This is a genomic window from Salinilacihabitans rarus, from assembly GCF_024296665.1.
Lineage (GTDB): Archaea > Halobacteriota > Halobacteria > Halobacteriales > Natrialbaceae > Salinilacihabitans > Salinilacihabitans rarus.
Genome location: NZ_CP100762.1, coordinates 2,599,616 through 2,816,744 on the forward strand (window position 1 = coordinate 2,599,616; position 217,129 = coordinate 2,816,744).

A 217,129-nucleotide genomic window follows, 5' to 3' on the forward strand; every position below is an offset into this window, starting at 1 on the left:
GCCGGCGGTCCGCGCCCGCCGCGTCGCCGCCGGGGGCGAACTCGTCGTCGGCCGGAAGCGTCGCGAGGACGTACACGGGGCCGTCGAACGCCCGCTGGAGCGTCGCGACGAACGCGGGGGCCACCCCGCCGCCGGTCGCCCCGCCGAGACCGATCGCGACGAACATCGCGTCGGCGTCCGACCCGTGTTCCTCCAGAAGTTGTCCCGTGAGGTCGCCCGCGCGATCCTTGCCCGTCTCGAACCCCCGTTGCAGGTCGCCGTCGAGGCCGCCGTCCGTCTCGCCGATCCGGTGGCGGTTCGACTCGGGAATCGCGCTCCCCGTCGCGAGGGCGGCGTCGTCGGTGTCGAACGCGTGTGCGCCCCCGACGATGCCGCCCGCCGCCGCGTCCGCCTCCCGGAGCGCCGACGCGATCCGCACGCCGGCGCCGCCGAGACCGATCACTTCGAACTCCATAGGGTACGCATCGAAACTCGATATTTTAATCTTTCCGCTCGTGAAGTCGCAACCAACGCCGTCCGGTCGGCGCCCGGCGTTCAGGGGGTCAGCCGCTCGAACGCCAACCACTCGACGTCCCCGCGGTCGTCGACCAGCGCGAAGGTCATCGTCTTGCGCACGCCGTGGGCGAGGCGGACGTCGAGCGCGAGGTCCCGGGGTTCGAAGACGTGGTCCGCGGGGAGGACCCGGACCAGCAACTCCGAGTGGTCGAGGTCGGCGACCGACTCGACGTCGGCGTACGTCCGGAAGTCCGCGCCGAACTTGTAGCCCGTCTTCGGGACGACTCCCCGCGAACGCAGGTGCTCGTACACCCGGAGGCGGCGGTCGAAGCGCTCGCCCTCGACCTCGCGGCCGCGCCGCCGGACCGTCGCGGGGTCGAGGTCGATCACGCCGCGCTCGGCGAGGTGGGCGGCTTCGAGCAGCGAGCACTGCAGCGTGGGCCGGTCGTACTCCCGTCCTTCGAGGGGCTGGCCGTAGAACGCCCGCTCGTAGAGCTCCAGCGGCGGGTCCCAGCAGACGACCCGATCCGTCAGGAGGTCGGCGTCGACGCCCGCCGGGAGGTCGGTCCCGCTGGTGCCGTCGATCGTCGGACGGCCGACCTCGAAGTAGGTGATTTCGCTCTCCTCGTCGACGACCGCCAGCACCCCCTCGGCGAGCGCCCCGGCGGGGACGTCCGTCCGCTCGCCGACGACCCGCAGCGCGTACTCGACCTCGCCGTCGCCGGGCCCTTTCCCGCGGGGGAAGACGGCGAAGTCGGCCCGCGGCGGGTCGACGACCCACGGCTCGCGGGCGGGCGAGAGGTAAAAGCCCCGCGAGCGGAGGTCGGCGTAGACCAGAAAGCGGACGCCGAACCCCTCGCCGGGTTCGCGGGCGACGAACTCGCGGAACGTCAGCCGGTCGCCGTCGACGACGACGGCGTCGAGGTCGCCGCGGTAGAGGAGGTGGGCCGCCTCGACGGGCGCGAGGGCGATCTCGTTGCCCGAGAGCGGGTAGCCGTAGCCGCGGGCGTCGTGATAGCGCTGGCGGGCGTCGCCGCCGACGCGGACCACCTCGCCGTCGAAGGTCCCCTCGAGTCCCATACCGGGTGCTCGGCCCGCGCGGCACAAAGCGCCTGCGGATCGGGCGCGTTTCGACGCCGACGTCGTCGGGCGACCTCACCCCTCGGCGGGGGCGGCCGACTCCTCGCGGACGCGCTCGCAGGTCGCGTCGAGACACCGCCGTCCGCCCCCGGTGTCGAACGTCGGGAGCCCGCAGGCACACTCGCCGTCGACGACGCCCGTGGGGATCGCGAAGCCAGTCTCGCACTCGGGGTAGCGCTCGCAGCCGGCGATGAGTCCGCCCCGGCGCAGGATCCGGAGGTCGTCGCCGCAGTCGGGGCAGGTCCACTCGCGGTCGAACGCCTCGCGGACGGCCTCGTCGAGGGACTCGCAGTCGCGGTCGAGGCAGACCCGGAAGGCCAGCCCCCGTTCGACGCGCATCCGGGGGAGGCCGCAGTCACAGCGGTCGTCGCGGATCGCCGCGTCGGCCGGCACGCCGTAGCGGTCGCCGCAGTCGACGCAGTGGACGCCGTTCGCGCGCACGAGGACGCCGCCGCAGTCCGGGTTCGGACAGTCCCCGACGGGGACGCCGGCGCTGGAGGCGGGGTAGTGGGCGAAGCCGTCGCGGTCGTGGGCGGCGATCCGCAGCAGGCGGTCGTCCTTGCGCGCGACGAGCGTGACCCCGCCCGCGCGCTCGCTCGAGACGCTGTCGGCGCGGGTGAGCCACGCGACGGGCTGGTAGCCGTCGACGTCGTGGACGAGGACGGTGTTGTCGGGCTTGACGAGCGTGGTCACGCGGCCGCGGTACTCCTCGCGGTCGTCGCCGTCGACGATGACGGTGCAGTCGCCGGCCAGCACGCGGATTGCGTCGGCGATCATGGTCGGTCTGGTCCCGGTTTCGTACATAAACCCGCGGCCGCCCCCGCGGCGTCGGTTTCAACGTATTCAAATTCTCTCGCAATTCAAATTTTAAATTAAATAACAGTTATCCGGGACGCGTCGGTACCGTCGAACATGAGCAGTGAACGGATCGCGGACGGACTCCCGGTAACGTCGGCGGAGGATGCTGCGGCACTGATTCCCTCGGAGGCGACGGTGTACGCGAGCGGGGTCGGCGCGGGACCGAAGGACGTGCCGATGGCGCTCGCCCGCTCCGACCGGGACCTGTCGCTGTCGGTCGTCAGCAGCGCGGACGCGGGGTTTCTGGCCGACACGCAACTGATCGCAAGCGGCGGCGTCGACTTCCGGTACCCGTTCGCCGTCTGGCCCGACCACCGCCGGGCGGCCAACGACCGGAGCCTCGAGTTCGTCGACGACCACTTCTCGTCGATCTCCCTCGCCGTCGGGCAGGGCCAGTTCGACGGCCCGTCCGTCGCCGTCGTCGAGGCGGTGTCGGTCGACGAGGACCGGTTCGTCCCGACGACGGCCGTCGGCGCCATCCCCACGTTCGTCGAGCACGCCGACCGGGTGATCGTCGAGGTGAACGAGGCGGTCCCCCTCGAAGTCGAGCGGTTCCACGACGTGTACGTGCCGGGGACGCCGCCACGCGAGCCGATCCCCGTCTCGTCGCCCACCGACCGTATCGGCGACCCGTTCGTCGAACTGCCGGACGGCCCCGACGCGGTCGTCCGGACCGAACAGCCGCCGATGCCGTACCCGTTCCGCGAACTCACCGACGACGAGCGCGCCATCGCGGACTCGACCGTGGCGTTTCTCGAACGCGAGGTCGAGCGCAACCCGACCCTCGACGACCGACTGACCATCGAGGTCGGCGTCGGCACCCTCGGCGACGAGATCATGCGGCGGCTGGGCGACCTCTCGACGGCCGACCGCGACCTCTCGTACTACGGCGAGGTGATCCAGGACGGTCTGCTCGAACTGGTCGAGGAGGGCGCGATCGACGGCGCCAGCGGGACCGGGATCGTCATCTCCCAGGAGTGGCTCGACCGCCTCTACGACGACCCCGAGCCGTTCGTCGACGACGTCCGCGTCCGGCCCGTCAGCGTCTCGAACGAGCCCTCGGTCATCCGGCGCCTCGGCGTCGTCGGGGTCAACAGCGCCGTCGAGGTCGACGTCTACGGCAACGCCAACTCCTCGCACGTCCGCGGCTCGAAGCTGATTCAGGGCGTCGGCGGCAGCGGGGACTTCGCGCGCAGCGCGCTCGTCTCCGTGTTCGTCCTGCCGTCGACCGCCCGCGACGGCGAGGTGTCCCGGATCGTGCCGAAGGCGACCAACGTCGACCACCCCCGGCAGGACGTCGACGCGATCGTGACCGAGCAGGGCGTCGCCGACCTGCGCGGGGTCGGCCCGGTCGAACGCGCCGAGCGCGTCGTCGAGAACTGCGCGCACCCGGCGTTCCGCGACGACCTCCGGGCGTACCTCGACCGCGCCCGCGAAGGCGACGGTCACATCCCCCACGATCTGGCGACGGCGTTCGACCCGATCGAACGCTGACGCGTCGTCGCGAAACGCGTTTGTCCCCGCCGCCCGACGTCCCCGCATGGTCGACACCGAGGCGGCGATCGTCCTCTTCGACGGCTTCGACGAACTGGACGCGATCGGCCCCTACGAGGTCCTCGCGAACGGCGCCCGCGCCGGCGCCTCGCTGTCCGTCCGACTCGTGACGCTCGAACCGACCGAGCGCGTCCGCGCGAGCCACGGCCTCCGGGTCGAACCCGACGGCGTCCTCGACGACCCCGACCTGCTCGTCGTCCCCGGCGGCGGGTGGACGGGAGACGACGGCGGCGTCCGCCGGGTCGTCGAGGACGGCGCGCTCGCCGAGCGGGTCGCGGACCTGCACGCCGACGGGACGACCGTCGCCTCCGTCTGCACCGGCGCGATGGTGCTTGCGACCGCCGGCGTCCTCGACGGTCGGCCCGCGATCACCCACCGCGACGCCGTCGACGACCTCGCCGACTACGCCGACGTGACCGACGCGCGGGTGGTCGACGAGGGCGACGTGCTCTCCGCCGGCGGCGTCACCTCCGGCATCGACCTCGCGCTGTGGCTGCTCGAACGCGAGTTCGGCCCCGAGGTGGCCGAGCGCGTCGCCCGGGAGATGGAACACGAGCGGCGGGGCGAGGTCGTCCGCTGAGGCGGCCGCGGGGCCGATCGGGCCGGCCGATCGGCCGCCGACCGAACGGCTATACGCTCCCGCGGCAATGTCCGCGTACATGAACGCAGCCCTGTTCGACATGGACGGCGTCCTGGTCGACTCCGAGGACTACTGGGTCGAACTCGAACGCGAGGAGATCCTGCCCGAGGTCGTCCCGGACGACGACGTCGACGTCGCCGAGATCACGGGGATGAACTACCGCGAGATCTACGACTACCTCGACGCGGAGTACGGGACCGCGGTCTCCCGCGAGGAGTTCGTCGACGTCTTCGAGGACGCCGCCCACGAACTCTACACCGAGCGCGTCTCCCTGCTCGACGGTACCCACGACCTGCTCGCGGAACTCGACGCACGCGGCGTCGCGACCGCGATCGTCTCCTCCTCGCCACACGACTGGATCGACATGGTGCTCGACCGCTTCGACCTCGACGGGGCGTTCGACGCGGTCGTCAGCGCCGAGGGGATCGACGGGCCGGGCAAGCCGGAACCCGCAATCTTCGAGCGCGCGGCCGCGGACCTCGGCGTCGCCGTCGAGGAGTGCGTCGTCGTCGAGGACTCCGAGAACGGGATCGAGTCGGCCGCCCGCGCGGGGACGGTCGTCGTCGCCTACCGGATCGACGCCCACGACGACCTCGACCTCTCGCCGGCCGACGAGGTCGTCGACTCGCCGGCGGAACTGCGCGAGACGGTGCTCGGACTGGTCGACTGATCGCGGCTCAGACGACCTCGACCGTCCGCGTCTCCTCGTGGGGAACCAGCGGCTCCTCCGGGAAGGCCACGCTGACGCAAAATTCGAGTTCGTCCGCGTCGGCGCCGAAGACGCCGACCGGGACCGTCTCCGTCTCCCGGAGGTAGGTGTTCGAACTCGTCATCTCGACCCCGTTGACGGTCACGCGGACCCCCGCACGGGCGGGTTCGCCGACGTTCCCGACCGTCACCTCGCACATCTCGCTCTCGCCGGTCGCGACCGAGTCGGGGAACGCGCCCCACTCGACCTCGACGGCCGGCAGCGACCGGGCGCTCTCGTACACCCGTTCCGCGACGCCCTCGGAGAGGCCGGCGTCGACGAGGCCGGCGACGCCCGCGTCGACGAGGTCGCCGAGGGTCGACAGCCCCTCCTTCGAGAGTTTGCTCGCCCGGCCGGAGCCGACGCCGTCGACGGCCGTCAGCCCGACCGCGTCGTCGGCGACGCCGTTCTCGATCCGGGCTTCGAGCCTGCGCGCGAGGTTGGCGTCGTGGGGACCGGCGAACCGGTCGAGGAACGCCCGCAGCGCCGACAGCAGTCGGAGGGCGTTCCGGCGGATCACCCACGCGTCGCTGCGCAGTTCCGAGGGGGTGGTGCCGCTGGCGGCGCCCCGGAGGATCGCGAGCACCTTCCGCTCGCCGGCGTCGAGGTCGCCCGTTTCCCGGCCGACGAGCACCGCGTTGATCGCGTCGCGTTCGGACTGGCGGGCCGAGACGGAGTCGAACTCCGCGGCGCGGGCGACGGCTTCGAGGAGGGCGTCCGCGTCGACCCCCTCGTCGCGCTCCGCGAGCGCCGCGAACCGGGCGGCCGTCTCCAGACGCAGGTAGTACTTCGAGGCGAGCACCCCGCGCGGGGTGGCCTCGATCGAGAGGTCCTCGCCGGTCTCGACGAACCCCTCCTCGACCAGCCGTTCGAGGCAGTCCCGGACCTTCCCGCGGAGGTTCGGGAAGTCGTACGCCTCGGGTTTCGACTGGCCGCGGACGTAGTAGAACGTCGTTTCGAGCCACTCCATCACGTCCTCCAGGTCGGTGATGGTGCCCATCGCGATCTCGGCGTTGAGGTGGGCGTCGAGGCTGTCCGCGAGGCGGGACTCGATCTCCTTGCCCTCCCGGAGGAGGCGGCGGTACTTGTCGGCCTCCGCGGTGTCACAGACGACCCAGCCGTAGCCGACGTCGTCGTACCCCGGGCGGCCCGCCCGCCCGAGCATCTGCAGGACGTCGAGCGGGCTCATGTCGACCTCGCCCTCGAGCGGGTCGTGGATCTTCGTGTCGCGGATGACGACACAGCGGGCGGGCAGGTTGACCCCCCACGCGAGCGTCGAGGTCGAGAAGAGCAGTTCGATCTTGCCCTCCTTGAACCACTCCTCGACGAGGTCCTTGTCGTTTTTCGACAGCCCCGCGTGGTGGAAGGCGACGCCGTCGAGCACCGAGTTGCGCAGCGTCTCGTTGTCGAGGGCGTCTTTGGTCTCGGTGTGGAAGTCGTAGTCCCCGCGCGGGCCGATCCGGAGGTCGCGTTCGGCGATCTCGTCTCTGGCCTTCTTGGCCGCCCGCACCGTGTCCTGCCGGGAGGAGACGAACACGAGCGCCTGCCCGTCCTCGCGCAGGTGGGGTTCGGCGAGGTCCAGCGCCCGGTAGAGCCGGCGGTACTTGTCGGCGAAGGTGTTCTCGCCGTGCGTGTAGGTCTTCACGCCCGCGTTGAGGTCGACGGGGCGGTACTCCTCGCCGAACTCGAAGGTACACTCCGGCGGGGCGTCGAGCCACGCCGCCACGTCGTCGACGTTCGGCATCGTCGCCGACAGCGCGACGATCCGGGGCGTACAGAGCCGCCGCAGCCGCGAGATCGTGACTTCGAGCACCGAGCCCCGGCGGTCGGCGTCGAGCAGGTGGACTTCGTCGATGACGCAGACGTCGACGTCGGTGACGAAGTCGTACCGCCGGGAGTCGTGCTTGCGCGTCGCGGAGTCGAGTTTCTCGGGGGTCATCACGAGGATGTCCGCCCGGCGGGCCCGGCGGGGGTTCAGGTCGCGTTCGCCGGTGACGACGTAGACGGAGTAGCCGAGTTCCTCGAAGCGGTCCCAGTCGGCCTCCTTCTCGTTGGTCAGCGCCCGCAGCGGCGCGATAAAGAGCGCGGTGCCGCCGTCGGCCAGCGCGTTACAGATCGCCAGTTCGGCGAGGGCGGTCTTCCCCGAGGCGGTCGGCGCGCTCGCGACGACGTTCTCCTCGCGGTCGAGCAGCGCGGGGAGGGCCTCGCGTTGCATCCGGTTGAACTCCTCGAAGGCGAAGGCGTCGGCAAAGTCGGGGAGAACCTCGGCGACCTCCATCGGGTGGACACGGGGGGCGGCGAGTCAAAGGCGTTTCCTTCGCGGCGCGGCTCAGAACTCGGTCGCCGACCTCGTCGCGCGCTCGAGCTGGTCGTTGAGCAGGCCGGTCGCGTACTCGGGGCGGGGCGCCCGCTCGAAGGTGAGTTCGGGTTCGCCCGAGCCGGCGGTGTAGACGGTCAGGTCGCCGTAGCCGAGCAGGCGGCCGCCGACGTCCTGACTGAGGCTGGTGTTCTGGACCCGGTCGAGGCGAAACTGGGTGACGTCGCGGGAGACGACGCCGCGTTTCTTGTACAGCTCCGAGGTGGTGATCACGTACCGCGTGCTGGTCCAGACGACGTAGCGCGCGAGCGCGAACCCCAGGCCGAGCAGCGAGACGGCCACGCCGACGAGCGTCAGCGCGCCGACGCCGTCCTGGGTCGCGCTCCACCCCGCGAGGAGGAAGCCGGCGAGGACGAGCGCCACCCCGGCCGGGACGCCGAGGCCCATCTCGACGGGGTGGGGACGGCTCTCCCAGACCACGTCCTCGCCGTCGGAGAGGTGGAGCCAGTTCGGGGTCGACTGCGCCATCGGTCGCCGGTATTCCGGCCCCTGCCGTAAATCTGTCGCGGGTAGGCGGCGATTTCCGCCGTCGCTCGGCGGTCAGTCGGCGGTCGCGGCCGCCACGGCCCGCGCGTTCATGCCGCCGCTCGTCTCGTAGCGGTAGTAGAGTCCGAGGCCGATCGCGGCGACGACGTTCGAGACCGTGACGGCCCAGAACACCCCGACGACGCCCACGTCGATCGCCGGCAGCGTCGCGACCGTGACGCCCACGTACGGGACCGTCACGGTCGTAAACGCCAGCGCGAGCGCGACGGGCAGGCGGATCGCCCAGTACTGGGCGAGCGTGGCGACGAGGCTCGTCCGCGTCCGCCGGGCGCCGTTGAACCCCGCCTGCAGCAGGTACGTCGCGCCGATGGCCCAGTAGCCGTACGCGAGGATGCGCAGGTAGGCGGCGGCGAGGTCGACCTCCTCGGGGGCGGCGTCCGGGACGAACAGCACCGACAGCGTCTCGGGGATCGCCCACTGGACGGCGCCGACGACGGTGAGCGCGCCGGCGGCGACGGCGACGCCGGTCCACGTCGTCCGGCGGGCGCGCTCGGGGAGTTCGGCGCCGAGGTTCTGGCCGACCATGCTCTGGGCGGCCTGCTGGAGCCCCATCGCGGGGACGAACGCCACCGTCGCGACCCGCGCGCCGACGGTGTAGGCGGCCAGCCCGGCGTCCCCGCCGACCGCGGAGACGACGGCGACCATCGCGACCCGCGCGCCCTGACTCGCGGTGTACTGGCCCGCCGTCGGCCAGCCGATCTCGACGATCTCGCGCCAGTCGCCGGCGTCGAGGACGAGCACGTCCCGCGTGAAGACGAAGCCGTCGCGACCGGCGACGGCCATACCGAGCGCGAGCAGGAAGCCGAAGCCGTAGCCGATGCCCGTCGCGAACGCGGCGCCGGCGACGCCGAGGGCGGGGAACTCCCACCAGCCGAAGATGAGGAAGGGATCGAGGACGACGTTGATCGCGACCGCCAGCGCGTTGACGTACAGCGCCGCGCGGGAGTCGCCCCAGCCGACGAACGCCGACTCTAACGTATCGCTGGTCGTGAAGATGGGGAAGACGAGCGCGTACGCCGCGAGGTAGATCGCGGCGTACTCGGTGACGGTCCCGCCGGCCCCGAAGAGGCCGACGACGTCCCGGGCGAGGGAGAAGACGACGAGGCCGACCGCGAGGCCGACGAGACAGCCGAGGACCGTGCCGTTGACGGCGGCGCGGCGCCCCCCGTAGAGGTCCTCCGCGCCCGCGCGCTGGGAGACGAGCACCTGCGTGCCGACGGCGACGCCGACCCCGACCGCCGAGAGCAACCCGACGATGGGAAAGTTCAGGCCGACGGCGGCGACCGCCTCGAGGCTGTGACGGCCCAGCCAGAGCGTGTCGACGACCTGCTGGACGATCTGAACGAGGTTCTGGACGAGCAACGGGGCGGCGAGGACGACGAGTGTCCTCGTGATCGGCCCGTCGGTGATGTCCTCTCGGTCGACGTCGAGCATTCGGTTTGTCACGGAAATTGCCGCTAGCCGTGATAAAAGTTTCCACAGTATGACAGTGGACGCGCTCGGCCGGACTAACCACACGGTTTTTCACCGGACCGGCCGAGAGTTCGGGTATGAGTCGCGCACGAAAGCCCGACTGGCTGAAGATGCGGCCGCCGTCGGGGCGGGAGTTCGCCGGCATCCGGGAGACGCTGCGCGAACGGGGCCTCCACACCGTCTGCGAGGAGGCGAACTGCCCGAACCTCGGCGAGTGCTGGTCGGGCCGGGACGGCGGGTCCGGCGACGGCGGGACGGCCACGTTCATGCTGATGGGCGACCGCTGTTCGCGCGCCTGCAACTTCTGTGACGTACAGACGGGCGGGATGGAGCCGCTCGACCCGGACGAACCGGCGAACGTCGCGAGCGCCGTCGCGGAGATCGGTCTCGACTACGTCGTGCTCACGAGCGTCGACCGCGACGACCTCCCCGATCAGGGGGCGGGCCACTTCGCCGAGACGATCCGGGAGATCAAGCGCCGCCACCCCGGCATCCTCGTGGAGGTGTTGATCCCGGACTTTCAGGGCGAGCAACGGCTCGTCCGGAAGATCATCGACGCCGAACCCGACGTCATAGCGCACAACGTCGAGACCGTCGAGCGCCTGCAGTTCCCGGTCCGGGACCGCCGGGCGGGCTACGAGCAGAGCCTCGCGGTGCTCGAACAGGTCGACCGCGAGTCCGACGTCTACACGAAGACCTCGATCATGCTCGGCCACGGCGAGTACGACCACGAGGTCTACCAGACGCTCGCGGACTGCCGGGAACGCGGCGTCGACATCGTCACGCTGGGCCAGTACCTCCAGCCTTCCCGTCGCCACCTCGACGTGAAACGGTACGACCACCCCCACAAGTACGAGACCTGGCGGCGGGTCGCCGAGGAGGAACTCGGCTTCCTCTACTGCGCCAGCGGGCCGATGGTCCGGTCGTCGTACAAGGCGGGCGAGTTGTTCGTCGACGCGGTGCTCCGGGACGGCGAGAGCGTCGAGGCGGCCCGCGAACGCGCCCGCGACGCCTCGGGCGTCCACGGCGACTGACGCGGTCGGCCTCGCGTCCCGGCGGTGACCGCCCGTCCAGTATCCGACTATCGTTTCTGGTTATTGTGGCCGTACGTTCACAGACTGCACGATCGGGGCACGAACGGTCGATTCCCTGCCGGAACTATCCACGCCCATATGATAGCCGTGCAAGAATCGTTTCGATAGTAAACTATTTACGAAAATCCTTTAACGCGAGCGATAGACCGTTAGGATATGCGAAGGTGGGTATACCCGTGAGCACGTTACAGTACGACCCCCAGGACCGCGTACAGGTTCTCGACGACGCGGGTCGCGTCAGGGAGGGCGCGGAGGTACCGGACCTCTCCGAGGAGACGCTCGTCGAGATGTACGAACAGATGCGCCTGGCCCGTCACTTCGACCAGCGGGCGGTGAGTCTCCAGCGCCAGGGTCGAATGGGGACGTACCCGCCGCTATCGGGCCAGGAGGGCGCCCAGATCGGCAGCGCCCACGCGCTGGGCGAGGCCGACTGGCTCTTCCCGAGTTACCGCGAACACGGCGCGGGACTCGTCCGGGGACTCTCGCTGAAACGCACCCTGCTGTACTGGATGGGCCACGAGACGGGCAACGCCGTCCCCGAGGATGCGAACATCTTCACCGTCGCCGTCCCCATCGCCACCCAGATCCCACACGCGACGGGCGCGGCGTGGGCCTCGAAGCTCAAAGGCGAGGAGAAGGCGTTCCTCTGTTACTTCGGCGACGGCGCCACCTCGGAGGGGGACTTCCACGAGGGGCTGAACTTCGCCGGCGTCTTCGACGTCCCGGCGGTGTTCTTCTGTAACAACAACCAGTGGGCCATCTCGGTGCCCCGGGAACGCCAGACCGCCAGCGAGACGATCGCCCAGAAGGCCCGCGCCTACGGCTTCGAGGGCGTGCAGGTCGACGGGATGGACCCGCTCGCGGTGTACAAGGTCACCCGCGACGCCGTCGAGAAGGCCAAAGATCCCGACGGCGACGAGTTGCGGCCCACGCTGATCGAGGCGGTCCAGTACCGCTTCGGGGCACACACGACCGCCGACGATCCGTCGGTCTACCGCGACGAGGAGGAGGTCGAACGCTGGAAGCAGAAAGACCCCATCCCGCGGATGGAGACGTTCCTGCGCTCGAACGGGATGCTCGACGACGAGCGCGTCGACGCGATCGAGTCGCGGATCGAAGAGCGGGTCGCGGACGCCATCGACGCCGCCGAGGCGGTCGAGCGCCCCGAACCCGAGGAGATCTTCGCACACGTGTACGCGGGGATGCCCCGCAGGCTGGAGGAACAGATCGAGTGGTTCCGGACCATTCGCGACCAGTACGGCGACGACGCACTCCTGGAGGACTGACCATGGCCGCAGAAGCAGAAACCGAACGAACTGGCGAAACGCAGAACCTGACGCTGGTCCAGGCGGTCCGCGACGGTCTGGCCACGGAGATGGCACGGGACGACGACGTCGTCGTGATGGGCGAGGACGTCGGGAAGAACGGCGGGGTCTTCCGCGCGACCGAGGGCCTCTACGAGGAGTTCGGCGAGGACCGCGTGATCGACACGCCGCTGGCCGAGTCCGGCATCGTCGGCACGGCGATCGGGATGGCCGCCTACGGGCTGCGACCCGTCCCCGAGATCCAGTTCCTCGGGTTCATCTACCCGGCGTTCGACCAGATCGTCTCGCACGCGGCGCGCCTGCGCACGCGCTCGCGCGGTCGATTCACCTGCCCGCTGGTCGTCCGCGCCCCCTACGGCGGCGGCATCCGCGCCCCCGAGCACCACTCCGAGTCGACCGAGGCGATGTTCGTCCACCAGCCGGGGCTGAAGGTCGTCATCCCCTCGACGCCGTACGACACGAAGGGGCTGCTGACGAGCGCGATCCGCTCGCCGGACCCGGTGGTCTTCCTCGAACCGAAACTCATCTACCGCGCCTTCCGCGGCGAGGTGCCCGAGGAACCCTACGAGGTGCCGATCGGCGAGGCCGCCGTCCGCCGCGAGGGCTCGGACATCTCGGTGTTCACCTACGGCGCGATGACCCGGCCCACCCTCGAAGCCGCCGAGAACCTCGACGGCGAGGTCGACGTCGAGGTCGTCGACCTCCGGACGGTCTCGCCGCTGGACGTCGACACCATCGTCGAGTCGTTCAAGAAGACCGGCCGCGGCGCCGTCGTCCACGAGGCGCCGAAGACCGGCGGGATGGGCGCCGAGATCGCCGCCACCATCCAGGAGGAGGCGCTGCTCTACCAGGAGGCGCCGATCGAGCGGATCACCGGCTTCGACACGCCGTTCCCGCTGTACGCGCTCGAGGACTACTACCTGCCCGAACCCGCCCGCATCGAGGACGGCATCCGGGACGCGATGGAGTTTTGACCATGGTTCGCGAGTTCAAACTCCCCGACGTCGGCGAGGGGGTCGCCGAGGGCGAACTGGTCTCGTGGCTGGTCGAACCCGGCGACGCCGTCAGCGAGGACCAGCCAGTCGCCGAGGTCGAGACGGACAAGGCCCTCGTCGAGGTCCCCTCGCCCGTCGACGGCACGGTCCGCGAACTGCGCGCCGAGGCGGGCGAGATGGTGCCCGTCGGCGACGTGATCGTCACGTTCGACGTGGAAGGCGAGGAGCCGGCGGAAGCCGAACCCGCCGAATCGGACGAGCGGGCCGGCGAGCCCGAAGCCGAGGAGGGCGGCGCCGAAGCGGGGTCCGAGGAGGTCGCCACCCCCGAGGGCCGCGTCTTCGCGCCCCCGCGCGTGCGACGGCTGGCCCGCGAGGAGGGCGTCGACCTCTCGACCGTCGAGGGCAGCGGCCCCGGCGGCCGGATCACCGAGGGCGACGTCCGGGCCGCCGCCGAGGGCGGCGCGAGCGGGACGGCCGCCGAAGCCGACGCCGGAGCCGCCGACCCCGCGAGCGAGGCGGGCGATGCCGGCGCGGCGCAGGCTCCCGCGTCGACGGAGACGACGGCGGCCCCGCAGGTCGAGTCGGCCGACCGCGACCGGACGCTCGCGGCGCCCGCGACCCGGCGGATCGCCGATGAGGAGGGCGTCGACATCGACGCCGTTCCGGCGGCCGAGGAGCGCGACGGCGAGGCGTTCGTCACGCCCGAGGCCGTCCGCGAGTACGCCGAGGCCCAGCGGCGGGCCCAGGAGGCCGACGCGGCGGCGCTGGCGGGCCGCGAGGAACCCGCCGAGCGCGAACGCCGCGAGCCGTTCACGGGCGTCCGGCGGACCATCGCCGAGGCGATGGAGCGCTCGAAGTACACGGCGCCCCACGTCACCCACCACGACGAGGTCGACGTCACGAAACTCGTCGAGACGCGCGAACGGCTCAAGCCCGTCGCCGAGGAGCGGGGGATCGGCCTGACGTACATGCCGTTTATCATGAAGGCCGCGATCGCGGCGCTGAAGGAGTTCCCCCAGATGAACGCGATGATCGACGACGAGAACGAGGAGATCGTCTACAAGAACTACTACAACGTCGGCGTCGCGACCGCGACCGACGTCGGGTTGATGGTGCCCGTCGTCGAGGACGCCGACCGGAAGGGACTCCTTCAGCTCTCCTCGGAGATGAACGAACTCGTCCAGAAGGCCCGCGAGCGCTCGATCAGTCCGAACGAACTGCGGGGGTCGACGTTCACGATCACGAACATCGGCGGCATCGGCGGCGAGTACGCCACGCCGATCCTCAACTACCCCGAGGCGGGCATCCTCGCGGTCGGCGAGATAAAGCGCAAGCCGCGGGTCGTCACGGACGAGGACGGGAACGAGTCCATCGAGCCGCGGTCGGTGATGACCCTCTCGCTGTCGTTCGACCACCGGCTGATCGACGGCGCGGAGGGCGCCCGATTTACGAACAAGGTGATGGAGTACCTCGAAAACCCCGAACTGCTACTGTTAGAATAGATGGTCGTCGGAGACATCGCAACCGGAACGGACGTGCTGGTGATCGGGGCGGGTCCCGCGGGCTACGTGGCCGCGATCCGCGCCGGCCAGCTCGATCTGGACGTAACGCTCGTCGAGAAGGAGGCCTACGGGGGGACCTGCCTCAATCACGGCTGTATCCCCTCGAAGGCGCTGATCACCGCGACGAACGTCGCCCACGAGGCGGCCCACGCCGAGGAGATGGGGGTCCACGCCGACCCCGCGGTCGACCTCTCGGGGATGGTCGGCTGGAAGGACGACGTCGTGAACCAGCTGACAAGCGGCGTCGAGAAGCTGTGCAAGGCAAACGGCGTCAACCTGATCGAGGGCGAGGCCCACTTCGCCGACGAGCACACCGCCCGCGTCTCCCACGGCGGCGAGGGCCAGGGCTCGGAGTCGATCGAGTTCGAGCACGCCGTCGTCGCGACGGGGTCGCGGCCGATCGAGATCCCCAACTTCTCGTACGACGACGACCCCGTGCTCAACTCCCGGCAGGCGCTCGCGCTCGAATCGATCCCGGAGTCGCTGGTCGTCGTCGGCGCCGGCTACATCGGGATGGAACTGGCGGGGGTCTTCGCCAAACTCGGCACCGACGTCACGGTCGTCGAGATGCTCGAGGACGTCCTGCCGGGCTACGAGGACGACCTCGCGCGCCCGGTCAAGAAGCGCGCCGAGGAGTTCGGGGTCGAGTTCCACTTCGAGCGGACGGCGACGAAGTGGTACGAACACGGCGACGGCATCCGCGTGGTCACGGAGCCGGCGGGGCAGGCGCAAGCGGCCACCGACGGCGGCGCGCAGGCCCGGGAGGCCGAGGAGGAACCCCTCGAAATCGACGCCGAGAAGGTCCTCGTCGCGGTCGGCCGGACGCCGGTGACGGAGACGCTCGACCTCGAGAACGCCGGCGTCGAGACCGACGAGCGCGGCTTCGTCCCGACGGACGACCGCGCGCGCACGAACGTCGAGCACGTCTTCGCCATCGGGGACGTCGCCGGCGAGCCGATGCTCGCACACACGGGGTCGATGGAGGGGCAGGTCGCCGCGGAGGTGATCGCCGGCGAGCCGTCGGCGATCGACTACCAGGCGATGCCAGCGGCCGTCTTCACCGAACCCGAGATCGGTACCGTCGGGATGACCCAGCAGGAGGCCGAGGAGCAGGGCTTCGAGACGGTCACCGGCAAGTTCCCCTTCCGCGCCAGCGGCCGCGCGCTCACGACCGGTCACGCGGAGGGGTTCGTCCGGATCGTCGCCGACGCCGACGCCGGCTTCGTGCTGGGCGCGCAGGTCGTCGGCCCCGAGGCGTCGGAACTGATCGCCGAACTCGGCCTCGCGATCGAACTCGGCGCGACCCTCGAGGACGTCGCCGAGACGGTCCACGCCCACCCGACGCTCGCCGAGTCGGTGATGGAAGCCGCCGAGAACGCGCTGGGGCGGGCGATCCACACGCTGAACCGCTGATCGTTCCCCGATGCCGTTCGGGCGAAACGACCTCCTTCTCGCTTCCTTCCACACGACGCGTGAGTGGGGCGGCGCCGCCGACTACGGCACCGCCGACGTTCGCCGCCCCTCTACCCGGTCGACGGTCGCGGCGCCCCACGGCGTTCCACCCCGAACTCCGCTCGCCGCCGATCGTGAGCGAGGGCGAGACGGTTCGGCTCCACGTCGTCAACGCGGGCCAGGTCCCACGCGTTCCACACCCGTGGCCGCCGGTTCCGGACGGTCGAGAACGAAGCGGGAAGAGACCGACGAGTCGCGGAGATCGTGGCGAATGCCGGCGTCGAGGGCTGATCGGTGCGGTCGGAGATCCCGCGGGGGCGACGACACTGGCGGATCCTCGGCCCGTTCGGCGGTTACTGTACGTACAGCGAGTACGCGATGATCGTGAAGCCGGCGAGAACCAGCAGGCTCTCGAGGAGGATGCCCACCGAGAGCTCGACGTTTAGCAGTTCGTAGAGCAGGCCGGCGAGCACGAGGCCGAGGGTGACGAGGCCGAACCCCGCGGACAGGTAGCCGAGAGCGCGCTGGCGCGTGCGGCGGTAGGCCTTGAACGCGAAGTACGTGATCAGGCCGCCGAAGATGAGCGAGAGCGTCTTGACCACCGCGAGCGCGATCGCTATCTCCGTCTCGGTGAATCCGTGGGGACTCATGTCTCCTTTCTCACCTCCGACCAGAGGTCGGCGAGGCGCTGATCGGCCGTCCGGGCGGGGCGATCGATCGTCGCCGAGAGGGACCGGTCCTCGTCGAGGGAGATCGTCACCTCCTCGAACGCGATCGAGTACTTGCTCGCGTGGTGGCCGTCCCGCCGGATCTCGGTCGACTCCTCGATGAGCGTCGACTCGGTGAGCAGCTCGAGTTTCCTGTACAGCGTCGATTGAGGGATATCACACCGGTTGGTGAGCTCGGAAGCCGTCATTGGTTCGTCCAGATGCCGGATGATCTCCCGACAGTCGGGATCGTCGAGCGCGGAGCAGATCTCCTCGGCCGACGGATCCGACTTCGAAGCGATCGGGTCCCGGACCATTCGTACCTGTCTTCTCAGGCCGCCGATTTATCGGCATCGGTGTCGCCGCGTCCGGGGCGCCCACACGGTGCCGGTTCGGTCACGACAGGTACGTTCGGTGTTCTCCTCGAAGCGCTCGCGGCAGTCGATCGAGCAGAAGGAGTACGTCTCGCCGCCTTTCAGCGACCGAATCTCGGTGTCTTGCGGGGTGACGGCGCGCCCGCAAACTGGGTCGGTGACCATCCCGCGGGGTCGTACCGCCCCGAGGCGGACGTTCGTTGGCCCGGACACTGCCGGGTCGGGTGGCGGCCGTTCGCGAAAGCGTACACTTTACGCGTGCACGCCCGAATGGGCGGACGCGCGGGTACCACTCGATCAGACCGGGTCCGCAACGGGCGGGATGACCGATCGACCTCCGCCCGCGCGACACGTTCTGCGACCGTCGGTCCTCGACCGGAGCCACCGGCAGCTTTATTAGTGTCATCGAACCGATTGGCGGATGGAAAACCGTGGCATGGTATCGGGGTCCGAAACGCCCTCGGTTCGACGGTCTTATATACTAACCGGGCACTCGTCTCTAATGCGAACGACGTGGCGCACGCCGCCACGTTCCCTCCGGCCGTTCCCCGGCACGGAGGTAGGCACGATGCATCCGTCTCGGACGTCTCACGTCGGATCGATCCGACGCCCTTAAGTGTTCGAGACGATTCGGATTCGAACGCGACCGAGGTCGGCTTCGCCGGTCTCTTTGCCCCGAACTGGATACGACGCCCTTATATGAATGGGGCGCGTATCTCGGGGCACGTGGTCGCCGACCCGGATGCGACTTTCGGGCCGGCTCGGATCCGAAGCCCTTAAGTGTATAAGGGCACTCGGATGCAAACGCAAAGAACGCGTGATCGACGGGGCGTTCGACTCGCTCCGTCGTCTCGGACTCGGTCCGAAGGGGTTATATACCCCTGATGGCCTACAAAGAAGTCCGAAGGAAATGAGGATTCCACCCCTGCGGTCCGCCGTACAGATGGAATCTGATGTTAGCCTTGACAGTTCGGTGACGCCCGATCGGTCTACTCGATCAGGTCACCGAACGCGGACCCATAGTGTGAGTGTGTACCTACATTCACCGCCAAACCTCCCCGGCTCGTCCGGGGAATAGCATTCCGGTTGATCCTGCCGGAGGTCATTGCTATTGGAGTCCGATTTAGCCATGCTAGTCGTACGAGTTCAGACTCGTGGCGAATAGCTCAGTAACACGTGGCCAAACTACCCTCTGGAGCGCAACAACCTCGGGAAACTGAGGCTAATGGCGCATACGGCTCGATGCCTGGAACTGGCTCGAGCTCGAAACGCTCCGGCGCCAGAGGATGTGGCTGCGGCCGATTAGGTAGACGGTGGGGTAACGGCCCACCGTGCCGATAATCGGTACGGGTTGTGAGAGCAAGAGCCCGGAGACGGAATCTGAGACAAGATTCCGGGCCCTACGGGGCGCAGCAGGCGCGAAACCTTTACACTGCACGACAGTGCGATAAGGGGACTCCAAGTGCGAGGGCATATCGTCCTCGCTTTTGTGTACCGTAAGGTGGTACACGAATAAGGGCTGGGCAAGACCGGTGCCAGCCGCCGCGGTAATACCGGCAGCCCGAGTGATGACCGCTATTATTGGGCCTAAAGCGTCCGTAGCCGGCCGATCAAGTCCGTCGGGAAATCCGCACGCCTAACGTGCGGGCGTCCGGCGGAAACTGTTCGGCTTGGGACCGGAAGACCTGAGGGGTACGTCTGGGGTAGGAGTGAAATCCCGTAATCCTGGACGGACCACCGGTGGCGAAAGCGCCTCAGGAAGACGGATCCGACGGTGAGGGACGAAAGCTAGGGTCACGAACCGGATTAGATACCCGGGTAGTCCTAGCTGTAAACGATGTCTGCTAGGTGTGGCACTGGCTACGAGCCAGTGCTGTGCCGTAGGGAAGCCGTGAAGCAGACCGCCTGGGAAGTACGTCCGCAAGGATGAAACTTAAAGGAATTGGCGGGGGAGCACTACAACCGGAGGAGCCTGCGGTTTAATTGGACTCAACGCCGGACATCTCACCAGCACCGACAGTAGCCGTGAAGGTCAGTGTGATGAGCTTACTGGAGCTACTGAGAGGAGGTGCATGGCCGCCGTCAGCTCGTACCGTGAGGCGTCCTGTTAAGTCAGGCAACGAGCGAGACCCGCACTCCTAATTGCCAGCAACACCCTTGTGGTGGTTGGGTACATTAGGAGGACTGCCAGTGCCAAACTGGAGGAAGGAACGGGCAACGGTAGGTCAGTATGCCCCGAATGTGCTGGGCGACACGCGGGCTACAATGGCCGAGACAGTGGGATGCCACCTCGAAAGAGGGCGCTAATCTCCTAAACTCGGTCGTAGTTCGGATTGAGGGCTGAAACTCGCCCTCATGAAGCTGGATTCGGTAGTAATCGCGCCTCAGAAGGGCGCGGTGAATACGTCCCTGCTCCTTGCACACACCGCCCGTCAAAGCACCCGAGTGAGGTCCGGATGAGGCCGGCGTAACGCCGGTCGAATCTGGGCTTCGCAAGGGGGCTTAAGTCGTAACAAGGTAGCCGTAGGGGAATCTGCGGCTGGATCACCTCCACAGACCGGGACCGGGGCGACGCCCCGGCCCATCCGCGTTCGATCGACCGCCGAGCCGGCCGATCGGGCACCTTTGAACTGTCAAGGCTAACGTTTGGCCCCCGAGAGGGGGTGGGCCCATAGCTCAGTGGTAGAGTGCCTCCTTTGCAAGGAGGATGCCCTGGGTTCGAATCCCAGTGGGTCCATCTCTCGGGTGACGACCGTGAACCGATCCCCTTAAGTGGGTGACGGGGCAACGATCCGATCCCGAACGAAACCGATGCACCACCCCGCGCAAGCGTGGGTGGGAAGGGTTAATGCACGCCAGCCGTCTACTGGCGCTGCAGATGAGACCGTGTGTACGTGTAGTCCAGGCGTCCACTGGACCCGTTCCCGGGTCACTCAGATCCGACGAACGTGGCTACTGTGCCAGCTGGTGGATCGCTCGGCTCGAGAGCCGATGAAGGACGTGCCAAGCTGCGATAAGCCTCAGGGACCCGCACGGAGGGGAAGAACTGAGGATCTCCGAATGGGAATCCCCACCGCAATTGCTTCGCGCAATGGGGAACGCCGGGAATTGAAACATCTTAGTACCGGCAGGAAAAGAAAGCAAACGCGATGTCGTTAGTAACGGCGAGTGAACCCGACACAGTCCAAACCGAAGCCTTCGGGCAATGTGGTGTTCGGACTGACTCTCATCATCGGAAATCCCGCAAGAAGTCTTCTGGAACGGAGTGCGATACAGGGTGACAGCCCCGTATTGCGGGTCAGTACGATGTGCGTCAGCTCCAGAGTAGCGGGGGTTGGATATCCCTCGTGAATCTCGCGGGCATCGACCGCGAAGACTAAACACTCCTCGAGACCGATAGCGAACAAGTAGCGTGAGCGAACGCTGAAAAGCACCCCAAGAAGGGAGGTGCAATAGGGCGTGAAATCAGTTGGCGATAGAGCGACGGGGCTTACAAGGCTCCGAGAGAAACGACCGAGGCGCGAGCCTCCAGTAGGAATCTCGGGGAGCCGGAGTTCCGTCGTACGTTTTGAAAAACGAACCAGGGAGTGTGCCTGTTTGACGAGTCTAACCCGATCATCGGGGAAGGCGTAGGGAAACCGACATGGCCGCAGCTTCTGCGAGGGCCGCCGTGTTCAAGCGCGGGGAGTCAAACGGGCACGACCCGAAACCGGACGATCTAGGCGTGGGCAGGGTGAAGCGTGGCGAAAGCCACGTGGAGGCCCGTTAGGGTTGGTGTCCTACAATACCCTCCCGTGACCTACGTCTAGGGGTGAAAGGCCCATCGAGTCCGGAAACAGCTGGTTCCAACCGAAACATGTCGAAGCATGACCTCTGCCGAGGTAGTCCGTGGGGTAGAGCGACGGATTGGGAGACCTCACTCCGAGAGGAGTGAGCCTCCCTGTCCAACTCCGAACCTACGGACGCCGTCGACGCAGGGAGTCCGGTGCGCGGGGTAAGCCTGTGTACCGTGAGGGAGACAACCCAGAGCTGGGTTAAGGTCCCCAAGTGTGGACTAAGTGCGATCGAAGGTGGTCCCGAGCCCTAGACAGCCGGGAGGTGAGCTTAGAAGCAGCTACCCTCTAAGAAAAGCGTAACAGCTTACCGGCCGAGGTTCGGGGCGCCGAAAATGATCGGGGCTCAAGTCCACCACCGAGACCTGGCGGCGCGGATCACACCGCGATCCAGTAGGTTGGCACTCCGTTCGGGTGGAAGCACGGTCGAGAGATCGTGTGGACCGTGCGGTGAAGAAAATCCTGGTCATAGTAGCAGCGTTAGTCGGGTGAGAACCCCGACGGCCGAACGAGTAAGGGTTCCTCAGCAATGCTGATCAGCTGAGGGTTAGCCGGTCCTAAGTCCTGTCGCAATTCGAGCAGGACGAAAGGGAAACAGGTTAATATTCCTGTGCCGGTGTGCAGTAAAAGTCGACGCTTTGGGGCCGCCCAAGCCGGGCATTCGCCCGGTCGAACCGTCAAAGTTCGTGGAAGCCGTAATGGCACGAAGCGAACGAACGGCGGGATAGCGCAAGTTGGGTCAACCTGGAGCCCGTGAAAAGACGAGCACACCGTCCGTACCGAGATCCGACACAGGTACTCGTGGCGGCGAAAGCCAAGGTCTGTCGGGAATAACCGACGTTAGGGAATTCGGCAAGTTAGTCCCGTACGTTCGCAATAAGGGATGCCTGCCCTGCAAAGGGGCAGGTCGCAGTGACTCGGGCGCTCCAACTGTCTAGTAACAACATAGGTGACCGCAAATCCGAAAGGACTCGTACGGTCACTGAATCCTGCCCAGTGCGGGTATCTGAACACCCAGTACAATGGGACGAAGGACCCGTTAACGGCGGGGGTAACTATGACCCTCTTAAGGTAGCGTAGTACCTTGCCGCTTCAGTAGCGGCTTGCATGAATGGATCAATGAGAGCGCCACTGTCCCAACGTTGGGCCCGGTGAACTGTACATTCCAGTGCGGAGTCTGGAGACCCCCAAGGGGAAGCGAAGACCCTATAGAGCTTTACTGCAGGCTGTCGCTGAGACATGGTCGCCATTGTGCAGCATAGGTAGGAGGCGTTACACAGGCACCCGCGCTAGCGGGCCGCCGAGCCATCATTGAAATACTACCCGATGGTGACTGTGACTCTCACTCCGGGAGGAGGACACCGGTAGCCGGGCAGTTTGACTGGGGCGGTACGCGCTTGAAAAGATATCGAGCGCGCCCCAAGGTTTCCTCACTCGGGTCGGAGACCCGAGAAAGAGCGCAAGAGCATAAGGAAGCCTGACAGTGTCGGGCACAACAACCGACGCTGACGCGAAAGCGTGGTCTAGCGAACCAATTAGCCTGCTTGATGCGGGCAATTGCTGACAGAAAAGCTACCTTAGGGATAACAGAGTCGTCACCCGCAAGAGCACATATCGACCGGGTGGCTTGCTACCTCGATGTCGGTTCCCTCCATCCTGCCCGTGCAGAAGCGGGCAAGGGTGAGGTTGTTCGCCTATTAAAGGAGGTCGTGAGCTGGGTTTAGACCGTCGTGAGACAGGTCGGCTGCTATCTATTGGGGGTGTTACGGTACCTGACGGGAACGTTCGTATAGTACGAGAGGAACTACGAATGGGTGCCACTGGTGTACCGGTTGTCCGAAAGGGCACGTGCCGGGCAGCTACGCACCACGGGGTAAGAGCTGAACGCATCTAAGCTCGAAACCCACCTGAAAAAGAGGTACCACTGAGACCACTCGTAGAAGACGAGTTCGATAGACTCGGGGTGTACGCACCGAGGCAACGAGGTGTTGAGCCCGCGAGCACTAACAGGTCGAGCCACCATTCATTTCGCATGGATCTGTACCCGGAAACGGGTCCAGGCGCTAACTGGACTACACGAACACACGGTCGATCCACCGACGATGGCGTATCGCGGTTCGATTCCGCGAGTCGGCGTTAAGGCGGCCACAGCGGCGGGGTTACTCCCGTACCCATCCCGAACACGGAAGATAAGCCCGCCTGCGTTTCGGTCAGTACTGGAGTGGGAGACCCTCTGGGAAATCCGATTCGCCGCCTCCATTCATACTTCATCCACACCCTACACAGCACTCGCTGTGTGGGGTTTTCGTATTTACAGCGTGGAGCGACGCCATCGGCGTCGTACCGCTACGCTTAAACGAGCGGAGCGATTACGCTCGACTGCGCCAAGGTGGCAGAGTCCGGCCGAACGCAGCGGCCTGCAGAGCCGCCCACCGCCGGTTCAAATCCGGCCCTTGGCTTACATCAAACCCTCACAATCCAATCGGATTGGAAGGGTCAGACGTGCCCCGACGCGTTTCACACTCCTGTTTCCGATACGTCCGACGTTGTAATGAATTCTCTCTCGCGATAGCGACAGCTCCAGCTTCTGCAGTCGGACCCGGGAGGTGTTCAGCGTGAGTTCCGCGAGCGACGGGGTCGGCCCGTTCTGCGGAGCGTTCGGCTGCACCGCCGACGTCGTGATCCACTACCCGAAACACGGGAGGCCCACCGTCTGCGACGAGTACACCGCAGGCTACGAGGTATTTTATCGTACGGCAATTACTGACTGATATGGTCCAGGAGTTCGAAGGCGCTATTGCCCTCCAGGTGAGCAAACTCGTCCTCATCGCTGGAGCGGTAATCCCCGGAATAGTGGATTATTCCGTTCAGTACAGTTCGTATCACGGACTGTTGGGGTTCATCCTGGTACCGCTCGTTGGGCTGCTCATCGTCGTCATCGTTGCATACGAGACCCTGACCGGCCTGTTCCGCCGGCACGACCCTGCTGTACCGACCTTCCGTGTCTCTGAACGTCCGTGGTACGCGCTGCTTCGGGGGATCGAAGTCGTCGCAGTCGTGGCCGGTCTGGCGGTCATTTTTGCCATCGCTGTACTCACGGAGAGCCAGTCGCCAGGATCGGCGCCAGCCCCGGCGGCCATGGGAATCGCCCTGATCGTTGCAGGTGGGAGTCTCCTCGTCATCGGTGGCGCGTTTCTCCGGAGTCTCGGCGAACTGTTCTTGTATCTGTCGAGCAGGAATTGAGATTGTCACTCTCTTCCCTGCTTGCCTCGTCTGCAGCGGGCAACTCTTATCATCTGACGGTATTTTCAATACTACCGATGCACCAGTCCGGCCACTACGGCGCCGCCTTGCTCGCGTACAGCCCCGTCGGCGCCGTCGTCGTCGCTCTCGGATTCGACGCCGCGGCCGTCGGCGGCGCGGTGGTCGTCGTCGGGTTGTCGATGCTCCCGGACGTCGACGTGCGCCTGCCGAACGTGTCCCACCGCGGGCCGACGCACACCGTTTACTTCGCGGCGGCGGTCGGTGTCGTGACGGGTACCCTCGGTGGGGTGGTAGGCGCAACGGGTGGGCCGTTCGGGATGATCGCCCTGGCGGCGTTCGGGTTCACCCTCGGCGCGGTCGCGGTCCTGAGCCACCTCGGCGCCGACGCGCTCACGCCGATGGGCGTTCGGCCGTTCGCCGACGGTCGCCACTACTCGCTCGGCGTGTGTCGGGCGGCGAACCCGATCGCGAACTACGCGCTCCTCGGCGTCGGGCTCGCGGTGGCGGTAGCGGCCTACTGGGTCGGCGCGGGGATCGCCGCCGTCGTCGGGGGGTGACCGTGCCCGAACGGGTCTCAGTTTCTCGGACGGTTCGACAGGGAGTCGATCCGTCCGATCCCGTGTGCTACTTTCAGTGTTTTCGAAGCGCCATCTCCTCGTCGATCGTTACAGGACTGCAGGCAAACCCCTCGGCAGCGCTGAAGACGAGTTTCAGGGAGTCGAGTGTCGGACTGGGCGGGCCACTGGGTCGTGGCCGACCGGCCGACGCCTACGTCGACCGGCCTCGGGACTTCCTCGACGGGTGTCCTGACGCGGCCCGCGACCGCGGGCGACCGGGGCGTGCTCTCGGCTCAGTCCTCCGGCCAGCCGCTGTGCCGGCCGGAGAGGTCGTCGATCCGGAATTCGTACCACTCCCGTTCGAGTTCGCCGAACTCCACGAACCGGCGCTCGCCCGTCGCCTCGTCCTCCTCGACGAAGAACAGCGGCGCCAGGTGGCCGGAGACCTCGGATTCGGAGACTGACTCCAGCGTCCCCGTCACCACGACGCTCCGCCACGAGTCGACGTCCTCGTAGGTGTAGACCGTCAGCGTCACCTCTTCGGCCGCGGCGACGAACCGACGCTTCTTGCTGTCGGGGGCGCTTACGAACCCGAGGACGAGGCGGTCGTCCGCCTCGTCGTACCCGTACGTCATCGGGAGGCCGTAGCCGCGGTCGTCGGCCCCCATGCTCAAAACGCCGTGGTGGTTCGACGCGAGCATCGCGCGAACTTCGTCCTCGCTCAACTCCTTCCCGGCCCTCGACGAAGCCGTCCCCATGGTACGGTTCAACACGGCCGACCGCCTTATGGCTTCTGCGCCATATCTCCGGTGTCGGCGGTCGACGGGGCGCCCCTCTCGCGAATCCGGCTTCGTCGAACGGCGCGTCGCCTCCGGTACGCCGGCAGTCGGCGAGGGGACCGAGTGAGCGCCGCCTTCCCTCGCCGGTCCGGCGGTTCGTTCGCGCGACGATACCGACGCCGGCCGGGCGTCCGCCGGGCGCCGCCGAACCCGTCCGTCACGAGCGGCGAAAATCACGGTATCGAGACGTTCAGGTCCTGATACGCGGATAACCGTTTTACGGCCCGCGACCGACTGGCTACGTATGCAGTTTCGAGCGGCGCTCGTCTACGCCGTGCTCCTTCTGGTCGTGGCCGCGGGCGCCTACGGGGTGATCGCGACCGCGGAGGCCCCGGAGGTGACCGTCGACGAGTCCGAAGCGGACTACCAGCTCGAAGCCGGCGACCAGCCGACGATCGGAAACCAGACGTACAACGTCTCCGAACTGTCCGAGGGGACGGGGACGATCGAGTTCGTCAACGACTCGGCGGTCCTCGAGGCCGAGTGGGAAGACGAGGGGACGGTCGAACTCCAGGAAGGCGAGGAGTACACGGTACTGATCAACCAGCCCGGCGAGGGCGACGAGGCGGGCGGCAACGAGACCGGCGGTAACGAAACTGCCGGCAACGAAACTGAAGGCGACGGCGAGGGCGGCGAGGCCGCGGGCGACGGCGGCAACGAAACCCAGGAGGGTGCCGAGGGCAACGAGACCGACGGCGGAAACGAGACCGACGGCGCTCAGCCGCAGTCGTTCACGCTGGTCGGGGACTACGACGAGGAGCAGTACGAGACCGTCGAGCGCGACGACGGCCTCTACGTCGTCGTCGAGGACGGCGAGAACCCCGAACTCGTCCCCGTTACGGAGTTCGAGGAGATCGACGGCCGGACCCTCGAGGTCGGCGACGGCGTCGAGTTCTACGAGGGCGAGGAGATGGAAGCGCAAGTCGAGGGGAACGTCACCGAGATCAGCGGGGACGCGGTGACAGTCGAGTACCGCGGCGAGGAGTCGACGACCTACGACCTCGAGGACGGCGAGGTAGTCGCCGTCGGCGACCAGGAGTTCGGCGTCTACTTCCCGTCGGCCGATCAGGTCTACCTCACCGAGGACGTCGAGAGCTTCGAGCAAGACCACGAGGCGGTCGAGGAGTTCCACGACCGCATCTCCGGGCTCTGGTGGGTCGTCGTCCTGTCGGTGCTGACGGTCGTCGTGCTGCTCGGACTCGCGTTCATGCCGGTCCGCGGCTGAACGGGTGCGGTAGCCGTCGGTTCGCTCTTCGCGCGCGTTCGTCGTGAGAACCCGTTCTCACGAGCCTCCACTCGCTGCGCTCACCAGTTCGTTGCAGAAAGCGGGCCGGGCGCGATTTGAACACGCGACCGTCTGGTTAAAAGCCAGACGCTCTGCCGGACTGAGCTACCGGCCCTACGGTAGGCACTTCTGGCGAGTCGCGGTTAAACGTTTCTTTTCCCGCGGTGTTTTGAGCGGGTGCCCCCTCGGTTTCGGTATGGACTTCGCGACGCGCTGGGACGACGAGTTACGATCGGTCGTCGAACGGTTGTGCCGGTTCGAGACGGTCGCGGGCGCGGAAGCCGACGCCCAGCGGTGGCTGCGCGAGCGCCTCGGGGAGTACGGCTTCGAGACCTACGAGTGGGAGGCCGACCCGGCGACGCTTGCGGCCCACCCGTCGTTTCCGGACGACCCGGACGCCATCGACGCCGAGGGGCGGCCGAGCGTCGCGGGCGTCCGCGAGTTCGGCGACCCGGACGCCGGGCCGACGCTCGTGTTGAACGGGCACGTCGACGTCGTTCCGGCCGGCAGCGGGTGGGAGGGCGACCCGTTCGAACCCCGGTGGGACGGCGACCGACTGACGGCCCGGGGGGCGGCCGACATGAAGGCCAGTCTGGGTGCGTGTCTCTTCGCGGCCCGGCACGTAGCCGAGACGGCGACGGACCTCGACGGACGACTCGTCGTCGAGAGCGTCGTCGGCGAGGAGGAAGGCGGCGTCGGGACGGCGGCCGCGACGCTGGAGAGCCCGTATCCGTTCGAACGCGACGCCGCGATCGTCGCCGAGCCGACCGAGTTGCGGCCGGTGACGGCGACCGAGGGGAGCCTGATGGCGCGGCTGCGACTGGACGGTCGCTCCGCGCACGCGGCCTCGCGCTGGCGCGGCGAGTCGGTCCTCCCGCACTTCGAGCGGATCCGGCGGGCGTTCGCGGACCTCGAACGCGAGCGGGGCGAGCGCGTGACCCATCCGCTGTACGAGGAGTACCCGGTTCCGTGGCCGGTCTGCGTCGGGCGGGTCGAGGCCGGCCGGTGGGCGTCGTCGGTCGCGGACGAACTCGTCGCCGAGGTCCGGATCGGCGTCGCGCCCGGGGAGACGGTCGCCGAAGTCGAACGCGAGTTCGAGGCGCGCTTCGCCGAGGTCGTCGCCGACGACCCGTGGCTGGAAGCGCATCCGCCGACGTTCGAGCGGTTCTCCATCCAGTTCGAACCCGCCGAGGTAGACCCCGACGAGACCGTCGTCCGGGCGGTCAGATCGGGGATGGAGGCGGTCGGCCTCGACGGCACGGCCCCGCGGGGGGCGACCTACGGCGCGGACAACCGCCACTTCGTCGAGGCCGGCGTCCCGGCGGTGGTGTTCGGGCCGGGCAGCGTCGATCGGGCGCACTTCCCGGAGGAGAGCGTCGACTGGGAGGAGGTGCTGCTCGCGGGTGAGGTGCTCTCGCGGGCGGCGACGACGTTTCTCGAACGCGACGGCTGACGGTCAGTCGAGGTAGGCGTCGAGTGCCGCGGCGACGATCACGTCGGGGTCGACGCCCTCGAGGGAGGCCTGCCGGCGCAGGTCGCGGTAGGTCGCCGCCGGGAGGGTGAGTTCGAGTCGGCCGAGGACGACGCCGCGGTCGGCGAGCGCGCGCTCGATGGGGGTGCCGTCGTTGACGGCGCTGGCCACGCGGCGCACCTCGCGGACGGTCAGGTCACAGTCGAGGGTCGCCCACGCGAGCAGGAGGCGGTCCGCCCCGCCGACGCGGGCGATGTGCTTCGCCGCGGAGGGGGCGATGGTGCCGAGGGCGACCTGCCGCCGGACGGACCGCGGGAGGTCGTGGACGCGGGCCCACTTGCGGATGAACGAGACGGGGACGGGCTCGCCGTCGTCGACGACGGCGCTCGCGCGCTCGGCGGCGGCCTTGTACGACCCCTCCCCGCGGACGAGGGCGGCACAGCCGGCCGCGCCCCGGAGCATGAACAGGTGGTCGTCGTCGCCGCCGCCGGCGGCGAACTCCGCGACGGTCCGGGCCGCCTCGGCGAGGCTCTCGGGGTCGGCCGGGTCGAACTGGACGGCCTCGCGGGCGCGGCTGCCGGTGACCGACTCGTCGCCCCGGATCACCGGCGTGCCCACGGGCGACTCGCGGTCGGTGGGGACCGTGCAGTCCCGGTCCCGGTCGTCCTCGCCTGCCCGTCGTCGGCCGGGACGGTCGTCGGTCATTTCACGTCGGTTGGGCGCTCGACGCCAAAAAGCTCTCCTCTCCGGCGACGTTTCCCGTCCGGGGCGAGGGCGCTCACTCGTCGCGCCGCTCCGCGAGGTGCTCCCAGATTTCGGTACAGCCCGCGCCGACCGCGACGTCGTCCAGGTGGTCGTCGTCGCGTTCTGCCTCCTCCTCCTCGGCGCGTTCGTCGCCGTCGGGGGCGGCGCGGCGCTCGGGGCCGGCGTCGCTCATCGGTCCTCCGCTTCGTACAGTTCGGGGGCGACGTCGGCCGAAGCGTGCTGGCGCGAGCCGCGACGGTTCCTCGTGGCGTCTGACATGGCCGGTCCTTGCACAGGAGCGGGGATAAGCGCCGCTACGGGTGCAATGGCTACCCCGACTCGCCCCTCGCGGAAAGCCTCGCCGCTATCCCGGACCCCGCTCCGGCGGCGGGTCGCGTCGCAGTCGTGCGGTTTTGTCGCGGCGCGGCGTCGCGCGAGCGGTAAGGATTGCGCGGGCCGACGGACCGACGCCGCCCGGCGCGAAAACGGGTGCATGGCCATCTCCCTGCGGACGCTCGACGACGGCGCGTGGATCAGCGTCGACGACGCCCGCGAGGTCGGCGTCAGCGACGTCTGGACGCTCTCGCGGGGGCCGTTTTGCGACTGCGAACCGGCGTACGTCCTCGTCGAAGGCTTCACCGACGCGGGCGTCGACGGGGCCGTCGTGGTCGCCGGGGCGGTCGGGCGGTGTCTCGACTGCGGGCGGCAGGGCTCGGTCGACCGGCTGGCGGTCGGGCGGATCGTCGACGGCGAGTTCGCGCCGTACGACCCCGGCGGCGTCCGGTCGCCGTGTGGGCCCACCCGGTAACGCGGCGCGGCAAGAACGGCCGCGAGGCGGGAGCACCGGGGAGTACTGACGCGACGGGCGGCGGTTTACCCGATCCCGCCGTAGCCGTCCGCATCGATGCCAAGCGACGTCGAGACGTGGAAGGACGAGGTTTACGGGACGGCGATCCGCGAGCACGTCGAGCGGTTCGCGGAGCGCGGGTGGGAGTCGATCCCCGAGGACGAGCGCGACGCGTGGTTCGAGCGCTTCAAGTGGTACGGCCTGTACCACCAGCGCGCCGGTCAGGAGTCGTATTTCATGATGCGGATCGGGCCGCCGAACGGCGTCCTCGAACCGGGGCAGTTGCGCGCCGTCGCCGAACTCGCCCGCGAGTACGCGACGGGGCCCGCGGAGAACCCCGAGTTCGGCGACGGCTGGCTCGACGTGACGACCCGGCAGGCGATCCAGCTCCACTGGATCCGCATCGAGGACGTCCCCGCGATCTTCGACGCGCTGGCGGACGCCGGCCTCTCGACCGTGCAGGCCTGTGGCGACTCCTGGCGCAACATCGTCGGCTGTCCGGTCGCGGGTAAAGACGAACACGAGCACGTCGACGCGCTGGCGCTGACCCGGGAGCTCCACGACGCGTTCAAGCGCAACGAGGCGCACTCGAACCTCCCCCGGAAGTGGAAGGTGTCGGTGACGGGCTGTGACGAGGGCTGCGGTCAGGGCGACATCAACGACCTCGCGTTCGAACCCGCCGAGAAGGTAGTCGACGGCGAGCGGGTGAGAGGCTACAACGTCCGCGTCGGCGGCGGCCTCGCGCGCAACGAGCCCCGGTTCGCGAAGGATATCGACGTCTTCGTCACGCCCGAACGGGCCGTCGACGTGGCCGGCGGCATCTCCGCGCTCTTTCGCGACCACGGCAACCGCGAGAACCGCTACGCCGCCCGGATGAAGTTCCTCGTCGACGAGTGGGGCCCCGAGCGGGTCCGCGAGGTGCTCCGGGCGGAGTACGTCGACTTCGACCTCGAACCGGCGGGCGAGGACCTGCGCTCGTCGTACAGCTACAACGCCGGCGGCGACGGCAAGGGCGACCACGTCGGCGTCCACGAGCAGGTCGACGGGAACTACTACGTCGGGCTGAACGTCCTCGTCGGCCGCATCGGCGCCGAGGAGGCCGTCGAACTCGCCGCGCTGGCGGCGGAGTACGGCTCCGGCGAGGTTCGCCTGACCCAGCGCCAGAACGTGATCCTCACGGACGTCCCCGGGGGGAACCTCGACGACCTCCTCGCCGAATCCCTGCTCGACCGCTACAGCCCCGACCCCCACCCGTTCCAGCGCGGTTCGATCGCCTGCACCGGCACCGAGTTCTGCTCGCTGTCGATCGTCGAGACGAAAAACCGGATGGTGCGCTTCTCGCGCTGGCTCGTCGAGAACGTCGACCTCCCCGAGGGCGTCGCGGACTTTCACGTCCACCTCTCCGGCTGTACCGCGTCGTGTGCCCAGCCACAGATCGCCGACGTCTCCCTGCGCGGGATGAAGGCGCGCAAGAACGGCGACCCCGTCGAGGCCCTCGATATCGGTCTCGGCGGCGGTCTGGGCGAGGACCCGCAGTTCGCCTCGTGGGTGACGGAGCGCGTCCCCGCCGACGAGGTGCCGGGCGCGATACGGAACCTGCTCGAGAACTTCGCCGCCGAACGCGCCGGCGACGAGACGTTCCGCGAGTTCGTCGCCGCCCGCGACGACGAGGAACTGGCGGCCCTCGTCGAACCGGAGGAGACCGACTACGAGGACCCGTACATGCACAACACGAAGCGGACGTGGTACCCCTACGCCGAGGACGACGCCATGGAGGCGAGCCCCGCGCCCGCGAGCGCCGACGGGACGTCGCTTCCGACGGACGACTGAGCCGAGGGTGACTCCTCGCCGCCGTCGGGGTTTCGGTCTCCCGGGTGCGGCGGTTCGAATTGTCGCCGTCGCGGCCCTGAAGTGCGCGCGGGGACTCCCCCTTGCCATGGCCGACCGACTGATGCGCGTCACCGCCCACACGACCCTCGACCTCGTCGACGCGGTCGCGACGGGCCACGACTTCGAGGAGGCGACGTTCGCCGTCGTGGACGCGACCGCCGACCGCGAGAGCCCCGACCGGGTGCGCCTGCGGGTCGAACTCGACAACATGACCGAGACGAACCTGCCGGCGCACGTGACCGACCTCGGGCTGACGCCCGAGCAGGCCCGGACGCTGGCCGCCGACCTCGAGGACCACGCCGCACGCGTCGAGCGGGCACGGGGCGACGACGGCGAGTAGCGACACCCCTGTCGGCGCCTGCCGTCGCGGACTGGCGCGATTTCCCGCTGGCGGCTCAGCTGGGCATGGACGACGCGGCCGACCTCCTCGAGGAGAACCTGCGGGAGGAACAGGCGGCCCTCGACGAGCTGAAAGCGCTCACCGAGGAGTTCGACATGGACGCCATCCCCGCGTGAGAGCCGTGACGGACGCAAACGCGGACGAGGAAGACGAGGAGCGCACGGACGACCAGACCCAGTACGGCGACAGCGGCGAGGACCTCCTCGTCGGCGCCGAGGGTGAGACCGAAGACGACGCGGAGAGCGCCCCGGCGGCTCCCGGTTCTCGGCGTCGATCGGCGGCGGTCGAACCAAATTATTTCAGCCGTGTGCAGAGCTAGCGAATACCGCAGTTATACGACGGTGGGCGTCGACCTCCCCGGCGTGATCCCACGATGGCAGACGCACCCACGAAAACGGCCCGTGCCGAGTGGGGGACCCGGTTCGGGTTCCTGATGGCGATGATCGGCGCCATGGTCGGCGCCGGGAACATCTGGCGGTTCCCGTACGTGACCGGGAACAACGGCGGCGGCGCGTTCATCCTCGCGTTCCTGACGCTGCTGTTCCTGCTCGCGGCGCCCGGGCTGATGGCCGAGGTCGCGCTCGGGCGGTACACGGGGAAAGGCGTCATCGGCGCGTTCCGCGACGTGGTCGGCCGCGGCGGTCTGGTCGGCCTCGGCGTCGTCGTCCTGCTGGTCAACGTCGCGCTGATGTCGTACTACTCGCCGGTGGTCGGGTGGACGCTGTACTACGCGATCCACTCGCTGCTGTTTACGTTCACGGGGAGCGGCTTCGACCCGACCGCGTTCTGGGAGGGACTGCTGGAGAACCCCGCCCTGATGATCGGGCTCCACACGGTCGTGATGGGGTCGATCGCGGCGGTGCTCGCGCTGGGGATCCGCCGCGGCGTCGAACGGCTGGTCGTCTACGCGGTGCCCGCGCTCGTCCTGTCGCTGCTGGTCATGACGGTCCGGGGACTGACCCTGCCGGGGGCGACCGAGGGGATCGCGTTCGTCTTCGGCGTCGAGTGGGAGTACCTCACCTACAGCAGCACGTGGATCACGGCACTCGGACAGGCGCTGTTCTCGACCGGCCTCGGGTGGGGGATCGCGCTCACCATCGGTAGCTACCTCCGCGAGTACGACGACGTGCCCCTCGGCGGCGGCGTGTTCACCGCCGTCGGCGAGTCGAGCATCGGCATTCTCGCCGCGCTCGCCATCTTCCCGGTGGTGTTCGCGACGGGCCTCGAACCCGACGAGGGCGCGAACCTCACGTTCATCTCGCTCGTACAGGTGTTCCCCGAGATACCCCTCGGCGGCGTCGTCGCCGTCTTCTTCTTCGTGGGCTTTTTCCTCGCGACGTACACCTCGGGGCTGCTCATCACGGAGGTGAGCGTGACGACGCTCTCCGAGGAGACCCGCCTCTCGCGCATCCAGACCGTCCTCGTCGTCTGCGGGGGCATCTGGCTGCTCGGCATCCCGAGTGCCTACTCCGTCGACGTCCTCGACTACCTCGACTTCGTCTTCGGCAACTGGGGGCTGCCGCTGGCGACGCTGGCGATCATCGGCGTCATCGGCTGGAAACTCGGCCCCGAGCGCCTGCGCGTGCTGTCGGTCAACCGCAACGCCGGCGTCTACGTCGGCCCGTGGTGGGACCCGCTGATCAAGTACGTCATCCCCGCGGTGATGCTGTTCATCGTGGCGTACTTCGCCTACGACGAGTACGGCACCCCCGAGATGATCGGCGGCATGGTCGTGCTCGTCACGTTCCCGCTCATCGGCTACGCGCTGATGTCGGTACTCGAAGGCCGCGACAGGCCCGGAACGGCCGAACCCGCCGGAGGTGACGACTGATGGCGCTGACCGCCGAGGTCCTCGCGATGCTCGCGTTCACCCTGCTCGCCTTCTACGGCGTCGCCGGCTGGGCGCTGACGCGGACGCTCCGCCAGGAGAGCCGCAAGGTGGAGATCCTGCGCCACCAGGACCGGATGGACACCTACTCGCCGGCGGCGCTCGAGGAGCTACGCGAGTGGATCGAGGAGAACCCCGACGACCCGCGCGTCGACGAGGCCCGCGAGCGGTACAACGAGTGCGTCGACGTCCTCCGGACGACGGACCGGCACTTCTACGACTGGTCTGACGAGGAGACGAGCCGCCTCGAACCCATCTGACTCGGGGCGCTACTTCTTTGCCCGCGGACCGCGAACGGACGGGCGTGACAACGGACGCGTCGGAACTCGGGGACGACGAACTCGAGATCCGACCCGCCGAGCGCGCGGACCTGCTCGCGGTCGTCCGCATCGAGCGCGAGTCGTTCACCCAGCCGTGGCCGTACGACGCCTTCGAGGGCTTCCTCGGCGAACCGGGCTTTCTCGTCGCGACCGACGACGGCCGGGTCGCGGGCTACGTCGTGGCCGACGTGACGCCGAACTACGGCCGCGACCTCGGCCACGTCAAGGACATCGCCGTCCACCCGGCGCGTCGCGGCGCGGGCGTCGGGTCGGCGCTGCTCGCGCGTGCGCTCGCGGTGCTCGCCGGCCACGGCGCGGACTCGGTCAAACTCGAAGTACGCGAGTCCAACGACGCCGCCCGGCGGCTCTACCGCGAGTTCGGTTTCGCTCCCCTCCGGCGCGTGCCGGGGTACTACGACGACGGCGAGGACGCCATCGTGATGATTCGCGACCTCCGCTGACCGGCGAGCCGTGGCCGTTTTACCCGCCGCGGCGCTACCGCGGGACATGGGGTACGCCTGTCCCGTCTGCGACGCCGAGCAGGCCGACGCCGTCCACCTCGCGAACCACCTCGCGATCACCGCCTCGCTCGGCCGCGAGGACCACCTCGCGTGGCTCGACGAGCACGCGCCGGACTGGGCCGACGCCGGCCCGGCGGAACTCGCCGCGGTCGTCCGCGAGCGTGCGCCCGAGGTCGAGACGCCCGAGTTCGAGTCGGCTGGCGGCGACGCGCCGACCTTCGAGGACGAACTCGCCCGGCAGAGCCGCGGCCCCGGCCGCGGCGCGGCCACGGTCGACGCCGAGACCGAACGCGTCCTCGAAGAGGCCCGAGAGCTGACCCGGCGGATGTACGAGGACGACGGCGACGGGACCGACGGGGAGGAGTGAGGACGGCGCGGCCGAACGCGTAACTGGTAACTGGCTGCCGCGCGAGCGTCCGGGTATGCACACGGTGGGGACGTTCGCGCCCGACTCGGTCGAACAGGCCCGCGAGCGCTACGAGGCGGTCGGCCCCGCGGCGGGGACGGTCGTCCGCGAGGCTGCCAAGGCCATGGCGTTCGACCGCGAGGAGTACGCCGAGCGCGTCACCGACGACGTCGTCGAGACCGCCCGCGACGCGCTGTTCGCCGGCCTGCTCGCGGTCGACGTCGGCAGCCGCGAGGAGTACGAGGCCTGGCGCGAGGGCTACGACGGCGAGGTGACCGAGGTCGGCAGCGAGAACGTCGACCGCGTCGCCTGGCACGCCGGCCCCGACGGCGAGGCGGTGGCGGCGACGTTCCAGAACCGAGAGGAGGCGGCCGTGGCGACGCTGCGCCGGCAGGCGTTCGGCCGTCTCTACCGCGAACACCTGCGCCCGAACCAGTAGCTTCTACCGACTCGAACCCGCAGGGAGAGCCGATGAACGACGGCAACGGCCACGACGAGGGTGGCGACGTGAACGGGGACGGCTGGCCCGTCCTCGACTCGGAGACGGAGTACGAGACCGGCTGGTACGACGGCGGCTACGACCTCGTCGAACAGCCCGACGGCACCGAGAAGCGCTACTACTGGGCGGACCTGCCGCCGGCGGTGGTGATCGTCGCGCGCGTCGAGGGGGCGGCCGTCGAGAGCGAGGGCGAGCGTGCGGACGGCGACGGCGTCCTCTTCGTCGAGCAGTACCGGCCGACCGTCCGCGAGACCCACCTCGAACTGCCGGCGGGCATCGTCGAGGAGGGCGAGTCCTACACCGAGGCGGCCGCCCGCGAACTGGAGGAGGAGACCGGCTTCCGCCCGTCGAGCCTCGCGGTCCTCCAGAAGTACGCGGTCGCGACGGGCGTGTTGCGCCACGAGCGGGCGATCGTCTCCGCCGAGGGGCTGGTCCCCGGCGAGCGCGACCTCGACTCGAACGAGTTCCTCCGGGTGCGGACCGTGCCGGCCGGCGAGGCGCTCGACCGCGCCCGCGAGGGGCCGGCGAACGACGCGACGCTCGGCGGCCTGTTGCTGGCGAAAGAAGACGGGTTCCTGTAGTCGGCTACGTCACGCGAGGCCCGACTTGCCGAAATTTCGGCGCAGCGCCGGCAGCGCCGCCCAGGCGACGATGGCGGCGACGACGAGCGCGCCGAGGCCGATCGTCGCCGGGATCGAGAGGTCGACCCCGAAGAACGCAAGCACCGTCCGGAACTCCACCAGGAACGGGATGGAGACGGCGACGAGGACGAGCAACGCCCCCTTCGAGATCCGAAGCTCCATCTAGGCGATCACCTCGGCGACGCTCTCGACGGCGGCTTCGAGGCCGCCGGGGAGCGCGACGCTCGTGAGCGGCTTGATGCCGTCGATGCCGGGGCCGAACAGGCCGCCGCTGTCGACGATGCTCGCGAGCGGGAAGACGTACGCAAAGACCACGAGGACGACGGCGATGGCGGTCCAGAGGCGCAGGTTGTCGAGGACGGCCGGCGAGTCGTCGGGGCCAGACAGCGCCGGCGGGAGGGCGTTGTCGACGGCGTGGGCCGTCTCACCGCCGAACGTCGTGGCGATCACGTTCGCGAGGAACAGCATCGCGGAGACGAACAGCAGCGTCCCGCCGAGGGCGATCTGGGCGTCGAGTTCGGCGACGGAGCCGACGCCGGCCTCGAACTCGAAGCCGCTGTACTGGGGTTCGGCGGTCCGGCGCGGGATGCCGAGCAGGCCGGCGCGGTGCATCGCGTTGGACATGAACGTCATGCCGACGAACCAGAGGAGGACCTGTGCGAGCCCCATCGAGCGGCTCCAGACCCGCTTGCCGGTAAGCTGGGGGAGGAACCAGTAGGTCGCGGCCATGAACGTCAGCGCGACGGCGGTGCCGACGGTGAGGTGGAAGTGGCCGGGCACCCAGATGCTGTTGTGGATGAGGTAGTTGATGTTCATCCCGGCGTTGATCATGCCGGAGAAGCCGCCGGCGGCGAACATCAGGCCGGCCAGCGCCATGCCCGTGAACGCGGGGTCGCGCCACGGGAGCGCGCCGAGCCAGCGGAAGTAGCCCTCGCCGCCGCGCTGGCGGGCGCCGTGTTCGATGCTCGCGACGACGGTGAACGCCGTCAGCAGGCTCGGCAGCAGCAGGAACATCGTGTTCGTCATCGCGATGAACTTGAAGCCCTCGGCGATGCCGGGGTCGAGGTACTGGTGGTGGATGCCCACCGGCGTCGACAGGAGCAAGAAGAGGACGAACACGGCGCGTGCGAGCGGGTCGCTGAACAGGCGGCCGCCGGCCAGTTTCGGCAGCAGGTTGTACCACAGCAGGTACGCGGGCATCAGCCAGAAGTAGACGACCGGGTGGCCGAAGTACCAGAACAGCGTCCGGGTCAAAAGCGGGTTGACGCTGTCGATCAGGCCGAGCGACCACGGCAGGAGGAACGCGAGGATCGCAACCGCGACCCCCGCCGTGGCGATGTACCACATGATGGTCGTCGTCAGGACCATGAACGCCGGCAGCGGGATGCGCTCGCCGGGGTTGTCGCCCCGCCAGGCCCACCACGTGCGGAACCAGTCGACGCCGGCGAGCCACGAGCCGACGACGAACAGCACGAGGCCCACGTAGAACAGCGGGTGGGCCTCGAGCGGCGCGTAGAAGGTGAACAGCACGTCGGCGCTCAGCCCGAACGGCGGGTCGTCGAGCAGGCCGGCGAGGATGGTGACGCCGGCGAGCGTCGTCCCGGTCGCCATCAGCGCGTACCACGCCCAGGTAAACCGTGGGTCGACGACTCCGCGGTCGAGGCTGGTCGTCACCGCCCACGTGAATATGCCGGTGAGGAAGAAGATGGTGAACGTGATCGCGAGGAAGACGCCGTGGGCCGTCAGGATCGTGTAGTAGTCCGCCGAGTCGATGAATCGGTAGACGTCGGTGCGGTGGAGTACCTGAATCAGCCCGAAGAGGGCGCCGATCGACAGCGCGAGGAACGAACTCCAGAACGTCGCCCGGATGACCCGCGCCTCCGTCGGGAACTGGTCGACGAACGCGCCGGCGGTCGCGTCCGCGCTCACGTTACTCATCGTCCATCACCTCCTGCTCGTACTCGTCTTCCTCGTGGACGATCAGTTTGCCCTCCATGTAGTGGTGGCCCGAGCCGCAGTACTCGTTGCAGACGATGCCGTACTCGCCGGGTTCGTCGAACTGGACGGTCATCTCGGCGACCTGACCCGGGATGACCATCGTGTTCACGTTCGTCCCGGCGACGGCGAACCCGTGGGTGACGTCCCGGCTCGTGACGTAGAAGGTGACTTCGCTGTTGGCCGGCACCTCGATCGGGTCCGGCTGGAAGATGAACGCCTGGGCGACGACGTACGCCTCGTACTCGTTCTCGCCGACCTGCTCGACGCGCGGCTCGGAGAAGCGCTCGTCCTCGCCGAGGGCGTTCGGATCGATCGTCCCGCCATCGTCGTCGACCATCGCGATGCCGATGCCGACCGAGCCGTACACGATCGTCGCGATGAAGCCGACGATCAGTACCATCGAGGCGGCCAGCCACAGCTTCTCGTAGGTGTGAATATTCATACCATCCCCACCACCGTCGGACCGTTTCCGAGGAACTCGACGAAGTACATGAACAACCACATGAACACGAGGATGAGGAAGTACAGCGTGATCAGCGCCAGCGTTCCGACCGGATCGTACTCGTCGTGACCGATCCGCTCGACCCCTTCGTGATCGATGTCCTGCTCTTCTATCGCCGTCATATGCCGGGGGGTACGAACAGTCGCTCCTTAGTCGCTACAGCGGTTCCCACCGAACAGGAACGGTGGCGGGTTTTATATACTCCTCAATCCGAGCTAGCCGCATGACTCTCGTGGACATCTCGCCGAGGACGGTCGCCGCGGTCGCGCTACTGGCGTTGCTCCCGGTGCTCTGGTACGGGTTCGGAAGTTCGCTCACCGCGGGGTTCGTCTCGAGTATCAACGTCCTCCTCATCTTCGGTTCCCTCTATCTCGCGTTCAGCCCCGTCGCCGACGGCCACGACGGTAACGGCCACGGCGGCGCGTCGGCGTAGATGGCTTCGTCCGCCGGGTTCGCGGTCACGCTCGCGCAGACGTCCGACTACGCCGCGGCCGCCGACCGCGTCGACCTGCTCGCGTTCCTGCTCGTCGGTCTCTTCGCCGGCGCCCACTGTCTCGGGATGTGCGGGCCGCTCGTGACGACGTACGCCGACCGGTTCGCCGACGGCGCCGACGCGCGCCGACGCGACGCGCTGACGCTCCACGAGGTCCGCCAGCACGGGCTGTTCAACCTCGGCCGGGCCGCAAGCTACGCGCTGCTCGGCGGCGTCTTCGGCCTGCTCGGCGCCGGGGCGTTCGCCTCCGTCGACGCGGTCTCGGCCGCCGGCGACGCCGTCCGCGGCGCGGTCGGCATCCTCGTCGGGATCGCCATCGTCCTCAGCGGCCTCTACTACCTCCGGGGCCGGCCGGGGGTCCCCGGCCACGGGCTCCCCGTCGTCGGCACCCTGTTCGCGTCGCTGTCGCGGCTCGTCGCGAGCCGCGTCGACCGGCTGGCGAACTCGCCGGGGATCGTCGCCCTCGGGGCCGCACACGGGCTGTTCCCGTGTCCGATCATCTACCCGGCGTACCTCTACGCGTTCGCCCTCGGCGACCCGCTGCGCGGGGCGCTCTCGCTCGGCGTCCTCGGCGTCGGGACGATCCCCGCGCTGTTCCTCTACGGGACGCTGCTGGGCTCGATCGACGCGACGACCCGCGTCCGCCTCCACCGGGCGCTCGGCGTCGCGTTCCTCCTGCTCGGGTACATCCCGCTCCAGCACGGACTGATGCTCTACGGGATCCACCTGCCACACCCGCACGTCCCGTTCTACCAGCCGCTGTGACCGCCCGCCGATGAGCCGAAACCGCCCCGCCCACGACGCGCCCGCCCGCGAGGACAGCGGCGCCGACGCCCCCGACGAGTGTACGCTCTGTGGCCTGCCGACGCCGGACGACCCGATCACCGACCCCGACGTCGACGGGACGTTCTGCTGCCGGGGCTGTCTCGAGGTCCGGCGCGCGCTCGGCGAGGTCGACGACGCGCGGGCCGGCGCCGTCGAGGACGCCCTGGCGGACGAGGGGCCGGACGTGGCCGACGTCGAGGGCGAGGAGGCGTTCCTCGCGGTCGACGGGATGCACTGTGCGACCTGCGAGGCGTTCATCGAGGGGCGGGCGACCGCGACCGACGGCGTCCGCGCGGCGGAGGCGAGTTACGCCACCGACGCGGTCCGCCTCGTCTACGACCCCGACGTCGTCGACGAGGACGACCTCCCCGGCGTCCTCTCGGGGCTGGGCTACGAGGCCCGGACGCGCGGCGAGGGCGGCGACGAGGGCGACGACGACGCCCTCGTGAAGTTCCTGATCGGCGGCGGCCTGTTCGGGATGATGGTGATGGTGTGGTACGTCCTCTTTCTGTACCCGACGTACTTCGGCTACGACCCGGTCGTCGACCTCGGCGGGTTCGACGGCACCTACGTCTTCGCGAACGTCTGGCTGCTGACCTCGTTCGTCCTCTTTTACACCGGCTACCCGATCCTCCGGGGGGCGTACGTGAGCCTCCGGGCCGGGCTGCCGAACATGGACCTGCTGGTGTCGGTCGCCGCGGTCTCGGCGTACGTCTACAGCACGCTGGCGATGGTGCTGTCGCGGACGGACCTCTACTTCGACGTCACGGTCGCCATCGTCCTCGTCGTCACCGCGGGTACCTACTACGAGGGGCTGGTCAAACGCCGCGCGGCTGGCCTGCTGTCGGACCTCGCGGAGCGACAGGTCGACGAGGCTCGCCGGGCCGACGACGGCGAGGTCGTCCCGCTCGAGGCGGTCGGCCCCGGCGAGGCGCTGCTCGTCCGCCCCGGGGAGCGGGTTCCCCTCGACGGGACGGTCCGCGAGGGGTCGGCCGCGGTCGACGAGTCGCTCGTCACCGGCGAGTCGCTGCCCGTCGAGAAGGTCCCCGGCGACCCCGTCCGCGGCGGGACGGTCGTGACCGACGCGCCGCTGGTCGTCGAGGTCGGCGCGGACGCCGAGAGCACGCTCGACCGCCTCGTCGAACTGCTCTGGTCGATCCAGAGTTCCCGCCCGGGGGCCCAGCGGCTGGCGGATCGGCTGGCGACGATCTTCGTCCCGCTCGTGTTCGTCCTCGCGGCGGCCGCCGCGGGCTGGCTGCTCGCGACCGGCGCGGCCCCGTCGCGGGCGCTGCTGGTCGCCCTGACGGTCCTGATCGTCTCCTGTCCGTGCGCGCTGGGGCTCGCGACGCCGCTGGCGATCGCCTCGGGGGTGCGCTCGGCGGCCGAGCGGGGGATCGTCGTCGCCGCGGAGGCGATCTTCGAGTCGGCCCCCGAGGTCGACGTCGTCGTCCTCGACAAGACCGGGACGCTCACGGAGGGCTCGATGACCGTCGAGGGCGTCCGCGCCCCCGAGGCGGACCCCGACCGCGTCCTCCGGCGGGCCGCGGCCGTCGAGCGCCTCTCCGAGCACCCCGTCGGGGTCGCGGTCGCCGAGGCGGTCGAGGGGGACCTCGACGACGTCGCCGTCGAGGGGTTCGAGCGGACGAACCGCGGCGTGGCCGGGGTCGTCGACGATGGCGGCGACGAGGGAACCCGCGTCGTCGTCGGCCACCCGGACCTCCTCGCCGAGCGGGGGCTGGCGATCCCGGCCGCCCTGGAGGAACCGATCGAGCGCGCCCGCGGGGACGGCGACGTCCCCGTCGTCGTCGGCTGGGCGGGCCGGGCCCGCGGCGTGGTCGTCGTCGGCGACAGCCCCCGCGAGGAGTGGCGCGAGGCCGTCGAGACGCTCTCGGAGGGCCGCGAGGTCGTCGTCCTCACCGGCGACGAGGGCGCGGCGGCGGATCGCTTCCGCGAGGTCGACGCCGTCGACGAAGTGTTCGCGGGGGTCCCCCCGGAGGCGAAGGCGGAGACGGTGCGACGGCTCCGCTCGAAGGGCACCGTCGCGATGGTCGGCGACGGGAGCAACGACGCGCCCGCGCTCGCGGCCGCGGACGTGGGCATCGCCCTCGGCGGCGGAACGACGCTCGCGATCGACGCCGCCGACGCGGTGATCGTCGGGGACGACCTCGGCGCCGTCGCCGAGACGTTCGCGATCGCCCGCGGGACGAATCGGCGCATCCGCCAGAACCTCGGCTGGGCGTTCTGTTACAACGCGATCGCGATCCCGATCGCGCTCGCGGGCCTGCTGAACCCGCTGTTCGCCGCCGTCGCCATGGCCTCCAGCAGCGTCCTCGTCGTCCTCAACTCCGCGCGCTCGATCGGCCCGGGCGGCCGCGACTGAGACGAGCGCGGCGTGCCCAACTATTTTGGCGGTAGCTCTATCCGCCGCGTCGTGGTCCGTCCCCACGGCAGGGGACCGGCCGTCCGACGCAGCCCACCCCCGGTCCGGCCCTGCCCGCCGTCACGGCGCCCCCGGCGCAGAGGCACCCAGCACCCGCGGCCCGCTGCGGGCTTTTCCGACCTCGATCCGCCAGCGACGGCCACGGCGTGTTACGCCGTCGCGTCGACGTGTGGGGCGGCCGGACCGTCGTCGGGGCCTGACGGTGTCGCCAGCCGACGCGTCCGCGCGGCCCGACCGGGCGTCGTTTATTGCCGCCGCGACCCTAGACGACGTTCGCAATGCTATCGTTCCTCGTACTCTACGGAACCGGGGAGGGACAGACCGCGAGGGTCGCCGCCCGCGTCGGCGACGCGCTCGTCGAACGGGGACACGACGCGACGGTCGTGGACGCGGACGCGGTCCCGCCGGGGCTCTCCGTCGACGACTTCGACGCGGTCCTCGTCGGCGCGTCCGTCCACGGCGGCAAACACCAGCCGTCGGTCCGCGAGTTCGTCGCGTCCGCCCGCGACGCGCTGGCGGCGAAACCGACGGCCTTCTTCCAGGTGTCGCTGTCGTCGGCCGACGAGCGGGGCGAGGCCCAGGCGGCGGGGTACGTCGAGGAGTTCGTCGCGGACACCGGCTGGAACCCCGACCGGATCGGGCTGTTCGGCGGCGCGCTCCGGTACTCGAAGTACGGGTTCCTGAAGCGGCTGCTGATGCGACGGATCGCCAGGCGGGCCGTGCCCGAGATGCCCGACCCGGAGCCGTCCGGGGACGTCGAGTTCACCGACTGGGACGAGGTCGAGGCGTTCGCCGCCGACGTCGCCGCGTTCGTCGAGGGGCGACTCGGCGTCGCGCCGCCCGACGCCGCCGGGAACGACCGGAACGCACCCCCTTCGTCGGCCGACGACGTTCGTGAGCGCCATGACCGATCCGGGTGACGCGACCGAGCCGTTCCCGAGACGGCGGCGGGGGACGGTCGACGCGATGCGCGCGGCCGGCCGGCGAAGCGACGTCCACGGCCTCGTCGAGTTCGACGTCACCGAGGCCAGACGGCGGGTTCGCGACCGGGCGGAGCGGACGGGCGAGGACCGCTCGTTCACCGCGTTTCTCGTGTTCTGTCTGGCCCGGGCGCTCGACGATCACCCCGACCTCAACGCCTACCGGGACTGGCGGGGGCGGATCGTCCGCTTCGACGACGTCGACGTGATGGTCGTCGTCGAGGTCGACCTCGACGGGACCCGGATCGGCGTCCCACACGTCGTCCGAGCGGCCAACCGGCGGTCGCTCCGGTCGATCCACGACGAGATCCGGACGGCCCAGACCGACCCGGCCGAACGCCGCCTGCCGGGGCCGGCCTCGCTGGCCCTCCGCCTCCCCGGGCCCGTCCGGCGGCTGTTCTTCCGGCTCCCGCGGTGGTTCCCCCGGCGCTGGAAGCGGGTCGCCGGCACGGTCGCCGTGACGTCCGTCGGGATGTTCGGCACCGGCGGCGGGTGGGGGATCACCCCGACGAACTACACGCTCCAGCTCACGGTCGGCGGCATCGACCGGAAACCGGGGGTCGTCGACGGCGAGATCGAACCCCGGGAGTACCTCTCCGTCACGGCGACGTTCGACCACGACGTCGTCGACGGCGCGCCCGCGGCGCGGTTTCTGGAACGGCTGCGGGAACTCGTCGAAGGGGCCGACGGGCTGTGACGCGGACGCGACCCGAAGGGAGCCCCACTCGCCCGGCACACGCCGGCCGGCGCGGAGAGAGAGCCCTATACGGGGAGGCTCGCGCGCTCGCGCCACTCCTCGTCCACCCGCGCACCCGTCTCCGCGAGGGCGTCGAACACGGTCTCGATGTCCGACGCGGTCGTCCGGTGGCTGCAGATGGACATCCGAAGGGCGCGCCGCGAGCGGATGGCCGTGGTCGTGAGAAACGCGCGTCCGCTCTGCACGACTTCGTCCGCGATCTCCTGGTTGAGTTCGTCCAGATACCGGTGGACCCGCGTCAGCGGGACCGCGGGCGGATCGGCGAGGACTTCCTGGAGGTCCGCCGGCACGTACCGGAACGAGTAGATGAACAGGTTCGGCTCCTGGACCGCCACGAAATCGTCGTGCGAACGGACGAGGGCGTCTAACCGCTCCGCACAGGCGACGCCGTTCCGAAGCAGATCCCGATACCCATCCAGCCCGTAGTGTTTCAGGCTCGTCCAGAGCTTCAGCGCCCGGAACCCGCGGGACATCTGCGGCCCGAACTCGTAGTAGTCGAACTCCTCCGGCGTCTCCGCGATCGACCCCCGGAGGTACGACGCGTCCATTGCGAACGTCCTCGCCAGGACGTCCCGATCGCGGACGAGAACCCCGCCGCACTCGTAGGGAACGAACAGCCACTTGTGCGGATCGAGCGTCACGGAGTCCGCGCGCTCCATCCCCTCGTAGCGGGATTCGAACTCCGGGACCATCGCCCCCACCGCCCCGCAGGCGCCGTCGACGTGAAACCAGAGGTCGCGCTCGGCACAGACGTCCGCGACGTCGTCCAAGGGATCGATCGCGCTCACGTTGATCGAGCCCGCCTGTCCGACGACGCAGAACGGCTCGTCGCCGCGCGCTCGGTCGTCTTCGAGCAGCCGCTCTAGGGCGGCGACGTCCATCGTGAAGTCCTCGTGGCTGGGCACTCGCCGGACCGCATCGCGCCCGAGGTTGAGCATGTCCGCGGCTCGGACGACGCTGGTGTGGCACTCGTGGTCGGCCACGTAGAGCGTGTATCGGGGCCGGTCGTTCCCCTGTAACCCGGGGCCGGCCGTCTCGTGGTCGGTCCGGTCGCGGAGCGCGGACAGGATGGCGGTGACGTTGGCCATCGTCCCCCCGCTGGTCAGCAGCCCGCCGGTGTCGGGCGGGTACCCGATCGCCTCGGCCAACCACCGGATACAGCGGCGTTCGACTTCCGTCCCGGAGGGCGCCGGGTGCCACCCGCCCACGTTCATGTTCACGGTCGCCGCGATGGCGTCGGCCAGCGGGGCGAGCGGCGTTCCCGACCCCATCACGAAGCCGAAAAACCGCGGCGACGGATTGTGGGTCGCGTACGGGATGACGCGCTCTTCGACGGCGTCGAGGATCGCGTCCGGGTCCTCACCGCTCTCGGGGAGGGGTTCGTCGAACGCCGCGGCGACGCGCCCGGGGTCGGCCTGGACGTAGACGGGCCGGTCTTCGATTCGCTCGTAGTACTCGGCGATCAGATCGACGGTTCGGTACCCGAGTTCCCGGAACTCGTCGGGATCGAGATCGCCCGCCGGCGGGCCGTCTCGAGTGGTCATACGGACAGCACCCCGTGTGGGGTGATAACGCTTACACGCCCGCGGTTGACGGATACCGACTACCACGTGGTGTCCCACTCCGAGCGATCGCACCCCAAACGGCGTGACGATCAATTACGTTGCCACTGTGATATCTATATGTAGCGGGTGACCGTGCGTCTCACCCCGCACGCTGGACACAGCGGCGGGCAACGGGAGTACTATCATGACCGACGATACGACCGACGTGCCCGATTGGCACCTCAAGGGGGAGTTCATCGAAGCGTGTAACTGTTCGGTCCCGTGTCAGTGTCTGTGGCACGAACCGGCGGACGACGGCGGGTGTACCTTCGCCGGCTTCTGGAACATCGAGGAAGGGACGTACGGAGACGTGTCCGTGGACGGGCTGGGGGCCGGGATGCTCGTTTTGGACGAGGGGGTCCTCTTCGAAGGCGGGTGGCACGTCGTCCTCGTGATCGACGAGGCCGCCGACGAGGAACAGGCGGCGGCGCTCGAACGGATCTTCTCCGGACGGGCGGGCGGACTGTTCGAAGCTGCGGCGCCGCTCGTCGAGACGGTCGAGGACAGCGTCGTCGTGCCGTTCTCCTACTCGACCGAGGACGGCCACCGCTCGTTCAGTGCCGGCGACGTCGTCACGATAGAGGCCGACGGCGCCGTCGGCTTCGGCGACGAGCAGGGATCGGTGTACCCCCACCCGTTCGTTCCGCCGGACGAGCAACCGAACACCGGAAAGACGACCGAAGCGACCGTCGACTTCGACGACGACTTCTCGTGGGACGTCGGCGGCAACAACTCGTACTTCGGGGAGTTCGAGATGGCGAACACCTGAACGCACCGCTCGGTATCGACCATGGCAACACGTGACGCTATTCGGCGGGTTACGACCGCCCGTCGGCTGCCGCTCGTCGCAGTCGCCCTCTACGGCATCGCGCTCGTAGCGTGGCTACTCGTTCTCCGACAGTGGCTGCCGATGCCGGGCGGGGAAACGGGCGCGCGGATGTCCGACCCCGGCGTTCCGGAGGCGATGGCGACGGGACACGGCCTCGTCGGGGTGGGGCTCTATCTGGCGATGTGGGCGACGATGATGATCGCCATGATGTATCCCTCGTCGGTCCCGCTGTTCCGGCTGTACTACGGGACGCTTCGGGGCGACTCGAGAGCCGGAAAACTCGCCCGGCTGAGCGCGCTGCTCGGCACGTATACGCTCGTCTGGGGGCTCACCGGCCTGATTCCACTGACGGTAAATTCCGCGGTCCCGATCGCGTCCCTCGCCGCCGACCACGGACCGCTCCTGTTCGGAAGCGTGTTGCTCGTCCTGGGCGGATACCAGCTCTCACCGTACAAGTACCGGTGTCTGGACAAATGCCGGTCGCCGTTCGGGTTCCTGCTGACCTATCACCGGCCCGGGATTCGCGGCGCCGCGCACGTGGGATTTCGCTTCAGCGTCTTCTGCGTCGGGTGCTGTTGGGCGCTGTTCGCGTTCGTGGTCGTCGCCGGCTCGATGAACGTCCTCTGGATGGCGACCATCGCGCTCGTGCTCTCGCTCGAACGAACGGTCTCGTGGGGCCCGCAGTTGGCCAAGGCGGTCGGCGTCGTCGCCGGCGCCGCCGGGAGCACTCTCGTCGCGGTCGCGGTAGCGTAGCCGCCGGGAGAACCACGCACGAATTCGCGGACGAGCGGGGGTGTTCGGGCCACATCGCGGACTTCTCGCCCGGCGGTGATTGGGACGTTAACGGTCCCTATTCGGCGTGGCGAACAGTAGCGCCCGCCCTGCCAGTCGGGGTACCCAGAGCACTACCATTTCTGTCTTCTCTCCCCTCTCTACAGGTTTATATCCGAAGCCGCGGCCAACGCCGGCGATGCAGATCGAAACCTCCCCGATGGAGGACTGGCTCGTGATCGTCGCGCTGCAGCGTCTCGCCGACGACTACGAAGACGTCGATCCCGACCTCGCGAGGCGGGCGCGGTGGCTGGCCGTCGCGATCGCTGAGGAGTATAGCCGCCGATAGATACACCGAGTTGTTACTCAGCTGGCGGAAAACGTGCCGGTGAGAAATGGTCCATCCCTACCCAGGGGAGAGACCCGGCACGCCCATGACAGGTAGTACGGTAACTCCGTATTACCCGTGTTGTGGGTCTAGTCCCACGTACGTCTTTCCTCGATTCGAGAGCATTAATCTTCTGTTTGCGTGCGTACGCGGAGGTACGCCGTCTGGGTAATTCTCTTTTGCATTCTATGAGATTTCGAGCGAATAATACAGAAAGCTTATTACGGACTTGTGTAAAGAAACAGTTACCCCTACCCACCCTGGATGTCCGCTTCGGTGACATACCGTGTGGTTGCCGGGCGACGCTCCAGAGAAAACAAACACAACGATAATAATGACAGGAAACACATCATATCGCGAAAAGGGCCGCGCAGTTGCCCTTGCCGCGCTTATGGTACTGTCTGTCTTCGCCATGTCCGTGAGCTTCGCGGGCGCGGCGGCGGCAGACTCACACTACGATGCGCAGGTGTCCGATGGCGACGTATACATTGGACAGCAAGTACAGGCAACAAGTCTCCCGTCCACTGCTGACCTGGTGGACAGCAACGGAGATGTCGTCAAGAACCTCCGTGTCAGCGATGAAACGGCCGTCTTCGACACCAGCGATCTCGATCCGGGTCGCTATCACATCGAAGACAGCGAAGGGAACACTGTGGGTGACTCGTTCTGGGTGAACGAGCACCAGATCGACGCCTCGTTCGACCCGGTGTCGGTCAATCAGGGATCGACGAGCCTCATCATCGAGGACGTCACCCCTGACGCCCCGCGCAGTGGCTTTGTCGCCAACGTCAGCGCCGAATACGGCGAGGACAACGCGACGGTCAGCGCGAGCACCCTCGAGGGCATCTTCGGTGCCGAGAACGTCTCGGACACCGGTGACGGCGTCGTCACGCTCAACGAGATCACTCTCGAAGACAACAAGGCTTCCATCTTCGCTGACCTCAGCAACGAGGATGTCGGCGAGTACAACTTCACGGTCGATGTTGTCGACACGACGGCCACCGACACCGCCGAGGTTTCGGTGACCGACTCCGATGCAAGCGTCGACTTCGGCGCGAACTCCTACACGGGGACCGTCGGTGACGTCGCCGAGTTCGATGTCGAACTCAGTGCGACCGAAACCGGCACGATTTACATCTCCGACCAGGACGACTTCTACACGGCCACGCTCAACCTCCCGGAAGGGATGGACGCGGACAACGTGACCGTCGAGTTCAACACCTACTACGCCGCTCGCGGCGACCTTAGTAGCGATCAGTCGGCCTTCACCGTCATCGCTGGTGAAGACAACGACATCACCGACGAAGTTACGATCACGCAGAAGCTTGACGGCGAAACCATCGGTGATGGTTTGGAGGCTGACACCTACGACGAGAACCGCCTCCTGCCCGGCGACTACGAGCTCGAAGCCGACGCCGGCGCGTCCGTGACGGACGTGTCGTTCCTGGTGCTTAACGAGCGCTCGACCGGCGACGCCCAGCAGTACGTCGCCCCGCAGGGTAGCCTCAAGCTGAACGACCTCTCGGTGTCGGACATCGAAGAGGTCTCCACCCAGAAGAACACCGTCGCTCGCGGCGACCTCCTGATCACGGAAGTCGAAGCCTCGGGCGTCTACGGCTACATCTCGGACGTCAGCAAGTGGGACGGCAGTGAGCACGGCCTCGCGTTCGAGTTCGAGAACACGAACCCGCCGCGCTACGGCGGTGACAGCACGTACGCGCTTGACCACCTCAGCTCGGACAGCTACGAAGTCCTGACCGACGCGGAGAACGAAACGTTCTACGTGGTCATCGACACGACCGACACGGCGTTCCAGCAGAGTAGCGACGAAGCCGACATCAACTACGACCAGACGTGGAACGCTTCGTTCAACGTGACCCCGGACAACGACTACGTCCCGTCCGACGCAGAGACGGGCGAAGTCGCGCAGACTGACTTCACGTACGAAGACGTCAGCGTCGAGTTCAAGGGGAGCTTCGACGAGAACGAAAGCCTCCGCATCGGAAACAGTGCGGAGTCGCAGGTTACCGCTGAGACGAACCTCGCGCCCGGTACCGAAGGGAGCTTCTACCTCCGCTTCGAGACCGATGTCGTGATGCAGGACACGACCGTCAACGAGGACGGTCTGGCCGTCGGCACGTTCGACCTCAGCGACCGCGAAGCCGGTGAGGAAGTCCAGACTGTCCGCGTCACTCTCCGCGGCACCAACTTCCCGTATGACGACGGTGGCGTGGTCTGGGACGCCGAGGACCCCATCCCGGCTGAGGTCCAGCTCAGCGCTGACGCGCCGAGCTCGGTCGCAGTCGACGGTGACGCCTCGCTCGACATCACGCTCGAGAACCCCAGCCCGGACGAGAAGACCGAGGAGTTCGACTACACCGTGACGATCAACGGTGAGGAAGTCGACTCCGACACGAAGTTCCTGGAGACCGAACAGGCCTGGGAGCAGAGCTACGACATCGACACCTCCGAAGCGGGCGACATCGAGTGGTCCGTGACGGCTGGTGACGAGGAAGCGTCCGGTACGCTCACCGTCGAGGACAGCGGCACGGACGACGACTCTGACTCCGACTCCGACTCTGACTCGGACTCGGACTCGGACTCGGACTCGGACTCGGACTCGGAGACCGACTCCGACTCTGACTCCGACGACGGCGACTCCGACGGCCAGCCCGGCTTCGGCGTCGCGGTCGCGCTCGTCGCCCTGCTCGCCGCTGCGATGCTCGCCCTGCGCAAGCAGGAGTAAGCATCAGTAGCTGAACCACCGGCATTCGCCGGCCCTTGCGCCACTTCCATTTTATCGGACGCCACGCCCCGTAGCCGCGGCACTCGTCCGACAGCCGTCGGTCGGCCCGCGAGTCGAAGCGATACGTTCACGCACCCGGGTACACAGACCCACAGCGTGTGACAAAACTCTACGACGCGCTTCAGGAGTCGCCACAAACTGGTATCAACCTGAGCAATCTCAATCCAGAAGAGCGCCAGCAGGTCCGTCAGATCTCTATTACCGGGACGAAAGGGCTGAGTCAATCGAATACGCCGGGTCGGACAGCAGACGTCTACTACCTCGAAGGGGATGAACGCGCCGCTGCGAAACTGTTCGTTGAGGAACATCGCGAGGCACTCGAACGGCTTGATTTTTCGAAAAAAGACACCCTCCAGACGAGTGTCCCACGGGAGGTCTATGACTGGATTCTCCACGAACTCGGCGAGCGTACGCTAACGAAATATGAGCGGGTTGTCCTCGAAGAGCGGTCGAACGGCACCCGATGGATCATCGACCGCACCCGGTTCGAACAGCACCCTGATCGACGATACACAGTGAACGAAGGGAAGAGCGCCCGCGTAGATGAGCTGTCACTGGCTGACCTGTACGCAGAACTCGACGATCCCCTCACCGAATCTGACCTGCGGGCCCATCGTGCTGTGGCAGGCAACGTGCGATATCTTCTCGAGTACTTCAGGACTGCCGAGGAGTTTGCCTGCAGTCCTGTAACGATCAACGAGGAGATGGCGCTTCGAAAACACTGAGAGTGCCAGAGTAGGGTTAGACAAATCGATTCCCTGTCGAACCGACTGAAAAACTTAGACCCGTTCGCTGGCCGTCTCGACCGTCGAGCGAATCTGCTCGATCGTCTCCCGGACGCGCTCGCGCGAGCCCAGCCGCAGCGAGAGGCGTTCGGGTGAGACCGTCAGGTCGTAGACGCTCATCGCCTCGCCCGGCACCGCCTCGAGATCGAGTGCCTCCAGCAGGCCATCGAGGGCCGCGCTCGCCGGGATTTCGACGTCTGCCTCCCAGCGGGGCTCCGACGTCGTGTCGACGATGAGCTTCGCGGCGAGTTCACAGCCGCGTTCGGTCGTGATGCCTGAGATCGTTGCCGTCCGATCGTAGCGCGGGTCGCCATCGTAGGCGTCGGCCTCGTAGGTGCCGGAGACCTTGTAATTGTACGAGACTTCGAGGGGCTGGCCGTCAGTGATACTCCCGTCGGCGAGGAGTTCGATCGTCCCGGTGGTGTTCTGGAGCGTGTAGTCCTGGAGATATTCGAATCTCTCGCCGGTGTCTGCATCCCGGACGGTCTCGGTCCCCGGGATGAGGTTCGTGTGCGCGAGGGAAATCGGCGTCCCCAGGTCGGCGGAAATCGTCTCGGTCTCCGAGCGGCCCCCGCCGAGGACGGTCGCCCGCAGCGTCCGGTCACCGCGCTTCGTCACCGAGTAGTTCGCGAGCGAGAGCGCCTCGGCGCTCGCGCGCTGGCCGGCCTGCGCCCAGTGGATCTCGATCCCGCCGTTGGCGTCGCTATACCGCACCTCGAACAGCGAGTCGGACTGCTCGGCAATCTCGACCAGGACGTCCAGCAGGTCGGTATCCCAGCTCGCGTTGACGACCAGCGGGGTGTCGTCGCCGTCGAACGACAACTCGTAGCTCTCGACGCGCTGGGGCGCATAGCCATACCGGGGTGACTGACTCCGGACGCCGTCCGGTTCGTAGCCGTCGAACGAGAGCCGTGCCCGGAGGTCCGCGCCGAGGACGTCGAACGACGTCGTCAGTGACGTCGCGTTCTCGACTTCGGTCCACGACCGGCCGTTGTCGTTCGAGAGTGCGATCGCCTGCGCGCCCGAGGTATCGTCCCACGTCGTGTCGAGATACCCCGTCGTGACCGAGTAGACCGTCTGGGCATCGTCCGACTCGACCGTCACCGGCTTGTAGTCCGCTGGCCTGTCGAGCGCCTTACCATCGGTCAGTTCCCCGTTCTCGTCGAAGTCAGTGCTGTCGTAGTATCGCATATCGTGGAGCGAGGCGGCGTCGAAGTAGACCAGATCGCCGTCCCAGTAGCAGTCGACCTCGATGCGGTACTCGCCCGGCGGGATGTCGCCGCCATCCCACGGGGTAAACCCCGACGAGGTCAAATCCGTCGAGTCGCCGAACCAGCCGGGGCTACTCCCGTACCCGATGTCGGCGAACGTAGCCTTGCCCAGCGACGTGCCTGAGGAGTCGTCGACGACGTGGACCCGGAAGTACGCCGGGCTCCCGGTGTCGCAACCGACGCGAGCGGAGATCCCGACCGCGTCGGCCGGGATCGTGTACTCGACAGAGAAGGACGTCGATTCGAGGCCGTCCCCGCTGGTGTCGAACGTGTAGCACTCCCCCATCGAGTAGATCGGATCCGAGAGAGCACTTGCGCCGCCGACGATGTAGTACTCGATGTCTTTGAGGAAACTGGTTCGCGCAGGCTCGAGGCCGCCGTCGCGGAAGACGACCGGCTCCGTCGCTTTGGGCGAGAAGAACTCCTCAAACTCCGTGCCCGTCGACGCCGTCTGGAGTGGCTCGTCGAGGACCTCGTCAACGTCGGGCGCGTCGACAACCGCCGCGTATGACGTCTCCGTCGCGATGAGATCGCTGGCGAGGGTGTGGGCAGCCTCCTGGTCGACATCGCGCTGGATCCGGCGCTCCAACTGTGTGCCGCCGACGCCGACGAGTGCGGCTCGCCCGGGTTCGATCACGACATCGCGGAGTTCGTCGATCGGCTGGCGCGCGCCGTCGCGGTAGACCCGCATCGGCGCGCCCTCGTACGACTGGAGCGCGTAGGCGTCGTCGCGCGGGATCGGGATGCGCGCCCGCGGGAGGTCGTTCACTCTGGGTTCGAGGCGGGCGCCGTCGAGGATCTGCGGGGTGAGCGTCTGGCCCGACGGATGATCGAGTTCGACGTGCCACCCCCGCGGTGGCGCCGCCGACTGCGCGAGGCCCGCGCTCTCGGTCTCAGTGGTGAGGGTCGCGTCCGCGTAGACGTACTGCGTCTGCTCCCGGACCGTGTAGGTGTACTCGCGCTCGGGGTAGAGGCCGGCGGAGTCGTCGGTGTAGCTCTCGGTCACCGTATCGAGGGTCGCGAGGAGTTCACCATCGTCGGGATCGTCGTAGACGCGATCGCGCTTGCCGTCTTCGCGCCGGCGCCAGAGTTGCTGTGAGCCGTCGAAGTCCGACTCGACCGTCCAGCCGAGGCCCACCGAGTGCTTGCCGACCGACGTCGCGGTGAGGCTCGACGCCGCGTGGAGTTTCGTGATCTCGTTCGCCTGATGCCACGTGCCGGTGACGTCGGTAGTCTCGGTCCGGATGCCGACGTCGTACTGCTCGCCGTCAAGGACACCCATGATGTTGTACTCGAGTGGATCGGCGTCGAACGGGACTGTCGCCTCGTCCGCTGGGTCGTACGTGCTGTTGACCGACCGCTTCCAGCGGATGCGGTACTGCCCGGTGTTGAGCCCGGCGTCGAACTCCTGGGCGAGGAGCTCGCCCTGGACCGACCCGTCGAGAACGAAGCCGGTGACATCTGGAATCGTCGTCGTCCCGTTGGCCTCGTTCGAGGTCTCGGTGACTTCGCCGCCGCTACCGTCGCTCTGGTACGCTTCGAGCAGATAGTAGTAGTCCGTCCCGTGGTCGAGACCCGTGTCCGTGTACGATTGGGTGCCCTGTGCGAGGTCGACGACGAGCGTATCCGTCGCGGGATCGACTGGCGACGTCGTCGAACGGTAGAGCCGGTAGCCGTCGACCTCGGTGTCCACCTCGGTCCACGAGAGGTCGAGTTCCGTATTCCGCTCTCCGGTGACCGCGAGATCGGTGGGAGCCTCGACCGTGATGTCGTACTCGACGTACACCGAGCCATCGCCCTCGGGCGCGGCTCCACCTCCAGTCGTCGTAGTTGCGTTCGTCAGATCGTCGATGTACGACGACCCACCGCCACCGCCGCCAGAAGCCGCGCCCGACCCGTCAGAGTCAGCACCACCGCCACCATACCAGCCGCCACCGCCAGCACCGCCGTATACAGTGCCGGTGCCACCATCGCCGCCGACGCCGAACGACCCGTCCTCGCCGTCGCCGCTACCGGCACCGCCGGCTGTCTGGGTTCCACCACCGCCCGCACCAGTGTCGTACCCATCTTGGCCCTGAAGGCCGCCACCATCGCCGCCGTGATTGTCGTCGACATACGCGGAGTCGGATCCGCCTGTCCCACCGCCGCCGGCGGCGACGGCGACCCGGTCGTCGAGCGTCGTCCCGCCGATGCGGATGTCGCTCGCCCCGCCGCCGGTCCCAGATCCGTAGTAGCCGCCAGTATTTCCGCCGCCGTTGTATCCACCGTCACTAACTTCACCGTCGTCACCGCCACCGCCGACGCGGATCGTCAGTGTCGCCCCGGCGGCGACGGAGACGGGGATGTTCCCCTCGGCGTAGCCACCGGCGCCACCGTTCGCATTCCCGTTACCGCCACCCGCGCCTTCGAGTTCGACCCAGACGCTCTCGGCTTCAGCTGGGATGTCGTATGTGTATTCGCCGGCCGTGTCGAACGTCTCGGATACCGTCTGCGTCGTCGGCATCTACCGCCGCACCTCCGCGCGCGCAACCAGCGTCTTCGCCGCGTTCGGGTCCGTGATCGACGGTGACGCGATCGACGACAGCCACGTCTCGAGGTCGGTCGGGATCGGGCCCGTCTCGTTCTCCGGAATGCCGAACAGGACGTCGGAGTAGCCCTTCGCGACGGTCGCATTCAGCGCGAACAGCGAGCCGTCGACGTCGAAGAGCAACTGCGCGACGTCGCGGACCATGCCGACGTGGGTGAGGTCGACGTCCAGCAGCGTGACCGTCGCCGGCTGGTTGCCCGCGAGGCCGGTATCAGACCAGGCGCCGGCCGTGTCGTCCCACGTCTCAGCGCCCATCGTCCCCGCCGTCTCGTCCGGGCGCAGCCGGAGGAGACCGTTGTCGAGGACGATCTCGGCGTCGACGTCGTGCTCGGTTGAGAAGACCTTCGCCCACTGGAGGCCGCCGTCGGCGTCGTGCTTCGCGTCGAAACCGCGCGTATCGTAGACGCGGCAGTCGACCAGTTCCTCGTCGGCGTAGTCGATCTGGTAGACGAGCAGTGGGTCGCTCGTCGAGAGCGTCGAGTTGGCCGGGTCGTAGACGTCGACGTCCGCGAGTTCCGCGCTGCGGGTCGCGACCGGCGAGGGGCGCTCGCGTGCCTTCGTCTCCGGGTCGAACCAGAGGACCTTGCTCGCCGTGGTGGGCGCCGCGACGTACGCGTAGGTGTCGGTGCCGAACTCGTGGTCGAGCTGGCGCTGCGTCGGTTCGACCGCCCGGAAGTGCGACGCCCGGCGGCCCTTCTTCGACAGCGAAAGGGTGAACTCCTGGACGTTTTCAGTGGAGGCACTCGGCGGGCCGATGTCGGCGTTCTCGACGGCGTAGTAGCCGTCGCGGCCGGTCGGCGAGTCGACGCCAGCGAGCGGGACGGCCTCGAAGCCACTCGACGACGACAGTTCGTCGAGTTCCTGGGCCATCTTCGCGGCGTACCGCCCGCGGTAGTAGCCCCGGACCGTCTGGTCGCCCGCCTCGGTCGCGAGGTGTTCGACCGCCGCCTGATCGCCGCCGAGGACGCCCGCCTCGGCGAGGCGCTGGCGCTGGGTCTTCCCGAGGTCGGTCTGTGCCGATGCCGTGACGATCAGCGTGTAGAGTTTGAGGTCCTGATCCATGGTCGATCACCCATCAGTTTGCTTACTGCCGTCGAGCAAGCTACCGAGCGTCGCTGTCTCGACGCACGTCGTCGAAAAGCGGTAGCTATCCGGCCCCTGCCGCTCGAAGGAGGGCTCCTCGAGGACGACCTCCAGCGGGTCGAGGACGCCGTCGGTCGAGTACTCGCCCCACTCGAGGGTGGCCGGTGCAAGCGAGTCCGTCCCACCACCGGCCACGCTCAGATAGTGGTTGAAAATCTGTGCCTTCTGGATCGCGGTGCCGCCGGTGGCGGTCGTCTGATCGAGGACATCCGGGTCGGCGCTCGCACCCCACTGGAGGACGCCGCCCTCGCCGTTGGGCGTCGGACCCGAGGTGACGTTCGCGCGGATAGGGATCGCGTGCTCGCCGCCCCCGGCGTCGTAGTGGACGCCCTTGCGGGCGGTCTCGCCGGCGTCCAGGAGGCCGAGCAGGAAGCCGATCGCCTGGTCGCCGGCGCCCGAGAGCAGGAAGCCCGTGCGGATGTCGTCGCCGACATCGCCACTTCCCTCGCCGATGACGAACGCCTCGAAGACGCCGGTCACCGGGCCTGAGCCGAAGTCGGCTGTCAACTCGATGCGTGGTGGTGAGGTCATATGTAAATAGTCGGTAGCGTTTTGAGAACCGCCCGCCCAGTGTCGGGCATGTCACAGTCGCAGTCGGAACCCTCGCGGCCGGACTCAGATCCCGTCGGCGGGCAAGGATCAACCGCCGAAACCATCGTGGGGACGGTGTACGGCGTGTTCGCGCTTGCCAACGGCCTCGGCTTTTTCTTCCTCGCGGGGGCCGCGACGCCCGGGATGTTTTGGACCGGTGCCGGCCTCGTATCCATCCCGGCGACCCGGCGCCGGTTCGAGAGCATAGCCGATGCCAGCCTCTCGACCAGCGAGGTTGTGGTCTTCGTCATGGTGGCCAGTTTCCTCGGGGCTGTTACAGCAATAATCGCGGTGATCGCGGGTTAGGTCGAGAGGTTCCGCCGGAGTTTGTCGAGGTCGTTCTGGAGGTCGTTGATCGGCCCCTGCAGTTCGCGCTCGATGTCGTCCAGCGGCGCCGTGATGTCGTTCACCTGCTCGATCTGGACGTCCTGGGTGAGATCGATCGACAGCGCATCGTCGATCGCCTCGGCGATGTCGTCTGCTATGCCGGACACACGACTCCCCAGATCGATCTTGCCGTCGATGAGTTGCGAGATGTCGGTGGCTTCGCCGATGAGCTCGGACGGGTCGACGGCACCGGCGGCGTCGTCAATGAGGTCGGACGCCGACAGCCCGCCCGTGATGCGGTCGACGACGTCCACCGTCCCTTCGAGGACGTCGTCGACGCTCACGCTGCCCGTGACGCGGTCGGCGAGGTCCGCCGTCCCCTCAAGGATCTCGTCGACGTCGACCGTCCCCGACACGCGGTCGGCGGCCTCGCCGACCTGCGATCCAGCCCAGATCGCGCCCGTTGCGACTGCCGTCGACGGCCCGACCTCAGCGATGTCGCCGACAGTGTCACTCCCCGGGGCGCCAGTTCCACGGATCCACTCCCCGAGTTGCTCTCCGAAAGTGGCGTGGGCACCGGCGCCGACGGCTGCGAGGGCCGCTGCAGGTGCCAGTGTACCACCAACGACGGTCGCGCCCGTCGTCCCCATACCACCGATGCCGCTACCGGCGGCGTCGGTCCGGGCGCTGAGCTCGGCCGTCTCGACGAGCTGTCGGAGCAAGTCGTTGCGCTCCCGGCTGAGGTCGAGGGCCTCCTCCCAGGCGTCGCCGATCGACAGCAGGTGCTCGTTGCGCGTCGTGTCCAACTGCCGGGACATGGCCCGCTCGCGGCCGGCGATCTGCGACCGGTCGTTCCCGCCGCTGACCGCCACGTCGACGGTGACATCGCCGAGGCCGTCCTCGATCTCCTGGCGGGCGCTCCGCAGCGAGGCCGGGGAGACCTCGACGTTCAGGCTGGCGCCGGTCGAAAACTCGGTCATGGGAAGCCTCCGAGTCCGGTGGGGTGGGTGATGTACGGGAACATGATGAGGAACGCCTCGACGTCACGCCAGGCGTAGTCGTCGATGTCGCGCGGGTCGTGGCCGTGAGCCATGAGAAGGGCCTTCGCGAGCGTCAGTTCGAGTCCGGGTGGTAGGTCTCGCTCTTCGCCGCGACCAGCGCGTCGAAGGAGTTTCCCTCCCGTTCCCCCACCGTGCTGAGGTCGTTGATCTCGGCCTCGAGCCAGTCGGTCAGCTGCTTCGGGAGCCCGCGGATCGCCGCGACCTTGCGTTCGAACGGGTCGTCGGCCTCGTCGACGCCGTCGAAGAACGGCGCCTCGCGGACGCCCTCGGCGATCCAGAAGACGCTCGCGGCGCCCTCGACCGACTGCGTCGGCGTGATCGTCGTCTGGCGGAAGTCGTTCGTCCGGTCGTTGACGTGGGCGATCTCCGACGTCGTCAGCCCCGCGAGTTCGAACACGGCGTCGCCGCCGTACTGCTCGCAGGCCCACTCGAGGCCGCCGAGATGCCGTTCGACCTCGCTGGCTTCGGCCTGAATCTGGACGACCTCGTCGTTGTCGGGCGTGCGCTCGGCCGGCGGGATCTGGGCGAGCTGGTCGGCGAGGGCCTCGCGCTGCTCCTCGAGGGCCTCAATCGCCTCGTCGATCGTCGTGGTCTCCGTCGTGAGTGGCATGATGTGGTGTCTGGAAAGTGGTGGGCGTCAGGCGAACGGATCGGCCATCGAGACGTCGGCCGCGGCTTCGACGACGTCGACGTACATCTCGATCGCCTCCTGAACGCGCTCGTCGCCCGACGGCGGGATGTTATCCCAGCCGTACGAGTTGGGCCGGACGCCCGTCAGCGGGAACGTGATCGAGTCGCCGTCGCCACGGGTGAGATCGAGCGAGCCCGTGACGGCGTCGATGCTGTCCTGCGGCGCCGTCGCACCCGTCGACCCGTACGCGAGGGCGACGTTGGTCGGCGTCTCCGCGGTCGCGATCTTCGAGGCGTTCAGCGTGTACTCGGCGTCACCGAGCTGCGCGTCGACCGCTGTCCGGTCCCAGCCGCGGTCGAGGCCGGCGCCGTTGGCGATCTCGAGCGTCCCCTGCTGCATCTTCTTCTGGGTCGTCGCGTCGACCTGCAGGTCGCCGCCGTGGAAGACGTACGGCGACTCGTCGCCACCGACGATCGAGCCAGGCGTCAGGGCCGTGTTCAGCGCCTCGTCCGCGTAGACGAGCGTCTGTGTCACCCGGACAGGCTGACCTTGGCTGACCTGGATCTGGAACTGCGTCGTCGCGGCGCCCTGGAGTTCGCGCTCGGCGACCGAGCCGGCGATGTCGACGCCGAGGTACCATCTCGAGGTCGCCATCTGGCCGGCGCCCATCGCCCACTCGAGGACGCCCGTCCCGTCGTCGACACCGTCCTGCCCGAAGACGTCGGTGAGCGCCCACGGGTGGACGAGGTCGTACTGGACCGAGAGCGCGCCCTCGAGGGTCTGCGCGATCGCCTCGACCGCCTCGTTATCGTCCGGGAGGCGCGAGCGTTGCAGGGCGTTCTGCAGCGAGACGTCTTCGACCGAGACGTTCCGTCCTGGGTAGACGTACGTCGGCGTCGACGGCGCAGTCAGGAAACTGTCTTCGCGAGTCCAGGCGACGCTGGTCGTCCCTGCGCTGGTCATACTGTACCTCCGTCAGCGTGCGTGTAGTGTCGAGTCATGGGAGTTTTTCGTCTCCGCGTAGAATGACGTCGAGGTCATAGCGGTAGTAGTCGCGAAACGCGGCCGAGTCCGGCGACTCGTTCGTCACCAGAACCGTGTAGTGGTCGGTGTCTGGCGTGTTCGTCTGAGGGTACGTGCGGTCGCGCAGCAGCGTCTTCCGGATCTCGCGGACGAGCGCGTCGAACGGGACGCCGTCGTCGTCCGCTGTCGGGGGCAGCGCCCCGTCGGGATCGACGTGCCCCCACTGGTCGGCGTGCAGTCCCTCGACGCGGACACCGACGACCGCCTCGACTTCGTGGTCGTACTCGAAGCCCAGCGGCGACGTCGCCCGGTCGGCGAGTGCGGCACCGACGTAGTTCGACCGCTGGAGGTCCTCCTTGCGCGAGCGGATGTCGCCCTCGAGGAGTTCCGAGTTGTCGCGGTCGATCCGCTCGAGCGGGACGTCCGCCCACGCGCCGGCCGCCCAGTTCGCCTTGATCGTCGCGAGCACCCAGTCGACTTCGGCGCTCATCGGACCACCTCACGCCGGAGGTCGTTCAGCGCGTTACGGATCGCCCGCGACTCCGGGATGCCGCCCGTCTCACTGCCCCAGTTGACCTCGTCGGTCGTGATCCACTGATCGGCTTCTTCCCAGTAGAAGTGAAGCAGCGGGTTGCCCTCAATCGTGTGCGGCGAGACGCCGAACTCGAACAGCGCCGACAGCCCGGGCCACTCGATCCGGAGCGAAACGCTGTCGCCGTCGCGCTCGACGAACGGCCCCTCGACCTCCTCCCAGACGTGGTCGATGTCGTAGTCGTTCCGGGCGGCGTAGGCCTGCCAGTTCTCGCGGGCGGCCTGTTCGAGTGCCGGCCCGATCTCGTCGCGAAGCCGCTGCTCGACGTCGTCGAGGAGGGCCTGTTCGAGTTTCGACTCGAAGTCGGACTCGAGGGTCACCATCACATGTCCTCCCGGCGGTACTCGGCGAGGAGGTCGTCGGCCTTCTCGCGCATCGTCTCGGCCTTGGTCTCGATGTTGTAGACGGTCGCGTTCTGCGGGATCTCGATCACGGCCTCCTCGGCGAGTTCGGCGCCGGCACGCAGGGCGACGGCGCGGCGGATCGCCCGCGGAATGCCCTCGTGCCCGTAGTCGAGGTCGACGTAGACCGCGTTCGACAGCGACGCGAGGTCGTCGTCCATCGCGTGGACGTCGAGGTAGAGCTCGGAGACGCCGCCGTTGTTGATCCGAACCCAGTAGTCCTCGCCGCGGTGCGTGGTGCCGACGCCGCCGTCGTAGTCGCTCGAGGCGACCCAGTCGGTATACGAACCGTCCTCGCCGATGACGTGCAACTCGTTGACCGCCTCGACGTCCCGGCGATCGAGCGTGATCCGCGTGTAGGCCGGCCGGTCATCGCGATGGCCGTCGAGGTACTCGCCGATGGCGATGCGGATCTCGCGTTTGGGATCGCGCCGGAGTTCGCGGCGCTGGCGATCGGTCCGCGGGTCGGCCTCGAGGAGCGCGTCGCTGTTCTGCCGATGGCGGTAGCGATCGCGCTCGCTGGCACCGTGGACGAGCCCGCCGTGGGTCGGGAGGTCGTGTTCGTCGTCGCGCGTCTTCGGCGCCGTCGGGATGTCGATCACCGTCGCCTCGTCGAGGATCGACGCCCCCGTCGGCGCGTACCAGTGCTGTTTGAGCTCCTTTTCGAGCGGCTCCGTTTCGGCGGCGATCGCGTCGACGGCGATGGTCTGGTCCTGCGAGATGTCCCCCGGCAACTGCGCTTTGCGCAGGGCGCGGCGGACGTCCTCCAGCGTGCAGTAACCGGTGGGCATGGGATGTTACCGCGGGTTGTTCCGTGCTTCGGCGCTGATCGTCGACCCGTTCGCGCTCGTCAACTGGACCGTGTCGGCCTGCGGGACGTCGACGACGTAGCTGCCCGTCTCCGAGAGCGTCCGGCTGTCGACCGCGTAGGTGCCGGCGGCGCCGACGATCTCGATCGTCAGCGTGTCGTCGGCGTTTCCCTCGAGGTTCTCGAGCGCGACGCAGATCGCCGGCGTGTGGTACTTCGCGACCGATGCGGTCGCCGTCTCGCCGGCCGCGAACGTCTTCGAATCGGCGATGACGGTGCTGTCGTAAAACGGTGGCATCGGTCAGTCCTCCTCGTCTTGGAACTCGTCCCACGCCTCGGGGTGGGACCGCGAGGCGTGCATCCCGACGTTCTCGCCCTCGTACTCGTCGCACCAGGGGCACTCGCCGACCTCAATCTGGGCGGCGATGGACTCGTCATCGTCGACGACGTCGTCGCCCTCTTCGCTGACCAGTTCGAAGTCGCCGCGCTCGTCGACGAGGTAGGCGGCGAACTCCTCGCTGACCTCGGCGCGGTCGCCGATCGCGAGTCGGCGCTCGAGCGCGCGGAGGTAGACCTGCCCGCCCTGGACTTTCTCAACCGTAACCGTCGACATGATTAGGCGCTCCCGGTGGCGACGACGACCCAGCCCGAGGCCGTGCCGTCGATGTTGCGGACGGTCGCCGTCGCGCCCGCGCTGGTCATGTTAGCCGGCCCGGTGCCGACAAAGTCCGCGTCGGCGAACGAGACTGCCGGCGTGTTCGCCCCGCCGTTGTGGACGACGGTAACCTCGTGGCCCTCGGCGGCCGCGTTCGAGAGGTCGACCGTGTTCGTCCCGTCGGCCGAGACGACGTGCGTTCTGGTGGTCTCCCCGACGACGGTGTCGGCGCCGTTCGCCGGACTGTCGGTCGCCACGTAGGGCGAGTCGCCCTCGAAGTGCGCACGGACTCGTGCGTTAGTGGTGGGCATCAGTGCTCACCTCTACGCGACCGGGTCCTCGAGACCCGTGACGAGGACGCCCGCCTGCATCTCCTTGATCTGGAAGTCGAACTGTCCTTCGAGCCAGTTGCGCGAGTGCAGGCGCTCCTCGTGGACCTTGTCGGTGTCGGTCGTCTGGTCGAGCTCCATCTGCTCGAAGAGCCCGAACGCGAGGTTGTCCGGGTCCGTGAACATGGCGTACTCGGTCGGCCAGCCGTTGACGCCGACGATGTCGTAGTCGAACGGCGTCAGGTCCGAGTCGCCGAAGATGACCGCCGACCCCAGCGGGTCCTCGCGCTGGGTGAGGTTCATCGCGTACTGCTGGACCTGGTCCGGGTTGCAGAAGAACACCGTCCTGTCGGTGTCGCGGTAGCGGCTGTCGAGCGTCTGGATCGTCGTGTTGAAGACGTCGGTGTCGATCGGCTGCGGGTTGCCGCTGCCGTCGGTGTTGTCGATCGACGGCATGGTGTCCGCGTCGGCGGTGGCGGTGTCCTCGAGGCCGATCCGGGTGCTGTCGCCGACGTCGTCCTGGCTCTGGGTGTCGCCCTCGGCGCGGGCGATCCAGCCGTCCCACGTCGAGTCGAGTTCGGCCGCGCCGCCGATCGACTGCAGGTTGCCGCTGGAGGCGCCGGCGCGCATCCCGATCAGCGCGACGTCGTTGCCCCAGCGCTGGACGAACTGGTCGACGATGTAGTCGCCGAACTGCTCGGGCCCGTAGTGGGTGTTTTTGAGCGCGTCGCGCTTGGGCTCGACGAGGATGTAGTAGGACTTGTCCGTCGCGTTGAACTTGACGTAGCCCGACTCCACCGCGGAGTTGGCCGTCCGGGTGCCCTCCTCGGCGCGGACGCTGCCCGAGAGCTGCGGGACGCCGAACTGCGGCACCTCCTGCTCGAGGCGCTCGAGCGTCATGGTGTCGGCCATCCCGAGGATCGGCACCTCCTTCTGCATCCGCTCGAGGAACTCCTCGGTGACGTCGCTCGGCAGCTGGAAGCCGTCGAGTTCCGCCAGCCCGACGTCCTTCTGGGAGAGCGCCGCCTCCTGGTTCTGCTGCCGTACCGCGTCGATCGTGTTCGTGCTCATGTCGTGGTCACCTCGTCAGGAGAGGGCCTTCCCCAGACCCTCCAGTCCGCTTTCGTCGCTCTCTTCGGTGTCGCGGCCGGCCTCCAGCTGCGTGGAGACGCCGCTCTGCTGGCTGATCCGGTCGATGCGCGCCTCGAGGTCCTTCGCCCACTCGGGCTTGTCCTCCTCGGCCTCGGCGCCGGCGTCGTCGAGGGCCTTCTCCTCGATCTCGTCGACGCGCTCGGCGAGGTCCTTCGCCCACTCGGGGGCGTCCGCGAGGGGGTCGTCCGAGTCAGCGTCGGCGTCCTTCTCGCCCTCGCTCTCGAGGTCGTCGATGCGGTCGTTCAGGGCCTTCGCCCACTCCGGGGCGTCGGCCATCGGGTCGTCGGTGTCGTTGCTCATGTCAGTCGTGTCTGCGTCCGGCGTGTCGCCGCCGGGGGCGTCGTTCATGGGCGATACCTGCTCCTCGTCACCCTCCTCGTCGTCCGGGTCGGCGAACTCGCGGGCGGTGTGCTCCGAGAGGTCGAACGGGTCGTCCTCACGGTCGGTGAACCGCGTGATGCCGTGGTCGACGCCGGCGTCGTTGAGGATCGAGACCGCCGCGTCGATCGACGCCTTGAGGTCGTTCTGGTTCGCCGTCGACAGCGTCCGGCCCTCCTTGGCGGCGCCGTGGTCGCGATCGCGACCGTGGCCCGGGTCCTCGGACGTCTTCGCCGTGTCGTCGTCATCGGTCCCGGTGAGCGCGTTCAGGAACGCCTTGCCGGCCTTCGCGAACAGCGACTGCTTGCCCGGCTCGTCCGAGCCTTCGGTCTCGACGGCCGCGTTCAGGACGTCCCAGAGGCGCTCGGCATCGGCTTCGGAGTGGCCACGCTCGAGGGCCTCGGCGATGAACGCGTCACGGTTTCCGAGGTGATCCGAGAGGCGCTTCTCGAGTGCCTTCGCCTCGAGAATCTGGGCGTCCGGAACGGCCGGGATGTCGACCGCCGAGACTTCGCGGATGATCCCGTCGGTGAGCTCCCAGATGAGTGGGTCCTCGCCGAGTTCGTTGGGGACCTCGACGTCGTCGACGTCGTCGACCTCGTACGGGCCGGCCCAGTCGACCTGGATGGCGCCGATCGAGTAGCCCTCGAGGATGCCGTCCTCGATGAGTCCCGCGAGCTCCGGGTCGGCGATGCCCCACTCCTGGACCCACGCGCCGGCGTCGGCGGTCTCGTCGCCGATCTCCTCGGCCTCGTCGAGGACCTCGTTGCGTTCGAGGTCCATCCAGCCGTCGGGAAAGACGGCGTGCATCACGCCGCCGCCGGCCTGCCCGGCCTCGTAGAAGGTGGCGAACTGGTCGGCGAACCCGCGGATGGTCTCCTCGCGGGCGAAGTCCGCCTGGAGGTCGACCTTGTCAGGCACCATCACGATGCCGGTGGCCCGGAGTTCGTACTCGCCGTCCTCGTCTTTCTCCGTGGCAGCGAACGCGACGTCCTTGCGGAACTGCTCGCCGCCGGCTTTCGTCACGGGCGGCATGGGTCAGCCCTCCGCATCGTCCTCGTCGTCGGCGTCGGCGCGGTCGGAGTCGGCGACGGCGTCCTTCGTTTTGTCAAGCTGCTTGGCTCGACCGGTCGAGAGGACGCCGCGCTTCTCGCCGCGCTCTGTGTGCTTCTCGGTCATGAGATCGTGGTCGAAAAGTCGCTTCGTGCCCGGTCGAGCCTCGCACAGGGGAGTCGGGGCGCTCCCTGGGTCATCGGCGGTCCGCGTTACAGCGGGATGTCGTCCGGGACGTCGTCCGGATCCGGCGCCGGCCCCTCCGGCAGCCGTGAGTGGTGATTGGTTATCTCGAGATACGGGAACTCGAGCCGGATCGAGTCGTAGTGGTAGCTGCCGTGACTCGACGCGTTCACCAGCCCGGACCACTCCGCCGCCGGGACGTCGACGTAGACGTACAGTGAGTTCTGCCCGCCCTCGCGGTGGAACGACAGATAGAGTTCGTTCTCGCCGAAGTCGAACAGGCCCTCCGCGAGGTTCGAGCTATCGAACTGCGTCTGCTCGATCGGGTCTTTGGTCGCGACGCCGTTCTCGACGGCCAGCACGGCCTCGACCTCCGCCCAGTCGCGCTCGCCGAGCTTGTTCTCCGGCGGCGGGAGTTGCTCCTCGACGTCGCCGGGCGGCTCGTCGGCCGGGCCCTCCTCGGGCTGTTGCTCGCCCGCCGGCGCCCCGCTGCCGATGTCGGCGACGAGCGTGTCGCCGTCGATCGGGTGGTCCTCGGGGAGCGGGTCCTCGCCGATCATCTCGAGGGCGCGGTTGACCGGGATCGCGCCGCGGACCGCGCTGATCTTCTGGCGGGCAACCGTCGCGTCCTCCTTGGGCTGCTCGGCGCCGTGGAGGTCGAACTCGAGCGTCCAGTCGCGGACGCCGAACGCCTGCTGGTGGAGGATCTGGTAGAGGCGCTCGGCGAACTTGTGCTGCTCCGGCGCGACGACGTCGGTCGCGAACTCGCGGACCTGCTCGCGGGAGTTCGACCGGTTGCTCGTTTCGGTGACGCCGATGAGGATCGGCGGCACCTCCAGGACCTTCGCGATCTCGTGTTCGTTCTTCTCGCGGAAGAGCCGGAAGTCCATCTCCTCGCTGATGCCCTGGCCCAGCGGTTCGAGGTCGATCTTGACGTCCTCGTCGATCTGCGTCTCGAACTTGTCGACCTCGAGGAGCACCGTCCGGTGGGACTCCTCGCGAAGGCCGTCGAGCATCTGCCGGAGGTCCTTCTTGGACTCCTCGGAGAGTTCGCCGCCCGTGACCTTGATCGCTAGCCGGGGGATCGTGTCGTTATCGAAAAAGTCGGTGTTGTAGTCCTTCGCCGCCTCGTCGCCGGCGATCGTTCGGATCGCCGAGACCCAGTCCGGGACGCCGTAGTAGTCCTCCAGCGGGCTGGGGTTCGTGACGAAGATGAGTTCGTTCGCCGGCGCGTTCGGCAGCGCTTCGGCGCTGCCCTCGACGACGTCGCCAGTCTCGCGGTCGACGAAGATCGGCTCGCGGTCGTCGTCCTCGCCGCGCCCGCGATAGCGGTCGCCGGCCTCGCCGAAGTACCGCTTTCGACCGTCACGGATCTGGACGTAGCCCCGCGAGGCGAGGCGGGCGTCCTCCGAGGGGATGAACGTCCCCTGTTCGGGGTGGCGCGGCTGGTCGAACCGGCTCTGGGGCTTGCGCACGCGGACCGTGTTCGCCGGCACGTGTGCGAGGCCGACCGGCTCGCCCTCGAGGTTGGTGAGGATCTCGATCGCCGCCCACCCGATGAGGTGGTAGTCCTGCCGGGCGAGTTCGAGGACCTCCTCGGGCGTGGTCGGCTCGGCCGCCTGCCGGGCCTTGGTTTGCCAGCGTGAGTCGATCCCGCGCCAGAACTCGCGGACGGTGGTGCGCTCGTCCTCGCTCGCCTCGTCCGGGTCGACGTCTCGGTGCGGGACGATCGAGAAGCCGTAGCCCACCTCGTAGCGGGCCTTCTTGCGGATGCCCGTCGCGAGCGTCTCGTTCAGTTCGAGGAAGGAGGCCAGCCGGTCGGGGTTGTACGGCGGCTTGACGCCGACGTTCAGCGAGCGGACGCGGCGGTCGGGGAGTTGCGTGCTGGTCTCGGCCTTCGAGAGTGCGTTCTGGCCGCCGATACCTTCGACGTTGACCGAGACCTTCGTGTCGTCAGTTATATATGTCATGTTACAGGTAACTCACCCCGCTCGAGTCGCTGTCCGACGTCGTCGGTGTGTGCGAGAACAGCGCGTACCGGCTGGCGTCGAGCGCGTGATCGGGGACGTCGCCCGACTTGCCGACGTGCTCCTCTTTGTAGGACTGGAACTCCTGGATGAGTTCGACGCAGCGATCCGAGACGAGCAGTCCCGGCCGCGGCGGGTCGCCCTTGCGTTCGAGGAGGCCACGGACGAACGGGATGCCCTCGTCGAGGCTCTTCTCGGCTTTCATGGCGCGGAAGCCCGCCTGCCGGAACTTGAGGATGTGCTCGGGTTCGTGCTCGCAGTAGACGACCGAGCGGTCGCAATTGCGATCGTACACCCAGCCGGACTCGTTGCGTGGATCGCAGAGGTGCTCGAACGGCTTCTCCGATTCGTAGTAGCAGTCGACCGCGATCCACTGGTCGCAGTGAGTCTGGCGCCACTCGATGAACACGCGCGGGTGGTCCCACCCCGAGTCATAGCCGTAGATCGCCGGCGCGTTCCAGTTGACCAGATCGTTGACGCCGGCCTCCGGGACGACGTGGTGCTCGCGGGTGAACGATGAGTAGACCAGCCCCTCGGCCGCGGCGAACCCCCCGTGGAGCGCTTGCTCCTCACGCTCGGTTCCCTCGAATTGCCGGCGGAGCTTCTCTTTCGCGTCCGCTGGCAGGAACGGATTCTGCAGGCTCGAGTGGACGAACACCTCCATCGAGTCCGCCCACGGGAGTGGCTCGCCGTTGGCGTCAACCTGCCGTTCGGTGATGTCGTAGAACTGGTTGAAGCCGTTCCCCGTGGACGTCATTAGACAGGTGTTCGGGCCGGCCTGCGTGCGCTGTCGAGAGATGAGCATCTCGTGGAGGTCGTAGAGGTCCGTGTTGTCGTAGTGGCTTGGCTCGTCCATCCAGATGCGGTGGAACTCGGAGCCGGCGTAGCGGTTCCACTTGTCGGCCGACCCGAGGCGGACGACGTGGCCCGAGACGTACGTCACCCGCTTCTGGTTCTGGTTGTAGCCCGCGACGATCGGCGAGTTTTCCGGGTCGCCGCCGGCATCGTTTGGGATGGTGTTCTCACCGGGCAGCGTCTCGAAGAACACCCGGTAGGTCGCGGGCCCGCCCTTCTGGAAGTCCGGCGCCAGGACGAGCGACTCGCCGCTCGACAGCTGCATGCTCCCGAGGTGAATCCACTGCGCGCCGGTGTAGGACTTCCCACCGCCGTAGCCTGTCCGGAGGACGACGACGTCGCTATCACCCTCTTCGAGTTCCTCGACGACGTCGAACTGGTAGTCAGCCCAGTCGAAGTCGACGGTAAGGCTACTCGTCGCCATCGTCACCCGTCCCCACGATGTTGTTCGTTACGTCGATCTCGACCGGGCCGCCAGCCTCTCCAGTGATCTCACGCTTCTCCGTCTTCGTATAGTCGAACGAGGTGGCGAGCAGGAACTTCGCCATCGACGTGTCGATGTCACCGTCCCGGAGGCCGCCCTGGACGAGGATCGTCTCGCCATCCGCGCGTGCGCGCATATAGGCTGCAAAAAACGCGCGTTCCCGGCCGCTCTCGTCGATGAACGTCGGATTCACCTCCTTCCAGTTCTGGAGCGTGGTGTGGCTGACGCCCGCCGCCCGCGCACACCCCGCCTCGCTTTTCGACTGGCGGGCCGCCGTGATCGCATCCCGAGCGCGCTCGTCGGTGAACTTCGAGGGGCGACCGCCGGGCTCCTCACCGTCCTCGACGTGGGTGGCACAGTGGCCCTCGTCGCCGTCGGTCCCCCAGCCGGCCGGGCGCTGGCACGGCTCGCCCGTCGCGGTGTCGGTCGAGCCGCAGACGTCCGTGTCGTCGGGCATGTTAGGCCTCCGGAGTCTGGTTCACGCTGGCCTCACGGGCGCGTTTCGCCTCGCCGATGCGGCGCTCGATGACCGGGCGGTAGGTCTCCGCGTCGATCTCGAAGCCGATGCAGTCCCGCTCGTTCTGGATGGCGGCAACTGCGGTGGACCCCGATCCCATGAACGGGTCGAGGACGAGGTCGCCCGGCTCGGTCGACTGTTCGAGTAGCGTCTCCAGGAGGCCGACCGGCTTCTCCGTCGGATGCTCGTTGTCCTGCGAGGAGTGCTTGTGCAGGATGATGTCCGACATCGTCCGGTCGAGCGGCCTGGCGTCGCTCGTGTCGTGGACGGCGTAGAGGATGAACTCGTGCTGATAGCCGTAGCGGACGCCGCCGCTTCCGAACGTTGTCTGGTTGTTCGGCGTCGATTTCAACCAGATGATGCAGTTGAGGACCTCGAAGCCGGCGTCCTCGAGGACGTCACGGAAGTCGTCGTACGTCTTCCAGGACGCGAAGGCGTAGAGGTGACCGGTCGGGGCGAGCACCCGTTTGAGTTCGGGGACGATCGCCCGCCAGAGGCCGACCGCCTCCTCGTAGCCATCGTTCTCGAGCGAGCCGGCGTGCTTGACGTCCGAGGCGCCGAGCGTCTCAGTCAGATCGATGTCGACGCCGTAGGGTGGGTCGGTGAGCACCAGATCAACGCTGTCGTCGTCGACGCGGTCGTCGATCCCCTCGACGGCGTCCTCGAAGTGGACCTCCGTCGACGGGGTGTACTCGTAGGCCGGCCGCTTCGACTTGTCGACGCGGATCTCCGCGAGCAGCTCGTCGAGGTCCTCGTCGGTCGCGTCGACGAGGTCCTGAACGTCCTCGGCCATCCCCTCGTTCAGCAAGTAGTCGTACTCGAGGGCATCCCGCTTCGTGTCGTGCTCACCGGAGATCTTGTTAAGCTCCTGGCGCCAGAGGCGGCGCTCGGGTTCGTCGATCTCGTAGAACTTGACCGGAACTTCCTCGAGGCCGATCTCCTGGGCGGCGCGCCAGCGATGCTCCCCGTCTGCGATGCAGCCGTCGACGTCGGCGACGATGGCGTTGCCGAGCCACCCCTTCGCCCGGAGGTTGTCACAGAGGAGGCCGAACATCTCCTCGCTCTGTTCGTTCGGGTTGTCGCCGTCGACGTGGAGGTCATCCGGATGGACGGTCGTCTCCTCGACAGGCTGCGGGAGGTCGTCTAAGGTGAGTTCGTTGGTCATGGTCAGTCCGTCTGGCCGTACGGTAGGTCAGACCGGCCGGGGGAGTCTCGCTCGCTCCCGTGTGGTGTGATGAGACCGAGGGCGCGGGCGCAGGGGAAACAGAGCGACTCACCCTGCACCGTGCGCACGGGCGGATCGTAGAGGTCCGACCCGACGCAGTTGTCGGCGGCGCCGGAGGAGCAGGTCCACATCAGTCGTCCTCGTCCGACCGGTCGCCGCCGGCGGAGATGGTGATGCCGTCGAGGATGCGCTCGACCTCGATCCCCCACATCCGCCCGAGGATGAGGAAGACGACCGAGGTGACGCCGACGACGATCTCGTAGCGCGGCGGGTCCGCATGGGTGAACATCGGCCCGAGGACGATCCCGGCCCAGACCGCGAACAGCGTCAGCGTGGCGACGGTCCGGTCGAGTGATTCATCGTCGGGCATCAGTGCTCTCCCCAGACAGACGAGTTCGATTTTCGCGCGATCCATCGGGTCTTCGTGGCGTGGTTTGACGGACATGGCATTTCTCAGCTCTCGAGGTCAGACGACGGCGCCGAGGAGGAAGCCGAGGGCCAGCCCGCCGAGGGCGTAGTGGGGCTCCTGGCGGACGTCCTCGGCGATCTTCGCGCTCGAGAGCGTGGGGCCGCGGTTGGCGCCGAATGCGAGCGCGACGATGGCCCCGACATAGCGGAGGTCGCCGGTCGCACTGGCCGCGGCACCGACGCCGATCCCGATGCCGGCGGCGTGGCTCTCGGCGTGGTAGCTCAGGAAGCCGTCGCGGTCGTACGTGTCCTCGCTCGGGGCGCCTGCCTCGCGGACGAGGCGGACGAGTCGGCTCAGAACAGTGGGGTCATCTCTCTCAGACATGAATATCACCGGGACCGGGCCTCGCGAACGGCGAGTTTAGTTGCCCGCCGGAAGATTTCCGTGTCGAATCCCTGGATCGCGTCGACGGACTTCAGCTGGCGAACTGCGCGTCGGAGTTTCGCACCGCTCGCCTCGACGCCGGCCTCCTCGAGCCGGCGGAGCAGCGGCGTCGTCAGCCGCAGCGCCTGGACCTTCGTGAGGGTGTCGTCGTCGGCCCAGCAGCCGATCCGGCCGCAGGTCCGACAGGTCGTCCGCGGGATCGAGACCTCGAGTTCGCCGTAGTCGTCGTGGCTCTCGGTGTCGGGTTCGAGCGTGGCATGTGCGGTGCGGTGGTGGTCCTGGACATCATGATCAGTCGCACCAAACGAGACCGTGTACGCGTCGACGTGTTTGATACGCTCAAAACAACCGTTGCAGCATTCGGGATTGTGCCAGACGACGCGGTCGAATGCTCGTGCTGCCGAGATGGACCCAGTGCCGTTCTCACTCGGTGAGGGTGCTGTCGTACTCATAGCAGAAAAGCGTCGCTCCAGGGCGGACGGAGTCATCGCCGGCGACCCTCGCGGCCGGGGTCACCGACTCACCGCCCTGTCGCGAACAGGCTATCTATCACGTCGGCGACCGGAGGTAATAAGGATGTGCGCGACCGCGGTATTCGCGGTCGTTGCTCTGAGGCACACGATTTCAGGCGCTTCAGGATTTTTCAGCGAGTTCGACGTGAACGAAACGGAGGTCGTCGCTAGCCCGATCACGTCGGACGACCGCTTCGGCCTCGAGTCGGGCGAGCGCCTCGTCGACGGTCCGCTCGGGGAGGCCAGTCCGATCGAGGAGCTCATCCCGACCGGCGGTGCCCCCAGCGTCTTCGAGGACGTAGACGACGTAGCGCGCACTCGGCGGGAGATCGGCATCGGCATCGGAACCGAGGTCGATGTCGTCATCGTCGCGATCGTCGGGGGCGCTCGCGTTCACGTCCATGGGGTTCGTTTCGTGTCGAGAGCCGCCGCTGGTCGAACCGTGGCGAACACGGCGCCGAGTGGCCGGTCGACGAGGTCAATCACCTGGATCAGGCGGGGCCCGCCAGTCCCAAATCGGCGTACTGTCACTGCTGGAACTGTTCGTTACCGCCTGGTCGGCGCCATCACCCCTGACAGGGTCGCGAATCGCAAGGGCCCACCTACTAGAGTCACTATAGGGGGGAGTTTGCGACTCCTGAACGTCACAGACCCCTGAATGTGCCAGCCCGGAGGCACTATACAGCGTTGCACCGTTCGCGCCCTCGCCTTCGACTTTCTGGATCGCCGGCGGTCCGAACTCGTCGTCGGCGAGGCGCTCGAGCGTCTCGTAGACGTGTTGTTTCGAGCAACCGACAGCGTCGGCGATCTCCCGCGCCGTCCGCGACCGTCGGCTCGACCGGAGTTCCTCGACGATCGCCTCCTGGAGGTCGGTGAACACCCACTCGACGCCCGGCACCTGGACGTCGGCGAACCCTGGCGGGATCGCGTCGGTCCGGACGAACACCGTCGCTGTGACGTCGGGATCGGTCGGGTCGCGTGCATACCGTCCGGCGGCCTGGGCGATGTGGTTCTCGCGAACGCTCGCGAGGATCTCCTGAGCCGTCTCGGCGTCCTCGCCCTCGAAGCCGCGCCCGCGGGCGCGGTACTCTTCGCCGGCATCGTCGACGGCGAGCTCGGGTTCGGCCTCAAGACCGAGTTCGGCGAGCAGGTCGAGGACGTAGTCGTCGCCGGGATCCATGCAGCCGTTGACGAGGCCGACGCGCTCGGTCGCGAAGTCGTTGCGCGACTTCTCCTCGCCGAAGTGCATGAGTTCGGGCCGGTGACAGCCGGCGTCCTCCATCAGCTCCTCAAGGCGACCCTCGACCTGTGCGGTCGTGATCGCCGTCCGGAACTGGGCGCCGTACTCGTCGACGAGGTGTTCGAGCAGGACCTCGAGCTTGGCCTCGTTGAGCCACTCCAGCGCCTTCTCGCCCGAGAGGGGTCGGGTAGCATCACCGACCTGGACGACGCGGAGGCCGCGTTCGTACCGGCGCCAGAGCTGCCGCTCTTTGGGGTCGAGGACACGCTTGGTCTTGATCCACGGGACGGTGTTCGCCTGCCAGAGCGGCACCGCGGGGTGGGCGTCCAGCCCGATCAGCGAGCGGGCGGCGCCGAAGTCGGGGACGACCCGGACCGAGTGGACGTCGTTGTTCTCGTCGAGGACGACCGAGACCCACTCACGATTCCACTCATCGTCATCGCGAACGCCGGCCTCGAGCCGCGGGGGCTCGTGCATCGTCTTCCCGAAGCGGCGGCCGTTCGCACGCTCCTCGGCACGGAAGATCGCCCGCGCCAGCGCCGGTGCGAGCGTGTGGGCGTCCGGCTCTTCGAAGTACCAGTCACGGTCGGGCTCCTGATAGAGCGCATCCTCGAGAGCGTCGCGCTCGTTCGCCGCATCACCCTCGTAGCCCTCGTGCCGGGAGAGTTGGATGAACGCCTCCCACGTCGAGACGGGCGCGTCGATCTCGCGGAGGTAGGCGCCGACGGCCCGCCGGATGCGCTCGGTCGAGAGGTCCGCTTCGAACGTCGGCTCCTCGTCGACGACGATGTTGTTGTGCATCCGCAGTCCGGGCGCGTACGCGAAGTTGTGCGTCGCGATGACGAGCGGCCACGTCTCGCGCTCGTCGCCCGGCGGCCCCTCACGGAAGGTATCCCACTGCGAGATCGCGGGGCAGACCGACGGCGTCTCCTCGAAGTCACCCGTTTCTTCGTCGTAGTGAGTCTCGCCTGAACAGCACGGGAGCTTCGTCTGCTGGTCGTTGTGATCCTCGAGGTAGCGGTGGGCCGTCGAGAACGGGATGCCCTGCCCGTCGCACTTCGCGTCGAGCCACTCGCTCGCGGGCTCGCCGTCGATCGTAATCTCGGCGTCGTACTCGCCGGCGGCAACGGGACAGGCTTCGCGACGGCCGAGGAGGACGTGGTACTGCCCCCCGTGTTCTTCAGCGACGGCGACGGCCTCGTCGCGAGCGTCGCGCGTCTCCAGGAGGTGGACGACCGGCCGCCCGTCGGTGAGCTCGCTGCGGGCGCCCCACCGCGTCGCGGCGATTGTATGCGACTTCCCGAGCGACGTCGGCGCGTCGATCACGCGGTCGTCTTCGTTGCGCATCACCGCGGCGATCGTCTCGAACAGCCGGTCGCGAGCCTCGTCCGTCGACGGCCAGTTGAGCCCCCGCTTGCGTGCGTAGCGCCGACGGTCAGCAGGCTCGAGCGCATCCAGTTGGCCGATCGGGAGTGCCGAGACCGCCCGCCCATCGCTGTCCGTTTGATACTCGTCCTCGGAGGCGGGCTGGTACTTCGGGATGGCGAAGCCGAGGTCGCGGAGGTGGTCGATCCCCCTCCACCAGCGGTCGCCGGTCGCCCGTCTGGGCGAGGCGTTCTCCGGGTGCATCTCGCCGGCGTCGATGAGCGCCATGACGACGGGCCCCCCGTACCCACCTTTCGACCCGGTGTCGAGCCAGCGCTCGGCGTTGACGATGTTCGCACGGCCGTTCGAATTCGGCCCCCAAGTGGGGTAGAACGCCCGCTCGCCGGCGCTGGTCGCGACGTCGTCGTTCCACCGGTGGACGATCGTCCGTTCGGCGACCGCCTGAGCGTCGAGGCGGTCGAGGGCAGCGAAGACGTCGCGGATGTCGTCGGTCGTCTCGTCGACGTCGGTCGCGACCGGCTCGTAGTCGTCGAGGTCGAGCGTCTCGCGTGCCGGCGGTGCTTCGCGCTCGGGTGCGGCCTTCGCGACCTCGCCGGTGGCCTCGAGGATCGGTTCGAGGATGTCGGCGTTCCATTCGCGGACCTCGTTGGGAGTCCCGGGGACGTGCTCGCCGGTCGCGACGCAGACACGCTTGCCCGGGTAGATCTCGATGCTCGGGAGGTCCTCGTTCTCACCCCACGGCTCGGTGGCGAGCTCCCAACTGGCCTGCTTGACCCCCTCGGGGAGGTCGCCGCGGTACATCGCGTGGACGCCTGTCCCGCTCGTCGAGACGTCGGCGTAGGTCGCACCGAGGTGTTCGAGCATCGCAACGAACGCCGGGTGGACCTCTCCGGTCTCGGGACAGCGGACGTCGTCACCGTCGACGTAGACATACGGATCGTCTTCCTGCTGGAGGAACGCCCGGCCGTCGAGGCGGGGATCGACTTCGGCCATCGCGATGGTCTCGCCGTCGACGTAGTTCTCCTCGAGACCCCACTTCCAGCGGGCGTCCTCGTCGGGATCAGCGTCCGGATGGTCGCGATCGGCCCACGGCGCAAACGGCTTCTTCTCGACGTGGCCCATCCACTGCTCGCGCTCGAGCAGTTCGTCGGGCCACACTCCCGAGATGGGGTTCGCGAAGTCGGCGTCGGCCCACTCGTCGAACCGCGTGCGCAGGTCCGTATTCGACCGCGGTCGCGACCCTCTTATGCGATTCCGCGGTCTGGTATTTGACGCTTCGTCCGAGTCGGCGCTGTCGCCATCGACGAGCTCGCGGACGGCGGCAGGCGGCGCGCCGATTGCGCCGGCGATCTCCGGGATCGACGCGTCGGGGTTGCCCTCAAGGTACTGCTCGACCTGAACCTCGAGAGGGAGTTCGTCCGTCACGCTGACCACCCCCAGTCATCGAGTGTTGTCTGGCCCTCGACGGCGGGCCGATCGGGTTCCTCGTCAGGCTCAGGGACTGGGACATTCTTGGCACGTTCCGTCCCGTCCGGTTCGGGCTCGGTCGCGTAGACGACGTCCTCGGCCTCCTCGTCGAGTTCCGGCCGTTCGGTGATATACTGGTAGGAGGCGTCGATCGCGTCGCCGGCGTACGATCGGCGACCGATCATGTGCGACCACCCGGGAAGTGAAGTTCACGGCGCCGCGGACTGATCGACCCGCCGCTGTGGACGGTGAGACAGTCGAAGCACTTCGCCGAGTGTGGGTGGTCGTGGCTGTCCGCGCCCTCGTACTCGACGCGCTCGACGGCGTCGGGGTCGAACGTCCGTCCGCAGAGCGTCGTGTACTTCAGCCCGGACTCGAGGTGGCAGCCGTAGCCGTCGCCGGCGAGCAGCAGCCACGTCGTCACGCTACCACCCCCCGATTTCCACTGGAAACAGCAGCCCCTATCGCGAGATACAGTTCACGCCAGCCGCTTCGCTGAACTTGCGTTAGAAGACGGCTATCCTTTAAATAAGCAGGATTCCACCAATCTACAGCAAGCCTAGGCCGGGATTTGAACCCGGGCTCTCGTCCTTACCAAGGACGCGCTTTACCGCTAAGCTACCCAGGCGCGCATACGGTGGTTGACGTGAGTCGTCTTTATGGGTTTCGATTCGCCACGAGGCGACGGCGTCCGCCGTCGACCCGACTCAGGGGTCGGTCGCCGAGGTCGCCCGGTCGGTCGGGACGCCGTCGTTCGGGGGCGTCTCGGCCTCCGCGTCCGGTTCGTCCGCGTCGAGGGCGGGGAGGCACTCGTCGGCGGGCGGGAAGCCGACGCTGGCGCCGGCGGCGAGGTCGTGGGCGGCCGCGAGCGACTCCGGCGCGGGGGTCGCGCCGACGGCGGCGGCGCCGGTCAGGACGGCGAGTTCGAGGACGTCGCGCTCCAGATTGGCGTCGAGGTCGTCGGCCTCGTCGGCGGCGGCCGCGTCGTCGCGGAGGGTCTGGTCCCGGCCGAAGTTCCTGACGGTACGGACGGCCTTGTCGGCGGCGTCGGTGCGGGCGAGCAGGTAGAAGCCGCGAGCGACGAGGATGTCGGCGGCGAGGACTTCGAGGTCGCTGTCGCCGCCGTCGTCCGCGCCGGACCAGGGCTCCTCGTGGGCGAGCGTCCGGGTCAGGCGCAGCCCCTCGTATATGAGCTGGACGCCCGCGGCCCGGTGGGCGATCGCTTCGAGGTCGGCGCCGGGGTCGATCGACGCGGCGCTCTCGAGGGTGAGGGCACCGGGGACCATCGAGGCGTCGTCGAGGACGTCGGCGATGACGTCGTGCAGTCGCGGCGGGTCGACGTCCGCGACGGCGTCGCGGGCGGCTCGCCGACACGTATCGGCCCTGTCCATCAGGCGGGCCTTACGGCGGAGGAGGCAAAGACCTTTGGAAACGCCACCCCCACACGGCGCATGATCGAACAGGACGTAGACGGCCGCGTGCGGACGATCACGCTCGATCGGCCGGCCGCCCGCAACGCCCTCACCGTCGCCGGGCTGGAGGCCCTCGAGGCGGCGGTCGTCGACGCCGACGAACCCGTGCTCTACCTCGAAGGCGCCGGGCCGGCGTTCTGCGCCGGCGCGGACCTCGACGCGGTGGCCGACCTCGACGCCGACGGCGCCGCGGCGTTCGCGCGGCTGGGCCAGCGGGTCGCGCGTGCGATCGAATCCGCATCGTCGGTCGTCGTCGCCGGAATCGACGGCCCCGCCCGCGGCGGCGGGCTCGAACTCGCGCTCGCCTGCGACGTGCGGGTCGCGACGCCCGACGCGACGTTCGGCGAGCCCGGGGTGACGTTCGGGCTGTTCGGCGCGTGGGGCGGCACCGTCCGCCTGCCGCGGGTCGTCGGCGAGAGCGTGGCCTTCGACCTCGCGTGTTCCGGCCGGACCCTCGACGCCGAGGCGGCGCTGCGGACGGGACTGCTATCGCGGATCGTCGACGAGCCGCGGACGGTCGCCGCCGAGATCGCGGCCAACCCTCCGGACGCGCTCGCGGTCCTGAAGCGGCGACTGCGCGACGACGCCGACCGGGAGACGCGCGAACGACGCGAGGCCGAGGCGTTCGCGGACCTCGTCGCCGCCCACGCGGACGACGTCGCGGCGCTGCGGGAGTAGGAGGGTCGGCGACCGGCGTCCGCGTCGGTCGGCACAGCGGTCCGGGCGCCGATCAGCGCGGCGACTTCGGCGCCGATCAGTGCAGCGGCTCCGGGGCCGGCGGGGCGGTCCGCTTGTGCCCGCTGGCCTCGTACATCGTCCGCACGCGCTCGACGGTCGCCTCGTCGACGCCGAGTTCGCGGGCGGTCGCCGCGGCCGACAGCGGGCCGTCGACGTGGGCGACGAGGATCGAGTCGAGGGTGTCGTAGTCGATCCCCAGTTCGCCCTCGTCGGTCTGGTCGGCCCACAGTTCGGCCGTCGCGGGCTTGCTCGCCAGATCGTCGGGGACGCCGACGTGGCGGGCCAGCTGGCGGACCTGACCCTTGTAGAGGTTCCCGATCGGGTGGCAGTCGACGGCGCCGTCGCCGTACTTGGTGAAGTAGCCGACGGCCGCCTCGCTCCGGTTGCCCGTTCCGAGGACGAGCCGGTTCTCGTGGTTCGCGACGAGGTAGTTGCACACCGCCCGGACGCGCGCTCGTGCGTTGCCGACGGCCACGTGGTCGCCCGCCGCCTCGGGGTAGGCGTCGAGGAACGCGTCGACGACGGGTTCGACCTCGATCACGTCGTAGGGGATCTCGAGCGACTCCGCGACGCGCTCGGCGTCGCTCATGTTCTCCTCGCTGCTGACCCGGGCCGGGAGGACGAGCCCGCGGAGGTTCTCGGCGCCGAGCGCCTCGACGGCGAGGTGGGCGGTGAGCGTGCTGTCGATGCCGCCGGAGAGCCCGAGGACGGCGCCGTCGGCCCCTGCCGCGTCGACCCGCTCGCGGACGAACGTGACGATGTGTTCGCGATGTCGTTCTAGCTCCGCCTCGGAGAATCGGACGTCGATCATCACCCCAACGTTCGCCCGCGGCGACCTAATAGCCTCGCCTAACGCGTGAAACGTGGACGTTCGTCGAGTTCGGTGGGCGTCGGAAGCAGGTGGAAGCTCACCAGCCGACCCGGAGCACCATGGCCCCCGCATCGCGCAGCTCCGGCGCGAGGTCGTCGAGGGAGTCCACCGAGACGTACCGCGGGGTCCGGGGACTCGCGTCGAGGCCGTGCCGGGCGACGTAATCGCGAAACGACGTCGGGCCGAACACCGACCGCTCCGAGTTCGCCAGCTCCCACAGTGCGGGCTCGAACACCATGTCGGGTGAGACGAAACTCTCTACTGACGGTATTTGTCCGCTGTGGTTGCGGAGCCGCCCGGAAGTGCGCCGGCCGGGAATTGAACCCGGGCTATGAGCTTGGGAAGCTCATGTCCTACCACTAGACCACCGGCGCGCGTCGTCACCTCGTTGGTTTCCCCTCGCGGCACTTGAACGTAGCGCTTCGGCCGTTCGCGGGGCCGACGGCCACAACGATTAAGCGGACCTGCTGCCGGCCACAAGCCTCAATACGGCCGTTTCCCACGTGCCGAGTAGGCGACGACGGCCTCGAACGGTCGGGGTGGACGGCTCGGGCGAAGGACGGCGCAGGGAGCGGACGGACGGGTCCGCTCCGATGGGGGCGTCCGTGTCGGGCCGTCTCCGGCGAGCGACGCTCGCCGGGACGAGCGACACCGGACCGTGACGTGAATCGAGCCAGGAGGGCGCTGGCGCTTCGATTCACTTCTCGTTTCGACCGACCGCGACCCGCGAGCGGCGGCGTCGCGGCCGAGAACCCGCGCCGATCAGAGCACGCCACGGAGGCGCACCGCGTCGTCGGTGATCTCCTCGACGCTGCCGTCGTCCAGCGGGTGGGCGTCCGCGGTGGCCTCCCCCCAGCCGAGTTTGGCCTTGACCGTGTCGGCGATTCCGGGGTCGGGTTCGACGTACGCCCGGCCGTCGCGGACCTCGACGACGCGGCCGACCTCGGTGCCGTCGACGTTCAGTACGCGTTTCCCCTCGTCCGATTTCGTGAGCCTCGCGTCCGTCATGGTGCCGGTCGCCCTGGGCGCCGCAGTCGCCGTCCCTACGGCCGTGGGGGGCATAAAGCGCCGAAACCGTTGTCCCGGATTCCAGCGGTTCGCCCGCGCCGCCGCCGGGTAATTCGTCGTTGACGCCGCCGGAGCGGCGAGGCGCGCCCGCGAGGGGCCGAAACCGATCCGACCGTCGCCGGTCGTCGATCGAGGCGTCGGACGGCCTGACAGTGGCGGAAACCGACGGAAAGAGCCTATTAGGCGCGTACAACGGAAGGATTATCCCGGTAGAAACGTACTAGCACTCGATCAATGGACGAATTCCCGTCGTTCGACGACCCCCGCGTCGCGCCGCGGTTCTGCCGCCGCCCGTCGGGCGACGCCGACCTGACGCTCGTGGGCGTGGTCCACGACCATCCCGCCAGCGTCGGCCGCGTCGAGGCGGTCCTCGACGCCGTCCGCCCCGACGTCCTCGCGCTCGAACTCCCGCCCGCCGCGGTGCCGCTGTACCGGGCGTACGCCCGGGAGGAGCCGCGTTTCGGCGGCGAGATGAGCGCGGCGATCCGTGCCGCGCCCGGGGCGGAGGTCGCCGGCATCGACGCGCCGAGCTGGTCGTTCCTCCGGCGGCTGCTCGCGCGCCTGCTGGCCGACCGCGTCCCGCCGTCGACGGCGCGGCGCGTCCTCGCCAGCCTCGGGGGCGCGACCCGGACCGCGCTGGCCTGCCGGGTCGCGGCGACGCTCACGCACGCCACGTCGATGACGGTGGCGTTCGACGACCCCGTCGACTACGAGTGTACGCGCGCGGACCCGCCGGAACGGCAGGCCGCCCACGAGCGTGCACACGTCGCGGGCGTGGCGGCGCTGCTGGGCGGGGCGGAGTCGAGCGCGCTCGCCTACCGCGACGAGACGCGCGAGCGGTGTATGATCGACCGCCTGACGTCGCTGCGCTCGGCGGGGTCGGTCGTCGCCGTCGTCGGCGTCGACCACCTCGACGCGCTCGAGGCGGCGCTGGCCGACTAGCGCCGGGCGGCCGGCGCCGGCGGTTCGATCACGATTTCGCCGTCGCCGTAGACCGTGACCCGGTGGTCGTGGACGAAGACGACGAGGTGGCCGCCGGTTCGCGGACTGCCGTCGTGTCGCGGCCGGAAGAGCGCGTCCAGCGCGTCGGGGTCGACGGCGTCGTACAGCGAGATGCGGCCGTCGGTGACGTCGACGCCCATGCAGTCGGCCAGCGCGTGGACGACCGTCGTCGAGAGGGTCGCGGGGCCGTCGGGGTCGTGGTACGTCCGGTAGACGGGTGGCGGACTCGCGGGCGGTCCGTGGGGGGCGGGTGCGGGGTGCGGTCTCATGACGTCGCGTGCCTGCTACCCTTCTCGGGCCCGACGGTAAAAGCGTAATCGTTCCTTACCCGCCGGCTCACCGCCGGAGCGTCGAGATACAGTTCCAGCAGTAGGTGAACGTCGGGTCGGCCTCGTTGGTCGCCCCGCAGCGGGGGCAGGTCACCGTCTCGCCGTCGAATTCGAGGGCGTCGTGGTCGTGGTCGATCTGCGACCCGTCCGGGTCGTCGACCGGGCCGGGGTAGCTCTCCGACCCCCCGGGCGGCCGAAAACTCGCGTGGTTGCCGTTGGTGAGCGACGGGGCCGGCGAGCCGTCGTCGTTCCCGCGGCGCGCGTAGAAGTAGTACAGTAGCAGGTGGAGGAGCGCGAACAGGACCACGTATCCGACGAGCCACTGCCAGAGCTCCATCGGTGTGACATACTCTCTCTAGGCACTTGGATATTCCCCGTGCGAACTCCGGCGGCTAGTTCGGCGGCCGGAGGTCGCGCTCGAACTCGTCGAAGACTTCGAGGTCGTCGTCCAGTTCGTACTCGATGCGGCGCTCGTCCTGTCGGTTTCGCCCGGCCTCCTCCAGCGGGACGGCGACGTCCTCCCAGCCGGGTTTGATCTTGACGCTCTTTGCGGGCATCCCGACGGCGATGTGGTGGTCGGGGACGTCGTGCTGGACGACGGCGCGCGCGCCGACGATGGCGTTCTCGCCGACTCTGTTGCCCGCGCGCACCATCGCGTCGAAGGTGACCCGGGCGTCGTCCTCGACGACCGTGTGGTAGTTGCGCACCTCGGTCTGGTCGACGACGTCGTGATCGTGGCTGTAGAGGTGGACGCCGTCGGAGAGGGAGACGCGGTCGCCGATCGTCAGCCGACCCCGGTCGTCCAAGTGGACGTCGTCGTGGATCACCACGTTGTCGCCGACGCGGATGTTGTGGCCGTAGGTGAACGTGATCCCCTTGAAGAACCGGCAGTTCTCCCCGCACTCCTCGAAGAGGTGGGTCGCGAGCATCGACCGGAACCGCAGCGCGAACTCGACGTTGTCCGCGATCGGCAGGCTGTCGAACTGCCGCCAGAGCCACTGGAGGTGCTTCGACCGGCGGAACGCCTCCTCGTCTTTCTCGGCGTAGTACTCGCTCTCCAGCGTGGTGTTGCAGGGGTCGTAGCTCTGCAAGCGGACCCGCTCGGCCGGCGAGACCGACTCGCCCGCCTGCCAGCGCTCGTAGGCCTCCCGGTCCCCGGTGAGGTCGAGCAGGACGTCCTCGACGACCGCGCAGGTGTCCTCGTCGCTCGAGAGCCGGTCGTCGACCTCCGCGATGAACTCCCGCATCCCCGTCTCGGCCTCCTCGGGCAGCGAGACGTGCCGCTTGGTCATACCCCGTCGTAGCGCACCGGAGTTCATAGGCATTCGGTTGTGTCACCGTTACCGCCCCGGTCGCAATCGCGGGAGGGGACGGTCCTCGACGCCCGGTCGGGGCTCACTCCCCCGTGGCCGAGGCGAGGGTGGCCAACAGCGCCGGCACCCCGACGGCGGCCGCGGCGCCGCCGAGGAGAACGAGGAGGGGGACGAGAACCTCCCTGACGCCGGGTGGCGCCTGCACGAACACCAGCGCGCCGAGCAGGACCGCGTTCAGCGCCAGCAGCCACGTCATCCGATCGAGTTTCCGGTGGAGGGCGTCGTCCATACCCGCCGACTGTCGGCCGACTGCAATAACTCGGTCGGTGCCGAATAAACCGCGATATCGCGGGCGGCGTTCCGTACCCGATAAGTGGCCTCGCTCCCAACCCGGTGACATGCAGTACCAGGAACTCGGCACCTCGGGCGTCGAGGTCAGCGAGGTCGGCTTCGGCGCGTGGGTCGTCGGCACCGACTGGTGGGGCGACCGCTCGGAGGCCGACGCACGCGAGATGATCGAGCGCGCCCTCGACTGCGGGATCACCTACTTCGACACGGGTGACGTCTACGGCCACGGCCGCAGCGAGCAACTGCTCGGCGAGGCGCTCGCGGACGTCCGCGAGGACGTGACCGTCGCCACCAAGGTCGGCTACGACTTCTACGACAACCCGCAGGCCGGCCACGGCGAACTCCCGAAGGAGATCGACCCCGACTACCTCCGCGAGGCCGTCGAGAAGAGCCTCGAACGGCTCGACACCGATTACGTCGACGTCCTCCAGTTGCACAACGCGAACGTCGACGAGATCACCCCCGACGTGCTCGAACTGCTCGACGAACTCGAGGAGGAGGGCGTGATCGAGGCCCGCGGCCTCGCGCTTGGCCCCTCCATCGGCTGGCTCGCCGAGGGCGACTTCGCCATCGAGGAGGAGTTCGACGCCGTCCAACTGGTCTGGAACCTCTTAGAGCAGGAGGTCGGCAACCACTTCCTCGACACCATCGCGGAGACCGGGTCGACGACGAGCCTGATCCCCCGCGTACCCCACTCCTCGGGCCTCCTCAACGAGCAGGTCACCCCCGACACCGAACTCGGCGAGGGCGACCACCGCGGCTTCCGCCCCGACGAGTGGTACGAGACCGGCTGGGAGAAACTCGAACGACTGCGCTTCCTGGAACGCGCGGAGCGTGGCTCCGCGGAGGATTCGAGCGGGCAGAGCCCGCGAGAACGCGACGGAGAGCGCACGATGGCTCAGGCGTCGATCGCGTGGCTGCTCAGCCACGACCCCGTCGCCACCGTCACGCCCACCTTCCGGACGCCCGCCGACGTCGAGGCGTGGGCGGCCGCCAGCGACGTCCCGAAGCTCTCCGACGAGGAGATGGCCCGCGTCGCCGACCTGTACGCCGAGAACTTCGGCGTCGACCGCGACGACGGCATGGACGCGCTGCGCTCGTCGGTCGACGGCGCCGACATCGAGGCGGCGGGGCTGGACAAACTGGCCGCGGACTGACGGCTCCCGGCCGAAACCACGACCTCGCCGGTGCCAGCGCGATCAGTACCTATTTTTCCCGGACCTCGAATGTCCGCCCACGACGGTCCAGTGGGACGAGATCACCCACGTGACGAAGGTCGATCCGGCCAAACCGCTGCCGTCGCGGCGACTGCTTTCACGACGACGAGGAGCGGTACCTGAGTACGATCCCGTCGAAGCCGGCGTAGAGGCGGCGGCCGGCGAGGACGGCGGGGGCTACGGCGACAGCGCCCGCTCGACCGCCCGCGCGACGCTCCGTGCCTTCGTCGCCAGTTCCTCGGAGACCAGTCCGTCGGCGACCGCCTCCGCCAGCTCGTCCTCGTCGACGACCGCGACCTCGCCGTCCGGCCGGCGGATCACGTCGACGTAGAGGTCGACGTACCGCGCGCAGTCGGGGAAGAGTTCGACCGGCGTACAGACGTTGACGTAGGTTCCCTTCGCCGTCCCGTCGGCGTCCCTGTACGTCGTCGGGTACCACCACCGCCCCTCGCGGAGTTTCGTGACGGCGACGTCGCCGTCCTCCTTCGGGACGCCGAGGGCGTCGTAGGTGCCGCCGCCGCGCATCGACCGTTCGAGGGTGACTTTCCCCTCGGGGTCCCACGCGGTCACCTCGCCGGTGCCGAGCGTGACGAGTCGTCCGTCGGGCTTGCCGTGGCCCAGCGAGAGGCGGTCGCCCTCCGCGGGGCCGAACTGCCGGGCGACGGCGTCGAAGGGGAAGTCGTCCGCGCTCGCGCCGTCGTCGTCGCAGACGGCCTCGGCGAAGTCAACCGCGGCGCTGGCGGCCCGGTCGGCCGTCTTGATCCGGTGGTGGCCCGCCATCGTCGTCTCGACCGCGCGTCTGGCCTCGTCGAGGGCGAACCGCGACTCGCGGCCGAACCAGACCCACGCGGTGGCCCGGGGGGCGGCGAGCGGTCCGGGGTCGCCGTCCCCGGCGTCGACGAGCGCGTCGTCGAGGGCCCGCGCGCGCTCGCCGGCCCGTTCGAGCGCCTCGCCCATCGCGTCGAGGTCGGCGTCCGCGGCGGTGCGGCGCCAGCGTACGCCCCACCCGTCGGGGACGTCGACGGAGAGCAGGTCCGTCATCCCGACGAGTTCGTTCGCCCGCTCGCCCGACAGCGCCGCGGAGACGCCGTCGCGCGCCCGCGAGAGCGTCACCAGCCCCGTCCGCACTTCGAGCGTCGGCGCCACGCGCGGGCGGTCGTCGTCCCACGGCGGCGTCGGTTCGCGCACCTGAACGCGGTAGCGGTCGCCCGCGTCGACGTAGCCGTCGACGTCGTCGTACTTGAGATAGCCCCGGCGGCCGTCGCCGAGGTCGACGACCGCGCCGCGGCCGCCGGCCGCCTCGCGCACCTCGGCGTCGAAGACCGCGCCGCGGGGGGCGTCGGCGTCCCAGCGGAAGGCGTCGACCGCGACGCCGGCGATGTCGTCCGCGACCCGGTCGACCGCGGCCGGATCGCCCGACACCTCGACGCCCTGCCGGTCGCGGGTCGTCTCGACCGCGACGGCGGCCGGCGCGGCGGGGAACGTCTCGTCGAACCGCTCGCGGATCGGTTCGGAGGCCTGGACCACGTCGACGCCGTTCTCGTCCAGCAGCCGCGTCAGCGCCGTCGCGTAGATGCCCCTGACCCGGCCCGTCGTCCGAGCCTCGCTCATCGCAGCGTCTCGCGGTCGGCCGCGAACCGGACGCGGTCGTGGACCGTCGGCCCGAGCGTCAGTTCGACGTACTCGTCGTCCAGCGGTCGGCCGTCCTCGACGTAGACGCCCCACGAGTCGAACCGGAGCCAGCCGCGCATCTCCGCGCCGTGGGTCGTCACGTCGAGGGACTCGACCCGGTGGTCGGGGTACTCGGCGCTCGAGTGGGCCATCTCCACGTCCGAGTAGACGACGTCGTGGTCGTCGAAGAACGATTCGAGCGCGCGGGCGTCCGCCGCGACCGCCTCGACGACGGCTTCGGAGGCCGCCCGGAGGTCGTCGGTTCCGAGGCCGACCTCGCGGAGCGCCCGCTGGGTTCGCTGGTCGAAGTGCATGCTCCCGGGTAGGGAGGCGGGACCTTAGTCGATTCCGGGTTCGGTCAGTCGTCGGCGGGCGAGCGGGCGGGGTCGGTCGCGTCGTCCGACGCGGGGGTCTCCGGTCGCGCTCGATCCTCCTCGTCGTCCGGTCCGGGCGGCGCCGTGTACAGGAATCCGCGGCTGGAAAGTCGCATGGACCCGGATCGGGGTCGAACCTCCTTAAGCGGTACCCTAATACTCGTATTGGTATTTAATATCATACTAGTACAGGCTCGCCAACGTATTTCCACGCCGTGGCCCATACCGGGGGTATGAAGCGCAGACGCGACCTAGTCGAGCGGTTCGCCGACGACGAGGCCGACCTCTACGACATCTCGACGTGGGAACCCCGTTCGCTACTCGACCGCTTCTCGTACGGGCTGTACGCCGCCATCAACTACGGACTGCACGGCATCGTCCTGCTCGTCGCGTTCGTGATCACGATTTCGTTGCTGGCCTCGCCGGCGCTGATCGTCGCCGATCAGCCGATCCTCGGCGTCTTCTTCGCGCTGTCGGTCGTCCCCGCGCTCCTGCTCGCGGCGTTTATCTGGCGCTCCGACATCACGACCAGCGAACCGCTCGGCCTGCTCGTCGCGACGTTCCTGCTCGCCGTGCTGTTCGCGACGTTCGCCGCCGTGGTCAACTCGGTCGCGTCGTTTCGCCTGCAGGCGATCCCGGTCGTCGGCAGCATCCTCTTTTTCTACCTCGTGGTCGGCCCCGTCGAGGAGGCGGTCAAACTCCTCGCCGTGCGCGTGCTGGCCTACCGGAACGCGAGTTTCGACGCGGTCATCGACGGCGCGGTGTACGGCGCCATCGCGGGGCTCGGGTTCGCCGCCATCGAGAACGTGATCTACATCGCCGGCACCATCGCCGACGTCGAGGCGGGGTTCTTCGCGGCCGCGACCGGGATCACGACCCTTCGCGCGCTCGTCGGCCCGGGCCACGTCATCTACTCGGCGATCGCCGGCTACTACCTCGGCCTCGCGAAGTTCAACCCCCGCTACGCCGGCCCGCTCGTCGTCAAGGGACTGCTCATCGCCGCGTTCGTCCACGGGACGTACAACTCCACGGTCGGCGTGGTGCCGTCGATCCTCTCCGGACTGTTCCCGGTGGGCCCCGAACTCGCGTTCGTCGGCTACGTCGTCGCCTTCGACGCGGCGATCGGCTACTACCTCTACCGGAAACTCAGCCGTTACCGTCGGACCTACCGCGCCGTCCGATCCCACGAGGAGACCGACCCGGCGCCGGAATTGACCGAGTTCGACCCCGCGCGCCGCTGATCTCCGGGCATAAGTGCTATATGTTAACGTACCGTGTTGTCGCCCATGACCGTCGAGCGATCGCGAGACGATGCGGGCACGACCGAGCGCTGGGATCGGGTGTTCGCGGCGCTCTCGGCGGAACCGCGCCGGCGGCTCCTCGCGTCGCTGCGCGAGGTCCCGCCCGAGCGGCCGGTGTCGCTCCCTGAGGCCGCGGCGTCCCCGACCGACCCGGTCGATCGGGACGCCCTCCGCGTCAGGTTGCGCCACCGTCACCTCCCGCTGCTCTCGGACTACGGCTACGTCCGCTGGGCCGACGACCCCTTCCACGCCCGGCGCGGCCCGGCCTTCGACGAGGTGTCGGTCGTACTGGAGGCGCTCGTCACGAACGCCGGCGCGTTCCCGGAGCGGCTGGTACGCGGCTGCCACCGACTCGAACGCGAGCGGTGAGCGGCTAGTCGAGGTGCGCCTCCAGCAGCCGTTCGACGTACTTCGCCAGCACGTCGACTTCGAGGTGGACGGGGTCGCCGGGTTCTTTCTCCGAGAGCGTCGTCACCTCGTAGGTCGTCGGGATGATCGCGACCCGCACGCGGTCGCCCTCGCGCTCGGCGACCGTGAGGCTGATCCCGTCGAGCGTGATCGACCCCTTCTCGACGACGTAGCTGTCGTACCCCTCGGGGAGCCGGAACTCGAAGTACCAGTCCTCGCCGACCGACTCGATCGTCTCCACCGTCGCCACCGCGTCGACGTGTCCCTGGACGACGTGCCCGTCGAACCGGCCGTCGGCGGGCATCGCCCGCTCGACGTTGACCGTCTCGCCGACGTCGAGGTCGCCGAGGTAGGTCCGTGCGACCGTCTCGGCCGCGAGGAAGACCTCGAACCACGCGCCCTCCTCGAAGCGCTCGACGGTCAGGCAGGCCCCGCTGACGCTGATACTCCGGCCGTGGGCCAGCCCCGCGGCCGCCCCGTCGGCCGCGATCCGTAGCCGCAGGCCGTCCTCGGTCTCCTCGCGGGCGACGATCTCTCCGGTCTCCTCGACGATCCCCGTGAACATACTCGGGGGTGGCCGCCGGGAGCCGAAATACGTTCCGATCCCGCGACGCATCTCGATTTCGTGACGGGAACGGTCGTCGCGTTTTTGCCCGAGCGCGCGCTACCCCGACCGATGTCCGGCATCCTCGATACGATCGCACTCGCGAGCGCCCTCGTCCTCGCGATTCCCGCGGCGCTGGCCGGCCTCGAGTTCCTGTTCGTCCGCGGCGACCACGTCACCGGGGTCGTCCTCCTCGTGCTCTCGGCGGGGCTCGTCGTCGGTCAACAGCGGCTCACGCTCCCGTCTGACGTTCCGGCTGAGGTCGCGAAACGCGTCCTCGGCTCGATTCCGAAAGAGCCCGAGGAGGACGACTAGACCTCGAACGCCGCCGCGGGCTCCAGCGAGCGCGCCGGCGCCGCGAGCGTCCGCGGTCCGTCCGCCTCGACCACGAGGAGATCCGCGAGGCGGACCCGGTTTTCCGTTCCGACGGCGACGTCGAGGCGGACGACACTCCCGGGACCGACCTCGTCGTCGCCCCGCGCGGGCCGTTCGACGGGGTCGAGGCCGACGCCGCGGACGCGCGTCTCGATCCCGTCGTCCTCGGCGAAGCCGAACGCCCGGACCTCGGCTTCGAGGTCGGCCTCGACGGCCGTCACCGACTGTACGTCCGCCGTCAGCAGCGCCCGGGCCGACCGGAACGCGTGCGTGATCGCCACGTGCGCGCGCCGCTCCGGGCCGCCCTCGCCGTCGACGACCAGCGTGCGGACGAGGGCGCCGCGGTAGCCGCCGGGTTCGCGCGGGGCGACCGAGACGACGATCGGTTCGCCGGCGCGCAGCGGCCCCGTTCCCGGCGCCGACACCGCCGTTCCGTCCGCCGGGGACGCCCCCGCGGCGACGACCTCGCGGTCGATTTCCCGGCGAAGCCGTTCGGGTGTCAGCGCCTCGTCGTCGCCCCGGAGGGCGCCGTCGACGACGGCCGCCCCGGCGAGGGTCGACGCCGCCCGGCGAAGCCCCTCGCTCGCGGCCGCCTGCGCGCGCTCGATCCGCTCGACCTCCGCCGGCGTCTTCCGCGCCCGCGCCCGTTCGAGGGCGTCGGTCGACGCGAGTTCGAGGCCGGCGCCTTCGAAGTAGAGCGCGGCGTCGTGTGGGATCGCCCGCGGACTCAGCACCCGCTCGGCGCCGGCGTCGGCGAGGGCCGACGCGAGGGCCGTCGCGGGGTGGGCCGCGTCGCTCGGGGCCGCCCCCCGGCGGCGCCACGACTCGCCGTCGAACGCGAGCGCGCGGATCGTCCCGGGTTCGGGGTCGTCCCCGCCGGCGCAGTAACGGATCGCGGGGTCGCGGGCGCGGCCGACGTGGACGAAGGCGTCGGCGTCGCGGGCGTCGAGTTCCGCGGCGAGGGTCGACTCGGCGCGGTTCCGCGGGCCGGTCACGGCGTCTCGGCTTCGACCTCCGGCGCGGCGGGCTCCTGGGCCTGCTCGACCAGTTCGTCGAGGCTGGCGCCGGTTGGCTGCCCGTTCAGCAGGACGTCGATCGGGAGGGTGGGGGCGCCGTCGACGAGGTTCTCGAGCAAGACGAGTCGCTCGCGGGCGCGGGACATGCCGACGTAGAAGACGCGCCGTTCGTTGTCGGTGAGGACGGGGACCGGCGAGGTGGTCTTCGTGAACTCCTCGACGCCGGGGACGTCCTCGACTCCGCCGGTTTCACCGGCTCCGTTCGACGTCTCCGACGTCGCTCGGTCCTCGACGGTGGCGACCATCTGCTCGACGACCTTCTCGGTGAGGTCGGTCGCGACGAAGACGTGGTCGGCCTCGCGACCCTTCGCGGAGTGGATCGTACCGACGCGGACGCGGTCGGTCTCCATCCCCTGGTAGGTGCCGATGGCGAAGTACGCCTGAACGCTCTTCTTCTGGAAGTTCGTGACCTTCCGGACCATGTCCGCCGCGGAGGCGGGGCCGGGCATGAACGGGGCGTAGTCCGTGACGACCTCCTTGGGGATCGTCAACTCTTCGAGGTCGTCGACGCCGGCGTCCTCCTTGCGCTCGTCGATCTCGTCGAAGAACTCGTCGCGCTCGTTCGTCCCGAACGCCGAGTCCATGAGCATGTCGGCGAGTCGGCGGGCCTGCAGGCCGGTGACGTCCTCGCCGGCGTCGAGGCGCTCGACCGCCCGGACGTACTGGGTGAGGCGGTCGGTCCACATCCGCTGGTCGGTCATCGCCGTGAACGGGACGCCCTCGGTGATGAACTCGTCGATGAACTGGAACATCTGGTAGCGCGCCCGGAACAGCAGCATGATCGTCCCCTCGCCGTCGACGAGGGTGCGCCGGACCATTCGGACGAGGTCGAGCATCGACGGGCTCCGGTGGGCCTCGACGGTGCCGCCCTCCTTGCGTGGCTTGAGGTCCTTGTCCTGGCGCTTCTCGATGTGGCGAATCTCCCGGTTGACCGCGTTGAGGACGTTCGAGGGCAGACGATAGGAGTTCGGCAGGATGACGTCCTCGTCGACCGCCTCGTCCAGGAGCAACGCGGGGTCGGCGCCCTGCCAGGAGTAGACGACCTGGTCGTCGTCGCCGGCGATCAGGACCTTCTTCATGTGGGGTTTCCACTCCTGGTAGACGTCGTACTGCAGCGTCGTGATGTCCTGGAACTCGTCGATCACGAGGTAGTCGACGTTCGGGAGCAGCGACCGCTGTTTCACCCGTTCGAGCATGTCGGCGAAGCCGATCTTCCCCTCCGTACCCTTGTAGTTGCGCCAGGCGCGGATCGCCTCGGGGACGTCGATGCGGTCGTCGTCGGAGGGCCACGTCGGCGTGTACTTGTTGCCCTCCTGGGCGTTCGGGTCGATCTCCGGCGGCAGGCGGACCTCCTCGACGTTCCACTGGAAGGGGACGTCGTACCAGTCGGAGACGTCGCGCCGGGTGCGCTGGAGCCACTGGCTGGTCGCGATGACCTTGTTGCCGATCGTCGTCGACCGGGCGGTCCGGCGGCCGGCACCGGAGTACTCGTCCTCGTATTCGATGCCGTACTGGTCGCAGAACTCCTCTTTGTCCTTCTCGCCGATGACGTCGCCGCGGGAGAGATCGAGCAGGTCGTAGGCCTTGGCGTGCATCGTGCAGACGTTGCCCTGCAGCGCCCGGGGGCTCTCGTCGAGGCGCTCGGCGAGGCGCTCGCGGACCTCCTGTGCGGCCGCTCGCGTGTACGAGACGACGAGAATGTCCCGGAAGGAGACGTCGTCTTCCTCGAGGATGTCCTCGACGCGGTTGAGGAGGGCCGTCGTCTTCCCGCTGCCGGGGCCGCCGAACAGGCGGGTGACGTGCGTGTCCGTCGTAGCCATTGTAGCTGTTCACGAACGCGACACCTATAAGTGACGTGGGTTTTCCTCGGCGGCGGATTCGACAAATCTTTCGCCAGTCGCCGCGTTCGGCGGTTTCCCGGCCGTCCGCCGTCACCCGTCGACCGTTCCGGGGCGACCGGGCGGTTCGCCGCGCCGTCGCGGATCACGTCCGTACACTCCGGGCTGGCGTGGGTCGTCGACGTCGGTCGGCACGTACGCGTCCGTCACGAACGACCCGCAGTTCTGGCACTCGGGCACGTGACCTCACGTCGTCGTAACTATCCCACAGGGCACACTCGTATCGACGTGTCGACGTCAAAATCGGCCGACGCGGCGTCGCGCCGGTCACGCCCTCGTCGGGGCGGCCGTCACTCCCGCGGATCCCACCCGCAGACGGTACACCAGGTCGCCGACGTGTCGTGGAGGCCGCCGCAGTCCGGACACTGCTTCTTGTTGTGGTCGCGTTCCCACCCCGTTCGCTCGACGGCGTGACCGCGGTCCGTCAGGAACTGGTCGAAAACGTCCTCGCCGGCACCGTCGGGTGAGGATGCCATACGTGTGTTAAGGTACACCACGGTATTAAATCGTCGGGTCCGGACAGGCACTGCCTCCTTCGTCGCCGCGAACCCGTCGTCGCGCCGACGGATCGCCTCCCGCGGCCCGTCGTCTTTTTCCCCCTCTCGTCCCAACGGTCGGGCATGAGCGACCTCCGCCTCGACGCGACCCAGCTCGACCGCTACTCGAGACACGTCATCATGGACGAGGTCGGCCCGGAGGGACAAAAGCGGCTGCTCGACGCGTCGGTGCTGGTCGTCGGGGCGGGCGGGCTGGGCTCGCCGGCGATCCAGTACCTCGCGGCGGCCGGCGTCGGCCGACTGGGCGTCGTCGACGACGACGTCGTCGAGCGATCGAACCTCCAGCGGCAGGTCGTCCACGGCGACGAGGACGTCGGCCGCCCCAAGGTCGACAGCGCCGCCGACTTCGTCGCCCGGCTGAACCCCGACGTCGACGTCGAAGCCCGCGAGACGCGGCTGGCCCCCGACACCGTCGCGGACCTCGTCGACGGCTACGACGTCGTCCTCGACGCCAGCGACAACTTCGCGACGCGGTACCTGCTCAACGACTACTGCGCGCTGACCGGGACGCCGCTCTCCCACGGCGCGATCTATCGCTTCGAGGGGCAGGTGACGACGTTCTCGAACGACGAGGACTCCCCCTGCTACCGCTGTATCTTCCCGGAGGCACCCGAACCCGGCACCGTCCCCGACTGCGCGACGACGGGCGTCCTCGGCGTCCTGCCGGGGACGGTCGGCTGCATTCAGGCCACCGAGGTCGTCAAGCACCTCATCGGCCGCGGCGACCTCCTCGAAGGGCGTCTCCTGCTGTACGACGCGATGGGGATGACCTTCGAGACCGTCTCGGTTCGACCGAACCCGGACTGTCCCGTCTGCGGCGACGACCCGGCGATCGAGTCGGTCCACGACGTCGAGTACGAGGAGACCTGTTCGATCTCGGCGGACTGACGCCGGTCCGGGTCGAGTCGGCTCACGCTCGCTCGTCGTCCACGACGATCCGCTCGCGCTCGAACCGCTCCTCGCCCGCCCGCCAGCGCCACGACCGTACCGTCGTCTCGTCCGCGGACGAGACGATCACGTGGGATCGATCGGGCCACGCCGCCGCCTCGGCGTCCGTCGGCGAGGGCGCCGGCGGCCCGCGCGGGTGGGAGTGGTAGAAGCCGACGATCTCCTCGCCTCGCGATTCGAGCCGTTCGAACGTTTCGAGCGCCTCGACCGGGTCGATCCGGTAGCGTCGCCGCGGTTCGTCGGCCGCGTTCCGCGTCCGGTAGCGCGACGCCACCCGACTCCGCTCGTCGCCGAACGTGCCGCCGAGGACGCCACAGACCTCCTCGGGCGCGCCCGCACGCGCCTCGGCGACGATCGCCTCGCGGATCGACCGCGGCAGGACGAGCGTCGGCGCCGCGCCCGGGCGGTCGTCGCTCACGCCTCGGCCCGCCGTTCGAGGTCGGCGAGCGGGACCGCGACGTCGGCCGGCGGCGCCTCGAACCGCTCGGGGTGGACGATCGGCGCGAGCGCCTCCAGCGTGTCCACCAGCCGCGGGCCCGGCCGGTTGAGGTAGTGGTCGCCGTCCATCGCCCACGCGCGGCCCTCGCGGACGGCGGTCAGGTCGTCCCACCCCTCGCGGTCCGTGAGGTCCGCGAGGTTCGCCGCCGTCCGGTCGAGGCCGAAGCCACAGGGGGCGACGACCAGTACCTCGGGGTCGTACGCGACCAGTTCCGCCCACTCGCGCGGCCGCGAGCGCTCGCCCGGGTCGGCCAGCCCGTACTCGCCGCCGGCCCACGAGACGAGTTCCGCGGTCCAGTGGCCCGCGACCATGACGGGATCGGTCCAGTCGAGGATCGCCACCCGGGGGCGCTCCTCGGTCGCGAGGTCGGCGGTCCACTCGCGGACGGCGTCGATCCGGCCGTCGAGCGCGCGGATCACCTCCCGCGCGCGCTCCTCGCGGCCCGTCGCCTCGCCCACGCGTTCGAGGTCCGCGAGCACGTCGTCGACGGTGTGGGGATCGGTCGTCAACACCTCGGGATCGGCCTCGATCCCCGCGAGGGCGCGCTCGACGACGACCTCGTCGACCGCGCAGACGTCGCACATCCCCTGCGTGACGATCAGGTCCGGGTCGAGGTCGTCGAGCGTCTCGACGTCGACGTCGTAGACCCCCTCGTCGGCCGCTTCGAGCACCTGCCGGTCGATCTCGCCGCTCGCGGCGTCCGCGTCGATCCGCGAGGCGGTGACCGCGGGCGTCTCCCGGGCCGCTGGCGGATAGTCGCACTCGTGGGAGACGCCGACTGGGTCGAGCCCCAGCGCGTAGACGATTTCCGTCGCCGACGGGAGCGTCGTGACGATTCGCATGGCCGTCGCTACGGACCCGCGGCTCAAAAAGCGTGCTAGCGGTCGTCCCCGTTCCCGTCGTCGGCGCCACCTTCCGCGCCGAGTTCGTCCGGCCGGAACTCGTCGCCCGCGACGTCGGCGTCCGCCTCCTCGTCGTACTCCATAGTCGCGTGACCCTCGGGCGATCCCTCCTCGATCTCGATGGTGATCCCCGACTCGGCGGGCCGGTCGGGCCGGCCGAGCAGGCGCTCGACGCCGCGTTCGGTCTCGGCGTTGATCTCCCAGAGGGTTCGTACGGCGCGGTCGACGTCGCGGGCGACCTCGCTTGCGTTCCGGTCGCGGGTGAACTCCTGGACGCTCCGGGCGCCCTCGGGGTGGAGGTACTGGAGGGGGTGGTCCGACGGCACCTCCCGCAGGTCGACCTGGAGCCCCCAGAGGTACGGCAGCAACTGGACGGCGTACCCCTGTGGCTTCGGCGCGCGCCGGCCGGCGGCGGTCAGCGCGACGGTGACGGCCGTCGACTCCGCGTCGGTGTCGTAGTAGATGCCCGGCAGGGCGGGAATGTCGATCTTCACGGTGGCGGACCGACGGGGCCCCGACGGGAGAGCGTGCGCCCGGCACTCCCACCCCCGTTTTATACGACCCGGGGTATCGACGCGGCGTGGGCCACGCTACAGGTCGTAGAGGTCCCGGAACTTCCCGTCGACGTACGATAGGAAGTAGTCGGCCGTCAGCGGTTCGCCGGTCGCCACCTCGATCAGTTCCTCGGTGGTGTACCGCTGGCCGTGGCGGTGGACGTGCTCGGTCAGCCAGTCGCGTATCGGCGCGAACTCGCCCTCGCGGACGAGGTCGTCGACCGCGAGGTCCTCGCGCATCGCGGCGTCGAGTTGGGCGGCCAGCACGCTCCCGACGGTGTAGTTCTGGAAGCGCGCGAAGCCGGACGACCAGTGGGTGTCCTGCAGGCACCCCTCGGCGTCGCTCTCGGGGCTCACGCCGAGGTACGACTCCATCTTCCGGTTCCACTCCTCGGGAATCTCCTCGACGGGGAGGTGGCCCTCGACGAACGCGCGGTCGATCTCACAGCGCAGGAGCACGTGGAGGTGGTAGGTGAGTTCGTCCGCCTCGACCCGGATCGGATTGTCGGGGTCGACCCGGTTGACCGCGGCGTAGGCCTCGTCGACGGTGACGTCTTCGAGGCCGGGGAGGTGCTCTCTCACCGTCGGGAGGAAGAACTCCCAGAACGCCCGCGAGCGGCCGACGTGGTTCTCCCAGAACCGCGACTGGGACTCGTGGACGCCCGACGACCGCGAGGCGCCAAGCGGCGTGCCGTACTCCTCGTCCGGGAGGCCGAGCTGGTAGGTGGCGTGGCCGAACTCGTGGATCGTCGCCAGCAGCGCGTCGAGCGGGTCCTCGGGGTCGAACCGGGTGGTGACGCGGGCGTCGAACTGGTTGCCCGCCACGAACGGGTGCGACGCGGTGTCGAGGCGGCCCCGGTCCCACTCGAACCCCAGTGCGTCGAGGGCGGCCTCCGAGAGCGTCCGCTGGCGCTCCTCGTCGTACTCGCGGCCGCGGAACGGCGACGGCAGGTCGCGGCCGCGTTCGCGGATCTCCTCGATCAGCGGGACGAGGTGCTCGCGCAGGTCGTCGAAGATCCGTTCGACGGTCTCCAGCGGGAGGTAGGGCTCGGCGTCCTCGAACAGCACCCGGTAGGGGTTCTCCGCGGGGTCGATCGCCCGCGCCCGCTCGCAGTGGAGGTCGATCAACTCGGCCAGCGCCGGCGCGAACCGCTCGAAGTCGTCGGCCTCCTTCGCCTCCTGCCAGACCTGCTGGCTCTCGGTCCGGTGGCGCGCGAGCCGTTCGACCAGTTCCGCGGGCACCCCGGCGGCCCGCTGGTGTTCGCGGCGCAGTTCGCGGACGACCGCCGCGCGCTCGTCCGGGAGGTCGGCGCCGCGCAGCGTCTCGAGCCACTCGCCGACCGCGTCGTCGACGAGCAGGTCGTGTTCGACCGACGACAGCGTCGATAGCTGCTCGGCCCGCGCCGGCGTCCCCCCGTCTGGCATCGTCACCCGCTGATCCCAGGCCAGCACCATCGACGCCTGCCTGACGTTCGCGAGCTTCCGCGACCGGTCGAGGAGTCGCTCGTACGCCCCCGGTTCGGCCGCCTGATCCTCGTCCGTGACCCCCATATTTCGTCTCGAAAGAGTGAATCGAGGGACGTTAAGCTCTTGGGCCGATGACAGGCCGCTAGAACCCGCCGAACTTGTCCCGCCGGTAGAGGTCGAGTTCGGTCACCGACGAGCGCTCGCGCGTCGCGGCGAAGGCGATCGCCGCGGCCACCTCCTCGGGTTCGGTCACCTCGCCCGCGTCGAACCGCTCGGCGAAGGTGTCGCCGTCGGTCGTCTCGAACTCCGTGCGCACCTCCGAGGGGTTGACGACGGTGACGCCGACGCCGTCGCCGCCGACCTGCGCGGCGACGCTCTTGGCGAAGCCGCGCACCCACCACTTCGTCGCGGCGTAGACGGGGTTGAACGGTCGCGGGTACTGGCCCGCGAAACTCCCGACGAAGAGCAGGTGGCCCTCGCGCTCGCGGACGTGCGGGAGCGCCGCCCGCGTCGCGTAGAAGACGCCGTCGACGTTGGTCGCCTGCATCAGGCGGTACTCATCGGTCGGCAGCGACTCGACGTCGCTGCCCCGCGCCAGACCCGCGTTGTTCACGAGCACGTCGAGTCCGCCGAAGGCGTCGACGGCCGCCTCGACGAGCGCCTCGACCTGCGCCTCCTCGCGGACGTCCGTCGGGACCGCGAGCGCCTCGACGCCGTGGGCGTCTTCGAGTTCGGCCGCCAGCGCCTCGATTCGGTCCTCGCTGCGCGCGGCGAGTGCCACGTTCGCGCCCTCGGCGGCGAGCGCGCGGCAGGTCGCCGCGCCGATGCCGGAACTCGCTCCCGTGACGATCGCCGCCGCCCCGTCGAGGCGTCTCTCGGATGCCATGCGCGTGACATCGCGTTCGAGGGGGTTCGGCCTTTCGGCGACGGGAAGGCGGAGGCGAGTGGAGGGCGTCTACGCCTCGGGACCGAGGCCGGCCTCGCGTACGTACTCGTCGAGTTGTTCGGCGATGGCCTCCGCGAACGCGTCGTCGTTGATCGCGGCGTCGAGTTCGAGCAGTTCGACGTCGTCGCCGAGGTTCTTCCGGAGCGCCTCGAACAGCGCCGCGTCGGCCTCGGGGTCGTGGAAGTCCTCGCCCTCCGCGTCGAGCATCGAGACGCCCCCGAGCGGGAGCGCGAGCGTCGTCGGCCCCGTCGCGGCGGTGAGCTTCTCGGCGAGGATCTCGCCGAGTTCGGCGTTCTCCTCGGGCGTCGTCCGCATCAGCGTCACCTGCGGGTTGTGGACGTGGAAGGTGCGCCCCTCGAACTCCGCCGGGACCGACTCGCGGGGCCCGAAGTTGACCATGTCGAGCGCCCCGGTCGAGACCACCTGCGGGGTGCCGGTCTCGGCCGCGGCGTCGAGCCGATCCGGGCCGGCGTTGAGGACGCCGCCGACGAGTTCGTCGGCCCACTCGGTGGTCGTCACGTCCAGTACGCCGTCGATGACCCCCTGGCGGACGAGGTCCTCCATCGCGCGGCCGCCGGTGCCGGTCGCGTGGAAGACGATCGTCTCGTAGCCGCGGTCTTCGAGGTACTCGCGGGCCGTCTGGACGCAGGGGGTCGTGACGCCGAACATCGTGATCCCGATCGTGGGCCGGTCCTCGACCTCGACGTCGGGTTCGTTCGCGACCATCCCGACCGTCGCGAGGGCGGCGTTGGCGATCACCTTCCGCGAGAGCTGGTTGAGTCCCTCGATGTCCGCGACGGAGTACATCATCGCGACGTCTTTGGCGCCGACGTACGGCTCGGTGTCGCCCGAGGCCATCGTCGAGACCATCAGCTTCGGGACGCCCACGGGCAGCGCCCGCATCGCCTCGGTCGCGATGGAGGTGTTGCCGGAGCCGCCGAGGCCGAGTACTCCGTCGAGGACGCCCGCCTCGTGCAGGCGCGTCGCGACGGCCGCGGCACCCTCGCCCATCGCCGTCATCGCCTCGCCGCGGTCGGCGTCCTCGCGCAGGCGTTCGAGGGTGGTGTCGGCCGCTTCGGCTACCTCCGCGGCCGACGTGTCCGGCTCGATCTCGGGGTCGCCCATCACGCCGACGTCGACGACGTGGACGTCGACCCCCTGGGACTCGACGACGTCCCGCGCGAAGCCGATCTCTTCGCCTTTCGTGTCTAACGTGCCGACGATGACGACCGCCATCAGAGGTCGATCCCCTTGAACTCGCGGGCCTGATTCTCGATCGCCTCCTCGGTGGGCAGGCGTTCGAGGCTGGAGGCGCCGAAGAAGCCGACCACGCCCTCGGTGTTCTCGAGGACGTACGCGGCGTCGTCGGGCCAGGCGATCGGACCGCCGTGACAGATCACGAGCACGTCCTCGTCGACCTCCTTGGCGGCGTCGTGGTGGGCCTGTACCCGCTCGGCGGCCGCTTCGAGGTCGAGGGCGGTCTCGGCGCCGATGTCGCCCGACGTGGTCAGGCCCATGTGCGAGACGACGACGTCGGCGCCCGCCTCGGTCATCTCGCGGGCCTGCTCCTCGCTGAACACGTACGGACACGTCAGCATCTCCTGTTCGGCGGCCTCCTGGATCATGTCGACCTCCTTGTCGTAGCCCATCCCCGTCTCCTCGAGGTTCTGGCGGAAGCCGCTGTCCTCGTCGATGAGGCCGACGGTGGGGAAGTTCTGGACGCCCGAGAAGCCCCGCCGCTTCAGGTCCTCGATGAAGACGTCCATCTGCCGGAACGGGTCGGTGCCGTTGACCCCGGCCAGCACCGGCGTGTCCTCGACTACCGGCAGCACCTCGTGGCCCATCTCGACGACGATCTCGTTCGCGTCGCCGTACGGCAACAGCCCCGCCAGCGACCCCCGGCCGTTCATCCGGTAGCGCCCGGAGTTGTAGATGATGAGCAGGTCGACGCCGCCGCGCTCGGCGAACTTCGCCGAGATGCCGGTGCCCGCGCCCGCGCCGACGATCGGTTCCCCGTTCGAGACGGTCTCCTCGAGTCGCTCGCGCGACTCCTCGCGTGTGAATTCCATGCACGACTGACGTCGACACGCGGGGACATATACCTACGTCGTGGTTCCCGCGACCGTGCCGTCGACGGAACGTATATGGCGCCTGAACGGTCGGCGAGAACAGAGAGTCGCGGTTCGCGGGCGGTCGTCCCCGGGGCCGGGGCTCAGTAGCCGTCGAGGTCGTACAACTCGCCGTACTTCCCCTTCGCGTACTCGAGGAAGTGGTCGGCGGCGTACTCCTCGCCCGTCGCCTCCTCGATCAGGTCGGGCGTGGTGTAGCGCTTGCCGTGGCGGTGGACGTTCTCGCGCAGCCAGCCGTTGAGCCGGTCGAAGTCGCCGGTGCGGACGTCCCCGGAGAGGTCGCCGAGTTCGTCCTCGGCGGCGGCGTACAGTTGCGCCGCGAGCACCGACCCCAGCGAGTACGTCGGGAAGTAGCCGAACGAGCCGTGGCTCCAGTGGATGTCCTGCAGACACCCCTCGGCGTCGGTCTCGGGGCGGACGCCGAGGTACTCCTCGTACTTGTCGTTCCAGACCTCGGGCACGTCCTCGACGTCGAGGTCGCCCGAGATGAGGTCGCGTTCGATCTCGAAGCGGATCACGATGTGGAGGTGGTAGGTGAGTTCGTCCGCCTCGACCCGGATGAGGTTGTCGTCGTACACCTGATTGGCGGCCTCGTAGGCCTCCCCGGGGCCGACGTCCTCGAGTTCGGGGAACCGCTCGCGAGCGGTCGGCAGGAAGTACTCCCAGAAGGCCTTCGAGCGGCCGACGTGGTTCTCCCAGAGCCGGGACTGGGACTCGTGGACGGTGAGGTCGCGCGACTCGCCCAGCGGCGTCGCGTACCCCTCGTCGGGGAGCCCGAGGGTGTAGTTGGCGTGGCCGAACTCGTGGATCGTCGAGGTGAGCGAGCCCAGCAGGTCGGACTCGTCGAACCGCGTCGTCACGCGGGCGTCGAACTGGGTGCCCGAGGAGAACGGGTGCGGCGCGGTGTCGAGGCGGCCCCGGTCCCACTCGTACCCCAGCGCGTCGAGGGCGTCGCGGGCGAGCGCCTCCTGGTCGTCGTCTGCGAAGGTACCCGAGAAGGCGTCGGTGGCGAGGTCGGCGTCGCCGTCCTCGATCGCCTCGATCAGCGGCACGAGTTCGTCGCGCAGGCGTTCGAGTACCCGCTCGGCCGTTTCGAGGTCGAGATAGGGCTCGTAGTCGGCGAACAGCACCGCGTACGGGTCGGCGTCGGGGTCGATGTGGTTTGCGTACTCGCGTTTGAGTTCGACGAGTTTCTCGAGCGTCGGCGCGAAGGCCTCGAAGTCGTCCTCCTCTTTGGCCTCCTTCCAGACGGGGTGGGCGTTCGAGGTCGTCTCGGAAATCTCCTCGACGAGTTCGCTCGGGACGCTCGTCGCCCGGTCGTACCGGCGTCGCACCTCGCGGACGACCGCCGCCCGCTCGCCGGAGAGGTCCTCGCCCTCGAGTTCGTCGAGCAACTCGCCGGTCTCGTCGGCCGTCAGCAGTTCGTGGCCGACCGACGACAGCGTCGACAGCTGTTTCGCCCGCGCGGGCGTCCCGCCCTCGGGCATCACGACCTCCTGATCCCAGCGGAGGACCCCCGCGGCGTTCTGGACGTTCGCGATCCGTTCGACGCGCGATTCGAGTTCCTCGTAGGCGTCGCCCTCCGCGGACCGTGCTTGATCGGTGGACATCGAATCGAAATACTCGTGGCCGGCCAAAGAAGTTCGCGTTTCGCTGTCACCCCCCAACCGGGGGACAGTAGGCGCCAGTTTTTTTCGTACTCGGACAGTACTCGCAGAGCGACGCACGCCCCTCCACGAATCCCCCGAGAGCCATGTCCCTGTTAGCACTCCTCGCACTCGTATCGCTGATCGTCGTCGGACTGGCCGTTCCGACGTGCGCGGTCTGTGGAGTCAACCCGCTCGTGCTCCTCCGCGAGCGGGGCGAACTCCGCGCGCGAGCGATCGAGGTGAGCCCCTACGTCGCCGTCCTCGGGGCCGTCTACCTCTTCAACCGGTGGTCGCACGCGGGCGGCCAGCGCGTCTCCGAGGCGGTCGGCCTGCACATCACCGACGCCCTCTACGCCGTGGAAGGCGACTTCGTCGCGGCCCTGCAGGCGGCCATCCCGCCCGGGCTGACCGGCTACTTCTCGTTCGTCTACCTGTTCGGCTTCACCTTCCTGCTCGTGTTCCCGATTCTGGCGTACCTGGTCCACCCCGCCCGGCGGCCGCTGAAGGAACTCTTCGTCGCCTACGCGGTCAACTACGGCGTCGGCGCCGTCTGTTACGTCCTCTTCGTCGCCCAGGGGCCGCGGAAGGTCCTCGCCACCGTCGGCGCGCCGATGTTCGAGCGCTACCCGGAGGTGGTGACGCTCACCGCGGCGGTCAACACCAGCACGAACGTCTTCCCGTCGCTGCACACCTCGCTCGCGGTGACCGTGGCGCTGTTCGCCTGGCGGACCCGCGCCCGGTACCGCCCGTGGGCGTGGCTCGCGACGTTCCTCGCGGCGAACGTCCTCGTCGCCACGATGTACCTCGGCATCCACTGGCTGGTCGACGTGGTCGCGGGGGTCGTCCTCGCCGTCGCCAGCGTGCTGATCGCGCTGACCGTCGTCCGGGCGGACGAGGGCGAGCGGGACGGAGAGCGGGCCGGGGGCGCGGCCCGGGCGGTCGAGTCGGCGTCGGCCGGCGACTAGGGCCGCGGCCACGACTCGGCCGCCCGCCGGTAGATCCCGTAACACCGTTCGAGGACCTCGATCGAGACGCTCTCGTCGGCGGTGTGGGCCTCGCCAGGCTCCGCGGCCCCGCAGACCACGCACTCGGTCCCCGCCGCCGAGAGCCACCCGGCGTCGGTCGCGTGGGGCTTTGCCACCGCCTCGGGCGACCCCGACTGCGCCGCGTCGGCGGCGTCGAGAACCGCCTCGACGAACGCCTCGTCGGTACACGCCATCGGCGGCAGGTCCTGGTCGACGGTCCACTCGACGCCCTCGATCCCCTCGACGCGTTCGAGGGGGGTGCGCTCGCCCGGCACCGTCCGCTCGTCGACGGTCACCTCGCAGCGCTCGGGGACCACGTTCATCGCCGTCCCGCCCTCGATCCCGGTGACGACGACGCTCCCCGCCAGAGCCTCGCCGGCCACCTCGACCGACGGGGGTTCGACGTCGCGCACGAGCGAGACGGCGTCCGTCGCGCGGTAGACGGCGTTCGCGCCCGCCTCCGGTTCGCTCGCGTGTGCCGCCGCGCCGCGGGCGACGATCGTACTCCCGCGACGGCCCTTGTGGGCGACGGCGACGTCCGTGACGCCCGCCGCGGAGTAGCCCGTCGAGCCCTCGCCGACGACGGCGTAGTCGGGAGCGAAGCCGTTCTCGATCGCGTAGCGGGCGCCGACGCCGCCGTCTTCCTCGCCGACGAAACTCGCGAAGACGAGTTCGCCCGCCGGGTCCGCGTCCCGGAAGCCGACGGCGGCGGCCGCGAGCGACCCCTTCATGTCGGCCGTCCCGCGGCCGTGGAGGCGGCCGTCGCGCTCTTCGACGACGTACTCGCCGTCCTCGACCTGCGCGTCGTCCGGCGGGACGACGTCGTGGTGGCCGACGAGCGCCACCCGGTCGCCGGAGCCCTTCCGGGCGAGCACGTTCCCGGCGCCGTCTCTGGTCACGTCGGCGTCGGTCTCGCGTCGCAGCCACTCCTCCAGATAGTCGCCGGCGGCCGTCTCGTCCCCGTGGCTCGGGATCGAGACGAACTCGCGGGCGAGCGTCGTGAGGTCGTCCATGCGGGCCCTCCGTCGGCGGGTCAACTAAAGCCCACGGCGCGGCGCGAGTTCCTCCGGCGTGGCAACCGGTTCCTGTGAGCCTCCCCGCCCGCCTCCGGCGATCCCATCCCCGCCGTCCCCGCAGCCTTTTACGCGCACGCGACCAACCGGCGGGTAATGAACGTCGTGCCGGACACGAGCGTGGTCATCGACGGCCGCGTCTCCGCGGCGATCGATGACGGGCAGTACGAGGGAGCGACGGTGTCGGTCCCCGAGGCGGTCGTCGCCGAACTCGAGGCACAGGCCAACGACGGCATCGACACCGGCTGGGAGGGTCTCGAGGAACTCCAGCGGCTGGCCGACCTCGCCGAGGAGGGGGTCGTCGAACTGGAGTACGTCGGTTCCCGCCCGAGCGCCATCGAGCGCGGGCACGCCTCCGAGGGCGAGGTGGACGCGCTCATCCGCGACCTCGCCGAGGACCTCGACGCCACCTTCGTCACCAGCGACGTCGTTCAGGCGGAGGTCGCGAGAGCCAAGGGGCTCGACGTGGACTACATCTCGCCCGAACGCCGCCGGGTGGGCGAACTCGCGATCGAGGACTTCTTCGACGACGAGACGATGAGCGTCCACCTCAAGACCGACGCGGTGCCGATGGCCAAACGCGGCGCGCTGGGCGCGATGCGCTACGAACCGATCGACGACGAGCCGATGGCCGAGGCGACCGTCGACGAGTACGCCCGCGAAATCGTCGACGGCGCCCGGGAGGCCTCCGGCGGCTTCATCGAACTCTCGGAGCCGGGGATGAAGATCGTCCAGTTTCGCGACTACCGGATCGCCATCGCCCGGCCGCCCTTCTCCGACGGCATCGAGATCACCGCCGTCAGGCCGATCGCCCAGACCGACATCGAGGACTACGACCACGCCGACGAGTTGAAAGAGCGCCTGCTGGAGCGCCAGCGCGGCGTCCTCATTTCGGGCTCCCCGGGGGCCGGGAAGTCGACGTTCGCCCAGTCGGTCGCCCGCTACCTCTCCGAACACGACTACGCCGTCAAGACGATGGAGAAACCCCGCGACCTGCAGGTCGGCCCGGAGATCACCCAGTACACCGAACTCGGCGGCCGGATGGAGAAGACCGCCGACGCCCTGCTGATGGTCCGGCCGGACTACACCATCTACGACGAGGTCCGCAAGACCGACGACTTCGAGGTGTTCGCGGACATGCGACTGGCGGGCGTCGGCATGATCGGCGTCGTCCACGCCACCCGGCCGATCGACGCCCTCCAGCGGCTGGTCGGTCGCGTCGAACTCGGGATGATCCCCCAGGTGGTAGACACCGTCGTCTTCATCGAGGCCGGCGAGGTCGACACCGTCTACGACGTACACACCGAAGTCAAGGTGCCCGCGGGGCTCACCGAGGAGGACCTCGCTCGCCCGGTCATCCTCGTCACCGACTTCGAGACCGGCGAACCGGCCTACGAGATCTACACGTTCAACCGGCAGGTCGTCACCGTCCCGCTGACCGACGAGGACGGCGAGCGCGAGTCCGGCGTCGACCGCATCGCGAAAGGCGAGATCGAACGCGAGATCCGCTCGATCGCCCGCGGCTACGTCGACGTCCACCTGAAGGGCAAAGACCGCGCGGTCGTCTACGTCGAGGAGGACGACATCTCGAGCGTCATCGGCAAGGGCGGCGGCCGCATCCAGGACGTCGAGAACCGCCTCGGCATCGACATCGACGTCCGCACCCACGACGAGAACCCCCACTACGGGACCGGCGGCGGTTCGAACGCCGGCGGCGCGAGCGCGAGCGCCGGCGGGTCGGGCCAGATGGTCACCCCGGAGATCACCTCCCGGCACATCGTCATCCCGGTCGACGGCCACCACGGCGAGACCGTCGAGGTGCAGGCCGGCGACGACTACCTCTTCACGGCGACGGTGAGCCGCGGCGGGGAGATCCAGGTGTCGCGTGGCAGCGCGATCGCCGACGAGCTAGAGCAGGCGATCGACCGCAAACAGCCGATCACGGTCGTCTCGTCCTGAGCGGCCGCTCGCTCACTCCTCGCGGTAGAGTTCGGGGTTTCGCCACCAGAACAGCCCCCAGCCGAGCGTGAAGCCGACGATCATCGCGACGACGTCCCGGAGCAACTGGTTCAGGCCGGTGTCGAGGACGAGCGCGAGCGCGATCCCCGCGCCGAGCGCGGAGGCGACCACGACGAACAGCGCGTCGCCGACGATCCGTGCCCGCGAGTGCTCCCAGTAGGAGCGTCGATCCTCGTCGTACCAGACGCCGACGTAGACCAGCACCGGCGACATGAACGCGATCGTCGTCACGACCCGCCACTCCAGAGCGACGTCGAGAAGCCAGTTGATCGTCGACGACGCCGCCGCCGCGACGAGCAACCCGAGAAGTAGCCACGCCCAGCGTGGCAACGACTCCCTGTCCATGCGTCCAACTCGTTCGCGCCGGGAAAATAGCTTACCCCGGAGCCGTCACTCGGCGCAACAGGCGTCCTTGTTCGCGCCGGACTCCTCGACGCCGCTGCCGTCGGCCGCGACCGGGTCGTCGATTCGGTAGAGACTCTGCCGGGCGTCCGCGAAGTAGATGTTCTCGTCGACGACGCCGATCTCACCGAGGCGTTCGAGCGCGTATCGAACCGTCCGCGCCGACAGCATCGACTCCTCGACGATCTGCTTCTGGGTCAGCGGACCGTCGTACTCGAGTACCTTGAACACCAGTTTCGCACTCGGCGGCAGATCCGATATCTCCTCTCCGTCGGTCTCTTCCATGTTACGATTCGAAACCTGCAGCAGTATAAAAGTTGAGCCTTACTGGGATGGCCCGCCCCGACGCGGATCGGCCGGCGGCGCCGCCGGCCGAACGCGGCTCTTACCGGGCGTGAACGACGGATTACCGGTCCGGACAGCCGAGGTCGTCGTCGGGCCGGCCGTCGGGGGACGCCGGCGTCCCCTCCGGCGGGCGGTCGTCGTCTTCGGGCGGTTTCGCCTCGGTGTTCGTCTCCGGCCACGCGGTCTCCTTCCAGTTGCCCCGCTCTGCGTAGTAGTAGACGACGTCGTCGCTGACGACGGCGAACAGGTCCCGCTGGCGGTCGTGGACGACGCGCTCGCCGGTGTCGATGGCGACGTCGACGACGTCCTCTAAGGTGTCGAGGGCGACGTGGTGGTCGCCGATCCGCATCGGGATCGTCCCCCGGGAGATCCACTCGGCGTACCGGCGCTCGTGGACCGCCCGGCGGGCGGCCTCGGGGTCGGCCGGCGACCGGCGCGCGACGAACGCGGCGCCGGCCAGCGAGACCGCCGCCAGCGCCGCCAGCCCGCCGACGCGCAACGGACTCGGCGTCTCGGTCACCTCGACCTCGACCGTCTCGGGGTGGTCCTCGTCGTCCGCGAGCGACTCCTCGAGCCAGTAGGCGTCGGCGCCCACCCGCAACGGGCTGGTGGCCGTCAACGCGCCCTCGTTCGCCCCGGTGTCGTACGCGACGCGCAGCGCCAGCGAGACTTCGACCGTGCCGACCCCGCGAAGTTCGGACTCGACCTCGCGGGTCCGGTCGACGACCTCGCGGACGTCGAGGGCCGCCTCGGAGCGCGCGAGGCCGTCCTCGACGGGGGCCTCCTCCCGGAGGACGACGTCGCGGTCCTCCCAGAACGTCTCGCCGTCGCGGACCGCCTCGTACCGGACCGCCAGTTCGTGGGTGACCGCGGCGTCGTCGCTCGGGACCGCCGTCTCCGGCGTCAGCGTCAGCGTCGGCGTGGCGTTCGTCAGGTAGACCGAACTCTCCTCGAGGCTCTCCCCCGCCTCCCAGAGGCCGTCCTCGACGACGACGGCGCTCGTGTGGACCTCCGTCTCGACGGTTTCCGCGGTCCGCTCCTGGGTCGCGGTCGTCGTCTCCGGCGTGGCGACCACCCACCCCGCCGACGCCGCCGAGACCAGCCCCACCAGCGCCAGCGCGACGACGAGCGTCCGGCCGCGCTCCGCGATCAGCAATTCGAGGCGCGGACTGTCGATCACGGTCGGCTCACCCCCGACGATCGCCGCCGGTCGCCGGGTCCGTCGACGCCCGCGACCGTGCGGCCGACCCGCGTCCGATCCCCTCGGTCGGCTCGGTCGATCGAACCACTCACAGTACCACCCGTACCGGCCACGGGTATAACGATACTGGCCGACGCGGGGCGGCTACCGCCGGTTACGGAGCTTTCGCGCGATCCGGATCGAGAGGGGAACGTCCCCGCCGGGACGCCGGACGCGGAGGTCGCTGCTCCCGAAGAGGGCGACGACGACCGCCGCCGCGACGCCGACGATCACCGCGTCGACCGCCGCGATCGCGACGAACGGGTGGATCGCGTGGAGGCAGGCCAGAAGCCACGCCGGGAGCACCGCGAGGTAGCGGTACTCGCCGACGTGGCGGACGTACTCGCCGGGTTCCGCCGGCGCCGCGAGCGTAACGGTCGCCGCCGCCTCGTCGCGGATTCCCACGCGGAGCACCTCTGGCTCGACCGCGACGCCGTCGCTCTCGGGTTCGAGGACGGTCACGACCGGGAGGTAGCCGGCGTTGTCGATCGTCCGCGACAGTTCGCCCGTCTCCCCCGGGGGGACCACCTGCGGGTCGTCGGTCGGTTCCCCGGCGCCCACCAGCCCGTACTCGGTCGTCCCCGACGGCACGACCATCGCCGCCGTCGCGAACGTGACGAGCACGACGAGCACGAGCGCGAGCGTCGTCCGGAAGGCGAGGACGTTCTCGCGGCCCCGCGTCCGTCTCGTCTCGCGGCGGGCACCCGAGTCGAACAGCAACCCGAGGCCCAGCAGCGCGACGCCGAGGCCGATCAGCACCGCGCCGGCGTCGTCGCCCTCGAACGCCGCGGTCACCCCGACCGGGGCCGCGAGGGCGTCGGCCGCCGCTTCGAGCCCCTCGTGGGCCGCCATCACGGCCGTCCCGAGGTGCGGGATCGTCACTACCTCGCCGTTCGCTTGCAGGGCGACGGCGACGATCTGCCCCTCCGCGACGGCCGCCTCGCCGCCGTCCTGATCGGTGACGGGGTTCGCGTCGCCTTTCGTGACGTAGCCGCCGTCGGTCTCGCCGACGACGCGGTGGGTGGTCAGCCCGCCGTCGTGTAACGTCGCCGCGTCGAAGACGACCACGTCGCCCCCCTCGACCGGGCCGGCCAGCGCGCTCGGGACCGCGACGAAGCCGTCGCCGGCGTTCATCGCCGGCGCCATGCTCCCCGTCGCGACGTAGCCGAGCAGGATCGGCTGGCCCAGCAGTTGTCCGAGCACGAGCGAGAGGGCCACCAGCGCGAGGAGTGCGGTCGCGGCCCGCGAGAGGGCGGTGCGAGCGGTCATCGCGTCGACCCCGGTGCGATCGTCGCAGCGTTCGGCCGCGTATCGTTACGCACGGCGCCGCGTCACCCCCAGCAGGAGGAACACCCCGACGGCGGCCGGGGGCAGGACCGCGGCGCCCGCGCTCGGCGGCAACTCGCGGACGCCCGTCGGGACCGCGCTCCGGTCCCCGACCGTCACCGACCCCGCGGGGTCGCCGTCGACGGCCACCTCGTACGTCCCGGGGTCGTCGAGACGCCGCTCGAACGCCACCCGGGTCTCCTCGCCGGGATCGAGTTCGATCCGCTCCGTCTCGACGACGACGGTACCGACGGCGAACTCGACGTCGGTCTCGCCCGTCGCGTTGCCGACGTTCCCGACCGTCGCCTCCGCCCGGACGGGTTCGCCCGGTTCGATCCGCGCCGATTCGAGGCCGACGTCCCGCACCTCGAACGCGGGCGCGGGTTCGCCCGACGGCCGGACGATCACCGTCTGGGTCGCGCCCGTCGATCCGATCTTCACCTTCCCCACCTCGTCTACCGTGCGCTCGAACGTGACCGTCCGCGTCCCGCCGGCCCCGACGACGACCCGCTCGGTGTCGACGACGAGTCCGTCGACGACGAGTTCGGCGGTCGTGCTCCCGTCCCCGTCGCCGCGATTCTCGTAGGTCTGGGTGACGGTGACGGCGTCGCCCACGGGGAGTTCGGTCGGGGAAACGGTGGTGTCGACGTGGTGGATGTCGGGGTCGCCGACGGCGTCCCCGTCTCCCGCCACGGCGACGACGGTGAACGTCTCGGTTCCCCCGGTTGCGACGTGGGTGTCGATCGAGACGCCGACGGAGACGGTTTCGCCGGCGGCGAGTTCGACGGGATTCGAGTCGTTGATCTCGTCGGTCGGGTCGCCGTCGGCGTAGAACGTGACGCCGTCGACCTCCGCCTCGATCCACGCGGACCTCGACTCGTCGGTCGTGATCGTGAACACGTCGTCGAACTCGGAGTTTGCTCGGTCGTTTACCCGATCGAACTGCAACTCGATTTCGCCGTCCGAGACGGCGACGAACTCGCCGTTCGGCCCGCTGTGGGGGGCTATACCGACGCCGGCGGTCGGTTCGTCGACCGGCGTCGCTCCGGTGGGAACCGCGAGACCGACGGCGAGTGCTCCCGCCAGCAGAACGAACGCGACGATGGAGATTGCGGCCCGGGGCATGCGTCTGGACGGAACTCGCGTGTCTGGCGCGACTCGAATAGACGGGGGTCAGTTCGCTATCAGCGTGAGCGTCCCCCCGTCTTTGTCGGCCTCACCGGCGGAGTCGGTCGTTCTCCTCCCGGTTCGGACGGTCGCGTTCACGTCGACGGTGGCGCCGTCGGACAGCGTGTACTGGTCGCCGCTCCCGTCGTCGTCGGCCAGGGACAGTTGGACCTCCGAACGGACGTTCCCGCTGCCGTCCGTTTCGACGACGACGGTCGTCGTGGCAGTTTGGTCGCCGCTCCCGTCGTCGAACCCGACGGTTATCGGACTTCCGTCGGCAGTATTGTTCGCAAGCGTCAGGATCCCGTCGACTACGGTCTCTGCGTCGTCGTTGAATCCATCGCCGGTGCTCGAATCCCCGAGGTCGATTTCGGCCGCGTCCCCCGAGTCGGAGCCATCGGCCGCGTACGGGCCGTTCACGCTGATGCCGAGGTAGGCGCTCCGGTCGCCGACGGTCTCGACGGTTACGGTCCGATCCGCCTGCACCCGACTGAACGCGCCCGATCCCAGCACCGCGCCGCCGCCGGCGACGATCGTTCCCAGTCCGAGCAACACGTTGCGTCTGTTCATTCTCATCGTGTATCACCGATCGATCCGTCCGCCGGCCGTAGGCGTCGATTACGGCCAGCGGACGGCTCCTGTGCCATTCCTGCCGCCCACCCCCTTTGTATTGAGTAGCTGGAACGTCCGAAGGGTCGGCCGTACCGCCGTTCAAGCCTCGTCTGAACCGCGTCCGGCGAGCCGATCGCCCCTCCCGGCCGCAGAACCGCGCCTGAGCCACTCTACCGCCCGCTGGCGGCAACAAGCGTTATATGTCAGGCGAACGTTCAGTAACGAACGACGGACGTTCTGATGGGGACCAAAAGCGAGGGACGTACGGACCGAGGGAAGGTCTTCGACCTGCTCAGTAACCACCGGCGACGGTACGTGATCCACTACTGCAAACGCGAGGACGACCCGGTCGAACTCGGGGACCTCGCCGAGCACGTCGCGGCGTGGGAACTGGACAAGACGGTCGAGGAACTCACGTCGGCGGAGCGAAAGCGCGTCTACACGGCCCTCCAGCAGACCCACCTCCCGACGCTCGAACGCGCGGAGATGATCGAGTTCGACGACCGGACGATCGAACTGACCGAGAACGCCGAACACCTCGACGTGTACCTCGACGTCGTCCCCGACGACTCGATCCCGTGGGGGGTGTACTACCTCGGGCTGTCGACGGTCGCGGTTGCGGTGCTGGCGGGGCTGTGGCTCGGGTGGCTCCCGACGGAGACGGTCCCGACGCTCGGCTGGGCGACCGCCGTCGTCGCGCTGTTCGCGAGTTCGGCCGTCGTCCACGTGGTCCAGAACCGACGGATGCGCCTCGGCGAGGTGGAGCGACCGCCGTAATCATGGCCGATACGTCTCGGATCACGCGACGGGCCGCGCTGGGGCTGGTAGGCGGCGGTGCGCTTCTCACGGCCGGGGAGACGCTCGGCGTCACCAGTGTGACGAGCACCCGGGAGGTGAGCGTGAGCGTGAACGGGGATTCCGGCGGATTCGTCGGCCTGCTCGTCAACGACCAGGTCCGGAAAAACCGGCGGGAACGCCTCGTCGACGTGACGAACAACACCGACGAGGCGATCGACGTGACCGTCTCGCTGTCCGATTGCGGCCACGGGGCGCTCTACGGCCCCGACGGTGTCTCGGGGTGTACGGTCGAGTTCGGCCTCGCCGCGTCGGGGCTCGCCGGCGACTCGAAAACCGTCGAGGTCGAGGCCGCGGCCGGCGGGATTTCCGTTCCGTTCGCGATCACGGCCACCTCGTCGGCGCTGTCGTTCGAGGCGACCCGGTCGACGGACGCCGCGTTCGGTACCGGCACCGACGGCGCGGTCGAGATCACGACCGTGAAAAAATTCCGGGCGAGCGCGGGCGACGACGACTGGACGGTCGAGGAGATCGAAGCCGTCTCGAACGACGAGCCCTCCGAACTGGACCACGTGGCGTTCGAGGTACGGGCCGACGCGGGCGACGGCGACGTGGTCGGGACGTTCGAAGAGTCCGCCGGCGGGAACGAGTACTTGCGGTCCGGTTCGAACGACGACCCTGCAATCACCATCGAACCCGACGGCGGCCACGGGATAGACCGAAACGCCGCGTACGAACTGACGGTTACCGTCTCCGACACCGCCAGCAACTTCGACTCCGCGACGGAACTCACGAGGGCCACGCCCTGATTCGCCTCCCGTCGTTCACGTAAGCCGGTAGTACTCGGCCGTCCCGGTGATCGAAACCCGAACGCCTTTTTAGCGCCGCCCTCCCACCTCAACCCATGTCGACCGAATCGATCAGCGACCGACGCGAGCACGTCCGCTCGGTCGGCGTGACGGCGCTCGCGGCGCTTGCCGGCGTGGGAGCGGCGCTCGCGTCCGCGGCGATCACGAGCGGCGTCGATCCCACGACGGCGGCCGGCGACTCCCGGGCGCTCGCGATCGTCCTCGCGGCGATCCTGCTCCAGTTCCCGGTGCTCTCCTCGACGGGCATCTACGACGACGACGAGTTGGGGCCCAAACACTACCTGTTCGTCGCGTTCATGACCTTCTCGCTGTGGTTCGTGACGTGGGGCATCCTGCTCTCGACCGGCGCGGGGGTCTAGCGTGGCCGAGGACAGCATCGCCGTCGTCGACCTCGACCGGTGCCAGCCCGACCGGTGTAACTACGAGTGCAAGAACTACTGCCCGCCGAACCGGACGGGCAAGGAGTGTATCACGCTCCGGGGCGAGGCGGCCGACGAGGGCCAGCCGGATCAGATCCGCATCTCCGAGGAGATCTGTCTCGGCGAGACCTGTGGCATCTGCGTCGAGAAGTGCCCGTTCGACGCCATCGAGATCATCAACCTCCCACAGGAGCTCCAGGACGACCCCGCCCACCGCTACGGCGAGAACGCCTTCTCGCTGTACGGCCTGCCCGCCCCGCAGGAGGGGCAGGTGACGGGCATCCTCGGACCGAACGGGATCGGGAAGACGACCGCGGTGCGGATCCTCGCGGGCGAACTCGAACCCAACCTCGGGCGCTTCGAGGAGCCGCCGGGCTGGGACGCCGTCCTCGACGCCTACCGGGGCACCGAACTGCAAGACTACATCGCCGACGTCCGCGACGGCGAGGTCACCGTCGCCCGCAAGCCCCAGTACGTCGACCAGATTCCGAACCAGTTCGACGGCAACACGCGCGAACTGCTCGAGCAAACCAACGAGCGCGACGCGCTCGACTCGCTCGTCGAGCGCCTCTCGATCGGGCCGGTGCTGGAGCAGGAGATCGACGACCTCTCCGGGGGCGAACTCCAGCGCGTGGCGCTTGCGGCGACGCTCGCCCGCGATACGGACTTTTACTTCCTCGACGAGATCACCCCCTACCTCGACATCGGCCAGCGGGTCACCGCGGCGCGTCTCGTCCGCGAACTCGCCGAGGAGGAGGGCAAGTCGATGCTCGTCGTCGAACACGACCTCGCGATCCTCGACCTGCTCTGTGACACCCTCCACGTCGCCTACGGTGAGCCCGGCGCCTACGGCGTGATCACGGCGCCGAAGTCGGTGCGCAACGGGATCAACGAGTACCTCGCGGGCTACCTCGAAAACGAGAACATGCGGATCCGCCCGGACCGCATCGAGTTCGAGGAACACGCCCCGCGGGCGGTCACGAGCGGCGAGACGCTCGTCGAGTACCCCGACCTCGTGAAGTCCTACGGCGACGGCGAGTTCTCCCTCGACGTCGAGGGCGGCGCGATCCGCGAGAACGAGGTCCTGGGGATCGTCGGCCCGAACGGGATCGGGAAGTCGACGTTCGCGAAGCTGCTGACCGGGAAACTCGACCCGGACGAGGGCGACGCCGACCTCGACCTCGACGTCTCGTACAAGCCCCAGTACGTCACCATCGACCAGCACATGCGGGTCGACGCGTTCCTCTCGTCGATCACGGACCAGTTTGGCTCCTCGTACTGGAACACCGAGATCGCCCAGCCCCTGCAGCTAGAGCGGATCATGGAGCAGAACCTCTCGGACCTCTCCGGCGGGGAGCGCCAGCGGGTCGCCATCGCGGCCTGTCTGTCGGACGACGCCGACCTCTTCCTGCTCGACGAGCCCTCGGCGCACCTCGACGTCGAACAGCGGGTACAGGCGACCCGCGCCATCCGCCGGTACGCCGAAGGGCAGGACGCGACGGTGCTCGTCATCGACCACGACATCTACATGATCGACCTGCTCGCGGATCGGCTGATGGTCTTCGACGGCGAGCCGGCGGTCCACGGTCACGCCAGCCAGCCCCAGCCGATGCGCGACGGCATGAACGAGTTCCTCGCGAACCTCGAGGTCACGTTCCGCCGCGACGAGCGCACCTCCCGGCCGCGGATCAACAAGCCCGACTCGCAACTCGACAAGGAGCAGCGCCAGCAGGGCGAGTACTACTACGCGCCCTGACGGTCGGTCGCCGCCGTTCTGACGAGGACGTACAGCCCCGCCAGCGCGAGCGCCAGCCCCGGCAGCGCGTAGCCGACGACCGCGCCCGAAACGACGAACCCGCCGGCCGCCCCGGCCGCCGCGCCGACCGCGGCGGCGACGACCCCGAGGAGGACGAGCGCGGCGGCGGCCGTCGCGGCGAGTCCGGAGTCGTCGTCGGCCGGGTCCGGCCGTTCGCGCGGATCGACCAGCCGCCACCCGGGCGCGCGGTCGGCCGAGAGGCGATACCGGCCGTCGGTGGCCGACGCGAGGAGGCGGTCGCCCGCGGTTTCGAGCGCGCTCGCCAGCCAGCCGGTCGGCTCGTCGGCGTTCGCGCCGGCGTCGGTTCGCGCGAGCAGGACGCGCTCGCCGACGAGGTGGCCGATCGAACTCGCGTCGTAGCCGACGTCCTCGACGATCCGCGCGAGGAGGAACGCCTCGGACCACGGAATCGGCTTCTCCAGTGCGAACGCGACCACCTCGTCGTGGGGCAGGGCGACTTCGAGGCGGACCGTCGTCTCGTCGACCGACCGCAGGTCGATCACCCGCCCCTCGACGTACCCTTCCGCGGTCGTCGCGACGTGGACCCGGCCGAGTTCGTCCGCGAGCCGTCGTTCGGGCGGGTCGGCCTCCTCGTAGCCGCCGCCCGCCCGGCGCTCGCCCGGGACGCGCTCTCGACCCCGGTCGACTTCGACCTCGACCTCGTCGCGCTCCTCGTCCGCGCCGGTCATCCGGCACCACCCGTCCGGGCGTCGACGGGGCGAACCCGAACCCGAGTGCGAGCGCGGCCGCTGTCGATGCGGTCGTCTCTCGTCGCGGCCCCCTGCCGCCGATTCGCGCGTCTCACGTCGATCACCGGTTCGTGTGCCCGTACGGGCCCCGGCGGCTAAGTCGTTGGCGCCCGCGGCCCGCGGTCGCCGGCGGCCGCGTCGACCCCGTCCCCGTCGTGCTCGTCGGTCGACGTCTCGAACGGGGGGTCGTCGGCCTCACGTCGTGGGGTTCGTTCCCGGGTGCTACGTGCGCGGTCGCCGCGAGTCAGGCCAGCAGCCGCTGGCAACTGCCACAGAGCTTTTCCTCTTTGATGTCGACTTCGTGGACGGTCGGCGAGAAGTTCATCACGCAGCGCTGGTTGTCGCAGTGTTCGAGGCCGTAGGTGTGGCCGATCTCGTGGACGATCTCCTTGCGGACGCGGTCCTCGAAGATGTCCGAGGCGCTCTTGTTCGAGAAGCCGCCGTCCGAGGAGGTCTGCAGGCGGTAAGTCGAGACGACGCTCCCGCTGCCGTCGAGGTAGGCCAGTCCGAAGACGTAGTTTCGCCGCCGGTAGAAGAGGTCGTGGGGGGTGATCGCGATGTTCTTGTCGCCGCGGCCGACGCGTTCGGCCAGTTGGATGAACGTCTCGGCGCAGTACTGGTTGCGCCCGGGGTCGTACGCGCCGTCCGGAACCGACTGCGCGTCGTTGACGGTGACGTCACAGTCGTAGACCGATCGCAACGCCGAGGAGGCCGCCCGCTTGACCGTGGCGGGCACGTTGCCGACCGGCACGATGTCGACGAGCATGAAAACTGGTATGGCGGCCCGGGGCATAAACGTCCCGCCGTGGCACGAACTCGCCGGAATCTGGAGGGGATCCTCGCCCGCTTGGAGGGGTACGACCGCGTCGTCGAGGTCGGGATCGGTCGCCGGAGCGAGGTCGCGGCGGCGCTCGCCGCCCGCGGCGTCCACGTCGTCGCCACCGACGTTCACCCCCGCGAGGTTCCCGACGGCGTCCGGTTCGTCGTCGACGACGTCGTCGACCCCGACCTCGACGTGTACGCGGGCGCGGACGCGCTCTACGCGCTGAACCTGCCGCCGGAACTCCACCGGCCGACGCGAGCGGTCGCCCGCCGCGTCGGCGCGGACTTCCTGTTCACGACGCTGGGCGGCGACGGGCCGGCGGTGCCGGTCGAGCGGGAGTCGGTCCCCGGCGACACGCTATTCCTCGCCCGGGACGGCCCCGGGACCCCCGACGGCGGGTGACCCGAATCCGGCGGGCTTTATCCGCTCCGGCCCGTTCGCCCCGCCATGAACGTAGACGCCGTCGTCCTCGACGTCGACGGGGTGCTCGTGGACGTCGCCGACTCCTACCGGCGGGCGATCCTCGAGTCCGTCGAGCGGGTCCACGACCGGACGATCCGCCGGGAGGACGTCCAGCGGTTCAAGGACGCGGGCGGGTTCAACAACGACTGGGAACTCACCTACGCCGCCGCGCTGTACGTGCTGGCGACCGGCGAGGGCTACCGCCGCTCGATCGAAGGGTTCACCGACGCCGTCGCCGCCGAGGGCGGCGGCCTCGACGCCGCCGAGCGCGTCGTCCGCGACGACATCGGCGCGACGGCGACCCAGCGGCTCCGCGAGCGCTGGGACCGCGAGCGCCTCCGGGACGTGTTCCAGCAACTGTACCTCGGGGCCGACCTCTACCGCGCCCTCGAAGGGGGCGACCCCGACGTCGAGACCCGCGGCTACATCCACGACGAACCCGTCATCATCGCGGCGGAGACGGTCGACTCCCTCGCCGGGAACTACGACGTCGGCGTCCTCACGGGTCGGCCGGCCGCCGAGGCCGAAATCGCCCTCGACCGCGCCGGCCTCGACGTCCCCGCCGACCGCCGGTTCACGATGGACGACTGGGAGGAGGGCAAACCCCACCCGCGCGCGCTGACGACGCTCGCCGAGCGGTTCGACGCGGACGCCGTCGCCTTCGTCGGGGACACGCTGGACGACGTCCGGACGGCGAACAACGCCCGCGAGGCCGACCCCGACCGCGAGTACCACGGCGTCGGCGTCCTCACCGGCGGGCTGACCGGCGACGAAGGACGGGAGAAGTACGAGGCCGAGGGGGCCGCGGCGGTGATCGAGTCGGTGAACGCGCTGCCCGAGTTGCTCGAGTAGCTCACTCGCTCCCGCCGACGCGTCCCAGTCCCGGGTAGTCGGCGATGATCCCGTCGACGCCCGCCGCCGCCAGGTCGTCGAACTGCACCCAGTTCTCGACGGTCCAGACGTTCACCGTCCGCCCCTCCTCGTGGGCGACCGCGAGCACGTCGACCGACGGCTTCCCGCCCGCAGGCCCCGCGTCCGACCCGGCCGCGAGCGCGGTCCCGGCGACCGCGTTCCGCGGGGGGTGGACCGCCTCGCAGTCGTACCGGCGGGCGACCGCGAGCCCGGATTCGAGGTCGTTCCGGACGAGCGCCGCCGCGGCGTACTCGGGGGCGACGTCCCGGGCGGCCGCGAGCGCCCCCTCGCAGAACGACGAGAGGAGGACCTCGCCGGCGAAGGCGTCGCAGTCGGCGACGACGCGCTCGACGAACGGCGCCCACAGGTCACGCCGGGTCTCCCGTTCGGCCTCGGGCAGCGACTCGCCCGGCCGCAGGTCCGCAGTCCCCGGGTTCTTCAGCTCCACGTTCACCCCGACGGTCGCCGGCACCGCCTCGAAGAGGTCGGCGAGGGTCGGCACCTGCTGGTCGGTCCCCAGGACCCGCGTCTCGCGGAGGTCCGAGAGCGGCGTCTCCCAGACGCGTCCCTCGGCGTCGGTGAGCGGCCGGCCGTCGCGGACGCCGTCGAGGCGGGCGTCGTGGAAGACGACGGGCGTCCCGTCGGCCGCGGGCTGGACGTCGACTTCGAGCATCGCCGTGTCGGGGTCGGCGGCGGCCCGCTCGGCCGCGGCGACGGTGTTCTCGGGCGCGACGCCGGCGTAGCCCCGGTGGGCGATGACGACGGGATCGGTCATCGACCGCGACGACGCGCTCCGTCGGGTTGTATCCTCCGGCGCGACGGCGCGTGCCCCGCCGGCGCAGGTGCGCGCCGACCGTTGATACGCCCGCGCGCCGAACGCCCGCCCATGGCCGACGCCACGCTCGATTCGGTCGAGTCGGACCTCGACCGCGCGGCCGACCTCCCCGCCGCGGAGGCGATTCCGTTGCTGCGGGACGCCCGAGACCGCCTCGCGTCGCTCGCGGACGATCCGGCCGTCGACGCGGACGCGCGGGCGGCGCTCGCGGACCGTGTCGACCAGCGACTCCGCGAGGTCGCGGAGCGCGACGCCTACGACGCCGGCGAGATGGGCGCGGCGATGAACCCCGAGGACGACGACGCGCCCTGACCGGCCCTACGCCTCGGGCACGAACGGCTCCTCGCCGACGGTCTCGAACGCCTCGGGATCGTCCGACGGCGACAGCACGAGCGTCTCCATCCGCGCGACTCCCTTCGCGCTGCGCGTCCCCGAGACGTCCGGGGCGACGAACCGGGTCGCGTACGACTCGGTGTCGGCGATGGGGACGCCGTCGTGGACCAGCGCGAGCACCCCGTCGAGCGCCGCGAGGACGTCGACGCAGACGCGATAGCCGTCGCCCGCCTCGACGGCGAGGTGGGTCGTCTCCCCCGGCGGGTCGGCGAGGTCGAGCAGCGCCGCGACCGGGACGCCGGTCCACGCCGCCACGTGGCTGCTCCCCGTGGCGCAGTCGACGTCGACGGTCCGCGTCACGGTCGGGAGCGACGCGAGGTCCTCGTCGGTGACCGCGACGCGGTCGGCGCCGACGACGGTGATCGGCTCCGGGAGCGCCCCCGCGCGTTCGGCTGTACTCATGCGCGAGGGTACGCGGCACGGGCGCTAAACCGCTGTGGTCGGCGGGTCGCGTGGCCGCGGCGGCGAGCGTGGCCGGACTCCGACCCTTTATCCCGCCGCCGTCCGCACGTTCTTCCATGCGAATCGCACTGCTCGGTGGCACGGGCGACATCGGACAGGGACTCGCCCTCCGGTGGGCGTACGACACGAACCACGAGGTACTGATCGGCTCGCGCGACCCCGAGCGCGCGCGGACGGCGGCCGAGGAGTACGAGACGGAACTCGACAGCCGCGGCGTCGAGGCGTCGATCAAGGGGTTCGCCAACGAGATGGCCGCCGACCGCGCGGACGTGGTCGTCCTCGCGGTGCCGCCGTACCACGCCGGCGACACGGTCGACGCCGTCGCCGACAAACTCGACGCGGAGACGGTGCTCGTCTCCCCCGCGGTCGGGATGAAAGGCGACGAGGACGGCCTCCACTACCACCCGCCGTCGGCCGGCAGCGTGACGGCGCTGGTCGCGGGGCGGGCGCCCGACGGGGTGTCCGTCGTCGGCGCGTTCCACAACCTCGCGGCGGACAAACTGGCGAACCTCGACGCGGAACTCGACCTCGACACCCTGCTCGTCGGCGACGACGAGGACGCCAAGGAGACCGTGGGCCAACTCGCGGAGGGAATCGAGGGGCTGCGCGCGCTCGACGCCGGTCCGGTCGCCAACGCGGCGGAAGTCGAGAGCATCACTCCGCTCGCGATCAACATCGCACGCTACAACGACGGCATGCACGACGTCGGCGTGCGGTTCCACTGAGCGGACGCGGGCCGTTCCCCTTCGAGCGATCCGGTGAAAACGTCCCCCGACTGCCGGTCAGGCACCGGCGGACTCGAGGGCTTCCTCGATGGCCTCGCGCTGGGTGACGCCGACGAAGCGCTCGACGACGCCGTCCTCGTTCTCAATGATGAGCGTCGGTAGCGAGCGCACCTGGTACTCGTTGGCGACGTCCTGCTGTTCGTCGACGTTTACCTTCTCGACCTCGAAGCGCCCCTCCCAGTCCTCCTCCAGTTCGTCGAGGATCGGGTCCTGGGTCTTACAGGGGCCACACCAGTCCGCGTAGAAGTCCTTGAGCGTGACAGTCATACCGTTCATCGACCTTTCCCGCGCGCCGCGGATAAGCGTTTCTCACCAGTGTGTGCTTGCCGCAGGTCCGCTCTGACCGCCGTCGAACGGGCCGGCGGCCGCGGTGGGCCGTGACCCACGCCTCCGGGCGGTCAGGTCTCGTCCCCGAGCCACCCGAGGAACGTGCCGTCGATCAGCGTCCCGGTCTGGCGCTCGACGGCGGCCGTGAGGTACTCGACGGCCGACTCGCCGGTCGGCGGGAGCGTCCACATCCCGTCGCTGAGCGGACGTCGTCGACGAGGTCCGTGTCCGTGCTCGCCATAGTCGGCTGTCGGACGGTATCTATAATGAAAGTGCCCGACTCCCGCCGGCCGCAGTCGAGGGCCTCGACCGGTCCGAACCCGGGTCGAAAGCTTTAGTGCCGGGGGTACGAAAGTTCGGACATGGACCGCGGAGAGAACTCCGGCGGGCTGATGTCCAGTGCCGGGCTCGTCCGGTACTTCGACGCAGAGGACACGAACGCCATCCGCATCGACCCGAAGACGGTCATCGCCACCGGCGTCCTGCTGGGCGTGCTCGTCCAGTTGCTGACGTTCGTCTCGTAGACCGGCCCGCCGACCGCCCGTCCCCGCTCGAACCCGACCCGCGTCGCCGAGCCGCTGCGCCGCGAGCCGCGCGAATCGGAGCCGCGCGGCGCGACGCGGCCTTTTTCACCGTCCTCTCCCTACCCCGTCGCATGTCACTGACCGCAGGCGTCGTCGCCGTCCAGGGCGACGTCTCCGAGCACGCCGACGCCGTTCGCCGGGCCGGCGCGGCCCGGGGCGAGGCGGTCACCGTCCGCGAGATTCGCGAGGCGGGGGTCGTCCCCGACTGCGACGTCCTCGCGATGCCGGGCGGCGAGTCGACGACCATCTCGCGGCTCGTCCGCGAGGAGGGGATCGCCGACGAGATTCGCGCCCACGTCGCCGCGGGAAAGCCCCTCCTTGCGACCTGTGCGGGGCTGATCGTCGCCTCGCGCGACGCCGGCGACGAGCGCGTCGACCCGCTGGGGCTGGTCGACGTGACCGTCCGGCGCAACGCCTTCGGCCGCCAGCGGGACAGCTTCGAGGCGTCGATCGAGGTCGACGGCCTCGACGAGCCGTTCCCGGCGGTGTTCATCCGCGCGCCGGTCGTCGAGTCCGTCGGCGACGCCTCGGTGCTCGCGACGGTCGACGGCCGGCCGGTCGCGGTACGCGACGGCCCCGTCGTCGGCACCTCCTTTCACCCCGAACTGACGGCCGACCCGCGGCTCCACGACCTCGCGCTTTTCGGGGACGGCGCGGGGGAGTGACCGCGGGCGCCGCCCGACGGCTGGCCGGGCGACCAGACTTTTCTCCCTCGCCCCCGTTCGTGCGCCCATGAATGCGTCAATCGACGCGGTGCGCGTCGCGGGCACCCCGCAGGGACCGGTGCCCGTGCTCGTGCTCGCGGTCGAGGGAGAGGAGGACGTGGTGCCGATCTTCATCGGGTTCGAGGAGGCGACCAGCATCGCCCGCGGGCTCGAAGCCGAGGACATCGGGCGGCCGCTGACCCACGACCTCCTGCTCGACGTGATGGAGGAACTCGGCGGCCGGATCGATCGCGTCGTCGTCAGCGAAATCGAGGAGCGCGAGGACGGGCAGGGCGGGACCTACATCGCCGACCTCCACGTCGAGACGCCCAGAACCTCCGTCGTGATCGACGCCCGGCCGAGCGACTCGCTCGCGCTCGCCGCCCGGACGAACGCCCCCATCGAGGTCACCGAGGCCGTCTTCGAGAGCGGCCGAGACGACAGGGGGAAGTTCGAGCAACTGGAAGACATCCGCGAGGTACCCGGTGACCTGTAGATGGACGACACGCTCGCGGAGCTGTTCGCGGTGATCGAAGACCGCAAGGAAACGCTGCCCGAGGGCTCTTACACCGCCTCGCTGTTCGCCCACGAGAAAGGCGAGAACGCGGTGCTGGAGAAACTCGGCGAGGAGACGACCGAACTGGTGCTGGCGGCCAAAGACGACGACAGCGACGAGATCACCCACGAGGCCGCCGACATCGTCTACCACCTGCTCGTCTTGCTCTCGATGAAAGAGGTGGGGATCGAGGAACTCGAGGCGGAACTGGAGGCGCGACGCTGACCCCTCTCAGTCGAAACCGCTGATCAACGTCACGAGCCACTGGGCCGGGTCGTCCCGGTCGCGCACCTCGACGCGGACGACCCACTTCACCCACTGGAACCCCCGTCGGCCGGGGGCCACCAGCCGCGCCGGCGCGCCGTGGCCGTGGCTCAGTCGCTCGCCGCCGACGTGGGTCGCCACGAGGGCGTCGCGGGCCTCCTCGATCGGTAGCGTCCACCGGTAGCCGGTCGTGGAGACGAACCGGACGTGTGACGCCTCCGCGGGCGGTCCCGCCCGGTCGAGCAGGTCGCCGACGCGGACGCCACGCCACTCCCGGACGGCGTACCAGCCGCTCGTGCAGTCGAGCAACGCCTCGCGCTCGGCGTCCGGGTCGAGCGATCCGTAATCGAGGTCGAGCGGCGTCTCGACGAGGCCGTCGACGACGAGCGACCACGCCGCGCGGTCGATCGGATCGGGGTCGTCCGCGACCCACGAGGTGACGGGGAAGCTCCCATTGCCGTCGCCCTCGTCCTCGACTGGCCGCGACCCGGTGAACCGCCGCTCGGCGCCGCCGGTCCCGAGCGTGGCGCTCGCGAGTTCCTGCAGGCGGTAGAGGACCGCGCCGGCGACGAACAGCCCCGCGAACCGCAGCGCCGTGCGCCGCCCCTCGAAGTCGACCCGGCGGGGGCGCCGGAAGCGCGTCGCGAGGTGGGCAAGCGCCAGCGGGACGAGCGCCAGCCCGAAGCCGACGTGGACGCTCAGCAGCGTCCAGTAGGCGATTCGCGTCTCCGGGCCGACGACGCCGACGACCCAGGCGACCCCCGTCGCCAGCGCGCCGAGGGCGGCGACGGCGGTCAGGACCGACAGGGCGGTCGTCGGCCGCCATCGGTCGCGGTTCAGCAGCCGCCCGCGCACCCGGGAGAGCTTGAACGCGAGCAGGAAGACGAGCGTGATCCCGACCACGCGGTGGAGCCGGAAGACGTACCACCCGTCGGGCGTCCCGACGGTGAAAGAGAGCAGGCCGCTCGCGACCTCGACGCAGACGAGCGCGAGCAGCGACCAGTCGACGAGCCGCGGCGGCGGCTGGACGCGCTTGAGGAGGCGTCCGCGGCGTCGCCCGGGCATCGTCCCGAATACGGTCGCCGGCGGGAAGTAACCGCCGGCGCCCACGGCGGCCGAGGTGAAACGATCGTTTCAGCTACCCGAACGGACTTTGACGGGGCGACCGTCGTCTCGGCCATGCGACGACGACGACTCCTCGCGACGACGGCGGTCTGTGCCGCCGCTGGCTGTCTCTCGGAGCCCTCGAACGCGAACGATCCGGCGGAGAACGGGGCCGACGACGACGGGGCGACCTTCGCCGTCGACCTCGACCGGCCGCCGTACGTCGTCTCGATGGACGAGCGCCTCCCCGAGGTCGCGCGGGCGAACGCGGTCACGCCCGCGGCCGACCTGAACGACGCGGCGGCCGCGGCCGTCGAGACGGCGATCGAGGCGGACCGGTACGAGACGGCCGACCCCGACGAGGCCCTCCTCGACGGGCTGTTTCGACTGCAGTACGTCGAGGTCGACGGGACGATCTACGAGGTCGACCGGAAGATGCCGGAACACGTCGTCTCGGGGACCGAGGTCCCGGAGCGCGAGGTCGACCCGGACCGGACGATCGGCCTGATGGACGACCGGATCCGCGCCCTCGGCGTCGACAACCGCGAGATCGTCGGCGCGGTCGTGACGGTCGTCCGCCGCGACGGTCCCACCGGCGAGACCTACCGCGCGACGGCCCTCGACGGGGAACTCGACGCCTTCCTCGAGACGTACGACCACGTCGCCTACCCCGACGACGGCGACGACGGCCCGGCGCCCGAGGGGTACGTCGAACTCGCGTACGCGTACGAGGAAGGCGAGCCCCCGTACTGGATCGAACTGGAAGCGGTCCCGCCCGAGGAGCGCTACGGCGCGCCCGTGACGGACGTCGCGGCGTATCCCGACGCGGTCGCCGACCTCCTGCGCGAGGCGGCCGAACGGCGGACGGCGCAGGTCCGCGACCTCCCGGCGGGCCTGCGCGAGGCGGTCGCCGACGAGGGCTACGTCCGCCTCGAGGACCGCGTCTACGAACCGGAACTCCGCGAGATCGACCACGAGGCGGTGCCCGTGACCGTCGCGGTCCGCGACGTCGACGAGGCGGACCGCTCGCTCGCGCTCGCGGTCGAGACCGACCGGGAGGACGTTCGAATCTTCAGCGGCGCGCCGGCGCCGTTCGGCGTCCTCAACGCCGTTCCGGCCGACGGCGACGAACGCGCGCTCCTCTGGAGCGACGCGTACGAGGCGAGCGACCACGTCCACGTCGACGAGACCGGGGGGAGCGTCGCGGTCAACGACATCGGCCTCACGACCACCCTCGACCCCGGCGAGCCGACCTCCGAGACGTACGAGGCCCGTCCCGAGTGGGGGTTCGACGCGGGCGCGTACGTCGTCGAGACCTCGCTGTCGGTCGAGTGGGGCGACCGCGGCGACGGCGCGTCGGCGAGCTATCCGTTCTCGCTTACGATTTCGGTCCCGGAGTCCCGACGGTCCCTGCACTCGCCCGGGCGAGTTTGATCCCCGGCGGCGGTGACCGTCACGTGCGATGGCGCTCCAGCAACTCGAACACGCCGACGACCACATGCAGGAGTGTATCGACAACTGCCTCGAGGCCGCGCAGGTCTGCGAGTGGTGTGCGGACGCCTGCGCCGACGAGGGCGAGGGGATGGCCCGCTGTATCCGGCTCTGCCGGGACGTCGCGGACGTGACGTCGCTGCACGCCCGGTTCATGGCGCGCAACTCGGGCTACCACGCGGATCTGGCGGCGATCTGTGCGGACCTCTGCGAGGAGTGCGCCGAGGAGTGTGCCCGACACGACCACGACCACTGTCAGGCCTGCGCCGAGATCCTGCCGGAGTGTGCCGAGAGCTGTCGGCAGATGGCGTCGGCCTGACGGTCAGTAGCGGTCGGCCCGCCCGTCGGCGTAGCCGGATCGGTCGGGGCCGAGCGCGCCGCCGAGCGCGCCCGCGACGGCGCTTTCGAGCGCGAGGACGAGCGAGACGACCACGGCGGCGCCGAAGATGCCGAGTCCGGCGAGACCCGAGAGCGCGCCGCCGAGGGGGCCGCCGATCCACCCCGCGAGGCTGACGACCAGGGCGACGAGGAACCCGAACAGGATGCCGCCGAGCGCGCCGGCGAGCAGGCCGTGCCAGAAGCCGTTGCCGAGGCCGCCGCCGGCGAGGTAGCCGGCGACGAAGCCGCCGACGACGCCGGCGGTGAGCTGGCCGAGCCCCGGTAACGCCAGACCGACGATTCCGATGGCGGTCGCGACGACGAAGCCGATGAGGACGGCACGCCAGTTCGTCATACCGGCGGTAGGGCGTCGACCAAGGTAAGCCCTGAGGACTCGTCGCGTAACGAACGGCCTTTTATGATCGCGTCACGTACTCGCGGCCATGATTTTCGAGGACCTTCCGACGACGCCGACGTCGGAAGAGCTGATCGACAAGGCGTTCTCGCGGGCGGCGCGGGCCGGCAGGGCGCGTCGGGGCCTCGAGGCCCAGCAGTCGATGCTCCAGACGGCGTCGAACATCGTCTCGGACAACCTGGAGAACGTGGTGACCGCGTGGCCCGACTTCGGCTACGAGGCGGAGGTCCACCCGTTCTACTACGAACTCGCCGACGCCATCGTCGACGTCGACGAGTTGCGCCAGCACCTCTCGGAGGTGATGTGGGCCAGCCGCAAGGCCCGCGAGATCCACGAGGAGTACCAGCCCAAACTGCGCAAGACCGACGTCGACACCGCCCGCAAGCACCGCAAGCAGGCGTTCGCCCGCCTCGCGGACGTCGTCGAGCAGGTCGACGACGACCTGCGCGCGATCAACGAGGCGCGAAACGACCTGCGCGACCTGCCCGACATCGACCCCGAGGCGCCGACGATCGTCGTAGCGGGCTACCCCAACGTCGGCAAGTCGTCGTTCGTCAACGCGGTCACGAACGCCCGCGGGGAGACGGCGTCGTACCCGTTCACGACGAAGGGGATCGGCCTCGGCCACTTCGAGGGGGCGGACCTGTCCGCCGAATCGGAGCGGACCGAACGGTCCGCGATGCGCGACCACGTCCGGTACCAGATCGTCGACACGCCGGGGCTGCTCGACCGGCCGCCGGAGGAGCGCAACGAGATCGAGTCGCAGGCGGTCAGCGCGCTGGAGCACCTCGCCGACTGCGTGCTCGTCCTGCTCGATCCCAGCGGCGAGTGTGGCTACCCCCTCGACTCCCAACTGGAACTGCGCGAGGACATCGCGGACCGCTTCTCGGGGGTGCCGACGCTCACGGTCGCGAACAAGGCCGACCGCTCCCGGGAGGTCGACGCCGACGTCGACTACCACATGAGCGTCGAGACCGGCGAGAACGTCGAGGCGGTGCTCGACGCGGCCGTCGAGGCGATCGACTACGAACCCGAACTCCCGTTCGAACGTTGATATGCGCACCGTTGGAACCCTCACGATGATCGAACTCGCGGTCGGGATGTCGATGGCCGGGCCGATGTTCGTCGTCGGCGTCGAGTTCGCCCGGACCGGTCAGCCGGCCGTCGGCATCAGCTTCTTCGCGCTGGGTGCGTTCGCGCTGTTTTTCCCGTCGTACGTCGTCAGGCGGATCGGCGGGCCGCGGACGTGGATCCGGCGGCGACTCGGCGGCGCGGACGACGCCGAGTCCGAGGCCGACCGCTCCGGCCTGTTCGATCGCCTGCTGAATCGGTGAGCGGGCCCGCTCACCCGGCGCTCGCGGACTCGTACTCGACGGTCTCGACCCGGACGGTGACCGCCTCCCCGGTCCGCCGCTCGACGCGTTCGGCGACGTCGGCGGCCAGTTCGTCCGGCGCGGCCGCCCCGTCCTGGGCGACGACGACCGTCGCCTCGCGCGGGCCGGTAAACGGCGACATGTCGGCGTACTCGACGCGGACGGAGACCGCGGTGAGGTTCTCGTGGCCCGACTCTTCGAGGGCTTCGTCGGCCGCCCGCTGGATTTCGCGGTCGACCATCGTCTGCTGGACGGTCGCGCCGACGACCGCGAGCGTGACCGCGGCGACGACGAGGCCGAGCGCCGCAACCGTCGCCCGCGACCACTCGAACTTGCCGCCGGGGGAGGGCCGCTCGCGCTCGTGGTAGCCGAGGACCACCAGCACCGTGAGCACCGAGACGTTGATGACGACCATCGTGACGACCAGCAAGACGGTGGTGCCGATCGCGAGTTCCGGTTCGAGGAAGGCGACGGCGATGCCGGCCGCGCCGGCCGACGGGATGAGCGCGGCGGCGATCATGACGCCGATGATCGAGGTGGGGCCTTTCGTCGTCAGGCCGATGCCGGCGGCGGTGCCGGCGGCGGCGCCGACGACCAGCGAGAGCGCGTTGGGCGCGAGGCGGACGCCGAAGAGGTCGAGCGACGGCAGCGAAAGCGGCGCGGGGACGAAGCCGCCGAACCGGAACCCCGCCGCGAGGACCGCCCCGGCGGCGACCGCCAGCCCGAGGCCGTACAGTTGCATCCAGAGGCTGTCGGCGATCATCTCGCGGTCGCCCGTGACGGCGCCGACGCTCGCTGTCAGCGCGGGGCCGATGATCGGCGCGATCACCATCGAGCCGACGACGATCGCCGGCGAGTCGACCAGCAACCCCGCGGTGGCGATGAGCGCGCTCAGGATCATCAGCGCCGCGTACGAGCCCCGATCGCGGCTCAGGTCGCGCGCCTTCGCTCGCAGTTCGACGCCCGTCAGCGGCTTGTACTCGCCGACGTAGCGCCGTTCGATCGTCTCCGAGGTAGCGGTCATCGCCGCCTCGCCGCTCGCGACGACCGTGTACTCGTCGGTCGCGACCCCCGCCGCTTCGAGCGCGTCGAGCGCGTCGCCGACGGCGTTGCTCGGCACCGGCGTCTGCAGGAGGACCCCCTCCCGACCGGCGACTTCGAGGGCGGTGACGGTGAACTCGTGCTCTTCGAGGGCCTCGCGGGCGGCGTCGCGGCGATCCGCGGGAACGACGACGTTGAGGACGCGCACGGACGGTAGTCGACGGCGAGGGGGAAAAGCCTCGGCCATGCAGCCCCCTCGCGCCCGCGATCAGCGCTGGATCACGTCGACGAACCGCACCTCGATCTCGACGCCGTCGTCGGCGTGGCGGTCGATCCGCGCGGTCAGTTCCTCGGCCAGTTCGGGCGACGCCGCGCCGGGCGGCCCGCCGATGGTGACGATCACGCGCTCGGGGCCGCGGATCGGGAAGTCGTCGTTCAGGGTGACCTCGAGGTTCAGCAACTCGTACTCCTCGTATCGCTCTTCGGAGAGGACGAGTTGTGCCTCCTCGCGTGCGTTCTGCTCGAAGCTCGCGTTCGTGTACGACGCGTAGGTGATCCCGGCGAGCAGCGCCGAGAAGAGGAGGCCGGCGGCGACGAGGGCGAGGATGCGCCGCCGGACGCGCTGCTGGGTCGGTCCGAGTTCGAACAGGTGTTCGGGCCGGTAGCCGGCGTACCAGAGGGTGACGAGGCCCGCGAGGTTGACCGAGAGGAGGTTGACGAACACGAGCGCGGTCGCGCCGATGGCGGCGCTGGGATTGCCCCACGCGAGGGCGATGCCGGCGGCGGCGGCCGGCGGGATGAGCGCCGCGGCGATCATGACGCCGACGAGGGCGACCGAGATGCCCGTCGAGATGCTGACGATGCCCGCGACGCCCGCCCCGAGCGCGATCGCAAGCGAGAGCAGGTCCGGGGTGAGCCGCTCGGATATCTCGCCGACCTCGGTGATGTTCAGCCCCGGCGGGACGACGTTGAGCATCTGGACCGTCCACGCGAAGACCGCCGCCGAAGCGATCGCGACGATCACGCCGAGTATCTGGTAGCTCACGCTGTGGGAGAACAGTTCCTCCTCGTCGATCACCGAGCCGACGCTCGCGCCCAGCGCGGGGCCGATCAGCGGCGCGATCACCATCGAGCCGACGACCACCGCGGGCGAATCGAGCAACAGCCCCGCGGTCGCCACCACCGCGCTGACGACCGTCATCGTGACGTAGATCCCCAGCGTCGGCGTGAGTTCCTCGGCCTCCGTCCGTAGCTCCTGTCGCGAGATGCGCTCGGACTCGACGTCGCCAGTCTCGTACTCCTCGCGCAGCGCATCGAACCGACGGGAGACGACCGTCTCGGCGTCGAGGACGACCGTGTAGGCGTCCTCCTCGACGCCCGCCTCCTGGAGTTCGTCGAGGACGGGTTCGACGGCCGACGACGGGAGCGGGAAGTAGACCACCGCCGTGTACTCCCGGCCGCTGTCCTCGTCGGTCACCACGTAGTCGATCCCTCGCTCGTCGAGCGTCTCGAGGATCGTCTGGCGTTTGCCGGCGGGCACCGTCAGCTGTACGAGCCGCATTTGCCTGACCGACGGGGCCCGGGCTCATAACTTCGGGGTACGGCAGCGGGACCGTCCGGTCGGCGCGGGGCGACGCCCGTCGCGGCCCTTATAACTGGCCGCCTCCCTACTGGCAGGCATGTTCGACACCCGTCCGGACCGCGAGGCCGAGGTGGTCCTCGTCGGCCGCTCGAACGTGGGCAAGTCGACGCTCATGCGCGAGTTGACCGGCCACAGCTTCGACACCGGCGGCAAACCGGGCGTCACCCGCGAGCCGAACCACTACGACTGGGCGCCCGAGGACTTCGTGCTCACCGACCTTCCCGGCTTCGGCTTCATGAGCGGCGTCGACGAGGACCGCCGCGAGGCGATCAAGACCGGCATCGTCCGCTACCTCGAGGCGTACGCCGACCACGTCCTCGTCGGCGTCCTCGTCGTCGACGGCAAGAGCGTCGTCGACATCATCGACCGCCACTCCGGCCCCGACTCGATCCCCTACGACGTCGAGATGTTCCACTTCCTCCGGGACCTCGAAATCCCCGTCGTGGTCGCCGTCAACAAGATGGACAAGGTCGACGACCGCGACGAGCGCCTGAACGACCTCTGTGACCGCCTCGGACTCCTGCCGCCGTGGAAGCAGTGGCAGGACACCATCGCGCCGATCACCGCCACACGCGGGCGGATCGAACCGCTGACCGAGGCCGTCCGGACCCACCTCCACGAGCAGGGCCGGGACGACCTGTTCAAGTTCTTCTAGAACCGAAGTTTTACGCTGCGGTCCGTCGCGCCGTGTGACGGAGCCACCAGCGCGACGTCTCTCGGTAACGTTTCGACCAGAAGCACTCCTCTCCGTTCCGGGCCGCGGAGCGGCCCTCCACGTCGATCGTCGGCTCGCTCGTCCGCGGGCGGACTCGCTCGCGGTGAACTGCAGGGCGGTCCGCGGCGTCCGCTCGTGCCTCGCGGCGGACGCGTGACTGCGCTCTCGTCGATCAATTGGGAAGAGTTATATTCTGTCACTTCGACGCCGATCGTATGGCCCCGCGAACGCCGCTCTTCCGCCCGAAAGCGTACTTCGAGAGCCGGAGATCGACCCTGACGCCCGCGCTGGGCGTGTTCGCTCTCTACGTCGTCGGCTCGACCGTCCTCACCTACGTGCTCGCCGACCTCCTCTTCGCCCAGGTCGACGACGCGTCCGCGGAGTTCGAAGCCGCGTTGAACAGCGTCATGGGGACGATGGTCGTCTTCCTCGTGATCACCGCGATCGTCGCGCTGCTGGTGGTCGCCGCGATCATGCACTACTTGAGCGGCGACGGCGAGAGCGGATCGTTCGGCGACGCGATCGCCGTCGCCGGGTGGGCGTACGCGCCGAACCTCCTCGCGCTCCCCGTCAAGTACGCCGACGCCCGTCGCTACGTCGAGGGGCTGTCGTTCGACGGCTCGGACCCGGCCGTTATGGCGACTCAGCTCGAGACCGTCGACGAGTCGACGACCGCCGTCTCGACGGTGCTGACGCTGCTGGTCGTCGCGTGGAGCGTCTTCATCCTCGCGAAGGGGGCCGCCGGCACACACGACACCGACGTCGACGATACGATCGGGCCAGCACTGCTGATCGGCGTCGGCGTGCTCGTCATGGAGTTCCAGTTCCTGTTCTGACCGCCCGCGTGCCGCGTTCTCCTCCAAAGAAGGACGTATTTGCAACAGGTGGTGGAGCCGAACACGTGATCGGCGTTCGCTCCTCCGTCACTCCGCCCGGGCGCACTGTCGCTCTTTTCCGGCTGTCCGAGCGGGTTCGAGGACCCGCCGGAGTTCGACGAGACGCTCGAGATCCGAAACGAACGCTCCGAACCAGTCTCCGTGGGCATCGTGTTCTAAGGACGGTCCGCCGGAGCCGACGGGCGGGAAACGGGCTTCGAGCGAGTGGAGGTACCGGCGGATCGAACGATACCCAGGCGTCGACCGACTCGTCGTCGTCGGCCGCGGCGCCGAGTTCGCGGATCGCGGCGACGTGGACCGCCACGAGCGCGTCGCCGTCCTCGGGTCTCGCGGGCCGGATCGTCACCATGGACGATCGAACGGACGCGGGGGACTGATACCCCTCGTTCCGACAGGTCGGCCTGCCGATCGACGGCTCACACCACCCGGTTGTACAGGTCTTCGCCGCGGTCGATCCGCGCGACGTTCTCGCGGACGATGTCGGCGACGTCGCGGTGGTAGTCCCGGGTGAACGCCGCGCAGTGGGGCGTGACGATCACCTCGTCTAGCCCCCACAGCGGCGACGCCTCGGGGAGCGGTTCGGTCTCGAAGACGTCGAGCGCCGCGCCGGCGATCTCGCCGGCCTCGACGGCGTCGACCAGCGCCGCCTCGTCGACGACGGGGCCGCGGCCGACGTTGACGAAGTAGGCGTCCTCGTCCATCGCCTCGAACGCCGCGGGACCGAACAGCCCCTCGGTCTCGTCGGTCAGCGGCAGCGTGACGACGACGAAGTCCGCGTCGCCGATCGCGGCGTGGAGGTCGTCGGTCGCGTAGATCTCGTCGAAGCCGTCGACCGGCTCCGGCGTGCGCCTGACCCCGCTGATCTCGACGCCGAGCGCGCCGACCACGTCGGCGACGCCGCTCCCGAGGGTCCCGGTGCCGACGACGCAGGCCGACTTCCCGGGGAGGGTGAACGCCTCGTCCCACTCGGGCTGGTCCCAGCGGCGTTCGGTCCCGTTCGCGACGTGGCGGTGCAGGCGCCGGGAGAACGCGAGCAGGTAGCCCGCGACCGTCTCCCCGACCGTCCGGCCGTGGATCCCCGTGCTGTTGGTGAGGGCGACGCCGCGCTCCTCGAAGGCGTCGAACGGGAACCGGTCGACCCCCGCCTGGATCGAGTGGACCCACGCGAGGTCGCGGAAGGCCTCGCGGTGTTCGAGGGTGACGACCGCGTCGCGGGAGGCGACCCCGTCGTCGCCGACGACCGCCACGTCGACGGGCAGGTCGGCGAGGTCGTCCGCGAGTTCCTCCGGCGGGAAGACCGCCGCGACCGAGTCGTGTACGCCGAGTCGCTTGACGTCCATGCGCGCCGCTACGGGAGTGTGAAGGTTCAAACTTCCTGCGAATGAGAGCGGGCGGCTCGGGGTGAAGCCCTCGTCACAAGGGGCTCGGAGGGGGTAACTCCTCGTCACCGCCGCCCGCTCCCAGTAGGCGCCGCGGGGGTTTCGGTCTGTCGTTTCACCGGTCCTGCCACCGTTCGCGGTCGCGCAGTTCCGCGGCCACCTCGCGGACCTCCGCCGGCGCGTACGTCCCCCGCTCGGTGACGACCTCGGTCACGCAGTCGGCGGGCGTCACGTCGAACGTCGGGTTCGCCACGTCGACGGACGCCGCGCCGTCGTAGACGGCCGCGCGGTCGCCGGACTCCAGATTGACCTCCTCGCGCGTCGAGACCTTGTCGCTCGCGGCGACGACCGTCACGGGCACCCCCTCGCGGGCCGCGGCGATCGCCGCCCCGCGCGTGCCGGTCTTGTTCACGACGGCGCCGTCGGGGCGGATCGAGTCGGCGCCGACGACCACCCGATCCACGTCCTCGCGGGCCAGCACCGTCGCCGCCGCGGCGTCGGCGTGCAGCGTCACCGGACACGCCTCGGCGAGTTCCTCCGCGACGTCCACCCCCTCGCGGCCGGGCCGGGACTCGGCGACGAAGACGCGGTCGGGGTCGCCCCGACGCAGCGCTTCGAGGACGGTCCCCGACCGCGAGAGCGTGGCGACGCGCCCCTCGACGCGGTCGGCCGCCCGCGCCGCCGTCCCCTCGTCCGCCGCGAGCGCGCGGTCGATCCCGTCCAGCGTCGATTCGAGGACGGCCGTCGCGTCGGGGTCGCCGTCCTCGGCGGCGCGCTCGACGGCCCCGGCCATCGCGCGGTTCACCCGGTTGCGGAGGACGGCCATCGACGGCCGGACTTCGAGCAGTCGGCGGGCGAGTGCGGCCAGTTCGTCCCACTCCTCGGCGGGGTCGGCGTCCGGCTTACGGGTTCCCCGTTCGCCGGTCCGGGGCGACGACGCCGCCTCGCTCTCGGCGACGATCACTCCCGAACGGTCCCGCAGGGTTTCGAGCGCGCGCAGCGAGAGCCACGCCGCGCCGTGGGCGTCGTCCGCGGCGATCGAGCGGACGCTCGGCGCGACGCGCTCGTAGGTCTCCCAGAGGGCGGGCACCGTCTCGCGGTCCGCGTCGAGGATCGCCGTCGGCGACGTCCACTCGCAGGCGTCGTGTTCCTCGCTCAGTTCGACCTCGCGGGAGGCACAGTCGAAGAGGTACGGGTGGACGACCCACTCGCGGCCGCGGTCCGGGTCCGACACCGACAGCGGCCGACTCGACCGGACGAGCGAGACCTCGTCCGCGAGGCCGGTCTCCTCTGCGATCTCGACGCGCACCTGCTCGTCGGGCCGCCCCTCGGCGAAGCCGGAGACGCCGCCCCACGCGCCGACGTACGTGCCGACCGCGTCGCCCCGCCGGAGCAGGAGTACCTCGCCGCCGTTTCGCAGGAACGCGGTGACGACGTGGTCCGCGTCGTCTCCCCCGTGGCTCGCGTTGGCTTCCATACGCGAGGCGACGGCCGTCGGACGGGAATCCGTTTCGGACCCCCTGCAGTCGTCTCCGGGGACGGTGCGCTTTTCACGGCGCTCGCCCACCTGCCGGTATGGAACTCCACGCAGTGTCGGACCTGCCGGAGGTCCGCCCCGGCGACGACCTCGCCGACCTCGTCGCCGACCGCGCCGCGATCGAGGACGGCAACGTCCTGACGGTCGCGAGCACGGTCGTCTCGAAGGCCGAGGGGCGGACGGCCGACCTGTCCGACTTCCCGGCCGGCCCCCGCGCCCGAGAGATCGCGACCCGACTCGCCGAGATCACGGGCGAGGAGAAGGACCCGCGGTTCGCCCAGGCCGTCCTCGAGGAGAGCACCGACCTCCTGATGGAGGCGCCGTTTCTCCTGACCGAGACCCGCTTCGGCCACGTCTCCGTGAACGCGGGGATCGACCGCTCGAACGTGCCCGACCGCGACCTGCTGTTGTTGCCGCGGGACCCGACCGCGAGCGCCGAGCGGATCCGCGCGGGGCTTCGCGAGCGGACGGGCGCGGACGTCGCCGTGATCGTCACGGACACCTGCGGGCGGCCGTTCCGCCACGGCCAGCGCGGCGTCGCCGTCGGCTGGGCGGGGATGCCCGCGAGCCGCGACTGGCGCGGCGAGCGCGACCGCGACGGCCGCGAACTCGGCGTCACCGTTCAGGCGGTGGTCGACGAACTCGCCGCCGCGGCGAACCTCGTGACCGGCGAGGGCGCCGGCGGCACCCCCGCGGTCGTCGTCCGCGGCTGGGAGTTCGGCGATCTGGCGGGAAGCGACGCGCTGTTCAGGGAGGTCGAGGGCGACTTCGTCCGGCAGGCGCTGCGGGGGTGGGAGTACCAGCCATGACGGGCGGGGACGCGCCGACCATCGGCGTCGAACTGACACCGGAGCACCCGCCGGAGCGGCTGGCGGCGCTGGCGGCGCTCGCGGAGGACGAGGGCTTCGACCTCGCCTTCGCGAGCAGTCACTACTTCAACCGCGACCCGTTCGTGACGTGCTCGCGGATGGCCGACGCGACCGACGAGATTCGGCTGGGGCCGGGCGTGGTCAACCCCTACGAGTCCCACCCCGTCACGCTCGCCGCGCGCACGGCGACGCTCGACGAGGTCAGCGGCGGCCGCGCGGTGTTCGGGATCGGTGCCGGGGACCGATCCGCGCTCGCGAACCTCGGGATCGAGCGCGACCGGCCGCTGCGGCGCGTACTGGAGACGTTCGACCTCGCGCGCGACCTCTGGGCGGGCGAGACGGTCACCCACGAGGGGACGTTCACGGCGCGGGACGCCTCGCTCAACTTCGACGCCCGCGAGGTGCCGGTCTACGTCGGCGCGCAGGGGCCGCACATGCTGCGGATGAGCGCGAAACACGCCGACGGCGTCCTGATAAACGCCTCGCACCCGCGGGACTTCGAGTGGGCGGCGGGGCAGGTCGAGAAGGGGGTGGCGGAGCGTTCGGACGAGCGGGGTCCCTTCGAGGCGCTGGCGTTCGCGAGCGTGAGCGTGGCCGACGAGGAGGCCGCGGCGCGCGACGCCGCGCGGCCGCCGGTCGCGTTCATCGCGGCCGGGGCGGCCGATCCCGTCCTCGACCGCCACGGGATCGACCGCGAGGCCGCGGCCGCGGTCAGCGAGGCGCTGGAACGGGGCGACCTCGGCGAGGCGTTCGAGCGGGTCACGCCGGGGATGATCGACGCCTTCTGCATCGCGGGGACGACCGAGACGGTCGCCGACCGGTTCGCGGCGGCGCTCGACCACGTCGACGGGATCGTAGTGGGGTCGCCGCTGGGGCCGGATCTCGAAGCGGCGATTCCGCGGGCGAGCGAGGCGCTCGCGCTGGCGGCCGAGCGCTGAGTTCAGGCCCGCGTGAAGAGGCTGCCGACCGCGCCGACGGTGAGCGCGCCGAAGACGGCGAGCGAGAAGATCACCAGCACCGTTCCCATCGCGAGCAGGAGCGGGGCGAGGCCCTCGCCGGTCGCGACGCCGGCGAAGTGTTCGTTCAACTCGACGAACTCGTCCACGATGACGTTCAGTACCACGGGGTTCATGTGTGCGGGTTGTGACCGCTGGTACTTGTCCGTGCCGGTCGCGCGCGGTCGGTGGGCCTATACGCCCGTCGCACGTACGGACGGTCGTGACCGACGACGCGACGCTCTCGGACTTCTTCGGGGCGGACGACGGGGACGACGAGTCCGGGCCGGAGTCGGGCGCGGACGGCCCGGCGGCCGCCGCGCCCGACGTCGAACCGGCCCGGTCGACGTACGCGTGGGGGGAGTACACCTGCGAGAACTGCGGCGGGGCGACGCGGCGCGCGTGGCGGGACGGCGACGCGCTCGTCTGTCCGTCGTGTAAGACGTGGTGAGGCCGGCCCGGCCGGTGCCTCCAGAACATTTATGCCCTCGACGTGACTCTGTGCACACGCAATGGCGAAAGGTACGGTCGCATTCTTCAACGACACTGGCGGCTACGGCTTCATCGAGACTGACGACGCGGACGAGGACGTGTTCTTCCACATGGAGGACGTCGGCGGCCCCGACCTCGAGGAGGGTCAGGAACTCGAGTTCGAGATCGTCGAAGCCGAGAAGGGCCCACGCGCGACCAACGTCGAGCGACTGTAGACCCACAGTACTGAGGCATCGTTCTCCGATCGCAACGACCCCGGAGCCGCCGCTGTACGCCGGTTCGCCGCCGAACGCCGCCCCTACGCGACCGAACGCTTTCGCTTCCCGTCGCAAGTCGAACGGTCGAAATAACGGGGTCGGTCTGCCGAAGTGTCGTCCCGTTCGACACAAGGCATATGTCAATCAACCTCTGACGACGTACTGACGAGAGATGCGTCGAACGCACCCCCGCTATGACGGTGGTTCGCCTCCTTATTCACTCCCATGACGGACGCCAATCCCCCTCCACGGGCCGACCGGGCGGACCGCTCGTCGTCGCTCGACCCGCTGCCGGTGTCGGCGGTCTCGGAACTCTGCGAGGAGATCCGGACGAACGTCGGGCGCGTGATCGTCGGTCACGACGAGGCGATCGACCACGTCCTGACGACGATCCTCGGGCGCGGCCACGTCCTGCTCGACGACGTCCCCGGCGTCGGCAAGACGATGCTCGCGCGCTCGATCGCACGTTCGATCGACTGTAGCTTCCGGCGGGTCCAGTTTACGCCCGACCTCCTGCCCTCCGACGTCACCGGCGTCAACGTCTTCGACCAGCGGACCCGCGAGTTCGAGTTCCAGCCGGGTCCCGTCTTCGCGAACGTCGTGCTGGGCGACGAGATCAACCGCGCGCCGCCGAAGACCCAGTCGGCGCTGCTCGAGGCGATGGAGGAGCGACAGGTGACAGTCGACGGCGAGACCCACGAGTTGCCGGACCCGTTCACGGTCATCGCGACCCAGAACGCCGTCGAACCCAACCGGACGTACGAACTGCCGTTTGCCGAACTCGACCGGTTCACGAAGAAACTCCACCTCGGCTACCCCGACCCCGCCGACGAGGCCGACATGCTCGCGCGGACGGTCGGCCACCACCCGATCGAGTCGCTCGAACCGGTCACCGACGTCGAGTCGATCGTCCGCGCCCGCGAGGCCGTCGCCGAGGTGACCGTCCGCGAACCCGTCCGCGAGTACGCGACGCGGCTCGCCGGCTACACCCGCGAGCACGCCCGGATCGGCGCGAGCCCCCGCGGCACCATCGCGCTGTTGCGGGTGGCCCAGGCCCGGGCCGTCCTCGAAGGACGCGACTACGTCACCCCCGACGACGTCCAGTACGAGGCGCCGCTGGCGCTGAGCCACCGCGTCCGGACGGGGTCGAGCGCGGCCGAGCGCGACGGCACCGCGGTCGTCGAGGACGCCCTCGATCGCGTCCCGGTCGAGTAGCATGCGGCTCACGACTCGCGGCCTGGGCGCCGTCGCCGTCGTCGCCTTCGCCGTCGTGATGGCGGCGGCGTTCGGCGCACGGGCGCTGAACGGCCTCGTCGTCCCGCTGCTCGTCGCGCTGGCGGGCGCTGTCGTCTCCGTCGCCCGGACCGACGGCCCCACCGTCGGACGCCGCCCGGTCGAGGCGGGGTTCCCCGGCGAGCGCCGGACCGTCGAGGTGACAGTCGAGACCGACTCGCCGACCGCCGCCAGCGTCGCGGACGCCGTCGGCGACGGCCTGTCGGCGCCGGAGACCCGCGTCGAGACGACGCTCGACGAGGGGACGACCTACGAGTACGACCTGCGACTCGACTCGCGTGGCGAACGCCGGGTCGGCCCGCTCTCGGTCGTCGTCACGGACGTGCTCGGACTCGTCGAGCAGCGCTTCGAGGACGGCCGGACGACGCCCGTGCTCGTCTACCCACGGGTCTACGACCTCCGCGGCGGGGCCGGCTACGACCTGCGGTTGCTCACCGACGAAGTCCGGGAGGGCGACCGCGAGGAGTTCGACTACCTCCGGGAGTACCGGCGCGGCGACGCGCTCCGGGACGTCCACTGGAAGTCGGCGGCCAAGCGCGTCGACGACGAACTCGTCGTCAAGGAGTTCGTCGCCGACGAGACCGTCGGCTCGACCATGATCGCCGTCGAACCGGCGCCGCGAGGCGACGAGGAGGAACTCCTCGCGGCCGCCGCCAGCGTCGCGCGGTACCTGCTCGAACGGGAGGTCGCCGTCGGCCTGCTCGTCGCCGGCGACTCGCTGCCGCCCGACACCGGCGACCGCCACCGCCACGAACTCCTGCGCACGCTCGCGCTCGCCGACCTCGCGCCGCTCGACGAGCGCGACCGGCGCCGGGCGGACGTCGTGATCCACGCCGGCGCCGGCGGCGCCGCGGTCGACGTCGGCGGCCGCGAGATCCCGTTCGACCGCCTCCGCGGCGACCCGGTCGAGGCGGCCGCGCTCGGCGCCGACGGCAGTGACGCGTCGGAGGTGGTCGCGTGAGCGAGCCCTGCGAGCGAACGCGAGTACGCCAGCGCGACGCGCTGGAGCCGGAGGTGGTCGCGTGAGCACGCGGACGCGCTCGTGGACCGTCTCGACGAGCCTCGACGGGGTCGTCGGGCCGCGGGCGTTCCGGGCGCTCGCGCTCGCGGCCGTGGCGATCCTGCTCGCGTCGGTCGTCTCCGTCCTCCTCGAGGTCACCCGCGTCGTCGGCGGGTCGCAGGCGCTGATCTCGCTCGTCGCCCTCGCGGTGGCGGTGGCGACGGTCCTCGCGCGGACGATCCGGCCCCGCTCGGCGACCGCGCTCGCGACGGCCGCGGCGCTGGTCGGCTTCGCCTACTACTTCGAGGCGGCGGGCGTCGGGATCGGCACCGCGCTTTCGGCCACGGACCAGCTCCTCTCGGACACGATCGCGCTCGCGACCGGCCTGCCGCTGGACCGGATGGTCGAGGCGGGGGTCTGGACGCTCGGCTTCGCCCCGGGGCCGGCGTTCCTCTCGTGGTACCTCGCGATCCGGCGGCGCTACGCGCTGGCGGTCGTCCCCGGCGGCGCGGCCCTGCTGTTTCTCGTGCTCACGGGGGACGCGGCCCTCGGGCCGACCGTCATCGGCACCGTCGGCGGCGTCGCCGCGGTCGGCTTCGGCGAACTCGAACGCCGGGAGGGGTCGATCGCCCAGGCGGACCTGCTTGCGCTGCTGTTCGCGGCGACGGTCGTCCTCTCGCTGTCGGTCACGCTCGTCCCCGGCGGCGCGGCCCAGCCGACGATCCTCGTCTCCGACGACGACGCCGGCGACGGCACCCTCGAAGGGAGCATCGACGCCGCGCCCGACCGCTCGGCGATCGCCGGCGACGTCGAGTTGACCCCGGAGGTCCGTTTCACGATCCGCTCGGAGCGGGAGTCCTACTGGCGAACCGGCGTCTACGACCGGTTCACCGGCGACGCGTGGGTGCGCACGGGGCAGGCGGCCCCCTACGCCGACGGCCGCCTCGACGAGCCGCCGGGCGAGTACGAGACGGTCCGCCAGACGGTGACCGTCGAGGAGGGCGTCGAGACGATGCCGGCCGCGCCCCAGCCGGTCGCGATCGAGGGCGAGATCACCGGGAACACCGAGGTCACCACCCACGGGCAGGTCAGACCCGCCTCGCCGTTGATCCGGGGCGACACGTACAACGTCGAGAGCGCGGTCGTCGACGCCCGCCCGGCCGAACTCCGCGCCGCCGGCACCGACTACCCCGAGGAGGTCGAGTCGCGGTACCTGCAGACGCCCGAGACGACCTCCGGCGAGTTCGAGGCCGCGACGGCCGGGGTGGTCGACGGCGCCGACACCCCTTACGACAAGGCCGCGACGATCGAGCGCCACCTCCGGACGTCGAACGGCTACTCGCTCTCGGTCGACCGTCCGGACGGCAACGTCGCCGAGGCGTTCCTCTTCGAGATGGAGGAGGGCTACTGCGTCTACTTCGCGACGACGATGGTCCAGATGCTGCGCGCCGAGGGCGTCCCGGCGCGGTACGTCACGGGCTACACGAGCGGCCAGCAGGTCGACGACGGCACGTGGGTCGTCCGCGGGCTCGACGCTCACGCGTGGGTCGAGGTCTACTTCCCCGACCACGGCTGGGTCGCGTTCGATCCGACGCCCGCCGACACCCGCAACGAGGTCCACGCCGACCGCCTCGAAGACGCCCGCGAGGCCGGCGAGGAGAACGTCGACACCGAGGAAAGCGAGGGCGTGCCGGTCGACGGCCCCGGCGCGAGCGACGACGAGTTCGGAACGGACGAGATAGACGGGACCGGCCCCACGCTGCGCCCCGACGAGGACGTGGACCCGCGCAACACCTCCCCCGGCGAGGGGACGGACGGCCCGACGATCCCCCGCGAGGACCCGCTGAGCGGCGACCCGGACGCGGGGGGCGGCGCGCCCGGCGACGCGGACGACGGCGGGGAGACGACCCCCACGCCGGCGGACGCCGTCGTCGCGTTCGCGCTGGTCGTCGGCCTCGCCGCGGGCGTCCACCGGGCCGGCGTGACCGCGCTCGTCGGGCGCGAGGCGCGCCTCTACTGGCAGGGGTTCCGGGGTGACCCCGAGGCGGACGTCGAGCGGGCCTACCGACGGCTCGAACTGCTGCTCGAACGGCGCTACCGGCCGCGGCGGGAGTCCGAGTCGGTCCGGCAGTACCTGAGGACGCTGTCGCGGTACCGGTCGTTCGACGACGAGGCCGTCCGCGTCGGCCGCCTCTACGAGCGCGCCCGCTACGGCGACGGCGTCGACCGCGAGGCGGCCGACGAGGCGATCGCCACCGTCGACGCGCTCGTCCGGTCGCGGCTCCCCGCCGTCGGCCGGTTCTGGCGCCGATCCTCGTAAAAAGAACCGGCCGACGGGGGCGTGGTCCCGATAGTGTTTAATATGCCCATTTCGTAGCTTGGAACGTAATGTCGGAAGTCTGCTCGACGTGCGGGCTGCCCGAAGAGCTCTGCGTCTGCGAGGACGTGGCCAAGGGGCAACAACAACTCAACATCCGCATTGACGAGCGCAGATACGGTAAGGAAGTAACGATCATCGAAGGATTCGATCCGAAGGACGTCGACCTCGACAGCCTCTCGTCGGATCTCAAGTCCAAGTTCGCCTGTGGCGGCACCGTCGAGGACAGCCACATCGAGCTTCAGGGCAACCACCGCGGACGCATCGAAGAGTTCCTTCGGGACCGCGGCTTCAACGTCGCCTGAGCCCGCGATGATCTGAGAGACGACTTCCGATTCCGCGACCCGTCGAACCGACTTTTCGCCGCCCCCGCGCGGCGTCGATTACGGCCGAGCGACGGCCTCCTCCGTCGTCAGAAGGGAACGTCCGGCTCTTCGGCCGCCTCGTCGTCCGAGACGAGGTCGTACGCCTCGGCCCACTCCGTGAGGCCGCCGGCCATGCTCTCGACGGTCGCGTCGGCGCTACCCTCGTAGGAACCGATCAGCCGCGCCGCCTGCACGCTCGCCTTCCCGTGCGGGCAGACCGTCACGACGCGGTCGGCGTCGTCGAACTCCGCGATGCGCGCCGGGAGTTCGTCGAACGGGACGTTCTCGCTGTCGGGGATGTGGGCCCGTTCGAAGCTCCGCTCGTCGCGGATGTCGACGACGTGGACGTCCTCGCCGTCGTCCTCGAGGAGTCGGTGTACCTCGTCCGTGGAGATTTCGCCGTCCATCGGCTCGACGTTCGGGGAGCGAGCGCATAAGGGATACGGCTACGACTTCGCGGGGCCGCGGCGGCTCACTCGCCGTCGGCACCCGACAGCAACGCGAACAGCCCCCCCGGGTCGCCGTCGAAGCGCTCCAGCAGCGACCGGGCGGTCGCGCGGACCTCGTCGTCGACGCGGACGTGGACCATCCCCTCGTCGGGCTGGCCGTAGACGACGCTCGCGCCGTCGGGGGCGGCGACGACCGCCGGCAGCGTCGCGAGGTCCTCCTCGCCGTCGACGAGGATCGTCGTCGGCTCCTCGGCCGCGAGCGCCTCGCGGAGCGCGACGAGCAACGCCTCGGTGAGCGTCGCGGCCGGGTTGGCGACCTCGCGGCTCGCCTCGTCGGTCACGGCGCGTTCGATCTCCTCGTCGACCGCGGTGCGCTTCGTCCGGCCGTCGACGAGGGCGACGTCGGGCGCGCGGCCGGCTTCGAGGAAGTGGTAGGTGACGACGTCGCCGACGGCGATCAGCGGGCCGGCGACGTCCTCCAGGAGGACGCGGGCGTCGGTCTCGATCGGCCCGAGCGGCGTCTTGAGATCGGATCTGAGGGCGGGAGGGAGGGAGACGACGACGCGGGGCTCGGACTCGTCGGAATCGCGGGCGCGGTCGCTCGCGGGACGGTCGTCGCGGGTCACGTCACCGGACCTTGAGCGCGTACGCGCCGGGGCGGTCGACCTGCATCTCGCGGGCGATCTCGCTCTCCTCGGGGTGGGCGATGACGACGTAGCCCGCCCAGTCCTCGGTGAGCGAGGAGGACCCGCAGTTCTCGCAGGTCTCGGCGTTGGCCTGGTTGACGAGGTGGCACTCGCGACAGACGAGTCGGTTCGACGCCACGCTTACTCACCCGCCGTCGCTTCTTCGCGCTCCTCGCGCTCCTCGCGCAGCCAGCGGTGCTTGCCGAGGCCGGGCTGTTTGGCCGTCAGGCCGATCTTCGAGTCCCGCGGGTTGCGCTCGTCGATGCTCTTGGTGACGATTCGCGCGCGGACCGCGTCGTCGACGCCGAGGGCGCGGTCGGACTCGTTCGAGGCCAGCCGCTGGTTCTCGCCGTCGAACGCGAGGTACTCCTTGGAGATCTGTGAGACGTGCAGCAGGCCGTCGACGGGGCCGATCCCGACGAAGGCGCCGAACTCGACGACCTCGACGATCGTGCCGTCGACGACCTCCTGCATCTGGGGGTCGAACGTGACGGCGTCGAACTCCGCCTCGTAGTAGACGCCCGGCCGGTTCGGCAGGACCGTCCCCTCGCCGATGTCGTGGACGTCGGTGACGGAGACGACGGAGCCGACCTCCTCGTCCATCCGGCCTTCGAGTTTGTCCTGTAGCAGTCGCTTCACGAGCTCCGGAGACACCTCGCCGAGCTCCTCCGGCGGCACTTCCACCGTATCCTTCAGTCGTACCCGTTTGTACATTCTATGGTCGCGTAATGGCTAACTTGTTTCTCCCGCGTAATGCAATTACCGGTGTGCCCACCTCGAGCACCCGGTCGCGCAGCGGGCGGTCGTTCGTAACGACGTAGTCGACGACGCCCTCGCGGGCGAGTTCGACCAGCGCGTCGTCGGCGTACGATTCCTCCGTGTCGACGAGCAGGCAGCGTTCGGTCGCGAGGTCGTGGCCGACGTTAGCCGCGGTCCCCTCGGTTCCGCCCTTCTCGGCGAGCCGCCGCAACTCCTCGACGACCGGCTGCGGGGCGATCGGCTCGAACGCGCCCGTTCGCGGTTCGTCGCCGGTCGCCGAGTCCGGCGCGCGTGACGCGCCGTCGAGGACCCGATCGAGTTCCTCGAACAGCCGCACGTCGAGTTCGACCGGCATCATCAGCGCGCTCGTGTCGAGGGCAACCCGCTCCGGCATCTATTCCTGCAGGGTGCCGAGGCCGATCAGCCGCCAGCGCGCGCCGACGCGGCGGTTGATCGCGATCTTCGCGCCCGGTTCGGCGCAGACGGGCCGTTTGAGCCTGACCTCGCACTCGCCGTCGCGCGCGCTCGTCACCGCGCCGACGGTGGTCGCGGTGCCGACGGTCATCATCAGCGGCTCGCCCGTGCTGATCTCGTCGACGTCGCCGTCCCCGGCCGCGGCGTCTCCCTCCGCGCTGCCGACGATCCGGTCGAGGAGGTCGACGTCCATCGTGAACTGCTCCCACGTCGGCGGGAGGCTGCCCGGCGGGCCGGCGATCCGGCCCGCGAGCGCGTCGCCTTTCGTCAGCGAGGGATCGAGCCCGGTGCCGACGCCGAGCAGGCCACCCGGCGTGACGACGTCGGCGTCGCGGCCGCCGGCCTGCAGCGAGCGGACCGTCGTCTGGATGGGGACGTACTCCGACTGGCCGCCCTCCTCGACCTCCCGGCCGGGGCGGATCTCGAGTTCGTCGTCGACTTCGAGTTCGCCCTCGACGAGGCTCCCGCCGAGGACGCCGCCGGTGAGGTTCTCGTAGGTCGTCCCCGGCTTGTTGATGTCGAAGCTGCGGGCGACGTGCATCCGCGGGTCGGCGTCGGGGTTTCGCTCGGGGGTCGGAATCTCCGATTCGATCGCGCCGATGAGGAGGTCCATGTTGACCTCCTGGCCGGCCGAGACCGGGACGACGGGGGCGTCCTCGGCGACGGTCCCCTCGACGAACTCCTGGATCTGGCGGTAGTTCTCCCGGGCCTGCTCGGCGTCGACGAGGTCGACCTTGTTCTGGGCGATGACGATGTTGTCGATGCCGATGATGTCAAGCGCCATCAGGTGCTCTTCGGTCTGGGGCTGTGGGACGGGCTCCGAGGCCGAGACCACGAGCACCGCGCCGTCCATCAGCGCCGCTCCCGAGAGCATCGTCGCCATCAGGGTCTCGTGACCCGGGGCGTCGACGAACGAGACGGTCCGCAGCGGCTCGCTCTCGGAGCCGTCCGGACACTCCTCCTCGACGGTGAAACACTCGGGCTCGTCCACGCCGGGACAGCGACGGAACGTCGCGTCCGCGTACCCCAGCCGGATGGAGATGCCGCGTTTCATCTCCTCCGAGTGCTGGTCGGTCCAGGAGCCGCTGAGCGCCTGGACCAGCGTCGTCTTCCCGTGGTCGACGTGGCCGACGAGTCCGATGTTCACCTCCGGTTGTCGATTTCCTGCCATAAGACGGTGAGTAATCTTACTAGGGGTTCCGCCGTGCGCTTGATAAAGGTTGCGAGCTATCCCCGCCCTTCGTTACGTGGATCGATCCGTAGAGTTTTGCCCCCTCGCGTGGCTAAAATTGGCCTCGCTCGCGGGGTTTCGGGCCGGTTCCCCGCTGGAGAGTTCGGGACGCCTCCGTCGCGGTGGCTCCCGGACCGGCCCGCGGAACCGATTTAAACCGTCGACCCCGGCACGGCCGGGGTCCGGCCCCGTTCCGGCGTCTCGCTGCGGCGTTCCCGTCCCGGACGTATCGGAGTACATACAAAAGCCGATTTCTGCGAACGTTTTAGCCGTGGGGCGTGCACGTGCCCCGTATGAGCAGGTCAGACGCCTCGGGCGACGCCGACGCGACGATCCTCGAGTGTACCGACTGCATCGCCCCCGCCGAGGCGTTCGCGCTGATCGGCAACGAGACGCGGCTGTCGATTCTGGAGGCCCTGTGGGCGGCCGACGAGCGGCCGGTCTCGTTCTCGGACCTGCGGCGGGCAGTCGGGATGCGCGACTCGGCGCAGTTCAACTACCACCTCCAGAAGCTGACGGGCCACTTCGTCGTGCAGGTGGAGGGCGGCTACGAGTTCAAACACGCCGGCGAGAAGGTCGTTCGGTCGGTCATCGCCGGCTCGTTCAACGAACACCCGACGGTCGACCCCTTCCCCGTTCAGGGGGCCTGTGCCTCCTGTGGCGGCCCGCTGCGGGCGGTCTACGAGGACGAACGCCTCGGCATCGAGTGTGCCGACTGCGGCCAGCGCCACGGCGAGTACGGCTTCCCGCCCGGCGGGTTCAACGACCGCACGGCCGAGGAGGTCGTCGACGCCTTCGACCAGCGGGTGCGCCACCTCCACTGCCTCGCCGCCGACGGCGTCTGCCCGGAGTGTGGCGGCCGGATGGAGACGACCGTCGCCGAGGAGGGGTCGTGCTGTCTCGGCGTCGGCGTCCGCGTCGACCACGAGTGTGCCCAGTGTGGCCACGCGCTGTGCTCGGCGCCCGGCCTGCGCCTGCTCGACCACTCGGCGGTCGTCTCCTTCCACCGCGAGCGCGGCGTCCGCCTCGACGAGCGCCCCTACTGGACGCTGCCGTGGTGCGTCTCCGACGAGCACACCCGCCTCGTCGGGCGCGACCCCGTCCGCCTCGAGGTCCGGATGCCCGTCGCCGACGACGAACTCCGCGTCGTCATGGACGGCGACCTCGACGTGCTGGAGACGACGGTCGAATCGGCCGACTGAGAACTTCTCCCGTCCGCTCTCGTCCGCTTTCGTACCCCGACTCTCGTCCTCGCTACCGAAACGAGTTTCAGTACCGCGAGTTACAGAACTGTTTTTCAGATTATACTTATTCGGTCGGCGCCCCTCCGTTCGAACGAGGACCATGACCCGACCCGACGCGTTCACGGCGACCGATCCGTACCGGTACGAACACTCCCTCGGCGAGGTGGCCGTCGGCGCCGCGCTGACCCTCGAGGCGATGGTCGTCGGCGTGGCCGTCGCCTTCCCCCTCGCCGACGCGCCGGCGGTCGGTTCGCTCGTCGCGCTCGCCGGCGGCGCCCTCGCGGCCGCCGTCGTCGCCGCCGGCACCGTCGCGGCCGGCCGCCGGTTCGGCGCCGCCGTCGCCCGCCTGCGCGAGGCCCGCGACGACGACCGCGACCCCTGTGACGCCGAGTCGCCCGTCCGACCCGCCGAACCGCACTGCCGCTGAACCCGCGGCCTTTTGCCGCCCGCCGCCCTCGCCTCTCGCGTGGAGTTCGCGTTCGAACTCGCGCTGTGTGCGGCCCTCGAAGCACGCGGCGACGGGGTCGTCGCCCGCCAACTCGGCGCGGGCGTGGCCGACCCCGGCGGCCGCGTCCTCGACGTCGTCCGCGTCGACCCCGGGCCGGCGTTCGACGAGCGGGTGTCGCTCACGGCCGCGTCGATCCCCGACGCGGCGGTCGAGGCCGACGTCGGCCCCGGCCGCTTTCGCTACTGGAAGGACGCCTTCGACTGCCAGCCCGACCGCGCCCGGCGGGCGACCGAGCGCGCCGTCGAGGCCGGTTTCTTCGAGCACCGGCGCCACAACGGCCGCGACCACGTCCGGCAGGTCGCCCGCTACCCCGACTGGTTCGGCCGGATCGTCGGGATCGAGAACAAGCCGGACCTCGGACGACCGGGCGACCTCGAATCCCAGCTTCGGACGGACGTCAGCCTCGCGCTGGTCGACGAGGCGGTCCTCGCGACCGAGAGCTACGTGACGCGGGCACACCTCAACCGCATCCCCGAGGAGGTGGGCGTCTGGCGGGTCCGCCGCGACGACGCGGGCGTCGAATCGATCGAGGTGGTCCGGGAGCCGACGCCGCTGCCGGTCGACGAGGCCGGGATCGAACCGCTCGCGTTCCACCCGGGACGGACCGACGTCGCGGTCGTCCCCGCCGCCGAGAAGGCCCGCGCGCGCCGACGGCTGGCCGAGCGCGCCTACGGCAAGGGCTGGCGCACCTACGCGTTTCCCGCGTGCGAGCGCTGCGACGCCGACGACGCCTCGGGCGCAACGCTCCCCCACTGTGCGTGGAAGGGCCGGGTCGTCGACGCCGCCGTCGAGTGCGGTCCGTCCTGTGCGGGACACGTCCCCGCGGACCCGCCGGCGGTCGACCTCGCGGCCGAGCGCGACCGCCGGACGCCGTGGGTGGCCGATCCGCCGGGGCGTCGCAGGCGACAGTCGGGGCTCGACCGGTTCTAGTCGACGACGAAGAAGACGCCCGTGAACTCCTCGCCGTCCGGCGACGTGCTCCCGTACTCGTGTTTCCCCTCGAAGGGGAACCGCCACTGGTGGACGCTGCCGCGCTCCTGTCGCTCGGAGCCGCTCCACTTGCACGGGTCCGGCACGTCCACCGGGTAGAGGTCGTACCCGTCTTCCCCCCAGACCCACGTGATCGGCGTCATGGATTCGACCTTGATCGCATCGGGCTCGAACCGGGGCTCGCCGTCGGGGGCGAGACGAATCTCGACCTCGTCCGCGCCGGTGCGGTCGACGAGGTCGTAGTCGTCCATCTCGTCGAGGTGCGTGTCGTAGGTGCCGTCGTCCTCGTTCTCGCCCTCGTCGTCCGCGCCGTCGTCGTCGCCCAGACAGCCAGCCAGCGGCGCCGTCGCGACGACGGCTCCGAGCAGCGTCCTCCGCGTCCACGTCATCGGCGGACCTTGCCGTCGGCGCCGCTTGACGACTCTGGTACGATCGTCGAATCCCGGCCGCGGGCCGCTCAGAGGACGTGTTCCTCGCCGTCGACGGCCAGCGGCTCCGCGAACGCCTCCTCGACGGGGTAGTAGTGTGCGAGGTGGACCAGTCGGGTCTCGCTCGCGTCGAGGTCGTCGGCGAGCGCGAGCGCGCCCTCGCGGGTCATGTGTTTCGTCCCGAACGTCCGCGGGACGCCGTCGGCGTCCGCGTGGCGTCCGCCGGCGGGGTGGTAGTCACAGAGGTGCGCGGGGACGATGGCGTCGGCCAGCAGGAGGTCCGGGTCCGCGAGCGCCTCGCGGGAGTCGGCGGGGACGTCGTAGCTCGTGTCGCCCGTGATCGACAGTTTCGCGCCCGTCTCCGGGTCCTCGACCGCGAGGCCGTAACACAGAAGCGGCGGGTGGTCGACGGGGACGAGCGTGACGTCGAACCCGCAGGTTTCGACGGTCTCGAACGGCGTCGTCGGGTAGACGGTGACGGGGTCGAGGTAGTGGTAGTCGTCGGCGACCGTCTCGGCGACACTCTCGCCGGTCAGGGGGTCGGTCTCGTCGGCGGCGTAGACGTCGAGGTCGTCCAGCAGGCGGTAGACGTTCCCCAGTCCGTCGAGGTGGTCGAAGTGGACGTGGGTGACGACGGCCGCGTCCGGGAGCGCGACCTCGTCGCGCAGGAACTGGTAGCGAAAGTCGGGGCTGGCGTCGACCAGCAGCGCTTCGCCGGTGCGCTCGTTCTCGACGTGGACCGAGAAGCGGGTGCGCTCGACGCCGCGTTCGCGGGCCGCCGCGCACGTCTCGCAATTACAGCCGACGGTTGGCGTCCCCGTCGTATCGCCCGTACCGAGGAGGGTGACGCGCATCTGCCCGGACAGAGTAGCCCCGCCATCGTAAAGTCAGGGGTGTCCCGGTCCGCGACGCGGGTTCCGCGGGCACGTCGACCGCCCGACGCGGCCTCCCTCGAAGCGACGGAATGTTGCTATCCTCGATAGATAAGATTTTAGTAGTTTACCTGGGTTTGATTTGTAGAGTCGCAGCTGGTGACGACTCGGATCAGAACGATGAAACTCGACGAATTCGCGGACGCGAACGCACCGAAAGACGGGACGGGACGGTTTCAACTCGAAAGCGACAAACTCCTCGACGTCGCCCTCGACGGGTCGGCGATGCTGAAAGCGGGGTCGATGGTCGGCCACACCGGCGACGTCTCCTTCACCGGGAAGAGTTCCGCCGAAGGCGGCCTCACGGGGTTTCTCAAACAGAAGGTGACGAGTGAGGGGACCCCGATCATGGAGGCCTCGGGGGCCGGACACGTGTACGTCGCCGACCAGGGCAAGAAGATCCAGATCCTCGAACTCGCGGCCGGGGAGAGCCTCTCGGTGAACGGGAACGACATCCTCGCGTTCGAGTCGAGCGTGGACTACAGCATCGGAACGGTCGGGAGCTTCTCCGCGACCAAAGCCGGCGGGCTGGTCAACGTCTACCTCGAAGGGCCCGGGAACGTCGCCATCACGACCCACGGTGATCCGCTCGTCCTGACGCCCCCGGTCAAGACCGATCCGGACGCGACGGTCGCCTGGAGCGGTTCGCTCTCTCCCGGCCGGAGTTCCAACCTGAACCTCGGCGATATGGTCGGCCAGTCCTCGGGCGAACGGTACCAACTCGACTTCTCGGGGAGCGACGGGTTCGTCATCGTCCAGCCCTACGAGGAAGTCCAACCGGAACAGTAACCGATCCCCTCCGAGTTTCGCCGCCGATCGGCGGTCGGAACCCGGACGGCCCGCTCACGCGTTCGAGCGACGGGGCGGTGGTCGCCGGCCGGTCAGTGATCGTGATCGTGATCGTGGTCGTGCGACTGCCCCCCGTCGCTCGCCGCTCCGATGTCGCCGCCGGCGACGAGCGCGTCGTGGTCGCCCTCGATCATGTCCATGTTCTTGAGGTTGTCCCGCTCTTCGAAGTCCTCGACGGCCTCGAGGAGGTCGTCCTGCGTGAGCGTCGTGCGGTTCTCGGTCAGCGCCTCGAGTACGGCCTCCCGGAGCACCATCCGGAGGTCGCTCCCGGTCAGTCCCTCGGTCGTCTCGGCGACCACCTCGGGGTCGAACTCGTCGATCTCCATCGCGCGGGTGATCACGCGGAGGATGTCCGCGCGCATCGCGTGGTCGGGCTTGGGGAAGTTGACGATCTCGTCGAACCGACGCCACGCGGCGGCGTCGAGCTGGTCGGGGTGATTGGTCGCGCCGATGAGGAGGACGTCGTCCTGGATGAGCGAGACGTCGTCGATGCTCTTGAGCAGGGTGTTGACCGCACGCTTGAGCGCGGCGTGTTCGTCGCTGCGGCGGGTCTTGGCGACGAAGTCGAACTCGTCGATAAAGAGGATACAGGGCGAGAGCCGTTTGGCGACTTCGAACGTCTTGTCGACGTTCTTGGCCGTCTCCCCGAGGTACTGGGAGGTAATCATCGACAGTTTCACCTCGACGAACGGCAGGTCCATGTCCCGGGCCAGCGCCCGCGCCGTCGAGGTCTTGCCGGTGCCCGGCGGGCCGACGAACAGCAGTTTGCCGATCTCGCGCAGGCCGATCTCCGCGAGGTAGTCGCGGTGTTCGATCGCCTTCGCGATCTTCTCGATCTCGGCCTCCTGGTCGGGCGTGAGCACGAGGTCGTCGAGCGTGACGTCGACCTCCTCGGGCGCGCGCACCTCCACGAGGTCGAGCATCTCCTCTTCGTCCTCGCCGTCGAAGTACTCATCGAGCAGGCCGTCGATCCAGACCCGGTCGGCCTGAATGGGGCGGTTTCGCTCGCGGGCCTCTTCGTAGTCGACGTCGACGCCCTCCCGGTCGGCGAAGTGTTTCGCCAGCGTGGGGTTTTCGAGCAGGCGCTCGTCGTCGACCCGGTCGAGGAACCACTGCTCGGCGAGGTCGCGCTGGGTGAGCGAGACGCTTCCCGAGAACTCGTCGCGCTCGGTGAACATGAGGTCGCTCACGGCGTCCCACGGCCGGTCGACGCCGGTGGCCGTCCGCGCCGTGCCGACGGTCGCCGACAGGGGGCGGGTGATGCCGCCGCGGCCGCCGTCGTCCTCGGAGTCGGCGCCGCCGGTCCAGAAGACCTGTCGGTAGGCAGGCGGCAGGTCGTTCTCGTCTAACGATCGGTCCTCGGAGTAGACGCTCGTCGTGAGCAGGAACTCCACGACGTCGAGCGCCGCGTCACTCATTCTCGGGACGTACTCACCACACGGTCTTAACGTCGTCGTCCCGCGCAACGGTCGCCCCGGCCGCTGCCGAACCCGTCACCGGCGCAATTATTTTCCTCCGGCGGCCCGCAACGGAAGGCATGAACGTGTTGCTGGGCATCGCGGGAAGCGACGAGTCGGAGAAGGCGCTACGACGGACCGTCGACCGGGCGCGGGCGGTCGGCGACGACCTCGTCGTCGCGGTCGTCGAGAAACCCGAGGCGGAGCGATCGCAAGACGAGATGTACCGCCGCGCGGTCGAGGTGCTCGAAGAAGCAGGTCTCGACGCCGACGTGCGCAAACTCGACGGCGACCCCGGGAGCGCGCTGGTCGAACTCGCCGAGCGCGAGGGGGCCGACCAGCTGGTGATCGGCGGCGGGCGGCTGAGTCCGATGGGGAAGATTCGACTGGGACCGATCGCGGAGTTCGTCCTGCTGAACGCAACGACGACGGTCAAACTGGTTCGATGACCATGCGCGGCTCGCGTGTCTACCCGGAGGAGCCGGCTGGTCCGTTCCCGACGCCGCCGTCGACGTTCGAGGACCGCGAGGGTCGGAGGATCGACGTCGACGCCCTCGGCGGCGACGACGGGCGCGAGGTCGACCTCGACGCCCTCGTCGGGATGTACGTCGGCTTCGACCCGGCCGACAGAGCCCAGGGCATCCCCCCGACGGGCGAAGACCGGATCCGCGACTGGCTCGCGCCGATCGTCGACGACGGGATCAACGTCGTCGCCAGCCACGAGGGCGACGTCGTCGGCCACGCGACGCTGGTGCCCGACGCGGACGACCCCGACGCGGTCGACGACCTCGGCGAGATCGAGTGGGAACTCGCGATCTTCGTCCTCCAGGCGTACCAGCGCGCCGGCATCGGGACGGCGCTGCTGGAGCACCTGCTTGGCCACGCCAGCGACCTCGGCGTCGAGCGGGTGTGGCTCACCGTCGAGCGCTGGAACGGCCCCGCCATCGCCGTCTACGAACGCGTCGGCTTCGAGATCTGTGGGTCCGAGAGCTTCGAGCAGGAGATGTCGATCCGGCTCGCCTAGACCGAGAGGACGGGCTGGCTCGCGTACGAGAGGACGTACTCGGCGGCCTTCTCGAGCACTTCCGCGGGCGCGTCGGAGACCGACTCCCGCGGGATGACGATGAAGTCCGCGCCGACGGCGTCGGCGGCGTCGAGGACGACGCTGCCGGGGTGGCGCGTCTTGCGCACCGGCGAGAAGCCGTGGGCGGTCGACGTCGACACGGGCACGCCGTGGGCGTCCGCGAGACCGGCGACGTCCTCGAGGAACTGCCGGGTGTGGTCGGCGACGTCGGCCTCGTCGACGGTGCCGGCGTTCATGCCCTGGACGACGCCGCGTCCGAGGATGAACAGGGCGTGGACCGAGGCGTCGTAGCGGTCGGCGATCGCGACGGCGTACTCGACGGCGGTGGCGGACTCGTCGCTGCCGTCGACCGGTGCGAGCACCGTCTCGACGGCGAACGGCTCGCTGACGTCCATACGCGGTGGTGTGCGCGCCGACGTGAAAAACTCTCCCCCGAGGCGTCGGCGCCGGACCGACGCGGGCGCCGTCGGCGCCGGGCCGCTTTCGTGGAGGTTTATAGCGTCTCGGACGCTACCCCCGAGCATGTTCGATACGGTCGTCGTCGCGACCGACGGCTCCGAGAGCGTCGAGCGGGCCGTCGACGTCGCCATCGATCTCGCCAGCCGCTTCGGTGCCGACGTACACGCGCTCTCGGTCGTCGACGCGGGCGAAGTCGACGCCTCGCCCGAACAGCTCCGCGGCGAACTCCAGGCCGCCCTCGAAAGCCACGCGGAAGCCGCGCTCGCGGCCGTCGAGGAGCGGGCCGGGCCGGGGATCACCACCGCCGTCCGCGAGGGGCGGCCGGCGCCGGTGATCTGCGAGTACGCCCGCGAGGTCGACGCCGACCTCGTCGTCACGGGCACGCGCGGGCGCCACGGCGAGAACCGCCTCCTGCTCGGCAGCGTCGCCGAGCGGGTCGTCCGCACCTCGCCGGTGCCCGTCCTGACGGTGCGGCAACTGCCCGAGGAGGACCGCGAGGCGGCGAGCGCGGGCGCCTGACCGCGACCGGCGCTTTCTTCCCGCCCCGTCGCACAGGGTGTGGTATGTACGACGAGCTCATCGACAGCGCCGACCTCCCGCTCTCCCGGAAGTCGGTCGTTCCGGGGACCGGCTTCTTTCTCCCCGACTCCCTCGAAGAGGATCTGGAGGCGGAGGCGGCCCGGGCCGCCCTGGAGGGGGCCGAGGTCGCGGTCGTCGCCGACGCCGACGCCGACGGCCTCGCCTGCGTCGCGCTCCTCCGGGAGGTCTACGACGACGTGCGGAACGTGCCGCAACCGGAGTCGGAGTCGGAGTCGGAGTCGGGGACCGACGACGAAGACGGGGAGGGCCTCGAGATGCCCGAACCGACGCCCCACCGGGTCGCGTTGCTCCCCGCCAGCCCCCACGACGTCGAGGACGCGCTGGCCCGCGTCGCCGAGCACGCCGACCCGGGGATCGACCTCTACGTCTGTGACCTCTGTCCGGACCGTTACGAGTACGTCGCGGCGGAACTCGACGCGGCCCTCGACGTCGCGGACCGCGTCTCGTGGTACGACCACCACCAGTGGGACGACGACGTCGCCGCGGCCGTCCGCGAGGCGGGGGTCGACCTCGTCGTCGGCGACAGCGAAGAGGAGTGTACGGCCGACGTCGCCGTCCGCTCGCTTGCCCACGAGTTCGACCCGATCTACGAGGACCTCGCCGCCGTCACCCGCGACCACGACCTCTGGCTGCGGGAGGACCCCCGCAGCGACGACCTCGCGGACTACGCCTACTGGACCGACCCGGCCGAGTACGTCGAGGTCGTCCGCGAGCACGGCGCCGACCTCCCCGAGTGGGTCCGCGAGTTCCTCGCCGAGCGCCGCGTCGAGAAGGAGGCGCTGATCGACCAGGCCGTCGCCCGGGCCGAACTCCGCGAGGTCGGCGCGTACACCGTCGGGATCACCTACGGCCGTTGCTCGCAAAACGAGGTCGCCGAGGCGCTGCGCGAGCGGGGCGCCGACGCCTCCGTGATCGTCAAACCCGCCGGCAGCGCCTCCATCCGCGGGACCGACGCCTTCGACCGCTGTCACGAGGTCGCCGCCCGCGTCAACGGCGGCGGCCACCCGAAGGCCGCGGGCTGCAAGCCCGACATCTACGACGACATGCTCGACTACGCCCACCACTGGACGACCCGCGGGGCGGTGACGAAGCGCGTGATCCTCGACGCGTTCCGGGCGGTCGTCGAGGGCGAGGGCGAGGGCGAGGACGAGGACGAGTGAGCGACGTTCCGGCGCGTTACGCCCTCACCGCCGCGCGACGAACCGCATCACCAGCTGTAATACGTGGACGAAGACGCCGGCCACCGCGATGTAGACGCCGATCGTCTGCAGGGCGACCGGGGCCCGCCGGCGGTCGCGCACGCGCCAGATCTCCCAGCCCAGCCGCAACACGAACCCGAGGAAGATGAGGACGAAGCCGACGAAGAGCAGCGCCTCGAAGACGAACGAGCCGACGGCGATGGCGACGATCCCCCCGATGAACGCGTAGTTGGCGTACGTCCCCCAGCCGTCGAACTCCTTCGACCGGCCGTAGACGTACGCCGAGACGACGGCCGTGAGAAGCGCCACGACGACCGCCGTGATCCCGAGGATCGCGAGTTGACTCCCCCGCGGGGCGTACCGGAGCACGCCCGCGCCGAAGACGCCGAACGCCAGTTGCAGGACCGCCACGCCGGCGACTGCGACCCCCGTCCGGCCGCCGCTCACGCCGCGTTCGGCCAGCAGGTGGCCGCCCGTGATCGCCGCGCCGTAGACGATGACGCCGACGATGGGAACCGAGAACAGGTAGTCGTTGACGACCGACAGCGGCGTCGCCACGAAGACGTACATCAGCAAGACGTTGAGCGCCATCAGCCCGGAGGCGCCGCCGATCACCCGCGCCTCGCGGCTCGAGAGTCCGAAGCCGCGTTCGGTCTCGTACGCAGCGTCGAGGGAATCCATCGGCTCCGATTAGTCGCGTGACCGTCAAAAACCTGTGCCCGGGACGGTCCTGCCGTGGTTCGGCGGGCCGTCGCGGGCCCGGCGCTCGTTTCACTCGGCGCCCGGGATCGCCCACCGATCCGAGTACCGCGTCCCGCAGGCACACTGGGCGTAGGCGTGGACGACCGGCCCCTCGGCGTAGATGCCGCCGACCTCCTCGTTTCGTTCCTCGGCGAACGCGAAGACGAACCGGACCTCGTGGTCGCCGCCGTCGGGGGCGTCGGGGCAGGTGCCGCCGGCGAGGTCGTCGTCGACGACGCCCTCTACCTGCATCGCCGCGCCCGCAAACTCCATCGCGCCGACGCCGGTCGCCGCCCGAAACGCGTTGCGGCCGCGCTCGCCGTCGACGACGAGCAGGGTTCCGCCGTCGACGCGCTCGCCGAACTCGGCGAGGCGGTCGTCGTCGACGGCCGCCTCCGAGAGGAACAGCACCACGTCCTCGGGCCGCTCGCCCGCCAGAAACTCCTCGCGTGCGTCGCTCATGGCTCGCGGTAGCGACTCGACGCGGAAAAAGGGCGCGACCCGCCTAGTCCTCGAGGTCCTTCGCGATCTCCGCGAGGCTGTCGGCCGGCGGCTCGCGCGCGTCGTAGTAGGCCGTCTCGCCGGGTGCGCGAAGGCCGTAGAGGAACTCGGGTTCGACGACGTCGACGAGCACGGAGCCGCCCGTGCGCACGCCGTTGTCGTCGACCCACCCGGGGAGCCGGTCGGTCCCCTCCCGCGGCTCGCGCGCGAAGTCGGGCGTGTCGTAGACGCCGGGGATCGACAGCTCCTCGCCCGTCAGCGCCCGCTCGACGCGGGCGAACCGCTCGTCGCCGTCGAGGACGACCCGAACCACCTCGTCGGCGGGGAACGCCTCCTGCTCGTCGCCGGGGAGGTCGACGCGGATCCCGGTCGCCGTCTCGGCGAGGGTCGCGCGCACCGTCTCCACCGACGGGTGGTCGCTCGAGACTCGGTCGGCCATCGGAGGCGGTTACTCGTCGTCGCCCTCGCCGAGCAGTTCGTCGACGTCCGCGCTCCCGCGCTCGACGATCGAGGCGTTGATCTGGGCGACGGCGTCGGAGACCTCGCGGCCGCGGACCGTGATCCGGCGGCGCTCACCCTCGCGTTCGGGGCGATAGCCCGTCTGGCGCCCCTCCATCAGCACTTCCTTGAGGTTCGGGCCGGCGACCGACTCGTTCAGCGGGCGGCCCGCGTCGTCGGAGCCGCCGGTGATCTCGAGCGTGTAGCCGTCGAGGCCGACGGCGTTCCCGTCGACCTCCTCGCCGATGGACTTGCCGATGAACCGGTTCGCGTCCTGATCGTCCGCCTCGAGCTGGTACGACTCCCCCGACTCGGGGTCGCCGACGACGACACTGAAGCTTGCCATGAGCGACGGAAATCGGTCTGCGCTCAAAAATACGTCGATCGACTGTTTTTCCGCCCGGGCCGGCGACGATCCGGCGGCGAGGCCGGCGCTCGGGCCGCTCGCTCGAACAGTCAAGTGCGCCGCCGCGCTAGTACCGGCGTGGCCCTCGATCCCGAACCCCTCGCCTCGCGCCTCCGCGAGGCGTTCGGCGGCGCGCCCGGCGAGGCCCGCGTCGTCGCCCGACAGGCCGCCGACCTCGCGGACTCGGGGCGGTACGAGGCCGACGTCGGAGCCGAACTGACCGCCGACGCCGTCCGCGAGGAGCTGTCGGACGCCCCGGACGGGACGCCCGCCGACCGGTGGAACTGGTGGATCGGCTCGCTCGAACTCGCCTACGGCGGCTACGCCGAGTTCGCCGTCCGGCAGTACCGGCCGTGAGATCGTATTTCGAATCGAAATTCCTTTCCTCTGCCCTGACTAACTGGTCAGTCAGTGACCGACCCCGACACCCGAGAGGAGATCATGGCCGCGACCTACGAGGCGCTGTGCGAGCGCGGCTACACCGACCTGACGACCCGGGACATCGCCGACCGCACCGACAAGAGCAAGTCCCTGCTGTTCTACCACTACGACTCCAAGGAGGACCTGATCGCCGACTTCGTCGAGTTCCTGACCGAGCGGTTCGACGAGCGCGTCGCGGAGACGCGCGACCGACCGCCGGCCGAGCGATTGACGCGGATAGTCGACTGGTTCCTCTACGACCCCGAGGACGACGAGCGGACCTCGTTTCACACGGCCATGCTCGAGTTGCGCGTGCAGGCGCCGTACGAGGAGCGCTACCGCGAGCGACTGCGCGCGGGCGACGACCACCTCCGGGAGTCGCTGACGGAGATCCTGCGTCAGGGAGTCGAGTCCGGCGACTTCCGCGACCACGACCCCGACGCGGCGGCGGCGCTGTTGCTCGCCGCCCTCGACGGGGCGCGGACCCGGCGACTCACCGTCGGCCGCGACGCGTACCTCGACGAGGTGCGCTCGGCGATCGACGGCTGGATCCTCGCGGACCTGCTCGCGGACGACGCGGACGACGAACCGGCCGGCCGGCCGGCCGCCGAATGAGCGGGACGCGGGACCGATCGATCGACGTCACCGGCCACGACCGCCGCGGGGTTCCGCCGGGGGCGGTGGACCGAGCGCGTCGTCGACGGGCCGACGGAGGTGGCGACGAGTGATTGACGTGCCGGAACTGAGCCCCCTCGACCGCGCCGACGCCTCGCTGTCGGCCGCCGCGGCGGCGACCGTCGCCGACGCGCTCGTCCCGCGGGACCGCTCGCTCCCCGTCGCGCTGGCCCGGGTCGCCGCCGCCTGCGGTGCGGGCGCGGACCGATCGACGGTCGAGCGCGTCGAGACCGCCGTCGCCGCCTTCGAGGGGTACGTCCGCCTGCGGGCGGCGTCGCTCGACCCGACGGCCGAGCGCGACGTCGCCGTGCTCGCGAGCGACTACCTCCACGCCCGCGCGTACGAGGCGATCGGCGGCGCGTCGGTCGCTTGCCCCCGCCGCCTCGCGCTGTATCGCGTCCTGATCGACGGCTCCGACGCGCTCGCGCGCCGGTTCTTCGAACGCTCGGCCGCCGAGTCGACGACCGACGACGCGTCCTCGGCGGCCGCCCTCGCCGGGGTCGCGGGCGAACTCGGCGCCACGGCCGCGGGCGCCTCGCGCGAGACCGCGACCGCGTTCGGGAGGTACGGCCGGGCGCTCGCGACGGCGCTCGACCGCGTCCCCTCTCCCGGGCCGCGCGACGCGGTCGTCCGGGCGCTCTCCGGGGCGGAACCCCCTGACGGGGCCGACGGAGCGGACCGCACCCGCCGTGCGTCGCGACCCGATCCGAACCTCGACCGACTCGGCGCGGCGCTGGACGCGCTCGTCGCGGCCGACGCGGTCGACCCCCGCGTACGGCGGCGACTGGAGAGGGCGACGCGGATTACGACCGAGCGCGGGTACCGGGACGATGGGTGAGCGCTCGCGTCCGATCCGGCTCCCCCTCTAGGGCCTCGCGCCGGCGTTTCCGAGCGCGCTCGTGGCCTGCCCGCTCGACGTCTCCCTCTGTGGCCTGACCTCGCGACGGATCGACGGAGGAAAACCGCTCGAACGCGTAGGCTCGCGCGATGGACGTTCGGTTCCTTGGTGGGGCCCGCGAGATCGGTCGGAGCGCGATCCTCGTCAACGATCGACTCCTGCTCGACTACGGCGTGAAAAGCGACAACCCGCCGCAGTTCCCCGCGGACGTCGACCCCGAGGCGGTCGTCGTCAGCCACGGCCACCTCGACCACGTCGGCACGATTCCGGCGCTGCTGTCGGGCGACGCGCGCCCGCCGATCCACTGGACGCCTCCGACCCGCGAACTCGCGCTCACGCTCGCCCGCGACACGCTGAAACTCCGGGGTGGCACGCTGCAGTGTCCGTTCACCGAGACCGACGTCCAGCGAGTGACGCAGGTCTCGGAACGCCACGGCTACCGCGAGCCGTTCGAGGCCGCCGGCCACGAGGTCACCTTCTACGACGCGGGCCACATCCCGGGCAGTGCCCACGTCCTCGTGGACGACGGGGACACCCGGCTGCTCTACACGGGCGACTTCCACACGGACGATCAGCGGCTGGTCGCGGGGACGACCGCCCGTCCGGACGCCGACGTCGTGATCTGCGAGAGCACGTACTCCGACGTCGAGCACGAGGATCGGTCGACGGTCGAGGAGCGCTTCGCCGAGAGCGTCGAGACGACCCTCTGGGAGGGCGGGACGGTCGTCGTCCCCGCGTTCGCCATCGGACGAACGCAAGAGATGCTGCTCGTCTGTGACGCCTACGACATCCCCTGTTACGTCGACGGGATGGGCCAGGAGGTCACGCGGATGCTGCGTCGCCACCCCGAGTTCGTCCGCGACGCCGACGCGCTCCGGCGTGCGACCTCCCACGCCCGGTTCGTCACCGGTCGGGACGGTCAGCGAAAGCGGATCAGTGACCAGAAGGCAGCGATCATCACCACCAGTGGTATGCTGTCCGGTGGCCCGGCCATGACCTATATTCCGGAAATTCGGGCGAATCCGACGAACAGGATCACCATGACTGGCTATCAGGTCGAAGGGACACCCGGGCGCGATCTACTCGACACCGGCCGCGCCGAGATCGATGGCCGGGTGATGCCCGTCAGCGCGCAGGTAGAGCAGTACGACTTTTCGGCACACGCCGACCGCGACGGCCTGGTCGAGTTCCTCGACGCCTACCGCGGCGCCGACGTACTCGTCAACCACGGCGACCGCTGTGTGGCGTTCGCCGCGGAACTGCGCACCGACGGCTTCGACGCGAGCGCGCCGTCGCGGGGCACGACCGTGACGATCTGAGGCGCCGGCCGTCCGGGGCGCGCGATCCCCGGACACGCGCGGGCGCGTGGGTCGAACAACGCGGCGTTTTGCGGGTTCAGAGTTCGCAGCCACAGAACGGACAGAACTTGTAGACGCCGTCCGAGGGGATGTCCTCGTCGCAGTCCGGACAGACCTCCACGGGTGTCTCGTCGACCTCGTCGGCGTCGTCGCCGAAGTCGTGGGCGAAGATCCGGGTGTCGGAGCCGGTCCCCTCGTCGGCCGACGCGTCCGGGTCGGTCCCGCCGGCGTCGCGCGAACTCGCCCCGCTCCCGGCGCTCGCGCTCGGCCGTTTCTTCTCCGTCGACTTCGACCGCCCGCGACGCGAGGCGCCGGACGGGCCGCTCGAACTGCTCTTCGACTTGCCGCCGCGGGAGCCGGATCGGGATCGGGATCGGGATCGGGACCGGGACGACGAGTCGCCGCCGGCGTCCCCCTTCGAGGGGCCTTTGGGACTGGAGGGGACGACCGACCGTCGCTTGTGACCGGTTCGCCGCGGAGCCGACGACGAGGACGAACCGCGGGAGCCGAGCCCGCGGTCGGGCGTCGCGTCCGCGAGTCGGTCCGTCGCGCCGGCCAGTCGCTCTTCCCACTCGGTGAGGTCGATCCGGCCGTCGTCCTCCGCGACCCGCGCGACGCCGTAGAGGGCCGTGACCGCGAGCGGGACGGCGACGAGGAACGACCGGTCGAGCGGGACCGTGCCGTCCGCGGCCGACAGCATCGCCTCCGAGACCGTCCCCGACCAGAAGGTGCCGTCGACGACGGTGACCAGCGCGAGGGCGGCCGGCACCGCGGCGAGGGCGCCGACGACGACGGCCAACCGCGGGCGGTTCTCCAGCACCGAGTCGAGCGCGACCGCCCGGAACGCGAGGGCGTGGGATGCGATCGCGACGATCGCGAACGCCCACTGGGGGAGGTCGAGTGTCCCCTTCGCGGCGGCGACGTAGCCGACCGTGACGGCGATCGCCGCGATCGGGACCGCCAGCGTCGGGATCGGTTCGACGTCGTCGAAGCGCTCCTCGAGGACGTGGCGGTACCCCACCACCGCGGCCCCGCCGAGGGAGACCAGCAGCAGGAACGTCGCCAGTACGATCGCGCTGGCGACGAGGTCGAGGGTCGTCTCGCCGACCCCGAGGAGCGCTCCCGCGAACCGCACCACGGCCACCGCGCCCGTGGCGAGAAGTAACGCGGCGCCCGCCGCGAGTACCGACGCGGGCACCGCGAGCAACTCGAGGCCGAGGAGCGTCGCGTGCGTTTCGTCCGCTCCGATCGACGGCCGCATAGTACGCCACACCTTCCGTTTTGCACGTAAATAATTAGCGATGGACTGTCCGGCGCTCCCCGAGCGGACGGCGGCGGCCCCGCGCAACCGCGGATCGCCGGCCCTGTGGGTCGAGGCGGTCGTAACAACCGGTTCGACCGTTCGGCGGGCGAGGTATTTTGGCCCGCCGGAGTGACTTTTTCTACCGTACCTTTTTCTATTATGGATGAGAATAGGCGATGAATAGTATGCCAGCGCAAGAGCAGACCGAACTCACCTGCGTCTCGTGTGACACGACGTTCGACCCCGCGCCGAACGGGGGGTTCTGTCCGAACTGCGACACGCCGCACCCGGACTACGAAATGGACTCCGTAGACGAGTCGGACGACGAGACAGCGGCCGAGGACGAGGAGGCCGACGCGGACGCTGACGGGGGGGACGACGCCGACGCGGAATCGACGGACGCCGAGGAAGAGGCGGAACCCGAAGCGGCCGCGGACGACGCCGACGCCGACGAGATCAAGTGCGACTCTTGTGGCGCGACGGCCGACGCCGACGCGTCGTTCTGCCCGGACTGCGGGTCGGAACTCGGCGCGGAAGACGCCGACGGGTCCGACGACGAGTCCGAGTCCGAGTCCGTGTCCGAGTCCGAGGAGGCGGCGACGCTCGACGAGTGTCCCGACTGTGGCACCGAAGTCGACGGCGAGGTATACTGTCCCTCCTGTGGGACGCACCTCGAACCGTACCGCTCCGGCGAGGCCGACGTCGACGCCCGGGAGGTGACGCTCGTGATCGACGGCGAATCCTACACCTTCGGCGACGGGGACACCTTCGGCCGGCAGGACGCCGACTGGCTCAACGACCTCGTCGAGGCCGCCGGCGGCCGCGAGGCGGTGACGTACGTCTCCGGCGACCACCTCGAGTTCTCCGTCGAGGACGACGGCGTCTACGTCACCGACGTCAGCACGAACGGGACGGCCCTCAACGGGGAGGACATGGACGGCGCCACGGAGAAACTCGCGGACGGCGACACGCTCGAACTCGCGGGCCGCGCCGAGATCGACGTCCAACTCTGAGCCGTCCGCGACGACCGGCGCCCGGCCCGCGGCCGCGGGCAGCGTCGGATAACGTTTCTGTCAGTTCGACCCGAGATGTATACTCCGGCGTCCCCGAAAAAGTTATCAGACGTTCCTGAGACATCTAAGTAGTTACCGCCATGACGACCGAAATCTCAGCGTCGGTCAACCGACCGTACCTGCCGGAGCGAGGCGGCGGCATCTCGTGCGAAATCGACATTGCGCCCGGCTCGCAGGAGGAGCCGACGCAGCGTCACATCTCGATCTGCGTCGACAGCAGCGGGTCGATGGCCTACCGGAAGATGGACCAGGTTCGCGACGCGACGAACCTCGTCTTCGGCCTCCTGAACGACGACGACTACCTGAGCATCGTCACCTTCGACACCGAAGTCGACGTGATCATGGAGGCGACGCGGTGGGGCGACATCGACCGCGAGGAGGCCGAGTCCTACCTCGAGGACATCGAGACCCGCGGCGGCACCGACATCTACGCCGGCCTCGAGACGGCGAAGAAGACGCTGGTCGAACTGCCCGAGGGCGATCGGATCTCCAAGCGGATCCTCCTGCTCTCGGACGGGCGTGACCTCAGGCGCCACGCGCCGGAGTTCGAACCGCTGGCGAAGGCGATCGCCGACGGCGGCATCTCCGTGTACTCCGCCGGTATCGGCACCAACTACGACCAGGACATCATCCGGACGCTGGGCGACCACTCCCAGGGCCGGTGGGCACACGTCTCGAAGCCGACGGACATCCGGTCGTTCTTCGGCGACGTCGTCCAGGAGGCGTCGATGGTCGTCGCGAACAACCCGCGACTCGTCATCGACCCGATCGAGGGCTGTGAGATCGCGGAGGCGTTCCGCCGACTCCCGCAGGTCCAGCAGGCCGACCTCGAGTACGAGGACGACGCGGTCGTCGTCCGCCTGCCCGACCTCCAGGACCGCGAGGAACAGCAGGTCTTCCTGAAGATGGACGCCCCCGGCGGCACCCTCGGCGAGACGTCCGAGATCGCGACCGTCGAACTCGAAGGCGTCGAGGACGACCCGTCGACGTCGGTCGAGGTCACGTACACCGACGATCAGGAGGAACTCGCCCAGCAGGACCCCGACGTCTTCCTCTCGCACCGCGACACCAAGATCCGCACCCACATCGCGCAGGCCGACTCCTCCGACGAACTCGACGACGTGAAGGCTCTCATCGACGAGACCGAGGTCATCGCCGGCGAGACGCAGGTCACCGACTCGCTGCGCCACGACGTGACCCGGATCGAGGAGGGCGACGAGGAGGAGGTCCGCAGGGTCCAGGAGGACACGACGGTCGTCTACGACGAGAGTCAGTTCGACTGACCGCGTCGTAGCCGACTCGACCCGACGGATCGAGGTAGCGCCGAACGAACGAGCCGACCGGCGAACCGGTCGACCGAGACGTACCTATACACCATGTCAGAGCCGAACGCCGGAACCGAACTCGCCGACCGCTACGAGTTGCTCGAACAGCTCGGCCGCGGCGGGTTCGGCGTCGTGTGGGCCGCGAGGGACGCCCAGAGCGGGAAGCGGGTCGCGCTGAAACACCCCAACTACGACGGGAGCGCCCCCGACGACCTCGTGGACAAGTACTTCGAGCGGGAGACCGACGTGCTGGAGGACATCCGCGACGCGGGCGGCCACCCGAACATCATGGGGTACCACGGCCGCGAGAGCGGCTTCGGGATGCCCTTCCTCGTCGTCGAGTTGATCGAGGGCGAGGAACTGGGGCAGGTCGTCAGGAACGAGGACCCGATCACCGACCCCGACGAGGTCCGCGAGATCGGGATCGGCGTCTGCGACGCCATCTCGTTCCTCCACGACCACGACATCATCTACCGCGACCTCAAGCCCGACAACATCATGATCGACGGCGTGCGCGAGCCGAAGATCATCGACTTCACGACCGCGAAGGGGTTCGTCCCCGAGAAAGGCGGCGCGGAGTTTACCACCAGTTCCTCGGCGGGCTCCTCCGAGGGCGACTCGACGGTCCCCGGGGAGTTCAAGCCGCCGGAGCTGAACCGCGGCTCCGAGCAGCGACAGGGGCCGTGGAGCGACGTCTACTCGATCGGGAAGATCCTCTGTTTCCTGCAGGTGGGCTGGGTGCCGGACGACGACGGCGTCTCGCCGAAGGACTTCGGCGTCGACGGCGCGGCGTACCTGAACGAGATCGTCCGGACGGCGACCCAGCACGACCGCGCGGACCGCTACCCGAACGCGTCGGCGCTGCGGCGCGCGCTGGCGAACCGCGACTCGACGATGCCCGCGCAGGCGACCGTCGAGTGGCTCGGGCGCGACGAGCGCTGGACGATCAGCCCCGGCGACACCATCGGGCGGCGGACCCCCGACGGCCCGCGGCCGTCGATCCTGCTGGAGGACGACCGCTACCGGGCGCTGTCGGCGGTCCACTGCCGGTTCGAGGTCGACGACGACGGCGAGTGGCGGGTGATCGACACGAGCCTCAACGGGACGTACATCAGCAAGCACGACGAACGGAGCTGGTCGCTCCTGCTCTCGGAGGCGGGCCAGCAGCGACAGCGGGACGCCGGCGAGTCCATCCCGGACGACCTCGAGACTGCCACCCGCCTCGAGGACGGCGACACCATCGCGCTGGTCAGTCCGAGCTATCCGGAGCGTTTTTACTTCCAGTTCAGCCCACAGTGAGACAAGAGACCATGGAGCACGCGAGCACAGTCGACATCGGCGCACGAAAGCGACGGATCGGCGGCGTCAACGAGGATAGTATCGCGACGGCCGTCCTGCAGAACCACCACCGGCGGACGAACCGTCCGGTCGGCGTCTTCGTCCTCGGCGACGGCGTCGGCGGCGAGGCCAGCGGCGACGTCGCCTCGTTTCTGGCGACGACGGTCGTCCGAAAGCGGCTGACCGAGACGATCCTCGGCGCCGGGACGGACGTCCCCGACCGGTTCGGCGTCGACGCCCTCGACGAGCCGCCGACGGCGGACGACGACCCGGCAGACCCGTTCTCGGAGGAGCGGATCCGCACCGCCATCCAGGAGGCCGCCGACACCGCCCACCGCCGCGTTCAGGCGTTCGCCCGGGACGCCGGCGGCCGCCCGGCGACGACGCTCGTCGTCTGCGTCTACGTCGACGGGCGCCTCCACTACGGCTGGGTCGGCGACAGCCGCGTGTACGTCATCAACACGGCCCACGAGGAGATCCAGCAGTTGACGCGCGACCACGCCGTCACGAACGAACTGCTCGACCGCGGCGAGATCGACGACGAGGTGTACGCGCGGGTCCACGAGGACGCGACGGCCATCACGAACGCCATCGGGGGCTCGCCCCACGGCCGGCCGAGCGTCGACGTCGAGTTCGGCACCGCCGACGTCTACGACGACGACGTGATCATGCTCACGAGCGACGGGCTGATCGACGCCTTCCCGAACGTCGAACCGCTGCGCGAGGAGTACCAGCGCGCCGACGACACCGACGCCGCCCGCGAGAGCATCCTCGACTCGCTGGTGACCGACGACGAACTCATGGAGATCGTCCTCGAGGAACCCGACCTCCACGCGGCCGTCGAGCGACTCATCTCGTTCGCCAACGACCGCGGCGGCAAGGACAACCTCTCGGTCGCGCTCGTGCAGGACCCGGACGCCGAGTCCTCGCCGACCTCGCTGCCGATCCGGGGCGAGGCGGTCGCCCCCGACGAACTGATCGAACAGGAGACGCTGATCGAGTCGCCGCGAAACGGCGAAGGCGACGGCTCAGACGCCGACGACGGCTCCCGGTCGATGGCCGAGGTCGTCACCCCCGCCGGCGAGATTCCGACGGCGGCGATCCGGATCGCGAACACCGAGACGATCTACGAGATCGTCGAGGGCGTCACCGTCGGCCGGGACGCCGGCGACGGCGCCGACGAGGGCGGCCCGAACATCGGTCTCGTCGTCGACGACGACTCCGTCGAGCGCAACCACGCCCGCCTCGAACGCGACGACGAGGGTCACTGGCTCCTCCGCGACATCAGCGACACGGGAACGTACGTCGCCGGCGACGAGGAGTGGCTCGCGCTTCGCTCCGACGACCCGGACGCCGAGGAGACGTGCCGACTGCGCGACGGGGCGGCGTTCGCGCTCGAAGACCCCCGGAAGACGGACCCGGTCACGTTCCGCTTTTTCACCTCCGTCGAGCGTGCCCGGCTCCCGACCGGAGCGGAGGACGAGGCGAATGACAGCTTCCTCGGCCGCTTCCGGTCGTAGCGGCCGCGGGGGACGACCGTGAGCCGCGGGGCCGAGGCGGGCGACGTCGTCGACGGCCGGTTCGAACTCCGCGAGCGGGTCGGCGGCGGCGGCCTCGCGACCGTCTGGCGGGCGGCCGACCGCGACGCCGGCGTCGACGTCGCGCTCAAACTCGAAGCCGAGGGCTCGCACGACCGCGCCCACGTCCGCAGGTACTTCCGGCAGGAGCTGCGCTGGTTTCGCCACCTCGCGGGCGGGCCGATCCCGGGGTCGCTCGTCCGGTTCGTCGACGGGGCGGTCCGCGAGGACGCGGCCTACGTCGCCACCGAGTTGATCGACGGTGGTTCGCTCGCCGACGCGGTCGGCGACGATCTGGAGCCGGGTCCCGGGGCGTTCCGCGCGGTCGCCGGCCCCGTCTGCCGGGCCGTCGCCTTCCTCCACGACTGCGGGGTCCTCCACCTCGACCTGAAGCCGGGCAACGTCCTGCGCCGCGAGCGGGGCCCCCCGGCGGTGATCGACCTGAACTCCGCGGCGCCGCGCGACGGGGGACCGGGGTCGGGCAGAGGGACCGTCTTCCACCACGACCCGTACAAGGCGCCCGAGGTGACCCCGACCGACGCGCGGGAGGAGCCCACGGGGCCGCCGACCGACGTCTACGCCCTCGGAAAGCTGTTCGACTTCCTGTTGACGGGCGAGACGGTCGCGTTCGAGGCGTCGTCGCGCGCGGCGTGGCACGCGGTCGACCCGCGGTCGCGGGGGGCCCCGGTCGACGACGGTCTGGCGGCCGTCGTCCGGCAGGCGACCGCGCCCGCCCCCCACGAGCGGTTCGCCGACGCCGGCGCCCTCCTCGCGGCGCTGCGTCGGCACCTCGACGTCCCGGACCGTTCGGCCCGGCTGGCCGACCCGGAGACCGGACGGGCCGTCCGCGTCCACCCCGGCGACGCCCTCGGCCGCTGGACGCCCGACCGGCGGGTCCCGGCGGTCGTCCTGCCCGACGAGGAGCGGTTCCTCTCGCCGGCCCACGCGGTCGTCGACCACGCGGACGGCGGCTGGCTGCTCCGGGACCGGAGCGTCAACGGCACGTTCGTCGGACGGGACGGCGAGTGGCGCTACGTCCTCTCGGCGGACGGACTCGACCGCCGGCGGGCGGCGGGGGACCCGCTGCCCCGGTCCGACCCCGAGCCGTCGACCCGCCTCGCCGACGGCGACCGGATCGCGCCCGTGAGCCCGGAGTACGCCCGCCCCCTGACGTTTCGGGTCGAGTGAGCCGAGCCGTGTCAACGCGTCGCCGTCGACGGAGCGTTCATGCTTCTCGGCCGTCTGAACGTGGTAATGGACGGCTCCGACCGTGACGCGCTCGCCGAAACGCTCGCCGCCTTCGACCGAGCCGCGCCGCCGGGGACGCCGCTGACGACGAGCGAAGTCGCCGAGGTGCTGTCGGTCCCGCGGCGCACCGCCTACGACCGCCTCGACTGCCTCGTCGAGCGTGGCCCCCTCCGGACGAAGAAGGTCGGCGCCCGCGGCCGCGTCTGGTGGCGGCCGCCGGCGGCCGCGGCCGACGACGGCCCCGAAGACGAACTCGAACGGGTGTTCGACCGGATCGACGACGCCTTCTACGCGCTCGACGCGTCGTGGCGGTTCACCTACGTCAACGAGCGCGCCGAGGCGCTGCTGGGGCGGCCGGCCGAGGAGTTGCTCGGCGAGCGCATCTGGGACGTGTTCCCCGGCTCCGCCGGCGCCGAACTCGAACGCCGCTTCCGCGAGGCGATGACGACCCAGCGGCCGGTCTCGTTCGAGCGGGCCTCGACGCAACTGGGCATCTGGGTCGAGGTGCGCGCGTACCCCTCCGAGAGCGGGCTGTCCGTGTACTTCCGGGACGTCACCGATCGAAAGGAACGGGAGCGAGAGCTACAGCGCGGGCGCGAGCAGCTAGCGGCGCTCAACGGGATCAACGAGGTCGTCCTCGAAATCGCCGACGCCATCGTCGAACAGCCCACGCGCGAGGGGATCGAGGCGACCGTCTGCGAGCGACTGGCCGCCGCGGAGCCGTACCTGTTCGCCTGGATCGGCGACGTCGACGTGGAGGCACAGGCGGTGACCGTGCGGACCGCCGCCGGCGTCGCCGCCCCGGTCGACGACCCGTCGATCCCGGCCGACCCGGTCGCCGAGCGCGGTGACGGCCCCGTCGCGCAGGCGATCGCGCGCCGCGAGATCCGGACGACCGGCGACGTCCGGGCCGACCCGGACCCGACGTCTACCTCGTCGGCCGCCGTCCCGATCGTCCACGAGGGGACGACCTACGGCGTGCTCACCGTCGCGACCGATCGCCCGCACGCGTTCTCCGAGCCGGAGCGGGGAACGCTCGACCGGCTCGGCGAGATCGTCGGCCACGCCCTCGCCGCCGTCGAGCGCAAGCGCGCGCTGACCACCGACGACGTGATCGAACTCGAGTTTCGCCTCCGGGACGTCTTCGAGTCGAGCGACGACCTCCCGGCCGACGCGCGGATCACGTTCGACCGGACGGTCCCCCTCGGCGGCGGCGAGTTCGTCGAGTACGGGACGGCGACCGACGGCGGGATCCAGGCGCTCTCGGCGCTCGTCGAACGCGTCCCCCACTGGACGGAGATGTCGGTCCTCGACGAGTCGTTCGACGAGTGCCGGTTCGAAATCCGGCTGTCGGAGCCGCCGCTTCTCGCGGCGGTGGCCGCGAACGGCGGCGCCGTCGAACGCGCCGTGATCGAGGACGGCGAGTTCCACATGACGGTCCACCTCCCGCAGGGGGCGGACGTCCGGCGCCTGATCGAGACGGTGCGGGACACCCATCCCGGCTTCGAGGCCGTCGCGCGCCGGCAGGTCAGCCGGCCGTCGGCGCCCGCGACGCGGGTCAAGCGCACGTGGCTCGACGAGTTGACGCCCCGCCAGCGGACCGCCCTCCAGACGGCGTACTTCGCCGGCTTCTTCGAGTGGCCCCGCGACAGCTCCGGCGAGGCGGTCGCCGAGTCGCTCGACATCTCGCCGGCCACGTTCTTCCAGCACGTCAGACTCGCCGAACGGAAGCTCCTCGACGCGCTGTTCGCGGAGCTCCCGGTGGCCGAGCAGGAAGCGTGACGCGAGCGCGTCGCTGCGGCGCGGGCCGGCGGCGACGCCCCACGGCTGGCGCCAGTCGAAGCCTTTTGGTCGCGTACGGCATACGGCGCCCGTGAGATCCGTGCGCCGCGACGAACGGGGTAGGACGCGATGAACGCGGTTCGCTCGACGCTCCTCGACGGGGCGACCCTGCTCCAGACCGACGAGGTCCTCGAACCCCTCGAGAACGAGCAACTGCTGTGGCTGTTCGTGATGCTCACGCTGTTGCTGGTGACCGCCCGCGTCCTCGGCGAACTGGCGACCCGGCTTAACCTGCCGTCGGTCGTGGGCGAACTGACGGCGGGGATCGTCCTCGGACCGTCGCTGATCGACGCGGTCGTCGTCGTCACCGACGCGGTCACGTGGCTGGAGGGCGAGGCGGTCGACCCGCAGACCCAGCTCTACCTCGTCGAGGTGGTCGCCTGGATCGGGCTGTTGATGCTGATCGTCCTCACGGGGCTGGAGACCGACCTCGACCTCATCGTCGCGAAGGCGACGGAGTCGACGCTGATCGCGCTCGCGAGCATCGTCGTCCCGTTCGCCGTCGGCTTCGCGTTCGCGTGGTACCTCCCCGAGCGGTTCATCGCCCCCGGCGGGACCCGACTCGAGTTCTCGCTGTTTCTGGCCGTCGCGATGAGCATCTCCGCGATTCCGGTGATCGCGAAGATCCTGATGGACATGGGCCAGATCAGACGCGACTTCGGCCAGATCACCCTCGCGGCGGGGATGATAAACGACACCGTCGGCTGGATCATGCTCGCGCTCGTCGCCGGCCTCGCCCGGACGGGCGCGGTCGAACTGTCGAGCACGCTCGAAACGCTGCTGTGGCTCGCGGTCTTCCTCGGCGTCGGCTTCACCGTCGGCCTGCGGGCGACGAAGTGGATCTTCGTCTGGGTCGACAACAACGTCGGCGGGCAGGTGGCGAAGATCACGACGCTGATGGTGCTCGCGCTCGGCGTCGGCTCGTTCACCCACGCGCTGCACCTCGAAGCGGTCCTCGGGGCGTTCGTCGTCGGCATCCTCGCCGGGCAGGTCAACCGCTTCGACTACCAGACCGAACACACCTTCGAGGTGCTCACCATGGGGGTCTTCGCCCCGGTCTTCTTCGCGACCGCCGGCCTCCGGGTCGACCTCGGGACGCTGGTCGACCCGCTCGTCTTCGCGGTCGGCGTCGGCACGCTCGCCATCGCCGTCGTCGGCAAGTTCGTCGGCACCTTCGTCGGCGCGAGGGCGGCCGGCCTCTCCGACTGGGAGGGGATCACGATGGGCGCCGGGCTGAACGCCCGCGGCGCGATGGAGATCATCGTCGCCACCATCGGCCTCGGTCTGGAGGTGCTGACGATCGAGATGTACAGCATCGTCGTGATGATCGCGATCGTCACCTCGCTGATGGCGCCGCCGCTGTTGCGGTGGTCGCTGCCGCGCGTCGAGATGAGCGAGGCGGAACGCGAGCGCCTCGAACGCGAGGCACAGCTCCGGGACAGCTTCGTCGCGAACATCACGCGCGTCCTGCTGCCGACCCGCGGCGGCGCCGACACCCAGTACGCCGCGCGCCTGCTCGGGCCGCTGACCCGGGGGACCGAGATCGAGGTGACGGCGATGTACGTCACCGACGCCGGGGCGGGCGCCCGCGGCGCGGCCGACGGGGGGTTCGTCGGCTCGCTCGCGAGGCTGTGGAACCGGTCCGTCGGGCGGTCCCGGACGACCGACGGCGAGGACGGGCGCGCCCTCGCCCGACCGGTCGAGGACGCCGCGGAGGCGGTAGACGGCGGCGGGTCGAGCGCGGCGAGCGACGTGCTCGACTCCCTGACCGGCGACGGCCCCGAGGAGAGCGAGCGCATCTTCGAGCTGATCTCCTCGCGGCTCGGCGGCGAGGAGCAGTCGCCGCGGACGCTCGTCCGCGCGGCCGATCCGGGCGTCGGCGGGGCGATCCTCGGGGAGGCCGAGAACGGCTACGACCTGCTCGTCCTCGGCGAGTCCAGCCGCGGTCGCGACCCCGAGGAGCCGCTGTTCAGCGAGACCGTCGACGAGGTCGTCCAGCAGGCGCCCTGTCCGACGATGGTCGTCAGCACCCCCTACTCCGGGGAGACGGCGCTCGAACGGGTCGGCGAGCGGATCCAGCGGATCCTCCTGCCGACGGTCGGCACGGAGTACAACCGCCACGCCGCCGAGGTGGCGTTCGCCATCGCCCGCCAGGAGAACGCCATCGTCGAGATCGTCCACGTCGTCAACGAGCCCCAGCTCAGCGACCGGTTCGTCGAGCAGCCCGACCTCTCGCAGGCGATCGCCATCGGCGAGGAGATCGTCGACCGCGAGGCCGGGATCGGCCGCCAGATGGGCGCCGAGGTGCTGACGACCGTCACGGTCGGCGACCGTCCCGAGGTCGACATCGTCGACCTCGCCGACCAGGACGCGGTCGACCTCGTCATCATGGGCAGCGACAAGCGCCCCGTGACCCGGCGGGCGTTCTTCGGCCACCGCGTCGAGCACGTCGTCCGCGAGGCGCCGTGTCCGGTCGCGATCATCAGCTCGATCTGAGCCGCGCTTGCCGCTCCCGCGGCAAGGACTAATGCGCTCGTCGTGGCCGTCACGGCCATGAGTTCCGACCCCGAACCCGGCTCCGACGTCGACCCCGAGGAACTCGACCTGACCGACGCCGAGGAGGCGGCGCTACACGACCTCCAGCTGGGCATCGAGCACGTCTACCGCGCCTACGGCGACCTGCTCGAGTTCCACCACCAGCTGGGCCACGCGATGGACCGGATGGCCGACGCCGAGGACGCCCTGCGCGAGGCCGACCACGAGGAGTGGGCCGACGCGCTGCGCGACGACCACCTCCCCGCGGGGGCGGTCAGCGACCAGTGGACGTTCGAACTCGTCGAGGAGTTCTCCGGCTCGTTCCTCGCGGACCTCGACGCCTTCGAGACGGAGGTCCGCGACGAACTGGCGGCGGGGCTCGACCACGTCACCGAGCGCAAGCAGAAGCGCCGGCTACGCGAGCGGGCGACGCGGGACGATCAGTCGGAGTGAACCGGCGGTCACGCCCCGTAGACGAGCTCGAAGTCCGGCCGTTCGGTCCCGACGTAGTGTGCCCACACGAAGGCGTGCTGGAACAGGGCACACACCAGCGCGACGTGCGACCCGAGCAGGAGCGCGAGGCTCCAGAGGCCCAGAAACGCGAACGCGTACATGGCGTTCGGCGTCCAGCGGAACGCGCCGTCCTCGACGAGCGGGAGCTTCCGGTACCGCTCGCGGAAGTGGTCGCCGCCGAGCGCCCGCTCGAAGCCGAAGTACCGGCGCACCGACCAGCCCGTGTAGGCCGCGGGTACGAGCAGCGCGAGGCCGAGGCCGAGTTCGGCCCACCGCGGCAGGGCGAGCGTCAGCGGGCTCGCCAGGCCCGCTCCGAGGACGACGACCGGACGGGCGAGAAGCAGCGGCGTGAAGAGGGCGGCGTGGACCGTCAGGTCGTGCCGGCCGAACAGCCGCGTGAACAGCCCCCACCCGAGCTGTCCGCGGAACGCGAGCCAGCCGTAACACTGGTGGAGGACACAGAGGCCGACGGTGGCCCGGAACCAGCCGGCGGCCGTGAGCCCGAGCCAGGAGCCGCCGGTGAACCCCGGGACCGCGAGCGCCCACGCGACGGTCGCGAGGACGACGGCGGCCGCCGCGTGGAGTAGCTGGCCCCGGAACAGGAACCGCGCGGACCGGGCCGCCGGAATCGTCGGCGCGTCGGGGTCTGCCATACCGACAGGCGGGGGCGCCCGGCACGTCAAGCTACCGTCGTCGGTCGCGGGCCGGCGGCGGCCGCCCCCGTCGCGGTCACGGGACGTATTTGACGGCCGCCGTGGTATCGCCGCCCATGGCGGACCGCTACGACGTCATCGTGATCGGCGTCGGCGGGATGGGCAGCGCCGCGGTCGCCCACCTCGCCGACCGCGGTGCGGACGTGCTCGGCCTCGAACGCTACGACGTCCCGCACGGCTACGGCTCCTCCCACGGCGTGACGCGGATCATCCGGCTCGCCTACTACGAGCACCCGTCGTACGTCCCCCTGTTGCGCCGGGCGTACGACCTGTGGGCGGACCTCGAATCGGCGTTCGACCGCCGACTGCTGTACCGGACGGGGTCGGTCGACGCCGGGCCGCCGGACGACCCGCTGGTCGCGGGCTCCCGGCGCTCGTGTGAGGAACACGGCATCGAGTACGAGTACCTCACGAGTTCCGCGTTGACCGACCGCTTCCCCGGCTATCGCCTGCCCGAGGAGTACGCCGCGGTCTACCAGCCCGACGGCGGCTTCCTCGTCCCCGAGCGGTGTATCGTCGCCCACGTCGAGCGCGCCCACGACCGCGGGGCGACGATCAGGGCCAGAGAGCGCGTCCGCGACTGGGAACCGACCGGCGACGGCGTCCGCGTCGAGACCGACCGGGGCGAGTACGCCGCCGACAGGCTGGTGGTCGCCGCGGGCGCGTGGACGCCGACACTCGTCGACGACCTCGACGGCCTCCTCGAACCCGAGCGGCAGGTGCTGGCGTGGCTCCAGCCCGAGGTCCCCGAGCGGTTCGCACCCGAGCGGTTCCCGGTCTGGAACGTGCAGGTCCCCGAGGGACGGTTCTACGGCTTCCCGGTCTACGGCGTGCCGGGGTTCAAGTTCGGCCGGTACCACCACCGCGAGGAGGCAGTCGACCCGGACGCGATGGACCGCGAGCCGACGCGGCGCGACGAGGCCGTCCTCCGGGCGTTCGCCGAGCGGTACTTTCCCGACGGCGCGGGGCCGACGATGCGCCTGCGGACCTGCCTGTTCACCAACTCGCCGGACGAACGCTTCGTCGTCGACACCCTGCCCGACCACCCCCGGGTGACCGTCGCGGCGGGCTTCTCGGGCCACGGCTTCAAGTTCGCCAGCGTGATCGGCGAGGTGCTCGCCGACCTCGCGCTCGACGGCGAGACCGACCACGATATCGGGATGTTCTCGCTGGATCGGTTCTGAGGAGCCGCGGCTCCGGCCCTACAGTTCCTCGATGACTTCCCCGGCGAAGCGTTCGAGCCCGCGCTCCGGGTCGGCTTCGTCGACGACGGAGACGATCACGTGGTCGACGCCCCGTCGTTCGAGGTCGGCGAAGTACTCCCGGAACCAGTCGGCCCCGGCGCGGTAGCCGAGGTGCAGCGGCTCCGGTTCGGCCGCGGGGTCGTCGGCGAACGCGACCCGGACCGCCATCGCGAACGGCTTCGCGCCGGCGGCCGCCCGCCAGTCGTCGAGGAACCCGTCGAGCGTCTCCGGCGGGAGGTGGTAGAACAGCCAGCCGTCGCCGTGGTCGCCGATCCACTCGACCGACTGGCGGGCGTGGCCGGTCGGGAGCAGGGGGACCGTCTCGGTCGTCGGCGTCGGCACCACGTCGAGGTCGCCGTCCAGCCGACCCCACTCGCCGTCGAGTTCCGGGTACTCGTCGCGCCAGACCGTCCGGAGGACGTCGACGGCCTCGCGGAAGCGCGCGCCGCGCTCGTCGCGGTCGACGCCGAAGGCGGGGAACTCGGGGTCGCGGTCGCCCGAGGCGACCCCGAGGACGAGCCGGCCGTCGGAGAGTCGGTCGACGGTCGCGGCGGACTTCGCGACGTGCAGGGGGTGTCGAAGCGTCAGCACGATGCTCGCGGTCCCGAGCGCAATCTCGTCGGTGTGGGCGGCGACGTGGGAGAGCCACGGCCAGGCGTCGAACGTCTGGCCTGCGTCGCCGAACTTCGGCCAGTAAGTCGGCACGTCGCGGGCCCAGAGGCCGGCGAAGCCGAGGTCTTCGACGCGTTCGGCCAGCCGCAACTCGTCGTCGATCGAGGGCGCCGACCGGTTTTCGCCGGTCAGCGGGAATCCCGCGCCGAACGTCAGCCCGTCGTCGCCGAACAGCCGTCGATAGCCCGCGTTCTCGTGTTCACCGGTCGCCATTCGGTCGGGCTATCCGCCGCTCGCCTATGACCGTGGCGGTGTTCGTTCGCGTCCGTCGCCGGCCCGGCGAGGCGGGCCACAGGCCGCAGTCGAACTGCGTATCCCAAGCTTCTTATTTGCTAGCTCACGTGTACGACGAGATGACCGGCGAAACCGTTCAACGGCTCGGAATCGCAGTGATTTTGACGGGCGGCTTCCTCGACGTACAGTCGACCGTCGAGACCGGATACGGGTCCGCGTACGCCCTGCTGGTCGTTCTCGGACTGGGTCTCGTGATGCTGGGGGCGGTCGTGTCACTGGCGACGTACACGCCGTCGCGCCGGGAGTCCGGTGGTACCGCTATCGAGGAGTAGGCGCGAAAACGCGGTTCGTGGAGCCGATCAGTCGTCGGCGGGCGTCGCGCCGGCGCCGCCCTCCTCGGCCTGCGCTTTCGTCCAGGCGAGTTTGCCGCCGGCGGCGAGGATGTCGCGCTCGCGCTCGGAGGCGTCGAGGGTGGCGGTGTACTCCTCGCCGTCGACGCGGACCGTGAACTCCTCCTGACCGGAGGTGACGGCGTCGTAGACGTCGTCGACGATCTCGATCTCGTCGCCCTGATCGATCTCCTCGTAGGTGTCCTCGTCGATCGTCAGCGGGACGATGCCGAAGTTGAAGAGGTTCGCGCGGTGGATCCGGGCGAAGCTCTGGGCGAGGACGGCCTCGATGCCGAGGTACATCGGACACATCGCGGCGTGTTCGCGCGAGGAGCCCTGACCGTAGTTCTCGCCGGCGACGAGGAAGCCGCCGTCGGCCGCGGCGGCGCGCTCGGCGAAGGTGTCGTCGACGCGGGAGAGGGTAAACTCCGAGAGCTTCTCGATGTTCGACCGGTACATCAGGATGTCCTGGGTCGCGGGGATGATGTGGTCGGTCGTGATGTTGTCCTCCATCTTCAGGAGGGCCTCACCCTCGATGTCGGCGTCGAGTTCGCCCCGTAGCGGCACGTCGCCGATGTTCGGCCCCTTGACGAGTTCGTCGTCGGGCGCCTCCTCGGGCGTGATGATGTCGGTCTTCGAGCCGGTGTACTCCTCGGGGAGTTCGAACGCGGGCGCCTCGAGGTCGCCGAGTTCGTCGGCGAGGTCCCGGGGGTCGACGAGTTCGCCTTCGATCGCCGCGGCGGCGGCGACCTCCGGCGAGCAGAGGTAGACGTTGTCGTCCTCGATGCCCGAGCGGCCCTCGAAGTTGCGGTTGAACGTCCGCACCGAGACCGAATCGGAGGCGGGAACGTGGCCGATGCCGATGCAGGCGCCACAGGTCGCCTCGGAGAAGTTGACGCCGGCGGCCATCATCTCCGCGACCCAGCCCTCGCGGGCGAGCATCTCGCTGGCCTGCTTGGAGCCGGGCGCGACGATCATCTCCGTCGTCGGGTTCACCTCGCGGCCTTCGAGCATCTTCGCGGCCGGGAGGATGTCCTCGTAGGCGCCGTTGGTACAGGAGCCGACGATGACCTGCTCGACCTCCGTGCCGGCGACCTCGCGGACGGGCACGACCTTGTCGGGCATCGACGGCTGGGCGATCAGCGGTTCGAGGTCCGAGAGGTCGACGACGATCTCGTCGTCGTACTCGGCGTCCTCGTCGGGCTGGAGTTCGACGTACTCCTCGCCGCGGCCGACCCGTTCGAGGTAGTCGCGGGTCTGCTCGTCGGTCGGGAAGATCGACGAGGTCGCGCCGAGTTCGGTGCCCATGTTGGTGATCGTCATCCGCTCGGGGGCGGTGAGCGTCTCGACGCCGGGGCCGGTGTACTCGAGGATCTTGCCGACCCCGCCCTTGACGGTCAGCCGCCGGAGCAGTTCGAGGATGACGTCTTTCGCCGTGGCCCACTCGGGGAGTTCCCCTTCGAGTCGTACGTTGACGATCTCGGGCATCTCGATGTAGTAGGGCGCGCCGCCCATCGCGACGGTGACGTCGATCCCGCCCGCGCCGATGGCGAGCTGGCCCAGCCCGCCGGGGGTCGGCGTGTGCGAGTCGCTCCCGAGGAGGGTCTTGCCGGGCGCGGCGAAGTTCTCCCGGTGGACGTTGTGACAGATGCCGTTACCGGGACGAGAGAAGTAAGCGCCGTATTTACCGGCGGCAGAGCGGAGGAAACGGTGGTCGTCGGTGTTCTTAAAGTCGAACTGATAGGTCTGGTGGTCGCAGTACTGGGCGGCGATTTCGGTCTGGACCTCGTCCAGTCCCATCGCCTCGAACTGGAGCCAGACCATCGTCCCCGTCGTGTCCTGTGTGAGAACTTGATCGATCTCGATCCCGATCTCCTCGCCGGGTTCGAGATCGCCCTCGACGAGGTGGTCGTCGAGAACCTTCTCGGTGACGGTGTCTCCCATAGCGTCAGAACGTCGGCCTCCCGGCCTGATAAATCCAGCGTGTTTCTGTGCCGGACGATCGTGTAACTCCGCCGATTCGGCCGCCGACGGCGCAACGTTTGCGCCGCGAGTGACCGAACGTCCACCGGCGAACCCCGCTCCCCGGCGGCCGGTTAGCGCGTTCCGGCGCCGAGGTGAGCGGTCCACTCGAAGTCGCGTTCGTCGCCGTCGTCGCGACTCACCGAGAGGCTCCCGGTTACGACCTGAACCCCGTCGTGCTCGCCCCGCCACCGGACGGCGAACTCGTCGGTGTCTAGGCCCGTCTTCTCCGGGTGGGGGCTGACCGTCCCGTTGTCCGACCTGTCCCCGCCCGGATCGTAGACCTCGATCCGCCCGCCGGTGACGTCGACGTGCGACCAGAGTTTGCGGAGTTCGCCCGCCTCCCGCGGGCGGGCGCAGGACCAGAGCCAGTAGACGTATCTCTCGTCTTCGCTGGCGGACGACTGCTCGTTCTCGTAGATCGCGACGTAGTTGTCCGACTCGGCGAGCGTCGCGCCGGACGAGTCCGTCACGGAGAGCGACTGCTCGCCGTCCCAGACGAGGTTCCCGAGCGCGATTCCCGGTTGCAGTCGCCGGCCCAGAGCGGCGTCGGGGACGATTTCGTCGGCCGCCCACGGCCCGTATCGCTCCGCCACCCGGTCGACGTACCGGTCGCGCTCGTCGTCGGTCAGTCCGGTCGTGGAGGGACCGACCGTCGTCGACTCGTCCGCCGCGTGTACGGTCCAACTCGACAGGGGGGTAGTACATCCCGCGAGCGCCGCGGTTCCCACCCCTGCGGCCAGAGAGAGGAATCGTCGTCTGCCGCTCGCGTCGGAGGTGTCTTCCATCTGAATTGAAGTTCAGGTGAGTACGTATCAGTTTTCCGCTCACGTCGCCGGCCGCCCGCCGGGGGCGGACTCGAAATGCGTTTTACCGCCGGGATACCACCACGGAGCATGTACCGCTCCGGTTCGTTCGTCGCCGAGCACGTCTCGCCGACGACCGACGATCAGGTCCAGCCCAACGGGGTCGACCTCACGCTCGACATCGTCTTCGAACAGCGCGAACCCGGGCGCATCGGCCGCGACGGCACGGAGATCGGCGACCGGATCGCCCGCCCGCTCGAACAACTCGACCGGAAGACCCCGGACACCTACTACCTGCCCCGCGGGGCGTACGTGGCCCGCTACGGCGAGCGCATCCGGATCCCCGAGGGCCACGTCGGCTTCGTCTACCCGCGGTCGTCGCTGATGCGCAACTCCTGTATGCTCAACACCGCCGTCTGGGACGCCGGCTACGAGGGCCGCGGCGAGGGCCTGCTGCAGGTCCACCACGACGTCGAACTCGAACGCGGCGCCCGGATCGCCCAACTCGTCTTCGCCGAGGCCGACCACGACGACGTCTACGACGGCAGTTATCAGGGCGAGAACCTCTGAGAACGCGTCTTCTCGTGCCGGGATCGGTCACCGGTCGTGGGTCGTAAACTGTAACAGCTGTCGCGAAATCGCGATCGGCCGCATCGCCGCCCGGACGGCGTCGGTGCCGACCGCGGCCGCGCCGGTCTGTGCGCGGTGGACGGGCTCGACGGCTCCCTTCCCCGCCTGCGCGACCACGTCCCACGCGACGCGCTCGACGAACTCCGGCGACGAGCGCGACCACCGGCTCGGGTGCGCGAGGACGTACAGCCGGGGGCAGTCGCCCGATTCGAGCAGGTCGATCAGGTCGGCGGTGGTCTCGATCCGCCCGCCGGCCGGGTCGGCGGCGCCCCACCGCCGGCCGGTGTCGGAGAAGTACGACGGCAGCCGCGGGTCGGCGTCGTCGGTCTCGATCGAGTGGTAGGCCTCGCCGAGCAGGCCGTAGTGTTCCGGCGGACGCCGGTCGTCCCACATGTCGAGGTTGAGATGGGGCGACAGCGGGCTCCCGTGCGAACAGGCCGTCTTCACCTCCGCGTGCATCCGGAACGCCTCGAGGTTCCGGGCGAACCGCTCGTGGGCCGCGTCGACGTCCCCGCCCACGTGCGCGAGGTCCTCGTAGTGGTAGCCCACCTCGTGGCCCAGTCCCGCCACCTCCTCGACGAGGTCGGGTTCGAACGTCGAGGTCCGGAAGTAGTAGGTCGACCGCAGGTCGTGGCGCGCCTCCAGCCGGGCCATCGAGCGTGCGATGTCCACCTTCCGGTCGACGTCGTGGCGCAGGACGAGGTACCGCTCGGGCGGGTCGGCGGCTTCGAGGTAGTCCGCGACGGTGAGCACCTCGAACCCGTTCTCGACCGCGGCCTCGAGGAGGCGATCGTACGTCTCGAACGTAAAGTCACGGATGTTCATACAAGTCACGATGACAATCCGAATGATAACTATCGACCCGTTACTCCCGGACGGCGGCCCGGTAGGGGCCGTATATTCGCGGCGGTGACTCTCATCCGTGGGTGACCGTTACCGTCGTAACGCCCGGCGAACGGGCGACGACGGACGACCGACCGTTCGCCTCGCCCGCCGGCGGTCGCCCGCGAGACGCGGGCCGAGCGCACCGCGCGCGCCCCCGGTGTCGCGTCGCCGTCCCCGGGTCCAGCGGGCACATAACAATTTCCGCGCCCGGATAGGTCGCGGTCGATGAAACGACGCGCGTACCTCGCGGCGGCCGCTGTCGCCCTCGGCGGCTGTGCGAGCACCGACGGGGCCGAGCGATCCGACGACCCCGACGCCCCGGCCGACCCGACCACGTCCCGGCGACCGGCGACCGACCGCGCCCCGGAGGCGACGGCGAGCGAGGGGGGCGGCGACCCCGACGCGGACGACGGTTCCGAGCGGGAGGCGGCGACCGACGTCTTCCCGCCACTCCCGACGTGGACCGTCCGGTCGGGATCGCGGTCGGCCGCGGGCGACGGGGACGCGGTCGTCCTCGAGGCGGCCGCCGCGGACGCTCGCGTCGCGGTCGCCCACGAGTTCGCCGCGCCGGCGGACCTCTCGGGGGTGATCCCGGGGCTCGCGGTCCGGTCGGCCGCGATGGTCTCGCCGGAGATCAGGCTGACCGACGCCGACGGCGACCGGATCGCCTACCGCCGGACGGTCCCCGGCGGCCTCCCCGCGATGCGGTACAACTTCGGGGTCGCCCGGGTCGACGGCGACCCCGACCTCGAAGCGGTGGTCGCGGCCGAACTCCGCGCGTGGGCCGGGGAGGGACGCGCCGTCGAGTTCGAGTGTTCCGACCTCCACCTCGCGCCGCGTCCCAACACCGGCGCAGTGTTGCTCCAGTTCGACGACGGCTACGAGACCGACTACACCGAGGCGTTCCCGATCCTCGAGGAGTACGGCTACCCGGCGACGACGTTCGTCAACGCCGACCGCGTCCCCCGCGAGACCGCCGGCGGTTACCCCACGCTCGACCTCGACCAGCTCGAAGCGCTGCGGGACGCGGGCTGGCTGATCGGCAACCACACGACGAGCCACGCGCGGCTCTCGGACCTGGACGCGGCCGACCAGGAGGCCCAGATCGCCGACGGGGCGGAGTGGCTCCGCGAGAACGGCTTCGAGGAGGGGGCTCGATACTTCGCGTACCCGTTCGGCGACTACGACGCGACGACGATCGACCTCGTGGCCGACCACCACGAACTCGGCTTCGGGGGCGGCGGCGCGGTCGAGGGGTACCCGGCGAACCCGGCGCTGTGCTCGCGGGTCGGCGAACCGACCCTCGAGGAGGCGCGGACCCTCCTCGACCGGACGGCCGAGCACCGCGGCATCACCTCGCTGTTCTACCACCGCCTCGACGGCGAGGCCGTCGACGAGTTCGCGGCGACGATCGAGTACCTCCACGACCTGGAGGCGGCCGGCGACATCGAGGTCGTCCTGCCCGCCGACCTCGAACGGCGGTTCCTGCTCTGAGCGGCGGCGGATCGCCCGACGACGCCGCGACGGCCGTCGCGTTACGGCCGGGCTACCGGCCGGAACCCGGCGCATAACAATCACGACCGTCGGACAGTCATCGGAACGGATGAAACGACGCGCATACCTCGCGGCGGCCGCGGTCGCGCTCGGCGGCTGCGCGGGCACCGAGGGTTCCAACCCCGACGAGTCGAACGCTACCAACGAATCGGGCGACGAGCAGTCGACGGACGAGCGCGAGCGGACGGACGAGTCGGACGAGTCGGACGAGTCGGACGAGTCGGACGAGGAGGAGTCGGCGGAGGAAGAGGTCGAGTCCGGACCCGCCGACGAGGAGACGATCGACGACTTCGAGGACCTCTCGGCGTGGACCGTCGTGAAGGGGTCGCTCTCGGCGGACGAGATGCGGCCGTACGTCGGCAGCCAGTCGGCGATGCTGGAGGCCGACAGGTCGGACAGCCACGTCGTGATCTCCCGGGAGTTCGACGACCCGCTCGACTTCTCGGACTCGTTCCCGGGGCTCGCCCTCGGCGCGGGCGAGATGGTGACGGCGTTCGTCCAGTTGTTCGACGCCGACGGCGACCGGATGGACCTCCAGCGTACGTTCCCGGCCGACCTGCCGTTCATGCGGTACAACTTCGGGGTCGCCCGGGTCGACGGCGACCCCGACCTCGACGAGGTGGTCGAGGTGCGAGTCGGCTCGTGGGTCGGCGAGGAGGACGCCGTCCGCTTCTGGATCGACGACCTCCACCGCACGCCGCGCCCGGAGACGGGGAAGGTGCTGATCCAGTTCGACGACACCCACGCCACCGACTACACCGAGGGGCTCCCGATCCTCGAGGAGTACGGCTACCCGGCGACGTCGTTCGTCAACACCGACCGGATCGGCGCCGGCGAACTCGGCGGCTCCGAGCGCCTCGACCTCGACCAGCTCGAAGGGCTGCAGGACGCGGGCTGGCTGATCGGCAGCCACACGGCGAGTCACCCCTCGCTGGACGAACTCGACGCGGCCGACCAGGAGGCCGACATCCGCGGGGCGAAAGAGTGGCTCGTCGACCACGGCTTCGAGGAGGGCGCCGAGTACTTCGCGTACCCGTTCGGCGACTACGACGCGACGACGATCGACCTCGTGGCCGACCACCACGAACTCGGCTTCGGCGTCGGCGGCGCGGTCGGAGGGTACCCGGCGAACCCGGCGCTGTGCTCGCGGACCAGCGAACCGGACGCCGACGAGGCGCGGGACCTCCTCGACCGGACGGCCGAGTACCGCGGCATCACCTCGCTGTTCTACCACCGCCTGGAGGACGACACCCTCGACGCGTTCGAGGCCATGGTCGAGCACCTCCACGACCTGGAGTCGGCCGGCGACATCGAGGTCGTCCTCCCCTCCGACCTCGTCGACGCGTAGGCCCCGAGGCGGTCCCCCTTCGGCCCTCCTCGCCCGCGGCGATCGGCCGGCCTCGCCGGTTCGGGTACCGTTTTCACCTCCCCTCCCGAACGTGGCGACGAGACCCGCATGATGGCGACCACCCACGTCTTCGTCGGCCTCGCGGCCGTCGCGCCCGTCGCGTACGTCGCCCCCGAACTCGCCGCCCCGCTGGCCGTCGGCGCCGTCTGCGGCGGGATCGCGCCGGACCTCGACGTCGCCTTCGAACACCGGCGGACGCTGCACTTCCCCGTCTACGGCGTCGTCCCCGCGGCGCTCGCGGCGGCCGTCGCCGCCCTCACCCCCTCGACGCTCGCCGTCGGACTGGCCGCGTTCGCGGTCGTCGCGTGGCTCCACGCCGCGAGCGACGCTCTCGGCGGTGGCCCCGAGTTCGACCCGTGGGCGGCCCCCCGCGAGGAGGCGGTCTACGACCACGCCCGCGGCCGGTGGGTCCGCCCGCGGCGGTGGATCCGCTACGACGGGGCGCCCGAGGACGTCGGGGCGGTCGTCGTCTTCGCGATTCCGGCGGTCGTCGTCTTCGACGGCTGGGTCCACCTCGTCGTCGCCGCGGGCGTCGCGGTCTCGCTCGCGTACGCGCTCGTTCGCAGGCGACTCCCCGAGTGGGCGCCCGACTGGGTCGAGTAGCGCCGGGCGCGTGTAAGCGCTCCGTCAGTTGATCGAGCGAGTCGCAACGCTGATACGATGTCCCTCCGAGGGGCCCCACATGGTCGACGTCGTCGTCGCTCGAACGATACACCTTGTGTTCGCCGCGCTGTGGGCCGGGAGCGTCTTCTACGTCGCGTTCGTCGTGCTCCCGCTGGCCCGGGACGGGGCGTTCAACACGACGAAACCGCTCGAGACGCTCTCGGCGAAACTGACGAGCATCTCGCGGGTGAGCGCCGCCGCCGTCTTCCTGACCGGCGGCCACCTCGCGGGGACGGGGTACACGATCGACGGCGACGGCGGGAGCCTGCTGAACACCACGAACGGACGGCTGGTCCTCGCCATGCTGGCGCTCTGGCTCGTCCTCGCGGCGCTGGTCGAGATCGGCGCCAAGCGCTTCGAGACCGGCCTCAACGGGAAGAAACTGCGCGAACCCGCCCGGGACGCCCTCCCCGTCCTGCGGGCCGCGGCGGTCGTCGCCGTCGCCTTGCTCGTCGTCGCCGGCCTCATCTCGGGTGACGTGGCGCGGTTGCTGTGACCGTCCTTTCAGTTCGTCCGTCCAGTCATATCAGTAATGGATATTCTTGCGAAAGATACTTAGTCGATTGCTGTTACGTGGACGCATGATGATCAGGGGAACGGACGTCGCCCTGTCGCTGCTCGTCGTCGGGACGGCGGCCGCGGCGGGATACGTCCTGCAGGGGCGACGGCGCGACGCGGCCGCGCGCTCGAAGGCCGAGGTCGGCGCGCGCGTCGTCGACCGGTCGGAGGTGCCACCCGAGACGACCGTCGTCGACGTCTCCTCGCGTCGCCTCCGGGAGATCCCCGGCGCCCGCCGGGCGATCGATCGGGCGGTGCGCGCGGACGCCGACGAGGAGTGGGCACACGTCACCCTCGACCGGGAGGACGCGTGGTCCGTCGTCGACGCCCTCCGGCGGTCGCTGCCGTACCACGACGGCGACGGCGACGAGTACAACGGCGTCTACGTCCGCTACGGCGACCACGTGATCGTCCTCGACGCCATCGGCTGGGCGCGCGTCGAGGGACCCCCGCGCTGACGGTCCGACCGGTCGCCGCTTCTCCCCCGCGAAAATCACAACGCATACCTCCGGGGCTCGCCCACCCCTCACCATGCAACTGGGCGTTATCGGACTCGGGCGCATGGGGCGGATCGTCGCCCGGCGCCTCCTCGAGGCCGACCACGACGTCGTCGCGTTCGACCTCGACGAGGAGGCCGTCGCGGCCGCCGCCGAGGCGGGCGCCGACCCCGCCGACTCGATCGCCGACCTCTGTGACCGACTCGGCGAGGCGAAACGCATCTGGCTGATGGTCCCCGCCGGCGCGCCGGTGGACGCGACCCTCGAAGAACTCGACCCGCACCTCTCGGCCGACGACGTCGTCGTCGACGGCGGCAACTCCCACTTCGAGGACTCGGTCCGGCGCGCGGAGTCGACGCCGGCGGCGTACCTCGACTGTGGCACCTCCGGCGGCCCCGCCGGCGCGGAACTCGGCTTCTCGCTGATGGTCGGCGGCCCCGAGGACGCCTACGAGGAACTGCGCTCCGCATTCGACGCCGTCGCGACCGGTCCCGACGGCCACGCGCACATGGGCCCCGCGGGGGCGGGCCACTACGTGAAGATGGTCCACAACGGCGTCGAGTACGCGCTGATGCAGGCCTACGGCGAGGGGTTCGAACTGCTCTACGAGGGCCGGTACGACCTCGACCTCGAATCGGTCGCGTCGGTCTGGAACAACGGCGCCGTCATCCGGTCGTGGCTGCTCGAACTCTGCGAGGAGGCGTTCCGCGAGGAGGGGTCGGCCCTCGGCGACGTCGCCGACCGGGTCGAGGGCGGTTCGACGGGCACGTGGACCGTTCAGGAGGGCCTCGAACAGGAGGTGCCCGTCCCGCTGATCTACACCGCGCTCGCGGAACGGTTCGGCTCGCGCGCCGACGAGCGCTTCTCGCGTCGACTCGCGAACCGCCTGCGGTACGGCTTCGGCCGCCACGAGGTCCCCCGGCGGGAGTGACGGGGTTCGTCCCCGCCCCGCGTCCCCCGCGACCTACGCGCCGTCGACGGTCGCTTCGACCTCCGCGTCGATCGGCGCGCGCGTCGACCCCTCCTCCAGTCCGAGTTCCTCGTCGGTGAGGTAACACCGCGGGTCCTCGGCCCAGAGGTCGTCGTGGACGGCGTACGCCCGCGCCCGGGAGTTGCCGCCACAGACCTCCCTGTACGGACAGCGCCCGCACCGGCCCGTCAGGTGAGCCGACGGGTTCGCGAGGCGGTCCCAGCGGTCGCTGTCCGCGAGGATCCGGTCGAGCGGCCGCTCCCGGACGTTCCCGAGGGTGATCTCGGGGAGGAACATGCTCGGGTGGACGTCGCCGCGGTGGTCGACGTCGACCACCTTCGGCCCGCCGTCGCCCTTCTTGACGACCCTGCCGGGGCCGTCGTCGAGCAGCAACCGCCGGGCCCGGTCGGCGCGCTCGGGCAGTTCCGACTCGATCTTCCGGTAGAGGTAGACCGCGTCGGCGTAGTTGCCCGCCGAGAGGATCTGCATCTCCGGGTTCGTCTCGGCCAGTTCGACGGTCCGCTCGAAGAGGTAGTCGACCATCCGGCGCGTCTCCGCGAACGACAGGTCGCGGTCGGTGATCGCGCCGCCCCGGCCCGTGTAGATCAGGTGGAAGACGTTCACCCGGTCGACGCCGAGGTCGACGGCGAGGTCGACGACGTCCGGCAGGTCGTCGATCGTGTCCGCGGTCATCGTGCTCCGGACGCCGGTGTTCATCCCGGCCGCCTGGGCGTTGGACAGCCCCTCGACCGCGCGCTCGAACGACCCCTCGAGCCCGCGGAACCGGTCGTGGGTCTCGCCGACGCCGTCGAGCGAGACGCCGACGTAGGCCATCCCGGCGTCGGCGACCGCGCGGGCGCGCTCCGGGGTCAGGAACGTGCCGTTGCTCGAGGCGATGGTCCGCAGTCCCCGCTCGTCGGCGTGGGCGACCAGTTCCGCGAGGTCGTCGCGGACGAACGGCTCGCCGCCGCTGAAGACGAGCACCGGGACCCCCGCCTCGGCGAGGTCGTCGATGAACCGCTTTGCCTCGGCCGTCGAGAGTTCCTCGTCGGAGCGGCGGTCGACGGCGCCGAAGTAGCAGTGTTCGCAGGTGAGGTTACACGCCGGCGTGGTGTTCCAGACAACGACGGGCACCGTCCCGCCGTCGCGCGAGCGCGACCGTTCGTACCGCGTCCGCTCCGGGCGGTTGTCGATCCCGTGGACGAGTCTGGTGAGGTCGATCATGTCGGTGGGGTAAAGATGCCGCTCGGCAGGTCGCCGAGCCCCTCGATTCGGTCCGCGACCGTCACGTCCGCCGGCCGGTCCGACCGGAGCGGCGAGAGGTCGAGGACGGTCACGCACGGGCGATCCATGTTGCCGACGAAGCAGGCGTCGCCGTCGGGCGAGACGACGAGGTGCATCGGCTGGCCGCCGACGTCGACCCGGCCGACGACCGAGCGCGACGCCGCGTCGACGACCGTCACGTGGGACTCGTCGTAGGAGTCGACGAGGACGTACCGGCCGTCGGGCGTGGTCGCGGCGAAGCCGGTCGTCGTTCCGACGTCGACGAACGCGGCGGCGTCGTTCTCGCCGGCCTCGACCGCGTCGAGGTCGACCGCCGTCAGCCGGTCGTCGTCCCGCGCGGGAACGTAGGCGCGTCGCCCGTCCGGACCGTCGGCGAACGCGATCCCGTGTGGGTTCTCGCCGGTCGGTACCTGGGCCGCGACCCGCTTCGTCCCGACGTCGACGAACGTCGTGAACGACTCCCCGGCGTTGTTGACGGCGACGAGGTCCGTCCCCGGCACCGGGTACACGTCGTGGGGTCGCTCGCCGACGGCGTACCGCGTCCCCTCGGCCAACTCGGCCGTCGGCGACAGCGCGACCAGTTCGCCCCGGCTCTTGACGGCGACGTACAGCCGACCGTCCGGGCCGAGGCACATCCCGGCGCACTTGCCGAGCGCGCGGGTCCCGATCCGCTCGGGTACCGGCCGCCCCTCGGGGACGCGGAACGCCATCACCCCCGGCTCGTCGTCGTCCGGCAGCGCCCCGGCGGTCCCGACGAACAGGCGCCGGCCGTCGTCGGTCAGCGCGGAGCCGACGCTCGCGGTCCCGAGGTCGTCGACGCGCCCGACCGTCTCCAGGCGTTCGAGGTCGACGACTTCGAGGTGGGCGCTCGTGATGTACAGCAGGTACGCGTGGCGGCCGTCCGGGTGGAACGCCGCCGTGTGGGGGTACGTTCCGTCGCCGACGCGACCCACCTCCTCGCGCGCGTCGAGGTCGACGACGCTGAAGTGCTCGCTGCCGGCGTTCTTGACGAGCGCCGTTCGCTCCGTCGGTGGCGGTGTCGGTCGCGTCATGGGTGTCAGGTGTCCGCTCCGCGGCGGGGTCGCTCGGTCAGGAAACAACTCGACGGCGCGCTGTCGGTCGGGAGGTCGACCCGCGCGAGGAGTCGGGGGTCGGGGTCGGAGCCCGGTTCGCGGAGCGACGACGTGTCGATCGCCGCCACGGAGTCGTCGTCCACGTTCGCCACGTAGCACCGCCGGCCGTCGGCGGCGAACGCCGGGTGGCGCGGCGTCTCCCCGGTCCGCACGCGCGCGACGACGTCGAGCGTGCCGGCGTCGACGAACGAGACGCGGTCGTCCTCGTAGGCGTCGACGGCGACGTGGGCGCCGCCGGGGGCGACGTCGACGAACGCCGTCGGCGTGCCAAGCGGGAGTCGCGTCTCGCGGGTCGGCCGCTCGCCGGCGAGGTCGACGACGGTCAGGCCGTCGCCCTCGGTGTCGGCGACGAACCAGCGGTCGTGGGCCGCCGACGCCGCGCCGCCGCGCGGGTTCGGCGCGTCGACGGTGGCGACGACGCGGCGCTCGGCGAGGTCGACGAACGAGACGCTCCCGTCGTCGACGTCGTTGACGCCGAGCAGCCGGTAGCCGGGGGCGTACGACAGGTCCTGTGGCTCGCCCGGAACCGACAGTCGGTCCCGGACGTCGAACGGGGGGCGCCCGTCGAGGCGGACGACCGCGCCGTCGTCTTTCAGGGCGACCCACGGGTCGTCGCCGGCGTCGACGACGACGCCCGCGCCCTTGCCGATCGGCAGGTGGGCGACCGGCTCGAACCGGCCGTCGTCGCGGGCGTGCGTCCGCAACACCGTCACCCCGGGGCCGTCGTCGTCCGGCAGGTCGCCGTAGCCGGTGACGTAGAGGTACCGGCCGTCGCGGGAGGCGGCGACGCCGATCGGCGCGGTACCGACCGCGTCGGTCCGGTCGAGGACGGACGACGAGCGCACGTCGACGGCCTCGACGGTCCCGGAGGAGGCGTACGCGAGGTACGCCCGTCGGCCCCGCGGGCCGAACGCGAGGCCGTGCGGGTGGCGACCCTCTCCGACGCGGGCGACGAACTCGCACTCGCCGTCGTCTTCCTCGCGGCCGTCCACGTCGACCGCGGCGAACCCGCGGTCGCGCATCAGCTTCACGAACGCCAGTTCGCCCTCGACGCCGGCGGACGCGTCGGGCGGTGCGGGTCGTGACATGCGTGTCGTCAGTCGACCTCGTACTTGTCCGCCCGGCGGCACGGGAACTTGCCCGTCACCGGCCGGAGGTCGGTCATCGCGTCGAGGTGTTCGCCGGTGTGGCTGTCGTAGACGTGGATCTCGCCCTCGGGCCAGTGGCTCACGAAGAGTTCCTGACCGTCGTTCGAGAAGATCGGGTGGATCGCGTGCTCGCTTCCCGTCTCGATCACGAGGTCATCGTCGACCTCGAGGGTCTCGCGGTCTATGGCGTACACCAACTGGTCGAGGTCGGGGTCGTCCCGGAGCGCGACGTCACACCAGACGTAGTCACAGTCGTGGTGATTGCGCAGGAACAGGCCGCCGCCGGGGACGTCGATGCGCTTCTCGACCTCCCAGGTCTCGGTGCTCCAGGCGGTCGTGACGTTCTCGTCGCCCAGGTGGGTCGTGAACGCGCGGTCGCGTTTCGGGTCGAGCGCGCCCGGGCCGGGGTGGGGAATCGCCCCGGTCTCGATGTTCGCGACGCGCTCTCGCTCCTCGAGGTCGACGACCGAGACGACGTCGTCGCTCTGGGCGGCGATCATGAAGTACCGCCCGTCCTTCGTGAAGAAGCCGTCGTGGAGCGTCCGCGCGCAGTCGATCTCGGCGACGACCGGGAACTCGTCGTCGGTGTAGTCGATCAGCCACACCTCGCCCAGTTCCTTCAGCCCGGCGACGAACACCTCGTACTTCGGCGAGTCGTAGAGCGCACAGACCCGGCTCTCGACGTACTGGCCGTCGAGGTCGATGCCGCGGGTGGAGATCTGCTTGATCGGCGAGAGGTCGTCCGCGTCCGTGATGAGGATCTGACCCGGGGTGTAGAAGCCGGCGGCGACGTACTGGCCGTCGTGGGACACCGCGATGTCGCGGGCGTCGGTGCCGGCACGGACGCGGGCGACGCGGTCGAGGCCCCACAGGTCGAGCTTGTAGATGTAGCCGTCGCGGGCCATCGTGTAGGCGTACGCCCCCTCGCGCTCGTTGTCGGGGAGCGTGTTCGGGAAGTCCATCACGTGGATGGCCTGCCCGACGTCCTCGATCCGGCCGATCACCTCGTGGTTCGCCATGTCGATCATCGAAACCGACGCGTTGTCGCGCTCGACGACCACCATCATGTCGAGCAGGTCCTCGACGCCGTGTTGGGGGGCGTCGACGAGGTCGGACGCGGGAGTGAGCACCTCGTGGGTCTGTGCGATGTCCTCGAGGTTGTGGTAGTCGATCGAGTCGACGTCCTCGCCGACGAGGAGTTCGCCTTTCATCTGGGCGTGTCCGTCCCCGCAGTAGGTCGTACACTCGAAGGGGAAGACGCCCGTCTCGTCGGCGGTGAACTCGACGGAGTCGATCACCTCGTTCGGGTCCTCGTTTTTCGGGAGGACGGCGTGGAGGTCGTACGGCTCCGCGAGGTGCCAGTCGTGGACCTCGAAGTTCGAGTTCTCCTCGAAGGTCGACTCGACGAAGTCGATCCGGACGTTCGCCCCCTCGGAGACGTGTATCTCCTGGGGTTCGAACCCGAACTGGTAGGCGGTCAGCTCGAACGTCTCGACCGACTCGTCGTCGAACCCGCCGTCGTCGCCGTCCTCCGTGTCGTCGTCGCCGTCGTCGTCGCCGCTACACCCGGCGATGGCCGCGGTCCCGACGGCCGCCGTTCCAGCGAGGAACCGACGCCGCTGTGGCAGGTCGAGGTGTACGACGTCCGGGAAGTCGAGTTCGTCCTCGAACTCGAGTTTCTCGGCGATGTCGTGTGTCGCGCTCACGTACCGTTTCACCCGCTCTACGCTCTCTTCCGCGGTTTCGGCGCGTTCGCGATCGGATCTCTCTGACATAGTTTCGTGGGCGTCTCGGCGCGGTTCGCCCGCCCGAGCGACCGGCCCACGTCCACAATCTCCGATCACGCCGACGTGAAAGCGCGTCGTCATTCCCGACGAACAGAAACCCGGGGTGACATGATCGGGTAAACGTTAACAATCGTGCAGGATCCGCCCGCCGCTCCGGTGCCGTATTCGGCCACGCCGGTCCCGGGAGCGGACCTGTCGCGTCCGGACACATTCTCCGGCCGGGCGGAAAATACAGTTACGGCGGCGCGTCGAACGTCGCCCCATGGTCGACCCCCTGGCTCTCGGCATCGCGGTCACGCTGACGCTGGCCGTCGCGGTCCTGCACTTCCTCCCGGGGCCGCCGTGGACGCCGCGCGAGGACGTCACCGACGAGGTGCTCGAACGACGCGCCCGGACCGTCTCCGAGACGGAGTTCCCGGCGCCGATGAACCGCGCCATCGGCGCCGGGGGCGGCGCCGTCGCCGTCGGCGGCGAGGCCGAGGGCGAACTCGAGGAAGGCGAGGAGGCCCCCGCCGAGGAGACGACGAGCCCCGCCGACATCCCCGACGACGAGGTCGAGAACTTCGACGTCGAGTACGTCAAGGAAGGCGAGACGGTCGCGGTGGCGAACAACGAGACGCTGCTGGAGGCCGGCGAGGACGAGGGCTGGGACCTCCCGTACGCCTGCCGGGAGGGGCAGTGTCTCTCCTGTGGCGGCCACGTCGTCGACGGCGACGCCCGCGAGTACGTCGAACACGACGGCCAGGAGATGCTCGACGACGAGGAACTCGCGAACGGCTACGTGCTCACCTGCGTCGCCTACCCGCGCGGGGAGTTCTCGCTGGAGACGAGCGAGACGCCCTGACACGACGCTCTCGGGCTCGCCGGTCGAAGCGCTCGTTCGCCGGTCCGCGCGACCGAAATCGCCGCATTGATACGCTCACTTTTCGTTTCGAAATACAGTGACGGGGAGTTCCGACTCCGAGGACCGCTCGCCCGCCGACGTGGAGGACTCGCTCACGGAGGGCGCGCTCGGCCGCCCGCTGCTCCGGCTGGCGTGGCCCATCGTCGTCTTCCAGCTCCTGCAGGTGGCGTACAACCTCGCCGACACGCTCTGGCTCGGCCAGCTGTCGGCGGACGCCGTCGGCGCGATCAGCCTCGCCTTCCCCCTCGTCTTCCTGCTCATCGCCGTCGCCGGCGGCTTCACCACCGCGGGGAGCATTCTGGTCGCCCAGTACACCGGCGCCGAGAGCGAGCGCTCGGCGGGCCTGTTCGCCGGCCAGACCATCGCGTTCGTCGGCCTGCTCGCGGTCGTCCTCGGCGCGGTCGGCTACTTCTACACCGGCCCCGCGCTGTCGCTGCTGCCGAGCGACCCCGAGACCGCCGCGAAGGTCATCCCGCTGGCGGCCGACTACATGCAGGTGTTCTTCCTCGGGCTCCCCTTCCTGTTCGGCTTCTACGTCTTCGAGGCGCTGATGCGTGGCTACGGCAACACGGTCACGCCGATGCGGCTGATGTTCGTCAGCGTCCTCATCAACGTCCTCATCGACCCGTTTCTCATCTTCGGGTTCGCCGACAACCCCCTGTTCGGCTGGCTCGGCCTCGGCGGGCTGGAGGCGTCGCTGTACGCCGCCACCGGCTTCACCGGCTACGGCGTCGCGGGCGCGGCGGTCGCCACCGTCTTCTCGCGCGGGGTCGCCTCGATCATCGGCTTCTACGTGCTGTTCGCGAGCGAGGTCGGCCCCGACGCCTCGCTCTCGCACCTGCGGCTGAACGCGGAGAACGTCTGGGAGATCACCCGGCTGGGCGTGCCGACGTCGCTCGAACAGTCGGCGAACGCGCTCGCGCTCGTCGTGCTGACCGGCATGGTCGTCTCGTTTGCCCCGCCGGTCGTCGCCGCCTACGGCCTCGGTAATCGGCTCATCTCGCTTGTCTTCCTGCCCGCGCTCGGCCTCTCGCGGGCGACCGAGACGATGGTCGGCCAGAACCTCGGCGCCGACAGGCCCGAGCGCGCCGAGCGCGCCGTCCGCCTCTCGGCCGCCGCCGCCGGCGGGGTGATGATCGGCGTCGCCGTGATCGCCGTCGCCTTCGCGCGCCCGGTCAACGGGATCTTCATCGGTGCCGACGTCGAGGGCGCCGCGGAGACGGTCGCGCTCGCGACCGACTACCTGCGGATCCGCTCGGTCGAGTTCGCGTTCATCGGCGTGATGCAGGTCGTCCTCGGGGCGTTCCGCGGTGCCGGCAACACCAAGACCGCGATGGTCTTCTCGTGGCTCAACCTCTGGGGGGTCCGCGTTCCCGGCGTCTACGTCCTCGCGTTCGTCCTCGGCTGGGGCGCGACCGGCATCTGGGTCGGCATGAGCCTCGGTCACGTCGTCGGCGCGTTCGTCGCCGTCGCCTGGTTCCTCCGGGGGACGTGGAAGGAGTCCATCGTCGACGACGCCCGCACGGACGCGGAGCCGGTCGCCGTCGACGAGTGACGGTACCACGGCACGCGAAAGACGAGTAGCGAGTCACAACCGTTATTTACGATCGGTTGGTACGTACGAATCGAGGGCGCGTAGCTCAGTGGACAGAGTCCTTGGTTCCGGACCAAGATGCCGCGGGTTCAAATCCCGTCGCGCCCGTGCAGCGAGGAACGAAGCGACGAGCGAACCGGCACGCTGGATTTGAAGTAGAGAACGGCGAGTGAGACGAGCCGTTCGCGTGGTTCGAATCCCGTCGCGCCCGCTTTCTGCGACGACCGACCGGTGAGGGTACGCCCTCGGTCCGACGGGTTCGAGTTGCGTCGTCACGCCGTCCCGGCTTCCCCCGTAGTCGACAATGTCGTCGTGTCGCTCGACGTACGCGAGCCGCCAGTCCGGGTCGCTGACGGTCGCACCCGCGACCGGTCCGCTCACTCCGCGCGCTTGCTCGCGGAGGCGACCGTCTCGACGCCGGGGCTGTAGAGGGTGACGGGGTCGCCGTCGGGGACTGCGAAGCCGTTCGCGGCGAAGAGGCCGTTCTCCTCGACCTCGATCTCGCCCTCGTACAGCGGCCACGGCTCGTGGTCGACGTCGGCGTAGCGGAGGTCGCCGGCCGGCGACTCGGTGTAGTACCGGTACCGTTCGGTGAGGAATCGAGCGAGGGCGTCCTCGGCCGACAGCCGATCCCCGACCGGCCCGTACCGCGCCGCAAAGCGTACCGGTCTGGCCCCAGGGTGGCGCCGTCGGCTCCTGAACCGGACCCGGCCGTCGGCCCCGGTGAGGGTGATCCGCGCGTAGTAGTACGGGAGGTGGTGGAAGAGTCGGGCGCCACAGACCGCGGCGAGGCCGTCGGCGTCGAGGCTGAAGAAGTAGACGCCCGGCGTCCCGTCGCGGGTGACGTAGGTCCTGAGGTTGAGTTCGGGCAGCGCCACCCCCGTCCCGGCGGGACAGCGCCGCGGCCGCACGTCGACGTTCGTGAACGGGACGACCGAGAGCCACGCCCGCCCGTCGCAGGTGTCGACCGTCAGCGTGTCGGGGACGTGGGCGTCGACGACCGCCGGGTCGACCGGCCAGTTGGCGAAGAGGACGTTACGCCAGCCCATCCGGAGCGAGAGGACCATGCCGGCCACCCTACCGGCGCCCGGTACAATACTGTACCGGCGGGGGTACTTTACCCGTGTCCGTGGAAACCTCCGAGCGATGACGACCCACGTCCTCGTCCCGATGGACGGATCGCAAGCGGCCGAGCGGGCCTTCGAGTACGCGATGGAGCTCTACCCCGACGCCGACATCACCGTCCTCCACGTCGTCGACTCCTCGGCGGCGAGCGAGAAGACCGGACTGGCCTACGACGAGGCCGTCCAGCGGGGACTGGAGGAACGGGCAGACGAGGTCTTCGAGCGCGCGCGGGACCTCGCGGCCGAGGCCGGATTCGACGGGGCGGTCCGCACCGAGACCGGCATCGGGTCGCCGGCGCGCTCGATCGTCGACAACGCCGAAGACGCCGACGCGGTGGTGATGGGGAGTCAGGGCCGTACCGGCGCCGCGCGCGTCCTCCTCGGCAGCGTCGCCGAGACGGTCGTCCGTGAGGCGCCGATCCCCGTGACCGTCGTCCGCTGACGCCGTGGGCCCCGGCACGGCACAATTGCCGCGGCGTACTATAACGTCTCGCGTGGTCGTCCGTACCGATGACTCGACCCACGTTCGGGTTCCTGACCCCGGAGAACGGGCCGCTGTTTACCGACCTGTACGAACTTCGCATGATGCAGGCGTACCACAACCGGGGACACGATCCGACGGCGACGTTCAGCCTGTTCTTCCGCGAGTTGCCCCCGAACCGCGGTTACACGGTGGCCGCCGGCCTCGAACAGGCCCTCCACTACGTCGAGAACCTCTCGTTCGGGGAACGCGCGATCGACTTCCTGAACGAACTCGGGTTCGACGACGCGTTCCTCTCGCGGCTTTCGGATCTCGAGTTCACCGGCGAGGTGCGCGCGCTCCCGGAGGGGACGCCGGCGTTCCCGAACGAACCGCTGCTCGAAGTCACGGCGCCGATCCTGCAGGCGCAACTCCTCGAGACGGCCGTCATCAACCAGATCGGCTACCAGACGCTGATCGCGACCAAGGCCAGCCGGATGCGGGACGTGATCGACCGCGAGGGGGACGACCAGCAGCTAGTCGACTTCGGCTCCCGGCGCGCCCACGGGACTGACGCGGGGGTGAAAGCGGCGCGGGCGGCGTACGTCGGCGGCTTCGACGGCACGTCGAACGCCGCCGCAGCCGAACTGTTCGGCATCCCCGCGTTCGGGACGATGGCTCACTCGTGGGTCCAGAGTTTCGATACCGAACGCGAGGCCTTCGAGACGTTCGTCGCCGAGTACGGCGCGGCGAGCGTCCTCCTGATCGACACCTACGACACGGTCGCCGGCGCCGAACTCGCGGCGGCGGTCGCCGACGAGGCGGACGTCGACCTCCGGGGCGTTCGCCTCGACTCCGGCGACCTGCCGGCGCTCTCCCGGGCGGTCGCCGACGTCGCGCCCGACCTCGACCAGTTCATCTCCTCGGGGGTCGACGAGTACGCGATCCGCGAGTTCTTCGAGCGCGACGGCGTGGCCGCGGGGTTCGGCCCGGGGACGGCGCTGGTCACGAGCACGGACGCGCCGAAGGTCGAGGCGGTCTACAAACTGGTTGCGGTCGAGCGAGACGGCGAGATGCGCCCGACGATGAAGCTCTCGACGGGGAAAGTGACGTACCCGGGCGCCAAGAGCGTCCGGCGCACCGAGGAGGAGGGCGTCTACGCCGGCGACGTCGTCGGCCTCCGGGACGAGGACCTGCCCGGCGAGGAGCAGCTTGTGACCGTCCTCGACGGCGGCGGGCGGGTCGCGCCGCTTCCGGACCTCGACGCCATCCGCGAGACCGCGGCCGAGCGGCGTCGAAAACTCCCCGCGGCCACTCGCCGCATCGAGGACCCCGAGCCCTACGAGGTCCGGATCGGCGACGGCCTGCGGGCGGAGACGGAGTCCCTTCGAGCGTCGCTCGAACGCGGGACCGGGCGCTGAGATTCGCGGCTCTCCCGCGCGCCCGCGGTATCCCGGTTGCGTCTCGCCGAATAAACGTACAGCATCGTTCCATCCGGCCGGTAATCGCTGTCCGATTCTATCACGGTTCGTCACGAACGCACGGGTAGAGGCTACTATGCCAGTCCAGAACCTCGCCCGAAGCGACGTGGTCACGGCATCCATCGACGCGTCGATCCGCGACCTCGCGACGACCATGCGCGACGAGCGCGTCGGGAGCGTCGTCGTCACGGAGGCGGGCGCACCGGTCGGTATCGTGACGGACCGGGACCTGACGGTCCGCGTGCTGGCGACCGACGCCGATCCGGCGGCGCTCGACGCCGCCGACGTGATGTCGCCGGACCTGCACGCGATCGGACCCGACGACGGCTTCTACCAGGCGACCGAGATGATGCGCCGGTACGGCGTCCGCCGGCTGCCGGTCGTCGACGACGACCGGAACCTGCGCGGGATCATCACGGCCGACGACCTGAACGAACTGCTGGCCGACGAGCACCAGGAGATGGCCGGCGTCGTCCGGGCACAGCGGCCGCCGTACTGACCGCTCGACGAGCGGTTCGTCGGGCGCGGTTCTGGCGGCCGGACGCCGGATCGCCGGCGGAGAAGCAGCGTCCGCGACCGGTGGTCAACTACGGGCCCGTACCGTGCGCGTCGCGCCGGACTCCGGGTCGACGTGGACGCGCCACGGCTCGCCGTCCGCGACGGCCGGGACGATCCACGTGCTGCTCGTCTGGTACGGCGTGTCCACGACGACGTCATCGCATCCCCTCTCGCGGAGCACGTCGTAGGCGAGCACCGAGGCACCCGCCGCGGTCGAAACGGACGTCTCCCCGTGCGGGGCGGTGGAATGTTTCATACAGAGTCACCCTCCAAGCGGTCGTGTTATCCCCACGCACGCTTGAACCGGAACGCCGATTCTCGACCCGTGGGAACGCCGCGGCCAGCGGCGCGTGGACCACGGATTCACCCGGGCAGGAACAGGTTGAGGACGGCCACGAAGATTCCGGCGAGCCCCATCCGGACGCCGGCGACCGCCCAGTTCTGCTTCGAGATCGAGCCGAGGTACGCCCCGAAGCCGAACAGCAGTCCGACGCCGATCCCGACCGCGACCACGGTCGCCTGAAGCAGCGAGAACGCCGTCCCGTGTAGCAAGAACGGGAGCAGCGGGAGGATGATCCCGATGATCGGGCCGATCCCGCTCGCGACGGCGTTGATCTTGCGCGCGCCGCGGCGGTCCCGCTGGAGTTTCGTGTCCTCCAGATCGGTCAGCATGGCGCGTTCGATGCGCATGAGTTCGGCCTGCTTCTCCGCGCGCTCGATCTCCCAGACGCTCCAGACGCCGGACGTGCCCAGTCCGACGGCCGCCCCGAGCCCGATCTGGAAGACGGTGGCGCCGTCGCTCACCCCCGACAGGTACGCGCCGACGACGACGCCGATACTCGTCAGCGTGCCGTCGAACCCGTTGGAGATGAAGTACCGGCGCGAGATCGACGCGACGTCCTCGTCGGCGAGCAGTTCCCGGAGGTCCGTCATCTCGTCTCCCCGTCGGTCACCGGTCCTGTGGCGTCTCGCTCTGTTCGGTCAGGCGCTCCCCGCAGACGACCTCGTCGATCGAGTGGATCGACCCGCCGAGGCCGTCGATCGTCTCCTCGATTTCCGGGAGGTCGACGTCGCCGCCCTCGACGGTGAGCTTGATCGTGTCCACGTCCCGATCGGTCTCGACCAGCACGGCGTTGACGGCGTCGATGCCGGGACGGGCCGCGACGCGCTCGGCGAACTGGACGATGTCCGGTTCGTGTGGCTTCAGGAGGTCGAGGACGAGGCGGCGTATCGGTGCACTCACAGTGGGCGTACGTCGATGCCCGACGTTCTTAGAGGTACCGTCGACGGCGACCGCCGTTCGGCTCCATCCACCGCGATCCGACGCCGACGCCCGTGACGCCGATATATCAGAAATAATCACTGTGGTTTGCCATCCGCGGGATCGGCGACCGCTCTCGCGGCCGTCGTCGCGAATCGCCCGCCGGTGGCGACGTCACGCGCGTTCGATCGTTGGTGAGCGGGCACCTGCCGAAAATATCAATATTCTACCTCGTTATATACTTCTAACTAATATAAGAACTATTTAAATAATATAATATTGCAAGCGGTCTTACCCCGAGGCATGTCCCACGAGGACAGCAACTCGACGGTTGCGACGTACCTGAAAGAGAACCCGCGGATGATCGGCGCCCTGTTCACGCTGGCGCTGCTGCTCGCGCAGGCGACGCCCGTTATGGCGAAAAACTCCTCGACGCTGGGTGGTCCCTGATCAGTCGATCGGAAGTTCGTCGCTCCACAGCAGTTCGCCGCCGTACTCGACGGGAACCGCCGTCGGGCTAAAGAAGGATTTCAGCTGTTCTTTCGACACGTCGAACGTGTCGATCGTTCCCGAGTTGAGATATCGCTTCCCGATACCGGGAATGTGGGGTGTAAACAGCCCGCCGATGTCCAGATCCGAATTCGGGAACGTCTCGATCGTCAACTCGAACTCGTCGTCGCCGTAGCGTTCGAGTTGACAGACGAGCGGCGTCGTGTTGACGCGCTCGGCCATCCGGAAGCCGCCGTCGCCGATCACGAGGTACTGGTTGCCGACGATCCGCCGGCGGCTGGCGATCTCGGTCGCCGCCCGCAGCGAGAAGCCGTCGGTGAGCAGTCGGGCGAACGTCGCGCCGATCTCGACGGCGGGGTCGTTCATCACCTCGCTTGCGGTCACGACGCCGCCGACGCAGCCGCCGTCGACGAGTCCCTCGCCCTGCCGGTAGGACTGGCAGCCGTTGAGGATGAACGCGTCGACGCCGTAGCCGCCGCCGGTCGTGGTATCGAAGTGGCCGTCCGGACAGGAGATGCCGTCGCCGGTGACGTGGCCGATGTAGTGGAGGAAGTCGATGTCCGCGTGCAACAGCTCCCGGATCTCCTCGGTCGTCGCGTCGTCGACGAACTCGACGGTCGAGCCCGCGTGTTCGAGGGCGCTGTAACAGTCGCGGACGGCGTCGCGCTCGGCGTGCATCCGCTCGTCGTTGACGACGACCGCCACCGATATCTCCCCGCTCCGTTTCGCGACGCGGTCCAGGCGGGCCTCGAACGAGTCGATGGTCGCCTTGTTCGCGGCGATCGGGTTCGAGTCGCCGACGAACGCCTGCTCGATCGAGTCCGTCCCCGGTACGTCCACGAAGGAGATACTCTCGCGCTCGACCGCCCCGCTCCGGAAGAAGTCCTCGATCGCGTCGGGCGTCTCGGGGATGGTGCCCAGCGGCGTCGGGTCGGGACACCTGACGATCGCGAGGTCGGCCGCCAAATACGGCAGCGACTCGACGTACTCGGGGTCGGGCTGGACGTCGGCGGTGAGCCGCCACGTCGGGAGCAGCGGCTTGATACACCCGAACGGCACCTCGAGGTAGCGGGCGACGCGTTCGTCGATCGGGGCCTCGTACAGTGCCGCGAAGTCCGGCAGTTCGTCGGCTTCGCCCCGCCGCTCGAAGAGCCACCGCAACTGGTCGCGCTCGTGGAGGTGGATCTGGTAGTAGCCCTCGGTACGGGTGACACAGTCGAGGAAGAACACCTGCTGGAGCGTCTCGGCGACGCCGCGGTCGAACGCCTCGCCCTCGCCGTCGTCGAACGACCGCTCGGCGCCCGCGCTCACGAGTTTCGGTCGCGACCCGGGGACGACCTCGGCCCCGAGGTAGTACGCCAGCGGCGTCGCCGGGTAGAGGTAACGCGGGGAGGGTGGGAGCTGGAGCGTGATCCCCGAGTCGGGTTTCGAGAGGCCGTCGGGGATCGCGAGTTCGTCGCCGAGGTTCACCCGCGGCGGGTGGCCCCGCAGCGACGGGAACGACCGCTCGGGCGAGAGCGTCTGCAGCGAGTCGCCGAAGTACGACACCGCTTCGAGCATCGCGTACGGGTCGTCGGGCACCGTGATCTCGCTCGCCGGCCGGTCGTGGAACGATCGGATGCCGAGTTCGACCTCGGTCTCGTCTCCGAGCAGCAGCGAGGTCCGCTCGTCGTCGGAGAGCACCCGAATCGACGAGTCGACCCGGAAGTAGGTCTTGATCGACCCCGTGACGTCGAACAGGTACTCGCCGTCCGGTAGCGCGAGCGGCTGGCCGTTGGTCACCTCGGAGACGAACTCGCCGTCGGCGGTCCAGACGTGGACGTCGCAGATGCTCTCGCACTCGATCGTCGAGGTCTCGAAGCGCACGGCCGACTCGACGGGGAAGTGGAAGTCCTCGGTCGGCGCCGGTTCGAGGTCGACGGGGTCGGGGAAGCCGAAGCCGATCGTCGAGCGCTCGATCGGGTCCCAGATTTCGAGGGTCCGCTCGCCCCGCGGCCGGATCTCCGGCTGTTTGACGTCGCTCATAGCTGGAACCACCCCGTCGTGCGGCCGACGTCGTGGAGGTGCCAGCGCATCTCCGCCGGGAGCCGTCCGCGCTGTCTGAGTTCGATGCGCCCGTCGAACAGGCCGGCGTACTCCTCGACCAGCCGGTCGTCGTCCTCGATCGGCAGGTGGTAGTGGGCCATTCCGCCGACGCCCTCGACGAGGTTCGCGACGATGCGGACGAACCGCACGACGTCGTAGCGGTCGAACTCCTCGATGATCGGGCGCAGCGTCAGGACTCCCAGCCGCAGTTGTGCCGGTTCGAGGTCGTCGCGTCGCTCGTCGGAGTCGGCGATCGACTCGCAGATCCGGCTTTGCAGCGGGTGCAGCCGGTGGTCGAGCAGGGTCTCGTCGTCCGACGGCGTGCTCGTGCTCGACCCGGAGACGCTCCGCTGGAAGCCGTTTCGCACCGTGATCGACGTCGGCTCGGTGGCGTAGCCGGCGCGGAGGTAGTGGTCGGCGTCGGGTTCGAGGTCGAGACAGACGAGGACCCGCTCGCGCGCGCCGCCGGTCCCGAGGAGCGTCCGCGAGGCGTGAAACGTCACCTCGGGCGCGACCGCGCCGGTGACCAGCAGGTTACAGCCACGCGCTTTCAGCGTCGCCAGTCGCTCGCACACCGTGGGTGGAAGCTCGCCGTCGTCCCCACCGTTCATTCTCGCTTACCCTCTCTGTGAAACGAATATAAATAATGGGGTCGTCGGCCTGTCCGGAGCGGCCGACGAGGTGGGGCTTCAGCGAGGCGTCGGTGAGACGGGGCGCCGATGCGTCACGCGGAGGGTTCGGCCGCGACGGCCTCCTCGGCCTCCTCGGCCGCGGCCGCCGCCTGCTCGTCGAGCCACTGCTCGGCGTCGAGGGCGGCCATCGCGCCCGTCCCGGCGGCGGTGATCGCCTGCCGGTAGCGTGGGTCCATCACGTCGCCGGCGGCGAAGACGCCCTCGACGTTCGTGTGCGTCCCCTCGCCGGTCAGCAGGTGACCCGACTCGTCGAGGTCGACCGCCGTCTCCTCGAGGAAGCCGGTGTTCGGCTCGTGGCCGATGGCGTAGAAGACGCCCTGGACGTCGACCTCCTCGTGTTCGACGTCCTCGCCGGCCTCCAGTTTCTCGGTCGGGTGGCCGTCGGGGTGGGAGACGAGGGTCGCGCCGGTCACGCCCGCCTCGCGCGAGCCGTGGATCTCGAGCAGTTCGCTGTTCCAGGCGAACTCGATCGCGTCGTGGTCGAGCGCGCGGCGGGCCATGATCTCCGAGGCGCGCAGTTCGTCCCGGCGGTGGACCACCGTGACGGAGTCGGCGAACTTCGCGAGGAAGAGCGCCTCCTCCATCGCGCTGTCGCCGCCGCCGATCACGAGCACGTCGTTGCCGCGGTGGAACGCGCCGTCGCAGGTCGCACAGGTCGAGAGGCCGTAGCCCATCAGGTCGTCCTCGCCGTCGGCGCCGACCCAGCGGGCGCTCGCGCCGGTCGCGACGATCAGCGACCGGGTCCGAACCGTCTCGCCGGTCGAGAGTTCGAGGGTGAACGGCCGCGAGTCGACCGCGGCCGACTCGACGAGGCCGTGCTCGAACTCGGCGCCGAAGCGTTCGGCCTGCTCGCGGCCCCGCTGGATCAGTTCCATCCCGCCGACGCCCTCGGGGAAGCCGAGGTAGTTCTCGACGTCGGTCGTCAGCGTCAGCTGACCGCCGGGTTCGTCGCCCTCGAGGACGAGGGGGTCGAGGTCGGCGCGAGCGGCGTACACCGCGGCCGACAGGCCCGCGATCCCCGACCCGGCGATCACCAGTTCTCGCGGTTCCTCGCTCATTCGTTCGTGTACCCCTCGATCATCGACTGGAGGCGGTCGGCGGGCAAGGCGCCGACCTGCTGTTCGACCTGCTCGCCGTCGGCGAACAGCACGAGCGTCGGGACGCCCCGGACGCCGTACTCGGCCGCTAGCGCGCCGTGCTGGTCGACGTCGACCTTCGCGATCGTCGCGTCGGTCTCGTCCGCCAGCCGCTCCAGGACGGGTTCGAGCATCCGGCACGGACCACACCACGTCGCGAAGAAGTCGACGAGCACGACGTCGCGCTCGTCGACGAGGTCGTCGAGGTGGGCGGCGCCGTCGACGTGCACCGGTTGGTCGAACGATCCTGCTGGCGAATCGGGAGTCGTATCGGTCGTCATCAGATCCTCGTTGTACCCTCGGGTGCTTAAGGGTTTTGTATGTATTGCACAATATAGCCACGCAATATCACGGCCGACGTCGTTCGGCCGACCGGGCGTCTCGTGGGCTACGAAGGGGAGTTACGGGCGATACGCTATCGGTGGATGGGTTCGGGGCCCGTGCACGTAATTACCGAGGGGCACGCCCGACGGTCGCGAGATTGTACGAACTGTGAGATACCGACCTCGAACGCCGATCAGGCCGGGACGCGAAAGCGCGCGAAGTAGCCGATCCGGGTGCCGACCCGCTCGTCGAACCGGAACCCCGCGCGCTCGGCGCGTTCCCGGAGGGTTTCCGACGGGACGAAGTGCGGGTCGGGGAGCAGTTCGCCGACGACGAGGCGACCGCCCGGTCGCAGCACGCGGCGGAGTTCCCGCAACGCTCGCTCCCCGTCGGGGACCTCGCCGAGGACGGTGACGAGGTACGCGCCGTCGAAGCCGTCGTCGGCGTACGGGAGCGCCCGCGCGTCGCCGTGGACCGGTTCGAGGCGCCCGCCCCGGTCGCGGGCCCGCTCGCACGCGCGATCCAGCATCGGCCGCTGGACGTCGAGGGCGTGCAGCGTCCCGTCCGGTTCGAGCCACCGCGAGACGGGAACCGCGTAGTAGCCCGTCCCCGGGCCGACTTCGAGGATGCGCTCGCCCGGCCGCGGGTCCAGCACCTCGCGCAGTCGCGACCGGGTGACGATCGGCCGCGGGAGGTCGAGCCAGCCGCGCTGGGAGTAGGGACACGGCGACGGGTTCCGCCGCCACCGGAGCGCGGCGACTCCGGCCAGCAGGGCGAGCGCCGACAGACCGCCGAGCAGTCGGGTCGTACGCCGGGAGGCCATCGGCGGGGCGTTCGTCCCGGGCGGGCAAATCCCTTGGGTCCGGCGCTCGGCCGACGTTGCGAGTTCCGGGTCAACGGTGATCCGCCGCCGAGGCGTCTTGCACGGTGTGTCCTACACTCTGAACGAACGGGTCGAGGGCGAGTTCGACGACGTCGTCGCGGAGACGGTCGACGCGCTCGAAGCGGAGGGATTCGGCGTTCTCTGTGACGTCGACGTGCGCGAGACGCTCACGGAGAAACTCGGCGAGGAGTTTCGCAACTACCGGATTCTGGGCGCGTGCAACCCCGGACTGGCACACGAGGGGCTGGAAGCGGAGATCGAACTCGGGGCGTTGCTCCCGTGTAACGTCGTCGTCTACGAGGACGACGGTGACGTCGTCGTCAGCGCCGTCGACCCCGTGCAACTGCTCGACGTCGTGGACGACCCCGCGGTCGATCCGATCGGCGAGGACGCCCGCGAACGGTTCGAGCGCGCGCTCGCGGGGCTGTAGTCTAGCAGTTCGCTCCCGTACCGTGAGCGGCGCCGTGGCCCTCGTTCACGTGCTCACCCGGCGCGTGGTCGGCCGCGTGCACGCCGGGGACGTGGTCGCCCGCGTGTTCGGCCATCTGTCCGTACGCCCACGCGAACCGCTCGCCGCTCCCGTCCATCGCGCGGTCGGGCCCGTCGGCGGACGCGTTCGTCTCGGCGGTCACGACGGTCGCGGCCGCGAGGACCGCGACGACGACCGCGAGGATCAACAGCAGGCGCGTAGTTGTGGAGTTCATCACGTTTCACCTCGGGCGTAGCTACGCGGGGGCCGTAGTTACGGCTGTGGGCGCGAACTCACTCCGGAGACCGTCCGAGAACGTTTTTGCGGCGATTTAATCGTTTCTTTCACCGAAGATCGTTCGTCCGGGTCGGATTCGGCCGTCTCGTCCCGGCGGGCCGATCAGGGCCGCCCTTCGAGGCGGTCGGCGGGGTAGATGCGGTACGTCCGGCCCTGGGGCTCCCGGTACAGCAGTCCCCGCTTCTCCAGATCCGTGACGGTCTGGCTGACCTTGCTCTTCGAGAAGTCGGCGCGGTCCCTGAGTTCGATCTGGGTCAGCCCGGGCGATTCGAGCACTGGCTCTACGATCCGGCGCTCGTCGTCCGGCAGGACGTCGAGCACCCGCTCGGCGGCCGACGACGCGGACGAGCGGCCCGCGTCCGCGTCGTCGGCGTCCACCGATTCGTCCTCGCGCGGCGTTCGGCCCGTTCCGGCGGGGGCGGCCGGAACGACCTGATCGCGGACGACGAGGTAGACGCCCGCGACGACGCTCGCGACGAGGACCGTCCCGAGGAGGTACCACGCCGGGTGGGTCCCGTGCATCGCGGCGCCGCCGCCCATGTGCCCCATGGTCTCGTCGAGCGCCGCCCACCGGCGGTAGGCCCCCCACGTCGCGACCCCGCCGACGAGGAGGACCGCGCCGACCACGAGGGCGGCCGCGAGGTCGGTTCGGTTCCGGTTCACGGCTCGACAGTTATCGCCGACGGGCCCTACCTCTTGCGTTCGACGGACGCCGGGAGCGCCGCCGTCCGCGAGCGGGCGGCGATACCGGCCCGCTCGCGCCCGGACTCGGCCGGGTACCCGGACCGACCTTGAGCCGGCGCGCCCCACGCCTTTGCCCGTCGGCGGCGTAGGGCGGCGACGAGCATGGACGCGGACAGAGACTCGGCGAAGGACGTCGACCCGACCGACGCCGACCACCGGGAGGTCGGCAGCGGACTGCTCGAAACCGACATGGGGCCGAGTTCGGCGGTGGCACACCTCTACCGCGGGGAGATCCACCGGATGCGATTCTGGCGCGAGCGGCTCGATCAGACGACCTACTGGGCGATCGTCATCATGAGCGCGATCCTGACGTGGACCTTTTCGAGCCAGAACAATCCCCACTACGTCCTGCTGTTCGGCGCGGCGTCGCTGGTGGCGTTCCTGGTCATCGAGGCACGACGCTACCGCGGCTACGACGTCTGGCGCGGGCGCGTCCGCACGCTCCAGCGGAACGTCTTCGCCTACGGGCTCGACCCCTCCGCCGGCGTCGAGGACCCCGAGTGGCGGCGGCGGCTGAGCGAGGACTACCGGCGGCCGGCGATGAAGATCGCCGCCGAGGAGGCGATCGCACACCGCCTGCGCCGGGTCTACCTGCTGCTGTTCACGATCATCCTCGGCGCGTGGGCCGTCCGGGTCGCCGCCTTCGCGGACGCGCCGTGGCCCCAGAGCGCCGCAGTCGGGGAGATTCCGGGCCTCGCGGTCACCGCGGTCGTCGCCGTCGGCTACCTCCTCGCGCTGGCCGTCGCGCTCCGGCCCCGTCGCTGGCAGGCCGAGGACGAACTCCACTCGCGGGACGTCGGCCGGAATCGGTGACCGTCACGGCCGCGGCGCGACGTGTTCCTCGACGAACCAGCGGGCGATCTTCCCCTCCGCCCGGTGGAGGACGTCGCTGCAGGTCGCCTTCGAGACGTCGAGGACGTCCGCCACCGCCGTGAGCGTCGTCCGGCGGGGGACGTCGTAGTAGCCCTCCTCGAGGGCGACGAGGAACACCTCCCGCTGGCGGTCGGTCAGGAGGTCGTCGTCGCGGTCGCCGTCGACGTCCCGGACGTACTCGATGCGGTAGGCGATGCCGCTCTCTTCGAGGTGCGTCCCGAGTTCGGAGAGGCGCTCGCCGCTGGTCGTCAGTTCCCACGTGGCCTCGCCGTCGCGGATCTCGAACGGCGTTTCGAGTGGCACCCCCGCGCGGACCGTCGGCGCGAGCAACGCCGGGTTCGTCGCCTCGATCTGGAGCAGCGCCGCGTCGCCGCGCTTCCAGAGCAACTCGAGTTCGCGGACGTCCTCGCACTCGGCGGCGGCCGAGAGTACGGGCACCGGGTTCGACGCCGCCACCTCGATCACGCCGACGGCGCCGGACGGCGCCGTCAGCAGCGAGATGACGCGGAAGGTGACCTCGGGCCAGGCCGTCGACACCTCGTGAATCCAGAGCTCCTCGGGGACCGAGACGACGAGTTTCGCGCGGGGCATACCCGTCGGTCGGTGACGCGCGGGCGTAGGAGGTGTTGCTAACATGTTCGACCGACCGTGTGATGTTCGCGGGAACGGCTACGCCGCTTCGGTTCGGACGGGTACGTATGTCGGAGTCAACGTCGGAGCGGGACGGCAGCCGCGAGCCGTCGCTCCCGACGACGCCGTTTCACGTCCTCGGGATCGCCTTCCTGCTGGCCGGGTTCGCGCTCGCCCTCTACCAGGGGCTCCAGGAGTTCGCCCTCGTCCCCCGGGTGTCGTGGATCACGTGGACCCACATCCACTTCGTCACCGTCGGGGCGTTCACCCAGTTGCTGTTCGGGACGCTCCCGCGGCTGACAGCCCGGCGGCTCGGAGTCGAGTCGCCCTCGCGGCGGTACGAGCGGGCGAGTTTCCTCGGGCTGAACGCCGCGTTGCTCGCCGCGTGGTACGGTCGGGCGTTCGGCGAACCGCTCTGGTTCGACGTCGGCCTCGCGACGCTGTGGCTGCTCACCCTCGCGCTGCTGGTCGTCCTCCTCGCGACGGTCCGTCGCGCCGGCTGCGCTCGCGACCCCACGATCGGCTTCTACCTCCTCTCGCCGCTTGTCTACCTGATCGGCCTCACCTTCGCGTTCGGGCTGTTCAGCCACGCGTGGGACCTCCCCGGCGGCTGGTACGGCCTCCGCGAGGGCCACGTCCACGCCAACGCGTGGGGCTTTCTCGGGCTGGCCGCGATCGGCACGCTGTACGACGTCTTCCCGCGGCTCGTCGACCTCGACGCCGACGTGGGCGTCGACCGACTGCGGCGCTACTCGTTCCCGCTGTTCGCGGTCGGCATCCTCCCGCTGGCGTTCGGCCCGGTGCTCGGCATGGGGCGGACGGTCACCGCCGCCGGACTCCTGCTGTACGCCGTCGGCTACCTCCTGTACGTCGCCTCGCTCGTCCGGGCCTATCGCGCGGGGACGCCGAACGGCACCGCGCTGTGGGTACTCGTCGCGCAGGCGTGGATCCTCGGCCCCGCGGGGTTCGCCCCGTTCATCCTCTTCGGGGTCCCCCTCGGCATCCCCGATGCGTGGATCGAGACCGGCGCGCTGCACTTTTTCTTCCTCGGGTGGGCGCTCCCGGTCGCGCTGGCCGGCGCGTTGCTGTACGTCGGTAGCCGGGAGGGGCCAACCGACGGCGCCGGCTACGGCGGCCACCCCCTCGTCCCCGACGGCGGCGTGCCGTCCGTGGTCGGGGCGCCGACGGTGCTGGCCTGGAACGTGGCGGTGTTGCTGATCGGCGTCGGCTTCTTCTATCAGGATCAGGCGTGGTCGGCGTCCCTGCACGCGGTCGGCTACGCCGTCGTCCTCGCGGTCTGGGGGTACTACCTCGCGCGGATCGCGGGCCGGTGGCGGACGGCGCGCGCCGTCGCGGCGACCGCCTGAGTCAGTTCCGCCCCGCGAACGCCTCGGGGAGGCGGGCGTACGCCTCGGCGGTCGCGGCGAGGGCGTCGACGGTGGTGTACTCGTCGCAGGCGTGGGCCGTGTCGGTCGCGACCGCGAACTCGACGGTCGGGATGCCGGCGTTGCGCAGGCGCTTGGCGTCGCCGCCGCCGGTCGCGCTGCGCCGATATACCCGCTCGTCGAGGACCGCCCGCGCGGCGGTCGTCGTCGCGGCGACCACCGGCGACTCCGGGTCCTCGTAGGTGCCGATGCTCCAGCTGACGTCCGCGACGGAGACGCCGCCGTGGTCGTCGAGCCACTCGCGGACCGCCGCGAGCACGTCGGGCGTCTCGACGCCGGCGGTCAGCCGGACGTCGAGTTCCGCGCGGGCGGCCCGGGGGACGCTGTTGACGCTCTCGCCGCCCTCGATCGTCCCGAGGTTGACCGTCGGCCGCTCGAACAGCCGTCGGGCGGTCGTCTCGCCCATCGACCGCGCGTAGTAGTCGACGGACTCCTCGACGATCGGCTCGACGGCCGGCGGGATCGGCGGCGAGCGCTCCGCGAGGCGCGTCCGGACCGTCTCGACGGCCGCCCAGAGCCGGTCGATCGCGTTCTCGCCGAGCATCGGCCGCGAGCCGTGGGCGGCCTCGCCCGTCGCCTCGAGGGTCAGCCAGATGCTCCCCCGGTCGGCCACCGTGATCGACGGGGGGCCTCCGGTGGCCGTCGGCTCGCCGATCACGCACGCGTCGGCGTCAAGCCGGCCGGCGTCGAGCAGCGCGCCCACGCCGGCGTCGCCGCCGACCTCCTCGTCGGCGACGAACGCGAACGCGAGGGTCACCGGCGGCCGCGTTCCGGCTTCGACGTACGCGCGGGCGACGTGGAGCATCGCGGCGATGGCACCTTTCATGTCGGTCGCGCCGCGGCCGTAGACGCGGTCGCCGACCCGCTCGCCGAGCGGGTCGAACGACCAGCCGTCGGGGTCGACGGGGACGACGTCGAGGTGGCCGAGAAAGAGCAGGGTCTCCTCGCGCTCGCCCGGGAGCGTCGCGAGCAGGTTCGGCTTCGCCGGGTCGGCGGCGACGCGTTCGGTTTCGAGGCCGAGGTCGGCGAGAGACGATTCGAGCCAGCCGACGACCTCGCGGGTGTCTCCCGGCGGGTTCGTCGTGTCGAACCCGAGGAGGTCGAGCGTCGTCGCCGCGAGGTCGTCCTCGTCGGGTCGACGGACCGCTTCGGGGACGCTCACGGGTCTAGCCGTCGACGGCGACGGGGCGTTCGTCGGCCTGCTCGTACTTGTCCTCGAACTCCTGGATGAGCTGGCCCATCTTGGCGTACCAGTCGTTGAGCAGCCGCTGCATGTCGTCTGCGATCTTCGACGGGTCCGTCGGCGAGTAGACGTGGTAGTAGCCGCCCTGATCGTAGTTGACCTGCTCTTTCTGGATGAATCCGGCGCCGAGCAGCCGCTGGATCGATCGGTAGGTCGTCGAGCGTTCCCGGTCGACCGCCTCGGCGACGTCGTCGATCGTCAACGGCTCGTCGCTCTCGACGAGCACCTGAAAACACTCCTTGTCCAGCTGTTTCAACCCGTGGAAACACTCCAGTAACCCCTCGCACACCATCTCCTGTCGTAGTTGTTCGGCCATCGAATCCGGCATTTTCCCGTTTCGAGGTAGGAGCTACGGGGGCATAAGGGTTTTGTGAAAACTGTGCAATTCTGGACGCGCCGCCCGCGGGTGGGGGCGCGGCGACGCGATCAGTCCGCGGTCGCGACGGTTCCCTGCGACTCCTCGCGGAGGGTGGAGATCGTGCTGACGATGACGGCGCCGCTGACCATGATCGCCGACAGGAAGATCAGCCCCAGACCGACGGTGTTCAGGATCTCGATGCCGAGGTAGTCGCCGAGTTGCTGGAAGGCGACGGCGACGCTGCCACCGAGCAGCATCAGGCCGAAGTAGACCTTGATGTCGCCCTCGTCGACGATGCTCGTCGAGGCCGACCCGATGCGCGCGCCGAGGGCGCTGCCCGCGAGCAGCGGGGCGACGATCGAGAGGTCGACGCCGCCGTCCATCGCGTAGAGGTACGAGCCGATCCCGCCCGAGAAGACGATCTCGAACAGGTCGGTCCCGACCGCGACGGGGACGGGGACCCCGATGAGGTAGAACATCGCGGGCATGCGGATGAAGCCGCCGCCGACGCCGAGGAAGCCCGAGAGGACCCCGGTGGCGAAGGCGACGCCGAGGACCATCCACAGCGACACCTGAATGCCGCCGCGGATCGTCATCATCGGCGGGACGCGGTACGACTGGATCGTCTTCGCGATGTCCGGGATGTCGTCCGGATCGATCTCGGCGTCGGGGTCGTGGCCGCCGCCGCCACCGCCGTCGCCTTTCAGCGCGTTGCGGGTGACGAAGAGGCCGATGCCGCCCAGCAACAGGACGTACGTGACCCCGATGACGGAGCCGGCGAGGCCGAGGTCTTCGAGGTAGTAGACGCCCATGCGCCCGACTTCGATGCCGACCGCGGTGCCGAGGATCATCAGGCCGCCGAGTTTGTAGTCGACCTGCCCGAGGTCGTGGTGTTTCAGCGTCGCGATGACCGCCGTCCCGAAGACGAACGCCATGCCGCTACCGACGGCGACCGGGGCGGGGTAGCCCATCACGAGCAATGCGGGCGTGACGAGGAACGACCCCCCCATCCCGAAGAAGCCGAACAGGACCCCGACCATGAACCCGAAGCTGACGAACACCGTCAGCATCGTCGTGCTAATTCCTAGTGGATCCATCGATCACTCACTCGAAAGTTTTTCGACCACGGTCCGTCCGGCTACTCGTTCGATGGCGCCGTACCCAACGTAGAGGACGATGGCCTCCACGAGGACCGTGCCAACGAGCGTCGCTGCTTCCATGCTCAGCCCGAGCGATTCGCCGCCGATCATAGGTGACGATCACCCGAGCCGTTCCGTTCCGGTTGTGTACGGATCATGCTTTTCTGCTCAACATCCCCTAACCGGGTGGTGTTAATAACGCTTTTGGGAAATGTGCACAATATTACTACGAGGAATCTCATCGCTATCCAATGGGAATATCGGAATAACTTATGCAGATATAGCTCCCGTTCGACTCCCCGCGCGATCCGCCGAGAACGGGCCCGAATTCGCTCGCGCGCGCCTGTCGGCGCGGCGACGGGTTTACGCCGGCGCCGCGGCGATCATCGCGACGTAGCCGACGACGAACGCCACGACGAACGAGCCGGCCCACGCGGCGCCGGTCAGGAGCAGTTTCCGCCGGCTCACCCCGGAGCGGCCGCCGACGGCGTAGCCGCTGCCGACGATGGCGCTCACGACGATCTGGTTGAACGAGACCGGGACGCCGATCAGCACCGCGGTCTGGGCGATGAGAAACGACGGCACCAGCGTCGAGATCGATCGGCGCGGGCCGAGCGAGGAGTAGTCCTGCGAGAGCGACTTGATCATCCGCGGCGCGCCGGTCCACGAGCCGATCAACAGTCCGAGGCCGCCGCCGGCGAGCGCCGCCGTCGCCGGGAGCGCCACCTGGTCGAGCAAGGGCAGCAGGGGGCCGACCGCGAGCCCGACCTGACTGCCGCCGGCGGAGAACGCCACGAGCGCGCCGAGGGCGAGCAGGAACCCCCGCAGGGCCCCCGCCTGGTCCCGGACGACCGCCTGCCGGAGGGCGAGCGCGACCGCGCCGGCGGCGACGACGGTGGCGACGACGCCGCCGGGAACCGCCGCCGGGAGGTGCGTCCGGCCCGCGCCCGCGAGCGACCCGCTCGCGCCCGGGAGCGTGAACTGGAGGTTCGCGAGGACGGCGGCCACGAGCGCGCCCAGCAGCGGCACGCTGACGCGTTCGGGGACGTCGGACCGGGGCAGGAGGCTCGCCAGCCCGTAGGCGATGCCGCCGCCGACGACGGGCGTGAGCGCCCACATCGCGCCGATCTGGCGGTACTTCGGCCACGCGGGGTCGCCGCCGAGCGCGAGGCCGACGCCGACGACCGCGCCGGTGACGGTAAACGCCGTCGCGATCGGGTAACCGGTGTAGATGCCGACGGCCATGAGCCCCGCGCCGACCGCGAGCGCGACGATGACCCCCGCCGCCGGCAACTCGACGCCGGTGACGAGCCCCCGGCCGACGGCGTCGGAGACGTTGCCGCCCTGGGTCGCCGCCCCGAGGAAGCCGAAGACGCCGACGACGAACGCCGCGCGCATCGTCGAGATGGCGTTCGCGCCGACGGCGGGGGCAAACGGCGTCGCGCCGCTCGACCCGGCGCCGATCACCCACGCCATGAACGCGCTCGCGGCGGTCGCGAGCAGAAACAGGACGAGTGTCGTTAGTTCCATCTGCGTAATAGAAGTGACCGCGTCGGTCGTCGCGGCGATCAGTCGGCGCCGGTCGGCGCGGCCTCGTCGACGGCCTGCCGACTGCGCCAGACCCCCTGGAGGTACGCGCCGGCGAACATGCCGGCGAGCGCCCAGAGGATGGTGACGTTACCGATGCCGAGGCTGGCGTAGGCGGCGCCCGGGCAGATGCCCGACAGCCCCCAGCCGACGCCGAAGACCGCGCCGCCGATCAGGACGTTGCGGTCGAACGACTTCAGCCGGCGGCTGTAGGCCTTCCCGGTCAGGGGCGCGGGCTTGCCCAGCCGCGGCATGATCGCGAAGGCGATGCCGGTGACGATCGCCGCGCCGAACATGACGAACAACAGCCCGAAGTCGGTGAACTGGAGGAAGTCCAGTACGACCTCGGGGCGGGCCATGTGGCTGAAGCCGAGGCCGAACCCGAAGATCAGGCCGCCGACGAGGATCAGCGGCATGAACAGGGGGTGGCGGTCGCTCATGCTACGGACTCACCCCCAGCGCGGCGACCAGTTGCGCGGTCACGATCGCGACCGTCAGGAACGTGATCACGCCGACGATCGACGTCTTCGACGCGGAGCCGACCCCGCAGACGCCGTGACCCGACGTACAGCCCTTGCCGATGCGGGTGCCGATCCCGACGAAGAGGCCGCCGAGCAGCAGCCGCCAGGGCTGGACGTCGGTCGTCCACGCGCCGCCCTGCCAGAAGACGGCGTAGACCGCCGCTCCGAGGACGATCCCCACCGAGAAGACGACACGCCAGTCCCGCGAGGCGCGGTACCGCTGGAACCGCGACTGGTCGGAGACGTACGACAGCGTCGACTCGAGGAACGTGCTGGCGCCGGCGATGATCCCGGTCCCGAGGTAGATGACCGCCGCGCCGAGGCCGACCAGCAGCCCCCCTACGGCGTACCGATAGATGCCGTTAGGGAACGGCTGATCGACGAGCGCGAGCGGGACGATCTCGGCTACCATTTGCAGTCCGATCAGTCACCCGTCAGGGCGTCCTGGCTGGCTGCGCAGTTGTTCGGGCCGAGTTCGAGGGTGAACGCTTCCTCCTCGTCGTCGACGTCCTGCTGGCCGAGGTTCGTCGGGATGATCTCCTCGTAGTTGGCCGGCCGCGGCGGCATGTCCGAGAGGATCAGCTCGACGAAATCGTCCTCGTCCATCGTCAGCGCGTCCATCTCCTCCTCTAGCTGGCCGATCGGCGCGGTGTAGGTGCCGTCGTCGGCGGCCTCGGCCGCGTCGCTGAAGTGCGCGCCGCCGATCAGGGTCTCGTCGGGCAGGGTGAGCACGCGCTCCTGGAGCGACTCGTAGAGCTGGCGCGCGGCGTCGGGTGCGCCCTCGTCGCCCTCTTCGAGGTCGGGGCGGGCGACGCTCTCGGTGAACAGGCCGTCGCCGGTCGCCAGCAGTTCGCCGTCGATCAGGTAGGAGGTCATCCCGGAGGTGTGACCGGGCGTGTAGACCGTCTCGATCGTCGCGTCGCCGACCGCGAACTCGTCGCCGTCGTCCGCGAGGGTCACGTCGTCGGCGTAGGTGACGCCGCGGTCGACCGACGCCTCGGGGATGACGCCTTCGACGCCCTCGGCGTCGAGGTCGCGGACGCCCGAGAGGTGGTCGGCGTGGATGTGCGTGTCGATGGCGTAGGTCAGGTCGACGCCGAGTTCCTCGGCGTCTTCGAGGTAGCGGTCGGTGAACGCTCGCAGGGGGTCGATCACCGCGGCCTCGTCGCCGTCGACGAGCAGGTACGCGAGACAGCCGCTGGAGGGGCGCTGGTACTGGTAGAGCGTGCCGGCGCCGTCGTAGCGGCCGACCTCGACGCGCTCGTAGATCGAGGCCCAGCCGTTCATGCCCTCCTCGAGGTGGTGTACGTCGTAGTCGCGCTCGGCGAGCGCGCCGGCGACGTACTCGCTGGCGCCGCCTTTCGCACACAGCACCGTGACCTCGCGGTCGTCGGGGATCTCGGCGAGGACGTCGTCGTCGATCTCGTCCTCGAGGAACTCGAAGTACGGGACGTTGATCGACTCGACTGTCTCGCCCTCGATGCGCCACTCGTCGTAGTCCGACGTCATCCGCGTATCGAGGATCGTGACGTCCTCTCCCTCATCAATACGGTTTTTAAGCTCTTCGGGAGCGACCGATTCGACGGGAACATCCGGAGTCGGGAAGTCCATGTCGTCCATGTTGTGCATCCGGGTGTACTG

236 protein-coding genes, 6 tRNA genes, 3 rRNA genes and 3 pseudogenes (1 of these 248 only partly in view) are annotated in these 217,129 nt (G+C 69.8%); 114 read left to right on the top strand and 134 right to left on the bottom strand.

The window, feature by feature from the left end; translation table 11 throughout:
- The 3 genes from NKG98_RS13565 to NKG98_RS13575 form a co-directional block, all read right to left on the bottom strand.
- On the bottom strand, positions 1-454 hold the 5' end (the start) of the coding sequence (locus NKG98_RS13565; RefSeq protein ID WP_254766453.1) for an FtsZ/tubulin family protein. It extends 695 nt beyond the left edge of the window; the window shows 454 of its 1,149 coding nt (coding positions 1-454); the start codon lies at positions 452-454; its stop codon lies beyond the left edge, outside the window.
- Between the two features lie 80 nt (positions 455-534).
- On the bottom strand, positions 535-1,575 hold the full coding sequence (endA, locus tag NKG98_RS13570) for a tRNA-intron lyase (RefSeq protein WP_254766454.1): 1,041 nt from the start codon (positions 1,573-1,575) through the stop codon (positions 535-537).
- Positions 1,576-1,650: 75 nt separating this feature from the next.
- Positions 1,651-2,412, bottom strand: coding sequence for a DUF91 domain-containing protein (locus NKG98_RS13575; protein ID WP_254766455.1), 762 nt, complete (start codon positions 2,410-2,412; stop codon positions 1,651-1,653).
- A gap of 135 nt (positions 2,413-2,547) precedes the next feature.
- Here NKG98_RS13575 and NKG98_RS13580 point away from each other — a divergent pair, with 135 nt between their 5' ends.
- From NKG98_RS13580 to NKG98_RS13590, 3 genes are all read left to right on the top strand, one after another.
- A complete protein-coding gene (locus tag NKG98_RS13580) occupies positions 2,548-3,987 on the top strand; it encodes an acetyl-CoA hydrolase/transferase C-terminal domain-containing protein (protein ID WP_254766456.1) in 1,440 nt (479 codons plus the stop codon).
- 46 nt (positions 3,988-4,033) lie between these two features.
- The gene (locus NKG98_RS13585) at positions 4,034-4,627 is read left to right on the top strand and encodes a DJ-1/PfpI family protein (RefSeq protein WP_254766457.1); all 594 of its coding nucleotides are present in this window, start codon (positions 4,034-4,036) and stop codon (positions 4,625-4,627) included.
- A 79-nt stretch (positions 4,628-4,706) separates the two neighbouring features.
- Entirely contained in the window at positions 4,707-5,357 is a 651-nt protein-coding gene (locus NKG98_RS13590) for an HAD family hydrolase (RefSeq protein ID WP_254766458.1), read from the top strand.
- A gap of 7 nt (positions 5,358-5,364) precedes the next feature.
- On the opposite strand, the gene NKG98_RS13595 is transcribed toward NKG98_RS13590, so the two are convergent.
- From NKG98_RS13595 to NKG98_RS13605, 3 genes are all read right to left on the bottom strand, one after another.
- A complete protein-coding gene (locus NKG98_RS13595; protein ID WP_254766459.1) occupies positions 5,365-7,713 on the bottom strand; it encodes a DEAD/DEAH box helicase in 2,349 nt (782 codons plus the stop codon).
- Positions 7,714-7,764: 51 nt separating this feature from the next.
- Complete coding sequence (locus tag NKG98_RS13600) at positions 7,765-8,280, bottom strand: PH domain-containing protein (protein ID WP_254766460.1); 516 nt, start codon at positions 8,278-8,280, stop codon at positions 7,765-7,767.
- Between the two features lie 72 nt (positions 8,281-8,352).
- Positions 8,353-9,792 (bottom strand): MATE family efflux transporter, encoded by a 1,440-nt coding sequence (locus NKG98_RS13605; protein ID WP_254769477.1) that lies wholly within the window; start codon positions 9,790-9,792, stop codon positions 8,353-8,355.
- A 116-nt stretch (positions 9,793-9,908) separates the two neighbouring features.
- Here NKG98_RS13605 and lipA point away from each other — a divergent pair, with 116 nt between their 5' ends.
- The 5 genes from lipA to lpdA all read left to right on the top strand — a co-directional run bounded on the left by lipA (position 9,909) and on the right by lpdA (position 16,220).
- Positions 9,909-10,865 (top strand): lipoyl synthase, encoded by a 957-nt coding sequence (lipA, locus tag NKG98_RS13610; RefSeq protein WP_254766461.1) that lies wholly within the window; start codon positions 9,909-9,911, stop codon positions 10,863-10,865.
- Between the two features lie 236 nt (positions 10,866-11,101).
- Positions 11,102-12,211, top strand: a complete 1,110-nt coding sequence (pdhA, locus tag NKG98_RS13615) for a pyruvate dehydrogenase (acetyl-transferring) E1 component subunit alpha (RefSeq protein ID WP_254766462.1) — start codon at positions 11,102-11,104, stop codon at positions 12,209-12,211.
- 2 nt (positions 12,212-12,213) lie between these two features.
- Positions 12,214-13,224: an alpha-ketoacid dehydrogenase subunit beta gene (locus NKG98_RS13620; protein ID WP_304612840.1), complete on the top strand. Its 1,011-nt coding sequence runs from the start codon at positions 12,214-12,216 to the stop codon at positions 13,222-13,224.
- Positions 13,225-13,226: 2 nt separating this feature from the next.
- Positions 13,227-14,747 (top strand): dihydrolipoamide acetyltransferase family protein, encoded by a 1,521-nt coding sequence (locus NKG98_RS13625; RefSeq protein ID WP_254766463.1) that lies wholly within the window; start codon positions 13,227-13,229, stop codon positions 14,745-14,747.
- Complete coding sequence (lpdA, locus tag NKG98_RS13630) at positions 14,748-16,220, top strand: dihydrolipoyl dehydrogenase (RefSeq protein ID WP_254766464.1); 1,473 nt, start codon at positions 14,748-14,750, stop codon at positions 16,218-16,220. It abuts the gene before it with no gap.
- A 392-nt stretch (positions 16,221-16,612) separates the two neighbouring features.
- Here lpdA and NKG98_RS13635 read toward each other — a convergent pair whose 3' ends face one another.
- From NKG98_RS13635 to NKG98_RS19125, 3 genes are read right to left on the bottom strand one after another with little or no spacing between them, the layout of a single operon-like run.
- A complete protein-coding gene (locus NKG98_RS13635; protein WP_254766465.1) occupies positions 16,613-16,909 on the bottom strand; it encodes a DUF7521 family protein in 297 nt (98 codons plus the stop codon).
- Positions 16,906-17,283: a winged helix-turn-helix domain-containing protein gene (locus NKG98_RS13640; protein ID WP_254766466.1), complete on the bottom strand. Its 378-nt coding sequence runs from the start codon at positions 17,281-17,283 to the stop codon at positions 16,906-16,908. The genes NKG98_RS13635 and NKG98_RS13640 overlap by 4 nt, the downstream gene beginning before the upstream one ends.
- Before the next feature lie 27 nt (positions 17,284-17,310).
- The gene (locus NKG98_RS19125; protein ID WP_425504412.1) at positions 17,311-17,505 is read right to left on the bottom strand and encodes a YHS domain-containing protein; all 195 of its coding nucleotides are present in this window, start codon (positions 17,503-17,505) and stop codon (positions 17,311-17,313) included.
- A 914-nt stretch (positions 17,506-18,419) separates the two neighbouring features.
- On the opposite strand from NKG98_RS19125, the gene NKG98_RS13645 reads away from it, so the two are divergent.
- The 8 genes from NKG98_RS13645 to NKG98_RS13680 all read left to right on the top strand — a co-directional run bounded on the left by NKG98_RS13645 (position 18,420) and on the right by NKG98_RS13680 (position 24,994).
- A 16S ribosomal RNA gene (locus NKG98_RS13645) occupies positions 18,420-19,893 on the top strand.
- Between the two features lie 112 nt (positions 19,894-20,005).
- Positions 20,006-20,077 (top strand) — tRNA-Ala (locus tag NKG98_RS13650).
- Between the two features lie 206 nt (positions 20,078-20,283).
- Positions 20,284-23,198: ribosomal RNA gene (locus tag NKG98_RS13655) — 23S ribosomal RNA — on the top strand.
- Between the two features lie 112 nt (positions 23,199-23,310).
- Positions 23,311-23,432 (top strand): 5S ribosomal RNA (gene rrf, locus NKG98_RS13660).
- The 16S, 23S and 5S rRNA genes sit together here with 2 tRNA genes alongside, the layout of an rRNA operon.
- A gap of 124 nt (positions 23,433-23,556) precedes the next feature.
- Positions 23,557-23,632, top strand: a tRNA-Cys gene (locus tag NKG98_RS13665).
- 156 nt (positions 23,633-23,788) lie between these two features.
- Complete coding sequence (locus NKG98_RS13670) at positions 23,789-23,944, top strand: hypothetical protein (protein ID WP_254766467.1); 156 nt, start codon at positions 23,789-23,791, stop codon at positions 23,942-23,944.
- Position 23,945: 1 nt separating this feature from the next.
- Complete coding sequence (locus tag NKG98_RS13675; RefSeq protein WP_254766468.1) at positions 23,946-24,416, top strand: hypothetical protein; 471 nt, start codon at positions 23,946-23,948, stop codon at positions 24,414-24,416.
- Between the two features lie 77 nt (positions 24,417-24,493).
- The gene (locus tag NKG98_RS13680) at positions 24,494-24,994 is read left to right on the top strand and encodes a metal-dependent hydrolase (protein ID WP_254766469.1); all 501 of its coding nucleotides are present in this window, start codon (positions 24,494-24,496) and stop codon (positions 24,992-24,994) included.
- 293 nt (positions 24,995-25,287) lie between these two features.
- Here NKG98_RS13680 and NKG98_RS13685 read toward each other — a convergent pair whose 3' ends face one another.
- Positions 25,288-25,752, bottom strand: a complete 465-nt coding sequence (locus NKG98_RS13685) for a pyridoxamine 5'-phosphate oxidase family protein (protein WP_254766470.1) — start codon at positions 25,750-25,752, stop codon at positions 25,288-25,290.
- A gap of 325 nt (positions 25,753-26,077) precedes the next feature.
- Between NKG98_RS13685 and NKG98_RS13690 the strand changes: the two genes are divergently transcribed.
- Positions 26,078-27,058, top strand: coding sequence for a hypothetical protein (locus tag NKG98_RS13690; protein WP_254766471.1), 981 nt, complete (start codon positions 26,078-26,080; stop codon positions 27,056-27,058).
- Between the two features lie 101 nt (positions 27,059-27,159).
- Here NKG98_RS13690 and NKG98_RS13695 read toward each other — a convergent pair.
- Positions 27,160-27,233, bottom strand: a tRNA-Lys gene (locus tag NKG98_RS13695).
- Positions 27,234-27,314: 81 nt separating this feature from the next.
- Between NKG98_RS13695 and NKG98_RS13700 the strand changes: the two genes are divergently transcribed.
- Entirely contained in the window at positions 27,315-28,571 is a 1,257-nt protein-coding gene (locus NKG98_RS13700; RefSeq protein WP_254766472.1) for a M20/M25/M40 family metallo-hydrolase, read from the top strand.
- 3 nt (positions 28,572-28,574) lie between these two features.
- Here the strand turns inward: NKG98_RS13700 and NKG98_RS13705 are convergent, their stop codons facing one another.
- The gene (locus NKG98_RS13705; protein ID WP_254766473.1) at positions 28,575-29,294 is read right to left on the bottom strand and encodes a DUF7119 family protein; all 720 of its coding nucleotides are present in this window, start codon (positions 29,292-29,294) and stop codon (positions 28,575-28,577) included.
- Positions 29,295-29,367: 73 nt separating this feature from the next.
- Positions 29,368-29,526 (bottom strand): hypothetical protein, encoded by a 159-nt coding sequence (locus NKG98_RS13710; RefSeq protein WP_254766474.1) that lies wholly within the window; start codon positions 29,524-29,526, stop codon positions 29,368-29,370.
- A gap of 300 nt (positions 29,527-29,826) precedes the next feature.
- On the opposite strand from NKG98_RS13710, the gene NKG98_RS13715 reads away from it, so the two are divergent.
- The 11 genes and pseudogenes from NKG98_RS13715 (at position 29,827) to NKG98_RS13765 (ending at position 36,685) form a co-directional block, all read left to right on the top strand.
- On the top strand, positions 29,827-30,141 hold the full coding sequence (locus NKG98_RS13715) for a DUF8134 family protein (RefSeq protein WP_254766475.1): 315 nt from the start codon (positions 29,827-29,829) through the stop codon (positions 30,139-30,141).
- 96 nt (positions 30,142-30,237) lie between these two features.
- The gene (locus NKG98_RS13720; protein ID WP_254766476.1) at positions 30,238-32,010 is read left to right on the top strand and encodes a nitrite/sulfite reductase; all 1,773 of its coding nucleotides are present in this window, start codon (positions 30,238-30,240) and stop codon (positions 32,008-32,010) included.
- Positions 32,011-32,116: 106 nt separating this feature from the next.
- Positions 32,117-32,410 carry a DUF6360 family protein gene (locus NKG98_RS13725; RefSeq protein ID WP_254766477.1) on the top strand — a complete coding sequence of 98 codons (294 nt, stop codon included), beginning with the start codon at positions 32,117-32,119 and terminating at the stop codon, positions 32,408-32,410.
- Between the two features lie 44 nt (positions 32,411-32,454).
- A pseudogene (locus NKG98_RS13730) lies at positions 32,455-32,586 on the top strand (DUF892 family protein); the annotation flags it as partial.
- A gap of 5 nt (positions 32,587-32,591) precedes the next feature.
- The gene (locus NKG98_RS13735; protein WP_254766478.1) at positions 32,592-32,789 is read left to right on the top strand and encodes a hypothetical protein; all 198 of its coding nucleotides are present in this window, start codon (positions 32,592-32,594) and stop codon (positions 32,787-32,789) included.
- Positions 32,790-32,843: 54 nt separating this feature from the next.
- Positions 32,844-34,301, top strand: coding sequence for a sodium-dependent transporter (locus NKG98_RS13740; RefSeq protein WP_256558419.1), 1,458 nt, complete (start codon positions 32,844-32,846; stop codon positions 34,299-34,301).
- Positions 34,301-34,618, top strand: a complete 318-nt coding sequence (locus NKG98_RS13745) for a DUF8026 family protein (RefSeq protein WP_254766479.1) — start codon at positions 34,301-34,303, stop codon at positions 34,616-34,618. The genes NKG98_RS13740 and NKG98_RS13745 overlap by 1 nt, the downstream gene beginning before the upstream one ends.
- A 44-nt stretch (positions 34,619-34,662) precedes the next feature.
- Positions 34,663-35,139: a ribosomal protein S18-alanine N-acetyltransferase gene (rimI, locus tag NKG98_RS13750; protein WP_254766480.1), complete on the top strand. Its 477-nt coding sequence runs from the start codon at positions 34,663-34,665 to the stop codon at positions 35,137-35,139.
- Between the two features lie 46 nt (positions 35,140-35,185).
- On the top strand, positions 35,186-35,566 hold the full coding sequence (locus NKG98_RS13755; RefSeq protein WP_254766481.1) for a DUF5810 domain-containing protein: 381 nt from the start codon (positions 35,186-35,188) through the stop codon (positions 35,564-35,566).
- A gap of 55 nt (positions 35,567-35,621) precedes the next feature.
- Entirely contained in the window at positions 35,622-36,044 is a 423-nt protein-coding gene (locus tag NKG98_RS13760) for a DUF5809 family protein (protein ID WP_254766482.1), read from the top strand.
- Positions 36,045-36,076: 32 nt separating this feature from the next.
- Positions 36,077-36,685: an NUDIX hydrolase gene (locus tag NKG98_RS13765; protein WP_254766483.1), complete on the top strand. Its 609-nt coding sequence runs from the start codon at positions 36,077-36,079 to the stop codon at positions 36,683-36,685.
- Between the two features lie 9 nt (positions 36,686-36,694).
- Here the strand turns inward: NKG98_RS13765 and NKG98_RS13770 are convergent, their stop codons facing one another.
- The 4 genes and pseudogenes from NKG98_RS13770 to NKG98_RS13785 all read right to left on the bottom strand — a co-directional run bounded on the left by NKG98_RS13770 (position 36,695) and on the right by NKG98_RS13785 (position 39,367).
- Entirely contained in the window at positions 36,695-36,907 is a 213-nt protein-coding gene (locus NKG98_RS13770) for a CbaC protein (RefSeq protein ID WP_254766484.1), read from the bottom strand.
- Positions 36,908-38,683 (bottom strand): b(o/a)3-type cytochrome-c oxidase subunit 1, encoded by a 1,776-nt coding sequence (locus NKG98_RS13775; protein ID WP_254766485.1) that lies wholly within the window; start codon positions 38,681-38,683, stop codon positions 36,908-36,910.
- A gap of 16 nt (positions 38,684-38,699) precedes the next feature.
- Positions 38,700-39,185: pseudogene (locus NKG98_RS13780) on the bottom strand (cytochrome c oxidase subunit II); the annotation flags it as partial.
- Positions 39,182-39,367, bottom strand: a complete 186-nt coding sequence (locus NKG98_RS13785) for a hypothetical protein (protein ID WP_254766486.1) — start codon at positions 39,365-39,367, stop codon at positions 39,182-39,184. The gene NKG98_RS13785 and the pseudogene NKG98_RS13780, both read right to left, overlap by 4 nt.
- 101 nt (positions 39,368-39,468) lie before the next feature.
- Between NKG98_RS13785 and NKG98_RS13790 the strand changes: the two genes are divergently transcribed.
- The 5 genes from NKG98_RS13790 (at position 39,469) to NKG98_RS13810 (ending at position 44,680) form a co-directional block, all read left to right on the top strand.
- A complete protein-coding gene (locus NKG98_RS13790) occupies positions 39,469-39,678 on the top strand; it encodes a DUF8131 family protein (protein ID WP_254766487.1) in 210 nt (69 codons plus the stop codon).
- Positions 39,679-40,503: a sulfite exporter TauE/SafE family protein gene (locus NKG98_RS13795; protein WP_254766488.1), complete on the top strand. Its 825-nt coding sequence runs from the start codon at positions 39,679-39,681 to the stop codon at positions 40,501-40,503. It begins immediately after the preceding gene.
- A 10-nt stretch (positions 40,504-40,513) separates the two neighbouring features.
- Positions 40,514-42,943: a heavy metal translocating P-type ATPase gene (locus tag NKG98_RS13800; RefSeq protein WP_254766489.1), complete on the top strand. Its 2,430-nt coding sequence runs from the start codon at positions 40,514-40,516 to the stop codon at positions 42,941-42,943.
- A gap of 338 nt (positions 42,944-43,281) precedes the next feature.
- Complete coding sequence (locus tag NKG98_RS13805) at positions 43,282-43,923, top strand: flavodoxin domain-containing protein (RefSeq protein WP_254766490.1); 642 nt, start codon at positions 43,282-43,284, stop codon at positions 43,921-43,923.
- Complete coding sequence (locus NKG98_RS13810; protein WP_254766491.1) at positions 43,907-44,680, top strand: 2-oxo acid dehydrogenase subunit E2; 774 nt, start codon at positions 43,907-43,909, stop codon at positions 44,678-44,680. Before NKG98_RS13805 ends, NKG98_RS13810 begins: the two co-directional genes overlap by 17 nt.
- Before the next feature lie 65 nt (positions 44,681-44,745).
- On the opposite strand, the gene NKG98_RS13815 is transcribed toward NKG98_RS13810, so the two are convergent.
- Positions 44,746-46,284 (bottom strand): pyridoxal phosphate-dependent decarboxylase family protein, encoded by a 1,539-nt coding sequence (locus NKG98_RS13815; protein ID WP_254766492.1) that lies wholly within the window; start codon positions 46,282-46,284, stop codon positions 44,746-44,748.
- A 205-nt stretch (positions 46,285-46,489) separates the two neighbouring features.
- Between NKG98_RS13815 and NKG98_RS13820 the strand changes: the two genes are divergently transcribed.
- The 5 genes from NKG98_RS13820 to NKG98_RS13840 all read left to right on the top strand — a co-directional run bounded on the left by NKG98_RS13820 (position 46,490) and on the right by NKG98_RS13840 (position 51,863).
- Entirely contained in the window at positions 46,490-47,113 is a 624-nt protein-coding gene (locus NKG98_RS13820) for a DUF1326 domain-containing protein (RefSeq protein WP_254766493.1), read from the top strand.
- A 21-nt stretch (positions 47,114-47,134) separates the two neighbouring features.
- The gene (locus NKG98_RS13825) at positions 47,135-47,926 is read left to right on the top strand and encodes a DUF2182 domain-containing protein (protein WP_254766494.1); all 792 of its coding nucleotides are present in this window, start codon (positions 47,135-47,137) and stop codon (positions 47,924-47,926) included.
- A 217-nt stretch (positions 47,927-48,143) separates the two neighbouring features.
- Positions 48,144-48,293 carry a hypothetical protein gene (locus NKG98_RS13830; protein ID WP_254766495.1) on the top strand — a complete coding sequence of 50 codons (150 nt, stop codon included), beginning with the start codon at positions 48,144-48,146 and terminating at the stop codon, positions 48,291-48,293.
- A gap of 373 nt (positions 48,294-48,666) precedes the next feature.
- Entirely contained in the window at positions 48,667-51,078 is a 2,412-nt protein-coding gene (locus NKG98_RS13835; RefSeq protein WP_256558420.1) for a BGTF surface domain-containing protein, read from the top strand.
- Between the two features lie 158 nt (positions 51,079-51,236).
- A complete protein-coding gene (locus tag NKG98_RS13840; RefSeq protein ID WP_254766497.1) occupies positions 51,237-51,863 on the top strand; it encodes a hypothetical protein in 627 nt (208 codons plus the stop codon).
- 54 nt (positions 51,864-51,917) lie between these two features.
- Here NKG98_RS13840 and NKG98_RS13845 read toward each other — a convergent pair whose 3' ends face one another.
- From NKG98_RS13845 to NKG98_RS13855, 3 genes are read right to left on the bottom strand one after another with little or no spacing between them, the layout of a single operon-like run.
- On the bottom strand, positions 51,918-55,697 hold the full coding sequence (locus NKG98_RS13845) for a glycine-rich protein (protein ID WP_254766498.1): 3,780 nt from the start codon (positions 55,695-55,697) through the stop codon (positions 51,918-51,920).
- Entirely contained in the window at positions 55,698-56,843 is a 1,146-nt protein-coding gene (locus NKG98_RS13850; protein ID WP_254766499.1) for a hypothetical protein, read from the bottom strand.
- 6 nt (positions 56,844-56,849) lie between these two features.
- The gene (locus tag NKG98_RS13855) at positions 56,850-57,455 is read right to left on the bottom strand and encodes a hypothetical protein (protein ID WP_254766500.1); all 606 of its coding nucleotides are present in this window, start codon (positions 57,453-57,455) and stop codon (positions 56,850-56,852) included.
- 48 nt (positions 57,456-57,503) lie between these two features.
- Between NKG98_RS13855 and NKG98_RS13860 the strand changes: the two genes are divergently transcribed.
- Positions 57,504-57,821 (top strand): hypothetical protein, encoded by a 318-nt coding sequence (locus NKG98_RS13860; protein ID WP_254766501.1) that lies wholly within the window; start codon positions 57,504-57,506, stop codon positions 57,819-57,821.
- Here NKG98_RS13860 and NKG98_RS13865 read toward each other — a convergent pair.
- The 26 genes from NKG98_RS13865 to NKG98_RS13990 form a co-directional block, all read right to left on the bottom strand.
- The gene (locus NKG98_RS13865; RefSeq protein ID WP_254766502.1) at positions 57,818-58,822 is read right to left on the bottom strand and encodes a hypothetical protein; all 1,005 of its coding nucleotides are present in this window, start codon (positions 58,820-58,822) and stop codon (positions 57,818-57,820) included. The two genes, NKG98_RS13860 and NKG98_RS13865, sit on opposite strands and share 4 nt — an antisense overlap.
- Positions 58,823-58,955: 133 nt before the next feature.
- Positions 58,956-59,513, bottom strand: coding sequence for a hypothetical protein (locus NKG98_RS13870; RefSeq protein ID WP_254766503.1), 558 nt, complete (start codon positions 59,511-59,513; stop codon positions 58,956-58,958).
- Positions 59,514-59,540: 27 nt separating this feature from the next.
- A complete protein-coding gene (locus NKG98_RS13875) occupies positions 59,541-60,497 on the bottom strand; it encodes a phage tail tube protein (protein ID WP_254766504.1) in 957 nt (318 codons plus the stop codon).
- Positions 60,498-60,531: 34 nt separating this feature from the next.
- Entirely contained in the window at positions 60,532-61,047 is a 516-nt protein-coding gene (locus tag NKG98_RS13880) for a hypothetical protein (RefSeq protein ID WP_254766505.1), read from the bottom strand.
- Entirely contained in the window at positions 61,044-61,472 is a 429-nt protein-coding gene (locus tag NKG98_RS13885) for a hypothetical protein (RefSeq protein ID WP_254766506.1), read from the bottom strand. The genes NKG98_RS13880 and NKG98_RS13885 overlap by 4 nt, the downstream gene beginning before the upstream one ends.
- Entirely contained in the window at positions 61,472-62,341 is an 870-nt protein-coding gene (locus tag NKG98_RS13890; RefSeq protein WP_254766507.1) for a hypothetical protein, read from the bottom strand. The genes NKG98_RS13885 and NKG98_RS13890 overlap by 1 nt, the downstream gene beginning before the upstream one ends.
- A 6-nt stretch (positions 62,342-62,347) precedes the next feature.
- Positions 62,348-62,656: a hypothetical protein gene (locus NKG98_RS13895; protein ID WP_254766508.1), complete on the bottom strand. Its 309-nt coding sequence runs from the start codon at positions 62,654-62,656 to the stop codon at positions 62,348-62,350.
- A 3-nt stretch (positions 62,657-62,659) separates the two neighbouring features.
- A complete protein-coding gene (locus NKG98_RS13900) occupies positions 62,660-62,971 on the bottom strand; it encodes a hypothetical protein (protein ID WP_254766509.1) in 312 nt (103 codons plus the stop codon).
- A gap of 2 nt (positions 62,972-62,973) precedes the next feature.
- Entirely contained in the window at positions 62,974-63,324 is a 351-nt protein-coding gene (locus tag NKG98_RS13905) for a hypothetical protein (protein WP_254766510.1), read from the bottom strand.
- A 12-nt stretch (positions 63,325-63,336) separates the two neighbouring features.
- Positions 63,337-64,413, bottom strand: coding sequence for a hypothetical protein (locus NKG98_RS13910; RefSeq protein ID WP_254766511.1), 1,077 nt, complete (start codon positions 64,411-64,413; stop codon positions 63,337-63,339).
- 15 nt (positions 64,414-64,428) lie between these two features.
- A complete protein-coding gene (locus NKG98_RS13915) occupies positions 64,429-65,907 on the bottom strand; it encodes an XkdF-like putative serine protease domain-containing protein (RefSeq protein ID WP_254766512.1) in 1,479 nt (492 codons plus the stop codon).
- Between the two features lie 3 nt (positions 65,908-65,910).
- Positions 65,911-66,051 (bottom strand): hypothetical protein, encoded by a 141-nt coding sequence (locus tag NKG98_RS13920; RefSeq protein ID WP_254766513.1) that lies wholly within the window; start codon positions 66,049-66,051, stop codon positions 65,911-65,913.
- An 86-nt stretch (positions 66,052-66,137) separates the two neighbouring features.
- Positions 66,138-68,078 carry a phage portal protein gene (locus tag NKG98_RS13925; RefSeq protein WP_254766514.1) on the bottom strand — a complete coding sequence of 647 codons (1,941 nt, stop codon included), beginning with the start codon at positions 68,076-68,078 and terminating at the stop codon, positions 66,138-66,140.
- A gap of 1 nt (position 68,079) precedes the next feature.
- Positions 68,080-69,414: a terminase large subunit domain-containing protein gene (locus tag NKG98_RS13930; RefSeq protein WP_254766515.1), complete on the bottom strand. Its 1,335-nt coding sequence runs from the start codon at positions 69,412-69,414 to the stop codon at positions 68,080-68,082.
- Entirely contained in the window at positions 69,401-69,931 is a 531-nt protein-coding gene (locus tag NKG98_RS13935) for a helix-turn-helix domain-containing protein (RefSeq protein ID WP_254766516.1), read from the bottom strand. The genes NKG98_RS13930 and NKG98_RS13935 overlap by 14 nt, the downstream gene beginning before the upstream one ends.
- Position 69,932: 1 nt before the next feature.
- A complete protein-coding gene (locus tag NKG98_RS13940; protein ID WP_254766517.1) occupies positions 69,933-71,156 on the bottom strand; it encodes a DNA methyltransferase in 1,224 nt (407 codons plus the stop codon).
- A 2-nt stretch (positions 71,157-71,158) separates the two neighbouring features.
- Complete coding sequence (locus NKG98_RS13945) at positions 71,159-71,347, bottom strand: hypothetical protein (protein ID WP_254766518.1); 189 nt, start codon at positions 71,345-71,347, stop codon at positions 71,159-71,161.
- Positions 71,347-71,631, bottom strand: a complete 285-nt coding sequence (locus tag NKG98_RS13950; protein ID WP_254766519.1) for a hypothetical protein — start codon at positions 71,629-71,631, stop codon at positions 71,347-71,349. Before NKG98_RS13950 ends, NKG98_RS13945 begins: the two co-directional genes overlap by 1 nt.
- Positions 71,632-71,682: 51 nt before the next feature.
- Complete coding sequence (locus NKG98_RS13955; protein ID WP_254766520.1) at positions 71,683-72,009, bottom strand: hypothetical protein; 327 nt, start codon at positions 72,007-72,009, stop codon at positions 71,683-71,685.
- A gap of 5 nt (positions 72,010-72,014) precedes the next feature.
- Entirely contained in the window at positions 72,015-72,521 is a 507-nt protein-coding gene (locus tag NKG98_RS13960; RefSeq protein ID WP_254766521.1) for a hypothetical protein, read from the bottom strand.
- Between the two features lie 181 nt (positions 72,522-72,702).
- Positions 72,703-72,984 carry a MarR family transcriptional regulator gene (locus NKG98_RS13965; protein WP_254766522.1) on the bottom strand — a complete coding sequence of 94 codons (282 nt, stop codon included), beginning with the start codon at positions 72,982-72,984 and terminating at the stop codon, positions 72,703-72,705.
- A gap of 75 nt (positions 72,985-73,059) precedes the next feature.
- Positions 73,060-76,632, bottom strand: a complete 3,573-nt coding sequence (locus tag NKG98_RS13970; RefSeq protein ID WP_254766523.1) for a hypothetical protein — start codon at positions 76,630-76,632, stop codon at positions 73,060-73,062.
- Positions 76,629-76,859, bottom strand: a complete 231-nt coding sequence (locus NKG98_RS13975) for a hypothetical protein (protein ID WP_254766524.1) — start codon at positions 76,857-76,859, stop codon at positions 76,629-76,631. The genes NKG98_RS13970 and NKG98_RS13975 overlap by 4 nt, the downstream gene beginning before the upstream one ends.
- The gene (locus NKG98_RS13980; RefSeq protein ID WP_254766525.1) at positions 76,856-77,098 is read right to left on the bottom strand and encodes a hypothetical protein; all 243 of its coding nucleotides are present in this window, start codon (positions 77,096-77,098) and stop codon (positions 76,856-76,858) included. Before NKG98_RS13980 ends, NKG98_RS13975 begins: the two co-directional genes overlap by 4 nt.
- Positions 77,099-77,230: 132 nt before the next feature.
- Positions 77,231-77,302 (bottom strand) — tRNA-Thr (locus NKG98_RS13985).
- Between the two features lie 79 nt (positions 77,303-77,381).
- Positions 77,382-78,065: a DUF7114 family protein gene (locus tag NKG98_RS13990; protein ID WP_254766526.1), complete on the bottom strand. Its 684-nt coding sequence runs from the start codon at positions 78,063-78,065 to the stop codon at positions 77,382-77,384.
- A gap of 60 nt (positions 78,066-78,125) precedes the next feature.
- On the opposite strand from NKG98_RS13990, the gene NKG98_RS13995 reads away from it, so the two are divergent.
- Entirely contained in the window at positions 78,126-78,824 is a 699-nt protein-coding gene (locus tag NKG98_RS13995; RefSeq protein WP_254766527.1) for an enoyl-CoA hydratase/isomerase family protein, read from the top strand.
- Positions 78,825-78,900: 76 nt separating this feature from the next.
- Here NKG98_RS13995 and NKG98_RS14000 read toward each other — a convergent pair whose 3' ends face one another.
- The 4 genes from NKG98_RS14000 to NKG98_RS14015 all read right to left on the bottom strand — a co-directional run bounded on the left by NKG98_RS14000 (position 78,901) and on the right by NKG98_RS14015 (position 80,763).
- A complete protein-coding gene (locus NKG98_RS14000; protein WP_254766528.1) occupies positions 78,901-79,695 on the bottom strand; it encodes an NAD+ synthase in 795 nt (264 codons plus the stop codon).
- A gap of 97 nt (positions 79,696-79,792) precedes the next feature.
- A complete protein-coding gene (locus tag NKG98_RS14005) occupies positions 79,793-79,993 on the bottom strand; it encodes a hypothetical protein (protein WP_254766529.1) in 201 nt (66 codons plus the stop codon).
- 65 nt (positions 79,994-80,058) lie between these two features.
- Positions 80,059-80,129 (bottom strand) — tRNA-Gly (locus NKG98_RS14010).
- Between the two features lie 388 nt (positions 80,130-80,517).
- Positions 80,518-80,763: a PRC-barrel domain containing protein gene (locus tag NKG98_RS14015; protein WP_254766530.1), complete on the bottom strand. Its 246-nt coding sequence runs from the start codon at positions 80,761-80,763 to the stop codon at positions 80,518-80,520.
- A 294-nt stretch (positions 80,764-81,057) separates the two neighbouring features.
- Here NKG98_RS14015 and NKG98_RS14020 point away from each other — a divergent pair, with 294 nt between their 5' ends.
- A complete protein-coding gene (locus NKG98_RS14020) occupies positions 81,058-81,765 on the top strand; it encodes a hypothetical protein (RefSeq protein WP_254766531.1) in 708 nt (235 codons plus the stop codon).
- Here NKG98_RS14020 and NKG98_RS14025 read toward each other — a convergent pair.
- From NKG98_RS14025 to NKG98_RS14040, 4 genes are all read right to left on the bottom strand, one after another.
- A complete protein-coding gene (locus tag NKG98_RS14025; RefSeq protein ID WP_254766532.1) occupies positions 81,762-82,094 on the bottom strand; it encodes a HalOD1 output domain-containing protein in 333 nt (110 codons plus the stop codon). The genes NKG98_RS14020 and NKG98_RS14025 overlap by 4 nt on opposite strands.
- Positions 82,095-82,161: 67 nt before the next feature.
- Positions 82,162-82,491, bottom strand: coding sequence for a DUF7577 domain-containing protein (locus tag NKG98_RS14030; RefSeq protein WP_254766533.1), 330 nt, complete (start codon positions 82,489-82,491; stop codon positions 82,162-82,164).
- 55 nt (positions 82,492-82,546) lie between these two features.
- Positions 82,547-83,446 (bottom strand): acyltransferase, encoded by a 900-nt coding sequence (locus NKG98_RS14035; RefSeq protein ID WP_254766534.1) that lies wholly within the window; start codon positions 83,444-83,446, stop codon positions 82,547-82,549.
- Between the two features lie 103 nt (positions 83,447-83,549).
- Entirely contained in the window at positions 83,550-83,756 is a 207-nt protein-coding gene (locus NKG98_RS14040) for a hypothetical protein (RefSeq protein ID WP_254766535.1), read from the bottom strand.
- Positions 83,757-83,865: 109 nt separating this feature from the next.
- On the opposite strand from NKG98_RS14040, the gene NKG98_RS14045 reads away from it, so the two are divergent.
- Positions 83,866-84,972 (top strand): aldo/keto reductase, encoded by a 1,107-nt coding sequence (locus NKG98_RS14045; RefSeq protein ID WP_254766536.1) that lies wholly within the window; start codon positions 83,866-83,868, stop codon positions 84,970-84,972.
- 237 nt (positions 84,973-85,209) lie between these two features.
- Here the strand turns inward: NKG98_RS14045 and NKG98_RS14050 are convergent, their stop codons facing one another.
- The 3 genes from NKG98_RS14050 to NKG98_RS19020 are packed head-to-tail and all read right to left on the bottom strand — an operon-like array spanning position 85,210 to position 87,193.
- Positions 85,210-86,643, bottom strand: a complete 1,434-nt coding sequence (locus NKG98_RS14050) for a ribonuclease FAU-1 family protein (RefSeq protein WP_254766537.1) — start codon at positions 86,641-86,643, stop codon at positions 85,210-85,212.
- Positions 86,640-87,017, bottom strand: a complete 378-nt coding sequence (locus NKG98_RS14055) for a DUF7532 family protein (protein WP_254766538.1) — start codon at positions 87,015-87,017, stop codon at positions 86,640-86,642. Before NKG98_RS14055 ends, NKG98_RS14050 begins: the two co-directional genes overlap by 4 nt.
- A gap of 44 nt (positions 87,018-87,061) precedes the next feature.
- Positions 87,062-87,193: a hypothetical protein gene (locus NKG98_RS19020; protein WP_256558421.1), complete on the bottom strand. Its 132-nt coding sequence runs from the start codon at positions 87,191-87,193 to the stop codon at positions 87,062-87,064.
- Between the two features lie 117 nt (positions 87,194-87,310).
- Between NKG98_RS19020 and NKG98_RS14060 the strand changes: the two genes are divergently transcribed.
- Both NKG98_RS14060 and NKG98_RS14065 read left to right on the top strand, forming a co-directional pair.
- A complete protein-coding gene (locus tag NKG98_RS14060) occupies positions 87,311-88,318 on the top strand; it encodes a PrsW family intramembrane metalloprotease (RefSeq protein WP_254766539.1) in 1,008 nt (335 codons plus the stop codon).
- Between the two features lie 45 nt (positions 88,319-88,363).
- Complete coding sequence (locus tag NKG98_RS14065; protein WP_254766540.1) at positions 88,364-88,747, top strand: hypothetical protein; 384 nt, start codon at positions 88,364-88,366, stop codon at positions 88,745-88,747.
- 4 nt (positions 88,748-88,751) lie between these two features.
- Here the strand turns inward: NKG98_RS14065 and NKG98_RS14070 are convergent, their stop codons facing one another.
- Positions 88,752-89,351: a riboflavin synthase gene (locus NKG98_RS14070; protein ID WP_254766541.1), complete on the bottom strand. Its 600-nt coding sequence runs from the start codon at positions 89,349-89,351 to the stop codon at positions 88,752-88,754.
- Between the two features lie 111 nt (positions 89,352-89,462).
- Here NKG98_RS14070 and NKG98_RS14075 point away from each other — a divergent pair, with 111 nt between their 5' ends.
- Entirely contained in the window at positions 89,463-89,705 is a 243-nt protein-coding gene (locus NKG98_RS14075) for a DUF7533 family protein (protein ID WP_254766542.1), read from the top strand.
- On the opposite strand, the gene NKG98_RS14080 is transcribed toward NKG98_RS14075, so the two are convergent.
- The 4 genes and pseudogenes from NKG98_RS14080 to NKG98_RS14090 all read right to left on the bottom strand — a co-directional run bounded on the left by NKG98_RS14080 (position 89,702) and on the right by NKG98_RS14090 (position 93,215).
- On the bottom strand, positions 89,702-90,760 hold the full coding sequence (locus NKG98_RS14080; protein WP_254766543.1) for a M24 family metallopeptidase: 1,059 nt from the start codon (positions 90,758-90,760) through the stop codon (positions 89,702-89,704). The two genes, NKG98_RS14075 and NKG98_RS14080, sit on opposite strands and share 4 nt — an antisense overlap.
- Positions 90,757-92,661, bottom strand: coding sequence for a UvrD-helicase domain-containing protein (locus NKG98_RS14085; RefSeq protein ID WP_254766544.1), 1,905 nt, complete (start codon positions 92,659-92,661; stop codon positions 90,757-90,759). Before NKG98_RS14085 ends, NKG98_RS14080 begins: the two co-directional genes overlap by 4 nt.
- 119 nt (positions 92,662-92,780) lie before the next feature.
- Positions 92,781-92,919: pseudogene (locus NKG98_RS19130) on the bottom strand (DUF7563 family protein); the annotation flags it as partial.
- Positions 92,920-93,029: 110 nt separating this feature from the next.
- Complete coding sequence (locus tag NKG98_RS14090) at positions 93,030-93,215, bottom strand: HVO_0416 family zinc finger protein (RefSeq protein ID WP_254766545.1); 186 nt, start codon at positions 93,213-93,215, stop codon at positions 93,030-93,032.
- A gap of 144 nt (positions 93,216-93,359) precedes the next feature.
- On the opposite strand from NKG98_RS14090, the gene ubaA reads away from it, so the two are divergent.
- Positions 93,360-94,184 carry an SAMP-activating enzyme E1 gene (gene ubaA, locus NKG98_RS14095; protein WP_254766546.1) on the top strand — a complete coding sequence of 275 codons (825 nt, stop codon included), beginning with the start codon at positions 93,360-93,362 and terminating at the stop codon, positions 94,182-94,184.
- 22 nt (positions 94,185-94,206) lie between these two features.
- Here the strand turns inward: ubaA and NKG98_RS14100 are convergent, their stop codons facing one another.
- From NKG98_RS14100 to NKG98_RS14135, 8 genes are all read right to left on the bottom strand, one after another.
- Complete coding sequence (locus NKG98_RS14100) at positions 94,207-94,662, bottom strand: desampylase (RefSeq protein WP_254766547.1); 456 nt, start codon at positions 94,660-94,662, stop codon at positions 94,207-94,209.
- Positions 94,659-95,585, bottom strand: a complete 927-nt coding sequence (locus NKG98_RS14105; protein WP_254766548.1) for a cobalamin-binding protein — start codon at positions 95,583-95,585, stop codon at positions 94,659-94,661. The genes NKG98_RS14100 and NKG98_RS14105 overlap by 4 nt, the downstream gene beginning before the upstream one ends.
- A gap of 35 nt (positions 95,586-95,620) precedes the next feature.
- The gene (locus NKG98_RS14110) at positions 95,621-96,139 is read right to left on the bottom strand and encodes a hypothetical protein (protein WP_254766549.1); all 519 of its coding nucleotides are present in this window, start codon (positions 96,137-96,139) and stop codon (positions 95,621-95,623) included.
- 96 nt (positions 96,140-96,235) lie between these two features.
- Complete coding sequence (locus NKG98_RS14115) at positions 96,236-97,750, bottom strand: carboxypeptidase M32 (RefSeq protein WP_254766550.1); 1,515 nt, start codon at positions 97,748-97,750, stop codon at positions 96,236-96,238.
- Between the two features lie 58 nt (positions 97,751-97,808).
- On the bottom strand, positions 97,809-98,552 hold the full coding sequence (locus NKG98_RS14120) for an SDR family oxidoreductase (RefSeq protein WP_254766551.1): 744 nt from the start codon (positions 98,550-98,552) through the stop codon (positions 97,809-97,811).
- 69 nt (positions 98,553-98,621) lie between these two features.
- Positions 98,622-99,848, bottom strand: coding sequence for a Tm-1-like ATP-binding domain-containing protein (locus NKG98_RS14125; RefSeq protein ID WP_254766552.1), 1,227 nt, complete (start codon positions 99,846-99,848; stop codon positions 98,622-98,624).
- Entirely contained in the window at positions 99,848-100,681 is an 834-nt protein-coding gene (locus NKG98_RS14130) for a phosphoenolpyruvate hydrolase family protein (protein WP_254766553.1), read from the bottom strand. The genes NKG98_RS14125 and NKG98_RS14130 overlap by 1 nt, the downstream gene beginning before the upstream one ends.
- Positions 100,682-100,824: 143 nt before the next feature.
- Positions 100,825-102,351, bottom strand: coding sequence for a carboxypeptidase M32 (locus NKG98_RS14135; protein ID WP_254766554.1), 1,527 nt, complete (start codon positions 102,349-102,351; stop codon positions 100,825-100,827).
- A 143-nt stretch (positions 102,352-102,494) separates the two neighbouring features.
- On the opposite strand from NKG98_RS14135, the gene NKG98_RS14140 reads away from it, so the two are divergent.
- Positions 102,495-103,355 (top strand): phosphatase PAP2 family protein, encoded by an 861-nt coding sequence (locus NKG98_RS14140; RefSeq protein WP_254766555.1) that lies wholly within the window; start codon positions 102,495-102,497, stop codon positions 103,353-103,355.
- Here the strand turns inward: NKG98_RS14140 and NKG98_RS14145 are convergent.
- The gene (locus NKG98_RS14145) at positions 103,352-104,428 is read right to left on the bottom strand and encodes a M20 family metallopeptidase (RefSeq protein WP_254766556.1); all 1,077 of its coding nucleotides are present in this window, start codon (positions 104,426-104,428) and stop codon (positions 103,352-103,354) included. The genes NKG98_RS14140 and NKG98_RS14145 overlap by 4 nt on opposite strands.
- A 156-nt stretch (positions 104,429-104,584) precedes the next feature.
- On the opposite strand from NKG98_RS14145, the gene NKG98_RS14150 reads away from it, so the two are divergent.
- The gene (locus NKG98_RS14150; RefSeq protein ID WP_254766557.1) at positions 104,585-106,447 is read left to right on the top strand and encodes a PINc/VapC family ATPase; all 1,863 of its coding nucleotides are present in this window, start codon (positions 104,585-104,587) and stop codon (positions 106,445-106,447) included.
- A gap of 12 nt (positions 106,448-106,459) precedes the next feature.
- On the opposite strand, the gene NKG98_RS14155 is transcribed toward NKG98_RS14150, so the two are convergent.
- From NKG98_RS14155 to NKG98_RS14180, 6 genes are all read right to left on the bottom strand, one after another.
- Positions 106,460-106,852, bottom strand: a complete 393-nt coding sequence (locus NKG98_RS14155) for a hypothetical protein (protein ID WP_254766558.1) — start codon at positions 106,850-106,852, stop codon at positions 106,460-106,462.
- 45 nt (positions 106,853-106,897) lie between these two features.
- The gene (locus tag NKG98_RS14160; RefSeq protein WP_254766559.1) at positions 106,898-107,194 is read right to left on the bottom strand and encodes a winged helix-turn-helix transcriptional regulator; all 297 of its coding nucleotides are present in this window, start codon (positions 107,192-107,194) and stop codon (positions 106,898-106,900) included.
- Positions 107,195-107,315: 121 nt separating this feature from the next.
- Positions 107,316-108,434, bottom strand: a complete 1,119-nt coding sequence (locus NKG98_RS14165) for a DUF5305 domain-containing protein (protein ID WP_254766560.1) — start codon at positions 108,432-108,434, stop codon at positions 107,316-107,318.
- Positions 108,435-108,599: 165 nt separating this feature from the next.
- The gene (locus NKG98_RS14170; protein ID WP_254766561.1) at positions 108,600-109,763 is read right to left on the bottom strand and encodes a S26 family signal peptidase; all 1,164 of its coding nucleotides are present in this window, start codon (positions 109,761-109,763) and stop codon (positions 108,600-108,602) included.
- 45 nt (positions 109,764-109,808) lie between these two features.
- The gene (locus NKG98_RS14175; protein WP_254766562.1) at positions 109,809-110,945 is read right to left on the bottom strand and encodes a CARDB domain-containing protein; all 1,137 of its coding nucleotides are present in this window, start codon (positions 110,943-110,945) and stop codon (positions 109,809-109,811) included.
- Positions 110,946-110,993: 48 nt separating this feature from the next.
- A complete protein-coding gene (locus tag NKG98_RS14180) occupies positions 110,994-111,563 on the bottom strand; it encodes a hypothetical protein (RefSeq protein ID WP_254766563.1) in 570 nt (189 codons plus the stop codon).
- Positions 111,564-111,839: 276 nt separating this feature from the next.
- Here NKG98_RS14180 and NKG98_RS14185 point away from each other — a divergent pair, with 276 nt between their 5' ends.
- From NKG98_RS14185 to NKG98_RS14200, 4 genes are all read left to right on the top strand, one after another.
- A complete protein-coding gene (locus NKG98_RS14185; RefSeq protein WP_254766564.1) occupies positions 111,840-112,376 on the top strand; it encodes a DUF7344 domain-containing protein in 537 nt (178 codons plus the stop codon).
- A gap of 2 nt (positions 112,377-112,378) precedes the next feature.
- Positions 112,379-113,203: a hypothetical protein gene (locus tag NKG98_RS14190; protein WP_254766565.1), complete on the top strand. Its 825-nt coding sequence runs from the start codon at positions 112,379-112,381 to the stop codon at positions 113,201-113,203.
- A gap of 95 nt (positions 113,204-113,298) precedes the next feature.
- Complete coding sequence (locus NKG98_RS14195; protein WP_254766566.1) at positions 113,299-113,622, top strand: EMC6-like membrane protein; 324 nt, start codon at positions 113,299-113,301, stop codon at positions 113,620-113,622.
- Between the two features lies 1 nt (position 113,623).
- Positions 113,624-115,438: a ribosome biogenesis/translation initiation ATPase RLI gene (locus NKG98_RS14200; protein ID WP_254766567.1), complete on the top strand. Its 1,815-nt coding sequence runs from the start codon at positions 113,624-113,626 to the stop codon at positions 115,436-115,438.
- Here the strand turns inward: NKG98_RS14200 and NKG98_RS14205 are convergent.
- Entirely contained in the window at positions 115,426-116,187 is a 762-nt protein-coding gene (locus NKG98_RS14205; protein ID WP_254766568.1) for a hypothetical protein, read from the bottom strand. The genes NKG98_RS14200 and NKG98_RS14205 overlap by 13 nt on opposite strands.
- Before the next feature lie 304 nt (positions 116,188-116,491).
- Entirely contained in the window at positions 116,492-117,013 is a 522-nt protein-coding gene (locus tag NKG98_RS14210; protein ID WP_254766569.1) for an archaemetzincin family Zn-dependent metalloprotease, read from the bottom strand.
- A 39-nt stretch (positions 117,014-117,052) separates the two neighbouring features.
- Between NKG98_RS14210 and NKG98_RS14215 the strand changes: the two genes are divergently transcribed.
- Entirely contained in the window at positions 117,053-117,472 is a 420-nt protein-coding gene (locus tag NKG98_RS14215) for a UPF0146 family protein (protein WP_254766570.1), read from the top strand.
- A gap of 45 nt (positions 117,473-117,517) precedes the next feature.
- Positions 117,518-118,384: a TIGR01548 family HAD-type hydrolase gene (locus tag NKG98_RS14220; RefSeq protein ID WP_254766571.1), complete on the top strand. Its 867-nt coding sequence runs from the start codon at positions 117,518-117,520 to the stop codon at positions 118,382-118,384.
- Between the two features lies 1 nt (position 118,385).
- Here the strand turns inward: NKG98_RS14220 and NKG98_RS14225 are convergent, their stop codons facing one another.
- Positions 118,386-119,219, bottom strand: a complete 834-nt coding sequence (locus NKG98_RS14225; protein ID WP_254766572.1) for a glycerophosphodiester phosphodiesterase — start codon at positions 119,217-119,219, stop codon at positions 118,386-118,388.
- A gap of 111 nt (positions 119,220-119,330) precedes the next feature.
- Between NKG98_RS14225 and NKG98_RS14230 the strand changes: the two genes are divergently transcribed.
- Positions 119,331-119,591 (top strand): hypothetical protein, encoded by a 261-nt coding sequence (locus NKG98_RS14230; protein ID WP_254766573.1) that lies wholly within the window; start codon positions 119,331-119,333, stop codon positions 119,589-119,591.
- Positions 119,592-119,597: 6 nt separating this feature from the next.
- Here NKG98_RS14230 and NKG98_RS14235 read toward each other — a convergent pair whose 3' ends face one another.
- Positions 119,598-120,074, bottom strand: a complete 477-nt coding sequence (locus NKG98_RS14235) for a molybdopterin-dependent oxidoreductase (protein ID WP_254766574.1) — start codon at positions 120,072-120,074, stop codon at positions 119,598-119,600.
- A gap of 116 nt (positions 120,075-120,190) precedes the next feature.
- Between NKG98_RS14235 and npdG the strand changes: the two genes are divergently transcribed.
- On the top strand, positions 120,191-120,859 hold the full coding sequence (npdG, locus tag NKG98_RS14240; protein WP_254766575.1) for an NADPH-dependent F420 reductase: 669 nt from the start codon (positions 120,191-120,193) through the stop codon (positions 120,857-120,859).
- A 57-nt stretch (positions 120,860-120,916) separates the two neighbouring features.
- Here npdG and trxA (NKG98_RS14245) read toward each other — a convergent pair whose 3' ends face one another.
- Positions 120,917-121,186, bottom strand: coding sequence for a thioredoxin (gene trxA, locus NKG98_RS14245; RefSeq protein WP_254766576.1), 270 nt, complete (start codon positions 121,184-121,186; stop codon positions 120,917-120,919).
- Positions 121,187-121,608: 422 nt separating this feature from the next.
- On the opposite strand from trxA (NKG98_RS14245), the gene NKG98_RS14250 reads away from it, so the two are divergent.
- From NKG98_RS14250 to hisE, 4 genes are all read left to right on the top strand, one after another.
- Positions 121,609-121,770 carry a preprotein translocase subunit Sec61beta gene (locus NKG98_RS14250; RefSeq protein ID WP_254766577.1) on the top strand — a complete coding sequence of 54 codons (162 nt, stop codon included), beginning with the start codon at positions 121,609-121,611 and terminating at the stop codon, positions 121,768-121,770.
- A gap of 131 nt (positions 121,771-121,901) precedes the next feature.
- Entirely contained in the window at positions 121,902-122,495 is a 594-nt protein-coding gene (gene pdxT / locus NKG98_RS14255; protein ID WP_254766578.1) for a pyridoxal 5'-phosphate synthase glutaminase subunit PdxT, read from the top strand.
- A gap of 67 nt (positions 122,496-122,562) precedes the next feature.
- The gene (locus NKG98_RS14260; protein ID WP_254766579.1) at positions 122,563-123,030 is read left to right on the top strand and encodes a bifunctional nuclease family protein; all 468 of its coding nucleotides are present in this window, start codon (positions 122,563-122,565) and stop codon (positions 123,028-123,030) included.
- Entirely contained in the window at positions 123,031-123,315 is a 285-nt protein-coding gene (gene hisE, locus NKG98_RS14265; protein ID WP_254766580.1) for a phosphoribosyl-ATP diphosphatase, read from the top strand. It abuts the gene before it with no gap.
- Between the two features lie 6 nt (positions 123,316-123,321).
- Here hisE and NKG98_RS14270 read toward each other — a convergent pair whose 3' ends face one another.
- Positions 123,322-124,419, bottom strand: coding sequence for a molybdopterin-dependent oxidoreductase (locus tag NKG98_RS14270; protein WP_254766581.1), 1,098 nt, complete (start codon positions 124,417-124,419; stop codon positions 123,322-123,324).
- 114 nt (positions 124,420-124,533) lie between these two features.
- Here NKG98_RS14270 and NKG98_RS14275 point away from each other — a divergent pair, with 114 nt between their 5' ends.
- Positions 124,534-125,892 (top strand): DUF8130 domain-containing protein, encoded by a 1,359-nt coding sequence (locus NKG98_RS14275; RefSeq protein ID WP_254766582.1) that lies wholly within the window; start codon positions 124,534-124,536, stop codon positions 125,890-125,892.
- A 28-nt stretch (positions 125,893-125,920) separates the two neighbouring features.
- A complete protein-coding gene (locus NKG98_RS14280; RefSeq protein ID WP_254766583.1) occupies positions 125,921-126,268 on the top strand; it encodes a four-helix bundle copper-binding protein in 348 nt (115 codons plus the stop codon).
- Between the two features lie 3 nt (positions 126,269-126,271).
- Here the strand turns inward: NKG98_RS14280 and NKG98_RS14285 are convergent, their stop codons facing one another.
- On the bottom strand, positions 126,272-126,682 hold the full coding sequence (locus NKG98_RS14285; RefSeq protein WP_254766584.1) for a DUF5518 domain-containing protein: 411 nt from the start codon (positions 126,680-126,682) through the stop codon (positions 126,272-126,274).
- 88 nt (positions 126,683-126,770) lie between these two features.
- On the opposite strand from NKG98_RS14285, the gene NKG98_RS14290 reads away from it, so the two are divergent.
- Both NKG98_RS14290 and NKG98_RS14295 read left to right on the top strand, forming a co-directional pair.
- Positions 126,771-127,796 (top strand): NOG1 family protein, encoded by a 1,026-nt coding sequence (locus NKG98_RS14290; RefSeq protein ID WP_254766585.1) that lies wholly within the window; start codon positions 126,771-126,773, stop codon positions 127,794-127,796.
- 25 nt (positions 127,797-127,821) lie between these two features.
- Positions 127,822-128,076, top strand: a complete 255-nt coding sequence (locus NKG98_RS14295) for a hypothetical protein (protein ID WP_254766586.1) — start codon at positions 127,822-127,824, stop codon at positions 128,074-128,076.
- A 10-nt stretch (positions 128,077-128,086) separates the two neighbouring features.
- Here the strand turns inward: NKG98_RS14295 and NKG98_RS14300 are convergent, their stop codons facing one another.
- Positions 128,087-129,364, bottom strand: a complete 1,278-nt coding sequence (locus tag NKG98_RS14300) for a DUF389 domain-containing protein (RefSeq protein WP_254766587.1) — start codon at positions 129,362-129,364, stop codon at positions 128,087-128,089.
- A gap of 60 nt (positions 129,365-129,424) precedes the next feature.
- Positions 129,425-130,717: a TIGR00341 family protein gene (locus NKG98_RS14305; RefSeq protein ID WP_254766588.1), complete on the bottom strand. Its 1,293-nt coding sequence runs from the start codon at positions 130,715-130,717 to the stop codon at positions 129,425-129,427.
- 118 nt (positions 130,718-130,835) lie between these two features.
- On the opposite strand from NKG98_RS14305, the gene engB reads away from it, so the two are divergent.
- Positions 130,836-131,453, top strand: coding sequence for a GTP-binding protein EngB (gene engB / locus NKG98_RS14310; RefSeq protein ID WP_254766589.1), 618 nt, complete (start codon positions 130,836-130,838; stop codon positions 131,451-131,453).
- Between the two features lie 275 nt (positions 131,454-131,728).
- Positions 131,729-132,349, top strand: a complete 621-nt coding sequence (locus NKG98_RS14315) for a YIP1 family protein (RefSeq protein ID WP_254766590.1) — start codon at positions 131,729-131,731, stop codon at positions 132,347-132,349.
- Positions 132,350-132,825: 476 nt separating this feature from the next.
- Here NKG98_RS14315 and ddh read toward each other — a convergent pair whose 3' ends face one another.
- A complete protein-coding gene (ddh, locus tag NKG98_RS14320) occupies positions 132,826-133,749 on the bottom strand; it encodes a D-2-hydroxyacid dehydrogenase (RefSeq protein WP_254766591.1) in 924 nt (307 codons plus the stop codon).
- A 154-nt stretch (positions 133,750-133,903) separates the two neighbouring features.
- A complete protein-coding gene (locus NKG98_RS14325; RefSeq protein WP_254766592.1) occupies positions 133,904-135,265 on the bottom strand; it encodes an eIF2B alpha/beta/delta subunit family protein in 1,362 nt (453 codons plus the stop codon).
- 98 nt (positions 135,266-135,363) lie between these two features.
- Between NKG98_RS14325 and NKG98_RS14330 the strand changes: the two genes are divergently transcribed.
- Positions 135,364-136,134, top strand: a complete 771-nt coding sequence (locus NKG98_RS14330) for a coenzyme F420-0:L-glutamate ligase (RefSeq protein WP_254766593.1) — start codon at positions 135,364-135,366, stop codon at positions 136,132-136,134.
- Positions 136,131-137,132 carry a 5,10-methylenetetrahydromethanopterin reductase gene (locus NKG98_RS14335; RefSeq protein WP_254766594.1) on the top strand — a complete coding sequence of 334 codons (1,002 nt, stop codon included), beginning with the start codon at positions 136,131-136,133 and terminating at the stop codon, positions 137,130-137,132. The genes NKG98_RS14330 and NKG98_RS14335 overlap by 4 nt, the downstream gene beginning before the upstream one ends.
- A gap of 2 nt (positions 137,133-137,134) precedes the next feature.
- Here NKG98_RS14335 and NKG98_RS14340 read toward each other — a convergent pair whose 3' ends face one another.
- Complete coding sequence (locus NKG98_RS14340) at positions 137,135-137,326, bottom strand: DUF8024 family protein (RefSeq protein ID WP_254766595.1); 192 nt, start codon at positions 137,324-137,326, stop codon at positions 137,135-137,137.
- An 86-nt stretch (positions 137,327-137,412) separates the two neighbouring features.
- On the opposite strand from NKG98_RS14340, the gene NKG98_RS14345 reads away from it, so the two are divergent.
- The 6 genes from NKG98_RS14345 (at position 137,413) to yciH (ending at position 142,913) form a co-directional block, all read left to right on the top strand.
- Positions 137,413-137,640 carry a DUF7573 domain-containing protein gene (locus NKG98_RS14345; RefSeq protein WP_254766596.1) on the top strand — a complete coding sequence of 76 codons (228 nt, stop codon included), beginning with the start codon at positions 137,413-137,415 and terminating at the stop codon, positions 137,638-137,640.
- A 61-nt stretch (positions 137,641-137,701) separates the two neighbouring features.
- Entirely contained in the window at positions 137,702-137,896 is a 195-nt protein-coding gene (locus tag NKG98_RS14350; RefSeq protein ID WP_246972863.1) for a cold-shock protein, read from the top strand.
- A 267-nt stretch (positions 137,897-138,163) separates the two neighbouring features.
- Positions 138,164-139,153, top strand: coding sequence for an AAA family ATPase (locus NKG98_RS14355; protein ID WP_254766597.1), 990 nt, complete (start codon positions 138,164-138,166; stop codon positions 139,151-139,153).
- A gap of 1 nt (position 139,154) precedes the next feature.
- Positions 139,155-140,192: a DUF58 domain-containing protein gene (locus NKG98_RS14360; protein WP_254766598.1), complete on the top strand. Its 1,038-nt coding sequence runs from the start codon at positions 139,155-139,157 to the stop codon at positions 140,190-140,192.
- 61 nt (positions 140,193-140,253) lie between these two features.
- A complete protein-coding gene (locus NKG98_RS14365) occupies positions 140,254-142,551 on the top strand; it encodes a transglutaminaseTgpA domain-containing protein (RefSeq protein WP_254766599.1) in 2,298 nt (765 codons plus the stop codon).
- Between the two features lie 68 nt (positions 142,552-142,619).
- Positions 142,620-142,913: a stress response translation initiation inhibitor YciH gene (gene yciH / locus NKG98_RS14370; protein WP_254766601.1), complete on the top strand. Its 294-nt coding sequence runs from the start codon at positions 142,620-142,622 to the stop codon at positions 142,911-142,913.
- A gap of 107 nt (positions 142,914-143,020) precedes the next feature.
- On the opposite strand, the gene NKG98_RS14375 is transcribed toward yciH, so the two are convergent.
- From NKG98_RS14375 to NKG98_RS14400, 6 genes are all read right to left on the bottom strand, one after another.
- On the bottom strand, positions 143,021-143,380 hold the full coding sequence (locus NKG98_RS14375) for a rhodanese-like domain-containing protein (RefSeq protein WP_254766602.1): 360 nt from the start codon (positions 143,378-143,380) through the stop codon (positions 143,021-143,023).
- A 65-nt stretch (positions 143,381-143,445) separates the two neighbouring features.
- Positions 143,446-144,048 (bottom strand): GTP-dependent dephospho-CoA kinase family protein, encoded by a 603-nt coding sequence (locus NKG98_RS14380; protein WP_254766604.1) that lies wholly within the window; start codon positions 144,046-144,048, stop codon positions 143,446-143,448.
- 1 nt (position 144,049) lies between these two features.
- Complete coding sequence (gene spt4, locus NKG98_RS14385) at positions 144,050-144,247, bottom strand: transcription elongation factor subunit Spt4 (RefSeq protein ID WP_254766606.1); 198 nt, start codon at positions 144,245-144,247, stop codon at positions 144,050-144,052.
- A 2-nt stretch (positions 144,248-144,249) separates the two neighbouring features.
- Positions 144,250-144,822, bottom strand: a complete 573-nt coding sequence (locus NKG98_RS14390; protein WP_254766608.1) for a DNA-directed RNA polymerase — start codon at positions 144,820-144,822, stop codon at positions 144,250-144,252.
- A gap of 1 nt (position 144,823) precedes the next feature.
- Positions 144,824-145,261 carry a type II toxin-antitoxin system VapC family toxin gene (locus NKG98_RS14395; protein WP_254766609.1) on the bottom strand — a complete coding sequence of 146 codons (438 nt, stop codon included), beginning with the start codon at positions 145,259-145,261 and terminating at the stop codon, positions 144,824-144,826.
- A complete protein-coding gene (locus NKG98_RS14400) occupies positions 145,262-146,512 on the bottom strand; it encodes a translation initiation factor IF-2 subunit gamma (protein WP_254766610.1) in 1,251 nt (416 codons plus the stop codon).
- A gap of 353 nt (positions 146,513-146,865) precedes the next feature.
- On the opposite strand from NKG98_RS14400, the gene NKG98_RS14405 reads away from it, so the two are divergent.
- From NKG98_RS14405 to NKG98_RS14415, 3 genes are all read left to right on the top strand, one after another.
- Positions 146,866-147,774, top strand: coding sequence for a winged helix-turn-helix domain-containing protein (locus NKG98_RS14405; RefSeq protein WP_254766611.1), 909 nt, complete (start codon positions 146,866-146,868; stop codon positions 147,772-147,774).
- A 142-nt stretch (positions 147,775-147,916) separates the two neighbouring features.
- Positions 147,917-148,243 (top strand): hypothetical protein, encoded by a 327-nt coding sequence (locus NKG98_RS14410; RefSeq protein WP_254766612.1) that lies wholly within the window; start codon positions 147,917-147,919, stop codon positions 148,241-148,243.
- Positions 148,244-148,282: 39 nt separating this feature from the next.
- On the top strand, positions 148,283-149,254 hold the full coding sequence (locus NKG98_RS14415; protein WP_254766613.1) for a DUF5787 family protein: 972 nt from the start codon (positions 148,283-148,285) through the stop codon (positions 149,252-149,254).
- Here the strand turns inward: NKG98_RS14415 and NKG98_RS14420 are convergent.
- Positions 149,251-149,703 (bottom strand): cupredoxin domain-containing protein, encoded by a 453-nt coding sequence (locus NKG98_RS14420; protein WP_254766614.1) that lies wholly within the window; start codon positions 149,701-149,703, stop codon positions 149,251-149,253. The genes NKG98_RS14415 and NKG98_RS14420 overlap by 4 nt on opposite strands.
- 68 nt (positions 149,704-149,771) lie before the next feature.
- The gene (locus NKG98_RS14425) at positions 149,772-150,596 is read right to left on the bottom strand and encodes an MBL fold metallo-hydrolase (protein WP_254766615.1); all 825 of its coding nucleotides are present in this window, start codon (positions 150,594-150,596) and stop codon (positions 149,772-149,774) included.
- A gap of 198 nt (positions 150,597-150,794) precedes the next feature.
- Here NKG98_RS14425 and NKG98_RS14430 point away from each other — a divergent pair, with 198 nt between their 5' ends.
- Entirely contained in the window at positions 150,795-151,463 is a 669-nt protein-coding gene (locus tag NKG98_RS14430) for an AIM24 family protein (RefSeq protein ID WP_254766616.1), read from the top strand.
- Positions 151,464-151,555: 92 nt separating this feature from the next.
- Here the strand turns inward: NKG98_RS14430 and NKG98_RS14435 are convergent, their stop codons facing one another.
- Positions 151,556-152,941, bottom strand: coding sequence for an ATP-binding protein (locus NKG98_RS14435; protein ID WP_254766617.1), 1,386 nt, complete (start codon positions 152,939-152,941; stop codon positions 151,556-151,558).
- Positions 152,942-153,060: 119 nt separating this feature from the next.
- On the opposite strand from NKG98_RS14435, the gene NKG98_RS14440 reads away from it, so the two are divergent.
- Both NKG98_RS14440 and NKG98_RS14445 read left to right on the top strand, forming a co-directional pair.
- Positions 153,061-153,429 (top strand): universal stress protein, encoded by a 369-nt coding sequence (locus NKG98_RS14440; RefSeq protein ID WP_254766618.1) that lies wholly within the window; start codon positions 153,061-153,063, stop codon positions 153,427-153,429.
- Between the two features lie 2 nt (positions 153,430-153,431).
- The gene (locus NKG98_RS14445; protein ID WP_254766619.1) at positions 153,432-154,004 is read left to right on the top strand and encodes a GNAT family N-acetyltransferase; all 573 of its coding nucleotides are present in this window, start codon (positions 153,432-153,434) and stop codon (positions 154,002-154,004) included.
- On the opposite strand, the gene NKG98_RS14450 is transcribed toward NKG98_RS14445, so the two are convergent.
- Entirely contained in the window at positions 154,001-154,459 is a 459-nt protein-coding gene (locus tag NKG98_RS14450) for a universal stress protein (protein WP_254766621.1), read from the bottom strand. The genes NKG98_RS14445 and NKG98_RS14450 overlap by 4 nt on opposite strands.
- Positions 154,460-154,586: 127 nt before the next feature.
- Between NKG98_RS14450 and NKG98_RS14455 the strand changes: the two genes are divergently transcribed.
- Both NKG98_RS14455 and NKG98_RS14460 read left to right on the top strand, forming a co-directional pair.
- Positions 154,587-155,042, top strand: coding sequence for a universal stress protein (locus NKG98_RS14455; RefSeq protein WP_254766622.1), 456 nt, complete (start codon positions 154,587-154,589; stop codon positions 155,040-155,042).
- A 44-nt stretch (positions 155,043-155,086) separates the two neighbouring features.
- Positions 155,087-156,283 (top strand): DHH family phosphoesterase, encoded by a 1,197-nt coding sequence (locus tag NKG98_RS14460; protein ID WP_254766624.1) that lies wholly within the window; start codon positions 155,087-155,089, stop codon positions 156,281-156,283.
- Between the two features lie 24 nt (positions 156,284-156,307).
- On the opposite strand, the gene NKG98_RS14465 is transcribed toward NKG98_RS14460, so the two are convergent.
- The 4 genes from NKG98_RS14465 to NKG98_RS14480 all read right to left on the bottom strand — a co-directional run bounded on the left by NKG98_RS14465 (position 156,308) and on the right by NKG98_RS14480 (position 158,408).
- Complete coding sequence (locus tag NKG98_RS14465) at positions 156,308-157,003, bottom strand: hypothetical protein (protein WP_254766625.1); 696 nt, start codon at positions 157,001-157,003, stop codon at positions 156,308-156,310.
- 90 nt (positions 157,004-157,093) lie between these two features.
- Complete coding sequence (locus NKG98_RS14470) at positions 157,094-157,525, bottom strand: DUF5807 family protein (RefSeq protein WP_254766627.1); 432 nt, start codon at positions 157,523-157,525, stop codon at positions 157,094-157,096.
- A 43-nt stretch (positions 157,526-157,568) separates the two neighbouring features.
- Positions 157,569-158,003, bottom strand: coding sequence for a DUF7112 family protein (locus tag NKG98_RS14475; protein WP_254766628.1), 435 nt, complete (start codon positions 158,001-158,003; stop codon positions 157,569-157,571).
- Between the two features lie 9 nt (positions 158,004-158,012).
- The gene (locus tag NKG98_RS14480) at positions 158,013-158,408 is read right to left on the bottom strand and encodes a 30S ribosomal protein S6e (RefSeq protein ID WP_254766629.1); all 396 of its coding nucleotides are present in this window, start codon (positions 158,406-158,408) and stop codon (positions 158,013-158,015) included.
- A gap of 114 nt (positions 158,409-158,522) precedes the next feature.
- On the opposite strand from NKG98_RS14480, the gene NKG98_RS14485 reads away from it, so the two are divergent.
- The 4 genes from NKG98_RS14485 to NKG98_RS14500 all read left to right on the top strand — a co-directional run bounded on the left by NKG98_RS14485 (position 158,523) and on the right by NKG98_RS14500 (position 161,780).
- On the top strand, positions 158,523-158,825 hold the full coding sequence (locus NKG98_RS14485; protein WP_484593356.1) for a WNWW family protein: 303 nt from the start codon (positions 158,523-158,525) through the stop codon (positions 158,823-158,825).
- Positions 158,826-158,879: 54 nt separating this feature from the next.
- Entirely contained in the window at positions 158,880-159,503 is a 624-nt protein-coding gene (locus NKG98_RS14490; RefSeq protein ID WP_254766632.1) for a TetR/AcrR family transcriptional regulator, read from the top strand.
- A 109-nt stretch (positions 159,504-159,612) separates the two neighbouring features.
- A complete protein-coding gene (locus tag NKG98_RS14495; protein ID WP_254766634.1) occupies positions 159,613-160,401 on the top strand; it encodes a hypothetical protein in 789 nt (262 codons plus the stop codon).
- Between the two features lie 149 nt (positions 160,402-160,550).
- Positions 160,551-161,780: an MBL fold metallo-hydrolase gene (locus tag NKG98_RS14500; RefSeq protein ID WP_254766635.1), complete on the top strand. Its 1,230-nt coding sequence runs from the start codon at positions 160,551-160,553 to the stop codon at positions 161,778-161,780.
- A gap of 76 nt (positions 161,781-161,856) precedes the next feature.
- On the opposite strand, the gene NKG98_RS14505 is transcribed toward NKG98_RS14500, so the two are convergent.
- Entirely contained in the window at positions 161,857-163,080 is a 1,224-nt protein-coding gene (locus NKG98_RS14505) for a zinc ribbon domain-containing protein (RefSeq protein WP_254766637.1), read from the bottom strand.
- Between the two features lie 227 nt (positions 163,081-163,307).
- Here NKG98_RS14505 and NKG98_RS14510 point away from each other — a divergent pair, with 227 nt between their 5' ends.
- The 8 genes from NKG98_RS14510 to NKG98_RS14545 all read left to right on the top strand — a co-directional run bounded on the left by NKG98_RS14510 (position 163,308) and on the right by NKG98_RS14545 (position 174,513).
- Positions 163,308-164,135: an FHA domain-containing protein gene (locus NKG98_RS14510; RefSeq protein ID WP_254766640.1), complete on the top strand. Its 828-nt coding sequence runs from the start codon at positions 163,308-163,310 to the stop codon at positions 164,133-164,135.
- Positions 164,136-164,275: 140 nt separating this feature from the next.
- On the top strand, positions 164,276-165,478 hold the full coding sequence (locus NKG98_RS14515; RefSeq protein ID WP_254766642.1) for a vWA domain-containing protein: 1,203 nt from the start codon (positions 164,276-164,278) through the stop codon (positions 165,476-165,478).
- Between the two features lie 93 nt (positions 165,479-165,571).
- Positions 165,572-166,819 (top strand): protein kinase domain-containing protein, encoded by a 1,248-nt coding sequence (locus NKG98_RS14520; RefSeq protein WP_254766643.1) that lies wholly within the window; start codon positions 165,572-165,574, stop codon positions 166,817-166,819.
- 11 nt (positions 166,820-166,830) lie between these two features.
- Positions 166,831-168,378: a protein phosphatase 2C domain-containing protein gene (locus tag NKG98_RS14525; protein WP_254766644.1), complete on the top strand. Its 1,548-nt coding sequence runs from the start codon at positions 166,831-166,833 to the stop codon at positions 168,376-168,378.
- A gap of 18 nt (positions 168,379-168,396) precedes the next feature.
- On the top strand, positions 168,397-169,623 hold the full coding sequence (locus NKG98_RS14530) for a serine/threonine protein kinase (RefSeq protein ID WP_254766645.1): 1,227 nt from the start codon (positions 168,397-168,399) through the stop codon (positions 169,621-169,623).
- A 66-nt stretch (positions 169,624-169,689) separates the two neighbouring features.
- Positions 169,690-171,465: a bacterio-opsin activator domain-containing protein gene (locus tag NKG98_RS14535; protein WP_254766646.1), complete on the top strand. Its 1,776-nt coding sequence runs from the start codon at positions 169,690-169,692 to the stop codon at positions 171,463-171,465.
- A 129-nt stretch (positions 171,466-171,594) separates the two neighbouring features.
- Positions 171,595-174,021, top strand: coding sequence for a cation:proton antiporter domain-containing protein (locus NKG98_RS14540; RefSeq protein ID WP_254766647.1), 2,427 nt, complete (start codon positions 171,595-171,597; stop codon positions 174,019-174,021).
- Positions 174,022-174,078: 57 nt separating this feature from the next.
- On the top strand, positions 174,079-174,513 hold the full coding sequence (locus NKG98_RS14545) for a hypothetical protein (protein WP_254766648.1): 435 nt from the start codon (positions 174,079-174,081) through the stop codon (positions 174,511-174,513).
- Between the two features lie 8 nt (positions 174,514-174,521).
- On the opposite strand, the gene NKG98_RS14550 is transcribed toward NKG98_RS14545, so the two are convergent.
- The gene (locus tag NKG98_RS14550; protein ID WP_254766649.1) at positions 174,522-175,226 is read right to left on the bottom strand and encodes a methyltransferase; all 705 of its coding nucleotides are present in this window, start codon (positions 175,224-175,226) and stop codon (positions 174,522-174,524) included.
- A gap of 116 nt (positions 175,227-175,342) precedes the next feature.
- Here NKG98_RS14550 and solA point away from each other — a divergent pair, with 116 nt between their 5' ends.
- The gene (gene solA, locus NKG98_RS14555) at positions 175,343-176,470 is read left to right on the top strand and encodes an N-methyl-L-tryptophan oxidase (RefSeq protein ID WP_254766650.1); all 1,128 of its coding nucleotides are present in this window, start codon (positions 175,343-175,345) and stop codon (positions 176,468-176,470) included.
- A gap of 18 nt (positions 176,471-176,488) precedes the next feature.
- On the opposite strand, the gene NKG98_RS14560 is transcribed toward solA, so the two are convergent.
- On the bottom strand, positions 176,489-177,415 hold the full coding sequence (locus NKG98_RS14560; RefSeq protein ID WP_254766651.1) for an LLM class oxidoreductase: 927 nt from the start codon (positions 177,413-177,415) through the stop codon (positions 176,489-176,491).
- 140 nt (positions 177,416-177,555) lie between these two features.
- Here NKG98_RS14560 and NKG98_RS14565 point away from each other — a divergent pair, with 140 nt between their 5' ends.
- Positions 177,556-177,768 carry a hypothetical protein gene (locus NKG98_RS14565; RefSeq protein ID WP_254766652.1) on the top strand — a complete coding sequence of 71 codons (213 nt, stop codon included), beginning with the start codon at positions 177,556-177,558 and terminating at the stop codon, positions 177,766-177,768.
- A 27-nt stretch (positions 177,769-177,795) separates the two neighbouring features.
- On the opposite strand, the gene NKG98_RS14570 is transcribed toward NKG98_RS14565, so the two are convergent.
- Together NKG98_RS14570 and NKG98_RS14575 are read right to left on the bottom strand one after the other, a co-directional pair.
- Positions 177,796-179,769 (bottom strand): aconitate hydratase, encoded by a 1,974-nt coding sequence (locus tag NKG98_RS14570; protein ID WP_254766654.1) that lies wholly within the window; start codon positions 179,767-179,769, stop codon positions 177,796-177,798.
- Between the two features lie 152 nt (positions 179,770-179,921).
- Entirely contained in the window at positions 179,922-180,635 is a 714-nt protein-coding gene (locus NKG98_RS14575; RefSeq protein WP_254766655.1) for a hypothetical protein, read from the bottom strand.
- Between the two features lie 108 nt (positions 180,636-180,743).
- On the opposite strand from NKG98_RS14575, the gene NKG98_RS14580 reads away from it, so the two are divergent.
- Positions 180,744-181,223, top strand: coding sequence for a deoxyuridine 5'-triphosphate nucleotidohydrolase (locus NKG98_RS14580; protein ID WP_254766657.1), 480 nt, complete (start codon positions 180,744-180,746; stop codon positions 181,221-181,223).
- A 27-nt stretch (positions 181,224-181,250) separates the two neighbouring features.
- Here the strand turns inward: NKG98_RS14580 and NKG98_RS14585 are convergent, their stop codons facing one another.
- The gene (locus NKG98_RS14585; protein ID WP_254766659.1) at positions 181,251-182,108 is read right to left on the bottom strand and encodes a polysaccharide deacetylase family protein; all 858 of its coding nucleotides are present in this window, start codon (positions 182,106-182,108) and stop codon (positions 181,251-181,253) included.
- Between the two features lie 285 nt (positions 182,109-182,393).
- Between NKG98_RS14585 and NKG98_RS14590 the strand changes: the two genes are divergently transcribed.
- The 6 genes from NKG98_RS14590 to gnd all read left to right on the top strand — a co-directional run bounded on the left by NKG98_RS14590 (position 182,394) and on the right by gnd (position 187,779).
- Positions 182,394-183,662, top strand: coding sequence for a polysaccharide deacetylase family protein (locus NKG98_RS14590; RefSeq protein WP_254766660.1), 1,269 nt, complete (start codon positions 182,394-182,396; stop codon positions 183,660-183,662).
- A 109-nt stretch (positions 183,663-183,771) separates the two neighbouring features.
- Positions 183,772-185,070 (top strand): polysaccharide deacetylase family protein, encoded by a 1,299-nt coding sequence (locus NKG98_RS14595; protein ID WP_254766662.1) that lies wholly within the window; start codon positions 183,772-183,774, stop codon positions 185,068-185,070.
- 108 nt (positions 185,071-185,178) lie between these two features.
- Positions 185,179-185,733 (top strand): metal-dependent hydrolase, encoded by a 555-nt coding sequence (locus NKG98_RS14600; RefSeq protein WP_425504349.1) that lies wholly within the window; start codon positions 185,179-185,181, stop codon positions 185,731-185,733.
- Positions 185,734-185,812: 79 nt separating this feature from the next.
- Positions 185,813-186,289, top strand: a complete 477-nt coding sequence (locus NKG98_RS14605) for a copper resistance protein CopD (protein ID WP_254766663.1) — start codon at positions 185,813-185,815, stop codon at positions 186,287-186,289.
- A gap of 85 nt (positions 186,290-186,374) precedes the next feature.
- Complete coding sequence (locus NKG98_RS14610) at positions 186,375-186,809, top strand: hypothetical protein (protein WP_254766665.1); 435 nt, start codon at positions 186,375-186,377, stop codon at positions 186,807-186,809.
- 73 nt (positions 186,810-186,882) lie between these two features.
- A complete protein-coding gene (gnd, locus tag NKG98_RS14615) occupies positions 186,883-187,779 on the top strand; it encodes a phosphogluconate dehydrogenase (NAD(+)-dependent, decarboxylating) (RefSeq protein WP_254766666.1) in 897 nt (298 codons plus the stop codon).
- Between the two features lie 33 nt (positions 187,780-187,812).
- Here gnd and NKG98_RS14620 read toward each other — a convergent pair whose 3' ends face one another.
- Genes NKG98_RS14620 through NKG98_RS14635 form a run of 4 tightly spaced genes read right to left on the bottom strand, consistent with a single transcriptional unit; the run spans position 187,813 to position 193,158 of the window.
- Positions 187,813-189,042 (bottom strand): radical SAM/SPASM domain-containing protein, encoded by a 1,230-nt coding sequence (locus tag NKG98_RS14620; RefSeq protein WP_254766668.1) that lies wholly within the window; start codon positions 189,040-189,042, stop codon positions 187,813-187,815.
- Entirely contained in the window at positions 189,039-190,154 is a 1,116-nt protein-coding gene (locus tag NKG98_RS14625) for a YncE family protein (RefSeq protein ID WP_254766670.1), read from the bottom strand. The genes NKG98_RS14620 and NKG98_RS14625 overlap by 4 nt, the downstream gene beginning before the upstream one ends.
- Positions 190,155-190,159: 5 nt before the next feature.
- Positions 190,160-191,323: a YncE family protein gene (locus tag NKG98_RS14630; protein WP_254766671.1), complete on the bottom strand. Its 1,164-nt coding sequence runs from the start codon at positions 191,321-191,323 to the stop codon at positions 190,160-190,162.
- 8 nt (positions 191,324-191,331) lie between these two features.
- Positions 191,332-193,158, bottom strand: a complete 1,827-nt coding sequence (locus tag NKG98_RS14635; RefSeq protein WP_254766672.1) for a cytochrome D1 domain-containing protein — start codon at positions 193,156-193,158, stop codon at positions 191,332-191,334.
- 274 nt (positions 193,159-193,432) lie between these two features.
- On the opposite strand from NKG98_RS14635, the gene NKG98_RS14640 reads away from it, so the two are divergent.
- From NKG98_RS14640 to NKG98_RS14650, 3 genes are all read left to right on the top strand, one after another.
- On the top strand, positions 193,433-194,014 hold the full coding sequence (locus NKG98_RS14640; protein ID WP_254766674.1) for a 2Fe-2S iron-sulfur cluster-binding protein: 582 nt from the start codon (positions 193,433-193,435) through the stop codon (positions 194,012-194,014).
- A 97-nt stretch (positions 194,015-194,111) separates the two neighbouring features.
- Positions 194,112-195,629, top strand: coding sequence for an MATE family efflux transporter (locus NKG98_RS14645; protein ID WP_254766676.1), 1,518 nt, complete (start codon positions 194,112-194,114; stop codon positions 195,627-195,629).
- Between the two features lie 74 nt (positions 195,630-195,703).
- Positions 195,704-195,776 (top strand) — tRNA-Arg (locus NKG98_RS14650).
- A gap of 269 nt (positions 195,777-196,045) precedes the next feature.
- On the opposite strand, the gene NKG98_RS14655 is transcribed toward NKG98_RS14650, so the two are convergent.
- Complete coding sequence (locus NKG98_RS14655) at positions 196,046-196,735, bottom strand: YqjF family protein (RefSeq protein WP_254766678.1); 690 nt, start codon at positions 196,733-196,735, stop codon at positions 196,046-196,048.
- 79 nt (positions 196,736-196,814) lie between these two features.
- On the opposite strand from NKG98_RS14655, the gene NKG98_RS14660 reads away from it, so the two are divergent.
- The 3 genes from NKG98_RS14660 to NKG98_RS14670 all read left to right on the top strand — a co-directional run bounded on the left by NKG98_RS14660 (position 196,815) and on the right by NKG98_RS14670 (position 199,232).
- Positions 196,815-197,234 (top strand): universal stress protein, encoded by a 420-nt coding sequence (locus tag NKG98_RS14660; RefSeq protein WP_254766679.1) that lies wholly within the window; start codon positions 196,815-196,817, stop codon positions 197,232-197,234.
- A gap of 68 nt (positions 197,235-197,302) precedes the next feature.
- Complete coding sequence (locus NKG98_RS14665) at positions 197,303-198,673, top strand: nicotinate phosphoribosyltransferase (RefSeq protein WP_254766681.1); 1,371 nt, start codon at positions 197,303-197,305, stop codon at positions 198,671-198,673.
- Positions 198,674-198,809: 136 nt separating this feature from the next.
- On the top strand, positions 198,810-199,232 hold the full coding sequence (locus tag NKG98_RS14670) for a CBS domain-containing protein (RefSeq protein WP_254766682.1): 423 nt from the start codon (positions 198,810-198,812) through the stop codon (positions 199,230-199,232).
- Positions 199,233-199,316: 84 nt separating this feature from the next.
- Here the strand turns inward: NKG98_RS14670 and NKG98_RS14675 are convergent, their stop codons facing one another.
- The 3 genes from NKG98_RS14675 to NKG98_RS14685 all read right to left on the bottom strand — a co-directional run bounded on the left by NKG98_RS14675 (position 199,317) and on the right by NKG98_RS14685 (position 200,534).
- On the bottom strand, positions 199,317-199,547 hold the full coding sequence (locus NKG98_RS14675; RefSeq protein WP_254766684.1) for a hypothetical protein: 231 nt from the start codon (positions 199,545-199,547) through the stop codon (positions 199,317-199,319).
- 107 nt (positions 199,548-199,654) lie between these two features.
- Positions 199,655-200,224: a VIT1/CCC1 transporter family protein gene (locus NKG98_RS14680; RefSeq protein ID WP_254766685.1), complete on the bottom strand. Its 570-nt coding sequence runs from the start codon at positions 200,222-200,224 to the stop codon at positions 199,655-199,657.
- Positions 200,225-200,240: 16 nt separating this feature from the next.
- Complete coding sequence (locus NKG98_RS14685) at positions 200,241-200,534, bottom strand: DUF211 domain-containing protein (RefSeq protein ID WP_254766686.1); 294 nt, start codon at positions 200,532-200,534, stop codon at positions 200,241-200,243.
- Positions 200,535-200,855: 321 nt separating this feature from the next.
- Between NKG98_RS14685 and NKG98_RS14690 the strand changes: the two genes are divergently transcribed.
- Complete coding sequence (locus NKG98_RS14690; protein WP_254766687.1) at positions 200,856-201,002, top strand: DUF7503 family protein; 147 nt, start codon at positions 200,856-200,858, stop codon at positions 201,000-201,002.
- Here NKG98_RS14690 and NKG98_RS14695 read toward each other — a convergent pair whose 3' ends face one another.
- From NKG98_RS14695 to NKG98_RS14715, 5 genes are all read right to left on the bottom strand, one after another.
- Positions 201,003-203,087, bottom strand: a complete 2,085-nt coding sequence (locus NKG98_RS14695) for a hypothetical protein (RefSeq protein WP_254766688.1) — start codon at positions 203,085-203,087, stop codon at positions 201,003-201,005.
- Positions 203,084-203,758: a DUF7504 family protein gene (locus NKG98_RS14700; protein ID WP_254766689.1), complete on the bottom strand. Its 675-nt coding sequence runs from the start codon at positions 203,756-203,758 to the stop codon at positions 203,084-203,086. The genes NKG98_RS14695 and NKG98_RS14700 overlap by 4 nt, the downstream gene beginning before the upstream one ends.
- Positions 203,759-203,871: 113 nt before the next feature.
- Positions 203,872-204,897, bottom strand: coding sequence for an NAD(P)/FAD-dependent oxidoreductase (locus NKG98_RS14705; protein ID WP_254766690.1), 1,026 nt, complete (start codon positions 204,895-204,897; stop codon positions 203,872-203,874).
- Complete coding sequence (gene trxA / locus NKG98_RS14710) at positions 204,894-205,256, bottom strand: thioredoxin (RefSeq protein WP_254766691.1); 363 nt, start codon at positions 205,254-205,256, stop codon at positions 204,894-204,896. Before trxA (NKG98_RS14710) ends, NKG98_RS14705 begins: the two co-directional genes overlap by 4 nt.
- Positions 205,257-205,492: 236 nt before the next feature.
- Entirely contained in the window at positions 205,493-206,122 is a 630-nt protein-coding gene (locus NKG98_RS14715) for a class I SAM-dependent methyltransferase (protein ID WP_254766692.1), read from the bottom strand.
- Positions 206,123-206,228: 106 nt separating this feature from the next.
- On the opposite strand from NKG98_RS14715, the gene NKG98_RS14720 reads away from it, so the two are divergent.
- Positions 206,229-206,612: a DUF302 domain-containing protein gene (locus NKG98_RS14720; protein WP_254766698.1), complete on the top strand. Its 384-nt coding sequence runs from the start codon at positions 206,229-206,231 to the stop codon at positions 206,610-206,612.
- A gap of 1 nt (position 206,613) precedes the next feature.
- Here the strand turns inward: NKG98_RS14720 and NKG98_RS14725 are convergent, their stop codons facing one another.
- Both NKG98_RS14725 and NKG98_RS14730 read right to left on the bottom strand, forming a co-directional pair.
- A complete protein-coding gene (locus tag NKG98_RS14725) occupies positions 206,614-206,886 on the bottom strand; it encodes a hypothetical protein (RefSeq protein WP_254766700.1) in 273 nt (90 codons plus the stop codon).
- A 164-nt stretch (positions 206,887-207,050) separates the two neighbouring features.
- Complete coding sequence (locus NKG98_RS14730; RefSeq protein ID WP_254766702.1) at positions 207,051-207,611, bottom strand: helix-turn-helix transcriptional regulator; 561 nt, start codon at positions 207,609-207,611, stop codon at positions 207,051-207,053.
- Positions 207,612-207,794: 183 nt separating this feature from the next.
- Here NKG98_RS14730 and NKG98_RS14735 point away from each other — a divergent pair, with 183 nt between their 5' ends.
- Positions 207,795-208,505: a DUF2270 domain-containing protein gene (locus NKG98_RS14735; protein ID WP_254766703.1), complete on the top strand. Its 711-nt coding sequence runs from the start codon at positions 207,795-207,797 to the stop codon at positions 208,503-208,505.
- A 3-nt stretch (positions 208,506-208,508) separates the two neighbouring features.
- On the opposite strand, the gene NKG98_RS14740 is transcribed toward NKG98_RS14735, so the two are convergent.
- Positions 208,509-209,156: a helix-turn-helix domain-containing protein gene (locus NKG98_RS14740; RefSeq protein WP_254766705.1), complete on the bottom strand. Its 648-nt coding sequence runs from the start codon at positions 209,154-209,156 to the stop codon at positions 208,509-208,511.
- 107 nt (positions 209,157-209,263) lie between these two features.
- Between NKG98_RS14740 and NKG98_RS14745 the strand changes: the two genes are divergently transcribed.
- Positions 209,264-210,562, top strand: coding sequence for a hypothetical protein (locus NKG98_RS14745; RefSeq protein ID WP_254766707.1), 1,299 nt, complete (start codon positions 209,264-209,266; stop codon positions 210,560-210,562).
- Between the two features lies 1 nt (position 210,563).
- Here the strand turns inward: NKG98_RS14745 and NKG98_RS14750 are convergent, their stop codons facing one another.
- The 8 genes from NKG98_RS14750 to NKG98_RS14785 form a co-directional block, all read right to left on the bottom strand.
- Positions 210,564-211,802, bottom strand: a complete 1,239-nt coding sequence (locus NKG98_RS14750; protein WP_254766709.1) for a M20 family metallopeptidase — start codon at positions 211,800-211,802, stop codon at positions 210,564-210,566.
- 4 nt (positions 211,803-211,806) lie between these two features.
- Positions 211,807-212,211, bottom strand: coding sequence for a helix-turn-helix domain-containing protein (locus tag NKG98_RS14755; protein WP_254766711.1), 405 nt, complete (start codon positions 212,209-212,211; stop codon positions 211,807-211,809).
- Positions 212,212-212,309: 98 nt separating this feature from the next.
- Entirely contained in the window at positions 212,310-213,338 is a 1,029-nt protein-coding gene (locus tag NKG98_RS14760) for a sulfite exporter TauE/SafE family protein (protein ID WP_254766713.1), read from the bottom strand.
- Positions 213,339-213,341: 3 nt separating this feature from the next.
- A complete protein-coding gene (locus tag NKG98_RS14765) occupies positions 213,342-213,491 on the bottom strand; it encodes a DUF7512 family protein (protein ID WP_254766715.1) in 150 nt (49 codons plus the stop codon).
- 252 nt (positions 213,492-213,743) lie between these two features.
- Positions 213,744-214,910, bottom strand: a complete 1,167-nt coding sequence (locus tag NKG98_RS14770) for an inorganic phosphate transporter (protein ID WP_254766717.1) — start codon at positions 214,908-214,910, stop codon at positions 213,744-213,746.
- A 38-nt stretch (positions 214,911-214,948) separates the two neighbouring features.
- Complete coding sequence (locus NKG98_RS14775) at positions 214,949-215,407, bottom strand: YeeE/YedE family protein (protein WP_254766719.1); 459 nt, start codon at positions 215,405-215,407, stop codon at positions 214,949-214,951.
- A gap of 1 nt (position 215,408) precedes the next feature.
- Entirely contained in the window at positions 215,409-215,900 is a 492-nt protein-coding gene (locus tag NKG98_RS14780; RefSeq protein ID WP_254766720.1) for a YeeE/YedE family protein, read from the bottom strand.
- Between the two features lie 11 nt (positions 215,901-215,911).
- On the bottom strand, positions 215,912-217,108 hold the full coding sequence (locus NKG98_RS14785) for an MBL fold metallo-hydrolase (protein ID WP_254769481.1): 1,197 nt from the start codon (positions 217,106-217,108) through the stop codon (positions 215,912-215,914).
- Positions 217,109-217,129 lie beyond the last annotated feature (21 nt).

What these genes read in the sequence shown, in the direction of transcription:
- NKG98_RS14360 (WP_254766598.1), top strand. Translation starts at nt 139,155, where the DNA reads ATGCGGCTCACGACTCGCGGCCTGGGCGCCGTCGCCGTCGTCGCCTTC.
- NKG98_RS14170 (WP_254766561.1), bottom strand. Translation starts at nt 109,763, where the DNA reads ATGACCGCTCGCACCGCCCTCTCGCGGGCCGCGACCGCACTCCTCGCG.
- NKG98_RS14175 (WP_254766562.1), bottom strand. Translation starts at nt 110,945, where the DNA reads ATGCCCCGGGCCGCAATCTCCATCGTCGCGTTCGTTCTGCTGGCGGGA.
- NKG98_RS14210 (WP_254766569.1), bottom strand. Translation starts at nt 117,013, where the DNA reads ATGCTCGTCGACATCGTGCCGGTCGGCAACGTGCCCGCCACGGTCAAG.
- NKG98_RS14035 (WP_254766534.1), bottom strand. Translation starts at nt 83,446, where the DNA reads ATGACCAAGCGGCACGTCTCGCTGCCCGAGGAGGCCGAGACGGGGATG.
- NKG98_RS14420 (WP_254766614.1), bottom strand. Translation starts at nt 149,703, where the DNA reads ATGACGTGGACGCGGAGGACGCTGCTCGGAGCCGTCGTCGCGACGGCG.
- NKG98_RS13620 (WP_304612840.1), top strand. Translation starts at nt 12,214, where the DNA reads ATGGCCGCAGAAGCAGAAACCGAACGAACTGGCGAAACGCAGAACCTG.
- solA (WP_254766650.1), top strand. Translation starts at nt 175,343, where the DNA reads ATGGCGGACCGCTACGACGTCATCGTGATCGGCGTCGGCGGGATGGGC.
- NKG98_RS14740 (WP_254766705.1), bottom strand. Translation starts at nt 209,156, where the DNA reads ATGCCCCGCGCGAAACTCGTCGTCTCGGTCCCCGAGGAGCTCTGGATT.
- NKG98_RS14455 (WP_254766622.1), top strand. Translation starts at nt 154,587, where the DNA reads ATGTTCGATACGGTCGTCGTCGCGACCGACGGCTCCGAGAGCGTCGAG.
- NKG98_RS14545 (WP_254766648.1), top strand. Translation starts at nt 174,079, where the DNA reads ATGAGTTCCGACCCCGAACCCGGCTCCGACGTCGACCCCGAGGAACTC.
- ubaA (WP_254766546.1), top strand. Translation starts at nt 93,360, where the DNA reads ATGAGCGACCTCCGCCTCGACGCGACCCAGCTCGACCGCTACTCGAGA.
- NKG98_RS13900 (WP_254766509.1), bottom strand. Translation starts at nt 62,971, where the DNA reads ATGTCGACGGTTACGGTTGAGAAAGTCCAGGGCGGGCAGGTCTACCTC.
- NKG98_RS14600 (WP_425504349.1), top strand. Translation starts at nt 185,179, where the DNA reads ATGATGGCGACCACCCACGTCTTCGTCGGCCTCGCGGCCGTCGCGCCC.
- NKG98_RS13940 (WP_254766517.1), bottom strand. Translation starts at nt 71,156, where the DNA reads ATGACCAACGAACTCACCTTAGACGACCTCCCGCAGCCTGTCGAGGAG.
- NKG98_RS13815 (WP_254766492.1), bottom strand. Translation starts at nt 46,284, where the DNA reads ATGACCACTCGAGACGGCCCGCCGGCGGGCGATCTCGATCCCGACGAG.
- NKG98_RS14325 (WP_254766592.1), bottom strand. Translation starts at nt 135,265, where the DNA reads ATGGAAGCCAACGCGAGCCACGGGGGAGACGACGCGGACCACGTCGTC.
- NKG98_RS13580 (WP_254766456.1), top strand. Translation starts at nt 2,548, where the DNA reads ATGAGCAGTGAACGGATCGCGGACGGACTCCCGGTAACGTCGGCGGAG.
- NKG98_RS13675 (WP_254766468.1), top strand. Translation starts at nt 23,946, where the DNA reads ATGGTCCAGGAGTTCGAAGGCGCTATTGCCCTCCAGGTGAGCAAACTC.
- NKG98_RS14665 (WP_254766681.1), top strand. Translation starts at nt 197,303, where the DNA reads ATGACTCGACCCACGTTCGGGTTCCTGACCCCGGAGAACGGGCCGCTG.
- NKG98_RS14470 (WP_254766627.1), bottom strand. Translation starts at nt 157,525, where the DNA reads ATGAGCGACGCACGCGAGGAGTTTCTGGCGGGCGAGCGGCCCGAGGAC.
- NKG98_RS14745 (WP_254766707.1), top strand. Translation starts at nt 209,264, where the DNA reads ATGTCGGAGTCAACGTCGGAGCGGGACGGCAGCCGCGAGCCGTCGCTC.
- NKG98_RS13745 (WP_254766479.1), top strand. Translation starts at nt 34,301, where the DNA reads ATGGCGCTGACCGCCGAGGTCCTCGCGATGCTCGCGTTCACCCTGCTC.
- NKG98_RS14000 (WP_254766528.1), bottom strand. Translation starts at nt 79,695, where the DNA reads ATGATCGACGTCCGATTCTCCGAGGCGGAGCTAGAACGACATCGCGAA.
- NKG98_RS13830 (WP_254766495.1), top strand. Translation starts at nt 48,144, where the DNA reads ATGCAGATCGAAACCTCCCCGATGGAGGACTGGCTCGTGATCGTCGCG.
- NKG98_RS14085 (WP_254766544.1), bottom strand. Translation starts at nt 92,661, where the DNA reads ATGGCTACGACGGACACGCACGTCACCCGCCTGTTCGGCGGCCCCGGC.
- NKG98_RS14675 (WP_254766684.1), bottom strand. Translation starts at nt 199,547, where the DNA reads ATGAAACATTCCACCGCCCCGCACGGGGAGACGTCCGTTTCGACCGCG.
- NKG98_RS14130 (WP_254766553.1), bottom strand. Translation starts at nt 100,681, where the DNA reads ATGGAATTCACACGCGAGGAGTCGCGCGAGCGACTCGAGGAGACCGTC.
- NKG98_RS13755 (WP_254766481.1), top strand. Translation starts at nt 35,186, where the DNA reads ATGGGGTACGCCTGTCCCGTCTGCGACGCCGAGCAGGCCGACGCCGTC.
- NKG98_RS14450 (WP_254766621.1), bottom strand. Translation starts at nt 154,459, where the DNA reads ATGGACGTCAGCGAGCCGTTCGCCGTCGAGACGGTGCTCGCACCGGTC.
- NKG98_RS14760 (WP_254766713.1), bottom strand. Translation starts at nt 213,338, where the DNA reads ATGGATCCACTAGGAATTAGCACGACGATGCTGACGGTGTTCGTCAGC.
- NKG98_RS14155 (WP_254766558.1), bottom strand. Translation starts at nt 106,852, where the DNA reads ATGGACAGGGAGTCGTTGCCACGCTGGGCGTGGCTACTTCTCGGGTTG.
- NKG98_RS14270 (WP_254766581.1), bottom strand. Translation starts at nt 124,419, where the DNA reads ATGCCCGGGCGACGCCGCGGACGCCTCCTCAAGCGCGTCCAGCCGCCG.
- NKG98_RS13895 (WP_254766508.1), bottom strand. Translation starts at nt 62,656, where the DNA reads ATGCCACCGTTTTACGACAGCACCGTCATCGCCGATTCGAAGACGTTC.
- NKG98_RS14465 (WP_254766625.1), bottom strand. Translation starts at nt 157,003, where the DNA reads ATGGATTCCCTCGACGCTGCGTACGAGACCGAACGCGGCTTCGGACTC.
- NKG98_RS13775 (WP_254766485.1), bottom strand. Translation starts at nt 38,683, where the DNA reads ATGAGTAACGTGAGCGCGGACGCGACCGCCGGCGCGTTCGTCGACCAG.
- NKG98_RS13935 (WP_254766516.1), bottom strand. Translation starts at nt 69,931, where the DNA reads ATGCCCGACGACACGGACGTCTGCGGCTCGACCGACACCGCGACGGGC.
- NKG98_RS13625 (WP_254766463.1), top strand. Translation starts at nt 13,227, where the DNA reads ATGGTTCGCGAGTTCAAACTCCCCGACGTCGGCGAGGGGGTCGCCGAG.
- NKG98_RS13790 (WP_254766487.1), top strand. Translation starts at nt 39,469, where the DNA reads ATGACTCTCGTGGACATCTCGCCGAGGACGGTCGCCGCGGTCGCGCTA.
- NKG98_RS14540 (WP_254766647.1), top strand. Translation starts at nt 171,595, where the DNA reads ATGAACGCGGTTCGCTCGACGCTCCTCGACGGGGCGACCCTGCTCCAG.
- NKG98_RS14005 (WP_254766529.1), bottom strand. Translation starts at nt 79,993, where the DNA reads ATGGTGTTCGAGCCCGCACTGTGGGAGCTGGCGAACTCGGAGCGGTCG.
- NKG98_RS14660 (WP_254766679.1), top strand. Translation starts at nt 196,815, where the DNA reads ATGACGACCCACGTCCTCGTCCCGATGGACGGATCGCAAGCGGCCGAG.
- NKG98_RS14680 (WP_254766685.1), bottom strand. Translation starts at nt 200,224, where the DNA reads ATGACGGACCTCCGGGAACTGCTCGCCGACGAGGACGTCGCGTCGATC.
- NKG98_RS13955 (WP_254766520.1), bottom strand. Translation starts at nt 72,009, where the DNA reads ATGTCTGAGAGAGATGACCCCACTGTTCTGAGCCGACTCGTCCGCCTC.
- NKG98_RS13860 (WP_254766501.1), top strand. Translation starts at nt 57,504, where the DNA reads ATGTCACAGTCGCAGTCGGAACCCTCGCGGCCGGACTCAGATCCCGTC.
- NKG98_RS14135 (WP_254766554.1), bottom strand. Translation starts at nt 102,351, where the DNA reads ATGTCCACCGATCAAGCACGGTCCGCGGAGGGCGACGCCTACGAGGAA.
- NKG98_RS13990 (WP_254766526.1), bottom strand. Translation starts at nt 78,065, where the DNA reads ATGGACAGGGCCGATACGTGTCGGCGAGCCGCCCGCGACGCCGTCGCG.
- NKG98_RS13915 (WP_254766512.1), bottom strand. Translation starts at nt 65,907, where the DNA reads ATGCCGCCCGTGACGAAAGCCGGCGGCGAGCAGTTCCGCAAGGACGTC.
- NKG98_RS13760 (WP_254766482.1), top strand. Translation starts at nt 35,622, where the DNA reads ATGCACACGGTGGGGACGTTCGCGCCCGACTCGGTCGAACAGGCCCGC.
- NKG98_RS14625 (WP_254766670.1), bottom strand. Translation starts at nt 190,154, where the DNA reads ATGACGCGACCGACACCGCCACCGACGGAGCGAACGGCGCTCGTCAAG.
- hisE (WP_254766580.1), top strand. Translation starts at nt 123,031, where the DNA reads ATGGACGACACGCTCGCGGAGCTGTTCGCGGTGATCGAAGACCGCAAG.
- NKG98_RS14505 (WP_254766637.1), bottom strand. Translation starts at nt 163,080, where the DNA reads ATGCGGCCGTCGATCGGAGCGGACGAAACGCACGCGACGCTCCTCGGC.
- NKG98_RS13740 (WP_256558419.1), top strand. Translation starts at nt 32,844, where the DNA reads ATGGCAGACGCACCCACGAAAACGGCCCGTGCCGAGTGGGGGACCCGG.
- NKG98_RS14780 (WP_254766720.1), bottom strand. Translation starts at nt 215,900, where the DNA reads ATGGTAGCCGAGATCGTCCCGCTCGCGCTCGTCGATCAGCCGTTCCCT.
- NKG98_RS14515 (WP_254766642.1), top strand. Translation starts at nt 164,276, where the DNA reads ATGACGACCGAAATCTCAGCGTCGGTCAACCGACCGTACCTGCCGGAG.
- NKG98_RS14290 (WP_254766585.1), top strand. Translation starts at nt 126,771, where the DNA reads ATGATTTTCGAGGACCTTCCGACGACGCCGACGTCGGAAGAGCTGATC.
- NKG98_RS14125 (WP_254766552.1), bottom strand. Translation starts at nt 99,848, where the DNA reads ATGGCGGTCGTCATCGTCGGCACGTTAGACACGAAAGGCGAAGAGATC.
- NKG98_RS14580 (WP_254766657.1), top strand. Translation starts at nt 180,744, where the DNA reads ATGTACCGCTCCGGTTCGTTCGTCGCCGAGCACGTCTCGCCGACGACC.
- NKG98_RS13690 (WP_254766471.1), top strand. Translation starts at nt 26,078, where the DNA reads ATGCAGTTTCGAGCGGCGCTCGTCTACGCCGTGCTCCTTCTGGTCGTG.
- NKG98_RS13765 (WP_254766483.1), top strand. Translation starts at nt 36,077, where the DNA reads ATGAACGACGGCAACGGCCACGACGAGGGTGGCGACGTGAACGGGGAC.
- trxA (WP_254766691.1), bottom strand. Translation starts at nt 205,256, where the DNA reads ATGACGACCGATACGACTCCCGATTCGCCAGCAGGATCGTTCGACCAA.
- NKG98_RS14160 (WP_254766559.1), bottom strand. Translation starts at nt 107,194, where the DNA reads ATGGAAGAGACCGACGGAGAGGAGATATCGGATCTGCCGCCGAGTGCG.
- NKG98_RS14585 (WP_254766659.1), bottom strand. Translation starts at nt 182,108, where the DNA reads ATGAACATCCGTGACTTTACGTTCGAGACGTACGATCGCCTCCTCGAG.
- NKG98_RS14640 (WP_254766674.1), top strand. Translation starts at nt 193,433, where the DNA reads ATGGTCGACCCCCTGGCTCTCGGCATCGCGGTCACGCTGACGCTGGCC.
- NKG98_RS14635 (WP_254766672.1), bottom strand. Translation starts at nt 193,158, where the DNA reads ATGTCAGAGAGATCCGATCGCGAACGCGCCGAAACCGCGGAAGAGAGC.
- NKG98_RS14590 (WP_254766660.1), top strand. Translation starts at nt 182,394, where the DNA reads ATGAAACGACGCGCGTACCTCGCGGCGGCCGCTGTCGCCCTCGGCGGC.
- NKG98_RS13995 (WP_254766527.1), top strand. Translation starts at nt 78,126, where the DNA reads ATGATCGAACAGGACGTAGACGGCCGCGTGCGGACGATCACGCTCGAT.
- NKG98_RS14295 (WP_254766586.1), top strand. Translation starts at nt 127,822, where the DNA reads ATGATCGAACTCGCGGTCGGGATGTCGATGGCCGGGCCGATGTTCGTC.
- NKG98_RS14715 (WP_254766692.1), bottom strand. Translation starts at nt 206,122, where the DNA reads ATGGCCTCCCGGCGTACGACCCGACTGCTCGGCGGTCTGTCGGCGCTC.
- NKG98_RS14535 (WP_254766646.1), top strand. Translation starts at nt 169,690, where the DNA reads ATGGACGGCTCCGACCGTGACGCGCTCGCCGAAACGCTCGCCGCCTTC.
- NKG98_RS14550 (WP_254766649.1), bottom strand. Translation starts at nt 175,226, where the DNA reads ATGGCAGACCCCGACGCGCCGACGATTCCGGCGGCCCGGTCCGCGCGG.
- NKG98_RS13930 (WP_254766515.1), bottom strand. Translation starts at nt 69,414, where the DNA reads ATGGCGACGAGTAGCCTTACCGTCGACTTCGACTGGGCTGACTACCAG.
- NKG98_RS14755 (WP_254766711.1), bottom strand. Translation starts at nt 212,211, where the DNA reads ATGCCGGATTCGATGGCCGAACAACTACGACAGGAGATGGTGTGCGAG.
- NKG98_RS14030 (WP_254766533.1), bottom strand. Translation starts at nt 82,491, where the DNA reads ATGGAGCTCTGGCAGTGGCTCGTCGGATACGTGGTCCTGTTCGCGCTC.
- NKG98_RS13975 (WP_254766524.1), bottom strand. Translation starts at nt 76,859, where the DNA reads ATGATCGGTCGCCGATCGTACGCCGGCGACGCGATCGACGCCTCCTAC.
- NKG98_RS14055 (WP_254766538.1), bottom strand. Translation starts at nt 87,017, where the DNA reads ATGCACTTCGACCAGCGAACCCAGCGGGCGCTCCGCGAGGTCGGCCTC.
- NKG98_RS14185 (WP_254766564.1), top strand. Translation starts at nt 111,840, where the DNA reads ATGGGGACCAAAAGCGAGGGACGTACGGACCGAGGGAAGGTCTTCGAC.
- NKG98_RS14220 (WP_254766571.1), top strand. Translation starts at nt 117,518, where the DNA reads ATGAACGTAGACGCCGTCGTCCTCGACGTCGACGGGGTGCTCGTGGAC.
- NKG98_RS14770 (WP_254766717.1), bottom strand. Translation starts at nt 214,910, where the DNA reads ATGGAACTAACGACACTCGTCCTGTTTCTGCTCGCGACCGCCGCGAGC.
- NKG98_RS14670 (WP_254766682.1), top strand. Translation starts at nt 198,810, where the DNA reads ATGCCAGTCCAGAACCTCGCCCGAAGCGACGTGGTCACGGCATCCATC.
- NKG98_RS14765 (WP_254766715.1), bottom strand. Translation starts at nt 213,491, where the DNA reads ATGATCGGCGGCGAATCGCTCGGGCTGAGCATGGAAGCAGCGACGCTC.
- NKG98_RS13880 (WP_254766505.1), bottom strand. Translation starts at nt 61,047, where the DNA reads ATGAGCGCCGAAGTCGACTGGGTGCTCGCGACGATCAAGGCGAACTGG.
- NKG98_RS14480 (WP_254766629.1), bottom strand. Translation starts at nt 158,408, where the DNA reads ATGGCAAGCTTCAGTGTCGTCGTCGGCGACCCCGAGTCGGGGGAGTCG.
- NKG98_RS13890 (WP_254766507.1), bottom strand. Translation starts at nt 62,341, where the DNA reads ATGCCCACCGGTTACTGCACGCTGGAGGACGTCCGCCGCGCCCTGCGC.
- trxA (WP_254766576.1), bottom strand. Translation starts at nt 121,186, where the DNA reads ATGACTGTCACGCTCAAGGACTTCTACGCGGACTGGTGTGGCCCCTGT.
- NKG98_RS14025 (WP_254766532.1), bottom strand. Translation starts at nt 82,094, where the DNA reads ATGAGACCGCACCCCGCACCCGCCCCCCACGGACCGCCCGCGAGTCCG.
- engB (WP_254766589.1), top strand. Translation starts at nt 130,836, where the DNA reads ATGTTCGACACCCGTCCGGACCGCGAGGCCGAGGTGGTCCTCGTCGGC.
- NKG98_RS14250 (WP_254766577.1), top strand. Translation starts at nt 121,609, where the DNA reads ATGGACCGCGGAGAGAACTCCGGCGGGCTGATGTCCAGTGCCGGGCTC.
- NKG98_RS14140 (WP_254766555.1), top strand. Translation starts at nt 102,495, where the DNA reads ATGTCCCTGTTAGCACTCCTCGCACTCGTATCGCTGATCGTCGTCGGA.
- NKG98_RS13800 (WP_254766489.1), top strand. Translation starts at nt 40,514, where the DNA reads ATGAGCCGAAACCGCCCCGCCCACGACGCGCCCGCCCGCGAGGACAGC.
- NKG98_RS14350 (WP_246972863.1), top strand. Translation starts at nt 137,702, where the DNA reads ATGGCGAAAGGTACGGTCGCATTCTTCAACGACACTGGCGGCTACGGC.
- NKG98_RS13920 (WP_254766513.1), bottom strand. Translation starts at nt 66,051, where the DNA reads ATGACCGAGAAGCACACAGAGCGCGGCGAGAAGCGCGGCGTCCTCTCG.
- NKG98_RS14355 (WP_254766597.1), top strand. Translation starts at nt 138,164, where the DNA reads ATGACGGACGCCAATCCCCCTCCACGGGCCGACCGGGCGGACCGCTCG.
- NKG98_RS13805 (WP_254766490.1), top strand. Translation starts at nt 43,282, where the DNA reads ATGCTATCGTTCCTCGTACTCTACGGAACCGGGGAGGGACAGACCGCG.
- NKG98_RS14565 (WP_254766652.1), top strand. Translation starts at nt 177,556, where the DNA reads ATGACCGGCGAAACCGTTCAACGGCTCGGAATCGCAGTGATTTTGACG.
- NKG98_RS13715 (WP_254766475.1), top strand. Translation starts at nt 29,827, where the DNA reads ATGGCCATCTCCCTGCGGACGCTCGACGACGGCGCGTGGATCAGCGTC.
- NKG98_RS13925 (WP_254766514.1), bottom strand. Translation starts at nt 68,078, where the DNA reads ATGACATATATAACTGACGACACGAAGGTCTCGGTCAACGTCGAAGGT.
- NKG98_RS14015 (WP_254766530.1), bottom strand. Translation starts at nt 80,763, where the DNA reads ATGACGGACGCGAGGCTCACGAAATCGGACGAGGGGAAACGCGTACTG.
- NKG98_RS13605 (WP_254769477.1), bottom strand. Translation starts at nt 9,792, where the DNA reads ATGCTCGACGTCGACCGAGAGGACATCACCGACGGGCCGATCACGAGG.
- NKG98_RS14400 (WP_254766610.1), bottom strand. Translation starts at nt 146,512, where the DNA reads ATGGCAGGAAATCGACAACCGGAGGTGAACATCGGACTCGTCGGCCAC.
- NKG98_RS14735 (WP_254766703.1), top strand. Translation starts at nt 207,795, where the DNA reads ATGGACGCGGACAGAGACTCGGCGAAGGACGTCGACCCGACCGACGCC.
- NKG98_RS14190 (WP_254766565.1), top strand. Translation starts at nt 112,379, where the DNA reads ATGGCCGATACGTCTCGGATCACGCGACGGGCCGCGCTGGGGCTGGTA.
- NKG98_RS14655 (WP_254766678.1), bottom strand. Translation starts at nt 196,735, where the DNA reads ATGGTCCTCTCGCTCCGGATGGGCTGGCGTAACGTCCTCTTCGCCAAC.
- NKG98_RS13705 (WP_254766473.1), bottom strand. Translation starts at nt 29,294, where the DNA reads ATGACCGACGACCGTCCCGGCCGACGACGGGCAGGCGAGGACGACCGG.
- npdG (WP_254766575.1), top strand. Translation starts at nt 120,191, where the DNA reads ATGCGAATCGCACTGCTCGGTGGCACGGGCGACATCGGACAGGGACTC.
- NKG98_RS14430 (WP_254766616.1), top strand. Translation starts at nt 150,795, where the DNA reads ATGAAACTCGACGAATTCGCGGACGCGAACGCACCGAAAGACGGGACG.
- NKG98_RS13875 (WP_254766504.1), bottom strand. Translation starts at nt 60,497, where the DNA reads ATGACCAGCGCAGGGACGACCAGCGTCGCCTGGACTCGCGAAGACAGT.
- NKG98_RS14225 (WP_254766572.1), bottom strand. Translation starts at nt 119,219, where the DNA reads ATGACCGATCCCGTCGTCATCGCCCACCGGGGCTACGCCGGCGTCGCG.
- NKG98_RS13640 (WP_254766466.1), bottom strand. Translation starts at nt 17,283, where the DNA reads ATGGTCCGGGACCCGATCGCTTCGAAGTCGGATCCGTCGGCCGAGGAG.
- NKG98_RS13950 (WP_254766519.1), bottom strand. Translation starts at nt 71,631, where the DNA reads ATGGATCGCGCGAAAATCGAACTCGTCTGTCTGGGGAGAGCACTGATG.
- NKG98_RS13595 (WP_254766459.1), bottom strand. Translation starts at nt 7,713, where the DNA reads ATGGAGGTCGCCGAGGTTCTCCCCGACTTTGCCGACGCCTTCGCCTTC.
- NKG98_RS14090 (WP_254766545.1), bottom strand. Translation starts at nt 93,215, where the DNA reads ATGGCATCCTCACCCGACGGTGCCGGCGAGGACGTTTTCGACCAGTTC.
- NKG98_RS13845 (WP_254766498.1), bottom strand. Translation starts at nt 55,697, where the DNA reads ATGCCGACGACGCAGACGGTATCCGAGACGTTCGACACGGCCGGCGAA.
- NKG98_RS14620 (WP_254766668.1), bottom strand. Translation starts at nt 189,042, where the DNA reads ATGATCGACCTCACCAGACTCGTCCACGGGATCGACAACCGCCCGGAG.
- NKG98_RS14700 (WP_254766689.1), bottom strand. Translation starts at nt 203,758, where the DNA reads ATGAACGGTGGGGACGACGGCGAGCTTCCACCCACGGTGTGCGAGCGA.
- NKG98_RS14285 (WP_254766584.1), bottom strand. Translation starts at nt 126,682, where the DNA reads ATGACGAACTGGCGTGCCGTCCTCATCGGCTTCGTCGTCGCGACCGCC.
- NKG98_RS14180 (WP_254766563.1), bottom strand. Translation starts at nt 111,563, where the DNA reads ATGAGAATGAACAGACGCAACGTGTTGCTCGGACTGGGAACGATCGTC.
- NKG98_RS13700 (WP_254766472.1), top strand. Translation starts at nt 27,315, where the DNA reads ATGGACTTCGCGACGCGCTGGGACGACGAGTTACGATCGGTCGTCGAA.
- NKG98_RS13870 (WP_254766503.1), bottom strand. Translation starts at nt 59,513, where the DNA reads ATGCCACTCACGACGGAGACCACGACGATCGACGAGGCGATTGAGGCC.
- NKG98_RS14510 (WP_254766640.1), top strand. Translation starts at nt 163,308, where the DNA reads ATGCCAGCGCAAGAGCAGACCGAACTCACCTGCGTCTCGTGTGACACG.
- NKG98_RS14605 (WP_254766663.1), top strand. Translation starts at nt 185,813, where the DNA reads ATGGTCGACGTCGTCGTCGCTCGAACGATACACCTTGTGTTCGCCGCG.
- NKG98_RS14445 (WP_254766619.1), top strand. Translation starts at nt 153,432, where the DNA reads ATGCGCGGCTCGCGTGTCTACCCGGAGGAGCCGGCTGGTCCGTTCCCG.
- NKG98_RS14520 (WP_254766643.1), top strand. Translation starts at nt 165,572, where the DNA reads ATGTCAGAGCCGAACGCCGGAACCGAACTCGCCGACCGCTACGAGTTG.
- NKG98_RS13835 (WP_256558420.1), top strand. Translation starts at nt 48,667, where the DNA reads ATGACAGGAAACACATCATATCGCGAAAAGGGCCGCGCAGTTGCCCTT.
- NKG98_RS14725 (WP_254766700.1), bottom strand. Translation starts at nt 206,886, where the DNA reads ATGAACTCCACAACTACGCGCCTGCTGTTGATCCTCGCGGTCGTCGTC.
- NKG98_RS13905 (WP_254766510.1), bottom strand. Translation starts at nt 63,324, where the DNA reads ATGCCCACCACTAACGCACGAGTCCGTGCGCACTTCGAGGGCGACTCG.
- NKG98_RS14305 (WP_254766588.1), bottom strand. Translation starts at nt 130,717, where the DNA reads ATGCGGCTCGTACAGCTGACGGTGCCCGCCGGCAAACGCCAGACGATC.
- NKG98_RS14195 (WP_254766566.1), top strand. Translation starts at nt 113,299, where the DNA reads ATGTCGACCGAATCGATCAGCGACCGACGCGAGCACGTCCGCTCGGTC.
- NKG98_RS13855 (WP_254766500.1), bottom strand. Translation starts at nt 57,455, where the DNA reads ATGACCTCACCACCACGCATCGAGTTGACAGCCGACTTCGGCTCAGGC.
- NKG98_RS14145 (WP_254766556.1), bottom strand. Translation starts at nt 104,428, where the DNA reads ATGGACGACCTCACGACGCTCGCCCGCGAGTTCGTCTCGATCCCGAGC.
- NKG98_RS14785 (WP_254769481.1), bottom strand. Translation starts at nt 217,108, where the DNA reads ATGGACGACATGGACTTCCCGACTCCGGATGTTCCCGTCGAATCGGTC.
- NKG98_RS14435 (WP_254766617.1), bottom strand. Translation starts at nt 152,941, where the DNA reads ATGAGTGACGCGGCGCTCGACGTCGTGGAGTTCCTGCTCACGACGAGC.
- NKG98_RS13910 (WP_254766511.1), bottom strand. Translation starts at nt 64,413, where the DNA reads ATGAGCACGAACACGATCGACGCGGTACGGCAGCAGAACCAGGAGGCG.
- NKG98_RS13960 (WP_254766521.1), bottom strand. Translation starts at nt 72,521, where the DNA reads ATGAGTACGACAGCACCCTCACCGAGTGAGAACGGCACTGGGTCCATC.
- yciH (WP_254766601.1), top strand. Translation starts at nt 142,620, where the DNA reads ATGTCGGAAGTCTGCTCGACGTGCGGGCTGCCCGAAGAGCTCTGCGTC.
- NKG98_RS14045 (WP_254766536.1), top strand. Translation starts at nt 83,866, where the DNA reads ATGCAGTACCAGGAACTCGGCACCTCGGGCGTCGAGGTCAGCGAGGTC.
- NKG98_RS14390 (WP_254766608.1), bottom strand. Translation starts at nt 144,822, where the DNA reads ATGTACAAACGGGTACGACTGAAGGATACGGTGGAAGTGCCGCCGGAG.
- NKG98_RS13850 (WP_254766499.1), bottom strand. Translation starts at nt 56,843, where the DNA reads ATGGATCAGGACCTCAAACTCTACACGCTGATCGTCACGGCATCGGCA.
- NKG98_RS14075 (WP_254766542.1), top strand. Translation starts at nt 89,463, where the DNA reads ATGTCCGGCATCCTCGATACGATCGCACTCGCGAGCGCCCTCGTCCTC.
- NKG98_RS13590 (WP_254766458.1), top strand. Translation starts at nt 4,707, where the DNA reads ATGAACGCAGCCCTGTTCGACATGGACGGCGTCCTGGTCGACTCCGAG.
- NKG98_RS14150 (WP_254766557.1), top strand. Translation starts at nt 104,585, where the DNA reads ATGAACGTCGTGCCGGACACGAGCGTGGTCATCGACGGCCGCGTCTCC.
- NKG98_RS13770 (WP_254766484.1), bottom strand. Translation starts at nt 36,907, where the DNA reads ATGGAGCTTCGGATCTCGAAGGGGGCGTTGCTCGTCCTCGTCGCCGTC.
- NKG98_RS13945 (WP_254766518.1), bottom strand. Translation starts at nt 71,347, where the DNA reads ATGTGGACCTGCTCCTCCGGCGCCGCCGACAACTGCGTCGGGTCGGAC.
- NKG98_RS14330 (WP_254766593.1), top strand. Translation starts at nt 135,364, where the DNA reads ATGGAACTCCACGCAGTGTCGGACCTGCCGGAGGTCCGCCCCGGCGAC.
- NKG98_RS13885 (WP_254766506.1), bottom strand. Translation starts at nt 61,472, where the DNA reads ATGGTGACCCTCGAGTCCGACTTCGAGTCGAAACTCGAACAGGCCCTC.
- gnd (WP_254766666.1), top strand. Translation starts at nt 186,883, where the DNA reads ATGCAACTGGGCGTTATCGGACTCGGGCGCATGGGGCGGATCGTCGCC.
- pdxT (WP_254766578.1), top strand. Translation starts at nt 121,902, where the DNA reads ATGTCACTGACCGCAGGCGTCGTCGCCGTCCAGGGCGACGTCTCCGAG.
- NKG98_RS14315 (WP_254766590.1), top strand. Translation starts at nt 131,729, where the DNA reads ATGGCCCCGCGAACGCCGCTCTTCCGCCCGAAAGCGTACTTCGAGAGC.
- NKG98_RS13965 (WP_254766522.1), bottom strand. Translation starts at nt 72,984, where the DNA reads ATGGACGTGAACGCGAGCGCCCCCGACGATCGCGACGATGACGACATC.
- NKG98_RS14205 (WP_254766568.1), bottom strand. Translation starts at nt 116,187, where the DNA reads ATGACCGGCGCGGACGAGGAGCGCGACGAGGTCGAGGTCGAAGTCGAC.
- NKG98_RS14460 (WP_254766624.1), top strand. Translation starts at nt 155,087, where the DNA reads ATGTACGACGAGCTCATCGACAGCGCCGACCTCCCGCTCTCCCGGAAG.
- endA (WP_254766454.1), bottom strand. Translation starts at nt 1,575, where the DNA reads ATGGGACTCGAGGGGACCTTCGACGGCGAGGTGGTCCGCGTCGGCGGC.
- NKG98_RS14105 (WP_254766548.1), bottom strand. Translation starts at nt 95,585, where the DNA reads ATGCGAATCGTCACGACGCTCCCGTCGGCGACGGAAATCGTCTACGCG.
- NKG98_RS14060 (WP_254766539.1), top strand. Translation starts at nt 87,311, where the DNA reads ATGAAGCGCAGACGCGACCTAGTCGAGCGGTTCGCCGACGACGAGGCC.
- NKG98_RS13820 (WP_254766493.1), top strand. Translation starts at nt 46,490, where the DNA reads ATGACCGACGATACGACCGACGTGCCCGATTGGCACCTCAAGGGGGAG.
- NKG98_RS14230 (WP_254766573.1), top strand. Translation starts at nt 119,331, where the DNA reads ATGGCCGACGCCACGCTCGATTCGGTCGAGTCGGACCTCGACCGCGCG.
- ddh (WP_254766591.1), bottom strand. Translation starts at nt 133,749, where the DNA reads ATGGACGTCAAGCGACTCGGCGTACACGACTCGGTCGCGGCGGTCTTC.
- NKG98_RS14260 (WP_254766579.1), top strand. Translation starts at nt 122,563, where the DNA reads ATGAATGCGTCAATCGACGCGGTGCGCGTCGCGGGCACCCCGCAGGGA.
- NKG98_RS13585 (WP_254766457.1), top strand. Translation starts at nt 4,034, where the DNA reads ATGGTCGACACCGAGGCGGCGATCGTCCTCTTCGACGGCTTCGACGAA.
- NKG98_RS14475 (WP_254766628.1), bottom strand. Translation starts at nt 158,003, where the DNA reads ATGGCCGACCGAGTCTCGAGCGACCACCCGTCGGTGGAGACGGTGCGC.
- NKG98_RS14525 (WP_254766644.1), top strand. Translation starts at nt 166,831, where the DNA reads ATGGAGCACGCGAGCACAGTCGACATCGGCGCACGAAAGCGACGGATC.
- NKG98_RS14405 (WP_254766611.1), top strand. Translation starts at nt 146,866, where the DNA reads ATGAGCAGGTCAGACGCCTCGGGCGACGCCGACGCGACGATCCTCGAG.
- NKG98_RS14340 (WP_254766595.1), bottom strand. Translation starts at nt 137,326, where the DNA reads ATGAACCCCGTGGTACTGAACGTCATCGTGGACGAGTTCGTCGAGTTG.
- NKG98_RS19125 (WP_425504412.1), bottom strand. Translation starts at nt 17,505, where the DNA reads ATGGTCACCGACCCAGTTTGCGGGCGCGCCGTCACCCCGCAAGACACC.
- NKG98_RS13680 (WP_254766469.1), top strand. Translation starts at nt 24,494, where the DNA reads ATGCACCAGTCCGGCCACTACGGCGCCGCCTTGCTCGCGTACAGCCCC.
- NKG98_RS14275 (WP_254766582.1), top strand. Translation starts at nt 124,534, where the DNA reads ATGCGACGACGACGACTCCTCGCGACGACGGCGGTCTGTGCCGCCGCT.
- NKG98_RS14020 (WP_254766531.1), top strand. Translation starts at nt 81,058, where the DNA reads ATGGACGAATTCCCGTCGTTCGACGACCCCCGCGTCGCGCCGCGGTTC.
- NKG98_RS13720 (WP_254766476.1), top strand. Translation starts at nt 30,238, where the DNA reads ATGCCAAGCGACGTCGAGACGTGGAAGGACGAGGTTTACGGGACGGCG.
- NKG98_RS14570 (WP_254766654.1), bottom strand. Translation starts at nt 179,769, where the DNA reads ATGGGAGACACCGTCACCGAGAAGGTTCTCGACGACCACCTCGTCGAG.
- NKG98_RS14595 (WP_254766662.1), top strand. Translation starts at nt 183,772, where the DNA reads ATGAAACGACGCGCATACCTCGCGGCGGCCGCGGTCGCGCTCGGCGGC.
- NKG98_RS14500 (WP_254766635.1), top strand. Translation starts at nt 160,551, where the DNA reads ATGGACGTTCGGTTCCTTGGTGGGGCCCGCGAGATCGGTCGGAGCGCG.
- NKG98_RS14705 (WP_254766690.1), bottom strand. Translation starts at nt 204,897, where the DNA reads ATGAGCGAGGAACCGCGAGAACTGGTGATCGCCGGGTCGGGGATCGCG.
- NKG98_RS14410 (WP_254766612.1), top strand. Translation starts at nt 147,917, where the DNA reads ATGACCCGACCCGACGCGTTCACGGCGACCGATCCGTACCGGTACGAA.
- NKG98_RS14335 (WP_254766594.1), top strand. Translation starts at nt 136,131, where the DNA reads ATGACGGGCGGGGACGCGCCGACCATCGGCGTCGAACTGACACCGGAG.
- NKG98_RS13825 (WP_254766494.1), top strand. Translation starts at nt 47,135, where the DNA reads ATGGCAACACGTGACGCTATTCGGCGGGTTACGACCGCCCGTCGGCTG.
- NKG98_RS14070 (WP_254766541.1), bottom strand. Translation starts at nt 89,351, where the DNA reads ATGTTCACGGGGATCGTCGAGGAGACCGGAGAGATCGTCGCCCGCGAG.
- NKG98_RS13575 (WP_254766455.1), bottom strand. Translation starts at nt 2,412, where the DNA reads ATGATCGCCGACGCAATCCGCGTGCTGGCCGGCGACTGCACCGTCATC.
- NKG98_RS13865 (WP_254766502.1), bottom strand. Translation starts at nt 58,822, where the DNA reads ATGACCGAGTTTTCGACCGGCGCCAGCCTGAACGTCGAGGTCTCCCCG.
- NKG98_RS14050 (WP_254766537.1), bottom strand. Translation starts at nt 86,643, where the DNA reads ATGAGCGAGGCTCGGACGACGGGCCGGGTCAGGGGCATCTACGCGACG.
- NKG98_RS14775 (WP_254766719.1), bottom strand. Translation starts at nt 215,407, where the DNA reads ATGAGCGACCGCCACCCCCTGTTCATGCCGCTGATCCTCGTCGGCGGC.
- NKG98_RS14235 (WP_254766574.1), bottom strand. Translation starts at nt 120,074, where the DNA reads ATGAGTACAGCCGAACGCGCGGGGGCGCTCCCGGAGCCGATCACCGTC.
- NKG98_RS14695 (WP_254766688.1), bottom strand. Translation starts at nt 203,087, where the DNA reads ATGAGCGACGTCAAACAGCCGGAGATCCGGCCGCGGGGCGAGCGGACC.
- NKG98_RS13685 (WP_254766470.1), bottom strand. Translation starts at nt 25,752, where the DNA reads ATGGGGACGGCTTCGTCGAGGGCCGGGAAGGAGTTGAGCGAGGACGAA.
- NKG98_RS13600 (WP_254766460.1), bottom strand. Translation starts at nt 8,280, where the DNA reads ATGGCGCAGTCGACCCCGAACTGGCTCCACCTCTCCGACGGCGAGGAC.
- NKG98_RS19020 (WP_256558421.1), bottom strand. Translation starts at nt 87,193, where the DNA reads ATGCGACTTTCCAGCCGCGGATTCCTGTACACGGCGCCGCCCGGACCG.
- NKG98_RS14280 (WP_254766583.1), top strand. Translation starts at nt 125,921, where the DNA reads ATGGCGCTCCAGCAACTCGAACACGCCGACGACCACATGCAGGAGTGT.
- NKG98_RS14610 (WP_254766665.1), top strand. Translation starts at nt 186,375, where the DNA reads ATGATGATCAGGGGAACGGACGTCGCCCTGTCGCTGCTCGTCGTCGGG.
- lpdA (WP_254766464.1), top strand. Translation starts at nt 14,748, where the DNA reads ATGGTCGTCGGAGACATCGCAACCGGAACGGACGTGCTGGTGATCGGG.
- NKG98_RS13710 (WP_254766474.1), bottom strand. Translation starts at nt 29,526, where the DNA reads ATGAGCGACGCCGGCCCCGAGCGCCGCGCCGCCCCCGACGGCGACGAA.
- NKG98_RS13810 (WP_254766491.1), top strand. Translation starts at nt 43,907, where the DNA reads ATGACCGATCCGGGTGACGCGACCGAGCCGTTCCCGAGACGGCGGCGG.
- NKG98_RS14115 (WP_254766550.1), bottom strand. Translation starts at nt 97,750, where the DNA reads ATGGGGGTCACGGACGAGGATCAGGCGGCCGAACCGGGGGCGTACGAG.
- NKG98_RS14375 (WP_254766602.1), bottom strand. Translation starts at nt 143,380, where the DNA reads ATGGACGGCGAAATCTCCACGGACGAGGTACACCGACTCCTCGAGGAC.
- NKG98_RS13725 (WP_254766477.1), top strand. Translation starts at nt 32,117, where the DNA reads ATGGCCGACCGACTGATGCGCGTCACCGCCCACACGACCCTCGACCTC.
- NKG98_RS14440 (WP_254766618.1), top strand. Translation starts at nt 153,061, where the DNA reads ATGAACGTGTTGCTGGGCATCGCGGGAAGCGACGAGTCGGAGAAGGCG.
- NKG98_RS14575 (WP_254766655.1), bottom strand. Translation starts at nt 180,635, where the DNA reads ATGGAAGACACCTCCGACGCGAGCGGCAGACGACGATTCCTCTCTCTG.
- lipA (WP_254766461.1), top strand. Translation starts at nt 9,909, where the DNA reads ATGAGTCGCGCACGAAAGCCCGACTGGCTGAAGATGCGGCCGCCGTCG.
- NKG98_RS13795 (WP_254766488.1), top strand. Translation starts at nt 39,679, where the DNA reads ATGGCTTCGTCCGCCGGGTTCGCGGTCACGCTCGCGCAGACGTCCGAC.
- NKG98_RS14065 (WP_254766540.1), top strand. Translation starts at nt 88,364, where the DNA reads ATGACCGTCGAGCGATCGCGAGACGATGCGGGCACGACCGAGCGCTGG.
- NKG98_RS13785 (WP_254766486.1), bottom strand. Translation starts at nt 39,367, where the DNA reads ATGACGGCGATAGAAGAGCAGGACATCGATCACGAAGGGGTCGAGCGG.
- NKG98_RS14630 (WP_254766671.1), bottom strand. Translation starts at nt 191,323, where the DNA reads ATGTCACGACCCGCACCGCCCGACGCGTCCGCCGGCGTCGAGGGCGAA.
- NKG98_RS14395 (WP_254766609.1), bottom strand. Translation starts at nt 145,261, where the DNA reads ATGCCGGAGCGGGTTGCCCTCGACACGAGCGCGCTGATGATGCCGGTC.
- NKG98_RS14120 (WP_254766551.1), bottom strand. Translation starts at nt 98,552, where the DNA reads ATGGCATCCGAGAGACGCCTCGACGGGGCGGCGGCGATCGTCACGGGA.
- NKG98_RS13635 (WP_254766465.1), bottom strand. Translation starts at nt 16,909, where the DNA reads ATGAGTCCCCACGGATTCACCGAGACGGAGATAGCGATCGCGCTCGCG.
- NKG98_RS14040 (WP_254766535.1), bottom strand. Translation starts at nt 83,756, where the DNA reads ATGGACGACGCCCTCCACCGGAAACTCGATCGGATGACGTGGCTGCTG.
- NKG98_RS14690 (WP_254766687.1), top strand. Translation starts at nt 200,856, where the DNA reads ATGTCCCACGAGGACAGCAACTCGACGGTTGCGACGTACCTGAAAGAG.
- NKG98_RS14425 (WP_254766615.1), bottom strand. Translation starts at nt 150,596, where the DNA reads ATGCGCGTCACCCTCCTCGGTACGGGCGATACGACGGGGACGCCAACC.
- NKG98_RS14560 (WP_254766651.1), bottom strand. Translation starts at nt 177,415, where the DNA reads ATGGCGACCGGTGAACACGAGAACGCGGGCTATCGACGGCTGTTCGGC.